We start from the raw sequence: 230686 nt of genomic DNA on the forward strand, positions 1-230686 counted from the left end.
ATTAATTTTATTATCTGATTCAGAAGATGTTTCAAATCAAATAATAAATACTAATTTTGTTTATGATGATCTTAATTTTTTATACAAACACAATAAAAAATTCTTTAACTCAAAAACAGGTAGTATTCCAATAACAATTAAAATTATTAATCCTAAAGTTGATCTTGACTTAATGTTATCTGTTGATTCTAAAAATACAAAATATTATTCTATCAAAGGTAATGAAATAGCTCAGAATAAGTTATGAATATCTTTAAATAAAAATAAGCAAATAGTTGTTTACAACCATAAATGTGGATCTAAAAAAAATGTAGAAGAATTTTTAGAAAATCTAAATGACAAATATTTAAATATAGTTGAATTAGACTATCTTAATGCATTAGTTATAAATCAGAATGTAATAAATCAAATAAAACAAAATGATATTATTTTTGAAATTTCATGTAAAAATGGTATTGAATTAAATTTAAATGATTTATATCAACAAGAGTTGAAAAAGCAAACTTTTGATTATTTATCAAATTCTTTTCATAGTTCATTAACACATCAATATCAATTGTTAGATAAAGAAAATGATGATTATCTTGCAAATAATCAATATTTTGCAACTAAAATCATAAATCATGTTGGTTTAGAATACTATAACTTTAAAATAGGGGTTATTACTCATGTTTTTGTAGTTGAGGGTGAAGGAAAAATTAATTCATTTAGTATATCAACAGGTAGTAATTTTATTATTAAAAACAATGTTGATATTCAAATTGTAGGTGTATTAAAAATGATTGTTACTCATATTTTTGATAAGTAATATGATAACAATCAATTTTTTTTATTTTATATTTTGTTCATTTTCATTCATTTTATACATGCTTTAAGTTCATTAACAAAATCATTTAAAGTTCAAAAACTAAATAATCATTTAGAACTTTCAAAATCTTCATTAAAAACAATTTTTTTAGAAAAAACTACATCAAAACTTTCGCTTTTTTCTTCATTATTTGTGATTATGTGTAATGTTATATAATATGTTATTCATTCTTGTTCTGTTTCGTAATTATGTGTAAAACTAATTTTACTATTATCAATATTGTAAAATACTCTTTTAAGTAATTTTTTATCAAAATATGATCCCTCTATAATTGGGTGAAGTTTTGTGTTCATGTATTTGACAATTTGATTAATTTTTGTTTGCTCAAGATAATATATGTTTCCTTCATTTAACAAATCAAATAATATTTCAATAAGTTTGGGAAAGTTTTTCGTTACAACAAGTCCTTTTGAATCTGTTTTAAATTCAGCTTTATCTAATGATGTTTTTAAACCATCAATTTTTGTTATTAGATTAATTGCATTGTTGAAATTTAAATTAGTTTTATTTGTGTATTGGTATAAATTATTTCCAACATCTTTTATGATTTGAGAAGAAATTTTTTTCTCTTTTAATTTATTAATAAATATTTCTTTTTCCATAATCTATCCTACTATTGATAACAATATATAAAATTATATTAAAAATGATTAGATTAATTATATTAATTAATATTTTATTATTTAAATAATAAAATTTTTTGATTATAAAATTGATTTCTGTTATATCATTTATATGTCAGGTGTAATTGGTTTAACTGACTTTAAAACCATATTTGTAGGTTATGAGACATTTTGAATAAGATGCAAATGTCTCTCAAAAAAAGAAAGCATCTATTTTGTGAAACAAAAACATGCCAGTGGCATGTTTTTTATTTATGTTAATGGATGTATTTATTTTTAAAAAGAAATTAATATTGGCATAAGTGTAGTTTAAGTTTATTAATTAATCCTTATTAATTTTATTATAATGAGTAATTATATAGTGATTGGTGAAATTTATGAGAGAGCTAAATGATAAGACAAGAATTATTTTTACTACTGGTGGTGTATTCTCTGCATTAGGCAAGGGTATAGCATGTTCAAGTATTGGTGCATTGTTAAAGAATTTATCTTTTAAGGTTTTGAACATGAAACTTGATCCATATTTAAATATAGATGCTGGAACTATGTCTCCCTACCAACATGGTGAAGTTTTTGTCACACAGGATGGTAAAGAAACTGATTTAGATATTGGTAATTATGAAAGATTTTTGAATCAAAATTTACCTAAGGAATCAAACATTACTTCTGGTTTAATTTATTCAAATGTTTTAAATGAAGAAAGAAATGGAAAATATTTAGGTAAAACTATTCAAGTTATTCCACATATCACAGATGCAATTAAGAATGAAATTATATTTATGGCTAATAAACATGAACCTGATTTTTTAATAGTAGAAATTGGTGGAACTGTTGGAGACATTGAATCTGTTCCTTTTATTGAATCTGCTCGTCAATTAATTTCTAAATATAAAAATAAAATTTTTTCTGTTCATATTGTTCCAATTATTCAAATGCTTACAAGTAATGAAGAAAAAACAAAACCTTTACAACACTCAGTAAAAGAATTAATGGGTATGGGAATAATTCCTGATGTTTTATTGGTAAGAGGTAAAGGCATTGTTAGTGAAGAAAATAAAGAAAAAATTTCTTTAATTTGTGGGTTGGATAAAAATAATATTATTAGTTTACCAAACCAAACAAGTGTATACTTTCTTCCCGAGTTTTTATTAGAACAAAACTTACATAACATTATTTTTAATAAAATGGATTTAGAAGAAATGAATTCTAAGGATTTGGGTGAGTGATCAATATTTACTTCTAAAATAAAAGAACCAAAAAAATATGTTACTAAAATAGCTATAATTGGAAAATATACTGAAATTACAGATGCTTATTTATCTGTTATTACAAGTTTAGAAATAGCAGCAATTCATAACAATTCTGAAATTAAAATTGACTTAATTAATGCTGAAAAAATTAATGAATCAAATGTAAGAGGATTAAAAAGATATTCAGGAGTTGTTGTTCCAGGTGGTTTTGGTGATAGAGGTATTGAAGGTAAAATTGAAACAATTAAATTTGTGCGTGAAAATAATATTCCTTTTTTAGGAATATGTTTAGGAATGCAACTTGCAGCAATTGAATTTGCTAGAAATGTTTTAGGTATAGTCGATGCTAATAGTACAGAATTTGATGACAATACTATAGAACCTATTATTACCATATTAGATGGCAAGTACAAAGAAAAAGATCTTGGTGGTACATTGCGTCTTGGTAATTATAGCTGTGCAATTAAAAAAGATACAAAAACTTTTGAAGCATATCAAGATTCAATTGTGTTTGAAAGACACAGACATAGATATGAGTTTAATAATGATTATAGAGATATATTTGAATTAAATGGTGTAATTTTTTCAGGTGTTAATGTTGAAAATGATTTAGTAGAAATTATAGAATTACAAGACCACAAATTTTTTATTGCTACACAATTTCATCCAGAATTAACAACAAAAACTTTTACTCCTAATCCACTTTTTAATTCTTTTGTAGAGGTAACAAAAGAATTAAAAAATAAATAATTATGTTTGATAGTCAAAATAAAGAAATTGTTAATTGATATCCTGGTCATATGAAAAAATCTATAGATATTATCAAAGATAAGTTGAATACTATAGATTTTTATATTGAAGTACTTGATGCAAGAGCAATTGTTTGCAGTTCTAATAGTGAATTAAATAGTATTTTTAATAACAAACCTAAAGTAACAATTGCACTAAAATCAGATTTATCTGCAGTTGAACAAGATGATAGCAACATTCTGTTTGGTTCTATTTATGATAAAAAATTTAGATTAAAAATAATTAATAGAATCAAATTAGTGTGTAAATCCAAAATTGATTCTCTGAGAAAAAAAGGTTTAGTTAATATCCAACTTTGTGGAATGGTAGTTGGTTTACCAAATATCGGTAAGTCATCATTAATAAATTTTTTGGCAAACAAAAATTTATTAATTTCTCAAAATCAGCCTGGAATTACAAAAAGAGTTAGTCATATAAAAATTGATAATGATTTAGTTTTATTTGACACACCTGGAATTTTTTTTAAAAAGGTTGATAAATTTGAAATTGGAGCAATCCTTACATTAATAAAATCTGTTAATTTTGAAATTGTAAATAAATATGAAATATTAGAATATGGTTATAACTATATTATTAAATATTATAGTGAAGAAATTTATAAATATTTTGGTTTTAATTCACCATTAAATTTTAATGATTTTCTAAATTATATTTGTGATAAAAAAAGATTTAAGTTACAAAATAATGAGAATGATTTTGAAAGATGTTTTAGTTATTTATATTCTGAATTTTCTGACTCAAAAATATGTAATATAAATTATGAAAAAGATCTTTAAAAATTAATGATTTTTGTAAAAATTTTAACTTTGAATTTCCTATAACAAAACTAATTATTTGTCAATACTTAATTAACCTAAAATGTCTAAAAAAAGCAATTTTTATGCCTAAATATGGATTTTGTAAGTATTTTTGCTATAATTTAATTGTGTTTATCTTTGGAAATATGGGATAAACCAACTATAAACACAAAAATAAAACATAAATAACTACATATAAAAAGTGTAAAAAATTTAACTAATGATATATTGGTTGGGTTTGCTATTTTTAAAACCCAATTTGTGCCAATTTGAGCTTGGATAAATGTGTTGATTCTGATTTAAATTTATTGATAGAATAAACTAAATCACTATAGAATCTATTAGTTAATTATATGGGCCTTTCAATCATAATATTCTCTATCAATATTAGTATTATTAAATTTTCTCAATTGATTGGCTTGCAAAGTAATCAACATAGGTTTGTTATCTTAAATATTTGATTACAACAAGATTAATTTGTTAATTAAGTAAAAAATTTTCTCGAACATATGAAATTGGGGTATTCAGAGTTTGAGAAATAAAAATATGTTTATTTACTTAATATGATTTCTAATAATTTTTAAATTTTGCTTTATAAACTAATCGATAGTTGACTTAAAATGTCATACTATAAAATGTAGTTATCAACAACAACCTTGGACTAAGTAAATATTCAGATTATTAAATGAATTATTACTTAAAATGATTAGTTACCAAACAAATAGGAGGAAAGCCTATTTGTTTTTTTTTTTTTTTTTTAATATATTATTTGTTAATTCATTCAATATTTTTCTGTTGTCACTTTTTTAGTGAATTTTAAAATGATATAATTTATATGATATTTATGAAATTTTAATACATGGAGTTAAAACATGGGCTTATTCAAAAATAATAAAAAAGAAAAAAAACAAGTAGAGCAAAAAAGTGATGTTCAAGTTAATGATGGATGAATGAGAGAAGATTTTATTCTTGTAAGTAACAGAACAAAAGCAAAAGATTTAAAACCTTATCAAAGACTTGTTGTTTTAAGAAAACCAGATGGTGAACAAAAATGTATTATTGATAAGTCATTACCATTTAGAGAAATTGAAAGAATTCAAGAATTAATTAATAAAAAAGGTTTTGTTGATATCAACTCAAAAGAATTTACAAGAATTATTCCAAATGATTTTAAAACTGAAAGTGATATATTTGAAGAATCAAAAGAATCTGTTGAAACTAGTGCTCTAGCAATTAAGAGGGCAGATAATTCTGATTACATTGATTTTTTAGTTGATCCAAACAAAATGCCAAAATCAATTTTGAAATTAGAGGATGATAAACTTAAATATAAACTTGATCCAAAACATACTTTAAAATCAAATAAAGTTGATGATGTTGATTTAATCGATGATATTGAAATTTATATCCCTCATGAAGATAGAAAATTAAGATGAGATACTATTGATGAAAATGATTTTTCTAATAATGTTGACCATGACTTAAAACAAGTTAGTGATTTAAAAGTTGAAGAAGAAATAGTAGAAGATAATAGTTCTTTAGATGATAGTATTCCTCCGAGTGATTATATTGGTAATATAGAAGAAAGTGTTGAAGTGCCTCAAGAAGATAACTATAAATATGTAGATCAACAACAAGAACAAGAAGTAGAAGAAGAGCAACAAGAAGTTTACAATGAAAACATCTATGAACCAAGTGATGAATATGCAAGTGAACAACCAGAATTAGAAATGCAATCAACAGAAGAATTTGTTAGCGATGAACTTACTACAGAAAATTTTGAGCATGAAATTCCAAAAGAAACTGTAACTTCTTTCTTTAAAAATACAGTTGAATATGACTCTAGTATATATGACACTAATCGTCAACCTTCAGGAAATTATTATAAATTTTATGAAGATACAAATAATAATCCTTTAGAAGCTAAAGTTGTAAATAAAAAAGTAAAAATGATTATTAGACGTAAAAAAATTGATGAAAAATTAATTGAAGCAAATGCTTTAAAGCGTCAAGGATTAAGATAATTATATTAATAAACTTTAATTCCTATTTATTTGTTAAATAAATAGGATTTTTATTTGTAAATTTATTGAAAAATATTTCTATAATAAATATAAGTGTAATAGGAGATAGTTGTGAATTATAAAGTTTATATTGCTGGTGGATTATTTAATGAAGCTGAAATAGCTCAAAGAAAAAAAGAAGGCGAATTATTAAGACAACACTTTAATGAAAAATTGATTATCTTTAATCCAATTGAACAACCTTTTAATAAAGACAAATCAAATAATTTGCCTACACCAATTGATATTTTTAATGGAGATACAAAAGCTGTTTTAGAGTCTGATATTTTTATAGCTGACATTACAAATGATGATCCAGGTGTTTTAGTAGAACTTGGAATAGCTATAAGAAATAGAACTAAAATTATTATTTGTGTTAATTCAGATATTAGATTAAAAGGATCTAACAAATATGAAATACCACCATATTCAATGAATCATTATGTTTTGGGTGGTATTTTAAAGTATGGGCATTTAGTTAATAGTTTTGATGAAGCAATTAATAGGTTAAAAGAATTATTAAGTGTTTATTAAAAAGGTAGATATCAAAAAAATTAGTAACAATGAAATATTGTTACTAATTTTTAATTATATGTTTATGTAAATTAAGCATTTTTTTGTTGTTGTAATGCATTATAGTTTATTCTAACTACTTTGTTATACTTCTTTAACATTTTTAATGTTCTAGCTGAAACAGTTACTTGAATTATTTCGCCATTGTTTCCTCAGATTTTTACTTTTTGCAAATTAAGGTTTCATCTTCTTCTAGAACTTTGTAAAGAGTGAGATCTTTTATTTCCAAATAATGCTTTTTTACCTGTTAAGTCATCTCTTCTTGCCATAATTACCTCCTAAAATTAGTCCTTATTATGAATTAAATTTATTTAGTTTTAAGCACATGTTAAAAAAACTAATAAATATTACAAACATAATTATATAATATTTATATGTTTTTAATAAAATATTATTAAATTTGGAGAGATTATGGAAACTATTTCAATAAAAGAAGTGTTTAAAAATTATAAATCGCTTGATGAAGTAAGATTGGTTGGATGAGTTAGGTCTAATAGAGATAGTGGATCAATTGGATTTATTTCTTTTTTTGATGGAACTTGTATTAACTCAGTTCAATTAGTTTATAAAAAAACAGATACTGAAAATTTTGATGAAGCAAGAACTGTAAGAACAGGTTCAGCAATTATGGTTGAAGGTAAAGTTGTACCATCTATTAAAGAAAATCAAAATTTTGAAATCTTATTAAAAGGATTTAAAATTCTTAAACAATCTGATGAAGATTATCCTTTACAAAAAAAAGAACATACTAGTGAATTTTTAAGATCAATTGCACATTTAAGACAAAGAACAAATAAGTTTAACACTGTAATGAAAATAAGAAGTGAAATTGCTTTTGCAATTCATAACTTTTTTCACCAAAATGACTTTGTTTGAGTAAGTACACCTATTATCACATCAAATGATGCTGAAGGTGCTGGTGAAAATTTTTATGTTTCATCTAAAGAAAAAAACTTCTTTGATAAAAATGCAACTCTTACAGTTAGTGGTCAATTGCATGCTGAAGCTTATGCTCAAGCTTATAAAAGAGTATATACTTTTGGTCCAACATTTAGAGCAGAAAAATCAAATACAAATAGACATATTTCAGAATTTTGAATGGTTGAACCAGAAGTTGCTTTTTGTGACATTAATCAATTAATGTTTTTGATTGAAACATTTGTTAAATATTTAATTAGATTTGCATTGAAAAACTGTAAAGAAGAAATTGCTTTTTTAAATAAATCAACAGATAGTGGACTAGCACAAAGATTATTAGATGTAGTAGATGCTGAATTTGTGAAAGTTGAATATAAAGAAGCAATTAGAATTCTAAAAAGCAAAATTTCTGAAGGTCACAGATTTGAAGATAATGACATCTATTTTGGGAAAGATTTAGCTAGTGAACACGAAAAATATTTATGTGAAGTTATCTATAATAAGCCAGTATTTTTATACAATTTCCCACAAGAAATTAAAGCATTCTATATGAAGCAAAATCATGATGGAACAACAGTTGCAGCATGTGACTTGTTAGTTCCAGGAATTGGTGAAATTGTGGGTGGAAGTCAAAGAGAAGACGATTACAAAAAGATTGTAAAAAGATGTCAATCTTTCGGAATCAAAACAGATGAAATTGATTGATATTTGAATTTAAGAAGATATGGTTACTTTAAATCATCTGGTTTTGGTTTAGGATTTGAAAGATTTTTAATGTATATAACAGGTATTAATAATATTAAAGATGTTATTCCTTTTCCAAGATCATATGGTCCAATTAATTTTTAATTTTTTAAAATATGAAATCATTTTTTGCAAAAAACAATATTCCAAATATTTTAACAATATTAAGAATATTGTTTATTCCATTTATAATAACATTTTTAGTCACTAGTTTTGGCCCAACAATAATCAATTTTACTATATTTCAAGAATCAAAATATTGGTCTTTAACCACAAATATTAGATTAAATTGATTGTTGTCTGGAATATTGTTTTTGTTAGCTTCAATTACAGATTTTTTTGATGGTTATCTATCAAGAAAATATAAATGAATAAGTGATTTTGGAAAAATATGAGATCCTATAGCTGATAAAATTCTTATTAATTCTATTCTTATAACATTATCTGCTTTTGGATTTGTCATGTGATATCTTGTAGTTGTTATGATTTCAAGAGATCTTATTGTAGATGGTTATAGAACATTTTTATCATCAAAAAAAATAATTATTCCTGCAAATATTTTAGGTAAATTAAAAACTGTTTTTCAAATGATTGGTGTCTTGATAGTTTTATTTGTATTTAATGATAAAAATATTAATTCAAATTCTTATTATTTATTACAAAATATTTTTTTAATTATTGCAACAATAATTTCAATTATTTCAGGAATAGTTTATGTTTTAATAGCTAATATTAGAATTTTTAATTTGCAAAGTAGTTTGTTTTTACCAAAAAAAGAGATTAATAAATTTTCTAATCATAACTTTGAAGAAGATAAAAAAGAAGATGATATTACAAAATTATCATAAGAAAGGTTTTTAATTATGATTAATAAAAAAATAATAAGAGAAGATATTTCTATTTTAAAAGAAGCATTAAAAAATAGAAATAGCAAATTTGATTTAGATAAAATAATTAATCTTGATTCTAAAACAAAACAATTAACAGCTGAAATTGATAAATTAAATGAAAAAAGAAATATTCTTTCAAAAGAAATCACTATTCATTTAAAAAATAACAATTTACAAGAAGTTGATAAAATTAAAAATGAAGTTACTCAAATTAAAACATCAATTTCAAAATTGGAGAATGAAAGTATAAAATACAATAGTGAATTAGAACTATTATTGCTATCTATTCCAAATATACCAGACAAAAGTGTTCCAATTGGAATAGATGAAAATGATAATGTTGAAATAAAAAAATATTTAACTCCAACAAATTTTAAATTTGAACCATTGCCACATTGAGATTTGGCTATTAAAAATGATTTTGTTGACTTTGAAAGAGCAGCAAAGATTTCAGGAAGTAGATTTTGTATTTATAAAAATGATGGTTCTAGATTAATAAGAGCATTACAGTCATTTACATTAGATTATCATGCTAACAATGGTTATACTGAATTTAGTATGCCTGTTATTGTTAAAGAAGAATCTTTATATGGTACAGGTAATTTACCAAAGTTTAAAGAAGATTTATTTAAATTAGAAAATTTGAATGCTTATTTAGCTCCAACTGGAGAAATTCAAATGACAAATTATTTTAGAGATGAGATTTTAAAAGAAGAAAATTTGCCTTATAAATTCACAACTACAACAATAAATTTTAGAAGTGAAGCAGGAAGTGCTGGAAGAGACACTAGAGGTGTTATTAGACAACATCAATTTTATAAAACTGAAATGGTTAATATTGCTCATCCTGAAACTTCTTTTGATTTATTAGAAAAAATGACAGAAAATGCTGAAGGGATTTTAGAAGCTCTTAAATTACCTTATAGAAGAATACTATTATGTACAGGTGATATGGGATTTAGTTCTTGTAAAACATATGACATAGAAGTTTGACTTCCTTCATACAATAATTATAAAGAAATTTCTTCATGTAGTAATTGTTGAGATTTTCAAGCAAGAAGAAGTATGATACGTTTTAAGAATTCTAAAACTAACAAAAATGAATTAGTGCATACATTAAATGGTAGTGGATTAGCTATAGATAGACTTTGGGCTGCAGTTGTTGAAAATTATCAGAATGAAGATGGAACAATAACAGTACCTGATGTATTAGTAAAATATTTAGGTAAAAACATTCTTAAAAAATAAAATTTTATTTTTTTATAATATTTACAATTTTTTTGGTGATCATAATAAAAACCTATTGCTTGCAAATAGGAAAATATTGTAATAGAACCTATAAATTTAAAGCCAAATTCTTTCAGTATTTTTGTAATTTTATCTGATGTATTGTTTTTTACAATATCATCACTATTAGTTTTTCCAATTTCTGAACTTCACTCTTTGTTGTTTCAAATAAAATTTGATAATCCTTCATATTTGGATTTTAATTTTAAATAAGCTTTTGAATTGTTAATTATTGATAAAAGCTTATTTTTATTTTTTATTAAATTTGAATTCTTCATAATATTATTAATATCTTCTTTTTGTATTTTTAAGTTATTAATAGGATTTTTAAAATCAAAGTATTTATTATATTCATCTTTTTTTGCAAGCACTTGTCAAAAACTTAATCCTACAGATTGACTTTCTAATATTAGTAATTCAAACATTTTTGCTTCATCTTTTAGAATTTTTCCCCAAATGTTATCATGATATTCAATATATATTTTATTCTTTGCTCAACTACATCTACTATTCATATAATTTATACCTAAATTAGATTAAAACCTGTTACTAATCTTGAATATTATATAATAATAACTTACAATAATTTACCTTCAAAGTTGAAATATAATTTTTAACATATTAAAATTATTAAGATATTGTCTAGAGGTTAATTATGAAAATGAAAAAATCTTTTATTTCTAAAATAATAATTGGCACATTAACATCATCACTTGCAATTGCAGCACCTATTACTTCAGTTGCTCTAAAAACTGCAAGTGTTAATTCTACAACTTATGTAAATGAAATTGTTAGTAATACACAGAATTCTACAACAACTTCAAATATTAAGATTAAAAGTATGGATGATGCAAATTTAACTGCTGATCAAAAAGATAGCATAAGAAGATTATTTAAAAATGCTCCTTCTCAAATTACCTCTAATGAATCTATATATGACCCAAATGGTTCTGGTGATTTAGCAGAATTTGCTCCTGCAAGTATTTTTCACTTGCTAGAGTTTGATGAAACTAAAGTTTATGGTTTATCAAATGATACTGTTAATAATCAAAATGCTCCAAGAGTAACAAATTTATCAGACATTCGTAGTGGGACAACTTTTAAATGAACTACAACAGGTACTTCAACAGGTGGATGAGTGGGTGAACCAAATTCACCAGATCCAAATTTAAGTCCTGAATCACCAATACCATATCTTATTAATACTAATGGACAAACAGATGCTGAAAAAATGGTTAGTCAACAAGACTTAGATGCAGCTGGTATACTTTTTTTAAGAGTTGATATGAAGGATAAAGTAACTAATCAACCAATTACAGAGTTTCTTACTATTTCAGGTTTTAATAGTATTCTTTCAAGAAAATTTTTATCATCAAATATAGATTTACCAGGTTCTGAATACAAAAAAAGTGTTACAGAAATTAAAAATTCAGATTTAATTAGTTATCCTCAATTTGTTGGTAATAGACCAAGTCAAGTTACTTTAACATCAAGAACAAATAATCCTAAAGAAGGATTATTAAATTATAGTTTATTATTTAATTTTGAAATTCCAAAAAATATTACTATTGATTCTGAAAACAAAAATAAATTAGATGTATTAAATAGATATACAGATGCATCTAAAACTTTATCTAATACAAGTTATCATCAAGAATTTGTATTAAAAGGTTTTATAAAATCACCAAATATTTCTAATAATGATATTATTATTATTTTAGCTTCTATTATTGCAGGTGGTGTAGTTGTTTGTTTAATTGTTTATTTAGGTTCTTTGGTAACAAGAAAAATCAGATTTATTAAAAAGATGTAATATTAATCCATATACAAATACATGATTCAAAAAAAGAATCATGTATTTTTTATATATAATTATTAATAACATATCAGAGGTTTAATATGCAAAGTGAAAAAATAAATAATAACTATGATTGGGATCTAGAATATTTACTAGACAATAAAACTCTAGAAGAATTATTTGATGAGTGAAAAAGAAAGAAAGAAAAAATTCTATTACTATATCCTGATTTTTATAAAACTGAATCAAATTTTATAAATTGAAAGAAAGAGAATCATGAGTTTGCAAACATTTCTAATAGGCTATTAAATTATATTGATAATAATTTAAATGAAGATGTTATTAATGAAAAATGAATATCGTGATCACAAAGAATGTCTTTTGAATCACAAGAACTATCAAATAAAATGTCAGATAGTACAAATATTATTTTAAAAAATAAAAAATTAATTTTAGAGTATTTAAAAAATCCAGAACTAAAAGAATATGTAAGAGACTATAATCTTTTGTTTAAATCTGCAAAACATATATTATCTGAAAAAGAAGAAAAGCTTTTATCTGTTTTATCAATGAATGATGAAGGATATGAAGAAATATTTTCTACATTAGTAGATGGAACTATTAAATTTGAAGATGTTTGTAACTCAAAAAACAAAATTATTAAAGTCAATAGTTTAGCTGATGTGACTTTACTACTGAAATCTAATGATAGAATTTTAAGAAAAAATGTTTGATATTCTTTTAATAATGCATATTTTAAATATAGAAATGTTCTTTCAAATTTGCTTTATTATAATTATTTAACTCTTAATAATAATTCTATTATTAGAAAATATAATGATTATATTGATGCTGTTTGTGATGATGATGAAATAGAAGAAAATTTAATTCTATCCATTTATAAAAATGTTGAAAGTTTTAAAAATTTATATAAAAAATTTTATGATCAAAGAAATCTTCTTTTAAAAAAAACATACAAATTAGATAAAGTAGAACCATGGGATAAAAGCTTAGATGTAACAAAAGTTTTTAAAAAATATTCTATTGAAGAATCAAAAGAAATAATTTTAAAATCATTATCATGTTTTGGAAATGAATATTTAGATGTTATTAAAAAAGCTTTTGATGAAAGATGAATCTCATGACTTCCAAAGGAAAATAAACATAGTGGTGCTTATTCAATTGGTGGTACAAGAGGACTTGAAAAGTATTATATATCAATGAATTTTGATAAAACACTTTCATCAGTTTACACATTAGCACATGAATTAGGTCATTCTATTCATTCATATTATTTTGGTAAATGTCAAAAAGTACATGCAGACTGTAGAATATTTTTTGCTGAAATAGCATCTATTACAAATGAAGTTATATTAAGTTTATATTTATTAGAAACAAAAACAAATAAAAAAGAAAAATTAAATATCTTGGATGAACTTATAACAGGATTTTTTAGTACTACTACAAGACAAATTATATTTAGTAATTTTGAATATGAAATTGTTCAAAAAATTAAAAATAAAGAACCAATTACATATGATGTTATTAAAGAACTTTATATTAATATGAATGTTAAATATACTTCATATAATAAGTCAAACTATAGTAATAAAAAGTATGAACAAAGTTTATCAACAATATTAAGAATATCTCATTTTTATGTTGGTAATTTTTATGTATATAAATATGCTGTTGGTCAAATTCCAGCTTTAATTGCAGGTTACAAAATATATAATGGAGATAAAGAATTTATAAAGAAATATTTTGATTTCTTAAAATCAGGTAGTTCTTTATCTCCGATTGACACTATCAAACTTCTTGGAATAGATTTATATAAAGAAGATTCTTTTAAAGAATGTTACAAAATTTTAGAAAAATTAATTCAAGAATACAACAAATTATTATAATTAATCATTGGTAATAATATGATTGATAAAAAAATTCCTAGTATAAAAGAATTAAAAAAATATAAATTAAAAGATCTTAAACAATTAAGTAAAGATATTAGAGAAATACTACAAGATTTGTCAAATAATAAATCAATTCATTTTTCTAGTAATTTGGGAATAGTAGAATTGTCTATTGCTTTACTATATGTTTTTGATTCACCTATAGATCAAATAATGTATGATACAGGTCATCAATCTTATGTGCATAAAATTCTTACAGATAGATATAATAGAATATCAACAATTAGAGATTTTAATGGTCTTTCTGGTTTTCAAGAACCAAGTGAATCACAACATGATTTTATATCAACAGGTCATTCTGGAAATATTTTATCAATTACACAAGGTTTAAATGAAACAAAAAATAATGATAGCTATTTTATACCTATAGTAGGTGATGCATCTATATCTAATGGTCTTTCATTTGAAGCTTTAAATAATATTTCTTTTAATTCAACTAAGATGTTAATTGTAATTAATGATAATGAAATGTCTATTTCTAAAAATGTTGGTACTTTACATAAAATGATGTCTAAAATAAAAACATCTAATATAAATTTTTTTGGGGGAAATTTATTTAGACAAATATTAGGTAAGAAAAATTGAACCAGAAAAATTTATTTTTTCTTTTCAAAGATTACAAGTTGATTTGAGCAATTGTTTACAAAAAATAATTTTTTTATATCAATGAATTATAAATACATAGGACCTGTTGATGGTCATAATATTAAAAAATTAATTTATTCATTAAAAAAAGCTAAATTTCATTGTGATAATAAACCTGTTATTTTACATGTAAGAACAAAAAAGGGTTATGGATGTAATTTAGCAGAATTAGATAAATTAGGCAAATATCATGCTTCAAGTATAAAAACATTATCAACTAATTCTAATTTATCTTTTGGAGATGTTGCTGCAAATTATTTATCTAATCTATTAAAAAGTGACAGTAATATATATGTTTTAAATCCTGCTATGACTTATTCAACAGGCTTTTTAGAATTTGCAAAAATTTATCCTAATAACTATGAAGATATTGGAATAGCTGAAGAACATTGTGTTTCAAAAGCTGTTGGAATATGCAAGAATAATAAAAAAGTATTTGTGATAATCTATTCTACTTTTTTACAAAGAACTTATGATCAATTGCATCATGATGTTTCAAGACTAGATTTACCAATAACTTTTTTGATTGATAGAGCAGATGTTGCTTATGGTGATGGAGATACTCATCATGGAATTTATGATTTATCTTTTTTAAAAACAATTCCCAATTCAATTATTACAGCTCCTAGAAATAAATATGAAATGGAAAAATTAATGGAGTTATCATATTTAAATAAAAAGCATCCTTTTTTTATTAGATATCCTAAAACTGATTGTATAAGTGATAATAAAAATGTTAGTTTTAATTTTGGTGATTGAATTTATCTTCAAAAGAAATCTAAATCAAAGAGTTTAATTATTTCATATGGTCCTATAATTAATGATTTATTAAATCATTTTTCAAATAAAAATATTGACATTATTAATTCTATTTTTTTAACAAAATATAATGAAAATAAAGTTGTTAGTATTTTAAAACAATATAAAACAATATATGTTGTTGAAAAGGTTTATTACCAAAACAATTTATTTACTGATTTGGTTTTAATTAAGAATAAATACAATATTTGTTCCACAATAAAGTCAATATGTATTAAGAACAATAAAATTGGACACGGTGATAAAGAAAGTATTGACAAAACAATAAATATGGATCTGAATTCAATTATTAAAGAAATTAAGTTTTAGGTTTTATATTATATATTAAGTTTGTTAAAATTAATATATTATGGATTATTCAAAAAAAATAGAAAACATTTCAAATAAACTAAAATTAAAAATCATTGATAGTCAAAGATTTTTAGTATATTTAAAAATATTTTCATTTGATAGAATTTTGAGTGAGTATTCAGAACCATTTTTTGATGATGAATCAAGCCAATTCTATGATTTTTGTGATTCTAACCAAATTATTAATCTAATTGAATTTGATAGAAATGTGGGAACACATATTATGAAAGGTGTTTTGTTTTTTGAAAATAAATTCAAAAATATATTAATAAATAATTGGGTTGAGTTTTACCAATTGTCAAATACAAAAATTTATAATTTTACAGATCAAGAATTAATGCATTTGATGCCAAATATTAAAAATTGTAATGATCTTAATTTTCAGAAATTTCGTTATTCATTATTTGAATATGCTTCTACATCAGAGTTTTTAATTTCATATTCTAGTTTAAGTGATATTCCTATAAGAGAACTTTCATATTCATGAGCTCTTGCTACAGCAATTAATTTTTATAGAACTCTTGATACTGAAATTCAAAAAAACATATTAAGGGAAATGAACATTCCAGATCAATTTACATCTATTTTTCATAAAATGATGAATGTTATTTTAAAAGTGAGAAATATGATAGCTCATAATAATGTTATCTATAATTTTAATTCAAGACACTATAGAGTTGAATTTAATAAAATATATTCTAGTGTGAGAAGAAGTGATTCTCAATTTGATAAATATATTTCAATTGATAAAGTTTGCTCTTTAATAGATTATGTAAATCAACTTTCAATTTGCATCGATGGTTTGAATTATGAATTGAGAAATTTATCTTTGAATAATTATTCAAAAGAATATGTAATTAAATTAATTTATGGATTATTTTAATTACATATTCTTTTTTTCACCAATTATTTCAAGTAAATGTTTTTCAAGATTTTTTGATCCACTAACAGTTGGGATAGGTTTTCTTCTATTCTTTAAAAGTTTTGGTCTTAAATCTTTGTATGATATTACTGATTTATTAATTAATAGAAATCTATATCTTGTACCTACTGTAAAAAACTTAAAAGGGTCAACTGGATAATCTGAAATCATTTTTAAAGGACAATCATAAAATGTGTTATCAACATTAACTACAATTTTATCTTCAAGCACTTGTGTTACTACACCTGTTACAATTTTTTCTTCTTTCATTATTTACTCCAATGGTAATGATTTTATTATATAATTTTAAGTATGAAACAAAAAATAAAAGATGATATCGTTAAAGAGATTGAAGAGGTAATTGAATCAATAAGATTTTATATTAATCAAGATGGTGGCGATTTAGAATTTATTGATTTTGATTTAGATACTGGAGTCGTTAGCGTTAGAGTATTAGGTGCATGTGTTGGATGTGCATTGATAGATTTAACATATAAAGATGGGGTTGAGACTATTCTTAAAGCTGAGGTTCCAGAGGTTAAAGAGGTAAAAATAATTGAAGAGGTAAAGTATGAGTATGAATACTAAGAAAAATGGAGATGCAAAAATTGTAAAAGATAATTCTAATAAATATACTAGTAGATATACAGAATTAACTGTAGATACTATTAGAGTATTAGGTGTTGAAATGATTTTAAATGCAAACAGTGGTCATCCTGGAATTGTTTTAGGTGCTGCACCAATTATGTATGCTTTATTTAGAAATCATTTTGTAAATACTGGTGATAATCCAAATTTTTTAAATCGTGATAGATTTGTTTTGAGTGCAGGTCATGGGAGTGCACTGTTGTATGCAACATTGCATCTTGCAGGTTATAACTCAATAACTTTAGATGATTTAAAAAACTTTAGACAAATAGGACAGAAAACAGCAGGACATCCTGAAAATATTTTAATTCCAGGTGTTGATTGTACAACAGGCCCTTTAGGTCAAGGTGTAGCATTAGCTGTTGGTATGGCAATTGCTGAAACAAAATTGAATAACTATTTTAAGAAAAGTAGATTAATTAATCATTATACTTATTGTTTATTTGGAGATGGATGTTTGCAAGAAGGTATTAGTTATGAAGCATTCTCAATTGCAGCTAAGTATAAATTAAATAAATTAATATTTTTATATGATTCTAATAACATTCAATTAGATGGGAAAGTTAGTGATTCAACAATTACTGATACAAAAAAATACTTTGAGTCATTAGGATTGAACTACATTAAGGTTGCTAATGGAAATGATGTTGCAAGTATTTCTGTTGCTATTGAAAATGCAAAAAAATCAACAGATAAACCAACTGTTATTGAAATTAAAACAACAATTGGTTATAAATCTATTTATGAAAATTCAAACAAAGCACATGGACAAGCATTAAATAGTGAGCAAATTCAACAATTAAAAGAAAAGTTATCATATCATAATGACCCTTTTGAAATTTCTAAAAATGCTTATGTTGATTTTGAACCATTTGTAAAAAGAGGTGCAAAAGCATTAGAATTATTTAATAAATCACTTGAAAAACTTCATGAAGATAAAGAAAAATATGATTTCTATAACAAATTAATTATTAAAGATTTTTATTTTGATAAAAAATGATTCAAAACATTAAGTTATGAAAAAGAATTATTAGCAACTAGAAATATTTCAGGAGATGTATTAAACATTATTGCTGATAATAATCCATTATTAACTATTGCATCAGCAGATATTGCAGGTTCTACAAAAATATGATCAAAAAATAGTAAATTATATGATTCTGAAAATAGATTAGGAATTAATATTAATGTTGGTGTTAGAGAGTTTGCAATGGCAGCTATAAATTCTGGTATTTGCTTGCACTCTGGATTAAAAGCTATTGGTAGTACCTTCTTATCATTTAGTGACTATAATAGAGCAGCTATTAGATTAGCAGCAATTTCTCATAGTCCATTAATTAGTGTGTTTAGTCATGATTCTATTACTGTTGGTGAAGATGGTCCTACTCATCAACCAATTGAACAAATATGAGCATTAAGATTAATTCCAAATCATATTTTAATTAGACCTTGTAATTTACAAGAAACAATTTCTGCATTTGATATTGCATTAAAATCAGAAACTACTCCAGTAACAATTGTTACTTCGCGTTTAGAATTTCTACAAGCTAAAGGTCATGATAGAACAACTAAAGGTGCATACCTATTATTGAATAATAAAGGTTATCAACTAACATTAGTTGCAAGTGGTAGTGAAGTTGGTGTAGCACTTGAAGTAGCAGGCATTTTAGATAGTGTTCATAAAATTAAAGTAAATGTTGTTTCTATGCCAAGTTATGAATTGTTTTCAAAACAATCACAAGTATACAAAGATTTAATATTAGGTGATAAAAAAGTAATTAGTATTGAGTATGGTGTAACAACACCTTGATATAAAATTGCTCATTATGCAATTGGAATAAACCGTTTTGGTTATTCTGGTAAATCACATGATGTAGTTAAAAAATTAAAATTATCTGCAGAGGATATTGTAAATAAAATTATTGATTACTTACAAAATTAATTTTAAACATATTTATTGTTTTTATACAAAGGCAATAAATATGTTTTTTATTTATATATTTTATTGAATTATCTTTTATAGATATAATCTATATATAGAAGTTATTTGGATAAATATGGATTACAAAGAAAAAATTAATAAACTTGCTGACTTTATAGACTCATCAAAAAAAATTGTTTTTTTTACAGGAGCTGATGTTTCTACTGAAAGTGGAATACCTGATTTTAGAAGCAGCAATGGCATATATAGTAAAAAATTTAAAGGATTAAGTTCAAGTGAAATTGTATCCCATGATTTCTTATTTTCCTACCCTGAATTATTTTATGAATTTTATTTTAAATATTTAGTTTATAAAGATGCAAAGCCAAATTATGCACATGTTTTCTTTAATGAACTTGTAGGTAAAAAAATTTTTATCATTACACAAAACATTGATAATTTACATCAATTAGGTGGTTCAAAGAGAGTTTTAGAGTTGCATGGATCTGTTGAAAACAATTATTGTATTTATTGTAATAAATATTATAGTTTAAATGAGATTTTAGAATTTCAAGAAAAAGTACCAACATGCAAAAAATGCAATGGTATGATTAGACCTGATGTAACTTTGTTTGGAGAACAATTAAATCAAGAAGTAGTTTCTAATGCTATTGAAGCATTAGAACAAGCTGATATGCTTATAGTTGCTGGAACATCATTAGAAGTATATCCTGCTGCAATGTATGTTCATTATTATAAAAAAGATAAATTTGTTTTAATAAATAAAGATTCTACAAAATTTGATAAATTTGCAAATATTGTTTTTAATTGTTCTGTAGTAGATGTTTTTAAAGATGTTAAAGCTAAATTACAAGAAAAAGATAAATATGAGAAAAACTAAATTATTACATAAAACAAAATTTTTATCTCTTTATGAAACAGAGAATGGTTTTTACTTTGCGCAAAGAAGAAATACAGATAGCGTTGCAGGATTATGTTTTAAAAAAGAAGATAATCAATACTATTTTCTTTTAAGATTTCAGCCATTACCTGAAATTAATTCTAAATTATCTTGAGATGAATTATATCCTTGTCCAATCACTGGTTCTTGTGAAGAAAATGAAACTCACTTTGAATCTATGGTGCGTGAGATTTATGAAGAAGGTGGCATAAAAGTTAATAAAAATAATTTAGTTGCATCAAGTTATTGTGTTGCTACAACACAAATGAATGAAACAGTTTATAATTATCTTTTTGATGTAACTAACCTATTACAAATAGATAGTGTAGGTGATGGGTCTATTTTTGAAAAAGTTAGTAAAAATTATTGAGTAGATCAAAAAGAACTTGAAGATATCTTATTTAATAAAAAAGAAAAAACTTATTTATCATCACTTAATGTTTGTTATCTATTATTTTTAAAATATTTAAGTAAAATTTAATATTTTATTTATAGTAATTTTAAAATTAAATTTTTCAATAATATATGGTAGAGACCATATATTATTTTTTGTTGTAAATATTTTTTAATAAAAATCTATGCTTAGATGATATTATTAGGGTATCTAGATTAATTTTTAAGTTGGATTAAATATGGATGATGGAGCTATATCTAATAAAGCAAAAAATAAAAATAGATTTTTAGTAGGTCTTGAAAAACATTATCATCAATTTATAAACAATATTAAGCAATTATATGGACATGATAGTGTTTATGAAGAATATGTAAAAGAAAATAGTCAATCAAAAGAAGTTAATAAAGATGCTGCAATATCTGTAAGAAATCTATTTTTTAAATACAATAAAAAACAGAATCATTTTACAATAAATGATTGTTCTTTTGATGTGTCAAAAGGATCTTTTCATGTCTTTGTTGGAGAGAATGGATCTGGTAAAACTACAATCATTAAAGCAATTTGTGGAGCAAATAAAAATTATATTGGTGATATATTTATTAATAATAAAAACTTTTTGATTGATAAAACAGCTAGATTACCAATTACTTATATTCAAACTAAACCAATTTTTCCTAATGAGTTTAATGTTTATGAATATCTATTGATGATGGGTTTACTTGTTAGGAATGATATCAATAATTTAAAAGAAGAAATTGATTTTAATATTAATAAATTTAAAATATCAGAAATTAAACATAGTAATCCAAATAAATTATCTAGTGGTCAACAACAGAAAGTATTATTGATTAAATCTATAATAGAGAAAGCATCAATTTATATTTTAGATGAACCAACAGCAAATTTAGACCCAATAACTAGAATTGATTTTTTTAGGACATTAAAAGAATTGGCACAAGAAAAAAATATTACTGTATTTATTTCCTCTCACTCATTAGATGAAATAAAAGAGTATGTAAATGAAGCAACATTCATAAAAGCAGGTAAAGTTCTATTTACTGGAAAAGTAAATGGAAAGAATTTGATTAATAAATATGAAGAAATGTTTTTTAACAAACAAACAGGAGCTGCTTAATTATGAATAAAAAGATATTTAATGTAACTTATAAGCAATTAAAGAAGAATTGATTATTATGATTTTTTACTTTGTTATTTATATTAACACCATTTATAGTATTTCCTATATTTGGTAATTTTGGATTGATAAATTCATATAGCTATATTTACTTTATTGTAATATTTAGTTTAGAGTTAATTATCTTATTTATTTTTAATCTAACCATTTTTGGTAAAAATCGACAAAATGGATTAGATATTGGTTTAGAATCAAAATCCTTTTCATTATTTAGAGTGTATTCATTAAGATTGTTTGTAATTTTAATTTACATATTAATTATTAACTTAATAAATTCTATTGCATCAGGAATTATGACAAGCATCTTTTTAAATAATGGTTTATTTTTCTTAATCTATTTTTTAGCAATATTTTTTGGATTAAGCTTAGTAAGTGTGTTTATAGGTTTTATATTATTTTTTATCTTTGCAAAAACACAATATATTACATCAATTATTAGTTCTTTAATTTTGCTTTTTTCAATATTATTTACATCTTTAATTTCACACACTATATTAATTAATACAAATAAAAATAATTATTTGAAATTTGATACATCAAGTGAAAATAGTGCTTCATTATTAACAACAATTAATAATGACTATTCAAATAAAAAGAATTATTTATTTATAAAAGAAAATATTGGAACTAATAAATTTGATTTACCAACACCAAATATTGGTATTAATTTTATGTTTGGTGAATGAATTATGCAACCAATGCAAGCACCATTTGTATGAGTTGATAATAGTTCTTTAGATAGCTATTATAATTTGAATAACAGTTTAGAGTCAAATTATAAATTCAGTATGACTTTAAATAAAGTTAGTAATAGATATAGTGTTAATTACGACAATATCTTTGAATCTGAAAATGTTTTTGTCTATGATCCATCTTTAGATAATCCTTTAAACTATTCTTCATTTGATGCACCTAAAGCAATAGCAAATGTAATTAACAATAAAATAATTTCAGTAAAAGAATTTGGATTATCAGATCCAACTAATATTACTGCATTAAAAGAAAAATTAGATTCATCAAATTCTTATGAAAGTCATTTTAACGAACAAGAAATTCTATTATTACGATTCTTATTTGGAATAAATCAAGATACAAGAATTCTTTATTATTTATATAAAGATTATGATTTTTATAAAAACTATATGATTTCTTTTGAAGAAACATTAAAGAATATTACATCAAAAGAGTTTTCTGATTTTTATGTTTCAATTTTAAATGACACTTTAATTTATAAAAGAATGTTTGAATACCAGAATGATATTATTACTAACACTGAACTTTTAGCTTTAACAAGTGGTAATGAAATATTGTCAGAATCATATAAACCAAAAAATAAAGATATTAATTTTTTTAAAAATAAATTTATTTCTTTTTTAAGCAATAATACAACAATTGGAATTCTTAAAAGTGATAGTAGTTATGCAACAATAAGTGTAGATTCTTTTAATCAACAATTAAATACCACTTCACCAATTCAAAATAAAGAGCAATGAGATACCTATGTAGATCAAAATTCTTTATCACTAAAAAATTTAATGGATGTATACAAAGTGGTATTTGCATTTACTGATAGCACTGGTCAACAAATACCTATTTATAGTTATAAATTTACCCCTAATATTATTGAGCTGAGAAATTTATATACGTATGCAATTGATATTAAAAAATCAACATGAATTCAATATGAATATTTATTTATAATAGCTTTAATTATCTCAATTCTCATAATGACAATATGTTTTTATGTTCAATATAGAAAATACTAATAAATATATAAAAAGGAATATTATGAAAAATAAAGTAAAAATAGCATTAATTTTATGTACATCATTATCAGTAGTTTCTGCTCCTATTTTAATGACATCATGTTCAACTACTATGAATAGTAGATATTATTTTAATGGGCAAAGTTTTAATTCAAGAGATGAACTTGATAATTATCTTGTTGAAAACACTAAAATAAATAATTATACAAAGTCATATGCTGATAGTTGATCACTAAATAATTATTCAGGTGGATCAACTACATATACAAACATAATTGATGCAAAAAAAGAGATAACAAAAAATATTACAAAAATAGATGCACAAATTCCAAAGAGTGTTTATGATAGATTAAGCAATAATTCATATTTTGGTTCATCAAATGAATTATTAGATAATGATTATGCTGAATTTGATACATCAAATAGTGAATTAGTACAAATCTATCAAGGTAATAATGATTCTTATTATTATGATGGAATGCATACAAAGTTTAGTGGTGAAGAGTTAGCTAAACTTTCTTATATGAAAGAAAATTTATTATATTATTTTGATGATACTTATTTTCCAGATAAGCAATCACTTAGATGATATTTAACAAATGATTACTTTTCAACTACTGGTAATTCTGGTGGTAAAGGTTTTATTAATGACAAAATAAATGCAGATAAATCTGTGAGAGCTGGAAATGGTAATTTATCAGTTGGTGTTCAATATCAAAGTGATGGAACTATAAAAAATAGTGATGCAATTAAATCTTTTATTAGATCTAACATTAATGAAGTTTATGAATATACAAAAAAAGATGGTACAAAACAATATTTTAATAAGAACGATTATAATTCTATTAGAAATAAATTATCAACAAGTGACATACCATACTATAAATATAATAAAAATAATGGTAGTTCATATATTGTTGATACAAGATTTGATGATCTAGCTGACTTTTTTGGGCCTTATTTTGTAAATGGAGCAGCTGATATTGAAGGAATTATTAATACAGATAATTGAACAAAAGATAAAAATTATAATTCTAAGAATGCTGCAAAATATTCTATTTATCAAGTTATAGCAGATGAATTTTCATTATTGTTTAATGACAATTCAATTACAGAAACAAGATTAGGCATTAAAACTAAAAATTGATTTAATATATTTGGTTTTGAAACTAAAATTCAACAATATGAAGACAAAATTAAAAATGAAAATAGTAATTTTTATAAATTTTTAACTGATCAATTAACTAATATTGCATTAGGAAAAAGATTTAATATATTTTTTAAAATACCAATTATGTATTCATTAGCAAAAGAATATGTTTTTAAAAATAATCTATCTTATAACCTTTTGAACTTTATTAGAGAATATTTTATATTCATTTGTGATAGATACACTGATGTTATTCATGCATTTTTTCCAGAAAATTTATTAAAAAGAAGATTAGGAAATCAAATTTATAGTGATAAATTTGATTTAAAAAACATTTATGGACTAGATAGTCCAACTTTTGATTATAGTGGTGATATGTATTACTTTATAGATGTATTAATTGAATATTATCCAAGTGTATTGACAGGAATGATAGCTTTTACAGCAGGGTATAATAATATAAATCATATAGCAGGATTGAGTACTTTTAAAAAAAATTCAATAAATGATTTTTTAACACTTTTAAAAAAGCATTTTCCTATGCTTTTAAAAGATTATAGTATTTTAAATTATGATGATTATATGTTGCTTTATAATAGAGCTTCATCAGATTCAATGGATAAACTTTTAACATATTATGATAAAAATCAAGATTTAAATAAAATATATTCAACACTTTTTACTGTATTAGTTAATAATACAAAATTTAAAAATGTAATGGATTATGCAATAAAAAACAAAGATGATAATCTTTTGAATATAGCTGCTAAATATTTTAATGGTTATTTGTATTGCACAATTGTTTCTGGAATTGAAGATAATGTTAGTTATTCATATATTTCAAATGCCAAACACTGGTTGATTAATTCTAGTGATTATGAAGAATTTATAAAAATATTTTTTGGTTTTCAAAATAAAATTTATTCAAATATTGATAAAATTGATACATATGAAAGTAGTGCAAAACAAATTATTCAAAGAGGTAATTCAATAATTAAAAATATTGATTCCTATTCAATAATTGAAAAATCATCAAACAATAATGAGGAAGGAAATAAAATAAGAACATTATTAAATGCTAATGTAAATTTATCAAGTAACAAAGAATATGTTCATTCTTTTTATAATTTAACAGACAAATTTACAAAAACTAATCAATTTCAAATTGATAAAGATAAATATGATTTTGCAAGACATGTTATAGAAGACATAATATTTCCATATTTTGACATTACACTTGCTATATTAGATCTTGCAACAAGTGGTATTGCTGGCCTCTTTTTTGATATTTTTAAATTTGCATATAATATGATTATGCCTGAATTTGTTAATGAATCATATACATTTTCTACAGACGATGGAAAACATGAATATGTGTGAAATGGTGGTCAAGCAAGAAAATGATTGTATGGATTTGTAAATGAAAATATTCAAGATATTTCAGCAATGAAATTAATTCAACCAGTAAAATATTCTGAACCAAGAAAAGATGATTATCTTTATTTTGGAAATAAAACATATGGAGCTGATGATATTAATCTTCTTGCAAATGATTATATTAATTCTTTGGTATATGAATCAAATAATAATGCTATAAAGAAAGTTTACACTTTTGACACTATAAAAATTGGAGATGAAAATAAAAATATTTTAAATACTATGTCTTTAGATAAAGAACAATTAGTTAATGAAATATACAATAGTGTTTTAGCAAAAGAAGAAAGATTTCTTTCAAATGTTGTATTCAACTATGAAGGTGGTTATTATGCAACAAATGATAAAACAGCAATTGAAATGGCAATAGAAGAAATAGATCAAAATATCGAACCAATTAAAGTATCTGTATTACCAAGTACAGATGCTAATGGATATGTTGACACAACTAAAGAAATTAAGTATCAATTACCTGGTAATAGTTTTGATGTAGAATCAAAAAAAATTCTTTCCCCACAAGAAAAAAATATAGTAGGAATAAATTTCCTTGAAACGCATGTAAAAAATTGAGGTGGAGATTATACTGAATTAGATCAACATAGACATGATTTTATAGATAGGGTTAAAGTAAAAAGTAAATTTGCTTTAAAATCATCTTTATTAAAAACTGATAATTATACTGATGTAGATTCTGATGTTATAAAAACATCAATATATGAAGCAAAATCATATAATGGCGATGTTAAATATTTCTTAACAGAACAGCAAGCTTATAATTGACTGTCTAATACAAATAAGTTTGCTGCTGCAATTGTTACAAAAAAAGAAACAGTGTATGAAATTTTTGATAACAAATTTTATTCTTATACAGAATATGAACAATGAGTAAACAATAATATTAAAGTAGGTGTATAGTTATGAAAAAAATAAATGTTATTAAATGATTTAGTGCAACATGTGCTTTAACATTATGTAGTGCTATTCCAGTTTCTTCTATTGCAACAAATTATTATAATGTATCTGTATCAAAGACAAGTTCATATTACATTAATTATCAAAACACAAAATATGATTCAATAGAATATGCTACAAAAAAAGAAATAAGCAATTTACTTAAAAGAGAAAAAGTTATTGGTTCACCAAAAATAAATGCTGGAAGTTATGCATTAAATTTAGATGAAGCAAGAGTATATGATTTAAATAAAATTAAAAAAGCATATAGAACAGTCTCTGGAAATCCAACTCCAGATTTTGAAGTTGCTAAAAAAAGTTATACAAATGCAATCAAAGAAATTAAATATTATGATTATAATGGAAAACTACATGAATCACGCGATAGTGCCAAAAAATCTATATTAAATTCTACATCATCTAGTGGTATGGGAATTGTTGAATTACAAAGTAACAATGATAAGTTTGAATTTAATCCATTAAATAAAACTGATAATTATAGACTATTAGAATATATATTAAATAATCTTGCAGGTAAAAATAAAGGCAAAATAATAAATGATTTTTCATATGATTATTTTTATAAAAAACCAAGTTCTAAAAGTGATTCAACAATTTATAATAAATCACTAGTTGATTCAACTAATGATAATTCTTCATTTATTAATAAGATAGTTAATGAATATAAGCAACATCTTTTAAATATTATAAGCATATTGCCTTTATTTACAATTGAACTTAAATTTGAATCTGGTATGGTTAATCATAATAAATATAGATTTGAATTAGAAAAAAATAAATATGATTATAGAAATAGAGTTGATTTTGAAAAATTTAAAGGATATTTTCCTGCATCAGGAGCGCCAGAAAAAGTTCTTGATGGAAATGGTAGAACTTTTGCTTTTTTAGGTGGTATTGATCAACAATCAATAGTTTCTGATAGCACAAGAAATGATATTTTTAACTTTGTAAGTAAAAATTCACGTCTTGCTAATGATATTTTTTCAAATAAATTAGTTACTAGTGGTGTTTCACTTGATATGCTACGTGTTAAACAAAATCCTTGAATGACATTTGTTTCAAATGGTGGTAAATGAAATTCATTAAGTAAAAAATTATATGACTGTTATTGAGATGTAGCAAAGAATCCTAAATATGGATGAGATGTTGCTGAAAATTTACATTTAAACTGATTTGGACATAAATTATCTGTTGTTTATACTGGTGATTGTGAAGGATTTTTAGGTGGTCTACAAATAGGAATAATGTCTGAACAAGGCGGAGATTATGTAGGGCATTATCATACACAAGTTAATTTTGAACACCAATTAAAAGTAGATAAAAAAACTTTATTATCTAATGATTTTAAAAAAATTAAAAATAATGTTATTAATGAATATGTAAATTACATTTCTCCTTCAAGTAAATTTCATGTTGATGATACATCACAAAAAGACATTATAAAATCATTCTTAAATGATTCAATAGATACTTTGATAAATGGAATTCCTAGTGCTATTGAAAGTAAAAATTATTGATTTTGGACTTGAAAAGGAGCTGAAAGTGATTATTATTCATTAATATTAAATAAAAAATTTAATGAAAAATTTTGACTTATGAGCAATAATGATTCTTATGATAGTGAACTTTTACCTTTAAGGAAATATATAAATAACAATTTAGTAAATATAATAAAAAAATATTTTCAAAATTATTACTACATTGATATTTCTAAAAAGGAAAATAGTGATAAAGTAAAACCCAAATTTTTAATAAATAATAATTCAAATACTATAAATAATCTTTATGTTTTAATTTTATATAAAAATCTACCCTTATATGAATTAGACATAAAAGAATTAATAAATAATATTAATACTTATAATTTAAAATCAAACACTTCAAAAATAGATTTAAACAATGTGTTAACTTCTTTAGAAAATGGTGTTTCTTTTCCAAACATTTTAAATAGTTTTTCTATTGAAAGTTATATGTTGTTAGATTCATTTAGAAATATTTCAAATCATAATATTACATCAATTAACAACAATAATTCTATAGAAATAAATAATCAACCAATATATGTTATAACAGATAATAAGATTACAAACATATCTAATACTAATAAACCTCTACTTAAATACACACCCCAAGATGACACAATTAAATATGACCTAGAAACATATTTCAATATCTACAATAGTGAACTTGAATTAAAAAATAATGCAAAAACAAATTTAATATCAAAACCAGAAGACATTATTCTTTTAAGAGATGATTTTAATCAATTAAAACAAATCACTTATAAAGAATATGTTTCTAGTGTTAATGATATCAATATGGGAGCAACTGAAGTAATTGTTTATGATAATAAACAAGATTTAGATAAAGCTAAAAAAGATAGAACAACACTAGAGCCATTAGAAATTCTTTATCTAAGAGATTTAGATGGAAATATTGTAAATAAAGATATTTTTAATCCTAATGGAACCATTAATATTAAAAATTATAGTATTTACAATCCTAGCGAATTAGTTTTATCTAATATTGCATATACATATGCAGTTAAAAGTGCATTAGATTTGGTTTTCTATGAAAATGAAAATACACCAATTAAAAACCAAATCTACAATCTATATAAATTAGAAATTAAAAATAATGCGTATTATTTTTATCAATATGATGATGCATTTGCATTTCTAGCAGATTACATCAAAAATAATTCAGAAATTATTAATTATTAAAAAAGGAATATATTATGAAATTATTAAATAAATTATTATTTAGCTTGCCTTTGTTATCAATTGCATTACCAACTGTTTTAACTTCATGTTCAAAAGAAGTTAGAGAACCAATCTATTTTATTAAACAAGATCCAGATGGTGGACACCATTACACTCTTTATTTTTATGAAACAAAAGCTCCAGATAGTCAAAATAATGGAGTTGTAAATGTTATTGTTGATATTACTGGAATTAGAGATTGTCATTCATTTTTTATAGATAATAAATATGAGCATAATGGTGCAACATATTTTGTTGAACATGTAATACTTGGAGCTGGTGTTAGAGAAGATAGAGATTTTAGTAGTTGAACAAACATGACTATATCTATGCCAAGATTTTATAATCCAAAAGTAAATTCAATTAATACTTTTGATGATCCAGGTATTAATCAAAAAGTAAGAACTATTTTATCATTTGGTACAATACCTTTTGCATATGATGTGAGTGTTAATAAGAGTTATAGATTTGATCAAATTTACTCAGGTAACGATCTTTTTTATGACATGATACCTTATTGAAAAGAAAAACTTCCTAAATTGTATTATAACAATCTTTATATTTATGATGGAACTTCTCCTTATTTTGTGGATTATTATGATAATAACAATTGGAATGACTTAAAAGATTTTTACTATCGTTTTTATATAGTCAGTGATTCAAATAATTTTTTACAATCTTTTTATGAGATGAATGCTCCAATTTGTCATGTTAATTATAGAGGAAAACCAGATGGAACAAATTATAATATAAATTATAAGGGTATATTTATAGAACATGAAGATAGTGAAACTGATGATTTAGAAATGTTTATGCCTCAACATGAAGTGCATAATTTTGAAATACCAAATCTTAATAATACAGATAAAGATAGTTTGGAGTATAATTTTAGGGAAAAATATATTACCTACATGAATGTCATCAGAAAAGGACAACATATTACTGATGAGACAAGTATTAACAAAAAATGCTTTAATAAATATATATAATAATATTAAAAAAATACCAAATAATTGACTATATTATTACTCTAATTGTTTTGATTATTTTGAAAACAATATTATTTCTTTGCAATTTCCAAATCTTGAATCAATTGAAGCAGATGCTTTGAAAGCAAGATGAGAAAATAATTTGTGATATACTAAAATAAAATTACCTGCAAAATTTAGAGAAGATCCAGCTGTTAAAAATAGAGATCCTAATTTAATTATTGATTATTATTAATAATATACACCTCTACTTAAATACACATCCCAAGATAACACAATTAAATATGACATTAAACATATTTCAATGTCTACAATAGTGAACTTGAATTAAAAAATAATGCAAAAACAAATTTAATATCAAAACCAGAAGACATTATTCTTTTAAGAGATGATTTTAATCAATTAAAACAAATCACTTACAAAGAATATGTGCTAGTGTAAATGATATTAACATGGGAGCAACTGAAGTAATTGTTTATGACAATAAACAAGATTTAGATAAAGCTAAAAAAGATAGAACAACACTAGAACCATTAGAAATTCTTTATCTAAGAGATTTAGATGGAAATATTGTAAATAAAGATATTTTTAATCCTAATGGAACCATTAATATTAAAAATTATAGTATTTACAATCCTAGTGAATTAGTTTTATCTAATATTGCATATACATATGCAGTTAAAAGTGCATTAGATTTGGTTTTCTATGAAAATGAAAATACACCAATTAAAAACCAAATCTACAATCTATATAAATTAGAAATTAAAAATAATGCGTATTATTTTTATCAATATGATGATGCATTTGCATTTCTAGCAGATTACATCAAAAATAATTCAGAAATTATTAATTATTAAAAAAAGGAATATATTATGAAATTATTAAATAAATTATTATTTAGTTTACCTTTATTATCAATTGCGTTACCAACTATTTTAACTTCATGTTCAAAAGAAGTTAGAGAACCAATCTATTTTATTAAACAAGATCCAGATGGTGGGCACCATTACACTCTTTATTTTTATGAAACAAAAGCTCCAGATAGTCAAAATAATGGAGTTGTAAATGTCATTGTTGATATTACTGGAATTGGAGATTGTCATTCATTTTTTATAGATAATAAATATGAGCATAATGGTGCAACATATTTTGTTGAACATGTAATACTTGGAGCTGGTGTTAGAGAAGATAGAGATTTTAGTAGTTGAACAAATATGACTATATCTATGCCAAGATTTTATAATCCAAAAGTAAATTCAATTAATACTTTTGATGATCCAAGTATTAATCAAAAAGTAAAAACTATTTTATCATTTGGTACAATACCTTTTGCATATGATGTGAGTGTTAATAAGAGTTATAGATTTGATCAAATTTACTCAGGTAACGATCTTTTTTATGACATGATACCTTATTGAAAAGAAAAACTTCCTAAATTGTATTATAACAATCTTTATATTTATGATGGAACTTCTCCTTATTTTGTGGATTATTATGATAATAACAATTGGAATGACTTAAAAGATTTTTACTATCGTTTTTATATAGTCAGTGATTCAAATAATTTTTTACAATCTTTTTATGAGATGAATGCTCCAATTTGTCATGTTAATTATAGAGGAAAACCAGATGGAACAAATTATAATATAAATTATAAGGGTATATTTATAGAACATGAAGATAGTGAAACTGATGATTTAGAAATGTTTATGCCTCAACATGAAGTGCATAATTTTGAAATACCAAATCTTAATAATACAGATAAAGATAGTTTGGAGTATAATTTTAGGGAAAAATATATTACCTACATGAATGTCATCAGAAAAGGACAACATATTACTGATGAGACAAGTATTAACAAAAAATGCTTTAATAAATATATATATAATAATATTAAAAAAATACCAAATAATTGACTATATTATTACTCTAATTGTTTTGATTATTTTGAAAACAATATTATTTCTTTGCAATTTCCAAATCTTGAATCAATTGAAGCAGATGCTTTGAAAGCAAGATGAGAAAATAATTTGTGATATACTAAAATAAAATTACCTGCAAAATTTAGAGAAGATCCAGCTGTTAAAAATAGAGATCCTAATTTAATTATTGATTATTATTAATAATATACACCTCTACTTAAATACACATCCCAAGATAACACAATTAAATATGACATTAAACATATTTCAATGTCTATAATAGTGAACTTGAATTGAAAAATAATGTCAAAACAAATTTAATATCAAAACCAGAAGACATTATTCTTTTGAGAGATGATTTTAATCAATTAAAACAAATCACTTATAAAGAATATGTGTCTAGTGTTAATGATATTAATATGGGAGCAACTGAAGTTATTGTTTATGACAATAAACAAGATTTAGATAAAGCTAAAAAAGATAGAACAACACTAGAACCATTAGAAATTATTTATCTAAGAGATTTAGATGGAAATATTGTAAATAAAGATATTTTTAATCCTAATGGAACCATTAATATTAAAAATTATAGTATTTACAATCCTAGTGAATTAGTTTTATCTAATATTGCATATACATATGCAGTTAAAAGTGCATTAGATTTGGTTTTCTATGAAAATGAAGATACGCCAATTAAAAACCAAATCTACAATTTATATAAATTAGAAATTAAAAATAATTCTTATTATTTTTATCAATACAATGATGCATTTGCATTTCTAGCAGATTACATCAAAAATAATTCAGAAATTATTAATTATTAAAAAGGAATATATTATGAAATTATTAAATAAATTATTATTTAGTTTACCTTTATTATCAATTGCATTACCAACTGTTTTAACTTCATGTTCAAAAGAAGTTAGAGAACCAATCTATTTTATTAAACAAGATCCAGATGGTGGGCACCATTACACTCTTTATTTTTATGAAACAAAAAGACCAGATAGTCAAAATAATGGAGTTGTAAATGTTATTGTTGATATTACTGGAACTGGAGATTGTCATTCATTTTTTATAGATAACAAATATGAGCATAATGGTGCAACATATTTTGTTGAACATGTAATACTTGGAGCTGGTGTTAGAGAAGATAGAGATTTTAGTAGTTGAACAAACATGACTTTATCTATGCCAAGATTTTATAATCCAAAAGTAAATTCAATTAATACTTTTGAAGATCCAAGTATTAATCAAAAAGTAAGAACTATTTTATCATTTGGCACAATGCCATATGCATATGATGTAAGTGTTAATAAGAGTTATAATTTTTATGATTATTGAAGCGGTAACTCTGTTGGAGGATTTACATATAATTTAATACCTTATTGAAAAGAAAAATTACCAAGTTTGTACTATAATAATCTTTATATATTTGAGGATTATTTCGCATATTCAGTTGACTATTATGATAATAACAAATGAAATGAAATCAAAGATTTTTTCTATCGTTTTTATATAGCAAGTGATTCTAACAATTTTTTACAATCTTTTTATGAAATGAATGCACCTATTTGTCATGTTAATTATAGAGGAAAACCAGATGGAACAGATAATAATGAAACTAATACAGGTGTATTTATAGAACATGAAGATAGTGAAACTGAATATTTAGAAATGTATATGCCTCAATATAAATTAAATAATTTTGAAATACCAAATTATGGTTTTAATGAAGAACAACAAATTATACAAAGTGGTTTTAGAGATAGTTATATTAGTATGGCAAATACAATAAGAACAGGAACCCACATTAACACAAGTCTTAATAGAAAATGTTTTAATAGATACACATATAATAACATTAAAGAAATACCAAATAATTGATTATATTATTATTCTAGTTGTTTTGAATATTTTGAAAGTAATCCTTTCTCTTTACAATTTCCAAATCTTGAATTAATTGAAGCAGATGCATTTAAGTCAGAAAGAGAAAACACTTTATGAAGCATAAAAATAATGCTACCTGCAAAATTTAAAGATGACCCAGCTGTTAAAAATAAAGATCCTAATTTAACTATTAAGTTTATATAAACCTCTACTTAAATACACACCCCAAGATAACACAATTAAATATGACTTAGAAACATTTTTCAATGTTTACAACAGTGAACTTGAATTGAAAAATAATGCAAAAACAAATTTAATATCAAAACCAGAAGACATTATTCTTTTAAGAGATGATTTTAATCAATTAAAACAAATTACTTATAAAGAATATGTTTCTAGTGTTAATGATATTAATATGGGAGCAACTGAAGTAATAGTTTATGACAATAAACAAGATTTAGATAAAGCTAAAAAAGATAGAACAACACTAGAACCATTAGAAATTCTTTATCTAAGAGATTTAGATAGAAATATTGTAAATAAAGATATTTTTAATCCTAATGGAACCATTAATATTAAAAATTATAGTATTTACAATCCTAGCGAATTAGTTTTATCTAATATTTTTTACACTAATAATATTTCAATTCATAATCACTAAAATGATTATGAATTTTTTATGTTGATTTTAATAAATAAAGTATATAATTACTAGTAGTTATATAAATCATTTAATAAATAATAAATTAATTAATAAAGGCATTAATATGTGAGATGAAGAACTTTTAATACCAATATTAATTGGAGTTATTTGTCTATTACTTATTGTTCTTGGAATTTCACTTATAGTTAAATATGTTAAAAAAATTAGAAAAAACAAAAACAATGAATCAATTCATAATAAAGCAATAATGAATAATAATCCAATTAATTACCATACAAATTCAAATGATAATAATGTTTTACAAGAAAAATTAAAACAAACAATTAGTAAATATGAAAACATGCAAAATGAATTGAATTTAATTTATTCAAAACAAATAGACAAACTTGCTGATATATCTAAAATGAATCCTGATCAAGCAAAAATGTTATTATTAAATAATTTAGAATTAACTTTAAAAAAAGAAAAGTCACAGCTAATAAATCATTATAATGAAATAACAAAAGAAGAAATTAGTTTAAGAGTTCAAAATATGTTAATTAACTGTTTTGAATCTCTAAATGAAGATTTTGTTGTTCCTAAAACATCATTCACTATTAAATTAGAAGATGATGCTGTTAAAGGAAGAATAATAGGAAAAGATGGAAGAAACAAAAAAGCTTTTGAATTAGTTACAGGAACTGAATTAATTATAGAAAAAGACCCTGAAATTACAATTTCATGTTTTAACCCTATTAGAAGAGAGATAGCAAAAAATGTTTTAGTCAAATTAATTGAAAATAAGCATATTGAACCAAGCAGAATTGAAAAATATTTTGAACAAGAATCATTGATAATTGAAAATAAAATTAATGACATTGGTTTTAATGTTGTTGAAAATCAGTTACAAATGTATGACATTAATAAAGAATTATATAATTATGTTGGCAAATTATATTTTAGAACTTCATATGGTCAAAATATTTTGTTACACTCTAAAGAGTGTGCAATGCTTGCTGTAAGTATTGCAAGAGAAATTGGAGTAGATACAGAGAAAGCAAAAAGAGCAGCATTTTTTCATGATATTGGAAAAAGTGTAGATTTTGATATTGATAACGACCATGTAGAATCTGGTGTAAAACTTGCAAGAAAATACAATCTTGATGATTATATTATTAATGCAATTGAATCACATCATGAAAAAGTTCCTATTGATAATATATATTCTGCAATAGTTAAAGTTGTAGATAGAATATCAGCATCAAGACCTGGAGCAAGAATAATATCATTTGAAGAATATATTCAAAGAGTTACAGAAATAGAAACTATTTGTAATTCTTTTGAAGGTGTAAAAACTTCATATGCTCTTAAAGCAGGTAAGCAAGTAAGAGTAATAATTGATCCCAAAATTATAGATGATGATCAAGCAATTATATTGGCACAAGAAATAAAAAATAAATTAGAAGATACACCTATAATAAATAAACAACCAATTGATGTTGTATTAATTAGAGAAAAAAGAATAGAAATAAAATCTGATGGAAGTGCTGCAAGACTTATCAAATAACACATTTTAATACATAAATTGACATTTTATACAATAAATTTCAATTTATATGTTGAATGTGTTTTTTAATTTTTGTATAATTTTAATATATTATGTCTTATTGAGTGGTATTCTATGGGTGTAAAGAGTATTGTATATAAGTTGAATAGTGAGAATTTTAAAGAATTTAAAATAGATAATTCTAATAATTCTGAAACACTATTTATAATAAGAGATTTTGATAATATTGAAGTTAAAGAAATTTTAAGATTATTAAAAAATAATCGTAAAATACTTATTTCTGACCATAGTATTATTGATTGTGAAAAAATATTATTAATTAAAAAATCATTAATAGAAAATCCTCATCTTTTTAAAAATCTTTTTATCTCAAAAGAAGTTTATTTAAAAACATGATTTCATAATGACTACTATGATATTTTAAAAGAACTTGAAATTACAAATCTTTTATCTGTTGATGATATTATTAAATCTGAAGCATTCACTAGAATTGTCATCAAATTAAAGTTTTTTGATTGCCCATCATACCTACTAAAATGTTTAGATAGTTCTTTATTTTTAAAAAAATTAAGTTTAGAAAGTTTTAAAGTATTTAAATTTGATTTAGTAGAAGAGTTTAATAAATTAGTTAATTTTTATAAAGAAGTTGAAGCTAATTTAGTTACTTCAACAAGTATATTTATTGAACAAAACTCTAAAGAATATGACATTGTTTGTAATGTAGTTGATAATTTAGTTTATGAAGATTTAATTAATATTGAATCATCAAAGATTGGTATTGCAAGTGCTTTAGATATTACTGAAAATACAGTTGCTCAAATGACTCCTTTTGAAAAACATCAAGTTAATTTTCCAGCTGAAAGTAGTGTTGGATGAATAGATGTTGTTGATTTAAAATATAAAATTAAAAAAATGAACATTGATACATTGTATGTAAATGGATTAGAATTGTATAATAATTTAGAAGAAATTAAAGTTTGTAGTGAATATGGATTTAATGGAAATAGAACAAAGTCTCCACAAGACATAGATGAATGTGATTCTGTTGTTCCTTTATATTCAAAATTTGATGGATGGCAAAAAGAAATTCTTGATATTCAAGAGCCAAGTGATGTTCCTTGTGAACTACTGTATCTAATATCTGAAATTAAGAAATTAACATCTGTTAATGAAATAGTAGTTTTATTAAATTATTTAGAAATTCGTTTATAAAATAGAGTCTATAACTATAATTTGGTTATAGACTTTTTAATATTATTAATTTATTTTTTATTCATTATGCTATTATTTATTAATGTTTCTCTATAGGATTGATTTTATGGAAGATAAAATTCAACTAATAAATAGATATAAAATTGTTAAAAGAAATGCTTATTTAACAATTGCTTTTTGAACAATTGGAGTTGTTTTTGCTATTATTGGATTAATCCTTGCAATTATTCCAGGGGTTGGTATGAATACTAGTGGTGAAAATGAGACTAAAACCACTTCATTAACAATTGCTGGAATAATTATATTGTCAGTAATGTTTGCTCTTGGAATATTGTGTGCATTATTTGGACAAATTTGTTTTCCTACTATGTCAAAAAAGTATTTGCAAAAAAATAATGATCCAAATTATAGTTTATTAATTAATTATGTTACAAAGTGCTATAGTTCTCCATTTTCTGGATCAATTTCTTTATTAAAACAAATCGATTGAATAATTAATTATAAACAAGAAAGTGATAAGCAGTTTAATGAAATACAAGAGTTTGTTAATACTAACACAACAAGACTGCAAAAAGAAAAAATGGAGCAAGAAAAGCTTGATTCTATATACAAAGATGAATTAAAATCTGAAATTTTAGAAAACAATAATAAAGTAGATGTTAAAAATACAAATTTACAAGAAGATAAAAAACAAGTAAATAAGACTACTTCAAAATTAAATAAAAATAGTAATAGTTCAAAAAAAACTACTAAAAACAAGGCAAAAAATAAAAAATAATAGAAAATTATTATTTTTTATTTTTTTTATAAAATTAAAATATTTTTATAAAAATTCAATAATAAATGTATAATTATGTATTTGTCATATTGAAAATGATTTTATTTATCTTTATAATTATTAGTATAGTGCTAATGAGGTATTTTATATATGAAATATAAAAAATTAATTGTCTCTCAAGACAATAAATTGGTTCTAGAAGATTACAATTTAAATACTAGTAATTCAGAAATTCTAGATCTTAACAAATCATTATATGATGTAGCAAGCGACGAAGAACTTCAACAATTTATAAAAGAAAATGCAATTGATCCTGAAAAAATTTATTTAATTTGTGTTAAAGAAGATTTTGGTACTAATGATCAAAGAATTGAAAATATTCCTGATGTAAAACCTATATATAAATCTATTAAGAAAATTTTCAAAAAATTTGATAATGTATTTTTCTTTGTTTACAACACATTCATGAAAAATGAAGAAGCTATTAATCCAAACATGGATTCACCATCTACTTTGGATGCACAAGAAGTTAGTACACAAGATGAATATGTTGAACCTGTAGATCAAGCAGAAGAAGTTGTTGCTGAAGAATATGTTCCTGAAGGACAAGAAGATATTGAACAAGTTGCTGAAGAATATATAGTAGAAGAAAATGTTCAAGAAGAACCAATTCAATTCAATGAAGAAGAATGACAAAATGATCAAGAAACAAATTATGATGAATTTGTTGTTCAAACTGAAGCTAATGAACAAGTAGAAGAAGAAATTCAAGAACCTGTTTATGAAGAACAAGTTGAAGAAGTAGTTGAAGATATTCTACCAGCTGAAGAAGTTTATGCTGAACAAGAAGAAGTTCAAGATCAACTAATTGAAGAAGAAAATAAAGAAGAAGAAGTTGATTGAAATGCAATTCCAGTAATTGATACTGATGATAATTTTGTTCAAACTCATGTTGAAGTTGAAGCTCAACCAGATGTACAACAAGCAGATGATAAATGAACAGCACTTGAATCAACTAATGAAGTATTTGAAGCTGAAACAATGACATCAGATCAATTAAGTTCACCTTATGATGAAGATGTTAAAAGATTTAATGATATTAGTTTATCAACAGCAAATAGTGATATAGAAAATAATGATATTTTAATTCCAGAATCTTACTATAATGAAGATAATGAAGAACAAATTAGTTATGAAGACTATAATGAATTCCAAAATGATTATGAATTAAATGTTCATGCCTTAAAATCAATTTATGATTTTATTTGAAGAATGTTAGTTCTAAATAACTACAATTTAAAATTAAATGATTTGCTATATTTATCTGTAAATAATCTTGATGCATTTTCTGTTGGACAAAGTGATTTTGTAAGACAAACAGCTAACCGTGCTGAATCTTTATTTGATTTAATTTTACAATTAGATATTAAATTAGAATTTAATAACTCATTATTCTATATTTACCTTGCTGAATTATTTGTAATTAAATCTAATAAAATTGTTGTAAACAAAAATTTCTTAAATACTCTTTCAATTTGAGTTAATAAAACATCAAAGGAAAAATTTGTTTCTCAAGTTGAACAATTTATTAACTATAGTAGTATTTACAATAAGAAAATTGTGTTCTCTTACTTTATTGAGTTAAGTAACTTTATTAAAGGATGTATCCCAACAATTTCTCCTTCTCTTAACTTAGTTGATATTCATAGAATTTTAACTAACCCAAGTAAAGTTGCAAGAAAAGATAATGTATTTGCATTCATGATTTATAAAATGAATGAAGTATTTAGAAATAATGGAATTGTAATTGAAAGTGATTTAGTTGAAACTCCAGATAACATGTTTGTAGACAGCAAAGAAAAATATCTTGATGATGCTGAATTAAATTGAAAAACAAAATTATCGTCTTTATATAAAAGATTAGTTGAAAACATTAGAAATTATGTTTTATCTAAAGGAAATAGCGAAACTGAAATCTTTAACTTATATGTAGATATCAAAGATTTAAGAATGTATAAAGATAATAATCTTGATTCTTCATTATCAACAGATGTTGTTGATGTATTTAACCATGGAAATAGCTACTTAACTATTGGTGATGCTTTTGAAAGAACTCCTTCAATTGTTCCAACTCAAGTTGAACCAGTAAGTTATGAAGATAATACAACTTATGTTTCTCCAGTAAACTATAATTTACCTACAGAAAAACCATATGAAGAAATTGCTAATGGTAATATTGAAAACAGATATGTAGATGATTCATTAGTACAACCAAGCAGACCAACTACAAGATTCAATTCTGCTGAATTAGAAGATTCTATGACAAGAAGAATTGAAGAATATGAAAAGAAGATCAAAGAAAACATTGCTAGAATTGAAGCTGAAAGAAAAAATCTTAGAGAAAAGATGGAAGCTCTTAAGAATTTATAATTATGCGATGTAGTGATAATAGAATAATTAGAAATAAAAAATATGCTAATACTATTGAAATAAATAAACATTATTTAGATAGAAAAGCACAAATATATAAAGAGTTAGAATTACTTAAAAATAAAAAATAAAATCTCATTAATATAAAATTCTTCTTATTAATAGTAAAAATTAATAGGAAGAATTTTTTTATTTACCTACATTTGCAACAGTAAAAAAAGTGTGCTATTATTCATTAACAAATTAAATATAGTATTTGCACTAATTGTTTAATTTTAGAATAAAGGATTGTAATATGAAGCAAAACAAAAAAATACAATGGTTATTATCTATTCCACTTTTACTACCATCTACAATTTTATTAACAAATTGTGCTTATAACGATCAAACTAATAATAACAATAATAATGGAAATAATAATAATTCAGAAAATATAAAACCACCAGTTATATCTGATAAATTATCAAAAATTAAAATTAATACAAAAAATGGTGATTCTAGTTTTGCTACTGAGAGAAAAGATATTTTTGTAGGAGAAAATTATAATACATTTTCCAAACCATCATTTGAATATCAACAATCTACTATTACTTTAGAAGATGAAAATAATAATAAAGTAATTGCAAATTTAGATGCACAAGTTAAAGTTCGAGGTAATACAACAACACTTTATGACAAAAAACCTTTTAGAATTAAATTTAATGAAAAACAAACAATGTTTGGATTAAATAGTAATTATGCTTCAAAAGATTGAGTGCTACTTGCTGATTGATTGGATTGTTCAATGTTAAGAAACAATGTTGGTTTTTATTTAGGGCATTTATTATATAAACCAATTGGTGAATACTCAAGCGATTTTATGAATGTTGAATTATATATTAATGATCAATATTGAGGAATATATTTACTTTGCGAACAAAATGAAGTTTCTAAAGGTCGTGTAAACATCAATAAACCAGAAGAAAATTATACTAGTACAGATATTGGTTATTTAGTAGAATATGATACTTATGCTAATTTTGAAAAAGAATTAGAAAAATTCCAATTGAATTATAATAACAAAGCTGAATTAACAATAAATGCCACAGATGTAAATAAGAAGACAGTAACTTTTAAAGTTGACGAATATGCAATTAAAAGTAAAGTGTATTCTCAAGATCAAAAAAATACAATTCAAAATTATTTAGATAATATTTATAAAATTTGTTATGAAGCTTTAATTAATAAAAAATATTTTGAATTTAATACTGATAGAACAAATATTGTTGAATCAAAAACAATATTAGATGCTTATACTGCAGTTTCAAATGTGGTTGATATTGACTCTACAGTTGCAATGATTATTTTGCAAGAAATAGTATTTGATTATGATGTTGATAATTCTAGTTTTTATATGTATGTTGATTTAAGTCAAAATGGAGACAAAAAACTCCATTTTACAGCTCCTTGAGATTTTGACAATGCATTAGGTAACAGAAATGATTATGGTAAAAAAATATTTGCTGATAAATTATATGCTGTTAATTCAGATAATCCATGAGTTGTATTACTTTATAAGTTAGAAAAAATTCAAAATCAAATAAAACAAAGATGATTAAAATTTAATAGTGATTCAAGTAAAGATAAAATTTTTAATCTTATAGATGAATACATGACAAAATATGTTGAATATTATAAACAAAACTATGATAAATGAGGAAACATTGGTCAAAATATTGTAAAAGAATATGATAAATTATCAGAAGAAGACAAAAAGAATCCAAACATAGATGGCAATTGAGGCACTTTAAGATACAATAATGAACCAGGTGGAACAATTGATGTTGAAACTCAATCAGGGGCTGCAGACTATTTAAAAACATGATTAAAAACAAGGTTTGATGTGCTTGATAAAGCTTGACTATAGATTATTGTTATTTATTAAACATGAATTATACATATGTTTTAATATATATGTTGATTTCATGTTTTTTATATTATTAATGCTATAGAGTATTAAATAAAAAAATATTTTTTCAACTTATCTTTTAATTTTAATATAATAATCTATGCTACTATTTTTTGAAATTTTAGCATTTTTATAGAAAAGAAAGGTAATTAAAAAATGATTAAGAAAAATATTTTAACTAATCCTGCTGGATTAAAACTTGAAAATGATATGTCTTCAATAACACTTGAAGGCAAAGGAAAAACATTTACTTTTTTAGAAGATAAATATCTTGTAGAAAAGTTAGCACATTTTGTTAGAGAAAGAATTCCTGAACGTGTAGTTCATGCAAAAGGTGCTGGAGCTTATGGATATTTTGAATGTACAAAAAATATGTCTAAATTTACAAAGGCTAAAATTTTTACAGAACTTGGCAAAAAAACAGATTTGTTTATAAGATTTAGTACAGTTGGAGGAGAAAAAGGATCAGCTGATTCAGCACGTGATCCAAGAGGATTTGCAATTAAATTTTATACAGAAGATGGTAATTATGATTTAGTTGGTAATAATACTCCTATATTTTTTATAAGAGATGGTATTAAGTTTCCAGATTTTATTCACACTCAAAAAAGAGATCCAAAAACTAATTTAAAAGATCCAAATATGTTTTGAGATTTTCTATCTTTAACACCAGAAACATTACACCAAGTAACAATTTTGATGTCAGATCGTGGTACTCCTATGACATATAGACACATGCATGGTTTTAGTAGTCATGCATTTATGTGATATACAGATGAAAAAAATTACTATTGAGTTAAGTATCATATTAAATCAAATCAAGGAATTAAAAACTGAGTTCTTGAATCTTCTATTAGAATGGCTGGTGAAAATCCTGATTTTGCTACTCAAGATTTATTTGAATCAATTGAAAGAAAAGAATTTCCATCATGAACAGTTTATGTTCAAATTATGCATCCAAACGATGTGGATAAATTTGAATATGATCCATTTGATGTTACAAAAGTTTGATTTCATGATGAATATCCATTATATGAAATTGGAAAAATTGTGCTTAATAGAAATCCTGTTGATTATTTTGCAGAAGTTGAACAAGCAGCATTTAGTCCTGCAAGATTTATTCCAGGTATTAATTCATCTCCAGATAAAATGTTACAAGCAAGATTGTTTAGTTATGAGGATGCACATAGATATAGACTTGGAACAAATTATCAACAAATCCCTGTTAATAGTCCAAAGGCTACATGCCCATTTAGTAATCAAAGAGATGGAAGTATGACAGTAAATGGTAATTACAATGGAGCTCCAAATTATTATCCATCTACACTTAAAGGTCATGCAATTGTAGATGATTCAAATAAAATTCCTGAAATTATTTTAAACAATAGTAAAAAAGGAAGATTTACACAAGCGGTTACAGATTATGATTTTGTACAACCTGGATTACTTTTTGATAAAGTTTTAGATAATCCTAAAAAGGAAAGATTAATTCATAATACTGCATCAACTTTAAAAGATGCTGATATTAATATTCAATATCGTTGAACTTCTTTATGTTATAAAGCAAGTAAACTTTATGGAACTATGTTAAGTGATAAACTTGGCTTAGATTTAAGTAGAGTTGTTGAATTATCTAACATGTCTCAAGAAGAAAGGGTTAAGAATACATTACCTGTTAATGCTTAATAATTAAAAAATAATATTGATTGAAAAAAGAAATAGTAATTATTTCTTTTTTTTAATCTATAATACATTAGAAGTTTCTATAACAAATTCATTTATTTATTATGATACAAATCAAACAATAACACATTCATTTTCAAAAGAATTTAATGTTATTGTTGCAGATGATGATGGTGGTACAACACCACCTGTAGATCCAAATCCACCAATAGTTCCAAATCCACCAACAGAACCAGATAAACCAACAGAGTCAGATACTCCTAATAAACCTACAGATAATAAAGATATGATGCTGTCAATTGATACTATTAAGAGTATTAGTTCTATTAATGAAAATAACTACAAAACAATTTTAGATATTAATGAAAAATTTAAAAATTGATCTAAAGAAGAACAAAATTATTTTTTAAATGAGTTACAAAAAAATAATATTGATTTTAATAATCTTGTTATTCAGTCTAATAATTATGCTAATAAAGAAAACTCTTCTTCGACATCAAATTATAATTTAGTACTATACATAACTATTCCAATAGCTATTGTTTTAATAGCAGTTATTATTGTTGCTGTTGTTTTAATTAGAAAAAGAAATAAAAAGTCAAATATTATAAGAAAAAAATAACACTTTTAAAAGTGTTATTTTTGCTCGATTGAAATATGAAGTGCAACACATATTGTAAAATATATGTGCACTTCATTTTTTTGTTTACAAAAATAGACAAAAGAAAAAAGGTGCCCTTATAGTTTTTCATAACAACGAGACACCCACTATGTTATACAACCATTTATCAGAAAAAGAAAGAGCATTAATTGAATTTATGTTCTACCAAGAAAGAAGATCTTTAAATTCAATTGCAAAAGAATTGAATAGACATAGATCTACAATATCAAGAGAATTAAAAAGAAATGAATCTTGTGGAATATATAATTCTAATAATGCTCATAAAAAATATTTAAATAGAAAATGAAATTCTCATGTTTTTTATCTTGATAGATACAAAAGCTTTACAGATCTATTTTTAGATAAATTTAGAAAAATAGATCATGGAGTTGAAGCAACTTGTCATTATATTAAAAAAAATTATCCTTGTGTAAAAACACCAAGTTCTAGACAGGTTTTTAATTGAATAAATTCCAATAGATGAAAATTAAAAAGATCAGATAGACTTAGAAAAGGATATGTAAAAGGAAGAAAAAGACATAAAGGTATGTTTTCTAAATTTGATGAAAAATATGTATTTCCTTTTTGAGCTAGACCTTCTAAAATAGAAAAAAGAGAAGAGTATGGACATTTTGAAGCAGATTTAATTATTGGAAAAAGAAAAGCTGGATATAGTAATTTGCTAACTCTAGTAGAAAGAGTTACAAGAATGACATATATTATTAAAGTCAAAAATAAAAATTCTTTTACAATAAATTCAACAATTAAAAAATTAGTTGAACAAAATAATTTAAAAGTAAAAACAATCACAATAGATAACGGAATTGAGTTTAATAAAATAGGAATCCTTGCCTATTGATTAAATTGCAAAATTTATTATTGTGAACCATATGCTTCATTTCAAAGAGGAAGCAATGAAAATGCTAATGGTATTATTAGAAGATTTTATAAAAAAGGAACAGACTTTGATTTATTAACAGATGATGATGTAGTTAGACTACAAAATAGGATAAACTTCATGCCAAGAAAAATGTTTGGTTTTAAATCAAGTTATGAAATAAATAAACATTATATAGAAAGGTAATAAAAACTCATAACCATTTTATTGGCTATGAGTTATAAGTTGTGCTATTATGATGTTGCACTTCATATTTCATTCAGGGAAAAATAACACTTTTAAAAGTGTTATTTTTTTTATATTTCTCAATTACCATTTTTGAATATAGTTATTTTTTGATTATCAAAAGTTGTACCAATTATTTCAAGATCACTACTACCAATCATGAAGTCTACATGGTTTGCAGAATCATTATAATTTACTTTTTCAAAATCCTCTTTTGTCATATTTTGATAATTTTTAATTGTTGATTTATAAGCCATTCCAAGTGCTAAATGACAACTTGCATTTTCATCATATAAAGTGTTATAGAATAATACATTTGTTTTATTTATTGGCGAATCATATGGTACTAATGCAACTTCACCCAAATAACATGATCCAGCATCTGTGTTAATCATAGATTCAAGTGCTTCTTGCCCTTTTGCTGCTTTTACTGTAGTTGCTTTTCCATTCACAAATTCAATTGAAAAGTCCTCAATTAGATTTCCCTTATAACTTAAAGGTTTTGTTGAATATACTATTCCATTTGCTCCGTATTTTGCAGGCATTGTAAATATTTCTTCTGTAGGCATATTAGGAACATAATTTATTCCACTCATAGTAGGTTTTGATCCGCTTAATCAAACATGATCTTTTTGTAGTTCTAGTTTCAAATCAGTTCCATTACTTGATTTATATTCAAGATAATCAAAATTATAATTATTTAATATATCTCTTTTGTTGTGCAAGTTTTTAACATGTTCTTGTCAATGAGCAATTGGGTCTCTATGATTTAATCTTGTTACTTTAATGATTAATTTTCATAATTCTTTAAATGCTTCTTTATCATCTAAATTAGGAAATATTTTTTTAGCTCATTTAATTGAAGGAATACCAACAATTGTTCATTGATATTTTCCATCTCTTTGGTCTATAAATGGTTTAATTTTTGGATAAATACTCATTTGCATTTCTGATAGTTTTTTAATATCAATTCCTTCTAAAAAATCTGGTGATTCATCAATAATATGTATTAAACATGGTAATTTTTCTACATTATATTCTCACTTTTTTATTTGTCATTCAGGAAATTCTTTTAAGTCTTCAACGTCCATATTTAAATAGTTTAATCTAGACTGCTCTTCATTGTTTCATTCCACTGATACTTTTCTAGCACCATTTTCATATGCTGTTTTTGTTACCTGATTAACAAATTTTGGACTATTTGTAGATGCATAAATAATTACATCTTGATTTGGTTGTAAGTTAATTCCAACTTTTATGATTAACTCTGCATATTTTTTATATAGTTCTTTCATATCTATATGTTCTCCTTATTATACATATAAAGTATTTTAATATAAACAATATGGTTTTATAGATAAGAAATCATTTTACAAATCACTAATTGTCTTATAACAATTTAATATTATTTGCTATTTTTATTGTAGAATAAGTTATATTGTTTTATGATAGTGAGCGTAAATAATATTATGATTACTAAAGAATTAAAAAATCAAATTTTACTAAACAATATATATATATATATATAACAGTTTAGTCTTTAATAATATATATATATATATATATATAGACATATTAATTTAATATTAACTTTATTGTTATTTATATGTTTTTATATCAATAAAAACAGAAATATTGTTTTGAAAAAAGAGGTTATTTAAAATGAAAAATAACCATTTTTTTAGTTCAAGAAAAAAATATAATGATATAAAGTACATTGTTTTTTATGTATTTTTAACAATTTGTTGAATTGTAATAATTGCTTTGTGTTCTTACTTTTTTCTTGTAAGGCAATTTTACAAAGCTGATTTATCATTGTCACCAGTTATTGTAAAAATAATAATGATTTTAAATTTTTTATTTTTATCTCTATTATATTGTGATGGATTTAAGAATTTTTGTTTTGTTGTTATGTATTATATATCATATGCAAAAAAACAAATATTGCCAAAAAATGATTATATAAATGAGATATATAAAACCAATAAAATAATTTCTAAGAAAGCAGATATTCCTAAAGTTTTGCTTCTGTATACAACAAGAAATGATTTTGATGAAAATTCTTTATTATGCTCTATGAATCAGGAATATGAAAACTATAGTGTATACATACTTGATGATTCAAATGATAAAAGTTATATTGAAAAAATCAATAATTTTGTTAAAAAATTTGAATCTGGTGTTTATTTAATAAGAAGAAATAATAATAAAGGATTTAAAGCTGGAAATATAAATAATTTTTTAAAAAATTATAAAAATTATGATTATTTTGTTTTATTAGATTCTGATGAAATCATTCCAAAAGATTTTATTAGTAAATCATTAATGTATTTTAAAGGCAATAAAAATATAGGAATAGTTCAAGCAAATCATACATCAAATAGATATACAAATAGTTTTGAAAAATCAGGAGCAATAGGTGTTTTTTCTGGTGCTTCTACTTCATTAACAATGAGAGAAATTTTTGGTATACCTACTTTATATGGACATGGAGCAATAATATCAAAAGAATGTTATGAAGATGTTGGAGGGTTTCCTGAAATAGTATCAGAAGATATAGGGTTTTTAATAGATGCACTTTATATAGGATATGAAATTGCATTCGCAAAAAATATAATATGTGATGAAAAATTCCCAATAGATTATTTATCATTCAAAAAAAGAAGCATAAAGTGAACCCAAGGAAATTGTGAATTATTTAAGAAAAAGTGAAAAAAAATAATTAAACTTCCACAACCATTTTGAAAAAAATTGGATTTGTGGATGAACATCACATCTGTTTCTTTTTCTGTAATGTCCTTTTTTGTCATAACATTAAACTTTACAATATTGTATCCTTTAAATTTTTCCTATGATTTTTTTCCTATATGAATTGTATTTATTGTAATTTTTATGATAGTTCCCTTTTTAAATCAAATTTTGTACTTTATATTAATAGACAAAAAAAGATGATGATTATTTATTAGAGTGATAATCTTTAACTATTTTTTATTTCCTTCTTTGTTGATAACATCATGTGCTACTGTTATATTTTCAATTTTTGGAAAAAAAGCAAAATTTATTGTTACTCCTAAAAACTCTAAAAAGTATTCGTTAAAGGATGCTATTAAATATAGTTGACTAGAATTGATTTTTGCTGTTGCTTTAATTATATTTTTCATTTTTACATATATTTATATTCCTAACATTAAAAATATTAATTTTATTTGACTATTTCTTGTGATACTACCAATGATTTCATCACCTTTATTGATTCTTATGAGCAATAAAAAAATTTATAAAATAATAAGAAAAGAGAAAAAATATGAAAGTTAGAAAGGCTATAATACCAGCTGCTGGATTAGGAACAAGATTTTTGCCTATAACAAAATCTGTTCCTAAAGAAATGTTACCAATAATAGATAAACCTACAATTCAATTTATAGTAGAAGATGCTGTAAAGTCTGGAATTGAAGATATATTAATAATTATTTCTTCATCTAAGAGTTCAATTTTAAATTACTTTGACTACAGTTTCCAACTAGAAGAAAATTTAAAGAACAAAAGTAAATTTAAAGATATTTATAAGATTAAAGAAATAGCAGATATTGCTAATGTTCAATTTATCATTCAAAAAAAGCCATTAGGTTTAGGTGATGCTATAATGATGGGTAAAAATTTTGTTAATAATGAACCATTTGCTATTTTATTAGGAGATGATATTTTGATTAATGATCATAACCCAACTTTAAAACAATGTATTGATATTTATAATCGGACTAAAAGTAGTGTATTAGGAGTTCAATATGTAAATGATTCTGATGTAAATAAATATGGAATAATAGGAATTAAAAAGAATATTTTAAATTCTGTTTTTGAAGTTAGCTCTGTTATTGAAAAACCATCAATTAAAGATAAACCATCAAATTATGCAATTATAGGTAGATATGTATTTAATCCTGAAATTTTTGATGAAATTAGTAAAGTAAATGTAGATAGTACAGGAGAAATACAATTAACTCCTGCTATTAATTCATTATTATCTAAACAAAAAGTATATTCTAAAAATATAGAAGGCAAAAGATATGATATAGGATCTAAATTGGGATTTATTAAAGCTGTTATTGACTTTGGAATGGATCATGATGAAATAAAGCATGAGTTAAAAGAATATTTAAAATCTATCAATGATATTTAATTATATTGACTATATTTTAAAATGTTTAATACAATTTGTTTTTTATTAACTAAATCTCTTTGATAGGATTTATAATTAATTTATTGTTAAAAAGAAATAAAATCATAGGAGAATATATGAATCTTAATAAAACAACAGATTATGTATTATTAAAAGCTGTAGACAAGTCAGAAGAATGTGTTGCAGACAAAAAATTATATGAAACTAAAACTTCAAAATGTGGAAAGGAAATCTACTTTGTTTTAGATAGAAATTCTAAAAGATTAGATTTTCCAAGAATTGCTGATTATTTAAAAAGATTTTCAGAAACTTCAAAGAAAAATTTAAATGTTTGTCTTGATAGTTTTGTAAGTTTTATTAAAGAAGCAGGTCAAACATTTGATATGATTTTGACTGTAGTATCATCAATTTCATTTTATGAAAAACCAACTTTTAGCTTAAAAACAAAAAAAGAACCAGTTTATGATATAAATTATTTAATTAATGAAGATCATATTGATTTATTTAATGAGGTTGTTGTAATCAAAGAAGCACAACATTTTTGTAGAACATTACAAGATATGCCAAGTAATTTTTTATATCCAACTGAATTTACTAAACGTGTAAAAGAATTGTTTAGTGATGTTAAAGATAAAGTTAATATTGTTGAGTTTGATAAGGCAAGAATTAAACAAGAAAAAATGAATTTATTATTAGCTGTTAATGCAGGTAGTATTCGTGAACCAAGATTTATGTATATTGAATACAAAAACAATCCAGAATCTGATGAATATTATGGTTATGTTGGTAAAGGTATAACATTTGATGCTGGTGGAATGAATATAAAAACTGCAAATCATATGAGATGAATGAAGTTTGATATGTCAGGAGCAGCAACAGTTGTTTCTACTCTTTATGCATTAGCAAAAAATAATGTTAAAACAAATGTAGTTGCTGTTGTTTGTTTAACAGAAAATTTAGTTAGTCCAACTTCTGTAAGACCAGATGATGTTATCATATCTCACAGTGGTAAAACTGTTGAAATAGATAATACAGATGCTGAAGGAAGATTAGTGTTAGCTGATGGACTGTCATTTGCGGCAAGAAATTTAAAAGTTACAAAGCTTGTTGATGTTGCAACATTAACTGGTGCTATGTTATATGCTTTAGGAGATACTTATACAGGTGTATGAAGTACATGTACTTGCCAATGAAAAACTTTTGAAGAAATAGCATATAAATCTGGTGAATATGTGTGAAGATTACCACTTCATGAAGACTTTTTAAAACCTTTAGAATCAAATATTGCAGATATTGCAAACTCAGTTAGTGATCCACGTGCTGGTAGTTCTCGTGCTGCATGTTTCTTGAAAGAATTTACTAATGATTTACCATACATTCACCTAGATATTGCAATTACAGCAGATGTAAAGCATATTGGACATGGTACAATGGTAAGAACATTATATAATTATGCAAAAAATCAAAACTTCAACTAATGATTCTAATGTTATAGATTCTAAGAATAAAAAAAATGTATCATCTAATAACCCTTTCTCAAAACTTATTAAATTCAATAAAGAAAGTTATTTTAATGGAAAAACAAAAGTTGATAAAAATGTTTTTATAAAAAAAATAATAGTTATAGTTTTTGTCTTTTTAATAATGGTTGGTTCTATTATTGGTGCTGCTTTTGCTATTATTGAAGCAAAAAAATCACAAGAAAATAATAATCAACCAGCAATAACTAATTCAATTGATAGTTTTGTTGAAAACAAAATGAAATAAGCATTTTAATACAATACATATTTTGTGTATTGTATTTTTTATTCTAATAATCAAATTTATTTAATATTGTATGGATTTTATAATAATATAATGTTATTGGTTTTATTTTATAGGACGAATATGAAAATAAATAAATTAACAACAACTTTTTTAATAAGTGTATTCACAATTCCAGTGATAGTTTCTACACAATCTTCAACTTTTATGAATGCTAATAATTTAATTAATAGCAATCAAAAAAGTATTAATAATGAAACTAATGATACATTAAATAATACTAATGTTTGAGAACAAACAATAAAAGATTCATCTAATAATACAAATGTAAAAGTATTTTTTTCAAACACTGCTACAGCTGTTTTTCAAGAGTTTTTAGTTACTATAAATTATATGTTGCAGTCTAATCAAAAAAGAACAGGAAGTGATGAAATTGTTTGATTTTTAGATGCTCAAATTTATGACCCAAAAAAATATAATTTTGATTATTATATATCTAATTATGGTCCAAGTAGTAATGGACAAGCAAGTGATTATAATTTTGCCTTATGATCAAGAATTGCAGGGGGGGGGGGTTCTAATGAACCAACTGGAAATAAAGATGATGATTATATTTTTGGACCCACTAGTTATCAAATAGATAATTTTTTAAAATATTATACTGATAAACATGGTGAGAATGTAAAATTTGATCTTTGAGTTTCAGATATTGTTTTAGAGTGATTATGAAGAGAAGGGATAGCACCAACAGAACCATCAAGTTTTTATAAATTGTTTAAGCATATAAATAAAATAAATGTTGTTACAGATGGTAATTGACAAACCTTAAATTTGGCTAGATTGATGATAGAAAGATTAAATCAGCCAAATTATATCCAACTTACTGATACTGAAATAGAAAATCAGTTTAAATTATTTCAAACAGATGTTGATAATTCTCATTATAATACATTTAAATCTCACACTCTTTTTGACTATATTCAATATGAAAAAATGTTTACAATATTTCATACAAAAAGTTATACTAATTCACCATATTATAAATATCCTCAAGGTATGAAAATGTATTTTGCACATACTATTGATTATGATTATGTATCAATGGCTAATAAGTTTTTTGCAAATGATAAAACAAAACATGATAAATTTATATTAGATTTTGAAACATTTTTTAATATGCAAAATAATAAATCCATTTCTGATTTTGTATGAAAAAATATAGAAAAATATGATCCAAAGAAAAAGAATATTATTTGAATGGGTGATTCATTAATATCTGAAGATAGATATAAATATAAAGAAAAAGAAGATGAAATAAATAAAATTGTTGAAATTTATACTAAAAAATTTCCACAAAGTGAATATAACTATTTTATAAAACATCATCCATCTCTTACAAGAGAATATCAACAAAATTTAACAAAATACATGTTTAAAGATTATGTTGATCCAATATATATGGATGTATTTCCTTGAGAATTATTTTTATCTTGAGATCATAAAATGCAAAGTAATGCAAAATCTACAAATATTGAATATCAGCCATTTTTTAGTAGTACATCTAATAATAATGAAAATCCACAAACAAAATTAGTTGGAATACAGTATACTACAACTACAATTCAAACAACAGCTTTTTATCTATCAACAACTTATGGTATGAGTATTGATAATATTAATAAATCTGTTGGTGTTGGTGATTGACCAATACCAATGACATTTGATATTGTAGAAAGAACAACACAACCACCTACTGATTTAAATCAACAATTACAAATAAATATATCCAAAATTAAAAATATATATGATCCATTTGTTGAATTAAATGCTTTTCCAAATTTGGATAACAACATCATATCAACAGATGAATATGTAAAAAAATATGGCAATATAAATAATGATTCTACCAATTCTAATAATTCTTCTCAAACATCAAATACTCACATAATTATAATTGTTGTAACTACTTTGATTGCTGTTTCTATTGCTGTTGCAACTGCAATTATTATTTTAAAAAAGAAAAAAATAAAGCAATAAATATTTGCATAAATTTCTAATAAAAAATTCATAGTAATTTAATAACTATGAATTTTTTATATTAATATTAATTTATTTTTTTTAATAGTTTTGCTGGTACTCCAGCATATACTGAATTACTAGGTACATTTTTTGTAACAACAGCTCCAGCTGCTATTATTGAATTTTCTTCAATTGTTACACCTTGTAATATAGTAACATTAGCTCCAATTCATACATTATCTTTTATGATAATTGGTTTTGGGATAATAGTTCCTCTTTTTGTTGGATCAAAACTATGATTTAGTGTTTCAAAATTACATCTTGGACCTATATAGCAATTTCTACCAATTGTTATTCCTCCATGGTCTTGAAAATGACAGCAATGATTAATAAATGTATTTTCTCCTATTGATATATTAATAGCACAATCAAAATAGATTGGCGGGAACACTCTCACTGTTTTTGCAATACTATTTGAAGTTAGTTCATTTAATAAATTATTAATTTCATCATCACTAATACATGTGCTCATTTTATTTTCATAATATCTTGCTCTAATTGCAAGTTTATTTATGAGCTCACTAAAATGAGTGTTTATATCAACTGGCAATTGTTTATTTAAATGTTCTTTTAATTCTTGAACATCTTTAGTATTAATTATCTCATTTATATTTTTATTCATATATTCCTCTGTTAATTTAATGGTTTTCTATTTAATATAAATCTTTTTCCAGTTCCAAATTCTAATGAATACTCACTTCCATTTCCATTTGTTATGTCTAATATTAATTGCAAATGAGAATAATATTCATTTTGTGAACTGTGAGCATAGAATTCTATATCATTTGATTTTGCTATTGATATATCATTTGTTCCTAATTTAAAATCATTTTTACTTAAAAATAATGGAATACTACCATCACAACATCCAGAACCTTGATATATAATTATCTTTCCATTTTCTTTTTCAAGTTTGCTTATTAAATCTATAGCATTTTTTGTAATGATAAATTTCTCTTTTACAAATACCTCATTATATGATAATAAAATACCACCTAATAAATTTTACTATTATTTAATTGTGAACTTAAAATTATTATTATTTTTTTTTGGCTTTATTCATAAATGTATTTAAACAATTGTTGCATTGTTTTTTTTTTTTTTTTTTAATTATAATTAAATGAAACAATTGTAGAAATGAGATTTTAATTATGAGAAAGATGTTTCAAAAAAATATTTTTTATTCATTATTAACAATAACACCTTTAGTTACAACATCTTTTATATTTTGCTCTAATTTTAATTATGATTCAAAATTTAATTTTAATAATAGTTTGAATTTTAGTGAACAAACATTTAATGGAGAAGTTATAAAAGAAGATTTTTCTATAAATCAAACTTTACCATCAAAACTTGACCCAAGAGAAAGTTTACCATACAAAGCTAAAGTTAAACATCAAGGTAATAGTCCTTTATGTGGTGCATATTCTATGTCAAGTGCTATGGAATGAAATCTTATTAAAAATAATATTGATGCTCAAAATGTTGCAACAAATCTTGATTATTCAATTAATCCAAAACATCTTTGATTTACATATGCTAACAGAACAAGCGAATATGATAAATTAAATTTAACTTATAATGATATTAATAATGATGTAAAAGTAAATCTTACTGGAATTTTTCCAGAAAGATTAAGCACAAAACTTTCTCAATGGGTTGGTCCTGTTTATAATAAGTATTTATCTAAAGGTGGTTTAGAAAATATTTTTAATCCTGTTGCTGTGCATTTTGATAAACAACTTTCTGTTAATAGTAATGAAATTGATAGCATAAAAGAGTTAATACAAAAATATGGTTCTGTTGTTTTCTCATATAATGTACACAAATTAAATACAAACACTAAATATATATCTTTATCTAAAGGAACAATAAATCATGCATCAATTATAATTGGATGAGATGACAGCATTCCAAAAGAAAGATTTGCTTCTTCAACAGTAACTAGAGATGGTGCTTGAATAGTTCAAAACAGTTGAGGTGATTCAGCACATAACAATGGCTGTTATTATGCATCATATGATTCATATTTGAAAAATGTTTTTGCTATTGACCTTTCTAGTAAAGCTAATAAAAATGATGAATATAATAATAATTATTTTTATGATAGTAAAATGATTTCAAATACTAATTTAGTAAATGCTAATAGTAATGAATATGCTGCAATATTTCCTTCTTTAAAAACATCTTATAATAAAAAAGAAATATTAAAACAAATAGGTTTTGAAATTTCAGGAAACAATGTTGAAGTAGAAGTTGATATATATAAAAATTTACAAGGTATTAAATTTGGTCTTCCTAATTCAACTGATAATATCCCAACAAATGGCGAATTAGTGAGTAGACAAATTGCAAAATATGAATATCCTGGATACTATGCTTTAAATTTACCTACTCCAATAGAATTAGAACCAAATCAAAATTTTAGTGTTGTAGTTAAAATTTTAAAAGGTGAAGGAACTAAAGTTGTTAAAAGTACATATGAACCAAATTCATATAATGATATGACTTTTTATAAAGATGCTTCTGGAAATTGAATTAATGCTATAAATTGTGGAAAAAATGTAGCAATGATTAAAGCTATGACAATTAATGAAGATATAAAAAATTATGATGCAAACAATGCTTTGGATTTATCATATGGGCAAATAAAATTTAATAAACATGAATATGAATATTCACAAGATTTTAGTAATGAATTAAATTTTGATATTTATATGGATAAAACAAAGTTAACAAAAGATGTAGATTATTCTATTAAATCTATAACTCATGAAATGGGTGCAAAAGGCACAGAGTTTATTTTTAAAGAAAATATACCTATGTCAAATGGTGTGTTAACAGTTGAGGGTAAAGGAAAGTATAAGGGAATTTTAAGTAAAGATTATATAATAACTCCATCTCCAATTCCAGATTTATTAGGTAATGGTGTATATAATGAAACTACTAGAAAAGTAGACATTTCTATCAATTCTGGCACTACAAATTATTCTCAATTGAAATTAAACGGCAATTGAAAATGAACATTTCCAGATAAAGAAATAAGTTTGGATACTCCAGATGATAATTACATTGAATATATTGGAAATGATAAAGATTATTTTCTTAGAACGCAAATACCAGTTTCTATTTCTGTTTCTACAGATGGTTCTGGAGGAATTAAACCAGTTGATCCACCAAATCCCCCAACTACTGTTCAAAAAGATATTAGTGTTAATTCAACAATAACTATTGATTCAAATACTAAATATTATTATTCAGGAAATTCAATTGAACCAAATATTTCTGTAAGTTTTGAAAATAACACTTTAGTAGCAAATCAAGACTATAAATTAACTTATGAAAATAATGTTAACCCAGGTGTAGCTACAATTACAATTAATGGTATTGGTAATTATACAGGTCAAAAAACTATTAATTTCACAATTGAAAAAGCAGAAAATGAAATTACAAAATTTGAATTTGATCAAAATAATAATCCAATTGGTGAATCTAAATTTGGTCAAGTTAAATTTAGATATTCAAAAGATAAAACATTTTCAAATGGTGTTATTTATGATAAATGTCCACAAGAAGAAGGAATTTATTATATTCAAGCTTATGTAGAAGGAACAAGTAATTATAATGAGATTGTTTCAAAAAATGTTTTGTCAGTTAAAGTTGATAATAATGGTTTTATAAATAACAACCAAAATGATGAAAACTCTAGTTCACAAAATAAAACCAATAATAAATTATCATCATTAGAAATAATTATTATCAGTGCTTCTATTATTATAGCTATTTCTATTATAAGTGTTAGTAGTTTTGTGATTTGAAAAAAATTATCTAAAAAAAATAAATTGGGTAAATAATTTAAATTAAAGATATTAATAATCAATAATTGATTATTAATATTTTTTATTGTGCTATTAATTAAACATAATCTTTTTTACATTATGAATTTTTTATTAAATCAGTGATAATCCATATTATGATATATTTGTTATGAATGCAAAAGATTACTTTTTAATAAATGAATTTACAAAAATAAAATTTCCATTATTTGCAAAACTAACTCTTATCTATTTTAATTTTATTTTTTTAAACATTTTTAAAGCTTGATTCAAACCATTTTCAGATAGAGAATATATTTTTAAATATTTTAGAAAATTAATGATTGTTTCTTCAGTTGTGTGAGTACTATCACTATTTTTATTTATTGCAATTTCTAATACAATGCTATTAATAACTTTAATTCATCAAGAACTGAATTTAGGAGTGCTAGGTATACTTTTAGGTTATACAATACCATTAGCAATTGTTTTAATTTTTAATTTTATTTACCAACCTATAATTTTGATGAGTTATCAAAAGAAAATAAAAAACCATTATATTAATTATCTAAAGAATGACTTTAATCATAATATTATCGATACATTAGAATATCAAGAACTATTTATTGATAATAAAAAAATATTATCAAATATTAAAAATAATTTATTTAATAGTTCTAAATGGAGTTTGTTTTATAGTGAATCATTTGATTATAAAAAAAATAGTAAAGATGAATTAAAAGCGATTTCATGTGATAACAGTTTTATTGGATCAATGGCTTTAAAAAACATTTTTTTATTTACATCACCAATTTGATATATTTCTTTAATTTACAATTTTATGGATAACAATAACAAAAAGAAATTGAATATAATTGGTTGAATTTGATATCTTATTAGTTGTATTCTAATTATTATTGCAACATCAATATTTATTTTATTTTTAATAGCAATTTTTAATAATTATTTTTTTATTTCTTTAGAAAATATAAAAACTCTAATTCCTATAGTAGTTTGATTTGTGCCTATTATATATGTTTTTGTTGTGCATTTATTAGGATTTGTTGTTAGTACAATTATCAAGAATAATTTTTTACAAAATATAAATAATCAAAGTACAAATTGTTAGAATATTTTATAAAGTAAAAATTACATAATGTTATACTATAAGTAGTATTTATAATCATTTGCTGGTTATAGGTATTATTTAAAATCAAGTTTGATTAAAAATTAAAAGTTATACAATTTTATAAAATATAAATTTTAATAGTGCAATATTTGATAATCATAGTTTTGTTTATTTATATAAAAATAATTTATTAGTGTTTTGACAAATATAAATTTTCTTTAATATTTTGATATCAAATATAGTTAATTTAAAAAAATTTAGTATGGAGAATAAAAATGAAAATTAATAAATTATTTTTAAGTTGCATCGGAATTGCTAGTATTGGAACTTTATCAACAATAATTTTAACAAATTGTTCTGATAAAGATGCTTCTTCAAAAAATACTATTTTGAATAATAAAGAAAAATACTCTTATCAAGAAATGAATGGGAATAAAGTATATACATTTCAATCAATAAAATTTCCAGACCAATATGCAAATAAAACAGCTGATGAAATAAAAAGTGAATTTGGATATCAAGAAATAAGTACTCCAGCTAAAAATTTTACAAATTTGAGTTTGATTGAAACATGAATAAGATCAACTCAATTAACAAATATGGGTGTAAAAGATAATAACCCAGTAATTGTTAATTTTGATGCTAATGATTTTAATTATAGTTACTTACCTCAAGTATCTTATGCAAGTCTTACTGTTGCTGAGACTATGGTTATGATAGCTTTTCAAGAACAAGCAAGTGATAGTAATGGTTATATTCTTTATGGGTTTGTTTGAATGAAGGGCATTTCTCAATAAGGGAATGATTCTATATAGGATGTAAAATCAAATCAATTAATTTAAAACAATAAATTCAAACTAATATATTTTTATTGTGAATAAAATAGGTTTTTTATAGTTAATTTAAAAAAATAATTAGGAGAAAAAATGAAAATTAATAAATTATTTTTAAATTGTCTTGGAATTGCAAGTATTGGAATTTTATCAACAGTAATTTTAACAAATTGTTCTTCTAGTAACAAAACTTCTTCAAGTGGAACTTTACTAAATAACAAAGAAAAATATTATTTTAATAATGTAAATGATGTTAAATCATATAATTTTTTATCATGAAATTATCCAAGTCAATATGCAAATAAAACAGTTGATGAAATAAAAATTGAATTTGGATATTAAGAAGGAATTACAGATAAAAATTTTACAAACTTTGCCCTATTTGGAACTTGAGTGGCAACATCTGAATTAACAAATAGTGATCCAAATAACACAACAGTTTCTGTAAATTTAAACTCAAGTGATCTTAATTATGATTATTTAAATACAATAAGTAGTGCAAAATTTGTTATAGATGATAGAAGTGTTACAATACTTTTTACAGAAAAATCAAATGGAGTAATTGTATATTTGTATACTTTTCAGTGATTATTGCAAAAACAAAATTAATTATTTTATAGAGCAACTAAAATTTAATTAATTAGAAAACTATAAATAATTAAAACATCTATCTATTTTTACAAAAGTAAAAGTAGATTTTTTTATTAAATTTATAAGAATAAATAAAAAATTTACAGAATAGGACTTGTCTTTTTTTTTTTTTTTTTTGATATTATGAGTTTGGTAATTTAAAAAAAGAGAGGAAAAAAAGTGAAACTAACTAAAAAAATATTTTTAAATTCTTTTTTAATTACTAGCATAGGAATAACAACTATAACTTTAGTAAGTTGTTCTAGTTCAAATCAAAATTCACATCAATCATTTTTAGTTATTAAAAATAAATATTCATATTCAGGAACAAAAAATAACAAAACTTATTCATTTGGGGGCACAATGCCTGGTGGATATGAATCTGCAACAAATGAAAAAATATTAAATTTATTTGGTTATAAACCAGAAGGATATCCTAATTATGGAAGTAATGTTGTAAAAAATTTTTCAAATTTTGATTTGTTTAGATTGTGAACAAAACAATCTTCATTATTAGATTTGAATAATACAGATATTATATTTGATTCAAATGATTTTAATTATTCTTATTTAAATAAAATGGTTCAAGCTATAATAGTTTCTGCTTCTAGTGGTACTAGTGGTATTGGTATACGTTTTACAGAAGAACAACCAGATTCTGTTATAAATTATGTTTTTGCTTGAGCTAGATAATAATTAAATGTTATTTCCTATTATAAATAGTAATTTTAAAATAATTTATACTTAAACTAAAAGATGTAATTCATATATTTGAATTGCATTTTTTTATTTAAATACAAATATTTATTATTAATATTTCATTAAAATTCTTTATATGTTTTATAATAGTGTTTTGGACTATAATACTGTCTTTGGAGATATAATGCTATGTCAATAATTACTGTTAAAAATTTATCTCACTCTTTTGGAGAAAAAGAGATATTTAAAAATGCTGAATTTAAATTAACTAAAGGTGAACATATTGGTTTAATTGGTCAAAATGGTAGAGGAAAATCAACTTTTATGAAAATATTAGCAAATGAATTTTCTCCTGATGAAATTGATATTTATAGACACCCTAAAGTAAGAATTGGATATATGGATCAACATACAAAATTAGAAGAAGGAAAAACTGTTTTTGAAACACTAAAAAGTGCTTTTAATTGAATGATTGAATTAGAACAAGAAATGATTGATTTGTATGAACAAATGACAACAGCAGATGATAGTGAACAAGAAAAATTAATGACAAAAGCTGGCGATATTCAAAATACTCTTTCATATAATGGTTATTATGAAATTGAAGAAAAAATTAAACAAGTTTCAAGTGGATTAGGTGTTGATAGTTTTGGGTATGATACTGATGTTTCAAAGTTATCTGGAGGACAAAGAACAAAAATACTTTTATGTAAATTATTATTAGAAGCTCCAGATGTATTGTTACTTGATGAACCTACAAACTTTTTAGATGAAAAGCACATTGAATGATTAAGAAATTATTTAATAAATTATGAAAATGCTTTTGTAATAATTTCTCATGATGTTCCTTTTATTAATAGTTTAATAAATGTTGTTTATCACTTTGAAAGTTATAAGATGGTAAGGTATAAAGGAAATTATGATAACTTTATAAAAGTATATGAATTAGAACATCAAAAAACTATTAATGCATATAATAGACAACAAGATGTTATTCAAAAAATGGAAACTTTTATTGCTAAAAATAAAGCTAGAGCTTCAACTACAGGTAGAGCAAAATCAAGACAAAAAATGCTTGATAAAATTGAAAGAATTGAATTACCTCCAACAAATAAACCAGCAAATTTTAATTTCACTGAATCAAAAGCACCATCTAAAATTGTTTTGAATGTAAATGATGTAATAACTGGTTATAACCAACCATTATCAAATAAAATAAATTTTCAGCAATTAAGAAATGAGAAAATAGTTATTATTGGTGCTAATGGTATTGGTAAAACAACATTACTTAAAACATTGATTAGTGAAATTAAACCATTAGATGGAACTATAGTTTTAGGAGATTATGTTAACTTTGGTTATTTTAAACAAGAAGATAAATATGATGATACTTATACTTGTTTTGAGTATGCTTGAAACAATTTTCCATTTGAATTAAGAACTCAACAATATATTCGTAAAGAACTTGCAAAAGTTGGTTTATCAAGAGAACATATTGAATCAAAAGTTAAAAATTTAAGTGGTGGAGAGCAAGCAAAATTGAGATTATCAATTTTAATTAATAATCCATCAAATGTCTTGGTTTTAGATGAACCAACAAATCATTTAGATAAAGAATCTAAAAATAATTTAAAAAAAGCTTTAATAGATTATAATGGTACTTTAATATTTGTTTGTCATGAACCTGAATTTTATAAAGGTCTTGCAACAAAAGTGTTTGATGCATCAGAATGATCATTAATAAAAAAATAAATATGATATAGGAAGTTTTATGAAAAAGAATATTTTAGGAATTATTGGTTCTCAATATGGAGATGAAGGAAAAGGAAAATTTATTGATTTGCTATCTGAAGATTATGATGTAATTGTAAGATATCAGGGTGGAGACAATGCTGGTCATACAATAGTGATAGATGGGAAAAAACATAAATTAAGATTAATCCCTTCAGGTATTTTTGCCAACAATAAAGATATAGTTATAGGAAATGGTGTTGTTATAAATTTAACTACATTATTTAGTGAAATAGATTATTTAATTGAAAATAATATCTCAACATCAAATTTATATATTTCAAATAAGGCACATATAATATTTGATTTTCACATTGAATTAGATAAATTAAATGAAGAAAATAAGGGATCAAATAAAATAGGTACAACGTGTAGAGGAATTGGTCCATGTTATACAGATAAAGCTGCAAGAATTGGAATTAGAGTTGCTGATTTATTTGATTTGGATAGTTTAAAAGAAAAAGTGAATTTAATTTTATCTGAAAAAAATCAATTATTTGCAAAATACAATAAACCAATTTTTGATGCTGAAAAAGTTGCAAATCAATATTATTTATTGGGTCAAAAAATTAAAGATAAAGTTATTGACTGTAGTGTATTTTTAAATAATGCTATAAACAATGGTAAAAAGATTTTACTTGAAGGTGCTCAAGGTGTATTGCTAGATATAGATCATGGTACTTATCCATTTGTGACTTCATCAAATGTTACTAGTGCAATAGCTGGTGGATCAGGAATTGGAATAACTAAAATAAATAATTTATTAGGCATAGTAAAAGCATACACATCAAGAGTTGGATCTGGTCCTTTTGTAAGTGAAATTCATAATGAATTAAGTACTTATATTAGAGAACGTGGTAATGAATATGGCACTGTTACAAAAAGACCTAGAAGAATTGGATGAATTGATATTGTTGCTTTAAAATATGCTATTAATGTTTCTGGAATTAATGAACTTGCTATTACATTAATTGATGTATTAAGTGGAATAGATAAAATTAAGTTATGTGTTGGCTATATGTATGAAGGAAAGGAAATAAACTATATCCCTCCAAGTAATAATGAATATAGCAAATGTGATCCAATTTATATAACAATTGATGGTTGAAAAGAAGATATTTCAGATTGTAAAGATGTACATTCTTTACCTGAAAATTGTAAAAAATATTTGTTATTAATTCAAAAATTATTAGCAACAAAAATTTCATATATTTCAGTTGGACCAGATAGAAATCAAACAATTAAAGTTGGTAAATAATAATGATTCAAAGATATGAGATAAAAGAGATTTCAGAAATATTTAGCAATAAATCTAAATTAGAAAATTGATTAAAAATAGAACTTTTAGTTTTAGAATATTATTCTAAAATTAATAAAATATCAGAATCAGATTTTTTATTTTTAAAAAATAATTTAAAAATAAATGAAGATAAAATTAATGAATTGGAGCAAATTACAAAGCATGATGTTATAGCTTTTATTGAATCTTTAAATCTATGTGTTGATAGTGATATAAAAAAATGAATTCATTTTGGTTTAACATCAACAGATGTTGTAGATACTGCTAATGCTTTAGCTTTTAAAGAGGCAAATAAAATAATTCTTAACTCAATTAATAGTTTGTTAAAGACAATTAAAAAATTGGCTTATAAATATAAAATGACTTATCAAATGGGAAGAACTCATGGAATACATGCAGAAGTAACAACTTTTGGTTTAAAAATGGCATTATGATATGATGAATTAAATAGACATAAAAAAAGATTTATAAATGCTGCAAATGAAATTCAAGTTGGAAAAATTAGTGGTGCTGTTGGTACATTTGCAAATACAGGAATTAAACTTCAAGAATATGTTTGTAAAAAATTAAAAATTAATTCTGCAAATATTTCTACACAAATTATTCAAAGAGATATTCATGCAAATTATTTTAGTGTTTTAAATATAATAGGATTATCTATCAATAAATTTGCAACAGAATTAAGACATTATTCAAGAACAGAAATTAATGAAGTGAATGAGTTTTTTTATAAAAATCAAAAAGGTTCTTCTGCAATGCCACATAAGAAAAACCCTATTACTCTTGAAAATATTTGTGGTTTATCAAGATTATTATCAGGATATAGCTTAACCATTAATGAAAATGTTAACTTATGAAATGAAAGAGATATTTCTCATTCATCAAATGAAAGAGTAATTTTTTTAGATGCTATTACAATTATTGTTAATATTTTAAATAAATTTGAAAATGTTTTATCAAATATAATTGTTAATAAAAATAATATGTTGAAGAATATTAATTTAACTTACAGAACATGTTTTAGTCAAACATTATTATTAAAACTTATTGAAAAAAATAATTTTGATTCACGTCAAAAAATTTATGAGCTAGTACAAAAAATAGCTTTTGATTCTTATAACAATAAAATAGATTTTGAAAAAATGTTATTAAATTCTGAAATTAGAAATTATTTAGATGAATTTGAAATCAAGAATATTTTTAGTAAAGAATATCATACAAAATATATTAATGAAATTTATAAAAGAGTGTTTGAAAATGGAAAATAATTTTGAAAAAATTTTAGTTACTAATGATCAAATAAATAAACGAATAATTGAATTAGCACATGATATAAATGAATATTATAAAAATACTAACAATATTTTAATGGTGCCTATTTTAGATGGATCAATAGTTTTTGCTGGTCAATTAATACCTCATCTTAATATCGATATGACTTTAAAATCAACTAGAGTTTCTTTATATAATAACAATACTTCAATTGATAGAAGTAAGATTAATGATGTAAAAATTGATTTTGATTTAAATTTGATTAGAAATAAAGATATATTAATAATTGAAGATTTAATTGATACAGGTAATACATTAAATATATTAAAAAATTTTTTTATTAAAAATGGAGCAAAATCAGTAAAAATATGTATTTTATTTAAAAAAGAAATTAATCCAAGAGATGTTGAAGTTGATATTGACTGATTTGGTTTTTTAGTGCCAAATCAATGAATTGCTGGTTTTGGAGTTGATAGCAAAGCAAAATATAGAAATTTTAAACACTTAGGTATAGTTAAAAAGGAATTTCAATAGTATAATGAAAATTAATTAATTGTTTATTAATTTTCTTTAACATCAATAGAATAGAAAAAATATAGTTGTTAAAGTAATAATTATAAATTTATAAAGGGGTTTATAAATTATGAAGGGTATTAACAAAAATAGATTTTCTATCTATTTTTCTTTTAATATGTTTTTTGCAATTTCATTTGTAACTTCAATTGCTGTTCCAAATTTTAATTGCAATTCAATAACAAATACAAATGCAAAGTCATCATCTGTTGATAATAACACTAATACAAATGCTACTCAAGAAACTAGTGTATGACAAAAAACAATAGAAGAATCATCTGGAAACACAAATGTAAAAGTATTTTTTACACGTAATGCTACAATTGCTTTTCAACAAGCATTAATTGCAACAAATTATATGTTACAAAGCAAAGATCAAAGAACTGGTTCTGATGAAATTGTATGATTTGTAGATTATGACTTATATGATTCTAAAAAGTATAATTTTGATTATTATAATTTAACATATGGACCTAATTTAAATGGTTCTAGTAATTTTAATTTTAGTTTATGATCAAGATTAGGTAAAACACCATCAAATGAAAGCAATAATACAAGTGATAATTATCGAGTTATGCCTAGTGATTATCAAATAGGAAATTTTTTAAATTACTATATTGATAAATATGGTCAAGATGTTAAATTTGATGTATGGATTCCAGATATTTCATTAAAAGATGTGTGGAACTCTAGTATATCACAAAATTCTCCAACTAGCTTCTATAGATTTTTTAAACATGTTAATAAATTTAATATAATTTCTGATGGGAATTGACAAACTTTAAATTTAGCAACAAATATGGTTGATAGATTAAACAAAAAAAATTATGTTCAATTATCTGAAACTGATTTAGATCAAATGGTATCATCATTTCAAAATGATGCTAATGATCAAATGTATAGTACTTTTAAACAATATGATTTATATGATTATTTACACTATAGTAAAATGTTTACAATTTTTCATACAAAAAGTTATACAAGTTCTCCATATTATAAATATCCAAAAGATAAAATATTTTACACTGCACATTCAATAGACTATGATTATGTTTCAATGTCTAATAAATTTTTTGCAAATGATAATATAAAAAAAGAAAAATATGTATATGATTTTGAATCATTTTTTAATATTCAAAATAATACTTCTATTAGTGATTTTGTTTGAAAAAATATTGAAAACTATGACCCTAAAAAGAAAAATATTGTCTGAATGGGAGATTCTTTAATTAGACCAGATTCTAATGGAAATGAAATTTATAGATATCCAGAAAAACAAGAAGAAATAAATAGTATTGTTGAAGCTTATATTCAAAAGTTTCCAGTTAGTGAATACAACTATTTTGTAAAACATCATCCATCATTTAGTCATGAGTATCAAGAAAATTTAAATCAATATTTATTTAAGGATTTAATTGATCCAATTTGTATGAACCCTTTTCCTTGAGAATTGTTTTTATCTTGAGATCATAAAATGCAAACCTTAAATAATCCAACAAATGTTTATTCTCCTTTCTTTAGTGAAACATCAAATAATGACAAAACACCATTTACTAAATTAGTTGGTATTCAATATACAACTACAACTATTCAAACAACAGCTTTTTATTTATCAACAACTTATGGAATGAATCTTGAAAAGATAAATAAAACTGTTGGATTAAATGATTGACCTATTCCAATGACATTTGATATTGTAGAAAGAACTACAGGATATTTTGTGAATCCATTTGACCAATATCAGATAAATTATAAAAAAATTGAAAAAATTTATGCTCCATTTTATGAGTTACAAATTTTCCCAGATTATAGAAATAAAGTGCTTTCATCTTATGATTATATTAATGAATTTGGTAGCCATAGCTTTATACTTAAAGTGGCTTATACACCACAATATTTTGCTACTATTGCTTTAATTTCTATTTTTGCATTATCTTTATTTATTACAGTTTCTGTATGTTTAGTTAAAAAACACAACAGAAATAAAGCAACAAATAAATAAAATATATTTCATTAAATTTTAATAAATATTTAAATTCACAACTATAAGGTTGTGAATTTTTTATTTAATGTTAACAATATGTGTAAATAAAATAATGATTTAGAAATTTGTAATCTTATCATAAAAATTGGTGATAGTGCTTTTATAAAAAAACTAATTGCTTTTTAAAAGATTTAATGCTAAATCTATTAATATATTTGTTTTATCAACTAAAAATATTGGTATGTTTAAAACATCTCCATCAAGACATATATTTTGCATAGAAAATCTTATTCTAAGAATAGTTGTAGTTTTATATTTTTCTTTATAAACATTTAAACTTTTACTTTTAATATTTTCATTGGATTTCACTTCAATAGGAATAATGTTATTTTTATATTCTATTAAAAAATCAACTTCATGAGATGGATTTAGAATTGATCAATAATATGGTTTTTGATCAAATAAATTAATTAATGATTGTAGTATGAAATTATCTGTAATACTGCCTTTAAAGTAAGCTATTTTTTCATTATTTTCTTTACTTAATGTATCTATAGATACATTAAACATATTATTTAATAATCCAATATCACACATATATAATTTGAAAGAATTATTATCTTGATAATTTTTGATAGGCAATCCTGCTGCGTTATTTTTATATATTTTATATATTAAATGAATATCTGTTAATCATTGTATTGAATCAATATATTCTCTAGCTCTAGCATTTTCTTTCATTACTTTAAAAGAGAATTTTTTATTTTTTTTTGATAGTTGTGTAGGTAGCGATTCAAAAACAGTGTTTATTCTATTTATATCTTTACCATCCAAATATTTAATAAAATCACGTTTATAAAATAATATTAATGTAGATAAAACTTTTTGTACTTTTTCTAAATCTTTTGTTTCTAAATAAGTTTTTATAGATTCAGGCATTCCACCTGTAATATAATATATTTCTAAATAAGATTTCAATTTATTGAAAGATAACTCTGGTATTTTTTCTATGGAATTTATAGTGTTTAAGTAATTTAATAATTTTTCCTCATTATTAGCTAATAAAAATTCACTAAAAGTCATAGGATATAAATGCAATAATTCTATTTTGCCAACTGGAAATGAACTACCTTTATTTGATGCAATTCTTAATAATGAACCTGATGCTATAAGTCTATATTTAATATTATGTTCACAAAAGTATTTTAATGATGTTAAAGCTCTTGAACATTCTTGAATTTCATCAAGGATTATAATTGTTTTATTTGGATCAATTTCTTTATTGTAATGTATTGAAAGTTGTTCTATTATTTTATCTATTTTTAAATCATCATTAAATATTGATTTGACCAATGAATCGCTTTCAAAATTTATGTATATGTAATCATCAAAATGTTTTTTAGAAAACTCTAATATTAACCAAGTTTTACCAACTTGTCTAGCACCTTCTAATATAAGTGGCTTAAAATTGTTGTTATTTTTTCATTCTATTAGTTTATTAATCAGTACTCTTTGCATATATCAAAACCTATTTTATGCTTTTATTAATTATTATTCTATATAAAAATGTGTAAAAACAACACATAATTATATATAACAATGTGTAAAACTAACACATTATTATATATCAAGTGATGTGAAATAATTAAGTTCAATAAATATTTTGATAATAATTTTTATAATCTGCGATAATAATTCAGAAGAATTTTAAAGGTATTTCTCTATGAATTGAGTTACTAATTTTGATGACTGTATTAAAGATGTTTTTATAAAAGAAAACATATATGATTCTAATAATGAAAAAATTAACAAAGTGTTTAAAGATTTAAAAAATTTGAAAAAAAGTGGAGATAAATATAAATTTATTGAAAATGCTAAAAGAGATGATAGTAAAAATTCAATAAAAGATATATACAAAATAATTTATGATTATGCATCCAAAAACAAAGATTTATTACTTGATAATTCTACAAAAGTTGATAATTTAGTTCCAGGAGCTTACTACACAAAAAAAGAAATTTCAGCTGTTTCAAATTTCTGAAACCAACAAACTGGAATTTTGTTTGATAAAGAATTAAATAATGTATTTATTACTGTTAATACAAAAGACAATTATGAATATATGGTTAATAGTATTAAAGAGGAAGTTAAAAATATTATTGATAAGAATTTTAATATTAAATATTATGCCCAATCTAATGGGCATAGTAGTTCATCAATATATAATTCAACAGCAAATAATGAATTGAGAAATAAAATTGGTGATATGTCAAAAGATGGTAATAGTGGTTTTATATTTGCATTTGAGGCAATAGATGTAAATAAATATAAATATCTTGGCAAATATATTACAAAAAAAGAAGTAATTGAAAAAGGTGAAAAAACTAAATTGCCAATATTATATTTTGAATTGGTGAGATATGAAAAATTAACTGACATTGAGAAAAATGATATTTTAAAATATAGCGAGTTTAATAATATTAAAAATTTTGAATCAATTATTAATGATGAAATACCAGATGATGAGATAGAAACAAAAAAAGCTTTAGTTAAAGTTAGATGACAGCAAGGTAAATGGAGAAAAGAATTGATGAATAAATATAAAGATGGTTGTGTACTTACAAGAATAAAAAATAATGATTTATTAATAGCAAGTCATATAAAGCCTTATAGTAAGTGTAACAGAGATGAAGCATCTGATGTAGAAAATGGATTATTATTAAGTGCTTTAGCTGATAAATTATTTGATAAAGGATTAATGTCATTTGATGAAGAAGGAAAAATAATTTTTTCTAAAGAATTAAAAGATAGTGGTGATTTATTTAAAATACAAAAACATATAGATAAAAATTTTGTTTTAATAATGACTGAAAAAATGCGTTCATATATGAGATACCATTATAAAAAACAATTTATAGATAATAAAAAGTAGATAAAACTGTTGTTTTATCTACTTTTTCTATTTGATTTAACTTCTTTTTACTACCAACCATATCCATTTTATATTATCAAAAAATTGTATTTTTTATGTTTTTTCTTAAAAATATGTTTTATTACTATAAAAATGATAAAAATTTTATAAAACTATAAAATTAATTAACAAAATAACCTCAATTGATTGGGGAAGTAGATAAAACAACAGTTTTATCTACTTTTTCTGACAACAAAATTAACATAATTGACTTATTTGCAGGAATAGGCGGTTTTCATTATGCCTTTAAAAATACTATAAAAGATACTAATATAGAGTATAACTGTTCATTAGTTTCTGAAATAGATACAAGTGCTATACATGTTTATAGAAATAATTTTAATTATGAGAATGACATAATTGATGTAAATAAAATTAATGATCATTTATCAAAAGATGAAAATGTAAAAGAAAATGTAGATATTGTTTTTTGTGGTTTTCCATGCCAATCATTTTCAAATGCTGGAATGAGAAAAGGGTTCCAAGATGAAAATAGAGGTAAATTAATATTTAAAGTTATAGGTTTTGTTAAACAATATAAACCTAAAATTATTCTATTAGAAAATGTAAAACATATTGTTAAACATGATAATGGAAGAACATTCAAAATTATAATTGATGAATTTAAAAAACTAGAATATATAACAACAAAGGATGTATTAAAAGATCCCTTGATATTAAATCCTATAAATTTTAATTTGTACCAATCAAGAGAACGTGTTTTTATTCCTTTTGTTAAAAAAGATATAGCAAAAAATGTGAATGATTTAGGTGAACCAAAGCAAATTAATAATACTTTTGAAAAAATTAAGTGGGATAAAAAAATTATTTTTGATGATAAAGTTGATAATAAATATTATCTAAAATCTAAAAAAAATTGTAGCGAAACATATAGAGCATTAAAAGCATGAGAGGAGTTTGTTAAATACTTTATTTCAAAAAAGAAAAAAATACCTGTAATTTGATTAGATGAAATGATTAATAAAAAATATAAATCTAAATCAATAGCAATTAATAGTGACTGATATAAAAATTATATGAATGCTATGAACAAATTTTATAAAGAAAACAAAACATTTATTGATAAATGAGCTAAGAAACATAAAGTTTTGGATTTCAAATTAAGAAGAAATAAAAAATTGGAATGACAAGCTGGAATGGATACAAAATTTGAAGAAACATATTTGCAATTAAGACAATCAGGATTTAGATTTAGAAAACCGATTTGTTTTCCAACGCTTGTAGCTACTGTTCAAGTTCCTATAATACATGATAAAAAAGGGTGAAGATATTTAACACCTAAAGAAAATGCAAAATTGCAAAGTTTTCCAGAAGAGCACATTATTGATAAAAATGATCATCAAGCATATAAGCAATATGGTAATTCTATAAATGTTAATGTTGCAAGGTTGGTTATAGAAACATTTTTATTGAAATATATAAAGGAGATTTATGAAAGAAAAAGAAATGCTTAAACATTTAGAATATATCAATAATGAATTAGTATTGAAAAGTCAAATGCAATTAGACAATTTTAGGTTATTAAATACTATACCAAATATTTATGGTAAGTATTTTGATCATGACAATAATTTATTTCAAATAACATTAAATAATGGCAAAAAAATATTAATGAGTTATTACCAAGTTAAAGCATCTGGAGTTGTAACTAATTTAAGCAAAAGAATACAAATACCTCCAAATAAGAGTTATCCTGAAGAAACTTTTGTTTTTGCTGTTTATCCTGCAGGAAATAAAAATTGCTACATATTATTTTCTTCAAATAAAGCAGTGTCTAACAAAAATAATACAAGTAAATCAGTTTGACTTCGTTTTTATAATATATATTATTGTTTAAATTGTAATAAAGATATTTATGATATAGCATTGGATAAAACAAATAATGAAAAATATAAGGTGTTTTTTTCAACAGATATTAATAATTTATTTAATCTTAAAGAATCAAAATTTTGAAAACTAGATAATAGTCACATTAAGTGTATAGAAAAAATATTTGAATCATCTAAAAGATTAATTGAATTGAGAGAAGAGAAGATTATTGAATTAAATCAAAATACGAATATTGGTATTACAAAAACAAATTCTTTTTCAAATAATGTTATTGAAAATATTGAGATAGAGAATAAAAAAGAATGTATAAATGATTTAGAAAATAATTCTATTTTAAAAGAGGAAATAGAAAGTAGAACAGAAGAACAGGAATTTAATAAAAATTATTCTATGACTAATACAGAATTAGAGGAATTACTTGGTATGGATACATCTTTATATATAAGAGATTCTGAAAATGAAAAAATAATTGATTCTTATAATCGAACTAGATTAAATGCAAATAAAGAAATAGGTATATTAGCAGAGAAAAAATTCTATGAATTAATTAATACTGATATTAATTTTATAAAAGAAAATTTAAATATAAGAAGCATTGAATCTATTGAATGAATAAATCAAATAAAAGAGGAATTTAGACCATTTGATTTTGTAATCAATAAGAATATTTATATTGATGTAAAAGGAACTTGTGGAGAAAGACCTTATTTTGAAATAAGTAATAATGAGTATGATTTCAGAAAAGAAACAATAGATAAAGGTAATAGATATTTTATAGTCTCTTTATTTAAATTATCACTTAATGAATCTAAAGAACCAATAGATAAAAAATATATTCAATTTTTTGATGAAAAAAAATTAGAGGAAATAGATTTTGAACAAAAAACAAAATACATATATAACGGAGATCAATAATGGAAAATAAAAAAGATTTTGTAGAAACAATAGATATAACACCTTCTACATCAATATATAATATTTTTGCAAAACTGCCTTACAATCATTCAACAGCATTATCAGAATTCATTGATAATTCTACTCAAAGTTTTGAAGATAATAATATTTTTAATGAAAATATTAGAAAGCAAATTTATATTTTTTATTATGCAGATAAAGGTGATGAAAAATTAGTGATTATAGATAATGCTTTTGGAATCCCAAACAACAATATAGAAAGAGTTTTGAAATTAAATATTCCAGCTCAAAAGAAAAATAGTAGAAATGAGTTTGGAATGGGTTTAAAAACAGCTGCTTTTTGATATGGTAAAAAAATTGTTATTAATACTAAATTTGTAGGCGAAAATAGTGCTACTAATATAAAAATGAATTTAGATGATTTGCAAAACTATAAAAATAATAATATACAACCTAAATATTTTGATAAAGAAATTTTTCAAAAACATTTTTATAATTTTCTTTATGGTACAGTGATTCAAATAAGTGATTTATATAAAAAAATAACTGATAAAACATTAATAAAAATAACAAAAATATTAAGTTCTAAATTTAGAAAAGATATAAGTGAAAAAAATGTAGAAATAAGAATAATAAAAGTTAAAAATAAAGAATTATATGATGCTACAAGAATGGAAAATGATTCAAAAGAATTTGCAAAAATCAATAAAGAATATGAAGCACAAACATTAATATATCAAGAACCAAAAATAAGAATAAATGAATACACTGGCAAAGAATATAAAATTTACATAGATGATTATGTGTTGTTTGATGATTTTAGATATAGAGTCTATGGATGGATAGGATTGTTAGAAAAAGGTGGTAGAGATATTGGTGGACTTGTATTACTTAGAAGAGGAAGAACAATTTTAGGTGATGAAGATAACAACAAATATAAACCAAGAAGCATTTTTAAAGATGCTGGTTCTTTTGAATATCAAAGAATATATGGAACTTTAAATTTAGATGAGTTTCCTGTAACTCAACAAAAAGATAATTTTGATTGAGGAAATGGACTTGATGAAGAGTTTGAACAATTTCTTTTAGAAAAAATAAAAAACATGAAATTTGAAGGTAAAGATTTATTTGTATTAGCAAGACAAAAAATAAATCCTGAATCTAAGATTGAAAAAAAAGATATTATAAATAAAAAAACTGCACAAGAATTACAAGAAAGCATTAATGTAACAGAAGCAATTAATGGATTTGAGATGAATTTAACACAAACAAATGATATGTTTGTTGCTCAGTTTGAAGATGATGTTGGTGATAAAGTAAAAATGTTAATAGACGTTGTTAAAGAAAATGAACAAGTTAAAAAATGATTAGAAATAGACAAATCAAATAATCCTGATTATGAGTATAAAATAACTTTAAATTTAAATACACCATTCTTTGCGCCATTTAATAATGATGTTAATCATGTTAAAAATCAAATGATTAAATTTTGCATATATTATGTATATGCTGAAATTCAACACACACCTATTTGTTCTTCGTCACAACATATTAGACATCTATTAAATGAAATGTTTTCAAAAAAGGTTAAATAATTATGAATACATACAATATAAATAAAATATGACAAGAACATGTTGATAGTGTTCATGAAAGTTTTAATGAATATCTTAATAAAAAAATAATTAAAAATGGTAATCCTGATGAGAAAAATATAGAAAAAATTTTAAATAAGGGTAATTACATAATACAGGAAATGGATAAGCAAAATAAAGAAGATAAGAAAGCACTAATTGTTGGACATGTTCAGTCTGGTAAAACAATGAATTTTTTATCTGTTATTAATAGTTCATTGGATTATGAATATAAAATTGTTGTTATTTTGACATCATTTGAAAATGAACTTCATTATCAAACACTTGAAAGATTAAAAGAGGCATTTAATATCAATGAAAATAAAAATTATTTAAAAATTTTTGATTGATCAAAAGAAAAATTAGAACCTCATGAGTTAAAAACAAATGTTGAAAATGATTGTATAAACATTATTGCATTATTAAAAAGTAAAACTAATGAAATTAAAGATTTATTAAGTGTTGAATATTTTCAAAATAAAAAAGTTCTTATCATTGATGATGAAGGTGATTTAGGTTCTATGACTCATACCAAAAATGATTATAGTAGGACATATAAAGCAATTAAAAGTTTACTTAAAGTATCAAATTCATTATATATAAGTGTTACAGCAACGCCACAAGTTCATATAGTTACAAGTAAAATGGAAGCATTATTCCCAAAAAGAGTTTTTTGTATTGATCCAGGAGAAGGTTATGTTGGTTTAGATTATTTTATGGAACCAACAAAATTTGAAAAAACATTTGTTTATACTGACAATTTGATGTCAACAAAAAATGATTGAGTAAGAGAAGAAATATTTAAGGATTCTATTTTATATTTTTTAATAGTAGCAGCATATCTTGTACAAGACAATATTATGAATAAAAAATCACATATGAATATGCTTGTTCATACAAATATCAAAGTGTCTCAACATGAGATTTATGAAAAAGAAATAACAAAATTTATTAATTTATATAAACAAAACTTTTCAGATGATTCATCGTCTTTTGATAAAGAAACTTCAATAGAACGCTTCCAAAATGTGATAAAAAAATATGATTTAAATATCAAAATTGATGAGAATTTAATAGAAAAATTAAAATATATTATTTCTCGTACTTTTTGTAGTGAAATTAATCAAAAAAATAAATCTAATAAAATTAATGATAACTTATCTTCAATTTTAGTTGGAAGCAAAAAATTAGAACGTGGTATAACATTAGATAACTTGATTGTTACCTTTTTTACCAATAGAGCGAAATCAAAAACTAGCATAGATACACTATTGCAAAGAGCTAGATGATTTGGATATAGAACAAAAGTTTTAGAGTATATTAAAATCTTTACAACAAAACAGATTGCAGAAGATTTTAAAAATATTGCTATTCATAATAGGCAACTATGAGATTTATTAAAAAATGCTGATGAAAAATCTTTATCTTTTGATTTAATAGATACTGCTATACCCATGCTTGTTGAAGAAAGATCTGGAAATAAATTAAAATTAACTAATAAAGCACCTTATAAAAGACTTGGTTTATCTCAAAGAACTGTTATGAATGATGTTAATTTTCTTAGCAAAAATATACATTTATTTGATAACTTAGTTAATAATGTTTTGTCATCGAATGATAAATTAAATGTTCATAATTTATATAATTTTAAAAATAAATGATTGAATAATGTTTATGAATTATTCAATTATATAAGTAAGGAAGAATTTATAAGATTATTAGGAATTGATGATAGAATGACAAAATTATTGATTGATAAAATAATTGAAAAAAAATACAGAATTAATATTTCTGTATTGGATATAGATGATGGTAAAAAAAGTAGAATAAGAAGTTGTAGAGTTTCAAATATAGAAAAAAATGTTTACTATATTGACCAAGTTTTCCAAGGTAAGAATGAGAATTATATTGGAGATGGTTATTGAAATAATATAGATGAATATAGAGATGTTGTATTTTTACAAATACATAAAGTAAAGCCTGAATATGAAAAACAAAATATATTAAAAGATGAAGAATGAATATATGTGCCAGCTTTAATATTACCCGATGATTTATCTATAAGTAGTTTCAATACCATTGATGAAAATTATTAAACAATATTTATTTTTAATAAATTGATATTGTAATAAATTGATTTAAATTTAATAATTATTTTTTAAAATGTTTTAGATATTAGACATATAATTATTCCATATTAAATAGTTGCAAATCATGCAAAATAATTCTATTTATATTTAGAAAATATGAAGAAATTTTTAGGAAAAATAATAATTGTTGAACATGAAAATAATTTATGACATCCATTTATTATACTTTGAGAAAGTAAATCAAAAACAATTGGATTGCAATGTTCTAGTGTTCAGTATGATTGTGATATGAATCAATATTCATATTTTTTTTCTAAGCATTATATTGATAAAATTAAATGTGAACCAGATATTATTGAATTAGATATTGATGATGGTTTAAAGTTTCATTCTCAAGTTGATTTAAATAATATTTATATATTTGAAAAAAGAGCTCTAAAGTTAAATAATGTCAAAAACGAATTAAATTTTGATACATATGTTTTATTACTAGAAAAACTAAAAAATAAAACTTTTAATAAAAAAGAAGTTAATGAAATGATAGAGGCTGCATATAACAATTCTATTAATTATATTAAGACTTGTTAATTTATTTTTTGTTTAGATATTGAAAACACTATATAATAGTATATTTATTTTATAATTTTAAAATTGTTATAAATTATAACCAATATTTTGATAAACATTTCATTCAATAAGTGCAATTATTCCATGATTGCATTTATATTTTTTATTATGCCTAGAGTTTTATGTTGTGTTTCTGTTACAGTGAAAGTTTCAACATCTTTATCTTTTTTGAAGAAAAAAATTTAATTGTATCTACTTTTATGTACATTTAAAGTTTTTGGTAATTATTAATATTTTGTATTAACTTATTAATTAAAACTTTATTTTATTGTTAGAATTTATATAGCATTTTATAAAAGCAGGATATATGAGTTACTACAATTCTTTATTACAAATTAAAACAAAGATTCTACAAAAACAAATATGTGTCTTAACAGGAAATGTTGATGATTTTATTTTGCCTTCATCTGTTGAAATTAGAGACACATTTGAATCAAATAATTTAATTACTCTTCCTCAATATCTTTGCTATGTTTTAAATAAATTAAAATATAAAAATATTAAATATTTTAACCCATCAATTGGTTCTATAACAGCAACTAAAAATAGATTAATTGTAACTGATAAAAATAATGATGAAGAATATGAAGATAAAATTGATAATACTTCATTTCATATGTTTATTACAGGAATTAATAGTGAAATAAGTTATTTAAAAAAACAAGATAAAACATCAATTTCTAATGCTTATATAGTGGATTTTGGTGAAATACTATTATCAAATAACAACATGGATTTAGCAACGTCAAAAATTGCAGAATTAATATCTTGTTTTACTTCAATTTATACAAACACAATATCTGAATATTTAGATAACAATTGTAAATTGATTTTAATTTGTCGTAATAATAGAATCAACCAATTTATTTCAAATAAAAATTATGAAATTTGTTTTCACTCTATTTTAAAGCCAGATGCTATAGAAAGAAAAAAATTTATTAATAAGTTTTCTAGCATGTTTTCATTTTCAACAGATTATTCATTTATAGATGAAAATGAATTGGAAAATGCTTCTACTTTAACAAATGGTTTTAGCTTAAGAGAAATTGTTCAAATGATAAAAGTAAATCAAAATATAAAAGTTGATAATTTTAAATCTCTTTATAATCTTATAACTTTTGATAAAAAAGAAAGTGAATGAGAAAAACTTGATGAAAACAAAATCAAGTCTTTAACAATGCATTTGACTGAAAGAGTTAAAGGTCAAAAAGAAGCAATTGAGCAAATCAAACAAACAATTATAAGATCATATGTTGGATTAAGTGGTATTGCTCAATCAACAAAAAATTACAAACCAAAAGGTATTTTATTCTTTGCAGGACCAACAGGTGTTGGTAAAACTGAACTTGCAAAAGCTTTAACTGAATTTATTTTTGGAGATGAAAATAAATTTATTAGATTTGATATGAGTGAATATAACTTAGAACATAGTGATCAAAAATTAATTGGTGCTCCTCCAGGATATGTTGGTCATGAAGCTGGTGGTCAATTAACAAATGCTGTAAAAGAAAAACCTTTTTCTATTTTGTTATTTGATGAAATAGAAAAAGCGCATACTAAAATACTTGATAAATTTTTACAAATTCTTGAAGATGGTAGGTTAACATCATCAAAAGGTGAACTAATTGATTTTAGTGAAACTTTTATTATATTTACATCAAATATTGGGAGTGAATTGATTACAAGTGTAAATTCTAATCAAGAAAATAATAGACAAATATATGTTGATGCTATTAAAGAATTTTTTATTCACAGAATCCAAAGACCTGAAATATTAAATAGAATAGGAATAAAAAATATTGTCCCTTTTAATTACATTCTTGATGAAAATATTATTAAAGAAATAATTCAATATAAATTTAATGTTTTGAAAGAAAAATTATTATTAGAAAAAAATATTAATTTAAATTTAAAAAGACATACTGACTTTGATGGTTTAATTAAATTAATTAGACAAGACTATCAAGTAAGACTTGGTGGTAGAGGATTAGTAGTTAGTTTTGAATCGATTTTTATTGATGAACTTGTAAATTTTATTTACACAAAAATTCCAAACCACATTTTAAATAAGTCAAATACAATTTATTCAATAGATTATTATGTTGAAAACAATAAATTATATTTTGAATTCAAAAATCAATATTAATACCTTAAAATTATTAAGATTGGTATTTTGTGTAAAAAAGGATGCTTTATGAATAGTATAAATTCAATAACTAACACTAAAATTGGTTTTGGGACTTATAAAATAATAGATGAAAATCAAATGTTAACTGCAATTATTGCAGCATCAAAAAACAAATATGATTTTATTGATACAGCAGTTGTTTATGAAAATGAACATTTGGTTGGTAATGCTATAGAACATTTAAGAAAAAATAATATGTTTATTCCAATAATACAATCAAAGTTATGAGTAACTCAATATGAATTAGATATTATTGAAGAAGTTAAAAAATCAATAGAAAAACTTAAAGTAAAAGCAATTGATTGTTATTTATTGCATAGACCACATGTTGATATGACAGTTAATGTTAAAGCATGAAAAGGACTTATTAAAGCTCAAAAAATGGGTTTAATTAAAGAAATTGGAGTAAGTAATTTTGATAGAGATCAAATTGAACTTTTATACAATGAAACTAATGTATATCCAATTTGTAATCAGATTGAATGTTCAGTAACTTATTATCGTCCAGATAGAATGTTTTACAATAAGCAAAAAAATATATCTATTCAAGGTTGAAGACCAATGGGGGATTTAAACCAAACATTAAATTCTTCTTTAATAAATAAAATGGCAAAAAAATATAAAGTTACAAAAAGTCAACTTTTAGTTAGTTTTACAAAAACAAGTGGAGCAATTCCTATTATTAAATCTGTTAATCCAGATAGAATAAAAGAAAATAAAAAAATGATTAAAATTAGTAATAGTGATTTTGAAATATTAGAGAAAAAACTAAATACTCACACACCTACAACTACTTATCACAATGATTCTTTTGCAAACCTTTCATTAAATAATAATTGATATAAAACACATTAGGACTTTTTATGTTTAATAATATTAAATATGTATATGTTGATTTAGATGGAACAACAACAAATTCTACTTCAAGATTTTCACAAAGAACTCTTGAAGCTTTTAGACATCTTAAAAATAAAGGTATAAGAATTGGTATAATCACAGGAAGATCAATTCATACTATGCAATATGAAATGGATGAATTATGTCCAGAATTACCATCTATAACTATAAATGGTGCAGCAATTTACTCAAAAAATAAAACTTTAATAGACGAAACTCCTTTATTGTTTGAATCTAATAAAGTAATAGATTTATTTAATAAATTTGGTTTTAGTTTTATGCTTTATACAAAAAATGGTTTATATTCAAATAATGATAATAATTATTTTTTTAGAAAACTTTTTGACAAGATAAATAATTATCCTGACAAATATAAAAATTTTGAACTTGAATCGATTCCAAGTGAAACATGATTGAAAAAAAGAAGAGCATATAAATTGCTTGCATGATATGATAGTGAATCAGAAAAAGAATTATTAATTAATAATCTACAATCAATTAATAATATTAATTTCTATAGTTCTGGTGAAGGACTAATGGATGTATGCCATAAAAATGTTAGTAAGGGAAGAGCTCTTAAAACAATTGTAAATGCACTTCAAATTGATTTAAATGAATTAATTGTATTTGGCGATAATGAAAATGATATATCTATGTTTGAAGTTGCAAAGCATTCAGTTGCTATGTCAAATGCAAATGATAATGTTAAATCATATGCAAAATATGTTACAGAACTTGATTGTGAAAATGATGGTTTTGCAGATTATGTTTTTAAAAACTTTTAACCATTTAAGGTTGAAAGTTTTTTTTATTCTTACTATATATCAAAAAAATATATTAGAATAGTTAGAATATTAAAAAATGAGGATGTATGTATGAAAATAAAAAAATATTTTAAAAGTACTATAGTTATATTTGGATCCATATTATCTTTACCTTTATTGGTAACAAGTTGTGGGACAAAAGAAAATAATATTAATAGTAACCAAAATGAAACAAGTGTGTTTTTAAAAAATAAAACTAATTATTATGAATCAACTTTTAGAATTGATGAAATGGGAATTTTTGGTAATGTTGGTGGATACATATTTGAATCTGCTGGTTTGCCCAAAGGTTATGAAAATAAAACATTGCAAGAAATAAAAGATAGTTTTGGTGTTGATCCAAATTCATCAGTTGATGTTGATAAACCACAACTTATTAAGAATTTTTCAAATTATTCATTTTTTGAAACTTGAATTAGAAGTACAGAAAAATTAACTAATACTCTTTTTAAAGAAAATGCTAGTCCTGACGATACAACTGCTCCCCCACCAAAAGATGTTAATTATGATGATTTTGATTTTAGTTATTTAAAAAATTTTGATGGAACTGTTTTATATTTATCAGATAATACACAAAATTCTAATAATAGATTGTCTGTAACAATTTATTTGGTTAAACAAACAGGACCAGCAAATTATGAGGGCTACTTTTTTAATTGATAATTTATTGAAACCACTTTTAGTGGTTTTTTTAAATGCTGATTTAACAATAATGAATTAATATTTTATATTATTAATTCTTTGTTGATGATAGTAAAAATATGTTATATTTAACTCAATAATTAGATAATTAAAATATAGGTTATTTTTTATGAATATTAAAAAAATTAAAAAAACTACAATAGATAAAGAATTGGATAAATTTGCTAAAAAAGATACAAAACATATGTCTTTAAAAAATAAATCTATTTTTAAAGAGCCAAAATTATTTTCAAAAAAAATAAAAAATTCAACAATTAATAATGAAATAAAATTATTTTCTTTAAAGAATAAACAAAGTAAATCACCTATAAGCGAAAATAAATCAATTCAAAATAACACATTATCTATAGAAAAAAAATCTAATTTAGTTGATAAAAATAAATATTTTTTAATTAATAAGAAAAATGAAATTTATTCTAACACTGATATCAGAACAGATAAAAACTATAATAATAAAAATCTAGGTACTGTTTTAAATACAATGAAAGATCAAAATGATAATAAAAAAAATATTTTAAACACTAAATCTAATATTTCTTTACCACCATCACAACCTTTAGATAAAACAAGAGAAATAAGTAATAACAATAATATAAACTATAGAACTAAAAGGAAATTAAGTGGTAGAAGTATCATAAGTTGTAATTCTATTATTAAAGAAATTAAAACTGCATCCTTTCATGCACGAATTCTTGAAAACATTAATGTTACTATCAATGAGGGTGAAATTGTTATAATTTTAGGACCTAGTGGTTCTGGAAAAACAACACTATTAAATATAATAGCTGGAATAGATTTTCCAACTAGAGGAAATGTTATAGTTTCTGATTTTAAAAAAATAGATAAAAAAGATCAAAATTCACCAATGAATAATAATCAAGTTCTTGAACACATAAACATTCATAGATTAAGTGATAATAAATTAACTCAATTTAGAAGAGAAAAAATAGCATACATATATCAAAGATATGGTCTTATACCAATATCTACAGTTTTTGATAACATTAAACTTGGACAAAACCTTGTACCAGTTGATGAAAGAAGAATTGATTTTGATTCAATTATAGAAAAAACAGGTTTAAAACAGTATTTATCAAAATTTCCTCATGAATTATCTGGTGGTCAAAAACAACGTGTAGCAATTGCAAGAGCTATATTAAAACAACCTAGATTAATGCTTTGTGATGAACCTACAGGTGCATTAGATGAAGAAACATCTGCTAAAATTATTGATTTATTTTTAATGGTTAATAGAGAATTTAATACAACTATTGTTATGGTTACACATAATAATAGTTTAGTAGAAATTGCAGATAAAGTTATTTACATTAAAGATGGTAAAGTAGACAAAATTGATATAAATAATAGATATGTACAATAAAATAATTTTTGTTTAAATTATTAAATTCATTGCTAGTTAAGAATTTAATTATTTATTATGGTAATAAAATTAAGAGGAAATAAATATGATAAAAAGGAATAATAAACTGAAAATTTGTTCTTATTTTAAAATTTTATTAAACTTTAGTACTTTAAATAAAAATTTGCAAATACATAAAAAAGTAATTTTATATAAGCATGTATATTTTACAAATTCATATTATAATCTTATATATTATATAAAGGGAGGGAATTATGATTGATTTAAAAAATATTAAAGTTCAACACTTAACAGATGATGAAGTAAAAAATCTTTTTGATAAAACAATTAAAGCCCCTCTTGATAAGGAACTTATTGAAATTATCAAAGCTTTAGCAGATAAATAGGATTTTATCACTGTATCAAAATACAGTGATTTTTTATTGTTTAGGAAAACTATGGAATTAATGAAAAGTATTTTTATATTGAATGAAAAATCAAAAAAAGTTATATTGAATATTATTATAGATACTCCTAATAAATGTAAACTTTATGAAATTAATTCAAATGGTTACTATCAACTTAGTAAATCCCAAACAAATAAACAAAAAATTATTTTTAAATTCTGGGGATTTAAAAATAATGAAATAGAAAAATTTTATAAATATGTTGTTGATTATATTTATAATGCTTTTAATATAATTCCAAATATAAAAACATCAAATCAAGAAGAAGATAATTCATATTTCATAAGGCATGTTGGTAAAATTGAACAAGTTGTTTATGCATTAATAGATAAATATTGAGATTATGGAGATCAATTAAAATTTGTATCAGAATTATTAATTAATATAACACATGCACATGCTTTTTCTAATGGAAATAAAAGAACTGCATTATTGTCCGCTTGGAAAGTATTAGATTTTTTTGGACTATATTTAAAATTTTCTGGCAATAAAGAGACATATATATCAAATTGGGAAGAATTTATGATTAATATATCATCTTGAAATGAAAGAAAGGAAAGAGAAACAAAGTATTCAAAATTAAATAGGGAAGAATTAATAGAAGAAGTGTACAATGTAATAATAAAAAATATTTGGTTAAAATTATAAAAATCAAAAGGTAGAGATAATTTCAGTTTTATCTACTTTTTGTTTTTATATAAGACAAATTATTTCTTTTATTTGATTATGTTAAAACCTACATTTTGAAGTTTGTTATTTAAAGAAAATAGTATTTTTTATATATAACATTATTACTTTTTTACTATTACATAATATTGATTTTTTTTTTTTTTTTTTGATGTAAATTATGATATAAATTATTTTAGATAGCAATAATTAAAAAGTTAATCTTCTAAAAGAATATATAAAATAAACAAAATTAATGAATTAAATAATTTGAAACATATTTTTTTAATTATAAAAATTATTTAATTATTAGTGGTAATAACAATTTAAAGGAAAACAATAGTGGAATTAATTATTATTATAATAATTTTAGGAGCGCTTGCACTCATTGGATTTATAGCCTTTGTAATAATTAGAGAAAATAAAATTAATGAAAAAATACAACAATTAGTTTCAAATGAAATACAAGTAACTCCTGATGAATTTTTTAAATTGAGAAACTCAAAGAAAAATTGTATCATAGAAGGAGTTTATATAATCTATAATGAAACAAAAAATATGTATTATATTGGACAATCTACAAACTTATTCAAAAGAGTTGCTTCTCATTTCTATGGTAGAGGCAACGGAGATGTGTATGCAGATTATAAATATGGAGATTTGTTTAAAATCACCATGATTGAGTTATTGAATAGCGGCTTTTCATCTTTAAATGATTTAGAAAGAAAATGTATAAGAAAATATAATGCTTATAGCAAAGGATACAATAAAACCAGAGGAAATAGATAGTAAAGCAAAAAACCAAATAAGTTTACATATTTTGTTAAATTTTTATTTTCACAAATTTGATCATATTTTTCTTTTGCAATTTTAACTTCTTTATCATCAAAAATAAAATTTGCTTATCTATAGACTCTTTTCTGCCTTTAGATTTCATTTGTTGAGTTTGTTTAAATGTTAACCATCTGCTTTCATTAAAATCAGTTGATGCATACATTAGATGTATTCTATTTAATCCTTTATATTGCATTTTTACTCAAAATTAAAAGGAATCGGAACAAAAGCATTTGGTTCTCACAATCATGATTTTTTTATAATGCAGAAATTACACTTTTAACAATATTTCTTTGCTTAAAAAAGCATTAGAATGTTATCTACAGACATAAAAAATCATAGATAACCTTTCTAAGTTGCACAAATACAATAACTAAATTGTAAAAAAATAACAGTTACTATTAAATTTTTATTTTATTGAAAATTAATTATTATATTATACAATTCATTATAGTAAGACCTAGGCATATAACCAGATTTATTCTAAGCGTATAGTAAGTACGTTGGCATGTAAGGCATAAAATTGTGCTATAAGCACAATTTTTTATTTGTTGTAATTAAAAATCATAAATGATAATATTTGTTTTTTAATTTGAATTATTAATTATTTTTCATTAATCAATTTGATTTATTAATTTTATAGGTTTAAAATAGTGCAAAACAAATTAATAGAGGTTTATTATATGAAAAAGAATTTTTCTATTATATTTTCTACTTTGACACTTGTAGCAATACCTATTATTGCAAGTTCTTGTTCTTCTTCAAACAATATGAATCAAGAAAATAATTCTAAACCAGTTACACCTGATAATACTAATCCTCCAACAAATGGTGGAGATTTATCAGATGGTGAACAAAATAAACCTCCTGTTAATACAGAACCAATTCAACCAAATCCTAATCCAAAACCACCAGTTGAACAACCTGATAAACCTGTAGTTCCTCCTATTAATCCTGATGCTCTTCCGCCAATTCAAACACCACCAGTTGATCCAACACCACCAGATAATGAAAACTTACCTATAGATCAACAAATATATAATGCAATGACATTGTTACCTGTGAATGATAGTGGTTATGATTATAGAAATATTTATACAAAAGACTTTGTTAAATTTGGTCCATTTAACGCACCGGAAACAAATTATAAAAGCTATTTAAGAATTAATGAAGAAGAATTAAGACAAAAATTTGGTAATGAAATGAAAGATTATACAAATTTTAATTTTACATTTTTAAAATATGAAAATGATCGTTTTGATTTTAATTACCCTTCAACTATTAAATTTCAAATACTTTTTGATATAAACAATGTCACACATAACAAAACAATTAATATTAATGGGTTTAAAGTTAACCCTGATTGATGAGGGCTTTTAGATAGACAACCAATAACTAATTTGGTTACACCTGATGGTTGCACTAGTTATAAAGGAAAATTAGAAAAGTTTAAAATTAGTGAACTAATGGAAATAAGTGAAAATAAATATAAAGAATTATTAGATAAAACGACTAAAGAGGATATTAGATTAAATTATATGTATCAAGTGCGTTTTGGTATGTATCAAATGTTTAGTGATAATTTTTCTGAAATTAATTACTATATTAAAAATGAAACACAAGAAGGTTTTATTGCTGTTGCAGAGGGAATTATTAAAGAAGATAAAACTAATTTTAAATGAGCAATACAACCTCATACTGCTACAATGAGTGGTAGAACAAGTGTAAAAGCTGGTGATAAAGTTATTTATGAAATAGAATCATATAACAACTTTAATAAACCCACTTTTATTTCAAATGATGATAATTGAGGTGATTTTACTAAAAGTTGATATTGGGATTTTAGTGATAATTGTGAAGATCTAAAAAATACCAATAATCCTCTTTATGTTAGAGATGTATTGTTTAGAGACAATTGAACTTTATCTAATAAAGTACATGTAAGACTTTTTATAAATAATGTAAATATTTATAATTCTGGTGGTGGAATTAGTCAATGAAACTTTTATAATTTTGTTTTAAAAAAACGTTTAAGATTATAGAATAAATACTGAAATATTAATTTATTATATTGTTGTAGTTCAATGCTTTATTGAATGAGAATATCTAATTTATAGAAAACTTTTACTGAATTTGAATCTTTCTGTATTGCAATTAAAAAAACGTACATATGTACGTTTTTTTAATGCCTTACACACCAACGTACTTACTATACGCTTAGATAAACGATCTGGTTATTGTGATATAGGACTTACTATATTCATTTTACACTATAATTTAGTGAAAATTCATAAATTACTTTATGATGTTTTAATAGTTTTTACCACAGAATAATTTATACTTGACATTACAAAATTTAAATAATAATTGATAAATGGAATTACAATATGAACATATTGATATAATAAGGTATTAATTATTATGAATAAAAAGAAAGTAAACATTGGATTTGATATTGGTATCACTTCAGTTGGTTGAGCAATTGTTGATGAAGATAACAATATCATTGATAGAGGTGTAAGACTTTTTAATGAATTAAAAGATCCAAAAGATGGTTCTTTAGAAAATGAGAACAGAAGATCTAAAAGAGCTTTGAGAAGACTTATACGTAGAAAAAGAAATAGAAAAGATGATTTTATAAAATTAGTTACTAATAAATATATTAGTATTTTTAAAGTTAATAAATATGATGAATTTGAAGAAACCAAAGCAAATTTTATCAAAAATATATTATTATCTGATGATAATAATGTTATGGATTTAATTCTTAAAGGATTAAATCAAGAGATTTTACCTAATAAGTTGTTAAGAGTTTTATATTACTATTTATCTCATAGAGGGTATTCTTATAAAACAATGGAAATGTTAGAAAAAGAAGATCATACATTTTCAATAATTCAAAATAATTCTGAATATTTAAAATTTGCAGATTGATTATTAAAAAATTCAAAGGTATCAAAAGATAATCTTGAACAAGAAGCAAGTAAATATAATTTTAAAAATGATTTTCAAAGAGTTGCAAGTTTTATAAAATCAGTAAAAAATTATAATAATGAAAAAGATTATTATGGATTGTTGCCAACACAAGTCCAAAAAAAATTATTTGAAAAGCATGAATATTTTAGAGGGAATGAAAAAAATACATCTTTTTCTACTCATGAATGATGAAAAGAAATAAACCAATTATTGTTAAAGCAATCATATATTAACAATGAATTTATAAAGGATTACGAAGAATTATTTTTTAGAAAAAGAAAATTTTCAGATGGTCCTGGAAGTGAAAAATCTCCAAGTGATTATGGTTTATTTAGAGTTAATAAAGATACTGGGAATATAGAAAAAGTTGCAAACAGATTATGAGATTTAACAATTGGGAAATGTTCTGTTTATCCTGATGAACCTAGAGCTGATAAAAAATCAGTATCTGCAGAATTATCAAATATCATTTCTCAATTAAACACACTTATTATCAAAGACAATAAGAGAACAATAGAAAAACTAACAGAAACTGAAAAAAAAGAAATTATTTTTTGAATAATTTCTAAAAACAAAAGTTTAGACTTAAAAATAATTTCAAACATTGTAAAATGTTTGCCTGAAAATATTTTTCATTATCCTACAAAAGCTAAAAAATCAAGCAATAAAGAAAATGATGATTGTAATTTTGATGAGATGTCAAATTCTAAAATATTATTTAAAGAACTTGGAAATTATTATAAATTAAATAGTTATGATGACTTTATAGAAAATTTAGAAAAATTAAATTCTATAGTACATGTTTTTGCATGTTATCCAGACCAACCAGATGAAATAAAAAACAATTTATTGGATAAAAAACTTGTTTCAGAAGAAATAGTTGATAATGTTGTAAGATCAAAAATTGATTCTCAGCAAACATCTTCAATGTCTTTAAAGGCTTTAAATGAATTTATCAAAGAAGAAATAGTTGATAAAGGTAAAACAGTAAATCAAAAATATAAATCTATTATTGATAAAAATGAGGCAGATAAATTTAATTTTGAAAAGTCTAATTCTAAGTATATTGATATAAATTGTATGAATAATGAAATTTTATCACCTACTACTAAATGTTCATTTAGAGAAACCTTAAAAGTATTTAATAAGATTATTAAAAAATACATTTATAATGGTCAATATTATTTAAAAAATATAGTTATGGAAATGCCAACTGAATGAAATACTGTAGACCAGAAAAAAAGAATTACAGATATTAAAAATGCTAATGAATCATTAATAAATAAGATTAAAGAAAATTATGGTTATGAAGCAAAAAATTCTAGTGATAAAATATTTAGAAAATTATCTTTGTTATTGAAACAAAATGGTAAAGACATATATACAAATGAATTTATTGATCCAAATAAAGTTATCCATGATGATAGATATTGTGATATTGACCATATAGTTCCTTATTCTATTTGTTATGACGATTCATGACATAATAAAGTTTTAACATTGACAGTAAATAATGCAGAAAAAGGTCAAAGAACTCCAAAACAATATTTGGGTAGTAAATTTCATATTATGGAAAAACACTGAAGAGATCTTTATTTAGATGGAGAATATAAAGATAAAAGAAAGTATGAAATGCTAACTATGGACTTAAGTTTAGATGAAAATTCTTTAGCTAGAAGGTCTATTGGTTTTATAGGTAGAAATTTAGCTGATACAAGATATGCTTGTAGATTAGTAAATCAAGCTTTTAGAGCATGATTAACTAACATTGATAATAAAGTTAAAAATTTAGGATATGCTAGTTTATGTCCAATAGGCGATGAAATCCATCTAATTAATATTAATGGTTCAACTAGCCAAAAATATAGGGGACATAAGTATTTAGATTTTAAAAAAGATAGAGAAATTGATCATTCTCACCATGCAATTGATGCTACTATTTGTGCAATTTTAGGTAATAGTAATACTGAAGTTGGCAAACTTGTTTGATACCAATATGTAAATCCTGAAACTCTAGAAGTATCAGCTAAAAGCAAATATTATAATGATAATGATTATAAAAAAATGTTTAAGTATGATAATGATATTGATTGAAATGATAAATTAAAAAATGATGTTAAAAATCATAAAGTTAAATTCTCTTTCAAATTACAAAAGAAAACTAATATGCAACTATGAGGAGATTCATTAATATCAGTTAGAAAAGATACTAATAGTGATAAATATATAGAATATAGTAAAGTTGAATTTCTAAAATTTGATAATATGAGTGATGTTCAAAAAGAGATGAACAATCTTATTGAATTATATGGAGATATTAATAACTCTAAATATCATGATAAAAAAATGTGAGAAGATATTTTAAAAGCATATTATGAAGGATTAAAATTAGCTGAAAGTAGTAAAGAATCTAGTAAACTAAATCCGTTCAGAGTATATATGGATAAATATTATGAGATACATGATATTGAAAAACCAAGTACATATACACATCTAATTTTAGAAAGAAATAATTATAAATATAAAGTTAAATCTATTAAAAAATATGGTGGCCTAACTAGTTTTTATCCTGTTAATAGTTTTCAATTAAATAGAATGAATAATAATTTATCATTTGGTGCAAAAACTAAATTAGAATGAAAAGAAATTAGATTATATAAGGATAAAAAAGGAAAATATAAAATTATTCCAATTCGTATTGATGTATTAGAAAATGATATAAAAAATATAAATTGTAGTAAATTAAATTTTTTATTAAGACTCAATAACATTGATATTGATTCAAGTTATTTTATAATTCATTATGGAACATTAATGCTAAATAAAACTGATAACAATGATTTAAGAAAAATAGTTGGTGGTAGTTTCAGTCAACATAAACTCGATATACAAGAAGTTTATAAAAAAGGTAAACAAAATAATGTTGCAATTTCAACAATTATGGCAAATTATAATTTCTGTACAGTAGATATTTTAGGAAATGTTTCAGTTATCAAAGAGAAAGATATATTTAAAAAAGAAGGATTGTAATTCCTTCTTTTTGTTTTAATAAATATACAATAAAAAAACTCACATTAAATGTGAGCAAGTACGGGATAAACCCTTGTTTTAAATGGTAGTAAACCTTAGTTATCTCTCTAATTATTTCAAATTAGTATTTCAACCATTTATTTTTCTTAGCAATTAAGGATTAATCACTTCCTCACTACTAAGTATTAATATCATAACACAGTATTAAGGAAAAAATAAAAAATATGGGCTGAAGAATAATTGAAATTAACAAAAATTGTTTTGTTAAATTATTTTTAAATAATTTAATAATTACAGGTGATACAAATATATCTATTCCTATTAATGATATTGATGTGCTTTTATTTTCAAACAATAGAATTAATGTTTCTATTAATTTATTAAATGAATTAGCATCTCAAAATATATGTGTATTTTTTTGTGATGAAAAATATTTACCTAATTCAATGTTATTTCCAATATTTGGAAATTTAAAAACTTTATCTATATTTGATAAACAATTAAATTGATCAAATGATTATAAAGGGCTAGTATGACAAAAAATTGTCTATCTTAAATGTAACAATCAATTTGAATATTTAAAGTATTTAAAACTTTTAGATGATAATCAAGAAATTGAAATTCAAAATTATATAAATCAAATACAACCATTTGATTCAACAAATAGAGAAGGGCATATAGCAAAAATATATTGGCACACTCTATTTGGAGTAGGTTTTAATAGACAAGATGATAATATTCAAATAAATAAATTACTAAATTATGGATACACAATATTAAATGGAATGGTAGCAAGAAGTATTATAAAAAAAGGTTTGGACACTAGAATTAGTTTATTCCATAAGTCAGTTTATAATCAATTTGCTTTATCAAGCGATCTAATTGAACCGTTTAGAAATGTTGTAGATATATTAGTGATTGAATTGTACAAAAGAGAAATAGTTAGCAAAAATAATGCACCTTTATCTATTGATATAAAAGAAATTTGTTTGGATTTTATAGCTAATTTTAAGTTAATGATTAATGGTTATTATCAACAATTAAATAATGCAATAGATGAATTTGTTGATTGTTTGGTAAATGAATCATTTGATAATTTAACAATAGAATATAGTTTTGAAGTTGATACTAATGCAGAATTTGATTATTTTAAAGATCAAGATAACATAGATTTAGATTAATATGTCAATTTATAAATATATGAGAATAATTGTTATGTATGATCTTCCAAATAATAATTATGAAGAAAGCAAAGAGTATCAACGTTTTAGAAAACTATTAATTAAAAATGGTTATATTATGATGCAGTTTAGTGTCTATAGCAAATGTTTAAACATTAAAAATAAATTTGAATCAGAAGTTAAAAAAATATCAAAATTTATTCCTACACAAGGAAATATTAGAGTATTGGCTGTAACTGAAAAACAATATCAAAATATTATTTATCTAAATGGAGAAAGTAACATTAATGAAAAAGTGAATGGAGAAGAAAGGTTTATAAAACTAAAGGATTAAAAATGAAAAATATATTGAGACTTAATCCCTTAATTATAAAAAAGGATGATGAATATAAAGATAAAACAACTAATACAAAATTAATATTAGAGAATATAAATAAATTAAATGCTGCAAAAAAACTAAATCTTAAATTTAATTTAGATTATTTAAGTTCTAGTTTTGAGTTTCATGGATTAAAAATAATAGTTTGTGATTATCCAGATTTATTTGTTAGAGATATATTAAATAACAATGAATCATATAGCAAAATATCTATTAATGATTCATTGGTAAGAAATAAGAATATATTCCATATACATTCATTTAGTAAAATAAATGATTTTATTAATAATAAAAGCAATGGAATATTGCACGAATATCTTAAGAGTAAAGATATAGAAAATAATAATAAAATGTTTGAAGAATTTATAGGTCAAAAATATTATGAATTAAAAGATGAATTTCTTGAAAATGTTACTGATATTAATTTAGAAAAAGCTAGTATATTGGATTACATAGATATTAATAAAGAATATGTAGATAATAAAACAATAATTAGTTTATTAAACATTATTAGAGGTTATGACAAAAATAAACAGCTAGTAATTGTTAATGATTACAATATAATTGATATTGATAATATCATTTGTAATTTCATTGATAACTTTAATTTTATTATAGTAACAAATGATCTTAATAAATGAATTAATGATTTTAAATACATAGAATGTATTGTTGTAATTAATAAATTTATAAATGATGAATTTAATATTGATTCATTAGAAATTTTAGATAAAAAAACTTTAATAAAATATTTAGAAAAAAGATTTAAATATAATAAAAATATAAATAAAAGTTTTTTAGAGAAACAAATAGAGTAAAATTATTTATGTAGATTTATTATTTGAATCTATATAAAAGATTAATCAACTTTTATTTAATAAGTAAAAATTGTTTTTTATACATTTTTACTAAAAAAATGTATATTATTTAAAGTTTTGATAGTTATAACTATGATTTATGCTCAAAAAATGCCAATTTGACACTTTAAATGAGTAGTAAATCTTAGTTATCTCTACCGAAACTTTTTCATTGATCACAAACACTAATACTTTAAATGAGTAGTAAATCTTAGTTATCTCTACCAACTTCTAATATTTGATCAAATGGATTGGTACTTTAAATGAGTAGTAAATCTTAGTTATCTCTACCAGTTTAAAAGATGGAGGTATTGGATGAAATACTTTAAATGAGTAGTAAATCTTAGTTATCTCTACCATAATTCTTTTCAATTAAAATATGACTTCAACTTTAAATGAGTAGTAAATCTTAGTTATCTCTACCTAGAGTGACATATTAATTAGAAGTAGAGACACTTTAAATGAGTAGTAAATCTTAGTTATCTCTACCAATTTCTTAATTCAATATTTAGGAATATTAACTTTAAATGAGTAGTAAATCTTAGTTATCTCTACCAATATAACTATGAAGTAGTTTATTTGCTACACTTTAAATGAGTAGTAAATCTTAGTTATCTCTACCCTTAAATCTGAATATGAACATCAGTCTAGAACTTTAAATGAGTAGTAAATCTTAGTTATCTCTACCTGCTTCATTGATGATTTTCTGGTTTCTCTTACTTTAAATGAGTAGTAAATCTTAGTTATCTCTACCTATTATTGAAATCACTTTCTACATTATCAAACTTTAAATGAGTAGTAAATCTTAGTTATCTCTACCTATTTTTCAAAATGAACAAGTTCATTATTTACTTTAAATGAGTAGTAAATCTTAGTTATCTCTACCGCTTTTTGTATCATATCCACAGGAGACTTTACTTTAAATGAGTAGTAAATCTTAGTTATCTCTACCTCCCACCGTGGGTCCCACAAGTTGATTATTACAAAAATCAAATTTTTTTAGCTGTTTTTACACGACATTATAAGGGAGTAAGTATAGCATTAAATAATCTTTTATTAAGATTAAAGAAAGAGATAAGTGAACTGCAACTGGAAATCAATAATTTTCCAGGTCCTAAAGTAGAATCATAATTTATAAAATTAATTGAATATTAAAAATAATAAAATTATCTAAATTAATAAGAATAATTTTATTATTTTTTATTTAATAAATTTGCTTAATTTTTGAATTGCTAAACACAACATCATAATTTGGTGACTATAATTTTCTTTATGTAAGGGAATCATAGATAAAAACAATAGAGATTCTATTAAATAGATTTTTTGCAATATATTTTTATTAATTAATTTTTCAAATAATTCTAGAAATAATTGTTTATTTATTTCCTGATCAAAAGAATAATTTATATTATTATCCTTTATTTCTACTTGATAATAATTATTAATAATTGAATCATATCCACTGATTGAATGTGATAATTTAGCTAATTCATATCATTGGTCACCATACAATCCTGGTTTACCAAAAGATCCTCTTGGATCTATAACATACATTTGATTGTTGTTGAATATAATATTGTTAAAACACAAATCTCCATGAATGATTCAAAATTTTCTATTAGATGAAATTACATTATAATCTATTAATGTTTTTTCTAATTTTGATAAATAATATTTAACAGATTTATATTTTACATTATTTATAGTTATTTCATAATTATAAAAATTGCTAAATTTTAAATCATCTTTAATTGTATCTCATCTATCAATTGTTTTTTTATAGTAAATATCATACAAATATTCTTTTATCTTATCTTTTTCAAGGTTGTCATTGTATTGTCTAGCTTTTGATAAAAAAGCAAATACTTGTTTGAAAAAATTTAGTGCATCTTTAGTTGTTAATTTATTTTTTAAATAAATTTGGTCAAAAGATTTTTGATTAATATATTCCATTGTAATAAAAGATAAATCATCATCTTTATTCTTGTCACTTATATATCATTTATCTATTTTTGGAATATAAGATTTCAAATCATCTGGTAAATTTACCATTCATTGTATTTCATCATGAAATTTACTGGTATAAGAAGATCTTTTTATTAACTTGTCTCCATGAATTTCTATTGTGTTAAAGTTTCTTGTAATAATGTTATTATTTTTATTAAATATTTGATATTCTCCATTTTTTGGAGTAACTGCAATTGTTTTAGAATCTATTTCACCATCAAGAAAATATTTTGATAATCTTACAACTCAAGAATGACTAACAATTAATACTTTTGAGAAATTTTTTTCAAATAATTCTGTATAAAATGGAATTATTCTTTTTTGATACATATCTTTGATTTTTTCTACTCCACTATTTAAATCAGTATTTAAATGCAAATCAGCAAGTTTTAATTTATCATTATCATCACAAGGTTTTCCTTCAAGTTCTCCAAAATCTCTTTCTATTAACCTATTGTCAATAATTAATTTGCTACCAGTTATTTCAGATATTTGTTTTGCTGTAATTAAACATCTTTTTAATGGTGAACTATATATTACATCAAATTTTATTTGTGATAATTCTTGCACAAGCTCTTTATTTCTATTTAGTCCTTCTAAAGATAATTCATTATCAGTTTTACAACCACATCATGAATTATTAATATTATTTTTAGTTTTACAGTGTCTTAAAATAAATATTTGCATAAATATTCTCTTTTCTAAAATATTTCTTTTATGTCAATTCAATCTTCCCTTTTAAATGTAGAGTTATAAGGTATAAAATTTATGTATCATAAAGTTAGATATGATAAACATCCCATTCATATACTTCCCGCATAAACATTAAAAATAATAATTAATCATTTTATATTTCATCATTCAGACAACAAAAATATTGGTAAATTAAAAGATAAAAGTATAACTGTTAAACCAAAAAGTGATATTCATCACTGTATTGGAACATTTTTAACTTTAAAAAATCTAGATTTACCAGATCCACCAAATTCAGAATATTTTCCTAAAAATAGTGATTTAAATCAATGTTGGGTAACTTTTATATTTGATGCAAAACCTCATAATATGAATATAAAAGGATAAAGAAAATAGTCTCAAAAATTGAAAATTTTTGATTTAAATATTATGAAATTTAGAATTGAATTTATAAATCATGTGATAATTCCAAATGACAATAGCACAATTAATGCTATTCAAAACAAAAGATTATTTTTAAAAGCATAATCTCAATAATTTGCTAACAACCAAACAACAAAACAAAAAGATGCTAAACTAGAAAATATAATTAAAGGTGTTATTAGTTGTGTAAAATATGTTCGATATCAACTAGAATATTTTTCATTATAGTTTTTTATTATTTTTTTTGTTCTAGTTTTTCATCATCTAACAATTCAATCATTTACTCTCATGATACGGTTAAAGTGTGCTTTTATATTAGTGTCAGCTTCAAAATAACAAGGTGTATTTGGTAACATCATACCAAACTTTGCATTTTCAACCATTTCAGCTTCAAGATATCAATCTTCTAAATTTCCTTTATCAAACATTTCTCCGTTGTTGCATTCTATTAAACTTTGTTTTGAAATAATACAAGATTGGCCAGCTAGTGGCGGAATATTTGTATTAACAAAACACCTTGGTAAAAGGGTTCACCAATATACAAATGTTTCAAGTAACCTTGTTGTGTTTGGATAAATTCCTTTAGACCTATAATTTATATTTAAAGGGGTTATGTAACTTATATTTTTTAATTGCTTAGAACAAAATAATTTAACTGAGTATTCAACAAAGTTTTTGTGAAACACTTCATCAGCATCTCCAATAACTAAATAATCATAATCTCCCTTATAATTTTTTAAAAAACTATTAATGTTATCTGCTTTGTTTTTAGAACCTTCTGGTCCTAACTGATATAAATTAATTTTATTTTTAGAACAAAAGTTTTTTATTTTTTTTCTTCATTCAGTATTATCTGATCCATCAGACACTCACATCTCAAAATTAGAATAAGTTTGTTGTTTATTTTGTAGTACTCTAGCTTCAATTAAATCATTATGACTAGTATATACATATAAAACTTTTGGTAATGTTTTAGGAAATTTTGTAGTATCTATTATTTCCTTGCACTCTTTTGCATACAAACGCATACATTTAATTTTGATAATCATTCCAATTATTAAATACACAAATCCTATAAATGTGCCTATTATTCCAAAAAATAATGTGTTTGTTAACAATTTCATTCAATGATTATTAATATCTAAATATCATTTGTCTGGTATTAATTTTATGATTTCAAATACATTTAGAATAAATATTATAGATAAAACTATAGATATTAATGTAGCACTAACTTTAGAAAAAATACTAAATGAATTATATATATACCTGGCCTTTGAATTAAACATTTTTATTCTCCATAATAAAATTTTGGTCAATGTTTATTATTTCATCAGGAGTGCCTAGTGGTATGAAATTACACAAAGGAATGTCTTTAATAATAATGTTTTGCTTATCATTAATAAGATATTGATAAATAGGCATGATATAAAGTTCTTTATATTTTTTTATAATTTCATTATTATATTTTTTTAAAACACTAAAGAAATCTTTAAATTTTTTAAAATAATATAAACCTATACTTGCATGATTGCTAATTCTTATTTTTTCACTCACTTCAATTACTACATTAGAATTTGGTAATGTTTTGGCAAAACTTCAATGATCACCTTCTGCTTTAGTTGTATAAATTATTCCATCTACAAATTGATTTATGTCTTCTTCTTTTATAAGTTTTGAAGCATCAAGAATACATGTGTCTATATTAAAAATTAATATTGAGTCATTATCATTTAAAAAACTTTTAGCACATAAAACAGTTTCTGCTTGTCCTCTAGTAATATTTTCTATATTGATAATTTTGTAATTATTAATTTTTTCATTTTTATTGTTTTTACAGTTTTGTATAATTTTTTCAATTTCTTTTTCATTCTTTAAATTTCTGAATATAAATATGAATTCATTGTTATAAAAATTTGTTAGTGTTAAAAGGCTATGTTCAAGAAGAGTTTTACCATTTACATTAATTAAATATTTTGGGATTTTTATTCCTTCTTTAACAAATCTTTTGCCTTGACCTGCAGCTGTTATTATTATTTTCATATACAACTCACTAAAAAAACACAACATTTTTATTAATTGTATAAGAAAAAGCTTTTTTTTTTTTTTTTTCGAACAAAAGTGATGTTTTTTTGCCTAAAATTGGCAAAAAATTACTGTTTTTTGTCATTTTTGATAAAAAATGATTCAAATTTATTTCTAATATTGCTCTATAAATTCATTATTTTATCTATTGTTTTTTATTGAAAAATTCATTCTTATTATTAAAAAATATCTTTTGTTTTAATTCAGTCTTCTCTTTTAAATGAAGAGTTATAAGGTATAAAATTTATGTATCATAATATCAAGTATGAAAAGACACCTAGTCATAGTGATCCTATGTAAACATTAAAAATAATAATCAGTAATCTAAATTTTTCTCAATCAGTTAATAAGAACATAGGCAGGTTAAATGAAAGTAAAATTAAAGAAAAAATAAAGAGTGAAATTCATCATTTATGTATTCCACTTTTTCCTTTGAAAAATCTTGATTTACCAGACCCACCAAATTGAGAGTACTTTCCTAAAAATAGTGAATTAAATCAATGAATACAAACTTTAATATTTGATGCAAATGATCATAATATAAATATTAAGGGGAATAATAGATTATCTCAAAAGTTAAATATTAGTTTTTTTGTTATAACAAAGTTTAGTGTAAGGTTTATTGTTAATAATATCAGACCTAACCCAACATTAGTACCAACTGATATTCAAAACAATGTATTGTTTTTAAAAGCATAGTCTCAATAATTGCTTATTAATCAAACAGTTATAGAAAATATGAATAGACTTAAAAATATAATAATAGGTGTTGTCAAATGTGTTAAATATGTTTGGTATCAATTTGAATACTTTTCACTATAATTTTTTATTATGCTTTTAGGTCTTATTTTTCACCATCTAATTCTTCAATCATTTATTCTCATTATTCTATTAAAGTGAGCTTTAACATTTACATCTGGTTCAAAATAACAAGGAGCATTTGGCAGCATTATACCATAGTTAATTTTTTCAACCATTTCTGATTCAAGATATCAGTCTTCTAAATTGCCATCATCAAATTTTTCTTCATGATTGCATTCTATTAAACTTTGTTTAGATATTAAACATGATTGTCCAGAAAGTGGAGGAATACTTGATTGAGTAAAACATCTAGCAAATAGAATTCAATAAAATATAAATGTTTCCAACAATCTAGTAGTGTTTGGATAAATTCCTTTTGATCTGTAATTTATATTTAAAGGAGCTATATAACTTAAGTTTTTTATCTTGTTTGATAAAAATATTTTTATTGAATACTCAACAAAATTTTCATGAAAAACTTCATCAGCATCTCCAATAAGTAAGTAATCATAATCACCTTTGTAGTTTTTTAAAAATTGGTTAATGTTATCAGATTTGTTCTTTGAAGCCTCTGATTCTAGTTGATATAGATTAATTTTGTTTTTAGTGCAAAAATCTTTTATTTTTTTTCTTCATTCTTTGTTACTTGATCCATCAGAAACTCATACTTCAAAATTTTTGTATGTTTGTTTCATATTTTGAAGGACTCTACTTTCTATTAAATCATTATGTGTTGTATAAATGTACAATACCTTTGGTAGATTTTTGGGCAGAACTGTACTGTCAATAATTTCTTTGCACTCATTTGCATATAATTTCATGCACTTTTTCTTTAAAATAATTTCAGATATTAAATATAGAAAACCTAATACTGATCAAATTGTTCCAAAAAATAATGTATTTGTTAATAATCTCATTCATGGATTATTAATATCCAAATATAAGCTTGAAGGTATTATTCTTGAAATTTCAAATATATTTAAGAAAAATAAAATAAGCCATGGCAATGATATTAATAAAGTGATTACTCTAAATATTATTTTAAAAAGATTATATAAATATCTTGCTTGTGAATTAAACATTTTGATCCTCCAATATGAAGATTTTGTTAAAATCTAAAATTCCATTTGGAGTTTTTAAAAGTAAAAAATGCCTAGTTGCAATTTCTTTTAAAAATATTTTTCACTGATATTTAGTATTTATAATTGCCTTCATGCTATACTCACCTAAAATTTTCAAAAATTTAATTTAATTCTATATGAAAAAGCTTTTTTTTTTTTTTGAAAAAAAGTGCCATTTTTTTGCCAAAAAATAGCAAAAAATTATCATTTTTGATAAAAAATACAGTAAAAATATTTTTTATTTTTACTCGTTTAAATAAAAATTTCTAAAATTTTTTATTCTTAATTTTCATAAATAAAATACAAATAATATTATTTGAATTAATTTATTAATATATGATGTTAAAATTCTATGATTTGATATTTTTTCATTAATAATCATAAAAAAAATTATAATATATACATGTATTTTAATAAGGAAATATAAATTAATAGGTGAATTGTTATGTTTGATAAATATTTTGATACATTTCTTTTTACAGAAGAAACAATTAAGAATCCTCAAATTTTAAATACAAATGAAGTATTATCTCAATTTAGTTATATTGATTTTGATAATATTTATATTGATGTTAATACAATATTAAATACTGATTTGTTAATTACTTGAGAAGAATTTTATGATAATATTCAATCATCAATAATGTTTGATTTTTTTAGATTTATAGATCAATTTAATATTCAATTTATATACAATGGTTATATTTTAAAAAGTGTTTTATTTTACATATTTAAAAATTTTAGTAAAAAAGGTATTCCTTTTAAAACTATGAGAAAACTTAGAGAATGAAAGTCAAATCAATTGGATTTAAACTTAGATTTTAGCAATGAGTTTGTAAAACATCATTTCAATACAATTGACATTGATGATTTAACTAATATATATCAAGACTTAAAAAGTGTTTATTCAAATTACAGTTATGATTATTCAATTGATGTTTTTTTTAGATATTTTCATCATTATTTTCAAACTGTTTTATCTAATAGAGATTTCTTATATATAACACGTCCAAATGATTTTGTTATTAGATATAATCTAACAAAAAAAATTAATAGAACTGTTAATATAAATGTTTCTATTTTATCTACAATAACTACAATGCTTACAACTGAATATTTAAATTATGCTTTTAATGAAAAAATAAAAGATAAAAAAGATACAGTATATTTAAGAAGAATTGATAGCATTTTAAGAAGACTTGAACTTGAAAATGATAGTTTTTATAAATGAACAAAATTTAGCAAAGAAGAAAAACTTGAACTTGCAATTAAAGCATATGATCAAAAGCGTAGAGACAATGAAATTGCAAAAATTAAGCGTCAAGAAAAATTTACTTCAAATAATACAAATAAATATCCAAAAGCAAGTTATGAATTAGAGTATGAATATGATTATGTTGAATTAGACTATGCTCAATTCAAACCCGATTATTCATTCAATAGACAAAGTAGTGAATTTTTTCCTTCTCTACTTGATTCTATTGAAACAACAAATAAAGAACATAAAGAGTTTAGATTTGATAGTGATGAATATGAACAATTTTTAAGAGGAAAAATATAATTTTAACTAGATAAATAATAAAGAAAAATAATTTTATTGTTAATATCTTATAATGTATCTAGTATATTAGGTTAGGAAACTGTTATGAACTATAAAAATATAATAATAAATGAACTTAAGAAAATGAATATGAAACTTGGTATTGCAGAATCTGTAACTGGTGGAATGATTACATCTGCTTTAGTTGATGTTCCAGGTGCATCAAATGTTTTAAAAGGCGGAGTTGTAAGTTATACTGGTGAAACAAAAAATAAACTTTTAGGTGTTGGATTGGACACTATTGATAAATATGGTGAAGTTAGTTCTCAAGTGGCAAAAGAAATGGCAATGGGAATTAGAAATAAGTTAAAAACTGACTTTTCTATTGCAGTCACAGGTGAAGCTGGACCTTTTGAAGATGGAAGAATAAAAACATGTTTAGTATATTTTTGTATTATTGTAGTTGATAAAGCTTACGAATATGAAATGACTACTCCAGATGAAGGAAGAATGTCAAATAGAATTACAATTGCATCAAAAGTTATTGAAGAATTATTTAAATTAATTTATAAATTAAAATCAGAAAACAAAGTTAAAAATACAGAATTTTAAAATCGAGTTTTAAAGATATTTTTATAATTTCAAGATTTTTTAACGTTTTTATATATGAAGGGTTGTTGCACTTCATATATTTTTATTTTCAAGGGTGAATGTGAAAAATAAAAAAATTGATTTAAATAAAAGTGAAACTCAATCTGGATCTTTTAATAAGAAGCAGCTAATAGATTTTATCAAATCAAGCAACACTTGCATTGGTAAAGATATTTTAGTTCAACATGAATATGTTGAAATTATTGATAGCAACAATAATATTCAAAAAGAATTGAATAGTAAATCAATATGTGGGACAATAGAAATAACTCAAGGAAAGCAAGAAATGAAAATAGATAAAACAGATTTAATTCTTCAAGAAATTAGAAACATTAATTTTGAAATTAGTAATATGAAAAATGATTTCAATGAATTCAAAGTTGAAGTAAAAGATGAATTGAAAACAATAAGGAATGACATTAAAGATATAAAAAACTGTCCAACAATTAAATCTGAATTAAATATTTCTAAATAAACTAACAAATTTTTATAATTTAAATATTTTTTAACGTTTTTATATATGAAGGGTTGTTGCACTTCATATATTTTTATTTTCAAGGAGTAAATGTGAAAAATAAAAAAATTGATCTAAATAAAAGTGAAACTCAATCTGGATTTTTTAATAAGAAGCAACTAATAGATTTTATTAAAGCAAGCAACACTTGCATTGGTAAAGATATTTTAGTTCAACACGAATATGTTGAAATTATTGATGGCAACAATAATATTCAAAAAGAATTGAATAGTAAATCAATCTGTGGGACAATAGAAATAACTCAAGGAAAGCAAAAAATGAAAATAGATAAAACAGATTTAATTCTTCAAGAAATTAGAAACATAAAAAATGATTTCAATGAATTTAAAGTTGAAGTAAAAGATGAATTGAAAACAATTAATAATGATTTTGATGAATTCAAAGTTGAAGTAAGAGAAGAATTCAAAAAAGTAAATTCAAGATTAGACAATGTTGAAAATGACATTAAAGATATAAAAAATTGTCCAACAATTAAATCTGAATTAAATATTTCTAAATAAACTAACAAATTTTTATAATTTCAAAAATTTTTAACGTTTTTATATATGAAGGGGTTGTTGCACTTCATATATTTTTTATTTTCAAGGAGTAAATGTGAAAAATAAAAGAATTGATCTAAATAAAAATGAAACTCAATCTGGATCTTTTAATAAAAAACAGCTAATAGATTTTATTAAAGCAAGCAACACTTGCATTGGCAAAGATATTTTAGTTAAACATGAATATGTTGAAATTATTGACAACAATAATAATATTCAAAAAGAATTGAATAGTAAATCAATCTGTGGGACAATAGAAATAACTCAAGGAAAGCAAAAAATGAAAATAGATAAAACAGATTTAATTCTTCAAGAAATTAGAAACATAAAAAATGATTTCAATGAATTTAAAGTTGAAGTGAAAGATGAATTGAAAACAATTAATAATGATTTTAATGAATTCAAAGTTGAAGTAAGAGAAGAATTCAAAAAAGTAAATTCAAGATTAGACAATGTTGAATGAGAAGTTAAACAAATTAATTTGAGATTGGATACTGTTGAAAATGACATTAAAGATATAAAAAATTGTCCAACAATTAAATCTGAATTAAATATTTCTAAATAAACTAACAAATTTTTATAATTTCAAAAATTTTTAACGTTTTTATATATGAAGGGGTTGTTGCACTTCATATATTTTTTATTTTCAAGGAGTAAATGTGAAAAATAAAAGAATTGATCTAAATAAAAATGAAACTCAATCTGGATCTTTTAATAAAAAACAGCTAATAGATTTTATTAAAGCAAGCAACACTTGCATTGGCAAAGATATTTTAGTTAAACATGAATATGTTGAAATTATTGACAACAATAATAATATTCAAAAAGAATTGAATAGTAAATCAATCTGTGGGACAATAAAAATAACTCAAGGAAAACAAGAAATGAAAATAGAGAAAACAGATTTAATTCTTCAGGAAATTAAAAACATAAAAAATGATTTCAATGAATTTAAAGTTGAAGTAAAAGATGAATTGAAAACAATTAATAATGATTTTAATGAATTCAAAGTTGAAATCAAAGAAGAGTTGAAAACAATAAAGAATGATATTAAAGATATAAAAAATTGTCCAACAATTAAATCTGAATTAAATATTTCTAAATAAAATTGCAAATTTTTTATATTTTTTAATTTTTTTTACGTTTTTATATATGGAGGGTATTTGAAATTATGGAAACAATAGAAACAAAACTTTTTAATGAAACTGTAAAAGATATTGAAAAAAAATATGGAAAAGGTTCAATAACTACAGCTAATATAGATCAAGTTGATGTTTTATCAACGGGAAGCATTTCTTTAGATGCTGCATTAGGTATTAAAGGGTTCCCAAGAGGTAGAATTATTGAGATATATGGAAATGAATCTAGTGGTAAAACAACTATAGCACTACAAGCTGTAGCAAAATGTTTAGAGGAAAATAAAAAGGCAGCATATATAGATGCTGAAAATTCACTAGATATTAATTATTTGATTTCAATGGGCATTGATCCTGAAAAATTGTTATTAGCACGTCCAGAATCTGGAGAACAAGCATTTAATATTATAGATGCTTTAATAAAAACAAAACTTATAGATTTAATTGTGGTTGATAGTGTAGCTGCTTTAATTCCCGAATCAGAACTAAATGGTGATGTTTCAGATCAAAATATAGGGGCTCATGCTAGATTAATGTCAAAAGGTTTAAGAATGATACAAAGTTCAATTAGTAAATCAAATGTTTGTATTATTTTTATTAATCAGTTAAGAGAAAAAGTGGGGATTATGTTTGGTAATCCTGAAGTCACAACAGGAGGTAGAGCATTAAAATTTTTTAGTTCAATAAGACTTGATGTTAGAAAAAGTGAATTATTAAAAAATGGCAATGATGCTATTGGTATAAAAACAAAAGTAACAGTAGTTAAAAATAAATTAGCTCCTCCTTTAAAGCATTGTTTCATTGACATATTTTTTGGCAAAGGATATGATTTCAAAAATGAAATAATAAATTTTGCTATAGATTATGAAATTATTAAAAAATCAGGAAGTTGATTTTATTTTGATGATAAAAAAATATGTCAAGGAAGGAATGCTTTGGATGCTGAAATAGCAAATAATGAGGAGTTATATCAAAAAATAAAAGATTTAGTTTTAGAAAAAATTAATTAAAAATAAACCCTTAAATAAAAAGGGTTTATTTTTATTTGTAAAAATATTAATTATTTTTAAGATAAATTTATCTATTGTAATATACTCAAATATGTGAATATTTTTTAAGAAGGAGAAAGAGTATGAATAATAAATTACATGGTTTAGCCTATATAAATAATAAATTTATTGATACTGACAAAAAAATTTCTATAAATTCAGCAATTGATGGAACAGAAATTGGAAGTATTAGTGCTTTAAACAAAGAGCAAATAGATTTTGCTTTTGAAAGTGCTCATAAGGCATTTTATAAGTGATCATTTTTAAATTTTGATCAAAGAATAGAATATATTTTAAAATTTGCAGAATTTTTTTTAGAAGATAAAGAAGTCATTGCAAATTTAATTACAAAAGAAATTGGTAAATCTTATCCAGATGCTTTAACTGAAGTCATTAGATCATATGAATATATTATTGCTACAGTTGAAATGTATAAAAAAGAATTGGTAAATCCAATAATTTATGATGATTCAATTCATGGAATTAAAAATAAGATAGGTAAGTTTTATCATGTTCCAATTGGAGTTGTTTTAGCTATATCGCCCTTTAATTATCCAATAAATCTATCAATAGCTAAAATTATTCCAACATTATTAGTTGGTAATACTATTGTATTTAAACCAGCAACATATGGTTCATTGGTTTGTAGTTTAATAGCCAAATATTTTGATAAAGCCAATTTTCCAGAAGGTGTATTTAATTTAGTTATGGGAAAAGGTAGTGAAATTGGTGATTATATTTTGACTAATAGAAGAATCGAAGGAGTTACTTTTACTGGAAGCACAGATATTGGTAAAAAAATAGCTAAAGCATTACCTGCTAAAAATATTGTTCTAGAGCTTGGTGGTAAAGATGCTGCAATTGTTTTAGATGATATTGATATTAAAAAAGTTGCAAAAGAAATTGTTAAAGGTGCATTCAATTTTTCAGGTCAAAGATGTACAGCTATTAAAAGAGTTATAGTGTTAGATTCAATAGCTGATAATTTAGTTGAAGAATTAAAAAATAATGTACTTGATTTAAAAATTGGAAATCCATTTGATGGAGTAGATATCATTCCTTTAATTGATAACAAATCATTAAATTATGTTTTAGATTTAATTAATGATGCAATTGCTCACAATGCAAATGTTATAACAGGTAATAAAGTTGTTGGTTATAACTTATTAGAACCAACTTTAGTTGATAATGTTTCAACTAAATCAAGATTGGCTTGAGAAGAACCTTTTGGACCTGTGCTGCCTGTCATTAGAGTAAAAACTATCCAAGAAGCAATAAGTATAACTAATGCATCAAATTTTGGATTGCAAGCAAGTATATTTACAAATAATATAGAGAAAGCAAAACTAATTGCAAGATATTTGAATGTTGGGACAATTAATATAAATAAATCTCCATCTAGAGGGCCAGATATTTTCCCATTTATTGGTGTTAAAGATTCAGGTTTTGGTGTTCAAGGAATAGTTGATTCTCTTAAGGCAATGACCAGAATTAAAGGAATTGTTGAAAATAATTAGAAATTATAATTAAAAATCTATAACAATATTGGTTATAGATTTTTTTAACTTGGTAATTAAACTAATGCATTTTAACTTATTATTAATATGTAATAAAAATAAATTTTGAATTTTTTCAAAGATAAAAGAGGATTTTATGAAGCAATTAAAAGGTATTGGTGCAAGTTCTGGAATAAATTATGCAAAAGCATTCATAATAGAACCGCCTATATTTCAGATTTTAGAAGACAAAATAAAAGATATAGATTTTGAAATAAAAAAAGTTAATGAATCAATAAAAAGTACAATCTCGCAACTGGAAGTTATAAAAAATATTGCATTTGAAAGATTGGGAGAGGATAAAGCATCTATTTTTGATGCTCACATTCAAATTGCACAAGATCCTGAAATTAAATCACAAATAGAAGAATTAATTAAAATAGAGAACTATAATTCAGCATCAGCAACTAATTTAGTTTTTAATAATATGTCAGAAATGTTTTCTAGTATGGACGATGCATATTTTAAAGAAAGAGCAAGTGATGTAATAGATGTAAAAAATAGAATGCTTTCTAATTTGTTAAATATTAAATTACCAGATATTATGTCAATTAATTCTGATGTTATTATTGTAGCTCATGATTTATCTCCATCAGAAACTGCAATGTTGAATAAAAAATTTGTTAAAGGATTTGTTACAAATATTGGAGGAAGAACAAGTCATGCAGCAATTATGGCAAGAACTATGGAAATACCTGCTGTTCTTGGTTTGAACAACATAACTGATATCGTAAAAAATGATCAAATTGTTGCAATAGATGGAAGTGCTGGAATAGTAGAAATTAATCCAAACAATATTAAAGAATGAGAAGATAGAAAAAGAATTTTTGAAAAAGAAAAAATTGAACTAAAAAAGTATGTAGATAAAAAAGCTACTACTTTAGATAATCATACAGTATTAGTAGAAGCTAACATTGGAAAACCAAGTGATTCAGATAATTTGAATCAATATGGAGCAGATGGTGTTGGTTTATATAGAAGTGAATTTTTATATATGGAAGCATCTAATTGACCCGATATAGATAATCAATTCAATGCATATAAATATGTCTTAGAAAAACAACCAAATAATTTAGTTATTGTAAGAACTTTGGATATTGGAGGAGATAAAAAATTACCATATTATACTTTTGAACATGAAGATAACCCATTTTTAGGATATAGAGCAATAAGATTAACATTAGATAAGGTTGATATTTTCAAAACTCAATTAAAAGCATTATTGAAAGCTAGTAAATATGGTAAGCTTGGTATTATGTTTCCAATGATTTGTACAATTGATGAATTATTAAAAGCAAAAGAAATTTTAGAAAAATGTAAGAATGAATTAGAAACTGAAAAAATAGAATTTTCTAAAGATATTAAAGTTGGAATGATGATAGAAATTCCATCAGCTGCTTTAATTGCTGATAAATTTGCAAAATATGTAGATTTTTTTTCAATTGGAACAAATGATTTAATTCAATATACTTTTGCTGTTGACAGAATGTCGCCAAAAATTTCTCATCTTTATCAACCAAATAATCCATCATTATTAAAAGCTATTGAATTAACAATTTTAGGAGCAAAAAAACACAATGTTAGTGTTGCAATGTGTGGTGAAATGGCTGGAGATATTATGTCTATTCCAATTTTATTAGGTCTTGGAGAAAAAGGACTTGATGCATTTAGTATGAGTTCATCATCTATTTTAAGAGCAAAAAAATTAATTTGTAATTTAAAACATAAAGAATGTATTGAGCTTGCAAAAAAGGCATTGGAATTAGAAACAGCACAGCAAGTTAATGATTTAGTGTCAAATTTTTTAAAATCAAAAAAATTAATTTAAATTTCACAAAATATTGAATTATTTATTATTCAATATTTTTTATTTTTGTATATAAAAATAAATTTCAACAAAACAGATAAAGTAGTATTATTGTTCATTTAAAATAAAAACTCTTTGCATTAGTCTTTATATTGTTTTTTTGAAATATTTTTTTGATCTTATTGACTTTCTTTAATTAAAAAAATAATTTTTTTAAATTTTTTTGATGAAAAAAATCGACTTAGAAAATAAAACTATTATTACGCAATTATTGTCTATTTTTTAGTCTTATTTTTTACCTAATTTCATATATAATTATTAAAGATTTGACACTAGTTTTGTTATAGGATTCATTTTGTTATAAATAATAATTAAGGAGCATTTATGGCAAGTTATAAAGAGAGTGATATTAAAGTTTTAGAAGGACTTGAACCTGTTAGGAAAAGACCTGGAATGTATATTGGTTCAACAGATCAAAGAGGTTTACATCATTTAATATGAGAATTATTTGATAATTCTGTTGATGAAGTTTTAGCAGGGTATGCTTCAACAATCAAATTAACACTTCATAAAGATGGTTCATTCACTGTTGAAGATAATGGTAGAGGTATACCTATTGGGATACATCCTAAAACTAAAATGTCAACTGTTGATACTGTTTTTACAAGCCTTCATTCTGGTGGTAAATTTGATGAAAATGCATATGGTGTTTCTGGTGGTTTACATGGTGTTGGTAGTTCAGTTGTTAATGCTTTAAGTTCTTGAATGATTGTTGAAGTTAAAAGAGAAGGCAAAGTTTTTCAATCCAAGTATAATGATGGAGGAAAGATTAAACAAAAATCAACAGTAATTGGAACAACAAATAAAACAGGTACAAAAGTTACTTTTTATCCTGATAAATCTATTTTTAAAAATATTAATTTTAATGCAAGTCTGATAATTGAAAGAGTAAAAGAAACTTCATTTTTATTTAAAGGAATAAAAATTATTTTTGAAAATGAAGTAACAAAAACAGCAGAAGAATTTCATGCTGAAAATGGTCTTATTGAATTTGTAAATTTTATTAATTCTAATGCAACACCTATATCACAAGTTGTTTATATTGAGGGCAAAGATGCAGGTATAGAAGTTGAGGTTGCTTTTCAATATAATGATACTAACTCTGAAACTTTTGTTTCCTTTGCAAATTCTGTAAAAACTAAAGAAGGTGGATCACATGAAACTGGATTCAAAACTGCTCTTACAGAAACATTAAATGATTATGCTAGAAAATGAAAATTATTAAAAGAAAAAGAAAAGAATTTTGAAGGTAGTGATTTTAGAGAAGGTTTAGTTTGTGTTATTTCAGTTAAAGTTCCAGAAAGATTAATTTCATATGAAGGACAAACTAAAAATAAATTATTTACTCAAGAAGCTTATACTGTTGTTAGAACAATTGTTAAAACAAAATTTACTTATTGGCTTGAAGAAAATAAAAAAGATGCAAAAGATATTATAGAGAAAGCCTACTTATCAAGAGAAGCAAGAGAAGCAGCTAGAAAAGCACGTGAAGAAGTCAAACAATTAAAGGGGCAAAAAAAAGAGAGAATCCTTTCTGGAAAATTAACTCCTTGTCAGTCAAAAGATAATATTAATACTGAATTATTTTTAGTTGAGGGTGATTCAGCAGGTGGTTCTGCAAAACTTGGTAGAGATAGAAAATATCAAGCTATTCTTCCTTTAAAAGGTAAGGTTATTAATGTTGAAAAAGCACAACTAAAAGATTTATTAAAAAATGAAGAAATTGGAACCATTATTTCATGTATTGGCGCAAGCATAGGAAGTGATTTTGATATTAATAAATCAAATTATGGAAAAATAATTATTATGACAGATGCTGATACAGATGGAGCTCACATAAGAATTTTGTTATTAACTTTTTTTTACAGATATATGAGACCTTTAATTGAAAATGGAAAAGTTTATATAGCATTGCCTCCTTTATATAAATTTACTAACACTAAAAGTAAAAAATTCTATTATGTTTGAGAAGATTATGAGTTAGAAGAATTAAAAAAAGAAAATTCATCATATGAAATTCAAAGATATAAAGGATTGGGTGAAATGAATGCAGAACAATTATGAGAAACTACAATGGATCCTGAAAATAGACAGTTGATACAAGTGTCTATTGAAGATGCTGCTCTTACTGAACGTAGAGTTTCAATTTTGATGGGTGAAGATTCAAGCAAAAGAAAAGAATGAATTACAGATAATGTAGATTTTGAATTAGAAAATTAAATGGAAGGAAAAAATATGTCAAACATTTTTGATAATAGCAAAGTTTGAAATAGGGCACTTGATGACATTATGTCTGAAAGTTTTGGTAAATATGCAAAATACATAATTCAAGATCGTGCCTTACCAGATATTAGAGATGGTTTAAAACCTGTCCAAAGAAGAATTTTATTTGCTATGTATGATTTGAATATAAATCATGATAAACCATATAAAAAATCTGCTAGAACTGTAGGTGAAGTTATTGGTAAGTATCACCCTCATGGTGATAGTTCAATTTATGAGGCAATGGTAAGAATGTCTCAAGAGTGAAAAAATAATATCCCATTACTTGATATGCAAGGAAACAAAGGTTCTATTGATGGTGATAGTGCAGCTGCTATGAGATATACAGAATGTAGACTATCAAAATTTGGTGAATTGTTGTTAACAAATATTGAAAAAGAAACAGTTAAATTTATTCCAAATTTTGATGATAGTGAAAATGAGCCATCAGTTTTACCATCATTATTACCAAATATTTTGGTTAATGGAGCTACAGGAATTGCTGCAGGTTATGCAACAAATGTTCCACCATTTAATTTGTCTGAAGTTATTACAGGTACAATTTATAGAATCAATCATCCAAATTGTAATTTAAAAGAAATATCATCAATAATTAAAGGACCAGATTTCCCAACAGGTGGTATTATCCAAGGAAAAGATGGAATTTTGGAAATGTTTGCTACAGGACGTGGTAAATTCAATATTAGAGCAAAAATTGAAGAAAATACAAGATTAACTAAGGGGAATAAAAAACAATTAATTGTTACTGAAATCCCATATGAATCAAATAAAGCATCTATTGTAAAAGCTATTGATGAATTAAGAGTTAATAATGAATTGCCAGGTTTAAAAGAAGTGAGAGATGATTCTGATAAAGATGGTATTTCAATAGTGTTAGAATTTGATACTGAAAAAAGTTTAGATATATTAAAAAACTTTTTATATAAAAAAACACAGTTACAAATATCTTACTCAGCAAATATTATTTTAATTAAAGATAGAAAACCATATCAGTGTAATTTAATGGATATAATTGATGCATATATTGAACATGCAAATGATATAGTTGTAAAATCATCAACTTTTGAACTAAAGAAAGCATTAAATAGAAAAGAAATACTTGAAGGTTTAATTAAGGCAATTAATGATATTGATAATTTAGTAAGATTGATTAAATCATCTACTAGCAAAGAAGAAGCAAAAAATAAATTAATTGATTTTTTTGAATTAACTGAAAAACAAGCAGAAGCTGTTGTTCAATTGCGTTTGTATGTATTAACATCATATGATACACAAAAATTAATAGATGAATATAAAGAATTATTAGAGTTTATTGATATAAAGAAAAAACTTATTAATGATCAGCAATATAGAAATCAACACTTAATTACAACTTTTGAAGGTTTTAATAAGACATTAGGGTTTAAAAGAAGAACTGTTATTGAAGATGAAATTGAAGAAATAGTTGTATCAGAAACTGACATTATAGAAGAAAACCATGGTGTTTGTGTTGTTACGCGTGATTGCTACATAAAATTTATGCCTGATACTACTTTAACTGATGTTGATGTAAATAAATTAAAAATAAAAGATGGTGATTTACCTATTGATATGTTTGACATGAGTACATTAGATACTTTGGTTGTGTTAACAAATAAAGGCAAATGCATTACTATTCCATCACACAAAATTAAATTAACTAAAATAAAAGAAATTGGAATACATGTAAATGAATTAGTTACAATTGATTCGTCAGAAAAAGCAATTTCAGCATTTACTGTTAATAAAGAATCATATATTAATACAGAAGTTTTAGTTGCAACAAAGCAATCTCAAATTAAAAGATTTTTAATACAAGATATAGCTCCAGCAAAAAATGCTAAAACTACTACATACATTAATTTAAAGAATGATGATGAAGTTGTAAGTTCTTTTGTAGTTCAAGACAAATATAAAGAGTTAATTAGTATAACTTCTTCAGGTTATGCAATTAGATTTAATATTGAAGAAGTTCCAGTTGTTGGTAGAACAGCTGCTGGTGTTAAGAATATTAATTTAAAAAATGATGATATTGTTTCATCTGTAATTCCTGTAGAACCAGAAGAAAGTTTTATTTTATTAGTTTCAAATCGTGGTGGAAAAAGAATACATTTTGAAGACATTGCTTTAAGTAGTAGAGCAACAATAGGAAAGCGTATTTTAGCTCAAGTAGAATCTAATCCATATTTTATTCATTCTGCTTTTATGATTGGTGGAAGACAATATATTATGCTGTTAAACGATATGGGTAAATTAAAAGATCAAAAGGTAGCTGAAATTCCTATAACAGATAACCAAACAAGAATGAATTCATTTCCTGATTTTGAAGGAGGCATTGTTAAAGCTTCCTTCATAAAAAAAAATAAAAATTTTATAATTTCTGATGAAAATGATAACTTTTTATCATTAGAACAACAAAAAAATGAAGAAAAATTAAGCGAAGCAACTTATAAACCTGAAAAAAATAGTAGTGCTTTAAAGAAATTGCTTAATCAACCAATTAAACAAAAAGAAATGGAATTTGAGTCTGAAGATATTAAAGTGGACACAAGCAATAATATTTTAGAAATCATTGATGATAAAAAAATAACTACATCTATTTCTGATGATGAGATTTCAAATGAAATAGATAAAAATGACACTAATTTTGATAATTCAAACAATTTAGAAGAAAATAATCAAATTTCTAATGATGATTTAAAAGAAGATAATAATATAGGAGTGACAATCAAAGAAAAGCAAGAAGATTTAGATGATGATACTTCAAATATAGAAAAAGAGAACAAAGAATCTTTTGCTCTAGAACAACAATTAGATAATATTTTAGATGAAAATGAAGTAGAAGAAAATAAAGAAGAAAATATAACTATAGAAGAAAATAGTGAAATAAAAAAATCTGAAGATGAAGAAGAATATTCGCAAGATGATAACTCAAGTTTAGAAAATAATAGTGAAGAAATTTCTAATCAAGAAGACCAATTAGATAATAATTTAAATGAAGATGGAATAGAAAATAAATCAGAAAAATCAATAGAAAACAATGATACAAATGATAAAGTTTCTGATTTGCCATCAAATTCATTAGAGAATAAACAAGAAAAACATTCATCAAAAAAGAAAACTAACCCTTGATTTGATAAGATTTTTGCTTTTGCTGATGAAGAAGATAATTTATCTAAAGAAGAAAATTCAGATAGTTCAATAAATGAAATTAATAATAATTCTATTTCAGAAGATACTATTCTTGATAAATTAAATGATGATAATCTTGAAAATAATGACAGTACTTTAGAGCCATCAAATAATATTAATGAAACTGAAATTAGTGCAATATCAGATGATTTATCTGATGTAGATGATAAAAATATTGATAATTTAGATGATATATCTGAAGATCATGAAGAAATAGAACTAACTAAAAATATAGATGATGATATGTCTGAAGAAGAAAATGACAAGCATCAAAATGTGAGTGATGATTTAAACGATGATGAAAATATAATAAGTGAAAATCCATCATCAACAACCCCAATTATTGATGCTTTATTAGAAAATGACAATGATTTAGCACTGCAATTAATTCATTATGGAAGCGATGTTAATGAAATTGATGAAGATGGACAAACTCCTTTAATGATTGCAGCAAATTCTGGTAATGTTAAAATTGTTAGTAAGTTAATTGAACATAATGCTAATTTGGACATTCAAGATACAACATATGAGTATACAGCACTTATGTATGCTGTTCAGAATAATGAATATGAAGTTGTAAAATTATTGATAGATGCTGGTGCTGATTTGGATTTAAGAACTCAAGATTATGTTAGTGCTTTAACAATAGCAATGGAACAAAACGAAAATGAAGATATGGGTAAATTACTTGTAGAGAATGGTGCAAGTGATCCAAATGAATATTTTGAGATCGTAGATGAAGATGAAAACAAATAAATAATAAAAAAATGTATATGCCTCTTTACAAGGGCATATATTTTTTGTTATATTATAGAATGTAAAATAATGATATTATGGGTAGCATTAAACAAAATTTTGATTTAAATAAATCAAATCATAAAAAAAATAATAAATTTTGAGAAAATATTTTTGGTGATAAGGCTTTCATCATTTTAATGTTTTCTTTATTTTTGCCTTCTGCTATACAACAATTAGTAACAACATCTGTAACTTATATTGATACTTTTTTTATTGCTGGTTTTGCACCTAAAAATGTTGAAGGAGTTGATTTAACAAGCATTGGACTAAGTAGTGGAGAAATAGCTAAAACATCAGTTGGTATTGCAACTTCCATAATCAATTTTCCAATGATGGTTGTTTTAGGGGTTTCATCAGGAATAGGAATAGTAACAGCGCAATATTTTGGTGCTAAAGATAGAGAAAAATTGCAACAAACAATAATTTATAAATTAATAGTTGGAAGCATATTAATGTTACCTTTTTTAATATTGATGGCTGTTATTCCAACAGAACTTGTTAATGTAACAAGAAATGTGTTTAATTTTTCTAACAATTCTAAAGATTATTACATTTCTAAAGTTGCAAGTGAATATTTACAATGATCATCTATATCATTTGTATTTATTTTGTTAGCATATACTTTAAGTTATTCATATAGGGAAATAGGAAAACCAAAATTTGCTTTAATAGCTGCTGTTATTTCGGTTTGTTCAAATGTAATTATGGACCCTTTAATTATTATTTTTGAAAAAGATTTAATTAATGCTGCTAGAAATGTAGCATTGTCTACAGTGGTATCAAGATTGATAGAATGTATTGTAATGATTATATTTATATATTCTAAAAAAGAATACTATTTAATGATTAAAAAAATTAAGCTTGAAATGAGTGTTTTTAAAAATACTATAAAAAATTCATGACAAGCAATTGCAAATGATTTTTTATATGGTTTTGCAACTTTATTTTTAGTTATATGTTTATTAGTTTATAGTTCCAAGACTCATGATGCTTTTACAACAGTTTCTATTATTATTCAGTTTGCTGGTGTTATATTTCCTGGAATGGCTGCAAGTTGTGCTGTTTTAGTCGGAAGTGAATTAGGTAAAAATAATATTAAACAAGCAAAGAAAAATAGTGTTTATTTAATTGTTTGAGGTTCAATAATAACATTATTCTTTGCGCTAATATTATTTGCTCTATCTTTATTTATAAATCCATTATTATCCCCTGCTCCTCCAAAAGATGTCAATTTAGATGATTATAATCTTTGATTGCTAAATCAAGAATTAGCTAAAAAAGCTGAATGAATTATGATGCCAGTTATTTTTAGTCAAGGTGTGTTCTCTATTTTATATTTTTCTATAAAAGCTGGAGGATCAAAATATATATTTTTTACAGATGGATTTATAATGTCAATATGATGTATTATATTTGGAAGTTTAATTTACACTGGAACAATTAATGAAGAAAATACATCACCTGAATTAATGTTTTTTTTAATAGAATTTAATCAAATAGCAAAAGCAATGTTATCTTATTGTTTTTATCAATGATCAAATTGAGCAATTAATATTACAATGAATGACAACAAAAATAATGATTTACATCAAAAAAATATGAAATAAAAACATGGCATCTATGTCATGTTTTTTATAATTTAAATATTTTGTATTGTCTTATTAATTCTCATAAATAATTTTTATTTAAAATATAATATACATATGTTAATCTTGAGGAAGTATAAATATGCCATTAATTAATTCATGATTACTAGATGATGATGGAAATGATTTAATTCAATATAAATTAGAAAATTGAGATTCAAAAGTGTATAAATTGCCTAGAACAAAAGTTAAATCTTGGATTAATAGAGTTGAAGATGATATTAATTTGCATTCTAGTGGTATTTATTTTTTGATTTATGAATTTGAAGGTAAAATTGATGAAATTTATGTTGGAGAGTCTAGAGATATTATAAAAAGACTTAATGAACATATTAAAAAAAGTAGTTTAAACAATAAAGATGAACTGCTTTATTGAAATTATGCATTTTTTATAATTAATGATTCTGGTTCATTAGATAAAGATAAATTACATTATCTAGAAGATTATTTTGTTTGAGAATTAAAAAATAATAAAAATATTAAAGTCGTAACAAAGATGTCTAATAAAATAAAAATTTCTAAAAAATATGAATCATTTATTAATGTTTTTGTAAAAAATATTAAATTGTTGTTTAAATTTATTGGAGCTGATTTATTTGTAAATGACGAAGCACCAGTAACAAAAAAATATTTTATTAAAAAAGATTTTTGTAATGTATCAGGTTACTATAGTAACAATGGTTTTGTTATGTTAAAAGGTTCTGTTATAAGAGATGGTTTTAGAGAGTCATTTAAAACATATTGTAAAAGTGAATATAAATTGAGAGAAGAGTTAATAAATAAAAAAATTATTGTAGATAATGTATTAACACAAAATTATGAATTCAGTTCTCCATGAGTAGCAGGCACTATTGCAGTTGGTGGAAAATTAAATAACATTAATGAATGAAAGACAAATAATGATATAAAAGAAGTTAATGATGAAAATAGTATAATGACAAAAAATAATAATTATATTAATGAAAACAATAAAAAGATACAAAAAGAAATTACAAATGAATATTATTTTATAAAAAATAATTATTGTGATGTAGTAGGTTATCATAGTAAAAATGGTTTTACTATTTTAAAAGGTTCAACAATAAGGAATGATTTTGTTTCTTCTTTTAAACACAATTGTAAAGCAGCTTACATAATAAGAGAAGAATTAATAAATAAGGAAATTATTAAAAATAATGTGTTTACTCAAGACTATGAATTTAAATCTTTTTGAATAGCAGGAGCTGTTGCTTTAGGTAGAATATTGTCAAGTGCTAGTGAATGAAAAAGAAAATAATTTTACAAAAATTAGTTATTATTAACATTATTTTGTAAAATTATTTCCATTAGAATTTGTTATCAATCTATATCTATTTTTTCAACTAAATCTTGATGATTTGATTATTACTCTATTATACGTAAATAAATCTCAACTATATTTTTTGCCATATGCATGACTTCCAGTTGTTCTAATACCACCTTGAGGAACATTATAGAACATTTGAGTCATGACATCATTAAATATTAAAATTCTTGTTTCAATATTTTGTTGAACTTCATATCAGAAATTTTTATTCTTACTAAATACATAAATTGCTAGTGGACTAGGATTGTGATCTATTACTCCAAAAACATCACTTACATTGTTGTATTTAATTATTGGTAATATTGGGCCAAAATTCTCATTATTCATCATTTCACTTTTTAAATCTACAACATTCATTAAAGTAAATTCAATTGATTTACTATTTTTGTCGTAATTACCACCAAAAACAATTTCTTTTTTATTTTTATCAATTATGTTTATCATTCTATTTAAATTTTCATCAGTAATTATTTTACAAAATCTTGTTTTGTAATCAACCTTATAAAATAATTCATTATAATTTCGTCTTATTGCTTGAACAAAATCATTATATACAGTTTCATGAATTAAAATATAATCAGGTGATGATGATAATTGACCTGAATTTATCGCTTTTGATCAAATTATTCTTTTGCTTGCTAAGTCAATATTTGCTGTTTCATCAATAACAATTGGACATTTACTTCCTATTTGAAATACAACCTCTATAAAACGTGAAGTATAATTTTTAACAATATTTTTTGCATTTTTTGTTTTTCCAAAAAAGAAAACCATGTCAAAATCTAATTGAAATAATTCTTTTGTGTCATTTTCATCTAATTCATTATCAATAAAAAATATATGATGATCATCAAATACAGATCCTAAAATTTTTTTAGATATTTTATTTGTGTTTTTAGCGTGTTCTGGAAATTTTATAAATACAGTATTACCAGCAGCAATTGCACCAATTATAGGGATAAATGCTATATTAAAAGGTAAGTCATTTGAAACAAATAATAATATAGAACCATAACATTGTGGTTTTATATAAGATTTTGAATTAAAAAGATCTTTAAATCCTTTATAAAGTTTTTTGTTTTTGCTTAACTTATAAATATTTTTGATAAAATAATTTAATTCATTAATCACAGGATTAAGTTCTACTAAATCAATTTCTTTTTTAGATTTATTAAAGTCTTTATATAATGCATCATATATATTTTCTTTATTTTCTAAAATTTTATTTTTTAATTCATTTAATAACTTCAATCTTTCTTTTATTGTGAAAAAGCCTTTTTTGATAAAAATCTTTTGTTTATCCAGCTTATTTAAAAACATTCCCATATTAATTGTTCCTTAAAATTTCATATAGATAATAGTTATAATAGCATTTTTTTGATTTTAATTAACTTATTTATTATTTGCTGAAAATAATATAGTAGTTAGTTAAAATTATATAATATTAACACTTTTTTCAGAATTATTTAATTATTTTTTGTCTTTTGATTATAAATAATTTGTTTTAGAATTAATTAAAAATATTTTAAATATTATTGAATAATTTTTTAAATTAAATGTTAGTATTTATATGACAAATGTTTTGTTTGTCAGTTAATTCTTATATTTCGATTTAGAAATATATTCTAATTAATTATTTATCAATGTATAATGGTCGAGCATTATTATTGGTAAAGAAAAGATTAAAGTAAAATATGAGATAATTGTTGCTGACAATTACGTATTATGATTTATAAATGCTAATGAATATTATCAAACAGCTTGTTGTTGACTCTCTTTTAATTGTTGTATATTTCCTCCTTAATTGAACTCACTGTGTTGAATCATAATAAATTATGAAAAATAAACAATATGACTATCCACCATATTGTTTATTTTTTTTATTGCCACAATAATGTACAATATATTATGTGTATTAGTTTTACAAGGTGTATTTATGAAAGTAAGAAAAGTAGAGAAAAAAGACTATAACCAATTAGTTTTACATGCTAAAAATGTAATTAATTATTATGATTTTTTTGATAACTATAATGATGAATTAAATACAGGATTAGCTACATTTCTTTTAAATAATATGATTAGAAATGTTAACTATGGTTATGTCATTGAATATAATGGACTAATTGTTGGTGTTTTATTAGCAAGTATTCCAGATTATAAACATCAAAATATTTTTTCAGATCAAGATTTAATTGATTTAAATGTAGAAGAAGCTGATAATATTAACTTCTTTAAAACATTAGATGACAATCAGGAAGAAATTAAAAATCTTGAAATTTATACTAATCAAGTTTATTATGAAATGTTTCAAAAATATAGTGATATTGTAAGTAATAGATCTGAAATTCTAATGTTTTCAATTTTACCAAAACATAGAGGTAGAGGACTAAGTGATATTTTATATAACAAATTTAAATTTGATATCATTGAATATGGTTATCCTGACTTTTGTTTGTTCACAACAACTAATTGTGATTATGGATATTATGAACATAAAAAACTACAATTTGTTAAAGAAATAATGTACGATTCTTCAAATGTAAATGAAGAATTAGCAAAATTTTTATCTATTCCAATGTTTGGAATAATATATTATGGAAATGCAAATGCACCCAAAGAATACGATGGTGTTGCTGAAGAAATAATTGAAGAAAATAATCAATAGTTTTTGTTTGCTTTATTTATAGAAAATAATCAATAAATAAGAGGTTAATACTTATTAGTTATTGGTTATTTTTTTAATTTTTTATTCATTTATAAATATATAATTTATTATTATGTCATTTTTGCTTTGAGGATAATATGAATAATAATTTTACAAGAAAAAGGGATTTGTCAAAATATTTTTTGCCAAACATTAATCGAGCTAGAAAAAGACTTGAAGATGCTAAAACACTTAAAGATAATTTTGAAATACCAACAAATTTAATAGGATATGGAATCAATAAAAAATTTCATATCAAAACATTTGGATGTCAATCAAATGTAAGAGATACTGAAACTATGATGGGTATATTAGAAATGATTGGTTATAAACATACAGATGATATCAAAGAAGCTGATTTAGTATTATTAAATACATGTGCAATTAGAGATCATGCAGAGCAAAAAGTATTTGCAGATATTGGTGTTCTAGATAAAATCAAAAAAACAAATCCTAATTTCATTTTTGGGATGTGTGGATGTATGGCTCAAGAAGAAGCTGTTGTAAATAGAATATTAAAAAGTAATTTTAATATTGACTTTATTTTTGGTACTCATAATATTCATAGATTATTAAATATATTAGAACAAGTTTTATTTGAAAAAAATTTAGTTGTTGAAGTCTGATCAAAAGAAGGTGACATTATAGAAAATTTGCCTACAACTAGAAATAATAATATAAAAGCTTTTGTTAATGTTATGTATGGATGTGATAAATTTTGTACTTATTGTATTGTTCCGTTTACAAGAGGAAAAATCAGAAGTAGATCAAAACAAGATATTTTAGATGAAATTAATGAACTTATTAGAAAAGGTTATAAAGAAGTAACTTTAATAGGGCAGAATGTTAATTCATATGGAATAGATCTTAAAGGTGAAAATTATGTATTTTCAAACCTTTTAGAAGATGTTGCTAAAACAAATATTGAAAGAGTTAGATTTACAACAAGTAATCCGTGAAATTTTACAAAAGAAATTGTTGATATAATGAAAAAATACAAGAACATTATGCCACATATTCATTTGCCAATTCAAAGTGGAGATGAATTAATTTTAAAAAAAATGAATCGTCCTATGAAGATTCAAGATTATTTAGATCTTATAAATTACATAAAAGAAAACATTCCTTATTGTTCAATTACAACAGATTTAATTGTTGGATTTCCAAATGAAACAAGAGAACAATTTGAAAGAACATTAGATTTATATAACAAAATTCAATTTGATAATGCTTTTACTTTTATTTATTCAAAACGTGATGGAACTATAGCAGCAAATTTACCTGACTCTACTAGTATGTCAGATAAAAAAGAATGATTATTAGAATTAAATGAATTAGTTAAAAAATATGCTAAATCACAAAATCAAAAATTTGTTGGTTTAACGCTTGATGTATTGGTCGAAGGCCCTTCTAAAAAAGATCAAAGTATTATGTCGGGTTATTCTCCTCAATGGAAAGTTGTAAATTTCAAAGGAGAAGCAAATCCTGGAGACATTGTTAAAGTTAAAATAATTACAGCATCAAGATTTACATTAAATGGGGAGATTGTAAAATAAGTCATTATGTCAGAAAGTAAATTAATTGGTAAAGAATTTTTAGGAAAATATAAAATTATTAAATTAATTGGTAAGGGTGGAATGGAATCTGAAGTATATTTAGCTGAAACAATTCACAGTAAATCAAATAATCATTTCTCAAATAAATTTAAATATACTGCTATTAAATTTATTAAGAAAACAAGTACTACAACTTCAGATCATTGAAACAGAATATTAGATGAGGGAGTTACAAATGCAAGACTTGCAACAAGTGAATATATTGTAAAATTGTATGAAATGCATCCTTTAGATAAAGATACAATTGTTTTAATAATGGAATATATAGATGGGCCAAGTTTAAAAGAATTAATTAGAAATAGAGGATGTTTATCAATTCCTGAAACACTATCTATTTTTAAAAAAATTTTACATGGTGTTTCTGATATGCATACTAAAGAAAGAGTTATAATTCATAGAGATTTAAAACCTGAAAATATAATGTTATCAAAAGATTTATTGGATGTAAAAATAGCTGATTTTGGAATATCATCAGTTTTGGTGCAAGACAATGATATAGTAAAAGATGTTTTAACAAATGAAACATCTTTCTTTGGGACAATTCCTTATGTTACTCCTGATGCAACATCATTACAAAGTTTTGATAATAAAAAAATGCCAATGCTTTCAAAACAATATGATTTTCATGCTTTGGGAATAATCTTTTATGAAATGCTTATAGGTGAAAAACCATTCGAAATAGTTGATGAAAATGATCCATCAATAATTTTATATTGAAAAAAATATGATATTTTGCCAATGAAAAAAATAAACAAGAATATTAGAAATGAGATTGAAAATGTTTTTCTAAAATTGACAGCATCTAGACCAAATATTATGAAATATAGATATAATGATGTTTCAGAAATCATGAATGACATTGAAGAAATTGAGTCAAGGATTTCAAAAAAACAAGAAGAGTTACCAACAATACTTTCTTATAACCAAAGAGAATACCAACAATCACTGTGTTTGAGACTTAATAGTTACTCAAGAAATAAATTTTGCAAATTTATAAAATCTAATAAGTGATTAACAATAAATCTATTTTTATTTTTGTTATTAGTCATATTATTAATCATTTTTATTTCTTTAGGATTACTATCATGAACGGAAAAGTAATAAAGAAAAGTGCTTCCTTTTTTAATGTTATTTGTAACAATTTAAATTACATATGTTTTTCAAGAAAAAAAGTTAAAAATGATGCAAGCATTTTAGTTGGAGATAATGTTGAATTTATAAAAGAAGATTCTACATACATAATAGAAAAAATATTACCTAGAAAAAATAAACTAATTAGACCAAGTGTGGCAAATATTGATATCATAATAATTGTAATTTCAGTTGTTGAACCAAAATTAAATACATTTCAACTCAATAAATATTTAGCTTATTATGAATATCAAAATATTGATAATGTAATAATTTATTTTAGCAAAATGGATTTATTAAAAGAAAAAGACGAAATTTTAAATAAAATAAATGAATACAAAAAAGATGGATATAAATGTTTATTTTCAGATAAAACAGAAAGTATAGATACTATTAACACTTTGTTTGACAAGAATAATGTAATTTGCTTAGCAGGAGAATCAGGAGTTGGAAAATCTACACTCATTAATAAATTAATTCCTGATTCAAACATAACAACAAATATAATTTCTAAATCACTTAATAGAGGAAAACACACTACAACTACTAGTAATTTGATAAGTTATAAGAATGGTTTTATTGTTGATACACCAGGGTTTGGTTCTATAGAATTAAATATTCCTAATGATGAAATTGCTAAAAGCTATAATGATTTTAGAAGTTATGGTAAATATTGTAAATTTAGAAACTGCTTACATAAAAATGAAAATGGTTGTAAAGTCAAAGAAATGGTTGAAAAAAATAAAATTTCTAAAGAAAGATATAATGATTATTTAAAAATTATAAATTCTAATAAATATAAAGTTAAGTATTAATATAGAATTTATAATAACTTATTGTTGGGTAACAAATATGAAAAAAAATAAAAAACAATCAAGTTATTTTAATATTGAAAATAAAATAAACTTTGACAACACAATTATTGAAGCATCTTTAAAAGCAAAAAAAGCAATTGAATCAGGGGTTCAAAATGTTTACAATGCCACTATAGGATCATTGATGGACGAGAAAAATAATTTTTTTGTTTTTAAAAGTGTTTTTGATTTGTATAACAAAAAAATATCAGATCAAATAAAAGCATCATATTGCCCAAACATAGATGGTGGAATAGACTTTTCTAATGTTACAAAGAAATGATTATTTAAAGATAATATTTTTTTAATAGAAAATAGTTTAGTTTGTGCATCGCCTGGCGGTAGTGGATCACTATCAAGTGTTATAAAAAAAGTTCTTGATGAAAATACAGTTGTTTTAATTCCAGATTACACATGAGAACCAATTGAATTAATGTGTAATCAATCAAAAGTGAAAATAATTAATTTTAAAATGTTTAATGATAACAATATGTTTTATTTAGATGATTTGTTAAATAAAATTGATTATTTAACTCAAAAATATAAAAAAATAGCTTTATATTTAAATGATCCTATTCATAATCCAACATCTTTTTCAATGAGTAATTATCATTGAAAACAAATAGTTTTAAAACTAAACTCTTATTTAAATAATGAATTTGTAATTATTAATGATGTAGCATATATTGAATTTAGTTTGGATTCTGATAATACTTATTTAAAAGAATTTAAAAATATTAAAAACAATTCATTAATAGTTTTTTGTATAAGTTATTCAAAATCTTTAACATTTTATGGATTAAGACTAGGTGCAACAGTTGTTTATCATAATGATAAAAATGTTGTAAAAAACATTCATGATTTATTGGTTGTCCATGCACGAGCAAATTGATCAAATTCAAATCATGGTGCAATTGAAACAGTTGTTGAACTAGATAAAAAAAATGATACTTATTTAATTGAAAAACAAAATATGATTTCAACTTTAAAAAAACGTTTTGATAATTTTAAAAATGAATCAAAAAAAATAGGATTAGATTTTTTAGAAACTTCAATTGGTTTTTTTATAACAATTCCATTAAATGAAAATATTATAAATAAATATATTGAAATTCTAAATAATAAAAATGTATTTGTTGTTCCATTAAAAAATGGTATTAGAGTTGGTGTTTGTAGCCTGAATATTCAACAATGTAAAAAATTACCTAATATTTTAAAAACAGCACTTATGGAGGTAAAAGAAAATGAAAGATAAGTTTTTTATAAATAATGATTTGGTTTTAATCAATTACACTAAATTATTCCCTCAAAATGAAATATCTGTATTAAATTCAAAATATTTTTTAAATATATTACAGGAGTTTTATAAATATTTAAAAAATAACAATTTGTATTTATTTAAACAGTTTGATGTATATAATTCTAAAAATAAAACAGTTAAAAAATATCAAGAATTTTTGATCGAAGTTTTTGTAAAAGATATTAATTATATTAATTCTATTTTTTTAAAGAAAATAGAAACATCAAGTCATATTTTTGAATTGTTATATGACTTTTATAGAAGCAAGTTACGTTTAGGTATTTATTACTCTGTAAAAGACGCTGTTATAAGAAGTAATTTTATAGATGTAGATACAAAGTTTAATGATATTGTTTTGTCATTGTATAGAACAATAGGACAAAAATTACAGGAACATAATAATCTTGTTTATAGACAATTAAATGCAGGTACAAATGGATGTTTACAAGTTAGTAAGGTAAAATGAAATACTAAGCATATAGATTTTTTTAAAAACATTAATTTTATTACTTCATTAATGTTGAGAACTCCTTTATTTTTAAAAACTAAATCAAATAAAAGAACAGGTAAGTTTAAAGAAACTCAGGATAATTTATTAGAACTATTTAAAAATAATGAAAATTCTAATGATTGAATATGTTATCCATGTTTTGTTGGAAATAATCTAGCATTCATATATTTTCATAAAGAATTTATTATAGATGGAATAGGATTGGCTAATTTATTTGAATTAGCAAAAGTTGATGATTATGAAGATAGAAAACCAAACTTAATTGTATTTTATGGTGTTCAAGATTCTAACCATGATGGCAATTTTTATTATGACTTAGAAAATGATATTTATATTGGTCAAGTATCAAACAAACCAAATAATGATTATTTTGGATACATTAAAAAAATGACTTTAACATTACATAATTTATCAAATATAAAACAAAAAAAACTACCAGTACATGGATCAATGGTTAACATTATATTAAAAAATGGAAAGCAAAAAAATGTTGTATTTGTTGGAGACAGTGGAACAGGAAAAAGTGAAACAATAGAAATGTTAACTTATGTTGGTAAAAAATATATTCAATCAATAAATGTTATATTTGATGATATGGGAAGTTTTGAAGTTGTAGGAAACAACATTAAAGCAAGTGGTACAGAAATTGGAGCTTTTTTAAGATTGGATGATCTTGAAAAAGAATCAATTTATAAAGATGTTGATAGAAACATTTTTTTTAATGCTGAACAATCTTTAAATGCAAGACTTGTCAATCCTGTTAATACTTATAAAGAAATTAAAAAATTACATAAAATTGATATGGTATTATATGCTAATAATTATGAAAAAAATAAAGTTGGTATAAGAAGATTAAAAGAGAAAGAACAAGTCTTAGATTTATTTATAAATGCAAAGAGAATGGCAATTGGTACTACTAATGAAATTGGTATATCTACGACTTTTTTTGCAAATCCTTTTGGATGTGTTCAAAAAGAAGATGAATGTAGAAAATTATTAGACTATCAATTTGGTTTATTGTTGGAAAACAATATTTATATTGGTGAGATATATACTTTATTAGCATTAGACAAATCTAATACTACATTGAAAAAATCATCAATAGAATTATTGAAATTATTGTGTAAATAAAAATATTATTTAAAGTAATATTTTTATTTTTTTATATTTATGTTGTTATTTTAAATAAATGGTGTAATATTAATCAATAATTTAAAGAATGGAGAACACATATGAATGATAATAATTCATCTTTGTTTAATGAAGATAATAGTCAAGAAAATAATAGTTCTTCAAATGTTGTAAATAATCAATATAATCAAGATGCATATTCAGGAACATATGGAGGATTAAAGAAAGTTAATAAATATTCTTTTGGCCAAATGTCTATGATGTCAATAGCAATGTTAGTAGCAGGATTAGGATTTTTATTAACTGGTTTAATTGGTTTTGGTTTTATGGAATTAATTAAACAATCTATGATGGGAAATGACACATCTTCAAATATATTTTATGGATTTGTATCAATAACATCAATTGCTGGTATAGTTTCATTAGTGATGTATTTCATTTGAATATTTAGAATTGAGAGAGCATCTCTTGGTTTCCAAATTTCTATAATTATAATTTATTGTTTATCTAATGGAATTACTTTTGGTGGTATATTTTATTTTGTAAATGTTCCTGAAATAATTTTAGCTTTTGGAGTTGTTGGATTAACTTTACTTATTACTTTTATAATTTCAAAAATAATAAGTCATAAAGTTGCTATGGCAATGGGAAAGATGATAATGATTATTTCATTAATATATTTAGTATTTTTGTTAGTTTCAATTATTTTAAGTGCTTTTAGTATATTGCCATCAGTTTATGCATATGAAAATAATTCGGTTGGACAATGAATATATGCAATTGTCATTGGTGTTTCTGGATTCTTAAGTATTTTATTCTTAACATATAATTTATATGCTATTCAAAATATGGATAAATTTAGAGATCAAATGGATCCAATTGTTGCAAGAAATTATGCTATTTATTTTGGATTTATTATTTTAATTAATTTGATAAGAATTTTTTATATAGTAATTCAAATCATAGGTAGAATAAGAAATTAAAATACAAGTAAAAAATACTTCATCAATATAAATGAAGTATTTTCCCTGAATGAAATATGAAGTGCAACATCATAATAGCACAACTTATAACTCATAGCCAATAAATGGTTATGAGTTTTTATTGCCTTTCTATATAATGTTTATTTATTTCATAACTTGATTTAAAACCAAACATTTTTATTGACATGAAGTTTATCCTATTTTGTAGTCTAACTACATCCTCATCTGTTAATAAATTAAAGTCTGTTCCTTTTTTATATATTCTTCTAATAAGACTATTTGCATTTTCATTACTTCCTCTTTGAAATGAACCATATGGGTCACAGTAATATATTTTACAATTTAATCAATAGGCAAGAATTCCTATTTTATTAAATTCAATTCCATTATCTATTGTGATTGTTTTACTTTTAAATTATTTTTTTTCAACTATTTTTTTAATTGTTGAATTTATTGTAAAAGAATTTTTATTTTTGACTTTAATAATATATGTCATTCTTGCAACTCTTTCTACTAGAGTTATATTTTAATGTAAAGTAAGATATGTTTATTTTTTGGTTTAAATGATTTATTATATTGAGATTAATAGTAATAAAAAATGCACACATTAATTTTTATAATATATGCATTTTTTTAATTATTACATTAATTTAAATTTACCTTTAATTTAAAAACTAAAACATCAATATATTTTCATGATTCTTTACCAACTAAGCTATAAGTTGATTTATTAAAAGAAAGATCTTTGTTGAATTCAATATCATTTAATTGTTTCTTTATTCCAAAATATAAATATCCATTTGAATCTATTAAATTATCAATAATACCATTTGATGGTCAATCATATTTAGTATTATTTAATCTGTCAAATTCACTAGTATTGCCTTCTAAGAAGATGTTACTATTTTTTAACAATAATCAATCTGCATATCTATTTACACCATATTGATTGTCATATAATCAGAAATTGCTATTATCAATACCACCTGTTATTTTTAATGAATTATAAATAATAGTGCCTATATCATTAACATTATTTTTGATATGGTCTATTATTTTATTACTTCATTCTTTATCATTTTTATTTAGTGTTATAGGGGTCGTTGTTAAATCAATATGATTATCACTATACTGTTTTAAGTTAATTGTTATTGTTGCAGTATTTTTATAATAAAAAGAATCAGCATTTGAAATAATGTCAATAGTATAACCATTTTCTTGTTTTTTAAAATTTTTAAAGTTTACTTGATGTCACATTATTCTAGGATAAGTTTCTTTTATTAAATCAATAATTTGTTTTTCGTTAAATTCAATATCATTATTGTTACTATAGTAATTAATTTCATTACTATATTTCCCTGAATAATTTTGATATAGTTCTTTGCTTATATCAATTTTATAAAAATTATTTTGATCTACATATAAAAGAGTATTATTACCTATATATGTGTTGATAGCAGAATAATCATCAGATACAGGATTTATAGTATCAATAGATAATTGATTATCAAATTTTATTTGTATATCACTATCATTTTTAATTCTATTAAAATTTTTTAATACTCTACCAATTGGTAAAAGAATTCCATTTTCATCAAATAGACCTTGATTTGATCAACTAAATCCATCTTTTTGATTTTTCAAACTTTCATAATTATCATTATAAGCATATTTAATTCCTTCAGGTGTTGCTCATGATGAATTTCCAACATTTAATCATCCTGGTTCTCAATAATAAAAACCTGTTTCAACATTAGGGAAAACTCTTGAAATTGCTTCTAAGAAACTATTAAGAAGTATTACTTGTCCATTTGAAGTGACAGGGATTCTACCTTTAAAATCCTTTGTATTTATATCTCCAATATAACCTGTTGGATTAACATGATATGGAACAGAAAATTCTTCAATAATAACTTTTTTATCATACATTCCATAAACATTTGACAAAACATTATAAAAATAATCAATATTTGAATTTCAAAATGGATAATATGTTAGTCCTATTACATCAACATTATCAAATAATTCTTTGTTACTCATAAACTGTCTAAATATACCTCTTCTTTTTATGCTTTGAGGTCCTTCAATATGCAATACAGTTTCTATTTTATTTCCCAATTTATTATCTTCTATATATTGATTAACTTTTTTAATACCTTTTGCTCCAGCATTAAAATAATCTATTGTGTTACTTATATTTTTGTGTCCATCAGCAAATTTTTGATCTTCATTTGTTTTTCACAACATTCCATCAGTTATTTCATTTCCAACTTGAACACTTGCTGGAAATAAGTTTGTTTTGTTATATATTTCCATAATAGAAGAGTATGTATAATCTTCTAATTTGGTTTTCATTTCAGTTGTATTTAGATTAGATCATGATTTAGGAACATATTGTCTTCCAGGATCTGCTCAAAAATCTGAATAGTGAAAATCAATTTGAAAATGACTTATTCCATTTTCTTTGGCTTTATTTATTGTTCAAATTGTTGATTCTAGTGTTGAATTTATTCCACTAGTATATCAATTGTTGTTTTCATCTTTGGGATCTACTCAAACTCTTAATCTAATTGAATTTACACCTGCTTGTTCTTTTAGTATTTTGAAAATGTTATCATATGTTCTATTTCCATTTTCATCTATATATGAATACAAATTTTTGTTTGTATATTCATATAGAGACATTTCACTATTTTTTACTTTCAAATTATCCATTTGATCAAAATTATATTTTGTAACTAATGTTGAATTATCTAATATTGTAGAATCTTGTATTTTCTTTTCATATAAAAAATTTGTTAAAACTGATGTATAACTTGATACATCAACCCCTTTTATCATGGAACTGTTTGTTACTTTTTTATTTCTAAAATCTTCTACTACGTTAAATTCTTTTGGTAAATCACTATAATCTAATGTTTCAGAACTCGCATTACAAGATGTAAGCGAAATTGATAAAATGGGAAACATAAAAAGTAATGATGCACAAAAAATATGTCTAAATTTATTTCTCATTTTATCTCCTTATTTAAAAAGTAAAATACCCAAAAATTAATATATTTTTGGATATTACTAAGAATTATTTTAATTAACTTTTTTTATTTTCTCCGTTATTAGAGTTATTATTGTCATCTTTCTTTTTTGGACTTGATGAAGCAATATTTTTAAATAAATCTTCAAAACTCAAATTGTCAATGTCAATATTTTCCATAAGGGCTTTCATTGAATCGCTTAATTGATCAAATTGTTTTGAACTGTTTGCAAAATTTTCTATTACATAATTTACAAACTCATCAACATTGTTAATTCCAAGTTTTTCATAAGACATTCTTCCTTCTTCAAACATCTTTTTAACTTTTGTTCATGTCTCTAATGAGATTTCAATTTTAATTTTAGTATTTGACATAATTTGTTTCCTAATTATTTATATTTAATTTTTTATTATATTATAAAAAGTAATTACTTTGTATATTTATTTGGATGTTCAATTTGCATTTTTTTTACAAATTCATCTTTATCCATTTTGCCATATTTATTCATAAGTTCTACACATTCTTTATATTCTTGCTCAGCTCATTGAACATCTTTAAAACCTTTTATTAATACTTTCTTATTTTGTAAATTTTTATATGTTTCAAAAAAATCTTTAACTTCTAAAAGAAGGTGTTCATTTACATCTTTTAAATTATTAATATGCTTATATCTTGGATCACAATCAATAACAGTAATTAATTTAGTGTCAGTCTCATTTCCATCAATCATTTCCATTGCTCCAATTACTCTTACAGGAACAACAGAACCTGGAATAAATTCTTGATCTGATATGATTAATGCATCAAGTTCATCACCATCTCAATCCAAAGCTTCTTTTATAAAACCATAGTTCATAGGGTATGCACTTGGTCCATATAATATTCTGTCAACTAATATTTGTCCTGTTTTTCTATCGTACTCATATTTAATTTTTGAATTCTTAGGAATTTCAATTGTTACATTTAATTTCATTTTCATCACCTATTTGTATATAACCATAAATCTATTATATAAAAAAATTAGAATAATTTAATGACTATATTTCCAAAATAAAATTATAATTAATTTATTACTACTAAAAAATATTGATAATAATCTGAAGAGGTGTATATTATGAACAAAAATAACAATAAAGCATGTATCATTGTTGATTCATCTAGCGGAATTAAAAATGGGGAAATTAAAAATGTTTACATGACGCCACTTCATATTATAAAAAATGAAAATGGAGTAGAAACTCAATACAAAGATTTAATTGAAATAACAACAGAAGAGGTTGTTAAAATTCAACAGTCAAAAAAAGCATCATTTAAATCATCACAATCATCACTTGGTGAAATGATTAATTTATTAGAGGAACTTAGACCAAAATACCAAACAATTTATATTTGACCTATATCAAAAGGTTTATCAAGTAGCTATAATACTTGAAACATGGCAAAAGAAGAATTTCAAGATAATAATATAATTGTTATCGATTCTGGACATATCAATATCAGTATAAAAAATCATGTTATTCAAATGGCAAAAATGATAGAAGAAAACAAAACACAAGAAGAAATTTTAAAATATGTAAAGGACAACGAAAACAATTGAGCTGGTGTTTTAGTTGTGAATGATTTAACTGAATTAAAAAATGGTGGAAGAATTAGTAGTTTTAAAGCATTTTTTGCAAAAACTTTAAAACTAAACATCTTAATTTCATATGATGGTAAATTAGAATTTTTAGATAAAGAAAAAGATATAGATAAAGCAGTAGATAAAGTTATCAATTACATTAATGAAAAAACAAATTTCAAACAAAATGGAATTAAAGATTCTTATATTTATACAACATATGTAGATGATGAAAAAAATAATCAATTAATGAAAATGCTATCAGAAAAAATTAATTATCCAATTAAAAAATGACATTATTTTCCAGCTGTAATTGCATTACATACTGGTGGCGGAACATTTGCATTATTTATTGAATCAAATTAACTGTATTAAAAAAAATCACAAATCTATCATTGTGATTTATTCCCTAAATGAAATATGAAGTGCAACATCATAATAGCACAACTTATAACTCATAGCCAATAAAATGGTTATGAGTTTTTATTACCTTTCTATATAATGTTTATTTATTTCATAACTTGATTTAAAACCAAACATTTTTCTTGGCATGAAGTTTATCCTATTTTGTAGTCTAACTACATCATCATCTGTTAATAAATCAAAGTCTGTTCCTTTTTTATAAAATCTTCTAATAAGATCATTTGCATTTTCATTGCTTCCTCTTTGAAATGAAGCATATGGTTCACAATAATAAATTTTGCAATTTAATCAATAGGCAAGAATTCCTGTTTTATTAAACTCAATTCCATTATCTATTGTGATTGTTTTTACTTTTAAATTATTTTGTTCAACTAATTTTTTAATTGTTGAATTTATTGTAAAAGAATTTTTATTTTTGACTTTAATAATATATGTCATTCTTGTAACTCTTTCTACTAGAGTTAGCAAATTACTATATCCAGCTTTTCTTTTTCCAATAATTAAATCTGCTTCAAAATGTCCATACTCTTCTCTTTTTTCTATTTTAGAAGGTCTAGCTCAAAAAGGAAATACATATTTTTCATCAAATTTAGAAAACATACCTTTATGTCTTTTTCTTCCTTTTACATATCCTTTTCTAAGTCTATCTGATCTTTTTAATTTTCATCTATTGGATTTTATTCAATTAAAAACTTGTCTAGAACTTGGTGTTTTTACACAAGGATAATTTTTTTTAATATAATTACAAGTTGCTTCAACTCCATGATCTATTTTTCTAAATTTATCTAAAAATAGATCTGTAAAGCTTTTGTATCTATCAAGATAAAAAGCATGAGAATTTCATTTTCTATTTAAATATTTTTTATGAGCATTATTAGAATTATATATTCCACAAGATTCATTTCTTTTTAATTCTCTTGATATTGTAGATCTATGTCTATTCAATTCTTTTGCAATTGAATTTAAAGATCTTCTTTCTTGGTAGAACATAAATTCAATTAATGCTCTTTCTTTTTCTGATAAATGGTTGTATAACATAGTGGGTGTCTCGTTGTTATGGAAAACTATAAGGGTACCTTTTTCTTTTGTCCTATTTTTGTAAAAAAAAAAAAAAATGAAGTGCACATATATTTTACAATATGTGTTGCACTTCATATTTCAATCGAGCAAAAAAATCACAAAGCTATCCTTGTGATTTTTTTAATTATCCATAATATATAAATGATTATTTAACTAATAATATTATGTATCCAGAACCATTGCCATCTTTTAGCATTTCTGGAACTAAAGATTGAAAAACATTATTTCATCCACTTTCTGGTTTTTTTTGAACTTCTCCGTTTGATCATGAATACCCTTCTTTTAAAAATATTCCTAATTGAACCCATGAACAATTATTGTTGGAATCAAATTGAGCTGACATTACAACAGTTGCACCATCGTTATTAATGACATCTGAAAAATTAAATGTTTTAAAGTCATAAATAGCATTAGGAATTAATGAATTATTGTGACTGCATGAACTTGTAATTTTTTCTTTTAATGTGTTAAGTCCAACTTTTGTATATTGATCTAAATTGTAGTAAAGAACTCCACCATATTCATCCCCTAAACCAAAAATATTTTGAAAATCAGATTTTGTTCATGTTCCTAAAACATTATTCCCATATGATGTTAATGTAAAATTGCCATCAGATGATTTTAATGGAGTTTGTGTTATAGAGTATAATTTATTTTTTTCCCCTAATTTTGTATTGTCAGCATTTGCCAAAAATATATATCCAGAACCATTACCATTATTTAACATTTCTGGTGATCATTCTTCAAAAGTCTTGTCTCATCCACTTTCTGGTTTATTTTGAATCTCACCATTTGATCAAGTAAAACCTTCTTTAAGAAATAAACCCACTTTAACTCATTCACAATTATTAGCATTATTAAATCCAAATGAAAGTTTTATTATTGATCCACTGTTTTTTATAAAATCATCTAAATTTAAATCGCTAAATTTTACAATAGGTATATTATCTACATTTAGTGAATTTGTTTGTGAAAATGATGAAGTAAATTTTTCTTTTAATATATTAATTGCTTCTTTGTTAGACTGTAGTTGAATATTTAATGTTGTTCCATCTCCATTAGGATTGTTGTTTTCAGAACCATGACCAAAAATTTCTTTAACTTCATTTTTACTTCAAATTTTTAATTTATTATTAATGTCAGAACTAAAAGAAAAATTGCCATCATTTGACTTTAAAGTAGTATTCAAAATTGAATCTATATTTTTATTGAAAATTGAATCGTCATTTAAAGAATTATTATTTTTTGAATAAGGTAATGATAATGAAACTGGCAATATAATTACTAAAGCAAAAGATAAAAAAGCTGTTATTGAAAAAGTAATTATTTTAGGTAATTTTTTATTTTTTCTTTTTAACTTAATTTTCATACCAAATCCCTTTAAATCTTTAAATGTAAAAATACATTTTTATTTTAAATGAAACTACATTCAGTATACATATTATAGTTGGATAATTTAAATATTAAATTTATATAACATAAATTTAAAAAAAAGATGTTATAAAAACATCAAATTTTTCTTTCAATTATTTTTTAGCTTGAATAGCTGTTATATAGCTTAATGATACAACTTCATATAAACCAGCACCACGACTTAAATCGTTTATTGGTTTATCTAATCCTATTATAATTGGACCTGTAACTTCATATCCTGCACATCTTTGCATCATTTTATAAGAAATATTACCAGAATCAATATTTGGAAAAATAAATACATTTGCACCATGTTTTCAAGTTAAACTTGGAGCTTTTTTAGTTCTAATAGCATCAACATATGCTGCATCAAATTGAATTTCACCAAACACGTTTGCTTTTGGATATTTGTTTCTTTCTTTGAAGATCTTAAATCCCTCTTTAACTTTATCAACTGATTCTCCAGCACCACTACCATTTGTAGAATAACTTAATAAAGCATAATAATTATTTGTTAAATTAAGTTTATTTTCTAAAAAATCAATTGCATTTTCTGTTAAGTAAGCAATTTCATTAGGAGTTGGGTTAATTACAAGACTTACATCAGAAAAGAATAATGTTTCATTATTTCTTTCTAAAATTAGAATACTACTTACAAGATCAGAAGACTTTGAAGTTTTTACAATTTGTAAAGCTGGTCTTAAAGTGTCTTTTGTAGTATATTCTATTCCACAAATAGCACCTTGTGCTTCGTCCATTTTTACAATCAAAGAACATAGATAGTTTGGTTCTGTGACTAGTTTATTTGCTTCTTCTTGTGTTAAACCTTTTTCTTTTCTTAATTCAAATAATTTTGATGCATATTTTTTTAAATCCATTTTATCAATTATGATTTTGTTAATTGAAGACAAATTTGGATTTGATAAAAATTCAGATTCATTTCTAAATATTAATAAAGGTTCAATAATTCCTTCTTTTTGTAAATTAAGTGCTGCTTCTTGAATTACTTTATTTCATCCTTCAGCAAAAACTATAGTTGTTTTACCTCCAGAAGCACTTAATCCTTTTTTAATTGTGTTAATTAATGACATATTAAATCTCCTATAATTTGTTATCACTAGAATAATTTTATAATATAAAAATAGTAATTATTAATTGTTTTTTATTTAATAAATTAATATTTTTATATTGAAATAAATATTTTTATACTTAATATTTATTATATGAATATTTTGGTAAAGTTGGTTTTATATGACAGCATCAATTAAAAAAAATAATATATGATTAACAGTTGCATTGGTGATTGCTTCTTTGGTTGTAATAGGCGGGATAATATTTATGGTTGTTTATTTTACATCATCGAAAAGCAACAAATATAGTTCTGAGAATGCAACAGGTGTTAAATACATTTCTGAAAGAAGTTTTTCATTGAAATTTGATGGAGCAACAAATGGAAACAATTTAATTGGAACAGGATGATTAATGGCTCAAGATAAAACAGATACAAATCAGTATTATTTTGGAACAAATCTTCATGTAGCATCAGCACTTAATAACATCAACAAAAGAGAAACATATGATTATATTAATAATGGTATAAATAATGGATATTTACCTATGACTCAATCAGATTATAAATACTTATCTTTTGGTCAAATAACCTCAATATTTGATAACAATTATGAAGTAGGAATTCTTCCTGATGCAAAAAAATATGAACAAAATTATTATTCAAGAATAGATATCAAATATGCTAATGTAACATGAACAACATTTGATATATTTAATAGCATGAATTTTTCAGATCCATTTAAAGTTTATAATCAGAATACAATTCAAAATGGAACAATGGATTTTGCAGTTATTAAAGTTGATTTTAGCCATCTTGAAGAGTTATCAAATGTAACACCTCCTGGCAATTTACCAAACATAAATGAAAAACCTATGCAAAAAGCATTAAATCAGTTTCATAAAGAACCTACAAAATTTGCAAATGAATTTGTTGACAACGAAGCAATTACAGTTGGAGGTTTTCCTGTAAAAAGCGGAAGTGCACAATGAGAATCTACAAACAATGTGTATAGCAATAAAAAATATTATGGATTAGTTTTAGATAGAACAAATTGAAGACATAATATTGATGCTAATATAAGTGATGAAACAATTAAGAAAGATTATTCATTAGAAACAGATATTAAATACATTACAGATCAATATGCTAGTCAAAGAAATGTTGCTAATCAAGTGTTATTTGAAAATTTAAATCTTGTTGCAGGAGCAAGTGGTAGTATGGCAATAAATAGCAAAAATGAGATAGTTGGTATTTATTGAGGAACTTATGGAACTTCTGACGGAAGAGAAATAGGAGCTATTGATTTATTTAAATCGTTTTCAAATTCTACTGTAAAAACGAAAATTAAAGATTATACAAATCAACAAAATGAATATATAATATCAAATCCATATAATATTATTAGTAAATTTAATGAACAATTTAATACAAATTTAAAATAATTTTCAAAACTATTATCAATTGATAATAGTTTTTTAATTTTAGGATATTAATTAATATAAAACAATGACTTAAAATTAAAATAAAAATACATTTTAACAATTATAATATTATAAATTTTTGAGGTATTTACACTATGTTAAAAGCAATTGATGTAGCAAATTTTTTTATTTATTTAAACAAGAAAGAATTTGAATTAACTCTAACAAATAATTTAATAAATCATTTAACATATCTTGCATATGGATGATTTTATGCTAAAAATGATTGTGAATTATTTTCTGAAAAAATATACTCTATTGATAACCATATAGAAATAGAAAATGTATATAACAAATTTAATAAATATAAAAATAATATTATTGAAGATTATATTGGAGAATTTAATATAAGTATCTTTGTTTCAAAAGAAATAGAATTATTAATAGCAGTATATGATTATTATTCACAGTTTAGTAGTAACTATATACAAAAAATAATTTGTCATTCATCGTCTCCATGAAGTTCAAAATGTTATGAGACAAAAATAATAGACAATCAAAAAATATACAATTTTTTTAAATCAAGAAAATATTTTGATGATATTCATCAATAAAAAAATTAATTTTTTATTCAATTAGAATTATTTTTTTGGTAGAATACAATTACTAGAGATAATTCTAGTACAGGTTATATATATTGGCAAACTTATAAAATGAACTTTTATAAGTTTTTATATACAAATAAAATTATAAAAAAAAGGAATTAAAATAACTATGAAATTCAAAAATATTTTAAAATATGTTTTTCCATTTGTAATAGCAGCAATAGCTATTCCTGTTGCACTAACATCATGTTCAACAAATAATACAACAAATAAAGCTAAAACAGTAACTCAAAAAAAATTTAAAAGTGAAGTTACTACAACAAATAAAACAACAAATTTAAAATCTTCAGATAATACTTCAAGTGATACAACACTTATTTTAGATCCTAATGCAAACCCTAACGCTATGAATGAAGCTCAAGCTACTTTCAAAACATTGGATCAAAATGAATTACAAACTGATTTCAATAATGTTTTAACTAAATTCTTTAAAACATATGAATATGAAGCTGAATTTGATTCAGGAAATGTTGAAATTGAAATAGAATCTGACTTAGAAAAAATAGAAGTAAAAAATTATAATCCTGAAACTTTAACTGCAACTCTTAGTGTTACTTATGAAGTAGAAAAAGAAGTTGATAGTGATAAAAAGGATGAAGAATCAAAAACAAAAGTTTTAGAAACTCAAGAAAAAACTTTACAACTAAAGCCACAATTTGCTACATATGCTGAAATTAAATCTATTGAAAAAATGTTAATTGATGCAGATAAGAAAGATAGTGAAACTAGTTCAAATTTTAGCACTGATATAGACGATTTAATTGAACTATACATTGGTGATAAAGAAGATAATGAAAAAAGTATTTTTGAACAAGTAGAAGCATTTAGTTTACAAAATCAAAATAAACTTGGTGGATTATTAGGATATGAAATTAAATTATCAGATTTAAGTTATACTCCATCATCTAATAACACTAATCCTAAATCAAGTACAAACAATACAAACGAAATGACAATTTTTGCTCCTAGTAGTATCATTACAGAATTCTATGTTCCAGATCAAGTGATTAATGGAATTGATTTAACTTTTGATTATTCAAAATTATCACAAAAAACAATTGATGATGTTAAAAAAATAAATTCAAAAGAAACTCTTAATGAGATTTTAATGGTAGCAATTCCAAGTTCAACTGCTGTTCAAAGTGTTGCTGTAACAGAAACAGTAGTTAATAATGAACCTTCAACTGTAGATACAACAGGGGGAACTTCAACACCATCTACTACTGTTGAAACTCTTGATGTAATAATTAAATTTGGTTCTTCTAATACTCCTAATGAAAATGTAGAAACAAAAGAATCAAATAATAATGAGACTAATCAAGAAATTACTGAAGTTAAGTTATTAATCAAAACTTCATGATTAAAACAAACAACTAACAACACTCCAACTAAATAAAAACATATTTTGAAAAACTCCTTTTTAATAAGGAGTTTTTTTAATGTTTCATTACATTCTATAGATGTAAAAAAATCTTAATTAACAAATTATTTTAATATAATTTATAGAAGCATTGAGGTTATATTATGTATAATGTTAAAAATGTTTTGAGATTACAACAACACAGTTTTAGTAACGAAAAAATAAATTTAAAAAAAATAATTAATAAATTAAAAAAATTTAAATTAGCTTTAAAAAGATTTGATAATGAAATATATGACAGTTTAAAAAAAGATTTTAATAGAACACCTTTTGAATCTTATTATAGTGAAATTATTCATGTTCAAAAAGAATTAAATTATTTTATTAAAAATATAAAAAAATTATATAAACCTAAAAAGATAAAAAATTCTTTTAAAACACATGGATATACAAAGAACTATATTGTAAAAAGACCACATGGTTGTATCCTAATTATGACTCCTTTTAGTCATCCTATTTTATTTTCATTAATTAGTATAATAGGAGCATTTTCATCTGGAAATAAAGTAATATTAAAATTGTCACCATATGCTGGAAATACAAACATTGTTATTAGAAAATTAATAAATGTTGTTTTTTCTGTTGAAGAAGTATTTGTTATAAATGATGCTCAAGATAATCTAACAGGTTTATTTGATTTTAATTTTGATTTTGTTTTATTCATAGGAAGTCAAAAAATAGGGAAACTTGTTAGTGAAAAATTTGCTTCTAGATTAATACCAACTGCAATTTTATTAGGTGGAAAATGTCCAGCAATTATAGATAAAACATGTGATATTAAAAAATCTGCTAACACTTTAACATGAGCAAAATTAATAAATGCAGGTCAATCGTCCATAGCACCTGATTATTTTTTAATTCATGAAAGTATATATGATGCTTTTTTAAAAGAAACAATAAAAAGCATCGAAAATCAATTTCCAGAAAATACTATTGATATAAATTTACCATGTATCGTCAATGAAAATGCATTTAATAGATTAGTACAATTAACCAAAGATCAAAATATTATTTATCAAAAAACACATAAACCAAAATTAAGAAAATTCTTTCCAACAATTATAGAAGTAACAAACACTAAAAATGAACTAATGAAAGAAGAAATGTATGGTCCAATATTTTTGTTTATTAAATATTCAAAATTTGAAGACATTGAAAAGTGAGTCAAATTAAATAGATGTTCAAACTCTATATATTGTTTTAGCAAAGACAAAACTTTCTATAAAAAAATTGAAAATAATTTTGAATCAAATTCATTTTTATTAAATGATGCTGCTGTTCAAATATACAAACAAGTGCAATTTGGAGGTGTAAAAAATTCAGGTCATGGTTCTTTTAGGTTTGAACATAGCTACAACATGTTTACTTACAATAAAACAATTATTAAAGCTAAAAAAAATATGAAATTTTTATTTGCTCCATATAAAGATTTGAATAGTTTAAAAAAGAAAATTTAATAAATTTAAAGTTTTATAATTTAAAAAATAATTTTCAATTAATAATTTTAATTCCATATTTAAAATCTTAACATATAATAATGAATTTATATTCATGATCAAAAAGCTGTCATGAATATTTTTTATTATGATTCAAAAATTATATTTATAACCTATATTTATAGTTTTATATGATCATTAATAAATTTTGATTTAACAAATAATAGTGAAAAAATTGTTCAATTATACAATTTTTTAGGAATAACTAATGAAGATTCTTAAAAAGATCTTGGTTCTAGAACATCTACTGTTATTAAAATAACAGATACTCATGTAACTGTAATTGGTAAAAAGGGTGATTTTTTACAACCTCATAAAGACAATAGAAATGTTGAATTATATGATGCTACAACTGGTAGATTCATTACAAGTAGAGTTTTAGAAAAAAATTCATTAAAGCATCAATATGATACAAATTGATATTTATTAAATAATTTGACTGGTATAAATAATATTAAAGTTGTTGCATTTGGAGGAACCGCAAAAGATGGGGAAATCTATTTAAATAATAGTACATCAAAATTTGTTGTTTCTAAAAATTCTATGATGGGAGTAACAACATCAAGAAAATATGATATTGAAGAAAAAACTGTTTCAATTTATAAATTAAATTCATCAACAAACAAAGTTGAAAAATTTAGTGTAAAAATCCCTATGTTCTTTATTCAAAATGATAATGATAATACATAAGGCTATTCAGAATTAAATTCTAAAAATCCTAACTTAAATTTATCTAACAACACATCTGAAGCTAACAAAAACTAAATGAATGCAGATTATACAAGAATGCAAGAAGAATATACAAAATTTGGAGAAGCAACAGATAATAAAACTGTAGAAGATTTTGTTGGTACTCAAGATACATGATTTGATAATTAATAAATAAAATAAAAAACTGGATTACTTTTTTAAGTATCCAGTTTTTTATTATTCATATATTTTGAAAAGTCAAAATCTATTGCATCTTCTAATGAATAATTACCACTTTTAGTTCTTATTAATTTTATAAGTGTTGCATAATTATCTAAACTAAGACCTAAGTCATTTGCAAAACTTCTGACATAAAAACCTTTAGATACTTTTAATTTTATTTCTAGAATTTGTGACTCAAAATTAAATGAAATTATATTTGCTTCTAATAATTTAACTTTTCTAGGTTCTATTTGAACACTAATATTGTTTCTTGCATATTCATATAGCTTTTTACCATCTTTTTTAATAGCACTATAAAGAGGAGGAGTCTGATCAATAATTGTTTGTTGTAAAAGATTGTTTATATGATTGGTTATTTTATCAACAACAATCTTTTTGTTTGTTTGATTTGTTATTTTACCTTCCATATCATATGTATCTGTAGAATAACCAAATTGAATTGAAGCAATATATTCTTTATCATCTAATAATAATGAACTTAGCAATTTTGTTGCATGATTTATTCCTAATATTAAAACTCCACTTGCATTTGGATCTAAAGTTCCAGCATGTCCAACTTTTTTAAAACCAAAACTTTTTTTAATAATTTGAACAACATCATTAGATGTTAACCCTATGGGCTTATTAATAACTATAATTTTGTCCATAAATAATTCACCAATTAAAATTGTATTAATTTATTATTAATTTTCTTCATAAATTTAAAATATAAATTAAAGTTAAAATATAATTATTAAAATCACAAGTATTAAATAAAAAACTAGCAATATAAAATTGCTAGTTTTTTTGCATTAGTAAAATAAGCCATGTTCTGTATTAGTTAGTTATTTATCTATGTATCAAATTACATTCTATTAACAATTCATTTCTTGTTAATAAATTCCCTTACCAAAATTTAGGTTTCTAGCTTGTGGAGTTTACCGCGTTTCACAATTAAATTTCTTTAATCTCGTCTCTGTGGCACTTTAAATTAAATCACCATATTTTATAAAAAACTTAGGTTATTAACTGTCATTATAGTTATTCACTATATCAGATTTTATTTTTTATATATCTGCACAAACACTATCACCATCTCAGGCAATGCTAGCATGGACTTTCCTCTACTTTACTAAATAAAGCAGCAACTAACTCTTACTAACTCATATGAAATGATAACAAAATTATTTAAAAATAATTAAATTTTTTAATAAAAAACTTAGTATATAATTTTAAAATATAAAAAGATGGTAATGTATTTAATGAATCTGTAGTAAATTATATTTATTATTCATTTATCAAGGTGTTAAAATATTTTTAAGATTAATACCATTTAGTTTATTAATAACAAACATTTTTAATTAAAAACATATTCATAAGAATTTATACAATGTTTTTTTACTTTTATAGACCTACAAAATGATTTCATAATTTAAATAATTAATAATATTCAATTTAATACACTTGACTAAATAATAATAGAAATTAATTGCATTGACTTATATCAATAATATGAATAAAAAAGATAAAAAATAAATATATATTTTTTTTATAAAAAATATTAATATAATACTAATAACATATAAATACAAACTATAAATTAAGGTTAATTATGAGTAATTCTTCAAAAAGTAAAAATGATAATCTAGATTTAAAATATTTACAAGTGTTTGAATATGGCAATAAAAAAAATAATAAGATTATTTTGTTTATTCATGGTTTTTATACAGATCACAGATGCTTTGAACCAATATATGAAGTTTTATCAAAAACACATAAATGTATTTGTTTTAATCTTCCAGGGTGTGGAAATGACCCAAATATTAAATATCCCACAAAATATTTGAGTTTAGAGGCCATGGCTAAACTAATCACTAAATATATAATAGAAAATGATTTAAAAAATTTTGTGTTAATAGGGCATTCATTAGGAGCTGCAATTAGTGTACTTATTAATAAAGAATTAAAAAATACAAGAATTAAAAACTTAATATTATTAGCACCTTATTCATTAGCTTCTATTCCAAGTGTTATTGACAAGGTGTTTATGTTTAATATCAAAAACCAAAATCAATTTGTTAAGTTACAAAATAATTTGTTTGTAGATTATAGAAATGCTTTAAAAAAAGTTGGTAGAAGCGAAGAAGAATATTTTAAAGAATTTATTGATTTTGACAAAAGAAATCATAAATACGTATTTCACATTTTAATTAAATTAACACACTTAATATCATTAAAAAATCTAAATGATTCATATAAATTCATTAAAATTCCTACCCATGTATTTTTAGGAAAAAAAGATAAACTTGTTGATTTTTATATTGTAGGCAGATACCTATCAACTCAAGTTGGAGATAATGTTGAAATTTATCCTTATAATAATTGTGGTCATGCTTTTTTTATAGAAAATCATGAGCAATTTATTAAAGATATAAGAAAGATTATAAAAAATGAAAAAAAATAAATTATTAAAATTTCTATGAAATTTTTGATGATACAGATTAAAAGTGTTCAAAATAGAAAAATATAAACTAAACAAAATATTTAAAAGTAATAGTTGATACATAATATATTTAAATATAGAAAACATAGATGAATTTAAAAAAGAATTGTTTGTAAAAAAGAATCTTGCAAAATTTTGAGATGATACAAAAATCACAATAATTTCTAGGAGAGATTTTATTAATTGATTTGAAAATAATAAGAACTATAGAAAAAAATATCTTCTAATAAATAACATTAATCATTGTAAATATGAATATAGATATATAAGATTTAGTGGATTAGAATCATATATCTTAAAATAATTACATCAATTTAATTTATTTAAGTTTTTATTTATAATTATATTTGTACTAAATAATTTATTTATAGGTATTAAAAATGGCTACAGTAAAATTAGTAAAACCATCAGTAATTGATATAAATGATTTAAAAGATTTTATTCACATTCAAAAAAATAAAATTAGTTTGAATTATTTTGACTATAATTTACTTTCTATTGAAAACAATCAAGAATGACTTGATTTAATAAACCAACCAAAATTACAACTTAAAAAATACTTTAATATTTTTCATTTTTTGCTTTGCAAAACTATTGAAGATGATAAATTGGTAGGTATTGTATTAATAAAGAAAAATATAAATTTAGAAATAGATATTATTGATAGTCAAATTAAATATTTTTTTGATGAATCATTAAATAGTGGATATGAATTACAAATAATACACAATTCTATAAACTATGCAAAAAAAGAAAATTTTGATCAATTGTCATTGGTTACAAAAGGAAGTAATATAGAGTTGAATAAACTATTAATCAATCTTGGAGCTTTAGTTGTTAAAAAAATAACACATGATGATGGTAATACATATTATCGATTTAATTTATCTCTTATATAAATACTCTATTAAGTTAAATACATAAATAAAAGTATTTTGACACTTTTAAAATGATTATAAATTTCTTATAATTATAATGTTAGTGTAAAAATAACAAGGGGCAAGAACTCAATGAAATATTTTGTATATTGAACAGAAGATAGAAGAGACAATGAGAAAAAACCATCTATATGAAATTGCATAATAACTAACAATGCAACAGAAGATGATTTAGAAACTTTTCAAAATTACAATGAATTTATTTCCAATTTGACAAATAATAAAATAATAGTTGGATGAATAGAGAATGAAGCAAACGATAGTGTGGATCAATTTGTTAAAGATCAAAACTATTATAATGATTTAGTGGATGATTGAATTCCTAATATATTTACAAAATATGAATATGACCATGCAAGTTTTGAAAATCTAAAAATAGGAATTAATGGAATAATTGATTTTTATAATGGGATAGATCCTGGAATAAAAGACGAATTTTTAAAAGGTGTATACAATAACTTGTGTGATAATTTTTTTAATAAAAATAAAGCTTTTATTCAATTTAAAGATATGAAACTTTTTATTGAAAATTATAATAACAAAGTTCATAGTAAATCAAAAAAGAAAAAATAAAAATATGAGATTTTAATACATTTATGTAATGATTAAATCTCATATTTTTAATGCTAGTAAACTAAAAGTTCTACTATATTATTTAATTAATATTTTTTAGAGTAATATTTAATACTTAAACAATAATACGCATTGATAAAAAATGGCAGGGGTAGCAGGATTTGAACCCACAACACTTGGATTTGGAGTCCAATGTTCTACCTTTGAACTATACCCCTATAAAAGTGTTATGATTCTTTATTTGTAGATAATATATTTGTATCTAGTATAAGAAAAAGTATTTCAGTTAATTTTGAAGAAATTTTTACTAGTGCACTATCAAATTGCTCACTACTAATTTTCATATTATTTAAATTATCTGATACTATTTTAATACCACTTAGTTTAACATTACTTTTACTGCAAACTTGAGCAATAGCTGTTAATTCCATATCAAAACAACTTACTAATTCAAAATTTTTATTTTTAAATTTTAAATAGTTATTTCTGTCAATAAATGAATCACTTGTACCTAAATTTTTTAATTTATAAAACACACCATGCTCATTAAATAAATCAATCAAATTTTGATTTAAAGAATTTGATAAACCAAAGAACGGTTTTTCTTTTGGAACTTGTCCAAGTTCATAATTAAAAGATGTTACATCAACATCAAGGTAATAACACTTATTTATTAATAATATGTCAAAAATATTAATATTTGGAATATGAGTACCAACAGTTCCAATATTAATAATGTGTGTTATATTAAATGTTTTAATTAAATATGCTGTAGCACTTGCAGCATTAACCTTACCAATACCACTAAAACATAAAACAACAGATTGATGTTTGTTTTCATAAATATAAAATTTTCTATTATCTGACATATGAATAAAACAATCTCTATTTGTTTTAAATTCTTTAGACAGTTCTGTATCCATTGCTACAATAATTCCAAGCATTATTAATCATTCCTTTTTAATCTATTCAATATTTCTAAATATCCCTTGTTTATATCTTTTTTACATAATTCATACATTTTTTTTCTATCACTGATTTCACCATCTTTCCTTACATCCAATTTATCAGAACAAAATATTATTTTAGCTAATATATTGTCATCTGTTTCAAGAATAGTATGATTTCTAATTGCGTTTAAAACTTGATAATCATTAATGAAAAATTTTTTCTTTATTAAATATGCCCCTAACCATGCATGAATAATTTTTCATAAATTTTGATGTTTATTTTCTATTTTTTCTTTATTATACATTTTCTTGTATTTAAACAAATAACCTATTTTGAACAATGTTCAAAAATTAGTTTGATATTTTTCACTAAATTCCTTAGCATAATCATGATATATTGCAGATACATATGCTTGTTTTAACAAAGGGTAATATTTTAATGATTTTGTTATGTCTACAGCTATTTCTGCAACTCTTATAGAATGTTCTATTCTATAAGTGCTCATTACTTTTTCCAATCTATCAAGAGCATATAAACCATTTTCATTAATATAATTTAAAACATCTAAAGAAAGATGTCTTTTTTTTGGAGATACTCTTATATTACTAGAACTAATATTTATTCTAAAGATAGTTCCAATAGAAATATGCTTTATATTTATTTTTTTGTTGTCTTCTTTTTGTAAAGATAATTCTTGTACACTATTATCATTAGTATTTAATTCATCATTTGTTATATTATTTATTTCATTTTGCTTATTTAAAAAACGTTTGTAACAAATTATTCTAGAATTCTCTAGAATCTCTTGATACCTATTTCATTTATCAAAGTTTATTAATTGATCATATCCAATTAATAAATATAGTTCATAATCACTATAATATTCTTTGAAATAATTTATTGTATCAATAGTGTATGATATTTCATTTCTTTTTAATTCAAAATCACATATTTCAAATCTTGGAAATCCTTTAATTGCTAAACGAATCATTTCTAATCTATCATTATTTGAAGCAGACATTTTTTTATTTTGTGGATGGTTATTACAAGGCACAAAAAATAGTTTATCTGCTTTTATTCTATTAAATGCTCTTAAAGCAATTTTTATATGACCTTTATGAATGGGATCAAATGAACCTCCAAAAATAATTATCTTTTTCTTTTTCATTTATACCCCCTTTAAATAAGTGCATTTTCTGTTATAAAAATTTCTATTTTTGAATTGACACCAATAATTATTTTACTAATCTTTTTAATAGAAATTAAACAAATTCCATTTACAAAAATATTATATTTTTTATTTTCATCCAAAATGTATTTATTTTCTTTTCAAACATCATTCTTAAACTCTATTAATTTCATTTCTTTAGATTGCAAAATTTGTTTAATTTTATCTTGTTTTGTTCTATGTATCTTTATATTTGAAGAACAATAAAAACCTATTGAACCAGCATTTTGATTAATAACAGATATATAAAATAACTTTTCTAGAAAAAAAACTTGATTATTATCTTTTATTAAAAAATTTTTATTAATAATTTTTTTAAAATCACATATTTGTTTAATAGAAGTTTGATCAATATAATTAATAACTGAATTCATATTTTTATAGCCTGGCGTATCAATCAATGTATATTTATTTAAGTCAATTTTTGATAAATTAACTGTAGTATTTGGAAATGGACTTGTTGATAATTTTTTATTTACTTTATTGTACTTTAACAATGCATTTATTAAACTAGACTTACCAACATTAGTTTTTCCAACAATATAAATTGTTTTCTTATTTTTGAAATATTTAAATAATACATCATCTATTTTTCTTATATTCATACTATTAACTGAATCATATAAAATAATGTCTATAAAATTAATTTTTTCTTCATTTAAAATATTTTTTATTTTAAGTAATGTTGTATACCTATTAAATGTTTTTGGTAAACAACTTAATTTATTTACAAGAACTAAAATGTTTTCTTTATCTTTTATTTGTTCAACTATTGAATTTTTTATATCAAAAATATCTAATATCATTACTATTAAATTATTTTTGTAGTCAATATTTTCTAATGTTTGAATTATTTGCTTTTCGTCAATTTTTGAATTATCAAGCTCATTATAATTTATCAATCTAAAGCATCTTTTACAATATTTTGTTGTACTATCTGCATTTTTTACATAGGTTGGATTATTAATATCATTTGAAAAATAATTCCCACATCCCAAACATTTTTTATTATAGTAATTCATATTCTTCTTCATATTCAAAATCACTTTCATTTTTTTCTTCTTGAATTGATGTATTTTCTAATTGCAATTTTTTGTAAATAAATTTTTCTAATATTTTTTGAAGTAAATTATATGATGTTGATTTGTTTGGGTCTACCATTGGAATAACTAGAATGCTTTTTGATTGTAATCTATTTGCCAAAAAGATATCTGTTAAAAATTGATCACCAATTATTGCAGTATCTGAAGGAGATAAATTATTCTCTTTTAAATATTTTTTTATTTTATATACTAAAGGTTTTTTACAACTATATAAATACCCATCAATAGTTGTTGTTTCTTGTAATTTATTAACAAATTTTTCAACTCTTGTTTTTGTATTATTAGATGCAATAATTATTTTTAATCCTTCATATTTAACATTGTTAATAAAATCATATACAAATTTATTAGGAAACTTATTAAAATGAGGAACTAATGTATTATCCAAATCACAAATAATTAATTTAACACCATTTGCTTTTAGTGAAGTCAAATTTATTTTTGAAACATCTCTAACAAATAAATTTGGTCTTAAATAATTTAATCATAATGTTGATTTAAAATTCATTAATGCCTCCAATAAACTATTAATAATTTTAATACATAAGTTTATAAATGTTATTTAAATAGTTTTAATATATAGTTTAAAATTTTATAACTTTAATTTAATATTTTTTACACAGAAAATAAAATTTTAAATTTATCAAATTCTATATGTTTTACATAATAAATAAGAAAAATTCACAACTTTTATAGTTGTGAATAGATTCAAATTATAATATTAAATTATATAAAGATAATATTTATAAAAAACCTTATAACATTCTTATTAAAATTATTCATTTAATAATTTTTCAATTTCATTTTTATAATTTAAAATACTATCTTTATTATCAATTCTATATCTTGTTTTTCCTGTTTTATCTACTACAAATTTTTCAAAGTTTCATTTTACATTTTTTGCTCTAGAAGTTCAAGGAAATGATTCTTTTAAATAATTATATAACTCACATGCTTCTGGACCATTTACTTTAATTTTAGAAAACATTTCAAATTCAACATTATATTTTGTTGTGCAAAATTGATATATTTCATTTTCATTTTTAGGTTCTTGCATAAAAAATTGATTACAAGGAAATCCTAATATACAAAGACCTTTGTCAAAAAACATAGAATGAAACTGTTGTAAATCAGCATATTGTTTTGTGTTTCCACATTTACTTGCAACATTTACAATAATTAATACTTTGTTTTTATATTTTTTAAAATCAACTAAATTACCAAATATATCTTTCATTTTAAAATCATAAATATTTGACATAATTAATTCCTATTCATATTAAACTTTATTGTTTTTGTAGCATCTTTTATTTTTTTAATGGAATTTTTTTCATATCATTTAATTTTTGCAATACTAAGGTTTGTTTCATTAGAAACTTCATCATAATTTTTTCTAGTCTTATATGGTCCTATACCATATAACATATTAATAATATTTAATTCAATATCATTTAATATCTCATTCATACAGTTGATGAACTTATTTGGGAAAGATGGTAATGCAGTAACTTCTCGTTCCACAATTAAATCATTAGTTTTTACAAAATTAACAATTTTATTAATTTCATGTATATTCATTTTTTCATGTAATTGTGATATTGTTTTTATCTTTTCTAAAACAATGTTTAACTTTTCATCAAGCTCTTTTGAAGCATCAATTAAAATGTAATCTATTCCAAAATCTTTACAAACATTAATCATATAATCTTCATATATTTCTAAAAGTTTTTTAAAATAAGTTTTATTTTTATTGAAATTTTCAATTTCAATAGTTCTATTTCTTTCAAAAATTCTTTTTTTAAATAATTCTCAAGTTCCAGTTAAAATTACATATAATTTTGGAACACCATGTTCATAAATCAATTCTGTTGCAACATCTTTCCATAAGCTATCATAGTAACCAAATACACTTGGTCTTATAATGTTCTCATGTGCAAATAACCAATCTTCAAATATACTTCTATCAAAAATAGTAATGTATTTGTCATTACAATTATTTTTATAATTTTCAAATCTATTTAACACAAAATATAATTGAAACACAGATCCATACAATACATTATTTGTTCTTTCATACATTTTTCCTAATAATAATGTCATTAATTGATCTTCATCATTTAACTCATAAACAACTTTTGAGTCAGTTAAATTCTCACTCAACTTTTTGGCCAATGTACTTTTTCCAAATGCAATCATTCCACCAATAACAATAGAATTGGACACTTTAATTTTTTTTAAATCAGGTTTTAATTGTCCAATTTCTGTACTAATAATTCGCTTCTTTTTAAAAAAATTCATATGCTCTCCTTTTGCTTGATGACAAAACAATTAATTAATTTTTTTGCCATTCTTACATTAGAAAATTAATTTTTTTTAAGTTCTACTGCAAGTAAAGATGCAACATAAGCATTATTGCACACAAGTTCAATATTTGTTAATAAACTATCACCAGATGTAATATTTGAAATTTTAGAAAGCAAAAATGGTGTCACTTGTTTTCCAGTAATATTTGCCATTTTAGATTCATTTAATGCAATATTAATTGCATTATTAATTTTTTCAGGGTTAATTTCAAATTCAAATGGAACAGGGTTTGCAACAATCTGACCACCTTTTAGTTTAAGTGCAGTTTTCGCTTCAATTATCTTCTTAAAATCTAAAGCATTTTCAATAACATAATCTACTTTAAATCCACTATCCCTTAAATAAAAAGCTGGGAATTTTTCTGTTTGATAACCATATATTGGAACACCATGAGTTTCAAGATATTCTAAAGTTAATCCAATATCTAATATTGATTTCACACCAGAACAAACTACAGTTACATTTGTATTACTTAATTCTAAAAGATCAGCTGAAATGTCCATTGTTATTTGTGCTTCTCTGTGCACACCACCAATTCCACCAGTTGCAAAAACTCTAATACCAACTAAATTTGCTATCATCATTGTTGCAGCAACTGTTGTTGCTCCACTAAATTTTAATCCTAAAATAGCAGGCAAATCTTTTCTACTAACTTTTTTAATTTCACTTTTATTTTCTGGTTTAGATAAATACTCTATTTCATGCTCTTCTAATCCAATATGAATATAACCATTAATAATAGCTATAGTAGCTGGAACAGCTTTATTGTCTCTAACAATTTTCTCAAGTCTTATTGCTGTTTGATAATTATTTGGATAAGGCATCCCATGAGAAATAATTGTTGATTCCAATGCAACTATTGGCAAATTATTTTGCAAAGCATTTTTTACTTCATTACTAAATTTTATATATTGACTAATTTTACTCATATTTTTATCCTCCTTTTTTTAATATTTTTTCGCTTATATTTTGCGAAGTAGAGCTATTTGATAATAGTGTATATTTAACAATCTTTAATCCATTAATAACTTGTTCATATTTATTTAAGTCATTAATTATTCCATAAAAAATGCCACTTGCTAAAGCATCACCAGCACCACTTGCATTTATTACTTCAAAAGGTTTATTAGTTAATTTTTTAATAGTTAAATCATCATTATAATAAATACCATTACGCCCATCACTTACAAAAATATTTTTTAATCCTTTATTTAAAAGACAATTAATTTCTTTGTAAATATTTATGTTATCTTCATTTTTATCTAACAAAGAAATTAATTCATTCTTATTAATTTTGATGCTATGAATGTATTGTAAAACATTTTTTAGTTTTTTTACTTTAATATAACTCACACCATCAACTAAAATTTTATTTGGAAAATTAATACATAAATACTCAATAACATCTTGTTTTAAATTAGTATCAATAATTATATAACTTGCCTTTTCTAAAATGTCTTTAAATTTTTTAATATAATCAATGTTAACAAAATCAATTGCCTTCATGTCATTAACTGCTAAAAACATATCATTGCAATTATCCAAAACATATGAATATATAGGCATAGAAGTTTTATTATTTATTTTTATTTTTTCAATTGAAACATTTTCTTTAATTAACATTTTTAGTGCTAATTTTGAAAAATAATCATCACCAATACTTGAAATAAATTCAACATCAACATTTAACCTAAATAAATTAATAAATATGTTATAACTTACACCACCCAATGAAAAACTAATATCTCCAATATTAGATTCATTAATTTTAATATTATCCTTTATAGCATGACAAATATCTAAATTTAATCCGCCAATAATAACTATTTTTTTGTTCATTCTTTTTCTCTAGCTTTATTATGATTTTTGTTATAACACAATAATTTATAATTATTATTTTAAATTGACTAAAAATATAAATTAATTTTATAAATTTCCTAGATGTTTATAAGAAGTAATTATTAAAATTAAAATAGATTAGTAAAATAATAAAAAATCAAAAATAATAAATTATTTTTGATAAATTAAAATATTGGTTAAATTTATTGGTTTATTAGATAAATCATCAATTTCTAATACAACAGCACTAAATTGATACTTTCCAACTTGTTCTTCCAATCTAAATCTTTCACTATTTCCCATAAACATATTGATAATACTTTCAGGTTTAGCTCCAATAATTCCATTTTTAGGACCAGTCATACCAACATCTGTTATATAAGCTGTATTATTGTAAATTTTAGTATCATTTGTTTGAACATGAGTATGAGTTCCAAATATAGCTGTTACTCTTCCTGCAAAATTTAATAAAAATGCATTTTTTTCACTTGTTGTTTCACTATGAAAATCAACAATGTGAATATCAGAATTATCTTTTTCTAATAATTCTTCTAAATATAAAAAAGGATTTGTTTGTTGATCTTTAAAATGAACTGTAGAACCTAATAAATTAGTTATTCTAACTGATTTATTATTTAATAAAATAGTCTTACTCCCAACTCCAAATTTTCCAATTTCTAATTCTTTTAATATATTTGCAGGTCTAATAATATTTTTTTGTTTAGATAATATTTCAAAAATATCTTTTTTATGCCATGTATGATTTCCCATTGTAAAAAAATCAATACCTGAAGTATTTAACTCATTATAATCTGCTCAATTTAAACCTCTACCTAAAGTAGTGTTTTCAGCATTAGCTATAACATAATCAATGTTATAGTTTTTTTTAATATTTGATAGTTCACTGTGAATTGCATATTTTCCACATTCACCAAATATATCTCCAATAAATAAAATTTTCATTTTTTTCCATTCTAACAATCAATTAAGAAAGTTTTCTAATAATTGATTTATGATTTTTTAATATCGATTTTGTTCCATATGGATGTTTAAAGACAATATCTAAAACATCATTTTTTATTCCTACAATTACCCCACTTCCAAAAGTTGAGTGAATTATAGCATCACCTAAATTAAATTCTTTATCTTCTTTGTGATAAAAATCATCATATTTAATTTTTTCAGAACTATTAAATCAGGAATTATTTTCAGTTCCAGTTATTCTTTTATATGATTCATTAATTATTTCAACATTAGGGTTATTTTTTATTTCATAAAAAAATCTACTTGGTGTTTTGATAATTTTTGAATCTGAATTAAATGTTGCTCCATCAGAACTTGTAAGAAATAAATTCTCTTTTGCTCTTGTCATAGCAACATATGCTATTCTTCTTTCTTCACTAATATCATTTGAGTCAATTGACTTTTGTGAAGGAAAAATTCCTTCATTAAATTGAATAATAAAAACATTTTTAAATTCTAATCCTTTTGCTAAATGGACAGTCATTAAAACAACATTATTCTTTGTTTTTTCATTGCTTTCATCTAATGATGTATATAATGCTATCTCTTGTAAATATTCATTTATAGTAGAGTTTGGATTTTTAAATTCAAATTGATTAATAGCTGATTTTAATTCTATTAGATTTTCTAATCTATTTTTTTCTTCTTGGTCTATAAGCATTTGCTTATATAATGTTTTTTCTAATATGTAATCAAATAAATCCGTTAATGACTTGAATTTTCTTTCCTTAAACTCATTTATTAAATTTTTAAATTCTATACATGCATTTTTAGTACTATTATTAATATCAATTTCATCTAAAAAATCAAATGCTTCAAAAGTAGTAATATTTTTTTTGTAAGCTAATTCTTTTAATTTTGTAAAAGTTGCTTCAGATATTTTTCTTCTTGGGGTGTTATAAATTCTAGACAAAGAAAGTTCATCATTATTACAAATTAGTTTCATATAAGCAAGAATATCTTTTACTTCTTTTCTTTGATAAAATTTAAAACCTCCAAATATAAAATAAGGTATGTTAGCCTTAATTAATTCTTGTTCTATATTACGTGATACAAAATTACTACGATATAAAATAGCTATGTCATTATAAGTATATACATTACCATTAACAAGCATTTTTATTTTTTCTAAAACTCATCTTGATTCTCTATCTTGTGTTGAAGCATTAAAATACAATACTTTTGTTCCAGCTTTATTGTCTGTATATAACTCTTTATCAATTCTATTTCCGTTATTTTTAATCAAAGAATTTGATACATCTAATATATTTTTAGTAGAACGATAATTTTTATCTAAAATCACTGTATAAACATCTTTAAAATCTTCTACAAATTCTTTAAATATTTCTTTATAAGCACCCCTTCAAGAATAAATCATTTGATCTGGATCGCCCACAACTAGAATATTAGTTTTTTCTTTGGATAATAATTTAATTAATTCATATTGGTCATAATTAGTATCTTGAAATTCATCAACTAATATATAATCAAATTTATTTTGTCACTTCTCTAAAATATTTGGATTATTTTTAAAAATATGTAATGTGTAAATTATTAAATCATCAAAATCAAAATGATTATTTTCTTTTAAATAATTTTCATATTCTAAATAAACTCTTTCAATAACATTAGCTTTTTTATTACCAATATCATTTTCTAAAAAATTTTTAATCTCATCTGCACAATCATTAACTGGAATTCTATTGTTTTTCAAGGCACTTACAAAATATAAACAATTTGTTGCAGATAAAATATTTTTATCAATCCCACATCTATTATAAATCTCTCTTACAATTGATAATTGATCATCTTCATCAACAATAGTAAAATTAGAATACCTATTTGTATATTGCACTTCTTCTCTTAAAACTCTTAAACAAATACTATGAAATGTACCTATTCAATTAAATTGAAAATTATCAATAATAGAAGTTATTCTATTTTTCATTTCTGTTGCTGCTTTATTTGTGAAAGTAAATGCTAATATCCTTTTTGGATCAAAACCTATTTCTTTAACCAAATGAACAATTCTATAAACTAATACAGCTGTTTTTCCACTACCAGCCCCTGCTACAACTAGGGTGCTACATAAATCACTTGTGACAGCTAAAAGTTGCTTATTATTTAATTTTGACAAATAATTATTATCACTCATGAAATTACCCCCTAATCTATAATTGCTTCTGGATCTATTTCGCCTGGCAATCCATACTTAATATTAATTGTTTTAGATTGTTTTATGTTTTTATTATTATCAATATCTGTACTATTAACATCAATCATTTTTAAAACAACAGTATTACTAAAATAATCATTCAAGCTTCTTTTTTTTGATGTAAAAATAATATTTATAATTATTACTAAGGGACATAATAAACTTAGTGAAATTAATGTTGTAAAAATAGTCCCAATTACATTTGTTAATGTATCAGATTTATATCCAATAATATTTTTTATTAATGTTGTTGCTTCATTAGGATATGTAAAACTAACAATCCCAAAAACAAGAAAAATGATTGAAGGTAATCCTCACAAAAATAATTCTCTTTTAATCAATTCAAATAAAAATTTAAAATCTATTTTTTTATATCATTTATTTAAATAAATATTTTTTAATGAGACACTATATATTTTTATCTTAAACAAAGCAGAAAAGACTGTATAACCATTAAAAGCAAAAGGAATAACTATAAATCAAATAAAAAATAGAAAGAAAGTTAATAAAGACAACAAAAAAACTTTTCAAGAATATACTACTTCACCATCATTATAAAAAAGCGCAAAAACTAGTCCAACTACTGCACCTATAATAATTACTAAATCAAAAAATTTTGATACTAATCTAGTTCAAGCATTTGCTAAATTATATTTTGCTTTATTACTACTCTTTAAAGCTCCCATTTTTAAACCTATTTTAAATTCTTTCTAACATAAGAAAAATTTCTTTTAAATTCAAGAATATATTTTGATATTAATTTTCTATTTAAAATTTCCAATTTTGGATTCTTTTTATAATTGGGATAAATTCTATCTATTAAATCTGCAGCATTTTCAATTGCCTTAGTTACAATTTTTTCATTATTGTGATATGATGAATACATTTTTTTAACAAATTCATACAAAATACAAATTGGTATTCATGTAAGATATGCATTAATTCTATCTTCATCATACTCATTTTTTTTCATCAATATTTCACATAACATTTCAGCAGATTCTAATATATTATACAAATTATATTCATAACCTTTTTTAAGTTCTCTTTTTCAATTAGCTAATTGTTTATCAAGATAGAATGCATATTTATAGTTTTCTAAAACATTATAAATATAAAGTGAGTGAAAATTTTTATATTGAGCAAACTCAATTTTATTATCAATTAAAAATTTTCTTTTAAATATTTTATCTTTCAATGTTAATTTTATATTAACAATATTATCTAATTCATTATCAAATCCAGCACCAACTTCATATGGTAGATTAGTTAATGAATCATTATTACTAACCAAAAAATTAATATAGTCATATTTGTTGTTATTAGATTTGATTACATCTAATAATTCGCCAATAAAATTTGGTTCTAAAATAACCTTAGATTCTGTAAAATATACATAATCACCTTTTGCTTTATCCAATGCAAAATTATAGGTAAAAGATCTACCAAAATTTTCCATAAACTTAATTATTTTTATTCTTTTATCTTTAAACAAATCAAATTTTTCTATAATATCTGAAGCATTATCAGAAGGGGCATCTAAAATTAAAATTAACTCAAAATTTTTGTTATCTTGTTTAAGTATACTTTCAATTGATTCATTCAAATTAAAATGTTCTTTATAAACATGATATATTATTGAAATTTTCATATATTCCCCTTCCTTTTTACACATTAAATTATAATTTATAAAACAAATATAAAATGTTTTTTTATAAAAAACAAGTATTTTAAAAATACTAGTTATTTTGTTAGTTATATTAATAAAATTAATGATAAATTAATTAATTGCCAAATTATAAACCCATTCAAACAATAAATATATTATAATTCCATATTTAATTAATGAATAAAAAAATCCAAAACAAATAAAAATTTGTTTTGGACCCTGAATGAAATATGAAGTGCAACATCATAATAGCACAACTTATAACTCATAGCCAATAAAATGGTTATGAGTTTTTATTACCTTTCTATATAATGTTTATTTATTTCATAACTTGATTTAAAACCAAACATTTTTCTTGGCATGAGGTTTATCCTATTTTGTAGTCTAACTACATCATCATCTGTTAATAAATCAAAGTCTGTTCCTTTTTTATAAAATCTTCTAATAATACCATTAGCATTTTCATTGCTTCCTCTTTGAAATGAAGCATATGGTTCACAATAATAAATTTTGCAATTTAATCAATAGGCAAGGATTCCTATTTTATTAAACTCAATTCCATTATCTATTGTGATTGTTTTTACTTTTAAATTATTTTGTTCAACTAATTTTTTAATTGTTGAATTTATTGTAAAAGAATTTTTATTTTTGACTTTAATAATATATGTCATTCTTGTAACTCTTTCTACTAGAGTTAGCAAATTACTATATCCAGCTTTTCTTTTTCCAATAATTAAATCTGCTTCAAAATGTCCATATTCTTCTCTTTTTTCTATTTTAGAAGGTCTAGCTCAAAAAGGAAATACATATTTTTCATCAAATTTAGAAAACATACCTTTATGTCTTTTTCTTCCTTTTACATATCCTTTTCTAAGTCTATCTGATCTTTTTAATTTTCATCTATTGGATTTTATTCAATTAAAAACCTGTCTAGAACTTGGTGTTTTGACACAAGGATAATTTTTTTTAATATAATGACAAGTTGCTTCAACTCCATGATCTATTTTTCTAAATTTATCTAAAAATAGATCTGTAAAGCTTTTGTATCTATCAAGATAAAAAGCATGAGAATTTCATTTTCTATTTAAATATTTTTTATGAGCATTATTAGAATTATATATTCCACAAGATTCATTTCTTTTTAATTCTCTTGATATTGTAGATCTATGTCTATTCAATTCTTTTGCAATTGAGTTTAAAGATCTTTTTTCTTGATAGAACATAAATTCAATTAATGCTCTTTCTTTTTCTGATAAATGGTTGTATAACATAGTGGGTGTCTCGCTGTTGTGGAAAACTAAGGGCACCTTTTTCTTTTGTCCTATTTTATGTAAACAAAAAAATGAAGTGCACATATATTTTACAATATGTGTTGCACTTCATATTTCAATGCAGCTCCAAAACAAATAAAAATTTGTTTTGGATTAAATTATTAATGAATACAACTATCAACAAATTGTTCTAGTTCTTTTTTACTTCTAAATATTTGATTATTATAAATATATTTCTTGTCATCAACTAAGTTAATGTATTTTTCGAAATTAATGTTTTTAATTAATCATCTTTCAGCTCTTATTCTATCTGAAAAATACATTGTTCCTAAATCAGGTAATGTAGCTTTATAAATACTTACATTATTAATATCACTTGGTATATTTTCAAAACTATTGTTCAAAATATAAGATGAAGTTAAAATGTTTTTGGTTTTTATATTGAATTTAGATTTAAAAGTAGCTAATAAAGATTCTTTTGCCTTAGTAATAGCAAGTTTGCTGTCCTTTTCAACAAACATATCACTACTAATGTTTCCATCAGAAGGCATAGTTGATCCATTTTTTAGTGCATTAGCACTATTATCAACAACATAATTTGAAGCTTCTTCTATATTATTGATGATAGCTCCATTATTTCAAACTAATCCTGGTAACTTAAATTCTTTAGAATCAATATTATCAGCATAGCCATCAACTAAAGTTGGGATCTTTGCAATTAAAGTAGGTCTAATAGAATTAAGTATATTAGTAGCTATAACACTATGTTCTGCAGTATTAGTTGAAATTCCATTACTAAACGAATAAACTTTTTTACCAAAATAAACACTTGTTTGATTTATATTTGAAATATCAATTGTTCCATTTGCATTATTAGTTATACCTAAATCAGAAATAACATGGTTTAAAACTTCTTCTATTGAATTAAATGATGAAGAGTGATAACTATTCACATTTGCAAATGTATATTTATAACTAAAGTATTTATTATTAGATAAATCCATTTTTCCATATAACATTTGTTTTAATTGATCTCTTTTCAATTCTTCAGGACTATAATATTTAACTTGGTTATAATAATAAAATTCTTGAACTTGAGGAAGAGTAAATTGAATTGGTTCAATAAGTTTCATGTCATCTATTGAATTTACTTCTTTAACTTCTAAACCAAAATATCTACTTGTAGTTTGCCCACCATCTCAAATAAATTCTGTACCATCTGCTGTTGTATAGATATAGTAATCAGTAAATTTTTCAACTTTTAAAATTTCAGTAACAATTGCAAATATTTCAAAAGCTGCAAAAGCAATACCAAAAGCAGGACCAATTGCATTAAGAACAGGCATTACATAGTCATCAAATTTTGTCATAATTTTGAATGAACTTCATCTTCTTACAAAATCTAACTTTATAGCATTTGGATGAAAATGTAAATAATTTCACACAAAATTAGGTGTAAAATAATCTTTTATGTCATGTCACTTACGTCTAATAGCATTATTTAAAGTACTCATTAAATCTCAAAACCTATCAACATCATGTAATGTCGATCAAATTTGATATGATCAATATAAATCATTTAGAGCATCTATAACTCCAATACTTGAAGCAAAACAAATACTTGTTAATTTTCCTATAGCTGCTTTATATGCTGCTTGATTAGTAAGAGTTTCTTTAGTAGTAAAAACTCCTTTATTTAATCTATGATCTGTTAATACTAACAAATAAGTTTTATATCAATCAGCATCAGGATTTAATTTTGTATATTCGATAAATCAACTAGCTTTATCTTTTATTTTATATAAATAACCTGTTTGATCAAATTTACCAGTTTTTGTGTATTCATCAATTTCAGCACGTAATGCTGCATCACTTAATTCATGAATAGTAGCATTTGATGCTGTAACACCAACCAAAATATCATAAATTGCTACATTTTTACTTCTTAAAGAAGTAGATGATAAAACTTTAATTTTTTCTTCAGTACTTAAAGTAATAACATCTTTTACTTCTTTTAACTGACTATGAATTGCAAAACTTTCAAATATATCAGTAATATTTAACTTTGAAAAAGTTTCATAGATGTTTTTAAACACACTATAATTTTCTTCTTTATAAAATTCATCTTTGCTAATTACATTAAATTCAAACAAATAACTTTGATCATAACCTGAAAAAGTCATTAATCCACTCAACATATTTAAATTATTAGCTGCTCCAATATATGAACTAATTGCAGCAATTAATAAAGGATATTCTTTTAATTTATTCATGTAATATTCAGGAGTTGTGTTCAAATCTAATGTACTATCCCCAATTTTAAATAATGATTTAATATCAAGTTTTGATCCATCTTTTCCAATTAACATTTTTTCATCTAAAACAATGATGTCTAATATATCTTGTAAAAAATCAGCAACTTGACCAAAGTAATCAATTGTTTTATCTATAATTTTTTGATTAGCATTTCTACTAATTAATCTTTGCAATATAAAACTATACATTACAGGGAATTTATAAAATGTATTATATTTTTTCCCATTCATTAAATTAATATTAGTTGAAATAACTTCATTATACAAATCTTGGCTAAAATCTTTCAAATCAGATAGATATGTTTCATCTAAAGAATTGCCCATTTCATCTTGAAGTAATGTTCTAAAAATTCTAACATTTTTATTTTCATATTCTGATTCTTTCATGTTTAATTGATTATCATCATTCATAATCATTGTAAAAAATGAACCAATCATATTATCAATTTTAGATTCTTGAAAAGCTACTTTATGTTTTGTGTTATTTGTCATTCCACTAACTTTTTTTCACATACTTTTATTTGTAAAACTACCAATATCTAAATTACCATTATAAAAATATGGTCCTATTAAGTTATAGTTATCATTGATGCTATTATCTATAACATATCTTGATTCACCTTGATTGCTTTGAACATGTTGATATGAAAAATTACTAACATCAATATCATTAACAACAGAATTAACATTTTCAGATGTTATATTTATTTTTTGGCCATTTTTTGGATTTGAATATTCTACAACTTTGCTTACATTACTATTTATAAAGTTTGTTAAATATGATACAGCATTAGAACTATTAACATTAATTGGAGCAGAAGTTGATCCATTAGGAGCAACTATAGTAATTGAATTAAAACTAGAATTGTTATTTGGTAAATAATCAGAAAGCAAATAAGACCTTAAAAGCTCTTTTGAGTTAAAATACATATTGTTAAAATAGTATGCTTCTCTAGGTTCAAAATAAGATGAATAAGCATCATCATTTGAAGTTTTAATTGAGTCATTCTTACCTTTATATATTGTTGAAGTATTTACTTTATTGTTGCTATCTTCTTTATTAAGTTGTCCAATTACTTGATCTATTTGTAAAATACCCGTAGATTGATCTATATATTGTGATAAATCTAAAGAAGTGACATAATTTTCAACACTTAATTGATTTTTATAAATATATTCTCTTAAAGCTTCTGGTGTTTCAAAAACTTGTTCTAATTTTCCTAATCTTAGAACTCATTTAGATTTTGTTTCATCTTCTCTTTTATAATTTTCAACAATTGAATTTTTTTCAACATAATTATAAACATCATCTTTGCTACTAAAAGACTTTCCGTTAAATCATACAGTGTTTATACTTTGATTTGTTAAATGATAAACACAATAAGTCATAGGAGTTGCAACTAAAATTGTTGACATTGTTCCTAATAATATTGTTTTCTTTGATAAAACTTTAATTTCTTTTTTCGGCTTTGAAATATTACCTTTTCTAAGGTTAACTTTATTTAAAGAAATTTTGTTTGACATAATATACATCCTTATAATAGGTTTAAATATTAAAAATATATACATTCATAATATATACAATGATACATTATACAAATATATTACTTTCATTAGAAAATTCTATATTATTAGAATTGTTTTATATATGCATTTATAAAGTTATATATATAATTTTAATAAAAAAACAATAGTATTATATTTATACTATTGCTCGATTGAAATATGAAGTGCAACACATATTGTAAAATATATGTGCACTTCATTTTTTTGTTTACATAAAATAGACAAAAGAAAAAAGGTGCCCTTATAGTTTTCCATAACAACGAGACACCCACTATGTTATACAACCATTTATCAGAAAAAGAAAGAGCATTAATTGAATTTATGTTCTACCAAGAAAAAGATCTTTAAATTCAATTGCAAAAGAATTGAATAGACATAGATCTACAATCTCAAGAGAATTAAAAAGAAATGAATCTTGTGGAATATATAATTCTAATAATGCTCATAAAAAATACTTAAATAGAAAATGAAATTCTCATGCTTTTTATCTTGATAGATACAAAAGCTTTACAGATTTATTTTTAGATAAATTTAGAAAAATAGATCATGGAGTTGAAGCAACTTGTCATTATATTAAAAAAAATTATCCTTGTGTCAAAACACCAAGTTCTAGACAGGTTTTTAATTGAATAAAATCCAATAGATGAAAATTAAAAAGATCAGATAGACTCAGAAAAGGATATGTAAAAGGAAGAAAAAGACATAAAGGTATGTTTTCTAAATTTGATGAAAAATATGTATTTCCTTTTTGAGCTAGACCTTCTAAAAATAGAAAAAAGAGAATAGTATGGACATTTTGAAGCAGATTTAATTATTGGAAAAAAGAAAAGCTGGATATAGTAATTTTGCTAACTCTAGTAGAAAGAGTTACAAGAATGACATATATTGTTAAAGTCAAAAATAAAAATTCTTTTACAATAAATTCAACAATTAAAAAACTAGTTGAACAAAATAATTTAAAAGTAAAAACAATCACAATAGATAATGGAATTGAGTTTAATAAAATAGGAATCCTTGCCTATTGATTAAATTGCAAAATTTATTATTGTGAACCATATGCTTCATTTCAAAGAGGAAGTAATGAAAATGCTAATGGTATTATTAGAAGATTTTATAAAAAAGGAACAGACTTTGATTTATTAACAGATGATGATGTAGTTAGACTACAAAATAGGATAAACCTCATGCCAAGAAAAATGTTTGGTTTTAAATCAAGTTATGAAATAAATAAACATTATATAGAAAGGTAATAAAAACTCATAACCATTTTATTGGCTATGAGTTATAAGTTGTGCTATTATGATGTTGCACTTCATATTTCATTCAGGGAATAGTATTATATTTATACTATTGTATTCTTATATTAAAAATAAAGAGAAATTATTTTTTCTTGTCATTTGAATTATTAATATTTTTATTTCCTCTAGTCCTTATTACATTAGGATTAGAAACAATTATTGGTTTATTTACATTATTTGTTTTTGGAATACTTAATTTATTTTGCTCCAATAAATTTTTATTATTTTCCTTATTAGAAGCTACATTTGGATTAGCTAATTTATCCACTATTTTTTTATTATAAATTTGGTTTGTTGTTTTTACAGGAACAACATTTTTGTTAATTTTATTTAATTTCTTTAATAGTTCACCATTATTATTTGAATTATTTTTCTTTGCATGTAAATATTTATTACGTCTAAATGTTAATATAATTGGAGTAATAATCACAATTAAAGCTAAAATAACACTAAGTATAATAACTAATGTTAAATAATTGTTTGAATTACTTTCAAGTGTCTTAAAATTTGTTAATATTATTTCAGCATTTGATTTTAATCCACTAGATCCTAAATTTTTATAGAGTAATGTATATCTTACATTTACAGTACCTAAAGAATCATTACCTATAAATACTATTTCATCAATTTCAAAATATTCAGGATTTGTGTTTGTTGAGTTTAAAGATGTAGAATTTTTTATTGGTGATATTAAAGGATATAATTCATTAAATTCTTGTCAATTATTTTTATATTTGCTAATAAATTGAGATGGCAGCAAAAATTCATATTCAATTTTATTTTTATTATTTGCTTGTCTTTCTTCATTAATTGAATTTAACATAGTTTCATAATTCATTTGTGGAATAGTGTTTGTTTGAGTTATCCCATAATTTCAATTATATTTAACTAAACTATATTTAAAAGAAACTTCTGTCAAACTAAACAAATTTGATGTTTCCTGATTTGTTTTAAGTTTTTCTATAAATTCTTGTTTCACTAATAAATGGTAATAAGTGTTATCCACTGTATTAAACAATTTAATATTAGAATTAATTTGATTGTTGTTAAAAGAAAGATTATATGTTGCAACATTATTTGTTGTTTTATCATTGTTTAAAGTTAAATTAATTTCACTTGAACTAAATCAATTATTTTTAATACCAATTGTTTTTCTTAATAAAGTTCCTAAATTATCATTAACATCATTAAGAGACATATCACCTGTTAATGATAATGCTACATTTTCATCAAATGTAATGCTGTTCCCTGTTATATCAGATATTTTCTTGCAACCTGTACCATTAGAATTTGAATCAACAGTAACAATTAAATCAGTGTCAGGAATTGTTGATGGTATAGTATTATCTTTTCTATATTTAATTGTAAAAGATGTTGTTCCAGTCATCAAATTATTATAATAAGCTTCAGTATAAGGAGTATCATTATATGTTAGTTCTCAATTCGCATAATTATTATAAATACTTGGAACGTTTAATGAAGAAACTATATCATCTAAATCAAATTCATAAGGTAATTTATTTTTTTTAATTTCATTAAATTTTGTTACATTAAGTGTTATTTGAGTTGTTGTTATTTCTTTTACAAAATTTGTAAAATCATATCTTCCTCTAACATTAGTACTTTCCATACTAAGTGATGATAAAGATGATAAATCATAAGTTAATGACAACACTCCTCCAACATCATCTGTAGTAACTTTTATTGGATAATTATAATTTGGTGTTGTATTACTACCTGTACCATTGATACTAATTGAATTGGTAGTTAAATTTAATGAAGAATTTGCTCCTACAACAAAAAAATTATCTAATATTTCCTGTGTTGTTACTTCGCTTGGTTTTTTAGTTTGTTTTAAAGTTTCAATTGCTTGATACTTTGTACTATCTACTGTATTATTTGTAACTAAAATAAATTTTAATTTTTCTACTGTATTGAATATATTTAAATCTATATCAATATATCTTGTATATTTACTACCTGTATTTCATCATTCATCAAAATCAACTTTCACTCTAGCTTTTAATGCTCCTGTAGAATTATTAAACAAAACATTATTAGACCCTGATAATGTATAACCACTTAAAGCTGTCATATTTTCTAGTGACTTTGTGATGCTATAATCAAAACTATTAGTTGTGTTTGAAAAACTGTAGCTTACTCAATTTAATATTTCACTTTCTGGAACATCTTGTGGTAACTTACTTTTATAATTAGAGCTATCAGCTGCAGTTGAATAAGAATTCTCTATAACACGATTCCAACTATTAGATGCAGTAAGAGTTCCAAGTCCTGAAGTTCCTGGAACACCATTACCACGTTTAAAATTTATTTTTTCAGGATTTGTTGTTGATATATTTAAAGTTGAACTAAAATTTGCTGTATATGTTGCCTCTTGCAACACAAATCATCCATTGTTATTTTTAATATTAGCATCATTGATCAAGCTAAAAGATGGGATAGTTTTAACATTAGCATCAGTTGTAATAGTTAACGCTGTGTGCATAGAAGATATTGTTGCATTTTCTATTTTAAAAGATCCAATTATATATTTTGCTCAATCAATTGTTTTAGGAGTGCTACTTGTTGTTCCATATGATATATAATATAAAACATTGTTTTTCTTATCCAAATCAAATGAAAGAATGGAGTATGGTGAACCATTCATCATAATATTTGATGTACTATTACCTTGAGTAAATGTATGACTATTTCCTGTTTTATCATAATAAAATTTAAAAGTTCAAAATGATTCAGTTCCATAAATAAAACTATTAGTATAATTAGAATCACCTATTGGCACAACGCTTGAGTCCATTAACAAATACATTTGTTTATTTTGTTCAATATAAGGGATTACAACAGGAGTAGCAACTGAATGTTCTGAGTGAGAACTTGTAGTTGCACTTCCATTTGTTGAATTAACTTCAATTTCACTAGATTTAATTACAAAGTTTAATGAACCATCAAATAAAAAATATTGAATTTTATCTTTAGTAGTCCCAGTATTTTTAGTAAAAAGAGTAAACCCTCATACATCATTGCTTATATCAAAAATAGCTTGAATAGATTTACTTGCTTCATATGTAAAACTAGCAGTTGTCAAACCTGTAAACTTAGTTTGTACAACATCATAACTTATTGAGTTAACTAATTTAATATCACTGTTTCCATTATTATTAAAACCATTTTTTGGTATTGGAAAAATCACACCATTATTTTTATTAATATAAAAATCAAATATTTCCATATTCCCAAGTGTAGAACTTGATAAAATTCCAAGAGTACTATTTGACTTTGCATAATATGGCAATCCTGTTTGTAAGTTTAGTTGAAATATAAAAGGAGAAGTAGAACTACTAACTGTAACTTTTCCATAAACAATAATATGATCTGTAAATGGATTGTATTTTACAAAAAAGTTATTAGCAACACTGCTTGGCACTGAATTAGTAATTTGCTTGATTATTGAATTATTTGAATTTAAATCATATTCTCAAACAACTGTGTTAAAAAAAGAAATTAATCTAACTTTTGTTCCAGAAATATTAACAATTCCATATGGAGTTTCATTGTTGTTATTTCTATTATTAATATTTAAAGACATATCATCAGCTGAAACAGCTTTTAAATTATTATTACTAAGATTATAAAAAGCATTGTCATTTTTTAAAAAACCTACAGTTGCTGTAGATAAACCAACTACAGAAAATAAAAAAAATACATTCATCAATATCTTATTATTTTTTTTCATACTAGACAACCGTGCTTTTAATTTAATAATATGATTATATATAAACAATTTATCTCATTCAATATTGAAAATATAAAAAATTATGGTTATTTTTTTATGACAAAATAAAAAGTAGGTTTTAACCTACTTTAATAAACATTATTAAATTTATAATTATTATTTTAATTAATTCCAAAACTTCTAAAAGATATTCTTTTAAAATCTATATATCAACAAGAAGCTTTAAATATTACATATCTTTCTTCATCATAATATTCTCTAGTAATAAACATCTTGTTTAATTCAGTATCATACTCAATATATTCATCAAATGAAAAGCCCTTAACATTAGAATCAATTATATAATCACATATATTCATATCTAATTCATACTGTTCTGCAATATCAACATACAAATCTTTTGATACTGATCATTTAACAACACCTATAACACTTTTATTTTTATCATAGTATTCTGTTATTAATTGCACAACAGCTTCTTGAGTATTTATAACTTTTGTTCTTTGGGTTTTTGAATTATTTTGAATAAATTTAGGTAACATGATTATTATGACAGAATTATCTGATACATAATACCCTGAACCACGAACAGGTTTTAATATTCCAGCAGATTCTAATGCCACAAGAGAGCTACGAGCTGTTAATCTACTACAATTAAATTTTCTAGCAAAAGCATTTTCGCTTGGCAATTTTTCATTAACAGGAAATTCGCCTTTTAATATTTTTAAAGAAATATAAGAAATAATATAACGTTTAATCGAATACATAATATATACCAATAAAATATGTAAATGCTAAAAACACTCACATATTTTATTAATTAAGCAATATATTTCATTCCGATGGCTTTTAAAATTGCTGATAATACAAAGTTGAATGGTTTATTTAAATGAGGCAAGAAGTAAACATCTGTGAATGCTACATCTAACAAACTTAATCCTTGTTGAATTGCTAATCCTAATGAGAAAATTCATTCTGTATGGTTAGCATTTCCATAAGATAAAATTTGAGCTCCTACTAATCTCAATGTATCTTCTTCATAAACTACTTTAACACCAACTTTTTCAACTGTGTTCATTCATTCTGGTCTATCATTATCTTCATAGAATGCAGATTTAACATTTAAACCAAATCTTTTAGCAGCTTCTTCACTTACACCTGTACTTGCAAATTTGTGACCAAATACACACAATGCATTTGTACCTACAATTGATTTTAATTTTACATATTCTGCACCATTAATTTGTGAAGCAGCAACAATACCTGATTTAACTGCATTTGTAGCTAAAGCAATGTTTCTATATTGTTTAGTTGCAGCATCATATATAGCAGCACAATCACCAATAGCATAAATATCTGGATCACTTGTTTGAACTTTTTCATTTACTTTAATTGCACCATTTTGAACTTTTTCAAGATCTGGTAACAATGAATGATTTGGAGCAAATCCCAAACATTGAATTACTAAATCAGCTTGAATTTCATTACCTTTATCAGTAACTAAACCAGTAACTTTTCCGTTTGAATCTCCAACATATTTAGTAACACCTTGTCCTAAATACACTGAAACACCTGAAGAAACTAATTTATTTTCTAATACATCTGAAAATTCTTTATCAAAATAATTAGCTAAAACTCTTGGAGCAAAGTCTACTAAAACAACTTTTTTCCCTTTTTGATGATAAGCTTCAACTAATTCAATACCAATATAACCTGCACCTATTACAGCTACAGTATTAATTGTTGGGTCATTAGCTTTTTCAATCAACTTTAATGCATGTTGATAAATCTTACAAATTTCTACATTTTTTAAATCTTGATTTTCTACATGTCTATCAATAGGTCAACTACCAGCTGCATAAATTAATTTATCGTATTTTCATGCAGTTAATTTATTGTTAGATAAATCTTCAACATATACAGTTTTAGAAACTCTATCAATTTTTTTAACATCATGCTTCATAAATATTTTAGCACCCATTTTTGTTAATTCAGCTGGGTTAGAATAAAATAAATCTTGTGTATTTTTTACTACTCCTCCAACTGTTAATGCAATCCCACACCCTAAGAAAGAGATGTTATCATTTCTATCGAAAGCAACAACATCAGCTGATGGATTTTGAGAAAGTAACGTTCTAATTGCTGAAGTACCAGCATGGTTTACACCAATTACAATTGTTCTCATAACACTTATATCCTTTTTTATAAAAAAATTTTTTTATAAATATATTGTAAATCTAATAAATAAAAAAAATTCATTAATTTTTAATATTTAACAAAATTAATGAATTAAAAATAGATTTTAATTTAATTACTATTTTTTCTTGCGCTTTTTTAACAACATTCAACTAACAATTCCTACTGTACTTCCAACAATAATAATAGATGCTACAATTGAACAAATAATTATTAATTTTGTTTTTGACAAACTATTTTTATTATTGGCATTATTAACATTTAAATCGTCTTGATTTTGTGATGAAGAATTTGATACAAAAATTTTTAATTGTTTATTTGAAATAACTTCATTATAATTATTTGTTCCAACCACATATGCTTGAACATAATATGTTCCTTCATCATTAGGATATTCATCATATATTTTTCCACTACTAAATGTTTCATCTGTTGAATATCTAAATTTAACTTCTCCAAAAGTTGCACTTGCAACTGGTTTATTATCTTTAATTTCAAAATGTGTAATTGTATTTGAAACTATTTTTTGAATTGTAAAAGCACTTTCTTTTGCACCATTATAATTGCCTAAACCATTAACAATGACTTTTGCTGTTCCAACATTCAAATTATTTTCATAAGTTAAAGTATAATCTGTGTTTTCAACTAATGTACTACCTTCATAAGAAACACTTATAGTAGGTCTAATTTCTTTACCTGTATAGTAATAAGATGAAACATCTAAAAAAGTTATAATAGCATTACTTAAATTTTTAATTGTTGGATCAGGATTTGGGTCTGGAGCTGGTGTAGGATCTGGAGTTGGTGTTGGGTCTGGATTTGGATTTGGCGTAACAGAACCACCGCCACTTGATTTTTTAAATATAATTTTAGGATAAAATGTTCAATAATAATCTTGATTTTCTGAACCAGTATACATCAAATGTTCAGTTACCAATGTATCAAAAGTAATGTCTTTGTTTTCATCAACAAGCCATTTTCAATCTTTTGGTAATTTAATTTGAGAATATTTTGTAATGCTTGGATCAATGCTCATTTCCATATATTGACTTAAATAATCTTTTTTATATACTCCTAGTTCATCAAGATTTGGAGTATAAGGCATTAATAAACTATAATTTTTAGATAATTGTCCCGAATATTCTCCAATACCTTCCACTATAAGAGTACCGCTACCTATAATTTCATCCATTTTTCCAGCAGGAAAATCAACACCCCTAATGCCTAGTCTTTCTATTCTGCTTTTTAATTTATAATCTTGATTTCTAACTAATTTTTTATCGTTGATATAAACGTCAAAATCTAATGACTTGTTGGATTTATAGTTATAATAATGTTGATTTAAGACAACTTGCCCATAATTAAGATTTTTAGCATTTTCTAAATTAGCATTCTTATCATCTTCTGTATATGTTATGGCTCTAACTCTTGCTACTGATGAGTTATTTAATAAATTTTTTCATTCATTATTTTTATCTTTATAAAAAGTCATATCATTTCTTGATAAAGGTTCTTTTGTTGTTTTAATTATTGGTTCTGATGTGCCATCATGTTCACCACTTATTATTTTTATAACAACACTATATGGTTTGTTATGTGGTAATTCTACTGGTTTATTTAATCTCAAAAAATACATACCAGGAAATTGATATGTTGCTTGTTCTTGATGAACAAGAATACCCTTTGTAGGATTATTTTTAGGAGATTTTGGTATTCCAGTGTCAATATTTTTTAAATCTGTATAAACACTTACTTCAACAGTTACATTTTGTCCACCCAATTCAAATGAAACTTCTTTTAAAAATTCTTTTTTATTATATGATGTTTTAAGAGCAGGATATATAGCAGCGCTTTCTTTTATTATAGGCAAAGTATATGATTCATAATTAACATCATAATGATAATAATTTGCATCTCTATATTCATTAGGCGATCCATAATTTGCAGCTGTAACATCCACAATATAAGAATCATATGATGCATAATAATATCCATCATCATGTGCTCCTGGACCTCAACTATTTTTTACAATTCAAGCACCATCTCTACTAGGAGTATCACCTCTTGTAAACAAGTCTTTTGATATAGTATCATCTCAACCAACAATTACAGAATTGTGAGTAACAGTTCCTTTTTTTAAATTATAATAATTTGACCCATTTGTGCTCAAAATAGCTGAATTATAACTAAAAGTTACACCACCATATTTTTTTATAGCTTGTTTAATATTATCAATAGTTTTATTATTGTCATCTAAAAAAACATATTCATTTAGATAGGCTGCAGACGTACCATATTCATTACCTTTATTTGCTGGCATTTCTTTTTCAAAAACCATTGTCCCATATCACATAGATAATTTTACATTTGCATATGAAGTATAAAATCCACTAACTAAATCACTTTCTTTATAGTCATCAAAAGTCAAATTTAATTTGTCTGCTTCTTTCAATCAATTTCTTGTAGCAAAATTAATGTTGTTTGCGTTAATAGAAATATCTCTTATGTTGTTTTTATTGATATCTGGATATATTTTGTTTTTCAACAAATTATTTTCAGCAAGAGAAGCAGTTGAAAATGCTCAACATAAAGGATCTGTAGCTTGGTTTTTTACAGGTGCATCAAATTCTGTTCCTCTAGGATCATACTTTGTTGGAAGCACCTCATTTGATCTAAAATCCCTATGAATCACATTTCCTTCATATACTTGTTCTTTATCATTATTAGTTAAAAAACTTTCTCTTTGGATAAAACTAAAACTATAAAAAGCAAAAGATACCAAAGGGAAAAATGAGGATAAAGTCAAAATTTTTTTTAAATATTTTTTCATAATATTCCTCTATCAATTATGTTGATTATATTTTTTTCAAATCAATATAACCTTATAAATTGTAAATAAGTATAATAACATTTGTAATTACTATGAAAATCTAAGAGTTTTACATTAAACTAATTTCCTTGCTCTAACTCTATTATTATGTCTCTTAAATAAGCAGCTCTTTCATATTCTTGATTTTTAGCTGCTGTTAACATTTCTTCTCTTAATTTAGCAATTGTTTGTCCTCTCATTTGTTTTGCTTTTTTAGATTTATCCATTAAAGACTTAAAATCAAGGTTAACATCACTTCTATTAAGATCTAGTGCTATTGGTTTAATAATTGTTTTTGGAACAATATCATGTTTTTTATTAAATTCTATTTGCAAATTTCTTCTTCTAGTAGTTTCTTTAATTGCAGTTTCCATTGCTTCAGTCATGTTATCAGCATACATAATAACTTTACCATTTGCATTACGAGCAGCTCTTCCTATAATTTGTATTAAAGATTTATCACTTCTAAAAAAACCTGGTTTATCTGCATCTAAAATAATTACTAAAGAGACTTCTGGAACATCAAGTCCTTCTCTAAGCAAATTAATGCCAACAACAACATCATATATACCCTTTCTTAAATTATTTAAAATTTTAAAACGTTCTAATGTCTTTAATTCATTATGCAAGTATGCAACTTTAATATTTTTAGTTTTCAAATATTGTGTTAATTCTTCAGCCATTCTAATTGTCATAACAGTGACAAATGTTCTTTCTTTCTTTTTAATTTGATCTCTAATTAAATTTTCAATATCTATTATTTGATTTTCTGTTTTTCTAATCTCTACAATTGGATCAACAAGACCTGTTGGTCTAATAATTTGTTCAACAACTTTTTTAGATTGATTAATTTCTCATTCATTAGGTGTAGCAGAAACATATAAAACTTTATTAATTTTATTTTGAAATTCATCAAAATTTAATGGCCTATTATCAAGAGCACTAGGAAGTCTAAAACCATAATCTACAAGGGTTTGTTTTCTATTTCTATCAGTGTTATACATACCTCTAATTTGTGGAACCATCATGTGTGATTCATCTACAATTAATAATCAATCACTGCCTTTAAAAAAATCAAAAATTGTATATGGAGTGCTTCCTTCTTCTCTAAGTTCTAAATGTCTTGCATAATTTTCAATTCCAGAACAATATCCAAACTCTTTAAAAGAATCAATATCATGTATAGTTCTTTCTCAAATTCTTTGCGCTTCAATTAATTTATTATTTTTAATAAAATATTTATGTCTTTCATCAAGTTCTTCTTTAATCCTTTTTAAAGATTCTTCTAAAGTCGCTTTATTTGCTAAATACAAGTCAGCTGCACTAATAGTTATTCTATTTTCTTTTCTAATCACTTTTTTAGTTAAAGGATCAATAATGCTAATATCTTCAATATCATCACCAAAAAAAGAAATTCTAATATTGAATTCGTCTGTATATCCTGGAGCTATTTCAACAAGATCTCCTTTAACACTAAATTTACCAGTTGTTGTATCTATATCATTTCTTTGGTAATTTAAATTTACTAATTGATATTGTAAATTTTTAATTTTAATAACATCACCTGTATGCAAAATAATTTTATTATTCATAAATTCAACAGGCGGAGTTGAAGCATAAATACTTGCAACACTTGCTACAACAATTACATCATCTCTTTCAGTTAATGATGTTAAAGCTGACAAGTTCAACATTTCAATATCATTATTTGTTTGTGAATTTTTTTCTATATAGGTATTTGTTTTTGGCAAAAAAGCCTCTGGCTGATAAAAGTCAAAAGCAGATACAAAATATTCAACTCTATTATTAGGAAACATTTCTTTAAACTCACTATATAATTGAGCTGCAAGTGTTTTGTTGTGAGCCATTACAAGGGTTTTACAATTTAAATTTTGTATAATATTTGCCATTGTAAAAGTTTTACCTGTACCAGTTGCTCCAACTAAAACTTGTGATTTTAATTTTTCTTTTTTAAATCCTTCAGTTATTTTTGCAATTGCTTCAGGTTGATCACCACTTGGTTTATATTTACTCTGTAATTCAAATTTCATAAATATGCCTTAATTAAATGTATATAAATTTTAATTTACAAAATAAAATTTTCATTATCTATTTGCTAATTAAAACAAATAAAAAATATTGACTTAATAGTCAATATTTTAAATATAAAAATAGTTATTGTATTTTTCTTTCCATAATGTATGTTGCAGCTTCTTTATCACAAACAACAATTACATCAGTATGATAATTTAAAGAAGTGATAGGTCAATTTTCATCAAATTCATTATTAAAAAATAAATTATATAAAGCTTCAGCTTTTTCAACACCATAAGCAACTAAAACAATTTTTTTAGAATATAAAATTGATTGTATTCCCATTGTTACAGCATAATTTGGTACTAAACTTCTATGACCAAATGTTTTTGATAAACTATTCATTGTAGGTTCACTTAGCTGAACAACACTTGTAAAATCTTCAAAAGAAGACACATTTGGTTGATTAAAGGCAAGTTCACCATTATTACCTACACCCATTAATAATAAATCTATATAACCTTTTGATTCAATAAATCTATCATAATCAACATAATCATAATTTGGATTTGCATTAAAATCAAATCCAAAAGGAATAGGAAAAAAGGTATTGTCTTTATTTATGTCAATGTGATCAAATAAATTTTGATCCATATAATTATGACGAGAAAACTCATAATTTTTATCTTCTATACCAATAAATTCATCCATATTAAATGTACTAACATTTGCAAAACTTATAACATTTGCTTTATTAGCATCAATTAAGTTTTTATAAATAATTAATGGTGTAACACCTGTTGGTAACCCCAAAATTAAATTTGGATTATTTGCTACAGCTTTCACAATTAAATCACTAACATACTTGTTAGCATTATCTTTAGTTGGAAAAACCAAAAATTTTGGTTTAATAAAATTTTGTTCCATAGTAAGCTTGTCCTTTTTGCTAAATACTAAAATTAATTATACATTAATTACTTTTAGACTTTTCAACAATTAAATCCATTAATTGTTGGTCAAAAGTTTTTCTATTCTTTTTTTCAAGATATTTTTTATCATAATAATTTTTAGCTGTTTCTTTTATTATTTCTGTTTCAATTGCATCTTTATAATCTTTTTGATTAAATTTAAATTCTTTTTTTAAACTCTCAAAAGTATCTTCACTTAATTTATCAGCATTTTTGTTATAAGTTGTAACATGAGGAGTTATTACAAAATCGTCAGGATAGTTATTTGAATTAACAACATTTTTTGCATATACAACAGGTTCTGAATCAACAGTAATCTTAGGTTTTGAATCTATTGGTTCAATATCTTTGTCAAAAACTGTATGAACATTGTTTTCTGGTTTATCATATTCAATATTGATGTCTTCTATTTCTATTTCATTTTTTTTAATTAAAACAGGTTTAAAATTATTATCATGAATTTTTTGTGTTCTTTTGTCATCATCATCCCACATATCAAAATCAAATAAAGATTCATTTTCAACAAAAGCTTCATCAAAATCACGACTTAGAATATTATCTACATCTGTTTCTTTATAATATGGATTGAAAAGATATTTTGGATTATGAGGATTTTGTTGAATATCTTCATTTGGATTATATCTTTTCATTTTAGGTTTTAATTCACTTAGTTTTTTACCACTAGGTTTAACTAAATTTTGATCTGATATAATTTCAGGATTAATAGGTTTATCATTCTCTATAACTTCTTGATTTACAGGAACTTTTCCACGTAAATTATTAGCATATTCATCAATAGATACATCTGGAGTAAATTCAGGTTGAATATCTTCAAATTCATTAACATCATTTGCTTGTATTGTTTCTTCTGACTCTTTTACAAAATTATCATTTTCATTTTCTTCAGTAAAATTATTAGATATATCTTCTAAATTATTATTGTCATCAATTATAAAATCATCTTTATTAACTGTTTGTTCATCATTTTCTTGATTATCTATTATTTCAGAATTATCTTCTTCAATAGAATTAATATTTTCAATTTGATCATCAATTGTAGGAATTAATTTAATTGGAACATCAGAAGAAGCAAAATTATTTTCAATTTCATTTAAAGAGATATTTTCATTTGGATATTCATCAAAAAAAACATCTTTATCTTCTTCAATTTCTAAATCATCTTGTAATTCTGAAACAATTTCTTGAGGATTATTTTGAATGTAATCTAAATCAAGTTTATCTTTTTCATTTTCAATGTTTTCAAAATCATCAGTTTTATTTTCATAATTTTCTAATTGACTTTCAATACTATCAATAGTTTCTGAATTACTAGACATTTCAAAATTATCAATATCTTCTAAATTATCATTAGATTCATTTATAGTAGGAATAGTTTTATTATCAGAATAATCTATCGGTTGACTTATCAGATTGTTTGATTTGTCTGTTTGTCTGAAAAAGTTTTGCACTTTTTTTTATCAAATTGCTTAATCTTAGCCATGTCAAGTGCATCAGTAATTTCTGCAGTTTCATTTGGTAAACTTAATTTACAAATTCCATTAATAACATCTCTAACAATATCACTCTTCATTTTTTCAAATAAATTATTACCATCTTCTATATAAATATTTAATGGGCTTCTTTGTTCAAGAGATCTTAAATTAACACCTTCTCTTAATTTAGTCATTTTATCAATATGATTTGTTCATTTTTGATCTAAATTAACTAATAAAATTTCACCAATTACATTGCTTGCATTTATGTTAGTTAATATTTCTATTTTTTTGTTAATAATTATATCAAACAGTTCAAGTAAAAAATCTCTTGCAGAATCTAAAATGATATTATCAAAATCATTCTCTCCAAAATAATTAAATTTTAAAAACTCTTCGTTAACAATTTTTACAAATGCTTTTGAATCAATAATTGCAGAATTATCTTTATCCTTTAAAGAATATACAAGATTTGAAGCATATTCTTTTGCCATATTTTGAATAATCTTATAATTATTTTCTTGTAATAATATTTGATCACGTTGTTTATAAACAAGTTCTCTTTGTAACGATAAAACATGATCATAATCCATTAAATTTTTTCTAATATCAAAGTTTAAACCTTCAACTTTTTTTTGGGTTCTATCAAGCATTCTAGAAAAGAAATTTGAATCAAAAAAATCTTCTTCAAGTTTTTGAGATGCTTTTGCAAATCTATCAGTAGCAAATCTTTTAAACAACGAATCTTCAAGAGATGTGAAGAATCTTGATTCACCAGGATCTCCCTGACGACCTGTTCTACCACGTAATTGATTATCTACACGACGAGACTCATGACGTTCTGTACCAATTACATATAGCCCTCCCAATGATTTAACTTCATCAGAAACTTTTATATCAGTACCACGTCCTGCCATATTTGTAGAAATTGTAATAGCACCTTTTTGACCTGCAATTTTAACAATTTCTGCTTCTTTAGAATTATCTCTAGCATTTAATACTTGATGAGGAATTCCTAATTGTTGCAATCTATCATGGATAATTTCAGAGTCTGTAACTGAACTTGTACCCACAAGTATTGGTTGACCTTTTTTGTGTCTATTGACAATTTCTTCAATAACATGATTTCATTTAACTTTTTTGGTACCAAAAAAGTAGTCAGCTTTATCAATTCTAATAATAGGGCGATTAGTTGGTATTTTAACAACAACCATATTGTAAATTTTCAAAAACTCTTCAGCTTCTGTCATTGCAGTACCACTAACTGCACTTAATCTTTGATAAAGTCTAAAAAATGATTGATATGTAATAGTTGCCATAACAACATTTTCAGGTTCAATTCTAACCCTTTCTTTAGCTTGAATGGCTTGTTGCAAACCAGCGTTATAACTTCTACCTTCAAGAATACGACCAGTAAATTGATCAACTAAATAAATCTTGTCGTCTTTTACTAAATATTCTCTACCATTTGCAAATACATAATGAGCCATTAAAGCATTTGTTACTTTATGAACAATTTCAGATGATTCAACCGAATATAGGTTTTTTAAACCAAAATAATTTTCTACTTTTTTAGCACCTGAATCTGTCAATGAAATTGTGTTTGATTCAACATCAATAAAATAATCTTCTTCTTGCAAACTAGATACAATATTATCAACATCAAGATATAAAGAGTAATCTTCTTTTGGGTTACCAGAAATAATTAGTGGCGTTCTTGCCTCATCAATTAAAACAGAGTCCCCTTCATCAATAATTACAAAAAAAAGTTCACGGATGACCTTTTCATCCATACTTCTTACCATGTTGTCTCTTAAATAATCAAAACCAAGTTCTGAATTTGTTGTATAAGTAATATCTCTTGCAAACATTTCTTTTTTTGTTTGCTTATTCAATTGAGATGTATTGTAACCTACAGTTATTCCTAATTTTTCAAATGCTTTTTGAGCAAATTCAGCATCACGTTGAACAAGGTATTCATTAACAGTAACAATATGAACCCCTTTTTTCATCAATGCATTTAAGAAAGCAACAAGTAGAATTGTTAATGTTTTACCTTCTCCAGTATACATTTCAGCAAAATCACCACAGTGAACAACATATGCCCCCATCATTTGTACAGTATATGCAAGCAATTTGTGTTCTCTATAAATTATTTCTCTAGCAATAGAAAAAGCATCAACAATGATGTCATCTAGTGTGAATTTATTATTAGCCAATCCATCTATTAAATAATCTGTTCTAATTTTTAAATCTTCAATAGTTAGGCTTTCATATTCTTTTCTATTTAATTCAACTTCTTCAGCAATTAATCTTGCTCTAACTAAAATTTTTGATCTTTTTTTAATTTTTTTGATTTTCATTTTCATTATAGCTTAACACCTTTCTGTTTGCACACTACATTATTAATTTTACCATCTAACACAAAAATTACTCTATTTGCAAATGTAGATATTTTTTCATCATGAGTAATTATTATTATTGTAGTTTTTAATTCTTGATTAATTTTTACAAATGCATCAATTATATTTTGAGACATTTCTTCATCAACAGCTCCTGTTGGTTCATCTCCAAATATAATTAAAGGATTTTTAGCCATAGTTCTTGCAATAGAAGTTCTTTGTTTTTGCCCACCTGACATTTCATATGGATATTTTTCTTTTTGAGATAATAAACCCATAATTTCTAAAATTTTTAAACAACGTTCTTTTTCTTTTAACTCAGTTAAAGCATTAAAGTTTTTCTCTTGTTGAAATACTTTTTCACTATAAGTATTTTTACCAAGAAAACTACCCATTAAAACATTTTCATAAACAGTTAAATTTGGTAGTAGACCATATCTTTGAAAAACATAGCTTATTACATCTTTTCTAAAACTTGTTAATTGTCTACTAGTTAAATTTTGTAATTTGAATCCTTCAACATTAACATCTCCATATGTAGGCACATCAATACCAGATAGTAAATTCATTAAACTTGTTTTTCCTGATCCGCTAGGACCTAAAATAACAACAAAATCACCTTTATAAATATTTAAATTAATGTTGTCCAATACCTTTAATGCAAATGTTTTAGAACTATAATATTTTGTAACATTTGTTAAAGATATTGCTATATCTGGAGGCAAAGAAGAATATTTATCATTACTTACTAACCGCTCTGCTTTAGAAATTTTTGAATTAAGTGCCCTATACAATTTATTTTGCTTACTAATAAGTACCTTATTAGTTGCATTTTCTTTGTTAATATCAATTTGAGTATTAATGTCTTGTATTTGCTTATATAATCATTCCATTTGATTGATTAATTGAGATAATTTAGTATTTTTATTTTCAGGAATATTTTTTTTAGTTTTATCATTATCAACATTATTTTTTTTAATTAAATGATTGGTATTACTAGTATCTTTCTGGTTAACCACTTTATTATTTTCCACTGTAAACTCCTTAAAAAGTTAATACTATTATTTAATATTATAAAACTATATATAAATTTAGAAAATATATTATAATTATAAGGTATATTTCTGTTGCAGATGTAGTTCAATGGTAGAATACAACCTTGCCAAGGTCGAGACGCGGGTTCGATTCCCGTCATCTGCTCCATTTAATAAAATAACTTACAAGCAAAACTTTGTTTGTAAGTTTTTATTTTTCAATAAACTGCTTTATTAAAGGTAAAATTTCTCTATTTTCAGTTAAAGGCAAATGACTACAATTATCACATTCAACCAAAGATAAATAATTACCACTTACATTTTCAACAAAATTATTTACTGTTGCCTTATAAGGAACTATTTCATCATGCTTTCCAATAACTAAAAGTGTAGGTATTTTTATTTCTTTAATAGCCTCTTGTATGTTATCAAAAAATTGTTGCATTAATTCTTTATTAAGCAATGTTTTTAAATCTTTATATTTAGTGTTTAAAGAGTTAAATTCATTTAAACAATACAGCTCAAATTTTTCTTTTGTTCCAAAAAACTTTATTGGATCATAAAAAAGTTTTGACATAATAAATTTTGTATCTTCATAAGTTTCAGGCATTAATTTTTTTGACATTTCATAATTTTCAAAAACTGCTTTATTTGCTGGCCCTTCAAGAATCAGTTTATTAATTCTTTCTTTAATTTTTTTATAAACCAATAAAGCAATTCCACCACCCATAGAATGACCTAAAATAATTAAGTTATTAAGATTATTTTTTTTAATGAATTCAACAACTAAATCAACATAATAATTTTGATTTAGTTCATTTAAACTTAAAAATTTACTATTGCCATGTCCTGGCATATTTATACCATAGAAATTATACTCATTAAAAAAATATCTAAAACTAATTTTATTATTAAAATTACCAGTAAAACCATGTAAAAATAAAATATTCCCTTTAGGATTATCAATTTCACTTATATAAGTTTCTATATCATTTCAATTAACGTTCATACATAAATACCTAAATAGATAATATGTTTTATTATATAGAATAAAATATTAATATAATTAATATTATGATAAAAAATAAACTATTTGAATATGATAACAAAATAAGAAATTCTTATAAAAATATATTAGGAATAGATGAAGTAGGTAGAGGATGTGTTGCAGGTCCTCTTGTTGTTGCTGGCGTTATCTTAAAAAAAGATTTTTATGATTCAAGAATACAAGATTCAAAGAAAATAAAAACTTTAGAAAAAAGAAAAGAACTTGCAAATCTAATTATTAAAAATTGTATTAAATATAAATATGTAATATTTAATAATAAAGAAGTTGACTTAATTAATCCAAAACAATGTTCAAAGTCAGGCATGAAAGAAATTGCTATAGATCTTCAAAACTATTTTGATATTGCAATTACAGATTATGAAAATATTGATTTAGATATTAATCAAATAAATTTAAAACAAGGTGATAATAAATGTTTTTCAGTGGCTTGTGCATCAATCCTTGCAAAGCATATTAGAGACTTAGAAATAATAAAATTAAACAATTTATATCCAGAATATGATTTCATTAATAATCAAGGTTATTTAACTAAAAATCATATTTCTTTATTAAAAGAATATGGAGTAAAAAAAGAAATTTATAGACTAAGTTACAAGCCCATTAAAAAAATCTTAAATAATCTTTATTAATAAATATAATTAAAATTAAAAGGTGTGTTGTATATATGAAAAAAATAGATGTCCCTTTGTCATCATCACTTGAATACATATTAATAAGTAATGATAGTAAATTCTATGGTTACTATCATATGAAATTAAAATTTAAAGAAAAGCAAAAATTATATGATTATGAAGTTAAAAAGAAATTGTGAGATACATATTTGGAAAAAGAAGCAATAAATTCAAATGGATTAAATATTGGCAAAACAATTTGATGCTATATAGTCATTGGAGATATAATTGAACACAAATCATATAAAGAGATTATGGATGATGTGAATTAAAAAAACTCTAAATAATTACATTTAGAGTTTATTTTTTATCTTCTAGCTGCAGGAGCAACACCTGGTCTTATTGGCATCACAGGTCTAGGACTACCAGCTACAGGTCTTGAACCAACAGCAGGTTTTGACACACCTACTTTAGGTTTAGAAGTAGCAGCAACAGATGGTCTCACTGGAGCTACCCTTGGAGTAGCAGCAACAGGTTTTGCACCCACTACAGGTCTTGTTCCAGGAGCTTTAACAGGGGGTTTTACACCTCCAACTACTGGTCTTTCTGCAGGAGTTTTAACTGCTGTTTTTGCTGCTGCAGAATCTGTTGGAGAAACTTTTGCATCAGCAGGTTTTTTAAACATTGATTTTAAACCTGAAAACATTGGTTTTGCACCTGATGTTTTTGATTTTGCTGGGATAGCATTAATAGTTCTAACCACAGTTCCTGGTTTAGAAGTTGTAGTTGTTGTAGTTGTAACAACTTTTTTTACAGGACCATTTTGTACTGTTTTTGTTGTATTAGTAACAGGAGCTGCTGCTGGAACAGCAGGAGCTGTTAATTTAATATTAATATTTTGTTTTTTGCTAACATCAACTTTTTCTTTTTGAATGCTTTTCAATGATTGATCAACAAATCCATCCAATAAATTTTTATATTTGATATATAACAAATATGAAACAATCGTTAAAATGGTTGCAACTGCTGTTAATGCTGTAAATACTATAGCAAGTATTCTAACTAAAGCGATTTGACTATTAGTTTCTACTTCACTAATTCTTATCAGTGTAACAACTCACAATCCAACCATTACACCTAGAAAAATAATTGCAAATTGAGCAGCAATAAATGCTATTCTACCTGTAATTGTTTTTTTCTTTTCTAAAGATATTTGAGTATAAGACATACTGACATCCTTTTTCATTGGCTTCTTGCCTAGTAATTATTCTATCACAGTTTAAATAAATAAAAAAATAAAATACCTAATAAATTGAAATTTAAAACTCAATGATTTCAAAATCAATTTTCTTAGTTATCTTACTTGAACCCACAACTCTAATTTTAACTTTTGTTCCAAGAGTTAAAATTTTTTTTGTTTTTTTGCCTAAATATATTGATAGATTATCACTATATTCATAATAATCACCTAATATATTTTCAGGCCTTGCTAATCCTTCTATTGTATTTTCTAATTGGACAAAAATACCAAAAGAAGTAATATAACTTACAAAACCATTAAATACTTGTCCAATTTTAGATTCCATATATTCAGCAAATTTCATTGAATTTACTTCTCTTTCAGTATTTGTTGCCACAATTTCTGTTTTAGTTGCTTGTTCACAAATATCTTTCAATCTTGCATTCAAATCATATCTAATTTCATTTGTATATTCAGTTTTATTAAGTATAAACATTTTAAAAAGACGATGCACAACTAAATCTGAATATCTTCTAATAGGGGAAGTAAAATGAGTATAATTATCCAATGCCAACCCGAAGTGGTGATCATTAACAATACTATATTTTGCTTTAGCCATTGTTCTTAACAAAATTATGTTGATTAATTCTTTATTGGGATTGTTAATATTATTTTTTAATCACTTAGCAATTGTATTTGGTTGTCAATTTTTTACTTCAGCATCAAATTTAAAATTTAATTTTTTTGCTTCAATTTCAAACATTGCTATTTTCTTTTCATCAGGTTTATCATGAACTCTGTATATAAAATCAGAACTTAGTTTTAATTGATTAAATTTTATTGTTACAGCTTCATTTGCAGCAACCATAAAACATTCAATTAAATTTTGTGCTTGTCCTGACTTTTTTTGTTGAATATCAATTATTTTTTCATTTTCATCCAAAATAATTTTAGGTTCTGGAATTTCAAAATTTATGTATCCTAATTTTTCTCTTTTTTCTTTTAGAATAAAAAAAAGCTCATATGCTTGGTCAAGCATAGATTTAATTGATTCTTTTTCATTTGAAAAGTCTGTTTTTTGTTCAAAGTATTCATTTACTTCTTCATAGCTAAATCTTCTTTTAGAATTAATAATAGCATTATAGACATCAATATTTTTAAAATTTCCAAAATTATCAATATCCATTTCACAAACCATGCTTAATCTATCTTCATTTGGATTTAATGAACATATATCATTTGATAAATTATGTGGCAACATAGGTATAACTTGATTTACAAGATAAACTGATGTTCCTCTTTTGTATGCTTCATTATCTACAATTGAATTATATTCTACATAATGTGAAACATCTGCTATACACACATATAGTTTATAAAGATTATCATTAATTTTTTTTACATAAATAGCATCATCTAAATCTTTTGAAGTAGCTGGATCAATTGTAATAATATCAAGAGATGTTAAATCATGTCTTTTAATAAATTCTTCTTTACTTATAATTGAGTTAAATTCTTTTGATGCATTAATAACATTTTCATTAAATTCAGGTTCTAAACCTGCATCATATACAATAGATAAAATATCAACACCAACACTATTTTTATGACCGATAACTTTTGAAACAGTAGCATAAGCTACATTATCTACAATATTTTTAATTTTAATTAAAATTTTATGTCCATCAACTAATCCATCAATGTTATCTAAAACAACTCTATATGTGTGTTTATTATCATCAAAAACAAAACCATATTTATTGTTTTGTTTTATAAATACACCAGTGTAATATTCTTTATTTCTTTCAATTATCTTTAAAACAACACCATCTTTAAAAACATGATTTGGATTATCATTTTTTTTATCCATATAGCAAACTAAAACTTTATCACCATGAAGAGCATTATTAATATTTTTTTTGTTAACATAAACTTCACTTTGGTCAGAATTTTCTCTTTTTACAAAACCATCACCTTTAGCATTAAGAAAAATAATACCTTCAAAAGCAGTTTCTTTTAGAATGGGGCCATTTTCATAACCCATAACTAATTTCTTTGTATAAAGCTGCTTCAGTGTATTATTTTCCACTAAATGATCAATACATTTGAAAACAATAATTTTGTCTTTAAATTTTTTTTGTAACTTTTTATATATTATTCCTGCAGGAATTGGAGTTCCTTTTTCGTTTTTTACAGTTTGAACTATTGCACTAATTAATTCATCACTAAAAATCATTATGAATACACTACCAATCTAATAACTATTCCTATTGCTATTAAAACAAACACAAAAATAAACAAAATAAATTGAAGAACTTTAACTGCTCCTCTATCTTTTGTCTTTTTAAAAAGTTCTATTTCATTTCCAGATGATGGAATAATCCCACCTGTATTACCACTACCAGATAAAAGAAGCGCAATTATCAATGCAATAATTGCTAGAACATAAAATAATATATCCAATCATTCCATATTCATACTCCTTACAATATATTTATTATAAATTAGATTAACCATTATTTAAAATTAATAATACATTATTAAAAAATAATAGCATTGCACATTTTGCTATGTCAAATAATATGTTATTTCTTTTTTGAAAAAAATCAATATAGAAAATAAAAAAGAGCAATTACTTGCTCTTTTCAGTTATATAAATGGCGCGCCTGAAGAGATTCGAACTCCTGACCCTGCGCTTAGAAGGCGCATGCTCTATCCAACTGAGCTACAGGCACTCAATGCTTCCATAAATATTATACAACTATTTTCATATTGGAAACAATGAAATAAATATAATTTAGTATTTTTATAAAAAAATATAAATAATTAAATTCTATTTAGAATGATTCATTAAAATAAATATCTAATTTATTATGCTTATAAACTTTTGTATCTATTTTATTTTCAGATATAAGTTTAAAGTATCTTTTATCTAAATTAAGATAAGACCTAATTTTAAGAGGATTATCTTTAAAATTAGACAATAATCTAATAAAGTTTTTTAAATCTAAAAATGCAAAATCATAAACTATATTGTTCTTATCAAAAATAATATAAGCATCATGTGATATTGCAATTCTTTGTTCTTCTTCTATTTTTAGCATTTTATAATATTGCTGATTTTCTTTTGTTGTTTTATAACTAAAATTTTTAAATTTATTTAACTTAATAAATTTATTTTGAATTTTTGTAAGCTTTGAATAATTAATATCTGATGTATATTCAATAGGTTTTAAATATTGATCATTTTTAAGTTCATATGTATTTTTTAATGTACATGGATAAAATTCATATGATTTATAAATGTCTCAATTATATGCTTGAATAAAAATATAATCATATTCTTGATGTAATTTATCCAGTCATTGTTGAAAAACACTTTTCATTAATCCTTGACCTTGAAATTCTTTCTTTGTTGAAACAGCCACTATAAAAGCAGCTTCATATTTTTTGTTATTTATATAAACTCTTTTTTTGTTGTTACAACAAGAAAAAATTACTTTATTATTTTTTTCAATAAAATAATAATCATTATTTTTCATGTACTCATTAAAATACATTTCAATATAGGCATTACTATCATCAAAGGCTTCTTTATATAATGTTTTTGCTTGAGTTAATTCAACTTTGTCCAACCCTTTATTTAATTCCATGAAAATCCACCTTAACTAAATATGTATTAACAATATAATATGGTTTATAAGACTTTTTAGATTGTTCTAATCCTTCTTGTCTTTCGCTATCTTGACGATCAACATAAATTTGTTCAATGTTATTTTTTTCTAAATTATTAGATAACAAATATTGATAGCTACCCTTATAATTTTTAGAAGCTTTTTCTAAAAAAATTTCATATATATCATTTCTACTATAACCTATAGTAACACCAATTAATTCATCTTTATAATACATTAGTAGACCAGATAAATTTGAATCATTACAATATAATAAATTTTTTATGTAATTATATTCATATTCTCTTAAATAACCTTGATTTTGTATAATATGATTTTTTACATATGATAATATTTCTTTGTTTTGAGTTCCGTTGTAAAAAACAAAAGTAGTATCTTTCCCATAGTTTTTACTATAGAAATTATATAAATTTCTTTTTTTCTGCATTTTCTTTCCTGGAAAGCCTTTTAATTTATTTGTGTGATAAATATAGGAAGAGTCAGAATTTGAAACAATAGAATAATTTTTTAAATATTTTAAATCTGACGCAAAAACTCTATCTAAATATAAAGCATTAACACCTTTTAAAAAAGGTTTAATGTAATCAATAGCTTTTATAAAGTAAGGATATGAAATTTCATTCTTTTTTATAATAGGTCTTAAAATATAAAAATTATTAATCTCATTATTATTAATAATTAATTTATCTTTTATAATTTTTATATAGATGAATATAACATCACTTTCATAAATATAGTATATTTCTAATCCATAATGTTTTCACAAATACAAATTTAAAGCAGAAATATAATAATTTGGATAAATCATGTTGATGTATTGTTGTAATTTTTTATAGTTATCTTTTGTTAATAAAGTCATTTTACTATTCATATAATTAGTACCCTTAAAATGTATTAATATTAACACCAAAAAATATTTATAAAACATTAAATGTCAAAAACTATTTAATGTCTGTTTCTTTAGAATCTTTACCAATTAGTAATCTATAAGCTGCATTTATTTCCTTAAATTTCTTCTCTCCATCTGCTGATTTGTTAATATCTGGATGATACATTCTTGCTTTTGCTCTATATGCTCTTTTTATCTCTGAGATTGATGCATTACTTGTTAATCCAAACAATTCATAACAATATGTTTTTGTTAATATATTAGGATTAAAATTATCATTAAACATTTCATCTACTTCAGCATCAAAGTATTCATCAAAATCATCAAAATCAAATTCATCATCATCTTCAAAAGAATACTTATCCTTGTATAAAAAATTACGATTTATTTGTCTAAAAAATGGAGAATCAAAATCATATGTAAACTTGTTTACAAAATAATTGTTAGATTGTTTTTTATTGTTTTTTAAAAATGAACTTATCATATCATCTTGAAAAAAATTATTGTCATCAAAATATTTTAGAAAATAATTTTGTTTATTTTCAAGAATACTATCTAAAAGTTTTTTAAAATTGTTAATTGCATTATCACACTTATCTTGATATATTAAATCACAATACAATTTACCTTTTTTGTTATAAGTCATCATAAACAACAAATTAAGATTAAATGTATCACTTGATTTACTAAGAATTAAAAATTCTTTTATTTTATAATTATCATTTAATTTATCTTGAATAGAATCAAAAACATTTTTAATCTTTAAATCAAAAGGTAAAAGTTCTAAATCATATTTTGAATAAAACAATGTTTCTAAAAATGGAACTGAAACTTTATTTTTGTTATATTTAAGATTTTTTAATTTTGCTAAAACAACATTTAAATTATTTGAATCATATATTTTTTTCAAACTTAAAAAATCTTTAGGTGTATATCCATTAAAATCACTTAAATAAACACCTTTTAAAACTTTTTCTCTTTCATTAATATCATAATTTTTTAATTGATGTCCACTATAATATTTCTTGGCTCCAAACATACAAATCCTTTTTTTAAAATATGAAACTGGTATTATAAAATTATAAATATTTAGCAATGTACTCAATTAATTATATTGATAAAAAATAATTTTTATAAAAATAAAATTATTTTCTTTTCAAAATAAAAAACTATCTACTTTTGAGTAGACAGTTTAGTAGATTCATTATTATTTATAGATTGAATATCGATTGGTGTATCTTTTTGTTTTTCTTTTCTAAGATATAAATATCAACTACTATAGCCACAAACAACTATTCCAGACACTCCCATAATAGCTAGTGGAGCAAATACAAAACAATCAATATTTCCAGTAGCTACTGCTATAGCTCTAGCAATAAATAATCCAGGTATTCCAAAAATAATACCATAAGCAATTGAAGTTATTAAAGATGTTATAGGTTTTCCAGTTGATTGAAAATATAACATTCCAGAAATTGCTAATACCAATAATACTAATTGTGCCATAGTAATCATTAATAATTTTGAAGCATCATTAAAATTGTCATTTTCAGGTAATATGTCAAATAATCATAAAAATTGTTTTGGTAATGCAAAACATACTAAAATAAAGAATATTAATGCATATGCTAGTGACATAACCATTGTCATTCAATATGCTTTTTTAACATTATCTATATTATTCTTAGCATGATTATATGTTATTACAGTTCTAGCACCTCTAATAATTCCTATAATTGCACTATAAAATAAATTATAAATAGGACTAACTGCACCAAGAATGGTTAAGTAATATGAATTATCCAACCCAGTAACTTGATTTGTAATAGATCCATAAATGGATTGTTGAACTAAAGAAAAAATAGCTGTTGATGCATTTCTGAAAAGACTTGACATTCCAATTGCAAAAATAAAAATAACAATTGATTTATCAAATCTAAAATTTTTAATATTTAAACTTTTATACTGTAGCAAAGTATCATTCTTTTTATTTAATATATAAATATACAATAAAAATATTGATGTTGAAGCAATTCAACTAATTGAAGTTGCAATTGCTGCACCTGAAATACCTAATTTTGTAAATAATAATAATATGACATCCAATCCAATATTAATAACATTAGCAGTTAGAATAAATGCTGTTGGAATACCATTTTTACCTTCACTATTTAAAAGAGAAATAAAAACCATTGTAAAACAATTAAATACATTAAAACCTATTAATATTAATGCATATTCTTTTGCTCATGTTATAGATAGATCTCTACAATAATTAACAAAATCTTGAACAAGAATTTTATCATTTCCTGTTAAATTAAAGCTATCAATATTAGTTGTTTTTGATTGAATAGGAACAACAAAAAAAGTTAAACCTATTAAAATTGCTGAAGTAACAAGTGATGTAATTAATGTAAGAAAAAATCCATTATTTCAAACTACTTTTGCTTTTGTATAATCTTGTTTTCCAAGCATCTTAGAATAATTAATTGATATTCCAAGACCTAACATTAATGTAATAGCTGTACAAATTAATGTTAATGGAGATGATAATGAAATTGATGTTCTAATAATACTAGCAACTGAAGTCTGTATATTTAACTGTTGAGTCCTAATAATATCAATTGCTTGTTTTCATTGAGAATTATAGGCAAAATCAAAAAATGTTTCATCTTTAAAAATTGGATTTAATGGTAAAATTCTAACCATTAAAATTTGATCTACAAACACATATATTCCAGTTGCAAGTGAAACAACAACAGCCAAAAAAACAATTTTGTTTAATGATTTAAATACTGAAGTTTTTTCAAATAATTTTACAACTGAATCAACACTTTTATTATTAAAACTGGTGCCACTTTTTTCTTTTTCTTTATCTAAATTCATATCTTATCCTTTTTGCATTAGGTATCTTTGGTAATCCAGGCATTAAGAAGATTTGAGTAGTAATTAGAATAACAAATCTTGCAGAGTGGTTAAATTCTACATCATTTATTGAAATTGTAAACCCCTTAGGAACATTTAATTTTTTAGCATCATCTGATAGTGATGAAAATGTTTTTGCAAAACATATATAATAATCTTGAATAAATTGTTGATTTTCTTTTAATTTATTAATAGCTTGTTCACTAAAATTTACTCCATCAGCTCCATAAATAGTTTTAGCTACTAATTTTGCTTTATCAATTATAGAATCTGATAATTTATAAGTATATTTAATGACATTTTTATCACTTAAATTATTATTTATAAATTCTATTAAATGCTTATTAGCCTTAGGTCCATCTTGTCACATAGTGGACAATTCACATGGAATTTTTTTGTCTTTGCACAGTTGTAACAATTTATCTATTTCTTTTTGTGTGTCATCATTAAACTTATTGATAACAACAACATAGTTTAATCCAAAACTCTTTATTGAATCAATATTTTTTAATAAATTACTAAATCCTGTTTCAAGACTATATAAATTTTCTTTATTTAAATCTTGGACTAAAGTACCACCATGGTATTTTAATGATTTAATTGTTACAGCTATAACAACTAAATTAGGAACTTTATTAAGTTCTCTTGTTTTAATATTTAAAAATTTTTCAGCTCCAAGATCTATTCCAAAACCAGACTCTGTAAAAGTATAATCAGCAACAGATAAAGCAAGTTCTGTTGCAATTACTGTATTACATCCATGTGCAATATTGGCAAAAGGACCACCATGAATAAGAACTGGATTGTTATATTTTGAAAAAGCTAAATTCGGATTTAATGCATCATCAAGTATCATCATAATAGAATCAATAATATCTAAATCTTTTACATAAACTGGATTATTTTTTTTATTAAAAGCTACAATTGTGTTTAATAATTTATTTTTAAAGTCTAATTTTGATTTAGCCAAACAAAAAGAAGCCATTAAATATGAAGCAGCTGTTATATTAAATTTTGATGAAAAATTAGTTGATAATTTATTTGATAAACTATATTCTATTTTTCTTAATGATCTATCATTCATATCTATACAACGATTCCATAATATTTTTGATTCATCAATTTCTAAAGAGGAATTTTGGTATATTTCATTTTCAATAATAGACATTATTAAATTATTAGCAGCTTCAATTGCAAAAAAATCTCCTGTAAAACCACAATTAATTTTATTAGCATTTATAAGTTCACAATTACCACTACCTGTAGCACCACCTTTTATACCAAAAAATGGGCCCATAGAAGGTTGTCTTAATGCTGCTATTGATTTATAACCATAATAATTAAAACAATCATTTAATCCAATTAATGTTGTTGTTTTACCTTCTCCTGTTGGAGTTGGATTAATTGAAGTAACTAAAATTAATTTTGATTTTTTATTATCAAAAGTGATTTTATTTTTTAAATTTACCTTATAAAAATTACCATATTGAATAATTTCATAATCATCAAAAAATCTTTTAATATTTTTCATAACTTATCCTTTATTAATGCATTAAAAATATTTATATTTTAATAGTAAATGATAATAAACATATAATTATTAAAAATTTATATAATAATATTAAGTAATATATATTAACATTTAATAATTACAAAGGTGAAAAATATGAAGGAAAACCAAAGATTAATAGCAGTCGTAGATAAGCCAAAGTGTCAAACTTGTCAACTTTGTATCTCAGTATGTCCAACAGATTCAATCACTATAAAAGATGGAAAAGCTGAAATTTCAGATACATGTATAGCTTGTGGTGCTTGTGTAGCTGTTTGTCCTAATGAAGCAATAGAATTAAAAATGACTGTTAGTAAAATAGATGAATAAAATATGAAGATAAAAATAATTTGTGTAGGAAACATTAAAGATAAAAATGTTTTAAATATTTTTGAAAACTACTTTAGCAAAATTAAGCATTTTATTAATGTTGAATACATTGTGTTAAAAGAAGAAAAAGTAATTGATGAATTAAATAATAGTCTAATAAAAATATGCTTAAAAAATGAAGCAAAGAAAATTATTAATAAAATAGAATCTAACAGTTTTACATTTATAACATGCATTAATGGAAAACAATATAATTCAATTGATTTTTCCAATTTAATTAAAAACAAAATAAATGACTCTACAATCAAATCAATTAATTTTATAGTAGGATCATCATATGGTTTAGACAACTCTATCTATCAAATTAATAATTCTATTAAAATATCATTTTCTCAACTAACATTACCTCATCAATTATTTCAAGTAGTTATTGCAGAGCAAATTTATAGATCTTTAACAATAATAAATAATCAAAAATATCATAAATAAAAAATCTATAACATTAACATCAGTTATAGATTTTTTAAATTTATGCTGTTGGTGTTTTAGAAATTGTAATTGTTGCAGTGGGGCTTTTTGCAGCATATTGTGCTGATTGACTTAATGGAGTTTTTGAAATAGCTCATGCATCAACATTATATGTTCCATCTTCTATCATTAATCAATAAGCATTTGTATAAACACCATATTTTGTTGTTAGATAATAAGTTCTTTCACTCTCTTTTTGATTACTTTCATATTTTATAAAAATGTTTGCTAAATTATTATTACTTGTACTACCACCCATTGGAAGAGCTGAAGCTCATGTTTGTGTATTAGGAACTACTTTATTACCTTGTGATACTGAATTTAATTCTTGAATTGGTTTAGCTGTTGTACCTGTTCATCAAACAAATTGTTGTAAAGTATAGTTTGATAAATAACTATTTCCTATATCTACTCCAAGAGATTGTAAAAAAGTTTTTCCTTTAATAATGTTTGCACTTCCACCAGGATGCAATTTATCAGATCCTAGAAATAATTGATCATTTACAGAATATGTGTAGTTTGTAATAATATTATTTAATTCAGTGAAAACTTGCTCATTGTATATAACAAAGTCTTTATATTCACTATTTTCTGTTCCAAAAGCTTCTTTTAAATAAGGGTTATAAATACCTGGAACTTTATTTCTTCCACCAGCTTGAGTTGGATTGACTGCATTAATAACAACAATAACATCTGGATTAGCTTTTTTAGCAGCCTCAATTAATATTTTCATATTATTAATATATTTCTCTTTAGTAGCAAATGTTGGTTGTCCATTTGAAGTAGCAGTTATACCATCACTTATTCCTAAACCTATTGAAACAACATCTGCTCCATATTTTGTAATAGTTGACTGAATTTGATAAGGATCAACTGCTCTACTTGTAAAATTACCTGATTGAGCTGCATTAATAAAAATATCATCATATCTTTTTCAATCGTTTTTAACACTTTTTTCAACTACTTCTACTAAATTATCAAAACCTTGATTAAAAGATGCTCCATGATCTATTGAGTCACCTAAAAATGTTCAAATCATTGGTTTATTTTTATTATTAAATTTATTTATAAATTTTTGTTGAGCTACAGATAAATTTGTAGAACTTGAGTTAGATGAACTAGTTCTAACTTCTTTAGCTGTTGTTGCTGTTGATAAATCACCATTCACAGCATTAAAAGGATTACCATTTTTATCATAAACAGTTAATGTATATAAATCATTATTTGTTGTAACACCATTTGATGTTGATGATCCATAAAGAAAAATATTATCAATGATTATTTGATTGTTATTATTAACTACACTATAATCTTCAATTCTAATAGCTAAATTATTAAATTTTAACAATCATTTTAACTTATCATTTGGAGCAACCCCTCCATCTGGAAAACTTACAGTTAAAGTTCCAATATTATTATTGTCTTTATTTTCTACAGATGCTTTTACACTAATATTTAAACTGTTTTTTGAATCCAATGTATTTCACTCTAATGGAACAGCATTTAAATGAGTTTTTGAATAATCTGTTCAATTAGCAGGAGTTCATTCTTGTCCTGTTGTAGCTACAATTGGTTTCATTGTTGCTAAAATACTTTTTGCAACTTCATTATTACCAATTCTTGTTAAATTTAAATTTTGGTCAAAATATTGATAAAACTCATAATCTAGATTTAAAAATAAATCTTGATTATCAACCAAAAGCACCCTAGGAATTTGATCTTTTGTTAATTCAGATAAAATTCTATTCGATCTAGTATTTAACTTTTCTACATTATCATTGTATTTTTGAATCTTGGGATCATTTTGTGGGTTTGGTATTTTTCAATGCTTTATGAAAATTAAATTTGATTTATTGTTTCTTAGTTTTAATGAATTTTGAACAAAAGTTCTTAAATCATTTTCAAATTCATCTAATGTTTTATCAATATTATTTGTATTAATATATTCAGAACCAACAATTGTAACAACATTTTTAGGATCTAAATTCTTAACTTTAAAATCATAATTTTCATTAATTTCTCTTAATGTTTGGTTTGGTTTAGAAATATTAATACAAAACCTTCCAAGACTAGAATAAGGAGCTGATGGATCATTTCCTCCACGAGCAGTTAAAGTTCATCTAACATTTTCTTCAAATAATCCTGTTATACCTTTAAAACTTTGATAATCATCTCAACTATTAAAAAAATCATTACCACCAACAAATAAATAAGTTCCTTCTATAGTATCTTGAAATTTTTTATTGTCACCAATTAATAAAGAACTATAATCACTTCCGCTTGCATACTGAAAAGCACTTTCAGTCACCTTAGAACCAAGGTTACTTGGAATTTTGTATCTTAAAGCCTCATATTCATCAGCATGATTTTTTCTATAATCACTTCAAAAAGCAGAAGAAGCTATAAAAGGCACTGCAATAACTGCTCCAGATATTGCAAAAGTAGCTGTAAAAAAACCTATTCATTTTCAAACTTTTTTTGCCATAATTTTACACCTCTATGTTTCCATAGTAGAGTAACACTCATAATTGTAAACATAATTTTTTATAAATAAAATAGTATATAAAAATATCGCCCTACTATTAATTAAATTATAATTCATTACTTATATTTATAATAAAATATTTTAATCAATAGCATTTAAATAAAAATTGAATTAATTAAAATAAATAATAATTAAAACCAAACAAATATAAATATGCTGACTATAGTATTATCATGACTTAAATTTATTTAAAATCTAGTATAAAATAATTATTACATTTTTTAAAATATTAGTCATACAAAAATCAAATGAAATAAAACAAATATTAATTACAAATAATTATTTAAAAAATTTAATTTTTTATATAAATCTTAATATAATTATACTTATGTATAAAGAAGAATAAATATGACAAAAAGAAAAGAAACAAATTTTTTTGATTTAAGATACTTTAAATATTTATTTAAAGACATTTTAAGAAAATGATCAATATATGTATTTGCATTTATATATTTTATATTAATTGCCTCTTATTCAATAATTGTGCCAATAATAGCAAAAACTACAGCATATGAAATATATAGTTATCCTATTTCAATCATTTTTTTAGTGTTCTCTGTAGGACTTATTTCAATTGCAATGTCCATAGAGGTTTTTAAATCATCAATTGATGATGGTAGTGAACTATTGATACTATGCAAAACTTTTACTAGACAAGAAATATCAATTGTAAAAATATCAATATTTTTTACAATAACATTAATTATTGCAAGTTGTGGTAGTTTGATAAGTTTATTTAGTTTACTATCAAAACCAGGAATAGGAATAGATTACTTACTTTTAAGTCTTGGTATATTTCTAGGAACAATTATTGTATCTCTTCTATTTGGTGGAATAACAACAATATTTTCAATGTTTATATCTAGAACAAAATCTTTCATATCTTCTATAGTTTTTTTACTTGTATTAGTTTTATATTCTATATTATCAATGTTTATAACAAAAAGTCATATAAATGAATTAGATTCACAAAATATAGTGTTATCAAAATCATCATTTGTTGATCCTAAAAAAGAAGATAAAAATAGCAATTATGTTCAAGGATATTGATTAAATGATGTTGACAGAGCAAAGTATGATTTACCAAATAACATTGAATCAATTGACATAATAAAGGATGTTATAAATTATTCAAGTAAATACAATATTATTCATTACACTAATATTTGTTCGCAATTGGAAAGAATTTTTACATTTGGCCAAATGACTAGTGATTTATATAAATTAAATGATGTAGTTAAAGTGTTCAATATACCTTTTTCATTAGAATTATCTTCTGGAAAAGTTGAAGACTTTTTCAATAACCCAATAAAAATTTCTTTAGGAATATTTAACGATTATAACCAAATAAGCGACTTAGAGTTGAAAAATGAAATAAATAAATTCAACACAATAACATATTTATTACCTCAGATGACTTATGGAACATATTTAGAGCAGTTGCATTACGATGGACAAAATTATGTTGAAATTAATCAAATTTTTGAAAGAATTGTATCAACAGGAGATATTGTGTTTAATGAATACAGTTCATCCTTATGAGATACTACATGAAACAAATACAAAAAGCACACAGAGGATGCAATAAATAATTCATTTCAAAACTATAGTCCTTATAGTTACTTTTTAAAAAAATGAATTGAAGATCAAAGTCAAAATATTACAAATCCAAATCAAGTAAAAAATATTTTAAATAATTTTCAAAATCTTTTAAAGAGTATTGTTTACAAATTAACTTTTGATTTTCAAAATGGAATAAATATTTTTAATTTAATTAATGTTTATAAAGAAGTGTATGAAGTTGATGAAAAAAATAATATAGTATTTGATACAAATACTAGAATAGGAAGTATATTCAACATTGATGGAAATACAAAATTAGCTTCTTATTTAAAAGATAAATTAATAAAGATATATCCTAATGTTAAAAATTCAACTAAATTGAGCACAATTTTAGAAGAAATAAAATTAAATCATAAAGATATATACAATTGAATTTTAGAACAAAACAAGGATTGATTAGAAATAAACATTATGTTGGGTTTGCTTGGAGTTAGTGTTGATAAATGATTAATGCTAACAACTGGGGCACAAATAGCAAATCACTGAAATCCCAATAATATTCCTTTTAATTTTCAAACTTTATTATCTACTTTTAATTCAAAAAATGATAGTAATATCAATCATACAAAAGATTTAATTATAAAACAACCTCTTGTTTTAAGAAGTAATTTAGGTTTTGATTCATTCACTAGAGTTAAAATAAAAAGTTTTTATAATCAAACAGCTATTTCTATAGGTTGAACAGTTGTGGCATTTTGTATATTTATTGTAAGTATGATTATATATTCTAAAAAAGATTTTAAATAAAAAAAATATAAACTTAAAACGTGTAATGACATATTAAGTTTATATTTTTTATATACCTTTTAAAGATATTATTTAAATTCTACAGTTGCTCCAGCATCTGCAAATTGTTTTTTCATTGCTTCAGCATCAGCTGTTTTAACACCTTCTTTAATTTTACTAGGTGCTCCATCAACTAAAGCTTTTGCTTCCATTAATCCAAGTCCTGTAATTTCTCTAACAACTTTAATAACAGCTACTTTATTTCCGCCAGCATTTGTTAACATAACAGTAACTTCACTAGGAGCAGCAGCTGCAGCTGCTGGAGTTGCTGCTGCTACTGGAGCAGCTGCTGAAACACCAAATTCAGTTTCAATAGCTTCAATTAATTCTTTAATTTCTAACATGCTCATTTCTTTTAATGATGCAATAATGTCTTTGCTTGATAATTTTGCCATAAATATTTCTCCGTTAATTTAAATATAATAAGTTTCATTTAATTAGTTTTAGTTTCACCAACTGCTTTTAAAGCATATAATACTCCTCTAATAGGAGCAGTCAAACATGAAAGAATCATGCTGTACATACCTTCACGATTTGGAAGAGATGCAATAGCTTTTGTTTTTTGTTCATCAAGAAAACTTTTTTCTAAATAAGATCCTTTAATTTTAATAAAGTCATTATCTTTAGAAACATTGAATATTTCTCTTAATGGAGCAATTTCATCTTCTACTCCAATCGCTATAGCATTAGGACCAACTAAATCACCAAAATCATTAATTTTTGATTTTACTAATGCTCTATTTAAAATATTATTTTTTATAATTTTTAAACAAGCTTTAGATTCTAGTAATTTTTTTCTTAGCACAGTAATTTCTTGTGCAGTAAGACCAGAATATTCAAAAATAATAAAAGATTTTGATTCATCAATTTGTTTAGATAATTCACTAACTAAATTATCTTTATGTTTTATTATTTTTTTCATATTTATTTCCCTTTACTATATTTGTAATATACAAAATGCCATTAGTACTAATAATACCAATGACATTAAAAAACAAAATGTAACACAATAAAATGTTAAATAAAATGTTAATAACTTAGGTAACATTATTAAAACTATAAAAGTTCGTTACTGTCTTTAGTATATTACCTAATTATACTAACATAATTTTTTTAAAAAATTTATGTTTGTGATAATATAAATTTAGAAAGTATAATTACTTTCAATATAATACATAATTTTAAGGGTAGTATATGTCTGATAAAAGTAGACTAGTTGCTGCAGTGCTTTGCTTCTTCTTAGGTTGCTTAGGAATTCATAGATTCTATGTTGGCAAAATAGGAACAGGTGTAGTTTGATTATTAACACTTGGATGTTTTGGAATTGGTGCATTAATCGATTTAATCCTAATCCTTATAGGAAGCTTCAAAGACAAAGACGGAAACAAAATAGAAAAATGATAATTTTATAAAACTAACATTGTTATGTTAGTTTGATTAAAATATGAAGTATAGCACATATTAAAAATATATGTTCCTTCATATTTTTTATTTACATAAAATAGCACAAAAAAGATGTATTAATCTATTGTAAAAAGTCGGTTATAATTTACAACAATTTATAAAAAAACATTAATTCATGTTATTCAAAAAATATCTTTGAATTCAAAATAATTAAATAGATACAAAGATTCAACATCAAAATAGTTAAAAACAACAAACAAAATTAGAAATAACATACAAATAAAAACCCATAACCTTTTATTTGGTTATGGGTTATAACTAACTATTATGATATTTTATTTTCATATTTAGTTTAAGTATTATTAATCATAATTAAAACTATAAATATCTATATGATTTAAAAATAAAATTAAATGCATTTTTATTTTTTCTTCTTTTTATATAGATATACAGTTATTCCTACTGAACCTGCAGCAATAACTCCAATAACAATTGGAATAACCATTATTCATAATTGATTAGATGTATTCTTTGATGTTGTTATAGGTTCATTATCTACTGGTGGATTTGTTGTTTCTCCGTGTGTTGGAGGTGTTCCAGTTTGATTAATTGGAGGAATAATAACATCTTTAATTTCTGTAATTCCATCTTTATCTGAAAAAGTTTTTCCACAAGTATCGCATTTATAGTGTTCTAAATTACCACTATCTATATTTGTTGGTTCCTTTTTGGCAATATGTTCTAAAGTATGACCTAAAGGAGCAATATTAAGATCTAAAATTTCACTACCAGTTTGAGTAAAGTGTTTACCACACTCAGAACAATCTTTATGCCCTTTAACACCTTTACTTGTACAACTAGCAGGTATTTCATCATGTCAATCACCAAATTTATGTTCACACAGATTATCAGGAACATTTATTACACCTAAATTTATATAATCATTATATCCATCATTAACATCACCTGAGTTAGAAATATGAAATCTTGTTAAAGCTGTTGCACTCATAAGATATTCAGTATTATTATGAACAGGATTGTTGACATCCATTGAATATCCATTTTTATCTGCAAGTTTTATTGAAACAAAATATGTTCCAACATCTTTTGGTGCTTCACTAAGCTTTTCTCCGATTTCTCCATTTTTATCAGCATAATAAGTATATTGATAATAATTGCTTATTGAATTTGGATCAACTTGCACACCTTCTATATACATATGAAAGTAATTTGTAAAATCTATAGGTTTACCTGTATAAGCAAAAGTCTTATTATATCCATCTGCTACAAATGGAGCATATGCTGATGGCTGTCTATAAAAAAATGATGATCTAAATTTTTTAATGTATTCATTTTTTTCTTCAACAGTATTAGGACTATAACCTTCATCATGATTTGTAATCATATTTACAAGTTCTTTTGCAGCATATTTGATTCCATCATTATTTGCAGGAATATAAATAGTAAAACGTGTTCCTTTTTCATCTTTTACACATAAACCTTTTTTTACTGATGGGTCATTTACAAATACAATACATGCACTATATTCATCTGTACCACTTGGATTAAAACTACTAGGCATATTAGTCATAAGTTCACCAAGGTATTTTTTTTGTAAAAATTCAGAAAGTGTTTTTGCTCTATCAGAGTCTACTATTTTTCCATCGTTATCCTTTGATAAGTTGAAATAGCTATTACTTCCCAATCCTGAAGCTTTAGATGCAGTATCAGTATAATAAAAATTAAAATAGTTACGAAATTCTGCATATGGTTCAGATGTGCGTAAAGTGTTTATAGCTTGTTTTGTAAGTTCTTCAAACATTTCTTTTTCACTTGGGGAAAATCCTTCACCAGCAAACATAATTTTTCTTGGTTTATATTCACTATGTTGATATGGAAGTTCTCTGCCAAAATTGTTTACAATGTTTTCGTGCTTAACTTCAATTACAAATTTTTCAGTTTGTGTATCAACAGCAACACCATTATTCATAGCTTTTGCAGTTACAGTATATTCACCAGGTAAGATTGGAGGTTCAGCACTATTATATTCTTCTGTAAGAGTATCTGAATATATAATCTTTCCTGAATATTCATAATTTATATCTGTATAATTTGTTACTCTTGGAGAATAGTCTATATCAATCGGTTTACCATCATATATTTTATTTTCAACAATAATTGCTTTTCTATCAAGTACTTCATATTCTCCAATTTGTTCACATGGATCAAACATTTCATTCCCACTAAATGTTGCTTTTACTTTATATTTACCTATAGTATTTGGAGCTGAATCTAACTTTTCTCCATTTTCAGAATAATATGTTAATGTTAATCCACTTCTTATTTTATCTCCTGTAACTTCATTCTTACCTTTTCTAAAAATAAAATACTCGCTCATGTCTTTTCCATTTTGACCAATTCTTATTTCATCTGCATATTTTTGAAAAAATAACATTGTAACATTTGCTTGTTTGCTTAACTCTTTGCGCAGTTCTTCTTTACAAACTTCACAGAATGGTTGAGCATGCGCATACATTTTACATACTTGAGAAGGTTTATAATGTTTAGGAGATGAACTAGTAGGTTTTTGATCCTTAAATTCATAAACACCTATTCCATTCAAACCTATGAAACGTTTTCATGGCACTTTTTCAGGATCAGATTCACGTGTCTTATTTGCATATTCACCAGCATATCCTTCTTCTCAATATTCATCAGCTAATCCCGCTGCAGAGTGAGCAAACTCATGCACAAAGACATTGGGTGCTCCTTGTGAAAGAGACGCAACTGCAATAGAACCTCCACTACCACCATGTTTTGTTGAATTTGAAAGAACAAGAGATTGATCAGAATGAGGACTAAATACTTTTTCAAGTTCTCTCAATTTTCTTTGACCCTCAGGATTACAAGTTAGCAATCTTTCTATTCAATTTGTATAATAACGTGTGTGAAAATAAGTGTCTCTTTCATCTTCAATATTAATTCCATCTTTATCACCACCTTGAACAACATCAGTATTAGAAACTACACCAACAGCATAAATTTTAATAATAGGTGCAAGTTCATCTAAAGGTGATTGTAATAAAAAATGATCAGCACTTTTTTTAGCTTCTTCAAAAAATTTATCTTGTTGATTTTTCATAAAACCATCACCATAAATAGTTAAGACATAAGCATCCTGATCAGATATCTTGTCATTTCCTGCAATTAAACGAGCTTTACCTTCAGGCACTACATCAGCATAATCTACCACAGTTTGTTTTGTTGAAGAAAAATGAGTAGAAGAATAATCATTATTACTTTGTAAATTTTGTGTAAAATATTTTACACCCAATGTTAGTGTTAACATTGATGTTGCTGTATAGATTAAAATACTTTTTATAAAATGTTTATATTTCATAATTAAAACCTTCTTTCAACAAAAATAAAATGATATTTTTTAAATTAATAGACAAAAATAAGTCTAAAACAATTAACTGGAAAAACAATAAACTAATTTATGATAATCACACACAATATAAATTTTATAGTTTTAAATATAAACTAAAAGATGTTGCTTATTAAAAAGAAAATAACAATCTTTATGAACATATTCAATTAATCTAGTTTCATTATAAAATGTTTTTTATATAAGTCAATTATTAACAAAAGTCATATATAATAGTAAAAATATATACTATTCTTTATGTTTATATCAAAATTAATTTAATTCAAAAAACAAATGAATACATACAACAAAACTATTTAAAATAGTACTACTTTTAATCTATTTTTATTTAACTATATTATTAAAATAAAAATTTATTTTAATATCATTTTTATTTTTTAAATTGAGACACAATAGAAAATACAATTTCAAAGACTATAGTTTTTATTATGATTCAATTTGTAAATCTTGTGATTTCAATAAATATTTTCTTCAAAATTTACTTAATTCACTTAATTTATGGATTTTAGTTTTAGAATCATCTTTACTATTTAAATGAATTATATTTAAAAGTTCAGACCAATAAACTCTAAAATTCATATAATCATCTTGAGAAAACAAACTTTCACAGTCAATCAAAAAAGAAACACTATCATTTCATTTATTTGTTAATTCCAATTGTGCTTTTAAATAATTATAAATAGTGTCATATAATTTATTAGCTTTATTTAATATTTCTTTACTATTATCAACATTACTAACATCATTTGAAATTAATAATTGTTTAGATCACATTAAAAGCTCATTTACATAATTTAATGATGTTAAACATTCAAAAACTGCTTTAGTTTTTCTTTTTAATTCTTTAACTTTTGTTTTATCAAATATTGCTGCCATATTATATTTATAATAAAACATTTTTTTAAATAAACACAATAATTAAAAAATATCATCTATTTAATTAATAGATGATATTAAAAACTAATTATGTTTTATATTACTATGTTTATTTTTAGAAAAGTGTTTTTTAATATTATTGTAATGTCTTGAATTATTTTGCTTAGAAAAATTTTTAGAATTACTACTATCAAATTTTTGATTATTATTTCCTCAAGTAAAATTTTTAACATTTTTATTTAATTTTACTCTTTCATTATATTCTTCAATTCCTTTTTTTCTTCTAAGGTCATTTTTCGTTTCATAATTTTTATTATTATAATAATCTTTTGGTGATGAATTATCTTTGATTTTTCTTTTTCTAGTAGAAACAGGTCTTGCTCTTTTGACATCATTTCATTCAAGATTAATACAATATGTGCTGTCTATAAATACATTGATATTTTTATTTGAATAATAAACTTCTTTCAAAAAATATAAATCATCCTCTGTGACAAAAGTAAATGCTTCACCTTTTTTATGAGCTCTACCTGTTCTTCCAACTCTATGAGTATAAGTATCTTTATTATTTGGAACATCATAGTTAATAACAAAATTAACATTTTCAATATGTATCCCTCTACTTGCAACATCAGTAGCAATTAAAACTTTTACTCTATTTTGTTTAAAAGATCTAATTGCTTTTTCTCTAAATTTTTGGCTTTTATCACCATGAATGATTTGAGATTTAATATTTGCTTCATACAAACATCTACTAATATAATTAGAAACTTTTTTAGTGTTAATAAAAACTATAAATGTGTTGTCTGGATTATTTTCAATTAACTCAATTAATAATTTTGGTTTATCTTTTTGCAACAAATAACAAACATTATGTTTGATATTATTTTTATTAATTTGTAATCTCTCTGTTTCAACATATGCATAATTATCTTTTAAAAATAACCTTGATAATTCTCTTACTTCATCTGGAATAGTAGCTGAAACTAAAACAGTTTGTAATTGTATATTAGTTAATTTACTTTTAATAAATTTCATGTCTCTTATAAATCCCATATCTAGCATTAAATCAACTTCATCTAAAACAAAATATTTAACAGAATCTAAATTAATTTTATTTCTTTTAATTAAATCAACTAGTCTTCCAGGAGTTGACACAACAATGTCCATTCCATTATCAATTTTTTTTGATTGTAATTTTATTGATTCTCCACCAATAATTGAAATTATTTTATAATCAAATTTTTTAGTTAAAAATTTAAATGTGTCAGTAATTTGATTTGATAATTCTCTAGTTGGAGAAATAACTAAAACAGTAGGATCATAAGATGTATTATTAATCATGTTTTCAACAATAGGAACTGCAAATGCTGCAGTTTTTCCAGTACCAGTTGGTGCCTTTGCTAGAACATCATTTCCTTGCAACACAAGAGGAATTACTTGTTGTTGAATTAAAGTTGGCATTGTGATATTTTTATCATTTAAATTTGTAATAATTCTATTATCTAAATTAAATTTGCTAAATGACATATATTTTTCCCTTCATTTTAATAAATATACAATTATTAGTTTTGTTTAAATAATTAAATGAGTTTTAATATTATCACAAAAATTAAAAAATAAAAGTCATACAAAAAATATAGCCCAAAAAAACAAGAGTTTTATTTATAATAATTAAACAAAAATAACAAAGCACTTTATTAAAAATGCTTTGTTATTTTTTATAATTAACTTTTTTTAATTAGTTTTTGGATTGAAGATTTTTTTGATTCTTCAAGTTGTTTTTTATTTGGTAATGGTTGATTTGGATTTTCACTTATAAATTTATTATAAGCTTTATCACTCATAATGTAGTTACATTTAGGATAACCACTACATCCAACAAAACTACTACCACGCTTTGATTTTCTCATTAATAAATCACTATTACATTCAGGACATTTTTGTTCTAATATTTGTGGCTTTTCAAATGGTTCAAGATAAGTACATTCAGGATATCCACTACATCCTATAAATTTACTTCCACCTCTTCTTGCATGTTTCACTAATAATTCTTTACCACATTTTGGACAATCTCTTCCAACTTTTTCATCCTCTTTTTTTTCCATGTTTTGATAAGCATTATCAACTTCATTATTAAATATTGGTAGAAATTCTTTAATTCATTGTTTTCAATCTTCTGTTCCACTTGCAATCTTATCTAAATGTTCTTCCATTCCTTTTGTAAAATCTTTATTAATTACATCAGGAAAATATTTTTCAAGTTGAGCAATAACTTCTTTACCCATATCAGTCATTACAAAAGATCTTTTATCTAGTTCAGCATATCCTCTTTCTAAAGCAATATTTGCCATACTACTATAAGTTGATGGTCTGCCAACACCTGCTTTTTCAAGTTCAGCAATCAAAGTAGCTTGTGTATATCTTGGAGGTGGTGTTGTTTGATGATCATTAACTTCAATTGATTTAGACTTAAACTTAGAATCAATTTTGTATTTTGATAAATCAATGATAGCTTCTTTATCTTTATCTTCGTAATCTACATAAACTTTTCTAAAACCATCAAAGATACATTCACGACTAAATGTATAAAATTCATTACCATTATTATCAAACTTAATTGTTACTCTTTTAAATTTAGCATTGCTCATTAATGATGCTAATGTTCTTTCTCAAATTAATTTGTATAAAGATAAATCATCTTTAGAAATTTTACCTTGTAATGATTTTGGAGTGATACTGACATCAATTGGTCTTATACCCTCATGAGCATCTTGAACATTTGCTCCTTGTTTTTCTTTAGTCAACTTATTTACAGAATTGTCTCCTAAGTATTCATTTCCAAATTCTTTTTTAATAAAACTTTGACAAGCATCTATAAAAGTATTTGATAAACGTACACTGTCAGTTCTAGGATAAGAAATTAATGCTATTTGATTACCATCAACATCAATACCTTCATACAATCTTTGTGCTACAATTGTTGTTTTTTTAGATGATCATCCAAGTTTATTAATTGCATCTTGTTGTAATGTGGATGTTTTATAAACAGGTTTTGGGCTTGAAGAACTGTAACTTGGCTCTTCTATTGAAGATACTATAAATTCATCATTCAAAGAATTTAAAACAGCATTTGCACTTTCTTTATCAGAAAAATTAACACCTGTTGAAAAACTTTTTTCCCAAACATTAATATTATTCAAAGAACTAGAAACAGATTTTAAAATTAAAGAATTTCCATCAACTAATACTGCATCTAATGTAAATCAAAAATCTGGTTTAAAAGCATTGATTTCTTTTTCTCTATCTTCAATAAACTTTAAGGCAACAGATTGAACTCTTCCAGCAGATTCTGCTTTAAGTTTAACATTCATTAATCTAGACAATTTAAAACCAATTAATCTGTCAGTAACTCTTCTTGAAAATTGAGAATGTACCAAATTAAAATCTATATCCCTTTTATTATTAAAAGAATCTAAGACAGCAGTTTTAGTAATTTCATTAAATGCAATACGTTTACATTTTGCTTGATCTTTCTTATCTAGCACATCAAACACATGTCAAGCAATTGCCTCACCCTCTCTATCAGGATCGGTAGCAAGATATATTTCATCAGCCTTACTGGATTTTTTTAATATTTCTTTAACTATTTCTTCTTTATTTGAATCGTTTTTAGTTTTCTTTTTACTTGCTTTTGGTACAATCCATTTTGGTTCTAATGTCTCTTTGTCAAAACCCATTCCAAAAGGAGACATATCACGTATATGTCCAATTGTTGCTATAATTTCAAAATCACTATCTAAATATTTAGACAATGTTTTAATTTTGTTTGGAGACTCTATTACTAATAGTTTTCTCATAATAAGTATATCCTTTTACTTTTACTAGTAAATTATATAAATGAAATTAATTTTTTCAATACAAATTTTTTACACATAAAAAAATAATTATTTGATATCCAAATAATTATTTAAATTATTGTACACCAACAAAATATTTATATAATTTTTGATCACCTTTAATATTTTTACATTTAATTCCATATGATTCATTAACAAATTTTTCAATATTTCTTATTTCTCTTGTTGTTACATCAAGACCATAAACAATATAAACAATTTTTGGTTTTCTAATTCTAGAAACAAGTTTTTTAATCAAAGATATTACACCAATCTCACTATTTTTTTCAGCTAAAATAATTTTTTTATCAACAATACCTATGAAATCTCCCTTTTCAACTAACACATCTCCAAATTGAGCAGTTTTAACAGATGTTGATAATAAACCAGTAAATGATTTTTTAATTATTTTATTTATTTCTTTGATATTATCAAAAACTGAAATATTTGGGTTAAAAACTGTACAAGCAAAAATTGATTCCATTGTATTTTTACATCTTGCAATTTGAACATTAGCTTTATCTTTATATAAAATTGCTGCTTGTTCAGCGCTTAAAATAATATTTGAATCATCAGTTACTATAATTATATTTGTTGAATTTGCTGTTTTAATTCCTGTAAGCAAATCATTTGTTGATGGATTACCAATCATTTCAGTAATGATTGTATTATTAATATTAAATTGTGAATCATAATATTGAGCTAAAGATTCTGTTGGAACTGTAGCAACAATTTTTATATCATTTGTCATTCTAAATTTCTTAAATAATTCTTTAGGAGATATTTCTGGATGATTATCCAAAAATTGTTTAGTCATATTATCAACTTTTATCTTTAGAAATTCACCATATTTTTGTCCAATTTCAAAAATTTTATATGGATATAAAGAATGAACATGAACTTTTACTATTTCAGCATCATTTACAATTATTAAAGAATCTCCATGTTCTAATAATTCTTGCTCAAAAATATTTTTAACTCATTTAACTTTAGCCTTTTGAGTTTCAGTTGTCTTAAAATTCAATTGAATAATAAATTCACAACAATAACCAAAACCTTCTTCAGAAATTTCAAATCTACTAGGATTTGTGATAAATGTTGTTTTACTATTTGTTGAAATATCTTTGATTTCACTTGAAGCTTGTTTAATTTCTTGGTCATCTAAAGTTTCTTTTCCAGAAAGCACTTGTAACATACCTTCAAAAAACTTGCACAAACCATAACCACCAGAATCTACAACCTTTGCCTCTTTTAAACTAGGTAACATATTTGGTGTCTTTTTTAATGCATCTAAAGCTATTTTTGTAACATTTTCTAAAAGTTCAAGTGTATTGTTGTATGTTTTTTTAACAACTTCTTCAGAAACTACTCTAATAATTGTAAGAATTGTTCCTTCTACGGGATTAGAAATGCTTTTATATGCTTTTTCTTTTGCTGCTATTAAACATTCAATAAATAGATTAATATCTATTTCTTTTGTGTCTTCTTTAATAGGATCAAAAAAACCTCTAAATATTTGAGAAAAAATTACACCAGAATTACCACGTGCATTCATTAGTAACTGTCTAGCTAATAACTTTGTAATATCATAAAGATTTGATTGATCTGTTATATTTGCCTTTACATTTTCAATAGCACTTGTAGTAGTAATCTTCATATTAGTGCCAGTGTCACCATCTGGAACTGGAAAAACATTTAATTCATTCATATAATCACAATTCACAGCTATGAATTTACAACCGCCTTCGAACATGTTAATAAATAATTTAGAGTCTATTTTTTTCATCTTATTCACCTAAAATAACATCTACTTTATAATCTCTAGAATCAGTTGCTTCATTCAATTCATAAGCTAATTGTTTTTGCAACATTTTTGCAATTTCAACATAATTAATTGATAAATCTATAATATGTAATCTAATAGTAATATTTTTATTTGCAATACTAATATCACTATCTTTAATTTCATTTGAAATGCTTAAAATTGAATCCAAATTTCTTTTAATTATTTCTTTTGTGACCTTTACAGAAAACATATTACTACCTATCCTAATTTATCAATTCAAAAATTATAACATATTTATTAATTTGATTAGTTATAATTATTTGTAAAAATAAATATTAATTATAGATTTATATTATTCATTACAGCTATATAAATTAATTTAACTTACTTTTTTTATATCCATAAAAATAAACATATGCAAGAATATGCAACGATTGATTGAAAACATTATCAATTAAAAAATATATTTCTCCATATGTTAAATTAATATTTTTTATTGTTGTTAATTTTTCAACAAAAATGTTTTCTGTTCATCTTAAAAATAAAAGAGCTCTTCTATAGTCAAAACCACCTTTTTCTTTAAACAATTTAAAATACGTTAATAAAAGATTAGAAAAGTGTTTTTCTGCATCTGTCATTCTTAACATATTTTTAACATAAACATTAGTCAATATAAATTCATTATCATCAAATTTATCAATTTTATTTTTTGAATCTAATTTATTTGAATAATCATCATAAAATTCACAAATTAAACCATCAAATATTTGTTTAAGTTGATGTAGATTAGATTTATCATAATCTGCAATATATTCTTTTATATCTTCTACAATAGCATCAATGCTTGATAATTCTGCTTGTCCTCAATAATATTCAAGAAATGCTACATATTTTTTAGAAATTTGTTTATCCAATTTTTTTCTACTATTAGTATTAAAATCCTTATTATTAGTTAATAAATAATCATAGTCTTTTTCAATAATTGGAAGTTTATAATAAAAAAAATTAAGTTTAAAATATTCAATTAAATCATTGCCTTTTTGAGTTAATCAACCTTTTTGAAAATTGCCAACATTATCATATTGGCAAGCAAATATATCATAATTATTTTTTTTATCACTATTTTTAATTAATTCTTCAATTTTGTCTATAGCAACTGATAAATAATTCAATGCATGATTGTATCTAAAATCCTTTTTTTTAATTTTAGAAATGAAACTATCAAAATCAGAAAGTGACTTTTTCCCCTTTAAATAAGCAACAAATAATTTAACATCTTTTGATTCATTATTAATTGAAAAATCTTTTCTTTTTTTGCTTGATGATAATTCAGTAAATGGTGTAAAAAAATCAAATTGCATATTATACCTTTATATAACATTAACTATAAAATAATTTTAATAGAATAAATAATAAAAAATCTAAATATTAACACATTTATACTATTTAAATATTTTTAAAAGTATAAAGGATATATTTAGATAAATATTTACTTTATTTTTTTTCTTTAATTCTAGCTGATTTACCAGATCTTTCTCTAAGATAAGAAAGGAATTTTCTTCTAACTTTACCACGTCTAATAACTTCAATTTTTTCAAGCAATGGTGAATGAATTTGGAATGTTCTTTCCACCCCTACACCATTACTTTCTTTTCTAACTATAATAGTTTCAGATAAACCACTTCCACGTCTTTTTATCACAACACCTTCAAATTTTTGAATTCTTAATTTATTGTTTTCAAGAATTTTGTTGTGCAGTATAACAGTATCACCTGATTTAAAATCAGGAATGTTAGTTTTTAGTTGCTTAGAATCAACATATTTCATTATTTCATATTTATTATATTTATGAATATCATGCATAATTAATCTCCTATATTTTTCTTGTATTTTAGATATAAATCAAAACGATTAGTCTTAGTTTTTAATAATTGTTGTTCTTTTCTAAATTTATCTATTTTTTTATGATTTCCTGACAACAAAACACTTGGGACAAAATGTTTGTCATATTCATAAGGTTTTGTATAAACAGGATAATCTAATAAATTGTTTTCAAAAGATTCAGTTAATAAACTTTCTTTGCTAATAGATCCATCATATAACCTTACAATTGAATCAGTTAATACCATTGCAGCCAATTCTCCGCCAGATAAAACATAATCTCCAATTGATATTGAATAATCTATATAATTGTTAATTCTTTCATCAAAACCCTCATAATGACCACAAATTATGATTAAGTGATTTGACAAAGAAAAATCTTTAGCTATTTTTTGATGATATTGTCTTCCAGAAGGTGTTAGCAATATAACTTTAGATTCTGCTCTTTTATAACAATTAATTGCATCAACAATTGGTTGTAGTGTTAATACCATACCAGCACCACCACCATAAGGAGTATCATCAACTTTTTTGTGTTTATCTTTTGAAAACTCTCTAAAATTCACAACATTAATTTCTACAATCTTTTTATCAATAGCATTCTTAATAATTGATGTATTAAAATACTCTTTAAAGACATTTGGAAACAAAGTTAAAATTACAATTTTTTTCATATCTAAATCTAAATAAGTTTAAATCTAAACTATTTAGTTTTTTTTGCAGGCTTTTTTGCAGCTACTTTAGAAGTAGTTTTAGTTTTTTCTTTTTTTACTGATTTACTATTTTTAGCAGAATTCTTTGATGCAGTAAATTTTGATCAAAGTTTATGTTCTCTCAAAATATTTTTAACAGTATCTGTTGGTTGTGCTCCTACTGATAGTCATTTTAAAATTAAATCTTCTTTTAATTTAACTACATTTTCAAATGGTTCATATGTTCCTAATAATTCAATATATTCACCATCTCTTCTTGATCTAGAATCAATAGCAACAATTCTATAAAAAGGAAGATGAGTTCTTCCAAATCTTGTCAATCTTATTTTTACCATTTAATTTCTCCTATAACTCATATATTATACATAAAAAATAAAATATGAGTTAAGTAATTTAACTTAACTCATAAATTATTATTAAAAACTTTCTAAATTAGAAGTCATTGAAAATCCTAAAGAATGCAATAAACTTTTAGCTATTATTAAATTTCCTGTTGTATTAAAATGTCAAGAATCACGAGAATATATTATTGATAAACTAGATGAACTAGTGTCATTATTTAATGATGTTTTAATAAAGTAATTAATTGTTTGACATGTATCATTCAATAAAACATCATTATGAGCTTGAGCAAAATTTTTTATTTCTTGATTCATAACATCTCTTTTTTGATTCATTATGTCTTGATGCTCATTGTTATAACGGTATGTTATTGTATTTAAAACCAATCACCCATTAGGATTTTTAGATTTATATTGATTATATAAAGTATTAAGACTTGTTTTTGTTAAATCAATAAAGAATTGGTCTGATTCATTGTAATGTGATGTAACATCATTTGTTCCTAACATAACACTAAGAATATCAGTATTATATTGAGAAAAATTATAATCTTTATATTTTATTTCTCATTCTAATCTGTTTCCATTAATAGCTTGGTTAAAAGAAAAATCATTTTTTCTATTATACTCATTACGTATTAATCATCTAAAATATTCAGTATATCCATTAAATCCTTTTGTGTGAACTCCAGCATAAGAAATTGAATCACCAACAAAACTTCAATTAGCTTTTTGCAAAGTTTTTAAATATGCTTGAAAATTATTTACTTTATTTTGATCTACAATAGGTTGTAAATAATTATTAGTATTAAGATTTGAATATTCATGATTTATTGTATATTGATCAAAATTGGTTGGGGAAAAATGTTGATTATATGATGTACAATTAGGATAAACTACAGATAAAAACTGTGCAAATAATTCAAATTGACCATTAATAGTTAATTTATTATTCTTATCTATTCCATAATCAATAAAATTCCCATCTATAGATAACATTTTTTTTGTTGTCAAATAACCATGATTAACAAATTGAATTCTATTTAGCTTGTTTTGATCATTCTTATAATTATCTAAAATTGTTTTTTTAATTACTTGTGTATATTTATTACTTAAATTATTAAATTCAATATTGTTTGTATAATAATAATCTTTAATAATAATCATTCCTGTATTATTTCTTAATGATAAGGATTTATCAATTAATTCTTTTAAATAAATAGAATATTCATTCTCATCATTAGATTTAATATCAACTGTATCGAGCTGATATACAACACTTAAAATGTTATTATTTATTGTTTGGTTATCAAAATCTAACAATATATCTTTTATAGAATTATTTTGCTTTGTAAAATCAAACATAACTCTTTTACCATAAACATATTTATTATGTTCTGAAGAGTTACCAAAGTTATATGGGGCTCAAGATCTTGCATAATCATCAAATAAGGATGATAGTGTTCTAAAACCATTATGTTCATAAAGAGAAAACTCATCATAACTAAAATCACTGCCTCCAAAAAAACCAAAATTGTTAGCAAAAATTTCTAACTTTTGCATATTGGTAACAATATCATTTCCAAGCAATAATTTTTTAAAATCTGCATCAATAGAAGTTACTGGTTTTTCATCCTCTGGTGATTGTATATAATTGTTATTATTTTTATTACTAGTTATAAAAAGAGCAATAAAAGCTGTTGATGCACCAACAATCAATGCTTGTAATAAAAACAATAAAGTTAATTTTAATTTTTTCATTTTTATAACCAATATATTAAAACATATTAAATATATTGTAACAAGAAAATAAAATAAAAAAAAATAAGCATTGATAGCTTATTTAAAAATTATTTTTATCTTATATTTTAATATTTACAACCAAAAATTATTGATAGCATTATGCAAAATTAATTATCTTGCAACTTCTTAAATTACAATCATAATTTAATTTATATTAAATATCTTATTTTGTATTGTACACATTTTCATTTATATACTTATTCATAATATAAAATCAAGATAATATTATCAATTAATTTAAAATAAAATATTTTTATTTTTTCTTCTTTTTACGTAGATATACTATTGTTCCTATTGTGCTTGCAACAATAACACAAATAAAAATTGGAATAGCAATTATTCATAATTGATTTGATAACTTCTTTGATGCTGTTATAGGATCTTTATCTACTGGTGGATTTGTTGTTTCTCCATGAGTTGGTGGTGTTACATCAGGAAAATTAAATTTACCTAAATTTATGTAGTCATTATGTCCATCATTAACATCACCTGAATTTGAAATATGAAATCTTGTTATAGCTGTTACACTCATAGCGTATTCAGTAGTATGATGAACAGGATTATAAACAGAGATTGAATATCCATTTTTATCAGCTAATTTTATTGAAACAAAATAAGTTCCAACATTTGTTGGTGCTTCATTAAGTTTTTCGCCAATTTCACCATTTTTATCAGCATAATAAGTATATTGATAATAATTACTTATTGAATTTGAATCAAGTTGCACACCTTCTATATACATATGAAAATAATTTGTAAAATCTATAGGTTGTCCTGTATAGGCAAAAGTTTTATTGTATCCATCTGCTACAAATGGAATATATGCTGATGGATATTTATAGAAAAATGATGATCTAAACTTTTTAATGTATTCATCCTTTTGCTCAGCAGTAGTAGGTGTATAACCTTCATCATGATTTGTAATCATATTTGCAAGCTCTTTTGCAGCATATTTTATTCCATCATTATTTGCAGGTATATAGATAGTAAAACGTGTTCCTTTTTCATCCTTTACACATAAACCTTTTTTTACTAATGGATCATTAACAAATACAATACATACACTATATTCATTTGTACCATTAGTTGAACTTCCAGAATTAGTCATAAGTTCACCAAAATATTTTTGTTGTAAAAATTCAGAAAGTGTTTTTGCTCTATCAGAATTTACTATTTTTCCTTCACCATCTTTTGATAAGTTAAAATAACTATTATTTCCTAACCCTGAAGTTTTTGAAACAGTGTTAGTGTAATAAAAATCAAAGTAATTACGGAATTCTGCATATGGTTCAGATGTACGTAAAGTTGTTATAGCTTGTTTTGTAAGTTCTTCAAATGTTTCTTGTTGATTTGGTGCAAACCCCTCACCAGCAAACATAATTTTTCTTGGTTTATATTCAGTGTGTTGATATGGTAATTCTGCACCCAAATTATTGATAATATTTCCATGCTTTGCTTCAATCTTAAACTTTTCAGTATGTTCATCAACAACAACGCCATTATTCATTGCTTTTGCAGTTATAGTATATTCACCAGGTAAAATTGGTGCTTCAGTACTATTGTATTCTTCTGTAATAGTATCTGAATACATAATTTTTCCTGCAAATTGATAATTTATGTCTGTGTAATTTGTAACCTTTGGTGAGTAATCTATTGCAATTGGTTTTCCATCATATATTTTGTTTTCAACAATAATTGCTTTTCTATCAAGCACTTCATATTCTGCAGTTTTTTCACATGGATCAAACATTTCATTTCCGCTAAATGTTGCTTTTACTTTATATCTACCTACTGCATTTGGAGCAGCATCTAACTTTTCTCCACTTTCAGTATAATATGTTAATGTCAATCCACTTGTTATTTTATCTCCAGTAACCTCATTACTACCTTTTCTAAAAATAAAGTATTCACTCATGTCTTTACCGCTTTGACCAATTCGTATTTCATCTGCATATTTTTGAAAAAATAACATTGTTGTATTTGCTTGTCTTGTCAATTGTCTACGTAGTTCTTCTTTACAAACTTCACAAAATGGTTGAACAAGCGCATACATTTTACATGTTTGAGAAGGTTTATAATATTTAGGAACATTAGTATTAGGTTTTTGATCATGAAATGGATAAACACCTATTCCATTCAATCCTATAAAACGTTTTCATTTTACCTTTTCAGGATCAGATTCAGTTGTTTTATTTGGGTATTCAAAGGCATATCCATCTTCTCAATATTCATCACCTAATTTTGCTGCAGAGTGAGCAAATTCATGTACAAAAATATCACGAGCTTGTTCTGCAAGTGACATAACTGGAATATTTCCTCCACCTCCACCATACTTTGTTGCATTAGAAATGATAAGTGATTGATCAGAATAAGGATTAAATGCTTTTTTAAGTTCTGAAATTTTTCTTCTACCTTCATCATTACAAGTCATTAATCTTTCCATTCAGTTTGTGTAAAATTTAGTATGAAAATAAGTGTCTCTTTCTTCTTGAATATTATTTCCATCCTTTTCACTTCCTTGGATAATATCAGTATTAGATACTACACCAACAGCATAAATTTTAATAATAGAGGCAAGTTCATCAAATGGGGATATGGACATAAAATAATCTGCACATTTTTTGGATTCTTCAAAAAATTTATCTTGTTGGTTTTTCATAAAACCATCACCATAAATAGTTAAAACATAAGCATCTTGATCAGATATCTTATCATTACCTGCAATTAAACGAGCTTTCCCTTCAGGCACTACATCAGCATAATCTGTTGTAGTTGAATTAGATGAAGAAAAACTTGTAGAAGAGTAATCATTATTATTTTGTAAACCTTGTGTAAAATATTTTACACCTAATGTTAATGTTAACATTGGTGTTAATGTATAAATTAAAATACTTTTAATAATACGTTTAGATTTCATAATTAAATCTCTCCTTCAACAATATTAAAACTATTTTATCTTAATATAAATGCAAAATATAAAATATAAATAGTTAACAACTAACTGAAAAAACAAAAGCAAAAATAATACTTATGTTCAACTAATCTAACTTTATTATAAAATGTTTTGACTATAAGTCAATTATTAAGAAAATTAGTCATAGCAACAAAAAAATCAATAATATTATTATGTTTTTAGTGGATTAATTTAATTTGAAAATTAAATAAAATATTCCATATCAATAATAAAAAATAATTTAAGTAAGCACATATAATAGAGTGATTTAAAACAATATTTTTAACTTATTTTTTTCATTGTATCATTTAAAAATTACTTAAAGTTGGAATAGAAATATGATAGTTAAATAAAAAATACAAAGTGTACACATCATTGAAAATATGCATTGCACTTTGTATTTTGGTAAAACATTAATTAATATAAAAAATATAGAGATTCAATTAATTTAAAAATATTATTTATTTTTATAACATAATTAATTTATATGCATCAAATGCATTCATTAAAGAAAAATTATAAAAGTTTAGCAATAGTTTACTATATATTATTAGTAACAGGAAAATTAAAACTAAACTCTATTAATTTATTGTTATTATATTTTCCATTATTATTAGTTCTTTTTATGTCTCATTCATATCCTTTTTTTGGAGATACAACTAATTTTATATAAGTTATAAGTCTTTCATTGGTTGGATTATCAACATTATAAAAATATGTTTCTAAATATGCATATACATTGCAATTTGGATTCATTAAAAATTTCAATCAAAACTATCAAAAGCAAATAATTTTTTATTTGCTGAAATTTCATTATTCAAATAAAATGAATATTCAACTTGATCTTTTTTAATTCATGTATAAAAACTATTTAAATCTTTAAACAATACATCAGAGTTTGTTGAAACATTATCTGAAAAATATGAACATATAAATGTATCATAAAATTCTCTATTATTTGTATCATCAATACCATTAATTTTTTCTGTTTCATATTTTCTTCCAGCATTCAATTCCTCTTGTTGTCATTGATTTACATCATTTAATTTATATTGAGGGATAGTTAGAGCATCATTAACATAAAAATAAAGTGAATTTCCAGGAGCAGAATCATATAGTGCATCTTGAAAAGGTGCAGTAATTTTTTCTTTTGGTGTATTATCATTATCATTTGTAGATGAATTAGAATTGCTTGTTGAACATGAAGTTAATACAATTGGAATAACTATTCCACACCCAATTAAAATTGATATTAAAATTTTATTTAATTTCATAATTAATTTCCTTTTTTATTTGTTATTTTATATTTGAATCAGTAAAAGAAAAAAGAAAAATAAGCTGCTTTGTATTATTATAGTTTTTACTATTATCACTTCTATTTACTAATCATTCAGATCCAGTTTTTGGTCAAGCATCAATTCTAATACCCATAATATTTCTATGAGCAACTGTAGTATCAGTCATATAATTAGTTATTAAAACAATAGACACATTGCAATTTTGGTTTGCTAAAAAACTTCAATTAAAATCGTTAAATTGATATATTTTGCTATCACTATTGTTGTTTGAATTATTATTGCCATAAAAAATAAAAGTATGATTTATAGTACTTGATCTAACTCATGCATAAAACTCTTCAACATTTTTAAAAAGCGGATTAGAACTAGTAGGATTATGACTAATATAATTTGTAATTGAAAAATATTCAGTAGTTCTTTGTTGTGTTCCGTTACCACCTTCATATGTTGATTTGTCTCATCTATAATTTCTTCCATCAATTAATTCATTTTGAAATCACTGATTTACATTTTCTATATAATATTGAGAAGTTGGATTCATGTTAGCAAATTGAGGTTTTGTATCATTACTATCATATAAATCAGCTGGACATGGTACTGGAATTTGTTTAGAATTGTAATCAATTGATGTTGTTGTAGAATTTGTTGAACAAGATGACAACACAAAAGGTACAAGAACTCCACAACATCCCAAAGAAATAATGAAAATTTTATTTAATTTCATTGTTAATTTCATTAATTAAAATAATTAATATTTTAATCAATATTCTCCTTTTTATTTAATTTTCAGCTTAAAAATAAAAACTTATTATTTTAGCTTTTTATATCTTTTTAATTAATAATTGATATCAATTATTAACATTAATTAATATCAACATATTTATATTTTAGCATTCTGTTTAAAAAGAAATTATAAAAAAATAAGTTATAGTTGTAAAAATAAAAAATAAGTTATAAATAGTGTTTGTAAAAAAACAATAAATAAAAAAGTAAGAATACTTAGTTCTTACTTTAGTATATAATTAACAAATTATGAAAACCAATCATATTTACCATTAATATTTGGAAATTCAAAAGTAAATTCCATAAATTTCCTATTATTATAGCTTTCTGTAACACCTTTTCTATCGATATATCATTCATAACCTTCTTTTGGAAACATATTTACTATTATTTTTCATACATATCTTTTGTTATTTGTTGTTATAGTTTTATCATAACTATATGTTGTTACAAATAAAATAACATAACAATTTGGGTTAGAAATAGATTCTCAATTTAAAGAATCAAACTTAAATTCTTTTTTATTAGCTGGATCACCATTATAAAAATAAAAATTGTAGTTAAAAGTATCTTTTCTTATTCATTTATAAAATTCATTAGTACTATTAAAAAATAAGTTAGAACCATTTACAAAATCTGTTAATGAAAAATAATCATATGCTAATGTGTTATTTTCATCATAACTAACATCTACTTTTTCTCATTTATATTTTCTATTATTATTTGATTCTTCTTGATATCATTTGTTTATATCTTGTATTTCATATGCTGGTCTAGTTGTATCTTCAGTAAGACATATATACACTTCATTATTAAAAGTATCATATAATTCATCATAAAATGGAATAGAAATTGTATTTGCTGGCAAATTTGAACCATTAGTATTACATGAAGTTAATGCAATTGGTGCAAATATTGCACATCCAGATAAAGTCAACATTAATATTTTATTTAATCTCATAAAATTTTATTAATTAAAATAATAAAACTTTAATTAATTATCCTTTAATGCATTTAGTTTGCCTTTAAATGTAATTAAAAGATTATTAAAGGCAATTTATTTTTTTAATAAATAATTAATTTTAATTAATGTTATTTAACTAAAATTAATATACTATCATTCTATCAATATACTTAAGAAAATGATTATAAATAACATTTCTACCTATAGAAGCAAATTATTTAATGCATTATCTATAATAGTTTGTTCACTATCATAACTGCCATCACCATAACCATTTCCATCTATTGAAAAATCACTATTTACAATATTGTTATCTAAATCATAGATAACAATAACTTTAGCTGGTGTTAATGATGTGTTTAAAGTTATATATTGATTTAGTTCTTGTTGATTAATAGATATTTTATTTTTCTTGTCATTTGATAATGGTTCATTAATTGAAGTTGATGTACCAATAATTTCTCCATATTTAATATCTAGTAATGAACCATTATCCTTTTTAAGAACTAAAATATTTGAACTATCTTTTAATAAATTCTTAGATGCTTGACTGCTATTAAATTTTGGATCAGTCATTCTTTTGTGATAAGAATATAATGCTAATATAATTCCTAAATTACTTGATAATGGATTTATAGAATCTATTAATAATGAAGTTTTATTGATTAGTGGGAGTAGTTGAGTTTTTAAAACCAAAATTAAAATTAAAACTTTTTTTATTATTATATTCTCCATTATCATCATATCTATTTATTTCTCATTCATAACCATTTACTGGAAATGTTTTTATTTTCAAACCTTGAATATATCTATTTACTGGTGTATCAGCTATTTCATAAGAAAAAGTATATATATATATATATATATGGATGTATAACAATTAGGATTAGTTATAAAATCCCAATTAATAGTCCTGAAATTAAATATTTTATCCTCTATGTTTTCATTAGGTGCCCACAAAGAAAGATCATAATTATTTTCAGATTTTTTTATTCATGTATAAAAATCATTAACTGTTTTAAACAAAGGGGAATGTAAATTTCCATCTAATCTACTATCACAACCAAAGCTATCATCTTTAGTGGAACCATATATTGTTTCTTTATGTGAAAAATTACGTCCATTATTTGATTCATTTTTTAATCATTCATCTACACTTGGAATTTCATATGTAGTGTCAGCAGAAGTTCCAAAAGTCAAACTATTACTTGTAGGATCTCAAGTATCATATAAAGAACTTTGAAAAGGGACTGGAATTGTTTTAGGTTTTTGTTCTTCATTGTTTGAAGAAGAATTAGAATTTTTTATTGAACATGATGATAGTATAACTGGAGTTAGTAATGAATACCCAACTAAAGTTGACATTAATATTTTGTTTAATTTCATAATTAACTTTTATTAATTAAAATGTTTTGCATTTAAATTAATATACTCCTTCAATTCATTTCTTGCATCTTTAAATGTAGGGTAATAATATATTTTATCATTTAAAGATAAACTATAAATTTGGTTAACTGAATTTTTAACCAATGTTTCTTGATTGTTATCAACATAATATACATATTCAGCATCTTGGTTAAAAATTAATGTATTTAATGCATTATCTATAATAGTTTGTTCACTATCATAACTACCATCACCATAACCATTTCCATCTATTGCAAAATCACTATTTACAATATTGTTATCTAAATCATAGATAACAATAACTTTAGCTGGTGTTAATGATGTGTTTAAAGTTATATATTGATTTAGTTCTTGTTGATTAATAGATATTTTATTTTTCTTATCATTTGATAATGGTTCATTAATTGAAGTTGATGTACCCACAATTTCTCCATATTTAATATCTAGTAATGAACCATTATCTTTTTTAAGAACTAAAATATTTGAACTATCTTTTAATAAATTTTTAGATGCTTGACTGCTATTAAATTTTGGATCAGTAATTCTTTTATGGTAAGAATATAATGCTAATAATTCCTAAATACTTGATAATGAATTTTGAGAATCTATTAACAATGATGTTTTATTGATTACTAGAAGTGGATTGATCATTAAAATTAAAACTAAATGTTATTTTTCTACGATTATTATAATTCCCATTATCATCATATCTATTTATTTGTCATTCATAACCACTTGATGGAAATGTTTCTATTGTTAAACTTTTAACATACCTATTTGTTGAAATATCATCTTCTTTGCGTCCAAAAGTATATATATATGTATACATAACAATTAGGATTAGTTATAAAATCTCAATTAAAAGTGCTAAACTTAAACAGTTTATCACCATTATCACCATGAACATTCAACAAATAAATTTCATAATTATTTTCAGATTTTATTCATGAATAAAAATCATTCACTATTTTAAATGGTGGAGGATCTGAACTCCCAATAAAATTAGAAGAGTAGCTAAAAGAATCAAATTTAAGAGTAACATTTATTTCTTCTTCATGTTTAAAATTACGTCCATTATTTAATTCATTATTTAGTCATTCATCTAAATTTGGAATTTCATATGTAGTTTTAGCAGCACTACTAAAAACCAAAAAATTGTCTCCAGGACTTCAAGTATCATATAAAGAACTTTGGAAAGGAACTGGAATTGTTTTTGGTTTTTGTTCTTCATCATTTGAAGAAGTACCAGATTTTTTTATTGAACATGATGATAGTATAACTGGGGTTAGTAATGAACACCCCACTAAAGTTGACATTAATATTTTGTTTAATTTCATAATTAATTTTTATTAATTAAAATGCTTTGCATTTAAATTAATATACTCCTTCAATTCATTTCTTGCATCTTTAAATGTAGGATAATAATATATTTTATCATTTAAAGATAAACTATAAATTTGGTTAACTGAATTTTTAACCAATGTTTCTTGATTGTTATCAACATAATATACATATTCAGCATCTTGGTTAAAAATCAATGTATTTAACGCATTATCTATAATAGTTTGTTCACTATCATAACTACCATCACCATAACCATTTCCATCTATTGAAAAATCACTATTTACAATATTATTATCTAAATCATAGATAACAATAACTTTAGCCGGTGTTAATGAAGTGTTTAAAGTTATATATTGATTTAATTCTTGTTGATTAATAGATATTTTATTTTTCTTATCATTTGATAATGGTTCATTAATTGAAGTTGATGTACCCACAATTTCCCCATATTTAATATCTAGCAATGAACCATTATCTTTTTTAAGAACTAAAATATTTGAACTATCTTTTAATAAATTCTTAGATGCTTGACTACTATTAAATTTTGAATCAATAATTCTTTTATGATAAGAATATAATGCTAATATAATTCCTAAATTACTTGATAATGGATTTTGAGAATCTATTAATAATGAAGTTTTATTGATTAGTGGGAGTAGTTTTATCATTAAAATAAAATTCAAATCAAAATTCCCTTTTATTATCATAATCTCCATTATTATCATATCTATTTATTTGTCACTCATATCCATCAAGTGGATATGTATTTATTTTTATAGCACGAATATATCTATTTATTGATATATCATTCTTGTCGCGATCATGAGTATATATATATATGTATACATAACAATTAGGATTAGTTATAAAATCTCAATTAAAAATTTTGAAATTGAATCATTTATCTTTATCGTTATTATCATTTAAAGGATTTAATTGAATTTCATAATTATTTTCAGATTTTTTTATTCATGTATAAAAATCATCAATTGTTTTAAATAAGGGTTGATGTAAAGTGCTATCTCATCTTTGAACACTAAATACATCATTTTTAGTTTTTTCATTTACTTCTTCTTTATGTTCAAAATTACGTCCATTATTTAATTCATTAGTTAATCATCCTTCTACACTTTGAATTTCATATGTAGTATTAGCAGATGCACTAAAAATCAAAAAATTGTCTCTAGGACTTCAAGTATCATATAAAGAACTTTGGAAAGGAACTGGAATTGTTTTGGGTTTTTGTTCTTCATCATTTGAAGAAGAATCATAATTTTTTATTGAACATGATGATAGTATAACTGGGGTTAGTAGTGCACAACCCACTAAAGTTGACATTAATATTTTGTTTAATTTCATAATTAATTTTTATTAATTAAAATGCTTTGCATTTAAATTAATATACTCCTTCAATTCATTTCTTGCATCTTTAAATGTAGGATAATAATATATTTTATCATTTAAAGATAAACTATAAATTTGGTTAACTGAATTTTTAACCAATGTTTCTTGATTGTTATCAACATAATATACATATTCAGCGTCTTGATTAAAAATTAAAGTATTTAATGCATTATCTATAATAGTTTGTTCACTATCATAACTACCATCACCATAACCATTTCCATCTATTGAAAAATCACTATTTACAATATTGTTATCTAAATCATAGATAACAACAACTTTAGCTGGTGTTAATGATGTATGTAAAGCTATATATTGATTTAATTCTTGTTGATTAATAGATATTTTATTTTTCTTATCATTTGATAATGGTTCATTAATTGAAGTTGATGTACCCACAATTTCTCCATATTTAATATCTAATAATGAACCATTATCTTTTTTAAGAACTAAAATATTTGAACTATCTTTTAATAAATTCTTAGATGCTTGACTATTATTAAAATTTGGATCAATAATTCTTTTATGATAAGAATATAATGCTAATATAATTCCTAAATTACTTGATAATGGATTTTGAGAATCTATTAATAATGAAGTTTTATTGATTAATTCATCTTTAAAATTTTCTATAGTATAAAAATTTATAAGTTCTTTATAACCATTAATAAATTCATCAATTGTAGATTTATTAGTAGCATCAATACTTATTAAATTACTATTACTATTTTTATTTACATATAAACCATTTAAATTAGAAAATTTATTTGAAACATTTATTAGATAATTTTTATCTCTATTTTTATCTAAATGTTTTATAATTCTTTGTCTTAAATAACTTTTATCACTTGAATTATTTTGACTCACATTTACTAACTTAATAAAATCATCAGTTAATGAAAATATTGGTTGATTATTGTAATCTATAGTTAATTCCATTTTTTTAGCATCTACTTCTTGTTTCCCAAAATCATATCCAAAAGTTAAATTGAAAAATTCATTTAATTTATCATTTTTAGTCATTCTACTAACATCCAGATCTAAATG

General features: G+C 23.4%; 189 protein-coding genes, 3 tRNA genes, 1 other RNA gene, 1 pseudogene and 1 CRISPR repeat array (2 of these 195 cut by a window edge). Of the genes and pseudogenes, 109 read left to right on the forward strand and 85 right to left on the reverse strand.

Annotated features, from left to right (window positions below; translation table 4 throughout):
- On the forward strand, nucleotides 1-808 hold the 3' portion of the coding sequence (locus tag ACLFO7_RS01585; RefSeq protein WP_412032603.1) for a hypothetical protein. 107 nt of this gene lie to the left of the window's left edge; only the last 808 of its 915 coding nucleotides appear in the window; its start codon lies beyond the left edge, outside the window; the stop codon is at nucleotides 806-808.
- Between the two features lie 26 nt (nucleotides 809-834).
- Here ACLFO7_RS01585 and ACLFO7_RS01590 read toward each other — a convergent pair whose 3' ends face one another.
- A complete protein-coding gene (locus ACLFO7_RS01590; RefSeq protein ID WP_412032604.1) occupies nucleotides 835-1470 on the reverse strand; it encodes a hypothetical protein in 636 nt (211 codons plus the stop codon).
- Nucleotides 1471-1868: 398 nt separating this feature from the next.
- Here ACLFO7_RS01590 and ACLFO7_RS01595 point away from each other — a divergent pair, with 398 nt between their 5' ends.
- The 4 genes from ACLFO7_RS01595 (at nucleotide 1869) to ACLFO7_RS01610 (ending at nucleotide 6945) form a co-directional block, all read left to right on the forward strand.
- Complete coding sequence (locus ACLFO7_RS01595) at nucleotides 1869-3491, forward strand: CTP synthase (RefSeq protein WP_412032605.1); 1623 nt, start codon at nucleotides 1869-1871, stop codon at nucleotides 3489-3491.
- Between the two features lie 2 nt (nucleotides 3492-3493).
- On the forward strand, nucleotides 3494-4327 hold the full coding sequence (gene ylqF, locus ACLFO7_RS01600; RefSeq protein ID WP_412032606.1) for a ribosome biogenesis GTPase YlqF: 834 nt from the start codon (nucleotides 3494-3496) through the stop codon (nucleotides 4325-4327).
- 893 nt (nucleotides 4328-5220) lie between these two features.
- Nucleotides 5221-6372 carry a hypothetical protein gene (locus ACLFO7_RS01605; RefSeq protein ID WP_412032607.1) on the forward strand — a complete coding sequence of 384 codons (1152 nt, stop codon included), beginning with the start codon at nucleotides 5221-5223 and terminating at the stop codon, nucleotides 6370-6372.
- A gap of 111 nt (nucleotides 6373-6483) precedes the next feature.
- Nucleotides 6484-6945 (forward strand): nucleoside 2-deoxyribosyltransferase, encoded by a 462-nt coding sequence (locus ACLFO7_RS01610; RefSeq protein ID WP_412032608.1) that lies wholly within the window; start codon nucleotides 6484-6486, stop codon nucleotides 6943-6945.
- Between the two features lie 71 nt (nucleotides 6946-7016).
- On the opposite strand, the gene rpmB is transcribed toward ACLFO7_RS01610, so the two are convergent.
- Nucleotides 7017-7253, reverse strand: coding sequence for a 50S ribosomal protein L28 (gene rpmB, locus ACLFO7_RS01615; protein ID WP_412032609.1), 237 nt, complete (start codon nucleotides 7251-7253; stop codon nucleotides 7017-7019).
- A 142-nt stretch (nucleotides 7254-7395) separates the two neighbouring features.
- Here rpmB and asnS point away from each other — a divergent pair, with 142 nt between their 5' ends.
- Genes asnS through serS form a run of 3 tightly spaced genes read left to right on the forward strand, consistent with a single transcriptional unit; the run spans nucleotide 7396 to nucleotide 10784 of the window.
- The gene (gene asnS / locus ACLFO7_RS01620; protein ID WP_412032610.1) at nucleotides 7396-8751 is read left to right on the forward strand and encodes an asparagine--tRNA ligase; all 1356 of its coding nucleotides are present in this window, start codon (nucleotides 7396-7398) and stop codon (nucleotides 8749-8751) included.
- Between the two features lie 11 nt (nucleotides 8752-8762).
- Nucleotides 8763-9494 carry a CDP-diacylglycerol--glycerol-3-phosphate 3-phosphatidyltransferase gene (pgsA, locus tag ACLFO7_RS01625; RefSeq protein ID WP_412032611.1) on the forward strand — a complete coding sequence of 244 codons (732 nt, stop codon included), beginning with the start codon at nucleotides 8763-8765 and terminating at the stop codon, nucleotides 9492-9494.
- 15 nt (nucleotides 9495-9509) lie between these two features.
- Nucleotides 9510-10784, forward strand: coding sequence for a serine--tRNA ligase (gene serS / locus ACLFO7_RS01630; RefSeq protein ID WP_412032612.1), 1275 nt, complete (start codon nucleotides 9510-9512; stop codon nucleotides 10782-10784).
- On the opposite strand, the gene ACLFO7_RS01635 is transcribed toward serS, so the two are convergent.
- The gene (locus ACLFO7_RS01635; protein ID WP_412032613.1) at nucleotides 10706-11338 is read right to left on the reverse strand and encodes a DNA-3-methyladenine glycosylase I; all 633 of its coding nucleotides are present in this window, start codon (nucleotides 11336-11338) and stop codon (nucleotides 10706-10708) included. The genes serS and ACLFO7_RS01635 overlap by 79 nt on opposite strands.
- 140 nt (nucleotides 11339-11478) lie before the next feature.
- Between ACLFO7_RS01635 and ACLFO7_RS01640 the strand changes: the two genes are divergently transcribed.
- The 4 genes from ACLFO7_RS01640 (at nucleotide 11479) to ACLFO7_RS01655 (ending at nucleotide 17289) form a co-directional block, all read left to right on the forward strand.
- Nucleotides 11479-12636, forward strand: a complete 1158-nt coding sequence (locus tag ACLFO7_RS01640; RefSeq protein ID WP_412032614.1) for a hypothetical protein — start codon at nucleotides 11479-11481, stop codon at nucleotides 12634-12636.
- A gap of 86 nt (nucleotides 12637-12722) precedes the next feature.
- Nucleotides 12723-14528 (forward strand): oligoendopeptidase F, encoded by a 1806-nt coding sequence (pepF, locus tag ACLFO7_RS01645; RefSeq protein ID WP_412032615.1) that lies wholly within the window; start codon nucleotides 12723-12725, stop codon nucleotides 14526-14528.
- Between the two features lie 18 nt (nucleotides 14529-14546).
- Nucleotides 14547-16364, forward strand: coding sequence for a 1-deoxy-D-xylulose-5-phosphate synthase (locus ACLFO7_RS01650; RefSeq protein ID WP_412032616.1), 1818 nt, complete (start codon nucleotides 14547-14549; stop codon nucleotides 16362-16364).
- A 40-nt stretch (nucleotides 16365-16404) separates the two neighbouring features.
- Complete coding sequence (locus ACLFO7_RS01655) at nucleotides 16405-17289, forward strand: Abi family protein (protein ID WP_412032617.1); 885 nt, start codon at nucleotides 16405-16407, stop codon at nucleotides 17287-17289.
- Here ACLFO7_RS01655 and ACLFO7_RS01660 read toward each other — a convergent pair whose 3' ends face one another.
- Entirely contained in the window at nucleotides 17290-17598 is a 309-nt protein-coding gene (locus ACLFO7_RS01660) for a hypothetical protein (RefSeq protein ID WP_412032618.1), read from the reverse strand.
- A 42-nt stretch (nucleotides 17599-17640) separates the two neighbouring features.
- Between ACLFO7_RS01660 and ACLFO7_RS01665 the strand changes: the two genes are divergently transcribed.
- The 24 genes from ACLFO7_RS01665 to ACLFO7_RS01780 all read left to right on the forward strand — a co-directional run bounded on the left by ACLFO7_RS01665 (nucleotide 17641) and on the right by ACLFO7_RS01780 (nucleotide 47338).
- Nucleotides 17641-17916 (forward strand): NifU family protein, encoded by a 276-nt coding sequence (locus ACLFO7_RS01665; RefSeq protein ID WP_412032619.1) that lies wholly within the window; start codon nucleotides 17641-17643, stop codon nucleotides 17914-17916.
- On the forward strand, nucleotides 17900-19918 hold the full coding sequence (tkt, locus tag ACLFO7_RS01670) for a transketolase (RefSeq protein WP_412032620.1): 2019 nt from the start codon (nucleotides 17900-17902) through the stop codon (nucleotides 19916-19918). Before ACLFO7_RS01665 ends, tkt begins: the two co-directional genes overlap by 17 nt.
- A 115-nt stretch (nucleotides 19919-20033) precedes the next feature.
- On the forward strand, nucleotides 20034-20798 hold the full coding sequence (locus tag ACLFO7_RS01675) for an NAD-dependent protein deacylase (protein ID WP_412032621.1): 765 nt from the start codon (nucleotides 20034-20036) through the stop codon (nucleotides 20796-20798).
- Entirely contained in the window at nucleotides 20785-21339 is a 555-nt protein-coding gene (locus tag ACLFO7_RS01680) for an NUDIX domain-containing protein (RefSeq protein WP_412032622.1), read from the forward strand. The genes ACLFO7_RS01675 and ACLFO7_RS01680 overlap by 14 nt, the downstream gene beginning before the upstream one ends.
- A 151-nt stretch (nucleotides 21340-21490) precedes the next feature.
- Nucleotides 21491-22387, forward strand: a complete 897-nt coding sequence (locus ACLFO7_RS01685; protein ID WP_412032623.1) for an ATP-binding cassette domain-containing protein — start codon at nucleotides 21491-21493, stop codon at nucleotides 22385-22387.
- 2 nt (nucleotides 22388-22389) lie between these two features.
- On the forward strand, nucleotides 22390-24213 hold the full coding sequence (locus tag ACLFO7_RS01690; RefSeq protein WP_412032624.1) for a hypothetical protein: 1824 nt from the start codon (nucleotides 22390-22392) through the stop codon (nucleotides 24211-24213).
- A gap of 22 nt (nucleotides 24214-24235) precedes the next feature.
- A complete protein-coding gene (locus ACLFO7_RS01695) occupies nucleotides 24236-27712 on the forward strand; it encodes a hypothetical protein (protein WP_412032625.1) in 3477 nt (1158 codons plus the stop codon).
- Between the two features lie 2 nt (nucleotides 27713-27714).
- The gene (locus tag ACLFO7_RS01700; RefSeq protein WP_412032626.1) at nucleotides 27715-30492 is read left to right on the forward strand and encodes a hypothetical protein; all 2778 of its coding nucleotides are present in this window, start codon (nucleotides 27715-27717) and stop codon (nucleotides 30490-30492) included.
- Between the two features lie 14 nt (nucleotides 30493-30506).
- Nucleotides 30507-31520, forward strand: coding sequence for a hypothetical protein (locus ACLFO7_RS01705; protein WP_412032627.1), 1014 nt, complete (start codon nucleotides 30507-30509; stop codon nucleotides 31518-31520).
- Nucleotides 31477-31755, forward strand: a complete 279-nt coding sequence (locus ACLFO7_RS01710; protein WP_412032628.1) for a hypothetical protein — start codon at nucleotides 31477-31479, stop codon at nucleotides 31753-31755. The genes ACLFO7_RS01705 and ACLFO7_RS01710 overlap by 44 nt, the downstream gene beginning before the upstream one ends.
- A gap of 217 nt (nucleotides 31756-31972) precedes the next feature.
- Complete coding sequence (locus tag ACLFO7_RS01715) at nucleotides 31973-32377, forward strand: hypothetical protein (RefSeq protein ID WP_412032629.1); 405 nt, start codon at nucleotides 31973-31975, stop codon at nucleotides 32375-32377.
- 15 nt (nucleotides 32378-32392) lie between these two features.
- Complete coding sequence (locus tag ACLFO7_RS01720; RefSeq protein WP_412032630.1) at nucleotides 32393-33643, forward strand: hypothetical protein; 1251 nt, start codon at nucleotides 32393-32395, stop codon at nucleotides 33641-33643.
- A 92-nt stretch (nucleotides 33644-33735) separates the two neighbouring features.
- The gene (locus ACLFO7_RS01725; RefSeq protein ID WP_412032631.1) at nucleotides 33736-34266 is read left to right on the forward strand and encodes a hypothetical protein; all 531 of its coding nucleotides are present in this window, start codon (nucleotides 33736-33738) and stop codon (nucleotides 34264-34266) included.
- Between the two features lie 13 nt (nucleotides 34267-34279).
- A complete protein-coding gene (locus ACLFO7_RS01730) occupies nucleotides 34280-35536 on the forward strand; it encodes a hypothetical protein (protein WP_412032632.1) in 1257 nt (418 codons plus the stop codon).
- Between the two features lie 85 nt (nucleotides 35537-35621).
- Complete coding sequence (locus ACLFO7_RS01735; RefSeq protein ID WP_412032633.1) at nucleotides 35622-35993, forward strand: hypothetical protein; 372 nt, start codon at nucleotides 35622-35624, stop codon at nucleotides 35991-35993.
- Between the two features lie 106 nt (nucleotides 35994-36099).
- Nucleotides 36100-37542, forward strand: coding sequence for an Rnase Y domain-containing protein (locus ACLFO7_RS01740; protein ID WP_412032634.1), 1443 nt, complete (start codon nucleotides 36100-36102; stop codon nucleotides 37540-37542).
- Between the two features lie 114 nt (nucleotides 37543-37656).
- Nucleotides 37657-38754 carry an adenylosuccinate synthetase gene (locus tag ACLFO7_RS01745; protein WP_412032635.1) on the forward strand — a complete coding sequence of 366 codons (1098 nt, stop codon included), beginning with the start codon at nucleotides 37657-37659 and terminating at the stop codon, nucleotides 38752-38754.
- Between the two features lie 106 nt (nucleotides 38755-38860).
- Nucleotides 38861-39532 (forward strand): hypothetical protein, encoded by a 672-nt coding sequence (locus ACLFO7_RS01750; protein ID WP_412032636.1) that lies wholly within the window; start codon nucleotides 38861-38863, stop codon nucleotides 39530-39532.
- A 150-nt stretch (nucleotides 39533-39682) separates the two neighbouring features.
- Nucleotides 39683-41962 (forward strand): hypothetical protein, encoded by a 2280-nt coding sequence (locus ACLFO7_RS01755; RefSeq protein WP_412032637.1) that lies wholly within the window; start codon nucleotides 39683-39685, stop codon nucleotides 41960-41962.
- Nucleotides 41963-41964: 2 nt separating this feature from the next.
- Entirely contained in the window at nucleotides 41965-42093 is a 129-nt protein-coding gene (locus ACLFO7_RS01760; RefSeq protein WP_412032638.1) for a hypothetical protein, read from the forward strand.
- 164 nt (nucleotides 42094-42257) lie between these two features.
- The gene (locus ACLFO7_RS01765; RefSeq protein ID WP_412032639.1) at nucleotides 42258-43868 is read left to right on the forward strand and encodes a CotH kinase family protein; all 1611 of its coding nucleotides are present in this window, start codon (nucleotides 42258-42260) and stop codon (nucleotides 43866-43868) included.
- A 198-nt stretch (nucleotides 43869-44066) separates the two neighbouring features.
- Entirely contained in the window at nucleotides 44067-45596 is a 1530-nt protein-coding gene (locus ACLFO7_RS01770; RefSeq protein ID WP_412032640.1) for a catalase, read from the forward strand.
- 16 nt (nucleotides 45597-45612) lie between these two features.
- Nucleotides 45613-46215, forward strand: coding sequence for a hypothetical protein (locus ACLFO7_RS01775; protein ID WP_412032641.1), 603 nt, complete (start codon nucleotides 45613-45615; stop codon nucleotides 46213-46215).
- A gap of 148 nt (nucleotides 46216-46363) precedes the next feature.
- On the forward strand, nucleotides 46364-47338 hold the full coding sequence (locus tag ACLFO7_RS01780; RefSeq protein ID WP_412032642.1) for an IS30 family transposase: 975 nt from the start codon (nucleotides 46364-46366) through the stop codon (nucleotides 47336-47338).
- 110 nt (nucleotides 47339-47448) lie between these two features.
- Here the strand turns inward: ACLFO7_RS01780 and ACLFO7_RS01785 are convergent, their stop codons facing one another.
- The gene (locus ACLFO7_RS01785; protein ID WP_412032643.1) at nucleotides 47449-48672 is read right to left on the reverse strand and encodes an aminopeptidase; all 1224 of its coding nucleotides are present in this window, start codon (nucleotides 48670-48672) and stop codon (nucleotides 47449-47451) included.
- A 367-nt stretch (nucleotides 48673-49039) separates the two neighbouring features.
- Here ACLFO7_RS01785 and ACLFO7_RS01790 point away from each other — a divergent pair, with 367 nt between their 5' ends.
- From ACLFO7_RS01790 to ACLFO7_RS01810, 5 genes are all read left to right on the forward strand, one after another.
- Complete coding sequence (locus ACLFO7_RS01790) at nucleotides 49040-50692, forward strand: glycosyltransferase (protein ID WP_412032644.1); 1653 nt, start codon at nucleotides 49040-49042, stop codon at nucleotides 50690-50692.
- Nucleotides 50682-51554, forward strand: coding sequence for a UTP--glucose-1-phosphate uridylyltransferase GalU (gene galU, locus ACLFO7_RS01795; protein WP_412032645.1), 873 nt, complete (start codon nucleotides 50682-50684; stop codon nucleotides 51552-51554). The genes ACLFO7_RS01790 and galU overlap by 11 nt, the downstream gene beginning before the upstream one ends.
- Before the next feature lie 116 nt (nucleotides 51555-51670).
- Nucleotides 51671-53032, forward strand: a complete 1362-nt coding sequence (locus ACLFO7_RS01800; RefSeq protein ID WP_412032646.1) for a leucyl aminopeptidase — start codon at nucleotides 51671-51673, stop codon at nucleotides 53030-53032.
- Nucleotides 53007-53321, forward strand: a complete 315-nt coding sequence (locus tag ACLFO7_RS01805) for a hypothetical protein (protein WP_412032647.1) — start codon at nucleotides 53007-53009, stop codon at nucleotides 53319-53321. Before ACLFO7_RS01800 ends, ACLFO7_RS01805 begins: the two co-directional genes overlap by 26 nt.
- A gap of 120 nt (nucleotides 53322-53441) precedes the next feature.
- Nucleotides 53442-55355, forward strand: a complete 1914-nt coding sequence (locus ACLFO7_RS01810; protein WP_412032648.1) for a hypothetical protein — start codon at nucleotides 53442-53444, stop codon at nucleotides 55353-55355.
- A gap of 67 nt (nucleotides 55356-55422) precedes the next feature.
- Here ACLFO7_RS01810 and ACLFO7_RS01815 read toward each other — a convergent pair whose 3' ends face one another.
- Both ACLFO7_RS01815 and ACLFO7_RS01820 read right to left on the reverse strand, forming a co-directional pair.
- Entirely contained in the window at nucleotides 55423-56019 is a 597-nt protein-coding gene (locus ACLFO7_RS01815) for a DapH/DapD/GlmU-related protein (protein ID WP_412032649.1), read from the reverse strand.
- A gap of 11 nt (nucleotides 56020-56030) precedes the next feature.
- Nucleotides 56031-56399 carry a DUF779 domain-containing protein gene (locus tag ACLFO7_RS01820; protein ID WP_412032704.1) on the reverse strand — a complete coding sequence of 123 codons (369 nt, stop codon included), beginning with the start codon at nucleotides 56397-56399 and terminating at the stop codon, nucleotides 56031-56033.
- 149 nt (nucleotides 56400-56548) lie between these two features.
- Here ACLFO7_RS01820 and ACLFO7_RS01825 point away from each other — a divergent pair, with 149 nt between their 5' ends.
- From ACLFO7_RS01825 to ACLFO7_RS01875, 11 genes are all read left to right on the forward strand, one after another.
- Nucleotides 56549-59251 (forward strand): lectin like domain-containing protein, encoded by a 2703-nt coding sequence (locus ACLFO7_RS01825; RefSeq protein ID WP_412032650.1) that lies wholly within the window; start codon nucleotides 56549-56551, stop codon nucleotides 59249-59251.
- A gap of 133 nt (nucleotides 59252-59384) precedes the next feature.
- Nucleotides 59385-60341 (forward strand): hypothetical protein, encoded by a 957-nt coding sequence (locus ACLFO7_RS01830; protein ID WP_412032651.1) that lies wholly within the window; start codon nucleotides 59385-59387, stop codon nucleotides 60339-60341.
- 275 nt (nucleotides 60342-60616) lie between these two features.
- Complete coding sequence (locus ACLFO7_RS01835; protein ID WP_412032652.1) at nucleotides 60617-61138, forward strand: hypothetical protein; 522 nt, start codon at nucleotides 60617-60619, stop codon at nucleotides 61136-61138.
- A 129-nt stretch (nucleotides 61139-61267) separates the two neighbouring features.
- Nucleotides 61268-61516 carry a hypothetical protein gene (locus tag ACLFO7_RS01840; RefSeq protein ID WP_412032653.1) on the forward strand — a complete coding sequence of 83 codons (249 nt, stop codon included), beginning with the start codon at nucleotides 61268-61270 and terminating at the stop codon, nucleotides 61514-61516.
- Nucleotides 61517-61567: 51 nt separating this feature from the next.
- Entirely contained in the window at nucleotides 61568-61783 is a 216-nt protein-coding gene (locus tag ACLFO7_RS01845) for a hypothetical protein (RefSeq protein WP_412032654.1), read from the forward strand.
- Between the two features lie 201 nt (nucleotides 61784-61984).
- Complete coding sequence (locus ACLFO7_RS01850; protein ID WP_412032655.1) at nucleotides 61985-62497, forward strand: hypothetical protein; 513 nt, start codon at nucleotides 61985-61987, stop codon at nucleotides 62495-62497.
- 195 nt (nucleotides 62498-62692) lie between these two features.
- Nucleotides 62693-64255 (forward strand): ABC-F family ATP-binding cassette domain-containing protein, encoded by a 1563-nt coding sequence (locus tag ACLFO7_RS01855; protein WP_412032656.1) that lies wholly within the window; start codon nucleotides 62693-62695, stop codon nucleotides 64253-64255.
- A 19-nt stretch (nucleotides 64256-64274) separates the two neighbouring features.
- Complete coding sequence (locus ACLFO7_RS01860) at nucleotides 64275-65552, forward strand: adenylosuccinate synthase (protein WP_412032657.1); 1278 nt, start codon at nucleotides 64275-64277, stop codon at nucleotides 65550-65552.
- 2 nt (nucleotides 65553-65554) lie between these two features.
- Nucleotides 65555-66862, forward strand: coding sequence for an adenylosuccinate lyase (purB, locus tag ACLFO7_RS01865; protein WP_412032658.1), 1308 nt, complete (start codon nucleotides 65555-65557; stop codon nucleotides 66860-66862).
- Nucleotides 66852-67400 (forward strand): phosphoribosyltransferase, encoded by a 549-nt coding sequence (locus ACLFO7_RS01870; protein WP_412032659.1) that lies wholly within the window; start codon nucleotides 66852-66854, stop codon nucleotides 67398-67400. Before purB ends, ACLFO7_RS01870 begins: the two co-directional genes overlap by 11 nt.
- 109 nt (nucleotides 67401-67509) lie before the next feature.
- The gene (locus ACLFO7_RS01875; RefSeq protein ID WP_412032660.1) at nucleotides 67510-69441 is read left to right on the forward strand and encodes a hypothetical protein; all 1932 of its coding nucleotides are present in this window, start codon (nucleotides 67510-67512) and stop codon (nucleotides 69439-69441) included.
- Between the two features lie 153 nt (nucleotides 69442-69594).
- Here the strand turns inward: ACLFO7_RS01875 and ACLFO7_RS01880 are convergent, their stop codons facing one another.
- Nucleotides 69595-70941 (reverse strand): ATP-binding protein, encoded by a 1347-nt coding sequence (locus ACLFO7_RS01880; RefSeq protein WP_412032661.1) that lies wholly within the window; start codon nucleotides 70939-70941, stop codon nucleotides 69595-69597.
- A 205-nt stretch (nucleotides 70942-71146) separates the two neighbouring features.
- Here ACLFO7_RS01880 and ACLFO7_RS01885 point away from each other — a divergent pair, with 205 nt between their 5' ends.
- From ACLFO7_RS01885 to ACLFO7_RS01950, 14 genes are all read left to right on the forward strand, one after another.
- Nucleotides 71147-72355, forward strand: a complete 1209-nt coding sequence (locus tag ACLFO7_RS01885; RefSeq protein ID WP_412032662.1) for an HNH endonuclease — start codon at nucleotides 71147-71149, stop codon at nucleotides 72353-72355.
- A gap of 182 nt (nucleotides 72356-72537) precedes the next feature.
- Complete coding sequence (locus tag ACLFO7_RS01890) at nucleotides 72538-73869, forward strand: DNA cytosine methyltransferase (RefSeq protein ID WP_412032663.1); 1332 nt, start codon at nucleotides 72538-72540, stop codon at nucleotides 73867-73869.
- On the forward strand, nucleotides 73847-75160 hold the full coding sequence (locus tag ACLFO7_RS01895; protein WP_412032664.1) for a protein NO VEIN domain-containing protein: 1314 nt from the start codon (nucleotides 73847-73849) through the stop codon (nucleotides 75158-75160). Before ACLFO7_RS01890 ends, ACLFO7_RS01895 begins: the two co-directional genes overlap by 23 nt.
- On the forward strand, nucleotides 75160-76755 hold the full coding sequence (locus ACLFO7_RS01900) for an ATP-binding protein (protein WP_412032665.1): 1596 nt from the start codon (nucleotides 75160-75162) through the stop codon (nucleotides 76753-76755). The genes ACLFO7_RS01895 and ACLFO7_RS01900 overlap by 1 nt, the downstream gene beginning before the upstream one ends.
- Before the next feature lie 2 nt (nucleotides 76756-76757).
- Entirely contained in the window at nucleotides 76758-78890 is a 2133-nt protein-coding gene (locus ACLFO7_RS01905) for a Z1 domain-containing protein (RefSeq protein WP_412032666.1), read from the forward strand.
- 150 nt (nucleotides 78891-79040) lie between these two features.
- On the forward strand, nucleotides 79041-79472 hold the full coding sequence (locus ACLFO7_RS01910) for a hypothetical protein (protein WP_412032667.1): 432 nt from the start codon (nucleotides 79041-79043) through the stop codon (nucleotides 79470-79472).
- A 346-nt stretch (nucleotides 79473-79818) separates the two neighbouring features.
- Entirely contained in the window at nucleotides 79819-81657 is a 1839-nt protein-coding gene (locus ACLFO7_RS01915; RefSeq protein WP_412032668.1) for an AAA family ATPase, read from the forward strand.
- Between the two features lie 48 nt (nucleotides 81658-81705).
- Nucleotides 81706-82554, forward strand: a complete 849-nt coding sequence (locus ACLFO7_RS01920; protein ID WP_412032669.1) for an aldo/keto reductase family protein — start codon at nucleotides 81706-81708, stop codon at nucleotides 82552-82554.
- An 8-nt stretch (nucleotides 82555-82562) separates the two neighbouring features.
- A complete protein-coding gene (locus tag ACLFO7_RS01925; protein WP_412032670.1) occupies nucleotides 82563-83381 on the forward strand; it encodes an HAD family hydrolase in 819 nt (272 codons plus the stop codon).
- Between the two features lie 90 nt (nucleotides 83382-83471).
- Nucleotides 83472-84083: a hypothetical protein gene (locus ACLFO7_RS01930; RefSeq protein ID WP_412032671.1), complete on the forward strand. Its 612-nt coding sequence runs from the start codon at nucleotides 83472-83474 to the stop codon at nucleotides 84081-84083.
- Between the two features lie 148 nt (nucleotides 84084-84231).
- Nucleotides 84232-85503: an ABC transporter ATP-binding protein gene (locus ACLFO7_RS01935; protein ID WP_412032672.1), complete on the forward strand. Its 1272-nt coding sequence runs from the start codon at nucleotides 84232-84234 to the stop codon at nucleotides 85501-85503.
- A gap of 254 nt (nucleotides 85504-85757) precedes the next feature.
- A complete protein-coding gene (locus ACLFO7_RS01940) occupies nucleotides 85758-85889 on the forward strand; it encodes a hypothetical protein (protein WP_412032673.1) in 132 nt (43 codons plus the stop codon).
- 51 nt (nucleotides 85890-85940) lie between these two features.
- Nucleotides 85941-86597, forward strand: coding sequence for a Fic family protein (locus tag ACLFO7_RS01945; RefSeq protein ID WP_412032674.1), 657 nt, complete (start codon nucleotides 85941-85943; stop codon nucleotides 86595-86597).
- 360 nt (nucleotides 86598-86957) lie between these two features.
- Nucleotides 86958-87404 carry a GIY-YIG nuclease family protein gene (locus ACLFO7_RS01950; RefSeq protein ID WP_412032675.1) on the forward strand — a complete coding sequence of 149 codons (447 nt, stop codon included), beginning with the start codon at nucleotides 86958-86960 and terminating at the stop codon, nucleotides 87402-87404.
- Between the two features lie 34 nt (nucleotides 87405-87438).
- On the opposite strand, the gene ACLFO7_RS01955 is transcribed toward ACLFO7_RS01950, so the two are convergent.
- Nucleotides 87439-87645, reverse strand: coding sequence for an ArdC-like ssDNA-binding domain-containing protein (locus tag ACLFO7_RS01955; RefSeq protein WP_412032676.1), 207 nt, complete (start codon nucleotides 87643-87645; stop codon nucleotides 87439-87441).
- A 487-nt stretch (nucleotides 87646-88132) separates the two neighbouring features.
- Between ACLFO7_RS01955 and ACLFO7_RS01960 the strand changes: the two genes are divergently transcribed.
- From ACLFO7_RS01960 to ACLFO7_RS01980, 5 genes are all read left to right on the forward strand, one after another.
- Nucleotides 88133-89491 (forward strand): hypothetical protein, encoded by a 1359-nt coding sequence (locus ACLFO7_RS01960; protein ID WP_412032677.1) that lies wholly within the window; start codon nucleotides 88133-88135, stop codon nucleotides 89489-89491.
- 379 nt (nucleotides 89492-89870) lie between these two features.
- A complete protein-coding gene (gene cas9, locus ACLFO7_RS01965) occupies nucleotides 89871-93455 on the forward strand; it encodes a type II CRISPR RNA-guided endonuclease Cas9 (protein ID WP_412032678.1) in 3585 nt (1194 codons plus the stop codon).
- Between the two features lie 224 nt (nucleotides 93456-93679).
- On the forward strand, nucleotides 93680-94636 hold the full coding sequence (gene cas1 / locus ACLFO7_RS01970) for a type II CRISPR-associated endonuclease Cas1 (protein WP_412032679.1): 957 nt from the start codon (nucleotides 93680-93682) through the stop codon (nucleotides 94634-94636).
- Nucleotide 94637: 1 nt separating this feature from the next.
- A complete protein-coding gene (gene cas2 / locus ACLFO7_RS01975) occupies nucleotides 94638-94970 on the forward strand; it encodes a CRISPR-associated endonuclease Cas2 (protein WP_412032680.1) in 333 nt (110 codons plus the stop codon).
- A 2-nt stretch (nucleotides 94971-94972) separates the two neighbouring features.
- Nucleotides 94973-95833: a hypothetical protein gene (locus ACLFO7_RS01980; RefSeq protein WP_412032681.1), complete on the forward strand. Its 861-nt coding sequence runs from the start codon at nucleotides 94973-94975 to the stop codon at nucleotides 95831-95833.
- A 163-nt stretch (nucleotides 95834-95996) separates the two neighbouring features.
- Nucleotides 95997-96824: a CRISPR direct-repeat array (repeat unit 36 nt; unit sequence ACTTTAAATGAGTAGTAAATCTTAGTTATCTCTACC).
- A gap of 248 nt (nucleotides 96825-97072) precedes the next feature.
- Here ACLFO7_RS01980 and ACLFO7_RS01985 read toward each other — a convergent pair.
- The 5 genes from ACLFO7_RS01985 to ACLFO7_RS02005 form a co-directional block, all read right to left on the reverse strand.
- On the reverse strand, nucleotides 97073-98566 hold the full coding sequence (locus tag ACLFO7_RS01985) for a histidine phosphatase family protein (protein WP_412032682.1): 1494 nt from the start codon (nucleotides 98564-98566) through the stop codon (nucleotides 97073-97075).
- Between the two features lie 14 nt (nucleotides 98567-98580).
- Nucleotides 98581-100284, reverse strand: coding sequence for a glycosyltransferase (locus ACLFO7_RS01990; protein ID WP_412032683.1), 1704 nt, complete (start codon nucleotides 100282-100284; stop codon nucleotides 98581-98583).
- Nucleotides 100277-101038, reverse strand: a complete 762-nt coding sequence (locus ACLFO7_RS01995; RefSeq protein ID WP_412032684.1) for a sugar phosphate nucleotidyltransferase — start codon at nucleotides 101036-101038, stop codon at nucleotides 100277-100279. The genes ACLFO7_RS01990 and ACLFO7_RS01995 overlap by 8 nt, the downstream gene beginning before the upstream one ends.
- A 221-nt stretch (nucleotides 101039-101259) precedes the next feature.
- Nucleotides 101260-102963: a glycosyltransferase gene (locus tag ACLFO7_RS02000; RefSeq protein WP_412032685.1), complete on the reverse strand. Its 1704-nt coding sequence runs from the start codon at nucleotides 102961-102963 to the stop codon at nucleotides 101260-101262.
- Complete coding sequence (locus ACLFO7_RS02005; protein WP_412032686.1) at nucleotides 102956-103096, reverse strand: hypothetical protein; 141 nt, start codon at nucleotides 103094-103096, stop codon at nucleotides 102956-102958. The genes ACLFO7_RS02000 and ACLFO7_RS02005 overlap by 8 nt, the downstream gene beginning before the upstream one ends.
- A gap of 351 nt (nucleotides 103097-103447) precedes the next feature.
- Here ACLFO7_RS02005 and ACLFO7_RS02010 point away from each other — a divergent pair, with 351 nt between their 5' ends.
- The 13 genes from ACLFO7_RS02010 (at nucleotide 103448) to ACLFO7_RS02070 (ending at nucleotide 121088) form a co-directional block, all read left to right on the forward strand.
- On the forward strand, nucleotides 103448-104563 hold the full coding sequence (locus ACLFO7_RS02010; protein ID WP_412032687.1) for a hypothetical protein: 1116 nt from the start codon (nucleotides 103448-103450) through the stop codon (nucleotides 104561-104563).
- A gap of 84 nt (nucleotides 104564-104647) precedes the next feature.
- Nucleotides 104648-105154 carry a CinA family protein gene (locus tag ACLFO7_RS02015; protein ID WP_412032688.1) on the forward strand — a complete coding sequence of 169 codons (507 nt, stop codon included), beginning with the start codon at nucleotides 104648-104650 and terminating at the stop codon, nucleotides 105152-105154.
- 100 nt (nucleotides 105155-105254) lie between these two features.
- Nucleotides 105255-105668 (forward strand): hypothetical protein, encoded by a 414-nt coding sequence (locus tag ACLFO7_RS02020; protein WP_412032689.1) that lies wholly within the window; start codon nucleotides 105255-105257, stop codon nucleotides 105666-105668.
- Between the two features lie 92 nt (nucleotides 105669-105760).
- On the forward strand, nucleotides 105761-106228 hold the full coding sequence (locus tag ACLFO7_RS02025; RefSeq protein ID WP_412032690.1) for a hypothetical protein: 468 nt from the start codon (nucleotides 105761-105763) through the stop codon (nucleotides 106226-106228).
- A gap of 94 nt (nucleotides 106229-106322) precedes the next feature.
- A complete protein-coding gene (locus tag ACLFO7_RS02030; RefSeq protein WP_412032691.1) occupies nucleotides 106323-106832 on the forward strand; it encodes a hypothetical protein in 510 nt (169 codons plus the stop codon).
- Between the two features lie 94 nt (nucleotides 106833-106926).
- A complete protein-coding gene (locus ACLFO7_RS02035; RefSeq protein WP_412032692.1) occupies nucleotides 106927-107373 on the forward strand; it encodes a hypothetical protein in 447 nt (148 codons plus the stop codon).
- A gap of 65 nt (nucleotides 107374-107438) precedes the next feature.
- Complete coding sequence (recA, locus tag ACLFO7_RS02040) at nucleotides 107439-108413, forward strand: recombinase RecA (protein ID WP_412032693.1); 975 nt, start codon at nucleotides 107439-107441, stop codon at nucleotides 108411-108413.
- Nucleotides 108414-108535: 122 nt separating this feature from the next.
- Nucleotides 108536-109969, forward strand: a complete 1434-nt coding sequence (locus ACLFO7_RS02045; RefSeq protein WP_412032694.1) for an NADP-dependent glyceraldehyde-3-phosphate dehydrogenase — start codon at nucleotides 108536-108538, stop codon at nucleotides 109967-109969.
- Between the two features lie 136 nt (nucleotides 109970-110105).
- On the forward strand, nucleotides 110106-111836 hold the full coding sequence (gene ptsP / locus ACLFO7_RS02050) for a phosphoenolpyruvate--protein phosphotransferase (protein ID WP_412032695.1): 1731 nt from the start codon (nucleotides 110106-110108) through the stop codon (nucleotides 111834-111836).
- A 363-nt stretch (nucleotides 111837-112199) separates the two neighbouring features.
- Nucleotides 112200-114095 (forward strand): DNA topoisomerase IV subunit B, encoded by a 1896-nt coding sequence (gene parE, locus ACLFO7_RS02055; protein WP_412032696.1) that lies wholly within the window; start codon nucleotides 112200-112202, stop codon nucleotides 114093-114095.
- Nucleotides 114096-114110: 15 nt separating this feature from the next.
- On the forward strand, nucleotides 114111-118124 hold the full coding sequence (gene parC / locus ACLFO7_RS02060; protein ID WP_412032697.1) for a DNA topoisomerase IV subunit A: 4014 nt from the start codon (nucleotides 114111-114113) through the stop codon (nucleotides 118122-118124).
- A 77-nt stretch (nucleotides 118125-118201) separates the two neighbouring features.
- On the forward strand, nucleotides 118202-119773 hold the full coding sequence (locus ACLFO7_RS02065; protein WP_412032698.1) for an MATE family efflux transporter: 1572 nt from the start codon (nucleotides 118202-118204) through the stop codon (nucleotides 119771-119773).
- A 121-nt stretch (nucleotides 119774-119894) separates the two neighbouring features.
- Nucleotides 119895-121088 carry a hypothetical protein gene (locus ACLFO7_RS02070; protein ID WP_412032699.1) on the forward strand — a complete coding sequence of 398 codons (1194 nt, stop codon included), beginning with the start codon at nucleotides 119895-119897 and terminating at the stop codon, nucleotides 121086-121088.
- A gap of 27 nt (nucleotides 121089-121115) precedes the next feature.
- Here the strand turns inward: ACLFO7_RS02070 and ACLFO7_RS02075 are convergent, their stop codons facing one another.
- A complete protein-coding gene (locus ACLFO7_RS02075; protein WP_412032700.1) occupies nucleotides 121116-122483 on the reverse strand; it encodes an aldehyde dehydrogenase family protein in 1368 nt (455 codons plus the stop codon).
- A gap of 610 nt (nucleotides 122484-123093) precedes the next feature.
- On the opposite strand from ACLFO7_RS02075, the gene ACLFO7_RS02080 reads away from it, so the two are divergent.
- The 7 genes from ACLFO7_RS02080 (at nucleotide 123094) to ACLFO7_RS02110 (ending at nucleotide 131387) form a co-directional block, all read left to right on the forward strand.
- Nucleotides 123094-123822, forward strand: coding sequence for a hypothetical protein (locus tag ACLFO7_RS02080; RefSeq protein WP_412032701.1), 729 nt, complete (start codon nucleotides 123094-123096; stop codon nucleotides 123820-123822).
- Nucleotides 123823-123959: 137 nt separating this feature from the next.
- A complete protein-coding gene (gene miaB / locus ACLFO7_RS02085) occupies nucleotides 123960-125417 on the forward strand; it encodes a tRNA (N6-isopentenyl adenosine(37)-C2)-methylthiotransferase MiaB (RefSeq protein ID WP_412031867.1) in 1458 nt (485 codons plus the stop codon).
- 6 nt (nucleotides 125418-125423) lie between these two features.
- Entirely contained in the window at nucleotides 125424-126578 is a 1155-nt protein-coding gene (locus ACLFO7_RS02090) for a serine/threonine-protein kinase (RefSeq protein WP_412031868.1), read from the forward strand.
- Nucleotides 126563-127423, forward strand: coding sequence for a ribosome small subunit-dependent GTPase A (gene rsgA / locus ACLFO7_RS02095; RefSeq protein ID WP_412031869.1), 861 nt, complete (start codon nucleotides 126563-126565; stop codon nucleotides 127421-127423). Before ACLFO7_RS02090 ends, rsgA begins: the two co-directional genes overlap by 16 nt.
- A 37-nt stretch (nucleotides 127424-127460) precedes the next feature.
- Nucleotides 127461-128717, forward strand: a complete 1257-nt coding sequence (locus tag ACLFO7_RS02100) for a pyridoxal phosphate-dependent aminotransferase (protein ID WP_412031870.1) — start codon at nucleotides 127461-127463, stop codon at nucleotides 128715-128717.
- Entirely contained in the window at nucleotides 128707-130404 is a 1698-nt protein-coding gene (locus ACLFO7_RS02105; RefSeq protein WP_412031871.1) for a hypothetical protein, read from the forward strand. Before ACLFO7_RS02100 ends, ACLFO7_RS02105 begins: the two co-directional genes overlap by 11 nt.
- 101 nt (nucleotides 130405-130505) lie before the next feature.
- Nucleotides 130506-131387, forward strand: a complete 882-nt coding sequence (locus ACLFO7_RS02110; RefSeq protein ID WP_412031872.1) for a hypothetical protein — start codon at nucleotides 130506-130508, stop codon at nucleotides 131385-131387.
- 645 nt (nucleotides 131388-132032) lie between these two features.
- On the opposite strand, the gene ACLFO7_RS02115 is transcribed toward ACLFO7_RS02110, so the two are convergent.
- From ACLFO7_RS02115 to ACLFO7_RS02125, 3 genes are all read right to left on the reverse strand, one after another.
- Nucleotides 132033-134402: a glycosyl hydrolase 53 family protein gene (locus tag ACLFO7_RS02115; protein WP_412031873.1), complete on the reverse strand. Its 2370-nt coding sequence runs from the start codon at nucleotides 134400-134402 to the stop codon at nucleotides 132033-132035.
- Between the two features lie 73 nt (nucleotides 134403-134475).
- Nucleotides 134476-134793 (reverse strand): hypothetical protein, encoded by a 318-nt coding sequence (locus tag ACLFO7_RS02120; protein WP_412031874.1) that lies wholly within the window; start codon nucleotides 134791-134793, stop codon nucleotides 134476-134478.
- Nucleotides 134794-134846: 53 nt separating this feature from the next.
- On the reverse strand, nucleotides 134847-135392 hold the full coding sequence (locus ACLFO7_RS02125; protein WP_412031875.1) for an inorganic diphosphatase: 546 nt from the start codon (nucleotides 135390-135392) through the stop codon (nucleotides 134847-134849).
- A gap of 141 nt (nucleotides 135393-135533) precedes the next feature.
- Between ACLFO7_RS02125 and ACLFO7_RS02130 the strand changes: the two genes are divergently transcribed.
- Nucleotides 135534-136403, forward strand: a complete 870-nt coding sequence (locus ACLFO7_RS02130; RefSeq protein ID WP_412031876.1) for a DegV family protein — start codon at nucleotides 135534-135536, stop codon at nucleotides 136401-136403.
- Nucleotides 136404-136523: 120 nt separating this feature from the next.
- On the opposite strand, the gene ACLFO7_RS02135 is transcribed toward ACLFO7_RS02130, so the two are convergent.
- The 3 genes from ACLFO7_RS02135 to ACLFO7_RS02145 form a co-directional block, all read right to left on the reverse strand.
- Nucleotides 136524-137498: an IS30 family transposase gene (locus ACLFO7_RS02135; RefSeq protein ID WP_412031877.1), complete on the reverse strand. Its 975-nt coding sequence runs from the start codon at nucleotides 137496-137498 to the stop codon at nucleotides 136524-136526.
- A 187-nt stretch (nucleotides 137499-137685) separates the two neighbouring features.
- The gene (locus tag ACLFO7_RS02140) at nucleotides 137686-138909 is read right to left on the reverse strand and encodes a hypothetical protein (protein ID WP_412031878.1); all 1224 of its coding nucleotides are present in this window, start codon (nucleotides 138907-138909) and stop codon (nucleotides 137686-137688) included.
- A gap of 157 nt (nucleotides 138910-139066) precedes the next feature.
- On the reverse strand, nucleotides 139067-140044 hold the full coding sequence (locus ACLFO7_RS02145) for a phosphotransacetylase (protein WP_412031879.1): 978 nt from the start codon (nucleotides 140042-140044) through the stop codon (nucleotides 139067-139069).
- Nucleotides 140045-140204: 160 nt separating this feature from the next.
- Between ACLFO7_RS02145 and ACLFO7_RS02150 the strand changes: the two genes are divergently transcribed.
- The 4 genes from ACLFO7_RS02150 (at nucleotide 140205) to ACLFO7_RS02165 (ending at nucleotide 144988) form a co-directional block, all read left to right on the forward strand.
- Entirely contained in the window at nucleotides 140205-141467 is a 1263-nt protein-coding gene (locus ACLFO7_RS02150; protein ID WP_412031880.1) for a DUF31 family putative serine protease, read from the forward strand.
- Nucleotides 141468-141601: 134 nt separating this feature from the next.
- Nucleotides 141602-142060, forward strand: coding sequence for a Panacea domain-containing protein (locus ACLFO7_RS02155; protein WP_412031881.1), 459 nt, complete (start codon nucleotides 141602-141604; stop codon nucleotides 142058-142060).
- 160 nt (nucleotides 142061-142220) lie between these two features.
- Nucleotides 142221-143507 (forward strand): hypothetical protein, encoded by a 1287-nt coding sequence (locus tag ACLFO7_RS02160; protein ID WP_412031882.1) that lies wholly within the window; start codon nucleotides 142221-142223, stop codon nucleotides 143505-143507.
- Between the two features lie 128 nt (nucleotides 143508-143635).
- Nucleotides 143636-144988 (forward strand): aldehyde dehydrogenase family protein, encoded by a 1353-nt coding sequence (locus ACLFO7_RS02165; protein ID WP_412031883.1) that lies wholly within the window; start codon nucleotides 143636-143638, stop codon nucleotides 144986-144988.
- 257 nt (nucleotides 144989-145245) lie between these two features.
- Here ACLFO7_RS02165 and ACLFO7_RS02170 read toward each other — a convergent pair whose 3' ends face one another.
- A complete protein-coding gene (locus tag ACLFO7_RS02170) occupies nucleotides 145246-145392 on the reverse strand; it encodes a hypothetical protein (RefSeq protein WP_412031884.1) in 147 nt (48 codons plus the stop codon).
- Nucleotides 145393-145462: 70 nt separating this feature from the next.
- Between ACLFO7_RS02170 and ACLFO7_RS02175 the strand changes: the two genes are divergently transcribed.
- Complete coding sequence (locus ACLFO7_RS02175; RefSeq protein ID WP_412031885.1) at nucleotides 145463-145717, forward strand: hypothetical protein; 255 nt, start codon at nucleotides 145463-145465, stop codon at nucleotides 145715-145717.
- Nucleotides 145718-145935: 218 nt separating this feature from the next.
- Here the strand turns inward: ACLFO7_RS02175 and truB are convergent, their stop codons facing one another.
- Nucleotides 145936-146607: a tRNA pseudouridine(55) synthase TruB gene (gene truB / locus ACLFO7_RS02180; protein ID WP_412031886.1), complete on the reverse strand. Its 672-nt coding sequence runs from the start codon at nucleotides 146605-146607 to the stop codon at nucleotides 145936-145938.
- Nucleotides 146608-146755: 148 nt separating this feature from the next.
- Nucleotides 146756-147099, reverse strand: an RNA gene (gene rnpB, locus ACLFO7_RS02185) — RNase P RNA component class B.
- Between the two features lie 452 nt (nucleotides 147100-147551).
- Here rnpB and ACLFO7_RS02190 point away from each other — a divergent pair.
- From ACLFO7_RS02190 to ACLFO7_RS02205, 4 genes are all read left to right on the forward strand, one after another.
- Nucleotides 147552-148403 carry an alpha/beta fold hydrolase gene (locus ACLFO7_RS02190; protein ID WP_412031887.1) on the forward strand — a complete coding sequence of 284 codons (852 nt, stop codon included), beginning with the start codon at nucleotides 147552-147554 and terminating at the stop codon, nucleotides 148401-148403.
- Nucleotides 148390-148746, forward strand: coding sequence for a hypothetical protein (locus ACLFO7_RS02195; RefSeq protein WP_412031888.1), 357 nt, complete (start codon nucleotides 148390-148392; stop codon nucleotides 148744-148746). Before ACLFO7_RS02190 ends, ACLFO7_RS02195 begins: the two co-directional genes overlap by 14 nt.
- 76 nt (nucleotides 148747-148822) lie before the next feature.
- Nucleotides 148823-149341, forward strand: coding sequence for a hypothetical protein (locus tag ACLFO7_RS02200; protein WP_412031889.1), 519 nt, complete (start codon nucleotides 148823-148825; stop codon nucleotides 149339-149341).
- 111 nt (nucleotides 149342-149452) lie between these two features.
- Complete coding sequence (locus tag ACLFO7_RS02205; protein WP_412031890.1) at nucleotides 149453-149953, forward strand: hypothetical protein; 501 nt, start codon at nucleotides 149453-149455, stop codon at nucleotides 149951-149953.
- A gap of 143 nt (nucleotides 149954-150096) precedes the next feature.
- Here the strand turns inward: ACLFO7_RS02205 and ACLFO7_RS02210 are convergent.
- The 15 genes and pseudogenes from ACLFO7_RS02210 to ACLFO7_RS02280 all read right to left on the reverse strand — a co-directional run bounded on the left by ACLFO7_RS02210 (nucleotide 150097) and on the right by ACLFO7_RS02280 (nucleotide 167455).
- Nucleotides 150097-150171, reverse strand: a tRNA-Trp gene (locus ACLFO7_RS02210).
- 9 nt (nucleotides 150172-150180) lie between these two features.
- Nucleotides 150181-150897, reverse strand: coding sequence for a 5'-methylthioadenosine/S-adenosylhomocysteine nucleosidase (gene mtnN / locus ACLFO7_RS02215; protein WP_412031891.1), 717 nt, complete (start codon nucleotides 150895-150897; stop codon nucleotides 150181-150183).
- A 2-nt stretch (nucleotides 150898-150899) separates the two neighbouring features.
- Nucleotides 150900-152072: a nicotinate-nucleotide adenylyltransferase gene (locus ACLFO7_RS02220; protein WP_412031892.1), complete on the reverse strand. Its 1173-nt coding sequence runs from the start codon at nucleotides 152070-152072 to the stop codon at nucleotides 150900-150902.
- Nucleotides 152073-152083: 11 nt separating this feature from the next.
- Complete coding sequence (locus ACLFO7_RS02225; protein ID WP_412031893.1) at nucleotides 152084-153154, reverse strand: GTPase; 1071 nt, start codon at nucleotides 153152-153154, stop codon at nucleotides 152084-152086.
- Entirely contained in the window at nucleotides 153141-153743 is a 603-nt protein-coding gene (locus ACLFO7_RS02230) for a YqeG family HAD IIIA-type phosphatase (RefSeq protein WP_412031894.1), read from the reverse strand. The genes ACLFO7_RS02225 and ACLFO7_RS02230 overlap by 14 nt, the downstream gene beginning before the upstream one ends.
- 267 nt (nucleotides 153744-154010) lie before the next feature.
- Complete coding sequence (locus ACLFO7_RS02235) at nucleotides 154011-154496, reverse strand: glutathione peroxidase (RefSeq protein ID WP_412031895.1); 486 nt, start codon at nucleotides 154494-154496, stop codon at nucleotides 154011-154013.
- Between the two features lie 338 nt (nucleotides 154497-154834).
- Nucleotides 154835-155533, reverse strand: a pseudogene (locus ACLFO7_RS02240) (deoxynucleoside kinase); the annotation flags it as partial.
- A gap of 65 nt (nucleotides 155534-155598) precedes the next feature.
- Nucleotides 155599-156528, reverse strand: a complete 930-nt coding sequence (locus ACLFO7_RS02245; protein WP_412031896.1) for a pseudouridine-5'-phosphate glycosidase — start codon at nucleotides 156526-156528, stop codon at nucleotides 155599-155601.
- Between the two features lie 4 nt (nucleotides 156529-156532).
- On the reverse strand, nucleotides 156533-157438 hold the full coding sequence (locus ACLFO7_RS02250) for a PfkB family carbohydrate kinase (protein ID WP_412031897.1): 906 nt from the start codon (nucleotides 157436-157438) through the stop codon (nucleotides 156533-156535).
- Nucleotides 157439-157609: 171 nt separating this feature from the next.
- Complete coding sequence (locus ACLFO7_RS02255; RefSeq protein ID WP_412031898.1) at nucleotides 157610-158401, reverse strand: TIGR00282 family metallophosphoesterase; 792 nt, start codon at nucleotides 158399-158401, stop codon at nucleotides 157610-157612.
- A gap of 22 nt (nucleotides 158402-158423) precedes the next feature.
- Nucleotides 158424-160616 carry an ATP-dependent helicase gene (locus tag ACLFO7_RS02260; protein WP_412031899.1) on the reverse strand — a complete coding sequence of 731 codons (2193 nt, stop codon included), beginning with the start codon at nucleotides 160614-160616 and terminating at the stop codon, nucleotides 158424-158426.
- Between the two features lie 11 nt (nucleotides 160617-160627).
- Nucleotides 160628-161362: a hypothetical protein gene (locus ACLFO7_RS02265; protein ID WP_412031900.1), complete on the reverse strand. Its 735-nt coding sequence runs from the start codon at nucleotides 161360-161362 to the stop codon at nucleotides 160628-160630.
- Between the two features lie 8 nt (nucleotides 161363-161370).
- A complete protein-coding gene (locus ACLFO7_RS02270) occupies nucleotides 161371-162327 on the reverse strand; it encodes a glycosyltransferase family 2 protein (protein WP_412031901.1) in 957 nt (318 codons plus the stop codon).
- 314 nt (nucleotides 162328-162641) lie between these two features.
- Entirely contained in the window at nucleotides 162642-163616 is a 975-nt protein-coding gene (locus ACLFO7_RS02275) for an IS30 family transposase (protein WP_412031902.1), read from the reverse strand.
- A 161-nt stretch (nucleotides 163617-163777) separates the two neighbouring features.
- The gene (locus ACLFO7_RS02280) at nucleotides 163778-167455 is read right to left on the reverse strand and encodes a hypothetical protein (protein WP_412031903.1); all 3678 of its coding nucleotides are present in this window, start codon (nucleotides 167453-167455) and stop codon (nucleotides 163778-163780) included.
- 407 nt (nucleotides 167456-167862) lie between these two features.
- On the opposite strand from ACLFO7_RS02280, the gene ACLFO7_RS02285 reads away from it, so the two are divergent.
- Nucleotides 167863-168747, forward strand: coding sequence for an IS30 family transposase (locus ACLFO7_RS02285; RefSeq protein ID WP_412031904.1), 885 nt, complete (start codon nucleotides 167863-167865; stop codon nucleotides 168745-168747).
- A gap of 130 nt (nucleotides 168748-168877) precedes the next feature.
- Here the strand turns inward: ACLFO7_RS02285 and ACLFO7_RS02290 are convergent, their stop codons facing one another.
- The 9 genes from ACLFO7_RS02290 to ACLFO7_RS02330 all read right to left on the reverse strand — a co-directional run bounded on the left by ACLFO7_RS02290 (nucleotide 168878) and on the right by ACLFO7_RS02330 (nucleotide 185545).
- The gene (locus tag ACLFO7_RS02290) at nucleotides 168878-172549 is read right to left on the reverse strand and encodes a hypothetical protein (protein ID WP_412031905.1); all 3672 of its coding nucleotides are present in this window, start codon (nucleotides 172547-172549) and stop codon (nucleotides 168878-168880) included.
- Nucleotides 172550-172710: 161 nt separating this feature from the next.
- Entirely contained in the window at nucleotides 172711-173316 is a 606-nt protein-coding gene (locus tag ACLFO7_RS02295; protein WP_412031906.1) for a winged helix-turn-helix domain-containing protein, read from the reverse strand.
- A 53-nt stretch (nucleotides 173317-173369) separates the two neighbouring features.
- Nucleotides 173370-174734 carry an FAD-dependent oxidoreductase gene (locus tag ACLFO7_RS02300; protein ID WP_412031907.1) on the reverse strand — a complete coding sequence of 455 codons (1365 nt, stop codon included), beginning with the start codon at nucleotides 174732-174734 and terminating at the stop codon, nucleotides 173370-173372.
- Nucleotides 174735-174863: 129 nt separating this feature from the next.
- Complete coding sequence (locus ACLFO7_RS02305; protein ID WP_412031908.1) at nucleotides 174864-177575, reverse strand: C1 family peptidase; 2712 nt, start codon at nucleotides 177573-177575, stop codon at nucleotides 174864-174866.
- Between the two features lie 119 nt (nucleotides 177576-177694).
- Nucleotides 177695-179665 carry an excinuclease ABC subunit UvrB gene (gene uvrB / locus ACLFO7_RS02310; protein WP_412031909.1) on the reverse strand — a complete coding sequence of 657 codons (1971 nt, stop codon included), beginning with the start codon at nucleotides 179663-179665 and terminating at the stop codon, nucleotides 177695-177697.
- A gap of 124 nt (nucleotides 179666-179789) precedes the next feature.
- Complete coding sequence (locus ACLFO7_RS02315; RefSeq protein WP_412031910.1) at nucleotides 179790-180575, reverse strand: glucosamine-6-phosphate deaminase; 786 nt, start codon at nucleotides 180573-180575, stop codon at nucleotides 179790-179792.
- A gap of 43 nt (nucleotides 180576-180618) precedes the next feature.
- A complete protein-coding gene (locus tag ACLFO7_RS02320; protein ID WP_412031911.1) occupies nucleotides 180619-182085 on the reverse strand; it encodes a hypothetical protein in 1467 nt (488 codons plus the stop codon).
- On the reverse strand, nucleotides 182040-184472 hold the full coding sequence (gene secA, locus ACLFO7_RS02325; RefSeq protein ID WP_412032705.1) for a preprotein translocase subunit SecA: 2433 nt from the start codon (nucleotides 184470-184472) through the stop codon (nucleotides 182040-182042). The genes ACLFO7_RS02320 and secA overlap by 46 nt, the downstream gene beginning before the upstream one ends.
- A gap of 5 nt (nucleotides 184473-184477) precedes the next feature.
- Entirely contained in the window at nucleotides 184478-185545 is a 1068-nt protein-coding gene (locus ACLFO7_RS02330) for an ABC transporter ATP-binding protein (RefSeq protein WP_412031912.1), read from the reverse strand.
- Between the two features lie 95 nt (nucleotides 185546-185640).
- Here ACLFO7_RS02330 and ACLFO7_RS02335 point away from each other — a divergent pair.
- Nucleotides 185641-185714: transfer RNA gene (locus ACLFO7_RS02335), tRNA-Gly, on the forward strand.
- A gap of 42 nt (nucleotides 185715-185756) precedes the next feature.
- Here the strand turns inward: ACLFO7_RS02335 and ACLFO7_RS02340 are convergent.
- Nucleotides 185757-186554, reverse strand: a complete 798-nt coding sequence (locus ACLFO7_RS02340) for an alpha/beta hydrolase (protein ID WP_412031913.1) — start codon at nucleotides 186552-186554, stop codon at nucleotides 185757-185759.
- Nucleotides 186555-186619: 65 nt separating this feature from the next.
- Here ACLFO7_RS02340 and ACLFO7_RS02345 point away from each other — a divergent pair, with 65 nt between their 5' ends.
- Nucleotides 186620-187243 (forward strand): ribonuclease HII, encoded by a 624-nt coding sequence (locus ACLFO7_RS02345; RefSeq protein ID WP_412031914.1) that lies wholly within the window; start codon nucleotides 186620-186622, stop codon nucleotides 187241-187243.
- A gap of 35 nt (nucleotides 187244-187278) precedes the next feature.
- Nucleotides 187279-187557 carry a hypothetical protein gene (locus tag ACLFO7_RS02350; RefSeq protein ID WP_412031915.1) on the forward strand — a complete coding sequence of 93 codons (279 nt, stop codon included), beginning with the start codon at nucleotides 187279-187281 and terminating at the stop codon, nucleotides 187555-187557.
- 35 nt (nucleotides 187558-187592) lie between these two features.
- On the opposite strand, the gene ACLFO7_RS02355 is transcribed toward ACLFO7_RS02350, so the two are convergent.
- The 9 genes from ACLFO7_RS02355 to ACLFO7_RS02395 form a co-directional block, all read right to left on the reverse strand.
- Nucleotides 187593-188453 (reverse strand): hypothetical protein, encoded by an 861-nt coding sequence (locus ACLFO7_RS02355; RefSeq protein ID WP_412031916.1) that lies wholly within the window; start codon nucleotides 188451-188453, stop codon nucleotides 187593-187595.
- Nucleotides 188454-188544: 91 nt separating this feature from the next.
- Nucleotides 188545-190701, reverse strand: a complete 2157-nt coding sequence (gene rnr, locus ACLFO7_RS02360) for a ribonuclease R (protein WP_412031917.1) — start codon at nucleotides 190699-190701, stop codon at nucleotides 188545-188547.
- Complete coding sequence (locus ACLFO7_RS02365) at nucleotides 190701-190937, reverse strand: preprotein translocase subunit SecG (protein ID WP_412031918.1); 237 nt, start codon at nucleotides 190935-190937, stop codon at nucleotides 190701-190703. The genes rnr and ACLFO7_RS02365 overlap by 1 nt, the downstream gene beginning before the upstream one ends.
- Before the next feature lie 186 nt (nucleotides 190938-191123).
- A tRNA-Arg gene (locus ACLFO7_RS02370) sits at nucleotides 191124-191200 on the reverse strand.
- Between the two features lie 102 nt (nucleotides 191201-191302).
- Nucleotides 191303-192118 carry a GNAT family N-acetyltransferase gene (locus tag ACLFO7_RS02375; protein WP_412031919.1) on the reverse strand — a complete coding sequence of 272 codons (816 nt, stop codon included), beginning with the start codon at nucleotides 192116-192118 and terminating at the stop codon, nucleotides 191303-191305.
- On the reverse strand, nucleotides 192105-193031 hold the full coding sequence (locus tag ACLFO7_RS02380) for a phosphatidylglycerol lysyltransferase domain-containing protein (protein ID WP_412031920.1): 927 nt from the start codon (nucleotides 193029-193031) through the stop codon (nucleotides 192105-192107). Before ACLFO7_RS02380 ends, ACLFO7_RS02375 begins: the two co-directional genes overlap by 14 nt.
- Nucleotides 193032-193101: 70 nt before the next feature.
- On the reverse strand, nucleotides 193102-194088 hold the full coding sequence (locus ACLFO7_RS02385) for a DnaJ domain-containing protein (RefSeq protein ID WP_412031921.1): 987 nt from the start codon (nucleotides 194086-194088) through the stop codon (nucleotides 193102-193104).
- 134 nt (nucleotides 194089-194222) lie between these two features.
- Nucleotides 194223-195935, reverse strand: a complete 1713-nt coding sequence (locus ACLFO7_RS02390) for an MATE family efflux transporter (protein ID WP_412031922.1) — start codon at nucleotides 195933-195935, stop codon at nucleotides 194223-194225.
- A complete protein-coding gene (locus ACLFO7_RS02395) occupies nucleotides 195922-197505 on the reverse strand; it encodes a formate--tetrahydrofolate ligase (protein ID WP_412031923.1) in 1584 nt (527 codons plus the stop codon). Before ACLFO7_RS02395 ends, ACLFO7_RS02390 begins: the two co-directional genes overlap by 14 nt.
- 135 nt (nucleotides 197506-197640) lie before the next feature.
- On the opposite strand from ACLFO7_RS02395, the gene ACLFO7_RS02400 reads away from it, so the two are divergent.
- Both ACLFO7_RS02400 and ACLFO7_RS02405 read left to right on the forward strand, forming a co-directional pair.
- Nucleotides 197641-197853: a 4Fe-4S binding protein gene (locus tag ACLFO7_RS02400; protein WP_412031924.1), complete on the forward strand. Its 213-nt coding sequence runs from the start codon at nucleotides 197641-197643 to the stop codon at nucleotides 197851-197853.
- A 3-nt stretch (nucleotides 197854-197856) separates the two neighbouring features.
- The gene (locus ACLFO7_RS02405) at nucleotides 197857-198342 is read left to right on the forward strand and encodes a 23S rRNA (pseudouridine(1915)-N(3))-methyltransferase RlmH (protein WP_412031925.1); all 486 of its coding nucleotides are present in this window, start codon (nucleotides 197857-197859) and stop codon (nucleotides 198340-198342) included.
- 40 nt (nucleotides 198343-198382) lie between these two features.
- Here ACLFO7_RS02405 and ACLFO7_RS02410 read toward each other — a convergent pair whose 3' ends face one another.
- Nucleotides 198383-200866: an SGNH/GDSL hydrolase family protein gene (locus ACLFO7_RS02410; protein WP_412031926.1), complete on the reverse strand. Its 2484-nt coding sequence runs from the start codon at nucleotides 200864-200866 to the stop codon at nucleotides 198383-198385.
- Nucleotides 200867-201274: 408 nt separating this feature from the next.
- Here ACLFO7_RS02410 and ACLFO7_RS02415 point away from each other — a divergent pair, with 408 nt between their 5' ends.
- Complete coding sequence (locus ACLFO7_RS02415) at nucleotides 201275-203296, forward strand: ABC transporter permease (protein WP_412031927.1); 2022 nt, start codon at nucleotides 201275-201277, stop codon at nucleotides 203294-203296.
- A gap of 68 nt (nucleotides 203297-203364) precedes the next feature.
- On the opposite strand, the gene rplL is transcribed toward ACLFO7_RS02415, so the two are convergent.
- The gene (rplL, locus tag ACLFO7_RS02420) at nucleotides 203365-203730 is read right to left on the reverse strand and encodes a 50S ribosomal protein L7/L12 (protein ID WP_412031928.1); all 366 of its coding nucleotides are present in this window, start codon (nucleotides 203728-203730) and stop codon (nucleotides 203365-203367) included.
- Between the two features lie 38 nt (nucleotides 203731-203768).
- Entirely contained in the window at nucleotides 203769-204257 is a 489-nt protein-coding gene (gene rplJ, locus ACLFO7_RS02425; RefSeq protein WP_412031929.1) for a 50S ribosomal protein L10, read from the reverse strand.
- 272 nt (nucleotides 204258-204529) lie between these two features.
- Between rplJ and ACLFO7_RS02430 the strand changes: the two genes are divergently transcribed.
- On the forward strand, nucleotides 204530-204739 hold the full coding sequence (locus ACLFO7_RS02430; RefSeq protein WP_412031930.1) for a TM2 domain-containing protein: 210 nt from the start codon (nucleotides 204530-204532) through the stop codon (nucleotides 204737-204739).
- Between the two features lie 421 nt (nucleotides 204740-205160).
- Here ACLFO7_RS02430 and ACLFO7_RS02435 read toward each other — a convergent pair whose 3' ends face one another.
- From ACLFO7_RS02435 to ACLFO7_RS02550, 24 genes are all read right to left on the reverse strand, one after another.
- On the reverse strand, nucleotides 205161-208139 hold the full coding sequence (locus ACLFO7_RS02435; RefSeq protein ID WP_412031931.1) for a M64 family metallopeptidase: 2979 nt from the start codon (nucleotides 208137-208139) through the stop codon (nucleotides 205161-205163).
- Nucleotides 208140-208613: 474 nt separating this feature from the next.
- Complete coding sequence (locus tag ACLFO7_RS02440; protein ID WP_412031932.1) at nucleotides 208614-209063, reverse strand: hypothetical protein; 450 nt, start codon at nucleotides 209061-209063, stop codon at nucleotides 208614-208616.
- 84 nt (nucleotides 209064-209147) lie between these two features.
- Nucleotides 209148-210593, reverse strand: coding sequence for a DEAD/DEAH box helicase (locus ACLFO7_RS02445; protein ID WP_412031933.1), 1446 nt, complete (start codon nucleotides 210591-210593; stop codon nucleotides 209148-209150).
- Between the two features lie 197 nt (nucleotides 210594-210790).
- Nucleotides 210791-212923: a type I DNA topoisomerase gene (gene topA / locus ACLFO7_RS02450; protein ID WP_412031934.1), complete on the reverse strand. Its 2133-nt coding sequence runs from the start codon at nucleotides 212921-212923 to the stop codon at nucleotides 210791-210793.
- 115 nt (nucleotides 212924-213038) lie between these two features.
- Entirely contained in the window at nucleotides 213039-214748 is a 1710-nt protein-coding gene (locus ACLFO7_RS02455; RefSeq protein WP_412031935.1) for a DAK2 domain-containing protein, read from the reverse strand.
- 1 nt (nucleotide 214749) lies between these two features.
- On the reverse strand, nucleotides 214750-214998 hold the full coding sequence (locus ACLFO7_RS02460) for a hypothetical protein (protein ID WP_412031936.1): 249 nt from the start codon (nucleotides 214996-214998) through the stop codon (nucleotides 214750-214752).
- Nucleotides 214999-215122: 124 nt separating this feature from the next.
- Entirely contained in the window at nucleotides 215123-216109 is a 987-nt protein-coding gene (locus tag ACLFO7_RS02465) for a hypothetical protein (protein ID WP_412031937.1), read from the reverse strand.
- 133 nt (nucleotides 216110-216242) lie between these two features.
- The gene (rplS, locus tag ACLFO7_RS02470; RefSeq protein WP_412031938.1) at nucleotides 216243-216611 is read right to left on the reverse strand and encodes a 50S ribosomal protein L19; all 369 of its coding nucleotides are present in this window, start codon (nucleotides 216609-216611) and stop codon (nucleotides 216243-216245) included.
- A 2-nt stretch (nucleotides 216612-216613) separates the two neighbouring features.
- Entirely contained in the window at nucleotides 216614-217303 is a 690-nt protein-coding gene (gene trmD / locus ACLFO7_RS02475) for a tRNA (guanosine(37)-N1)-methyltransferase TrmD (protein WP_412031939.1), read from the reverse strand.
- A gap of 29 nt (nucleotides 217304-217332) precedes the next feature.
- Nucleotides 217333-217677: a 30S ribosomal protein S16 gene (gene rpsP, locus ACLFO7_RS02480; RefSeq protein ID WP_412031940.1), complete on the reverse strand. Its 345-nt coding sequence runs from the start codon at nucleotides 217675-217677 to the stop codon at nucleotides 217333-217335.
- Between the two features lie 81 nt (nucleotides 217678-217758).
- The gene (locus ACLFO7_RS02485; protein ID WP_412031941.1) at nucleotides 217759-219444 is read right to left on the reverse strand and encodes an SGNH/GDSL hydrolase family protein; all 1686 of its coding nucleotides are present in this window, start codon (nucleotides 219442-219444) and stop codon (nucleotides 217759-217761) included.
- A 295-nt stretch (nucleotides 219445-219739) separates the two neighbouring features.
- Complete coding sequence (locus ACLFO7_RS02490; RefSeq protein ID WP_412031942.1) at nucleotides 219740-222403, reverse strand: M64 family metallopeptidase; 2664 nt, start codon at nucleotides 222401-222403, stop codon at nucleotides 219740-219742.
- Between the two features lie 576 nt (nucleotides 222404-222979).
- On the reverse strand, nucleotides 222980-223195 hold the full coding sequence (locus tag ACLFO7_RS02495; protein WP_412031943.1) for a hypothetical protein: 216 nt from the start codon (nucleotides 223193-223195) through the stop codon (nucleotides 222980-222982).
- Nucleotides 223195-223713, reverse strand: coding sequence for a hypothetical protein (locus tag ACLFO7_RS02500; protein WP_412031944.1), 519 nt, complete (start codon nucleotides 223711-223713; stop codon nucleotides 223195-223197). The genes ACLFO7_RS02495 and ACLFO7_RS02500 overlap by 1 nt, the downstream gene beginning before the upstream one ends.
- Nucleotides 223714-223735: 22 nt before the next feature.
- Nucleotides 223736-224461 carry a hypothetical protein gene (locus ACLFO7_RS02505; protein WP_412031945.1) on the reverse strand — a complete coding sequence of 242 codons (726 nt, stop codon included), beginning with the start codon at nucleotides 224459-224461 and terminating at the stop codon, nucleotides 223736-223738.
- Nucleotides 224462-224767: 306 nt separating this feature from the next.
- Entirely contained in the window at nucleotides 224768-225481 is a 714-nt protein-coding gene (locus ACLFO7_RS02510) for a hypothetical protein (RefSeq protein WP_412031946.1), read from the reverse strand.
- A gap of 204 nt (nucleotides 225482-225685) precedes the next feature.
- Entirely contained in the window at nucleotides 225686-226228 is a 543-nt protein-coding gene (locus ACLFO7_RS02515) for a hypothetical protein (protein ID WP_412031947.1), read from the reverse strand.
- Nucleotides 226229-226312: 84 nt separating this feature from the next.
- The gene (locus ACLFO7_RS02520; protein WP_412031948.1) at nucleotides 226313-226870 is read right to left on the reverse strand and encodes a hypothetical protein; all 558 of its coding nucleotides are present in this window, start codon (nucleotides 226868-226870) and stop codon (nucleotides 226313-226315) included.
- Between the two features lie 12 nt (nucleotides 226871-226882).
- Nucleotides 226883-227314, reverse strand: a complete 432-nt coding sequence (locus ACLFO7_RS02525) for a hypothetical protein (protein ID WP_412031949.1) — start codon at nucleotides 227312-227314, stop codon at nucleotides 226883-226885.
- Between the two features lie 199 nt (nucleotides 227315-227513).
- Nucleotides 227514-227720: a hypothetical protein gene (locus tag ACLFO7_RS02530; protein ID WP_412031950.1), complete on the reverse strand. Its 207-nt coding sequence runs from the start codon at nucleotides 227718-227720 to the stop codon at nucleotides 227514-227516.
- On the reverse strand, nucleotides 227665-228228 hold the full coding sequence (locus ACLFO7_RS02535; RefSeq protein ID WP_412031951.1) for a hypothetical protein: 564 nt from the start codon (nucleotides 228226-228228) through the stop codon (nucleotides 227665-227667). The genes ACLFO7_RS02530 and ACLFO7_RS02535 overlap by 56 nt, the downstream gene beginning before the upstream one ends.
- 12 nt (nucleotides 228229-228240) lie before the next feature.
- Nucleotides 228241-228903: a hypothetical protein gene (locus ACLFO7_RS02540; RefSeq protein ID WP_412031952.1), complete on the reverse strand. Its 663-nt coding sequence runs from the start codon at nucleotides 228901-228903 to the stop codon at nucleotides 228241-228243.
- A complete protein-coding gene (locus ACLFO7_RS02545) occupies nucleotides 228875-229594 on the reverse strand; it encodes a hypothetical protein (protein WP_412031953.1) in 720 nt (239 codons plus the stop codon). The genes ACLFO7_RS02540 and ACLFO7_RS02545 overlap by 29 nt, the downstream gene beginning before the upstream one ends.
- A 12-nt stretch (nucleotides 229595-229606) precedes the next feature.
- Nucleotides 229607-230686 carry the 3' end of a hypothetical protein gene (locus tag ACLFO7_RS02550; RefSeq protein ID WP_412031954.1) on the reverse strand. The gene runs 1698 nt beyond the window's last position, so 1080 of the gene's 2778 nt are visible here — the last part of the coding sequence; the start codon falls outside the window, past its right edge; the stop codon is at nucleotides 229607-229609.

It is taken from the genome of Malacoplasma muris (assembly GCF_046774425.1).
In the GTDB taxonomy this organism is placed as follows: domain Bacteria; phylum Bacillota_I; class Bacilli_A; order Mycoplasmatales; family Mycoplasmoidaceae; genus Malacoplasma; species Malacoplasma muris.